Origin of the sequence: Acinetobacter sp. GG2 (genome assembly GCF_000292385.1) — a bacterium.
Classification (GTDB): Bacteria; Pseudomonadota; Gammaproteobacteria; order Pseudomonadales; family Moraxellaceae; genus Acinetobacter; species Acinetobacter seifertii.
This window is the reverse complement of record NZ_ALOW01000033.1, coordinates 1-168,611: the sequence shown is the minus strand read 5'-3', so window position 1 is coordinate 168,611 and position 168,611 is coordinate 1. Positions and strand designations below refer to the sequence as shown.

Genomic DNA, 168,611 nt, shown 5'->3' with positions numbered 1-168,611 from the left:
TGGCGTCCCTACGGGGATTCGAACCCCGGTTACCGCCGTGAAAGGGCGATGTCCTAGGCCTCTAGACGATAGGGACTTGATGAGGCAAACACAAAGGATCTTGGTGGAGCCAAGCGGGATCGAACCGCTGACCTCTACAATGCCATTGTAGCGCTCTACCAACTGAGCTATGGCCCCAGTTTGTGTGAGCGCAATATTAGGGTGAATGCGCTCACACGTCAACAAAAAAATGAATTAAGCTTCGCTAGTTGCTTCATTTTTCGGCAATTTTAAGCTTTCATTGAGTTTTTCCCAGATTTTTACTTCTTTTTTGCTCGGTGCACCCACAATTTCTAATGCATGTCTTAAACGAGCAAAGGTTAAATCAGGACCAATCGTAACCATTGATTGCATCACTGGTGTTGAACTGGTTGAACCGGCAATTGCAATAAAGAACGCTGGCATAAAGTCACGTAATTTAATGCCCATCTGATTTGCCAAGTCCATTAAGGTTTGGCTAACCGTGTCATTATTCCAAGTAAATTGACCTTCAAGACGCCAAATTGCAAATTGTAAGCTTTGACGAACTTGTTCTTGAGTCAATTTTTTACTTTCAAACATTTCGGCTGTAATTTGTGGCATATGGTTAAAGTAAAAACCAGCCCAATTCACAGCTTCAGAAAGTAAATTAATACGTGGTTGAATAGCCGCAGCAATGTCTTCTAAAGTGCTGCGATCACTTTTCCAAGTAAGTAATCGGTCTAATAATTGGCCTGGTGTTAAGCCTTTAATCCATTGACCATTTAACCAATTGAGTTTTTCAACATCGAAAATTGGGCCACCTAAAGATACACGTTGAATATCAAAGTGATCCATCATGTCTTGCAGGGTGAATACTTCACGCTCATCTGGCATTGACCAGCCCATACGGCCTAAATAGTTGAGTAAGGCTTCTGGTAGAACACCGATATCGCGGTAGTAATTAATTGATGTTGGGTTTTTACGTTTAGATAACTTCGATTTATCTGGGTTGCGTAATAATGGCATGTGGCAAAGTGTTGGCATTTCCCAGCCAAAGTATTGGTAAAGCAACTGATGCTTTGGTGCAGATGGAAGCCATTCTTCACCACGTAATACATGAGTGATTTCCATTAAATGGTCATCAACTACATTGGCTAAATGGTAAGTTGGCAAACCATCTGTTTTAAGAAGAACTTGCATGTCGACTTGTGCCCAAGGAATTTCTACTTCCCCACGCAATAAGTCATTAAATTTACATACACCTTCTTCTGGCACTTTCATACGAATGACATGAGGTTCACCTGCTTCAAGGCGGCGAGTAACTTCTTCTTGAGAAAGCTTTAAACCACGACCATCATATTTTGGTGTTTCACCACGAGCTTGTTGCTCGGCACGCATTTGATCTAGTTCTTCGGCTGTCGCGAAACAGTAAAAAGCATGACCTTTTTCAACAAGTTCTAACGCGTATTGCTTATAAATTCCCATGCGCTCTGATTGGCGATAAGGTGCGTGAGAGCCGCCTACATCTGGACCTTCAGACCAGTTTAAACCTAACCAGCGTAATGAATCTAAAATCATTTTTTCAGATTCTGGCGTAGAGCGAAGCTGGTCTGTATCTTCAATTCTTAAAATAAATTCCCCACCGTGTTGTTTTGCAAAACACATATTAAATAAAGCAATGTAGGCAGTACCAACATGTGGGAAACCAGTAGGAGAAGGTGCAATACGAGTACGAACTTTCATAGATTATGGGTCAAAATAAAAATTGAAACTATTATAACGAAAAAGCCCAGTATTCTGACGTTTTTATTTAACGACAGACTGGGCTTAATTTGAAACGATGAGGGGCCGTTTCAAATATTAAGAGGTATGCGGCTGGAAGATTGCCTGAACAAAACGTGAAAAACGTTCATGCTGTGCAGCAAGAAAATTTTGAGTAGGTGTTACACGAATAGTGTTAAGTACTTTTAGCTCATCATCTGTAGATGGTAAGGCTATGGTATTACGTTTTTGTTGGTCTAACGCTTTTTCAATAAGCGAAGACTGACGGTCAGAAACGCTTTTGCTCGGTGTATCTTTGAGTGCTGCGGCAGTAGATAATTGCGATGCAAAACTGAGCACCAAACCCAAACTCAAAGCTTTTCCATAATTAATTTTCATTTTTGCTCATCCCCTCAGTATGTACATTTCGTCTATTTTTTGAGTTTAACCAAATGTAAATTACGGTAACGCTACGATTCAAACATAAATTTTAATAAAAAAGTAGAACTATGTCACACTTTTTACAAAAAATACCTTTATTTCACCTTGGTATCTTTCAAATGTAGCCTATCTGTATCCATTACGTCTCATTATTTAACAAATTAATGTGTAGATAAAGTGAAGACTATAAATAAACTATAAGAATAATTACAAAACTTTTCGAAATTATGAATAAAAAGTAATCGTTGATTATATCTTTTAAAGTAATTAGCAAACCTTAAAATATTATAAGTGTTTGATTGAAAAATAGAAAAATAAAAATAATATTAGGGTTTAAAATAAATTGGATTTTTTAATAAATGAAAAAAATAGCAATAATTGCAGTTGCAACATATATGGGGTTGGCAGTAACTGCGGTGCAGGCTGCGACTACATTTTTAAATGTTTCTTATGATCCAACCCGCGAATTTTATCAAGAATATAATCAGGCATTCGGAAAATTTTGGAAACAACGTACTGGTCAGGATGTCGATTTTAAACAATCCCATGGTGGTTCAGGAAAACAGGCTCGAGCCGTAGCAACTGGTCTTCAGGCTGACGTGGTGACTTTGGCTTTAGCAAACGATATTGATGAAATTGTTAAAGCAGGATATATCCAGCCAAACTGGCAAAAAGAATTTCCTAATAACTCGGCACCATATACATCTACAGTCGTGTTTTTGGTTAGAAAAGGTAATCCAAAAAATATTCGTGACTGGAATGATTTAACTAAGCCGGGTGTTGAAATTATTACGCCTAATCCGAAAACAGGCGGGGCACCGCGCTGGATTTATCTTTCTGCATGGGGATATGCTTTAAAACAGCCAGGTGGAAATGATGCAAAAGCAAAAGAGCTGGTTAAAAAACTTTATCACAATGTCAAAGTGCTAGATTCTGGGGCACGTGGTTCGCTTACTACATTTGCTGAGCGCGGAATTGGAGACGTTCTACTTTCTTGGGAGAATGAAGCATTATTGGCAACTAAAGGCCTTGATAAAGATAAATATGAAATTGTTTACCCATCCATTTCAATTTTGGCAGAGCCATCTGTTGCGATTGTAGATAAAACAGTCGATAAGGATGGTAACCGTACTTTAGCCAAAGGGTATCTCAACTTCTTATATTCACCTTTAGGGCAAGAGTTGGCCGCTAAACATTATTTCCGTCCACGTAATCCTCAGGTCGCTGCTAAATATGCAGCACAATTTCCAAAAATTAAATTATTTACAATTAATGATGTTTTTGGTGGATGGGCAAAAGCTCAGCAAACTCATTTTGCCAATGGAGCCATCTTTGATCAGATTTATGATGGTAAACAGTAAATAAAATATGTGCAGTTCTCTAGTTTAAAAATTACTTAAACTTTTAATATTGAAGCAAGTGAACCTGAAAAGGTGAGCTTGCTTTTTTATTTTGCTTAAAAAATGCAAAGAAAACGGTTTTCTCTATGAAAAATTAATATTTTCCTACAAAAAGCCGTTTGGTGTTCATCATAAACAAGGTGATAATGTGCAGTTACATTTTTACGCTATGATTTAACTCCTATGTCGCATATTTCTGTCTTACTTTTTGAGACCGTTGAAAGCTTATTGGCAGATCGCACAACTGGGGTGTATATCGATGCAACCTTTGGACGAGGCGGGCATACGCGCTTGTTATTGTCTAAACTCGATGAAAATGCCCGAGTATATGCTTTTGATAAAGACCCTCAAGCTTTGGAAGTTGCAGCTGCCTTGGCACAAGAAGACCCAAGATTTACCATTATTCATGCAAGTTTTGCTGATATAAAAGAAAAAATGCAGGAAATTGGGGTGCAAAGCGTTGATGGGATTATGGCTGACCTAGGTGTGTCTTCTCCTCAATTAGACCAAGCAGAACGTGGTTTTAGTTTCATGCAAGACGGCCCTTTAGACATGCGCATGGATAATTCTAAAGGCTTGACGGCTGCTGAATGGTTACTTGAAATTGAAGAAGAACAATTGGCTAATATCATTTATCAATACGGTGAAGAACGATATAGTCGACGTATTGCGAAAGCAATTAAACAAGCCGGAAAATTAGATACTACGGCGCAATTGGCTGAACTTGTAAAAACAGCTCATCCAAAATGGGAAAAGCATAAGCATCCAGCTACGCGTACTTTTCAGGCAATCCGTATTGCTATTAACAAAGAACTGGATGATATTGAAGTGTTTTTGCCGCAAGCTGTAGACTTGCTTAAACCAAAAGGACGTTTGTCGGTGATCAGCTTCCATTCGCTTGAAGACCGCTTGATCAAACAGTTTATTCAAAAAGAATCAACTTTGGCCGAGGATTCTGGTTGGGGTATGCCAGAGCAGCAGGTTGATACAAGAAGATTAAAGAAAATTTCGCGGGTTCGTGCGAGTGAACAAGAAGTAAAAGCGAACCCACGTTCACGTAGTGCATGGCTTCGGGTTGCTGAACGCTTGGAACAAAAAGGCGAGTAATGAAAAGCAGTGATGAAATCGAAACCACAGGAAAAAAAGTGGTCAAAAAATTCGTAGTGTATGCAGTCATGGTGGCAGTGGTTTTTATCAGTGCCATGATGGTGGTATTACAGGTGTTTGAGTATCGTCATGATTATAGAGAGCTAAGCTCTTATATGCGTGAACGTGACGATCTCAATGCTGAGTGGGGACGTTTATTGATTGAGCAGCAAACGTTTGGTGCTACTGCTCAAATTGGTACACGCGCTGTCACACAATTACGAATGTTTTCGCCACCTGCTGCAGAAACGGTGGTAATTTCTTTACCGATGACTCCAGAGCACAATAAGTAAGGCCTTGCTGTATGGTAGATAAGCGAACAAAGCAAACACGAAAAAAACAGCAGTCTATTTCGGAAAAACCAAGTCTTGCCTTTGATATGTGGCGGTTTTATCTGCTCTGGGCAGTGGTACTACTGTGTTTTGTGGTATTAATTGCGCGTGCATTTTATGTTCAAATCATTAATAAGGACTTTTTACAAAATAAGGCCAATGCCAATATTTTGCGTACTGAACGTATAGAGGCTATGCGTGGTGTGATTAGCGATCGCCACGGTGTGCCTTTAGCGATTAGTAGTCCAATCATGAAAATTGTGATGGACCCGCGTGATTATTTTGAAACCAAACATTTATACGATCAAATTACGGCTGAATTAAAACAAGATCCAAAAAATCGTAAATTAAAACGCCAGTTACCTGATAAAAATTTAAACCTAGATGAGCTTGCTGATGTAGTTGGTGTTGATCGTGCTGATCTTAAGAAGCAGATGAATGCGCGTCCGCGTTCTCGCTATCTAGTTTTGAAAAAAGAAGTTCCACCGCAACAAGCTGACCTTATTATGAAAGGCAACTTCCAAGGGGTCTATGCGGAGAAAACTTACAAACGCTATTATCCGCAACCACAGCCTAACGCCCAAATTATTGGCTTGACCAATAGTGATGGAAAAGGTGTTGAGGGTTTGGAAATGCAGTTGAATAAACAGCTTTCTGGCGTCGATGGCGAACAAAAAATTATTCGTGATAAGCGCGGTAATCGCTTAAAAGTTTCTGAAGTAATCCGTGAGGGCGAGCCGGGTGAGAACATCACTTTAAGTATCGACTCTCGCTTACAGTATATTATGTATCGTGAATTGACGGCCGCAGGCGTTGCGAATAATGCACGTTCAGCAACGGCTATTGCGGTTGATGTTAAAACTGGTGAGATTTTAGCAATGACCAGTTGGCCATCTTACAACCCAAATGATAAGAATGGCTTATCTAATAAAGATGCTATGCGTAACCGTGGTGCGATCGATATGTTCGAGCCGGGTTCAACCATGAAACCATTCACGATTTCATCTGCTTTGGAAACTGGGCAATATACGCCGAATACCATTGTAAATACCTCACCCGGCTCAATGCGTCTGGGTTGGCATACGATTCGTGATACCCATAACTACGGGGCTTTGACTGTAACTGGTGTCATTATTAAGTCATCAAACGTAGGTTCTGCAAAAATTGCATTATCACTTCCGAAAGAGACATTGCCGACCTTCTTTAAGCGTGTTGGATTTGGTAAGCGTTCTGCAGTGAAGTTCCCGGGTGAAAGTGCTGGTTTAGTACTTCCTGTAAGTAAATTAAACTCTTCTCAAATTGGTACCATGGCTTATGGTTATGGTCTAAACGCAACTATTCTTCAGTTGGCACAAGGCTATGCGATGCTTGCAAATCATGGCGTCGAAATGCCATTAAGTTTGCATAAATTGGATCAGGCACCTAAAGGTGAGCAGGTTTTAAATCCTAAAATTGCTGATCAAGTCTTGTTAATGCTTGAGCAAGTGACTATGCCGGGTGGTACGGCGACACAGGCCAATATCCCGGGGTATAGAGTAGGCGGTAAAACAGGTACCGCTCATAAATTACGTGCGGATGGTAAAGGTTACTCAAATAGTGAATATCGTGCTTTATTTGCTGGCGTTGCACCAATCAGTGATCCGCGTCTAGCTGTTATTGTGGTTGTGGAGAATCCACAAGGTCGTTATTACGGTGGTTTGGTTGCTGCCCCAGTTTTTGCTCGTATTATGCAAGAGTCGCTACGTTTAATGAACGTACCGCTTGATAAGCCACTTAATACTCCACAGAATCCTACTCGCAGGTAAGCTATGACTGTTTCTTTTCAAGAAATTAATCCAATCGAGATTGATGCACAATGGCCTCACCAGCCATTTCATGGCTTTGGTTTAGATAGTCGTAAAATCGAAACAGGCCAAATTTTTATTGCTTTGACCAGTTATAGCCAACCTGAAAAAACACGTACATTTGCTGAAGCAGCTTTAGCAAATGGGGCACTTGCTGTCATTAGTGAAACCGAATTAGGTGTTGCAAATGAGTGGGTATGCCCTGATGTGCGCCAGCGTATGGGTGAGTGGCAAAAACGTTATTTACAACAGACTGATACAGTTAAACCATTAAGGATTATTGCTGTAACAGGGACAAATGGTAAAACGACTATTTCTCGCTTAATTGCTGAGTTAATTAGTTCACAACAGCAGCGCTGTGCAGTGATGGGGACGACTGGTAATGGTATTTTACCGGACTTGACACCTTCTACGCATACCACTCTTGATGCTCTACAATTACAAAATGAATTACATGCTTATGCTAAGCAGGGTGCAACTTTTGCTTCATTAGAAGCGAGTTCGCATGGTCTTGAGCAGGGGCGACTAAATGGCTGTGAGATTGAAATTGCTGTTTATAGTAACTTAAGTCGTGACCATCTTGATTATCATGGCACTTTAGAAGCTTATGCAGAAGCAAAGGCTCGTTTGTTCCAATTTAATTCATTAAAAATTGCTGTTATTAATTTAGATGATGCACATGCAGATGTAATGATTAAGTCTGCTCAGAATAATCCAGCGCAACCTAAAATTTTGACTTATTCATTAACTCAAAATACAGCCGATTATTACATTACCGATTTAAGCTATAGCTTGACTGGTGCAACCTTTAATCTGGTATGTCAGCAAGGTTCATTTACGGTAGAAAGTCCGCTATTAGGCCATTTTAATGTTGAAAATTTGATTGCCGCGCTCATAGCTGCTGAGCAAGCTGGTTTCGATTTACAAGCATTAGTTAATTTTGTTCCTAAACTAGTTGGTGCCCCAGGCCGAATGCAAGTCATTCGTGATGATGAGCGATTGTTTGTAGTCGATTATGCACATACACCAGATGCATTAATTCAAGTGCTTAAGACCTTAAAGCGACATGTCTCTAATGAGCTTTGGGCGGTATTTGGATGTGGTGGAGACCGTGACCGTGGTAAGCGTCCACTCATGACTCAAGCCGCTTTAGATGGTGCAAATCCGGTTATTTTGACTTCAGATAACCCAAGAACAGAAGACCCTGAACAGATTTTTACTGACATGAAGCAAGGAATCGATTTTTCAGGGCACCGTATGCATGAAATTCATGACCGCCGTGAAGCAATTAAATTTGTTGCAGAACAAGCTCAAGCTGGTGACATTGTAGTGATTGCCGGTAAAGGTCATGAAAATTATCAAGAAATTAATGGTGTGCGTCACTGGTTTGATGATGTGGTTGAAGTGCGTTCTGCGATTGATGCACAACATCATACGGTAGATGCTGCTTACCCTGCACAATAGGAACAATTATGCATACTTCAACCACCAGTACCGTGCCTTTGGAACCGTGGACAGCTCAACAATTACAACAGGCAACACAGGGTTACTGGCATAAAGACCAGATCCCTCAAACTGAAATTAAACGTATTTTGACTGACTCGCGTCATGCAGAAAGTGGGGACGCCTTTTTAGCACTAAAAGGTGAACGTTTCGATGCACATGATTTTGTTGCACAAGTTGCAGCAAAGGGTTGTCAAATTGCGATTGTTGAACGTCCATTAGATGTTGATATTGCTCAGCTTGTGGTTGCTGATACTCGTTTAGCTTTGGGGCAACTTGGTGGTTATCGCCGTCAACAAAATGCTCAATTGAAAGTGATTGCTTTAACGGGAAGTAGTGGCAAAACTACCACGAAAGAAATGCTAGGAAGCATACTGTCACGTTTAGCACCTACACTCATTACGCGAGGCAACTTAAATAATGACCTTGGCGTGCCGATGATGCTGCTTGAGCTTCGCAAGGAACATCAATACGCGGTGATGGAACTTGGTGCAAATCATCAAGGTGAAATTGATTACACATCAAAACTCGTTCAGCCACACGTCGCGGGCATTTTAAATATTGGAACTGCTCATTTAGGTGAGTTCGGTGGACGTGATGGCATTTGCCGTGCTAAATCGGAAATTTATCGTCATATTTTGCCTCAGGGCGTTGCTATTGCTCCGCAACAAGACGATTTCACTGCCGAGATTCGTGAAGCAGCCAAAGATCATCAAATTTCTAGCTTTGGTATAGGTGGTGATGTATTTGCTACAGAAGTTGAGCTGCTACCACAGTCTGCCAATTTTCAGCTACATACGCCTCAAGGTTCTAGCCTTGTACGATTGCCATTTGCTGGCGAGCATAATGTACAAAATGCAACGGCAGCCGTAGCGTTTGCTTTAGCATTAGGTATTAGCCTAGAAGATATTGTAAAAGGTTTAGAGCAAGCGCAAGGTGCGAAAGGTCGTTTGAACTTTATTCAAAAAGCGCCTTACTTATTTATTGATGATACTTATAACGCCAATCCAACCTCTATGCGTGCTGCGGCACAAGTATTACTTCAGCAAAATGGCATTAAAGTCATGGTGATGGGTGATATTGGAGAGCTTGGCGATAGTAGTTGGCAAGAGCATCACGACTTAGGTCGAGATCTTGCAGAACTTCCTTTAGACCATATTGTTGCAGTTGGGCACTTTGCCTCGGCAGCTCTTGAAGGTGCAGGCCTTCATTCTAATAAATTGAAAGCATTTCAGACTCAAGCTGAGGCGCTTCCATTTTTAATCAATCTAATCCAAACACATCAACCCCAGTCCATGAGTTTCCTGTTTAAAGGTTCTCGCTTTACTCATATGGAAACGTTGATGGCTGATTTGATGGAGAAACTTTAAATGCTGTTATGGTTGTTTGAACAACTTGCGGGCTATCACAGTTCGTTTCAAGTCGTTCGTTATTTAACATTACGTTCTTTACTCAGTGTATTAACGTCACTGACCATTGGTTTGGTTCTCGGACCGATCATGATTCGTAAATTACAAGCGTTAAAATACGGTCAGGCAGTAAGTTCGTTTGCTCCTGAAAATCATGCAAAAAAAATGGGTACACCAACGATGGGGGGGATTCTAATCCTGCTTTCAATTGGTATTAGTACTCTATTGTGGGCTGATTTATCTAATCCGTATGTTTGGATTGTGCTTGGTGTGATGGTTGTGTTTGGTGCGGTTGGCTGGGCAGATGACTGGATTAAAATCCGCTACAAAGACAATGCTGGCTTACCTGCTCGTAAGAAATTCTTCTGGACTTCTATTGCGTCACTCGGTGCTGGTATTGCGTTATATTTAATTGCAACTGAACAATCTAATGCAGAACATACAGCAAATATGTTGGATTTATTGATTCCTTTCTTTAAGAATCTTTCTATTCCACTTTCTATCGTTCCTTTAGGTTTGGCATTTATTGTATTCACCTATTTAGTCATTAATGGTGCGTCTAATGCGGTTAACTTAACTGATGGTTTGGATGGTTTGGCCATTATGCCAGTGGTTATGGTTGCTTCAGGTTTAGGTGTATTCGCTTACTTATCTGGTGACATCCGTTTTGCTAATTATTTGCATATTCCATATGTGAAATATACTTCAGAGCTGGTTGTAATCTGTTCTGCCATGATTGGTGCAGGCTTGGCGTTTCTTTGGTATAACGCACACCCAGCGCAAGTCTTTATGGGTGATGTGGGTGCTTTAGCTCTAGGTGCAATGCTTGGAACAATTGCTGTGATGGTGCGCCAAGAAATCGTATTTGCGATTATGGGCGGTGTTTTTGTGATGGAAGCTGTTTCGGTATTCCTGCAAATTGGGTCGCTACGGATGCGGAATAAGCGTGTCTTCTTGATGGCACCTTTACATCATCACTATGAAAAACAAGGCTGGAAAGAGACTCAAGTAGTTATTCGGTTCTGGATTATTACGATTATACTAGTCGTATTAGGCTTAATGACCTTAAAATTGCGCTAGAAATTATTTTGGTGTCAATATAAAGCCAGTTTCTACTGGCTTTTTTTATTGGAGAGGTAAATGACAAAGGTTGTTGGGCTAGACCAATTATCTGTAATTAACCAAAAAGTGGTTAGTGATGGGGAAGTATTACCTCAAGTTGTACTTAAAGATGGTAGTAAAGTACAAACTGGAACAGTAGCGACGATGTTGCATAATATTGATTTGTATAATGCAGGGCAGCGAGGCCAAATTGAAGAGGAATTAAAAATTGCGATTCCGACTTTAAGTAAAATTGGTTTATTTGATTTGTTTGATGTAGATGAATGGATTTCTGGAACAAATGCAGGCCGCACATTTGTTGGACTGCATGCAAAGGCTTATTTACACCAAAAAGAACAAGAGAATAATTAAAAGTGACTATGCGAAATTTAATGTGTCCTGTGTGTCGTCAAAGACTAGAGCTGGTAAATAAAACTTGGCGATGTGATCAGGGTCATAGCTATGACATTGCAAAACAAGGTTATGTAAACTTACATGTTGTCCAACATAAGCACAGTAAAAATCCAGGAGATACTCCAGAGTCTGTAAATGCGCGCCGTGCCTTTTTACAAGGTGGCTATTATCAACCTTTACAGCAAGCTGTAGTTGCTTTGCTAAAGCAGTTTAAAGCTAAATCAGTACTCGATATTGGTTGTGGTGAGGGTTATTACACAAGTGCAATGCAAGATGCTGTTGAGCAGTGTGTAGGTGTAGATATTGCGAAAAATGCTGTACAACGCGCAGCAAAATTAAATCACAACGTGACTTGGGTTGTTGGTACTGGAGCGACTTTACCGGTAATCGATCGAAGTATGGATGTGTGTACCAGCCTTTTTAGTCCAATTCCACAAGCAGAAATTTTACGTGTGCTAAAAGATGATGGATATTTAATTGTTGTCACACCTGCAACTGAACATTTATATGCGATGCGTGAGGCAATGTTTGAGCAGGTCAATCCGCACACACCGCAAAAGTTTGTTGAACAACTGCAAGATTTATTTGAGTTGAAAGAACAGCAAGTTATAGATGCTCCTTTATTACTTGACCAACAAGCTTTAAAGAATCTGATTGCTATGACTCCATATGCATATAAGGCTTCTCCAGGGCGTCGAATGCAGTTAGAGCAGCAGTCTCAATTAGAGGTAACGGCATCTTTTCAAATCTATCTTTTTCAAAAGCGTAATAAAAAAGCCATCTAACGATGGCTTTTTTATTTTTACTCAATTTGGTTAATCAAGTTTTCTAATTCATCTTTGTCACGCTTCGGTGCTGCTCCTTGTGCGGGCTTCATTGCTGGAGGCGCTGTTTTAGATGGAATTACAATTTCTTCGCCTGGTAAGTCATCGAAGTCATTGGTAGTGTTTTTAGGCTGTGGCGGTGCAGGACGATAAAGTGGTCGAGCCAATGGTGGCGCTGCGCGATATGTTTTCTTATCGCCAACTTCACTTGCGACATCTTGTTTTTCACGAGAAATAGGTGCTTGAGCATCTTTCTCTAAGCGAACCCAAGACGCTGGAGTACCTTTAAGCGATTGATCCATAAAGTTAATCCAGATTGGTAATGCGGCAATACCACCATACTCGCGACGACCAAGTGTCGTTGGTTGGTCGAAACCAACCCAAGTAATAGCGACTAATTTGCCATTAAAACCTGCAAACCATGCATCTTTTGCATCGTTTGTTGTACCTGTTTTTCCACCCAAGTCACTACGGCCAATTTTAAGTGCAGCACGACCAGTACCATGCTCAATTACATCACGTAAGATATTCGCCATATCATAAGCAGAGCTTGATTTTAAAATACGCTGAGCTTGTCGATATTGACTGTTATTTTTATCTGTCTGTTTAAGATTAAGCTGTTTAGCTGCTTTTTCTTTCTGCTCCAACTCTTTATTGGTCACTTCAACAACTTGATCATCAGGTGTGGTTGCTTGAGCATCATCTGTTGTTTCAGGGGCATTAATACATGGAATACATGCATATTCTGGTTTAGCTTCGTAAATAACTTTACCGTATGCATCTTCAATACGTTGAATAAAATGTGGTTGAACACGGTAACCACCATTTGCAAAGGTTGCATAACCCGTTGCCATTTGAATTGGTAATACTTGAGGTGTACCTAAGGCAATAGTGTAGTTACGTGGAATTTGATCTTCTTGTAAACCAAAATCCATGAATAATTGGCGAGTACGTTCAATCCCTACAGTCTGCAAAAGTCTTACAGATACAGTATTACGAGATAAATACAAAGCACGTCGTAATGGGATCATGCCTAGGTAACGGCCATCAGAGTTCTTTGGTGTCCACTTGCCAATGGTAATCGGACTATCGTTGACCATGGTGTAAGGTGTCATACCGCGCTCTAGTGCCAAAGCATAAAGAAATGGTTTGATGGTAGAACCTGGTTGACGCCAACCTTGCAAAGCACGGTTAAATTTTGATTGATAAAAATTATAGCCACCAACAATCGCTTCAATTGAGCCATCATTTGGATTAATTGCAATAAGCTGGCCTTGAACTTTTGGTACTTGAACTAGCGACCATGCAGTTTTAGCTTCATTTGGACGTAAGCGAATAATATCTTTCACTTTAACAATTTGAGATGCACGTGAAGGTGCTCCACCTACGCTGTTTGCATTGCGATAGGGGCGGGCCCATGACATACCAGACCATTGCACAGTGACGGTTGAACCATCTTGCATTAAAGCATCAAAAGAGTTGCTATTTACTTTAGTCACTTCTGCGGGGTAGGTGTTAGCATAAGCTCTAAATTGGCTTAATGGTTTATCATGTGCTTCTGCGCCACGCCAACCATGACGTCTGTCATAAGCCTCAAGACCATCTTGTACAGATTTCTCTGCAATAGCCTGACGTTGGGCATTAATGGTCGTATAAACCTTATAACCTGAGTCAATGGCTTGTTCACCAAAATGTTTTACAAGCTCTGAGCGAACCATTTCACCAGCATATGGATGAATATTATTTAAGTCGCGGTTGGGCATATTCAAATTAATAGGCTCAGCCACAGCTTTTTGATATTCCGCTTGAGAAATATAACCGAGTTGTAACATGCGGCCTAAAATCAAGTTGCGGCGTTCAAGTGCACGCTCAGGATTAACAACAGGGTTATATTTGGATGGCGCTTTTGGTAAACCTGCAATCATTGCCATTTGAGCAATGCTAAGTTCATTAATGCTTTTGTTATAGTAAATTTTGGCTGCTGCTGCGATACCGTACGCATTTTTCCCCAAGAAAATCTTATTTACATAAAGACTTAAGATGTCTTCTTTAGATAAGTTTTGCTCAATTTTTCGAGCCAAAAAGATTTCTGTTAGTTTACGTTTTAACGTTCTCTCGGGACTTAAATAATAGTTTTTTGCGACCTGCATTGTGATAGTCGAACCACCCGTTTGCACATCGGAACCAGTCACACTCTCGCTTAAAGCACGACCTAAACCTTTAAAGCTAATACCGCTATGCTCAAAGAAAGATGAGTCTTCTGCAGCTAAAAATGCATGAATAAAAGCAGGAGGAATTTGTTTGTATTCAACCGGTATCGAAAGTTTACCACCATACTCAGCAATAAGTTGATTATCGGCTGTATAGACTTGTAATGGTTTTAGAAGTGGTGCTTTCTTTAATGAACTCATTTCCGGGAGGGTTGGGGCAATATAGAGATACATGCCATAAAATCCCATCGGAAGTGAGACTAAGATAATAATAATGATCAAAAAAATTGGACGCACGAAGCCCAAACTGGATAGCTTTTTCATGATAAGTAAGCTTTAATAAGATCGAATACAAACTAATTGTGGTCAGTATAGCCTTTAGACATGCGGATTGTTAGATGAGATATTGTATCCGTGTAAAAATAAAGACCGAGATTGTTGGTTTGTAATTTTTTTTGGGGATAAAAAAATAATAGGACAATAGTGTGCTCAGGTTATATCGTAAACCTAATAAGGGGTTAATGGGCGTCGATATTAGTTCGACTTCTGTTAAGTTGTTAGAGCTCTCTGTCAAGAACGGTAAATATTGGGTTGAAAGCTACGCTTTGATGCCTTTACCTGAAAACAGTGTAGTTGAAAAAAATATCTTAAATCCAGAAGCAGTAGCGGAAGCATTGGAAAGGGCGATTAACTTAGCAAATCCCCAAACTAAAAATGCTGCAATTGCTGTTCCTACATCGACGGTTATTCATAAAACTATCGAGATGGATGCGGATATGAGCGATGATGAACGTGAAGTTCAGATTCGTGTAGATGCGGAGCAGTATATACCGTTCCCTTTGGATGAGGTGAGCCTAGATTTTGAGGTTCTACCTGACCGTCTCGCGAATTCAAATCGTGTAAATGTACTCTTAGTCGCAACAAGAACGGAAAACGTAGAAACGCGCGTTGAGGTTCTTGAGTTGGCAGATTTAAATCCTAAATTGGCTGATGTTGAAAGTTATGCTGTTGAGCGCGCATTTAGTGTGTTTGCTGATAGCTTACCTATGGGTGCAAATACGATAGGGGTTTTAGATATTGGTCATACCATGACAACCTTGTCTGTCATGCAAAACGGCAAAATTATTTATACCCGTGAGCAAGTTTTTGGTGGAAAACAACTTACGCTTGAAATTCAAAGTCGTTATGGTTTGTCTTTAGACGAAGCAAGTCGAGCGAAAAAAGATCGCTCTTTACCAGATGACTATGAAATTGAAGTATTAGATCCGTTTCTAGATGCCGTAGTTCAGCAGGCAGCCCGCTCTTTACAGTTTTTCTTTTCTTCATCTCAGTTTAACGAAATAGACCATATTCTGCTTGCAGGCGGAAATGCGAATATTCCAGGTCTTGCCAAGCTTTTGCAGCAAAAATTAGGTTACCGTGTCACTATTGCCAATCCATTTTTACAGATGGGTTTTTCTCCTCAAGTCGACGTTCAAAAAATTGAAAATGATGCCTCATCTTTAATGGTGGCGTGTGGCTTGGCTTTAAGGAGTTTTGATTAATGGCAACAATTAATTTACTACCTTGGCGTGAAGAGCTGAGGGAGCAACGAAAAAAACAATTTATAACGTTATGCTTTGGGGTGGTTGTGTTAGGAATTACAACCGTATTTGGGGGGTGGTTCTATTTTGATCATAAATTAGATGATCAAGAACAAGCAAATCAACTTATTACAAGTACTAACCAAAACCTTGATCAGCAATTAAAAGCATTAAATGGTTTACAAGAACAACGTGATGCCATTATTGAGCGCATGAAATTGATTCAAGATTTACAGAGTCAGCGTCCAGTCGTGGTAAGACTGGTTGATGAGTTAGTCAGAGTCACGCCGCCTGCAATGTATTTAACGAAATTTAGCAGAACTGGGGATAAATTTACGATTGAAGGTAAAGCTGAAAGTCCAAATACGGTAGCTGAACTACTGCGTAATCTTGAAGCATCTCCTTGGTATCGAAATGCTTTTATGAACTCTTTCTTGGCTACTGAAGATAAAAAAGATAAGGCAGCAAGTTCTCTTCTTCCTAGGGTAGAAGATCATTACGGTAGTTTTGTTGTGACTGTCGATTTAGGGGAAATGGGCGTGACCACAGCTGATAATAATGCTGATAAACCAGCCGTAGCTAAAGATACGGGGGCAGCCAAATGAGTCAAGATGAACTTCACGAGTTATCATTAGAGCAATCGGCTTCAAAGAAAAAGAAATTTAATCTCGATAAATTCCTTCAACAATTTAATACGCTGGATATGAACAACTACGGTAGTTGGCCAATATCTGTAAAAATTACTTGTTGGATTTTTATTTTCTTTGCTGTATTAGCTTTGGGTTATTTTGTTGCTATTCAGCCAAAGCTACACGCAATTGATAATGCTCAAGCTCAGGAAAGTAACTTGTTAAACGAATTTCGAGAAAAAGATTCGAAATTACGTAACTTGCGGCAGTATCAAGTCCAACTTCAAGAGATGCAAGCAAATTTTAATCAGCAATTAGAGCAGTTGCCTAAAGAAACAGAGATTCCTAGTTTGGTTGAGGATATTAACTTAACTGGTGTGAACTCAGGATTGAAATTTAAAAATATTCGCTTGGAAAATGAAGTCAAACAGGAAGTCTTTATTGAACAACCGATTGCGATAGAAGCCACAGGTGATTATCACGCCTTTGGAGCTTTTGTGAGTAGTATTGCTGCGTTGCCGCGTATCGTAACCATGCATGACTTTACTGTTGATGTATCTCCAACTAAAGACAGCAAGTCTGATATTCCTGCATTGAATTATTCTATTAAAGCGAAAACCTATCGCTATGTAGAAGCAACAGATACAGCGGAGCAATCGACCCAAGCTCCAACACCACCTGCTTCAACTAGCACTACTGCTCAGCCGAAATAGGAGAGTTATGATGAAAATTAAGCAAATTACTCTTTATGCTTTGGCTTGTGCTGCTCTTGTAGGATGTGATTCAAGAATTGATGCAGTCAATCAGCAAATGGCAAATATCCGTAATCAACCGCCGCTAGCTATCGAACCAGCACCTATTTTTACTCCTGTACCACAATTTAATTATGCTGCTCATCAATTAAAAAGTCCATTTATGCCAAGCTCACTGGCTGCTGAACTCAAAATTATGGCTGGAAAACGTGTTTATCCAAATTTCTCACGTACGCCACAGCCATTAGAAAGTTATGCACTTGAAGCTTTAAGTATGAAAGGAAGCATGCGCAATAGCCGTGGTCAAATATTAGCTCTCATCCAGACGCCAGATCATCAAGTTGAACGGGTACAAGTGGGCAATTATATGGGCATGAATCAGGGCCGTATTACCCAGATTAGCCCGACTCAGATTGATTTGGTCGAGATTGTGCCAGATGGTCGAGAAGGCTATGTTGAAAGACCGAGAACATTGGTCTTGATTGGGCCTGCACCCTAATATTTAGGGAATAACAACGAAAAAGTATTTTTAAAGATTATTTATTGGGGATGGTCAGACAATGAATCAGGTATTCCGTCAGTTTTCTATGGGGGCTGTAGCGATTGCAATTATGCAGGCTGCATCTGCACAGGTCAGCATGACCAATATTGTACCAACGCAAATTGCAGGTCAGGGTACAGAAATTAGAGTCATGTTTAATGGTTTGCCTCCACAGCCACAAGCTTACCAACTTGAAAATCCTTCGCGTTTGATACTAGATTTTGATAAGGCGCAACAAAGTTTAAAGCAGTCTAAAATTGCTGTTGCAACGAATGAAGCAAGTTCCGTTGATGTGACTTCAGATGATGTGCGTTCACGCTTAACCGTAAATCTAAAAGATGCTGGTGCTTTTACAACGCGCGTGGAAGGCAATACTTTCATTCTAAAAATTAATTCAGCTCAAACAACGAATAAGCCGATACCAGCAGCTACCGCACAACCACAAGGTGTTTCAAATATTGGCTTTCAGCGTGGTAGTCAGGGAGAAGGTTTAGTTGTTGTCGATCTTTTGGGAAGTAATACACCTGTAGATGTTCAACAACAAGGCAGTAAGGTTGTTATAAGAACATTAGGTACAAAGATTCCGACACATTTAGCACGTCGTTTAAATGTAAATGATTTTGCAACACCCGTATCAAGTATCGATGCTTATAATGAAAAAGGTGCTGGTGTAATCACGATTCAGTCATCTGGTAGCTATGAATATATGGCGTATCAGGCTGAAAATAAGCTCACTATTAGTTTGAAGCGTCCACAAGATAAAAGTACATCAGCTTCGTATAAAGCACCAAGTTATTCTGGTAATAAGCTTTCGTTAGATTTCCAAGATATTGAAGTACGACGTGTTCTACAGTTGTTGGCTGATTTTACAGGTATCAATATGGTAGCTGCTGATAGTGTGCAAGGTAATATCACGCTACGCTTGAAAGATGTACCTTGGGATCAAGCACTTGATATTATTTTAAAGACGAAAAATCTTGATAAACGACGTAACGGGAATGTGATTTGGATTGCTCCTGTTACTGAATTAATTAAAGCAGAAGATGATGAGGCAAAAGCCTTAGCTCAAACGATTAAGTTAGCGCCAATCCAAACAGATTATATTCGTTTGAGTTATGCGAAAGCGACTGATGTGCTTAAGTTGATTGAAGATACTCGTGATGGTAAAGGTGCAGTTGCAAATCGTACCGCAAACTCTGATTCTCTTGCGTTGGAGAGCTTATTAAGTTCACGTGGTAGTGCTGTTGCTGATAGTCGAACTAATACTTTGATTGTAAATGATACAGCACAAAATATTGATAAAGTTCGTAAAATGATTGAACTACTTGATGTTCAAGTTAAGCAGGTGATGGTTGAAGCACGTATTGTTAGAGCTTCTACGTCATTTACTAAGGAACTCGGGGTGAAGTGGGGTATTCTTTCGCAAGGTATTACTAATAATAAAAACTTATTGGTTGGTGGTAGTGAAACAACCTTGTGGAATTTGCGTGAGCCTAAAAAAGATGAGACTACGGGAGGCTATAAATATACTATTGAGCGCCCTGATAACTTAAACGTTGACTTGGGAGTTTCTAATCCAGCGGGAAGTATTGCCTTTGGTCTCATCAGTATGTCTGACTTCATGTTGGATCTTGAGTTATCTGCTTTACAAGCTGATGGCTATGGTGAAGTGATTTCAACACCTAAAGTGATGACTGCTGATAAACAAACTGCGAAAGTTGCAACAGGCCAACAAGTTCCTTATTTAATGACGACCACTTCTGGTGCTGGTTCTACAGCGACAACATCATTTAAAGATGCTCTTTTAAGTCTTGATGTTACACCTAGCATTACGCCTGACGGTAAAATTCAAATGAAATTAGATATTTCTAAGGATTCTGTAGCGGGTGAAGCGCCAAATGGTGAGTTAATTCTGAATAAGAATAATATTAATACCAATGTGCTGGTTGATAACGGAGAAACCGTCATTTTAGGTGGTGTATTCGAGCAAACAACGACAAATACCCAAACTAAAGTTCCATTCTTTGGGGATATTCCTTTAGTTGGGCGTTTATTTAGAAAAGATGTAAAGTCTGATGATAAACAAGAGTTACTGATTTTTGTAACACCACGAATTGTTAATGACACTTTGGCCAGAAATCATTAATATATTTTTCAATGAAAGCAATTGAAATAGGTGGCGCCTTGCCAAGCAAAGCGTTTGAAACCCTACCAAATATTTATTTGGTAGGGCCCATGGGGGCAGGAAAAACAACCGTTGGACGTCATTTAGCAGAACTATTAGGGCGTGAATTTTTAGATAGTGATCATGAAATTGAGCGCAAGACAGGGGCAACTATTCCTTGGATTTTTGAAAAAGAGGGGGAGGTTGGGTTCCGAACTCGTGAAACTGTGGTTTTAAATGAGCTGACCTTACGTAAAGCGTTGGTGTTGGCAACAGGTGGTGGAGCAATTACCCAAGCGCCTAACCGAGAATTTTTAAAGCAACGCGGAATAGTTATTTATCTCTATACACCTGTCGAATTACAATTACAAAGAACCTACCGCGACAAAAACAGACCATTATTACAAGTTGAAAATCCTGAACAGAAATTGCGAGACCTATTAAAGATCAGGGATCCTTTGTATCGTGAAGTTGCGCATTATACGATTGAAACGAATCAAGGCGCTGCACGTGATCTCGCACAAAAGATTTTGCAACTTATTCTATCGAACAAGCTAAAATAGACAAACTGACTAGTGGTTTTATAAATTCATGCAAACATTACATGTTGAATTAGGCGAACGCCGTTATCCTATTTTTATTGGTAGTCAACTTGACCCGAAACAATTACTAGAGCCTTATATTCATGGTCAACAGGTCATGATAGTCAGTAATGTGACGGTTGCGCCTTTATATTTAAGCCACTATCAGGAAGCTTTAAAAAGTTTAGGTAAAACAGTTGCGACTTGTATTTTGCCTGATGGTGAAAAATACAAAGATATTCAGCATCTAAATTTAATTTTTGATGCATTACTTGAAGCTGGTTTTAACCGTGATTGTACCGTTTTAGCTTTGGGTGGTGGCGTGATTGGTGATATGGCTGGTTTTGCATCTGCTTGTTTCCAGCGTGGCGTTTACTTTGTTCAGGTTCCTACCACATTACTTTCACAAGTAGATTCAAGTGTTGGTGGAAAAACAGGAATCAATCATCCGCTTGGTAAAAATATGTTAGGTGCTTTTCAACAGCCGCAAGTTGTTCTGGCTGATATGGCACAACTCAATACATTGCCAGAACGTGAACTTTCAGCAGGTTTAGCTGAAGTGATTAAATATGCTCTTTTAGGTGATGTCGATTTCTTGGTATGGCTTGAAGAAAATATGGATGGGCTTGTTGCGAGAGATGCTAATTTACTTGCAGAAGCTGTCTATCGTTCATGTGCTCACAAAGCGCGTATCGTTGCCAATGATGAAAAAGAACAAGGTGAACGTGCTTTACTTAATTTAGGCCACACTTTCGGTCATGCGATTGAGTCATATCTTGGTTATGGTACTTGGTTACACGGTGAAGCTGTTGCAACCGGTATGGTTATGGCAGCAGATCTATCTCAGCGTTTGGGCTGGATCTCAAATGAAGATGTAGAACGTACAAAAAAAATCATTCAACGTGCGAATTTGCCGATATCATGTCCACAAATTCCATTGGATGATTTCCTTGGATACATGGCGCATGACAAAAAAGTTCTCAATGGGCAATTACGTTTGGTGTTATTAAAACAACTTGGACAAGCTGTCATTACTAAAGACTTTGATGTCGAATTAATGAAGCAATCTATTTTTGCAAATCAACACGGATAATAGATAAGGTAAAGCATGACTGTATCACGTACATTTTGGCAGAATGTTCAACAATATATCTGGTTGGTTGGTGGTATTGCCTGCTTGTTGCTGGCCTTTATTTTTTGGGTAATTACCGATAGTAAGAAGTTGGTTGAAGTTGAAAAGTCAGCTGATTCTGATGCGCCTGTTCAAATTCAACCAGAGAAAGTTGCTACGACACCTAACTTGGGTGCTTTAGCTGATGAAGTTCGTCCACTTGATCTAACAACTCGTACAGTTGCATCTGGTGAGCATGAACCAGAGTTTCGTGGTACGAAATTTATTAACGAAAATAAAAAACAATGGACGCTTGAGATATTTAGAGCATCTGATGAAGACATCATTAAAAACTTTTTAAAAAATCGTAGTGATCGTAATAAATTTATTTATTTTCGCTTAAGTGGTGAACAGCAAGCGGAGCAGTATGTTTTGGTTTATGGAACCTTTAAACGCTCAGACGATGCAATTCAGCAGTTAACACAGATTAACCTACAATTGCCTGAGTCTATTAAGCCTCAGCCACAACAGTTCTCAAGTTATGCTCCTTTGGTCAATGATTTGGGTGCAGATGAGATAAAAGGTGGAAATAATCAGCTTTATGAGGTTCGTTTGCGTCCAGCCGCTCTACCTACAATTGATGAATCATTATTGATGGCTGGATCAACTAATGCCGCAGTCAATGTTCAGCCGAAAGCTCCTGCGACCAATTCAGCTACTAAAACCACTATTGTTCGCCGTGATGCTCAAGGAAATGTAGTGGATGTACAACAATCGAATTCAAATATTGATCAACCGAATAAGCCAGCTCAAACACGTTCAAATGATATTCAATAAAAAATGCCTCAAATAAGGGCAGCGAAAGGAGATAATTTGCTCAATAATATGCACAATATTAGTGCAAAATAAAATCTAATAATATTTTTTGACCATATCTGGTGCATATTTAGTCATTTTTTGGTGTGATAACGCGAATAAAATAGATATATTTATATTGAATATAAGTACTTAGATTAATTTTTATTATATGGCACACTTTTTGCTTTATTGTTGTGCTTATTAATGTGCTGCAAACTATTTTAGCCCTCTAAGAAGTGAATTCTATGCAGAGTCGTGGGGTCGAACTGCTTTAAAAGAGTGCGAAATAAGTCAAAACATTTTTCTAGCAAAAACCAGTGTACGTAAAAATGGAACAGCGTATATTGGCTTATCAGCCCAAAATTTTTTATTTGCGAAACATTGAGCTAACTATCATCGGTAGGCACTATCGCAAAAAGAAGTTGTTTGTTTGACGCTCGAAAGAGCCTTATTGAAAGAAGGGTACGCTATGCACATGCCATCGCCTAATACTGTAGCTCCCGCTCAAGGTTTATATCAGCCTGATGAGTTTAAGGATAACTGTGGTTTTGGACTGATTGCCCATATGAAGGGTGAATCAAGTCATCATCTAGTAGAAACCGCGATTCACAGTTTAAGTTGCATGACGCACCGTGGTGGTATTGCCGCAGATGGCAAGACGGGAGATGGTTGCGGCTTATTATTGGCGATGCCAAAGCAATTTTTCCGTGATGAAGCAAAAAAACTAAGTGATATTACACTCAGTGAAATTTTTGCTGTGGGTACGGTATTTTTAAATATTGATCCAGCATTAGCACAGCACTCTAAAAATATTTTAACGAAAGAAATCGAGTCAGAAGGTTTACGTGTACTTGCTTGGCGTATCGTTCCTACAAACAACGATGCATTAGGTGAAATTGCGCTTCAATCTTTACCAGCTTTTGAACAAGTCATTGTGAACTGTCCAATGGGTGTAACTGAGGTTGAATTTAACCGTAAGTTATTCTTGGCGCGTCGCCGTGCGGAACAACAACTCCAAAAAGATCCGCTATTTTATGTGACTACACTTTGTTCAACAGTCATTAGCTATAAAGGCTTGATGATGCCTGCGGCAATTGCTGAGTTCTATACAGACTTAGCAGATGAGCGCTTAAAATCGCATATTGTGGTATTCCACCAACGTTTCTCTACAAATACATTACCGCGTTGGCCTTTGGCTCAGCCATTCCGTTACCTTGCGCATAATGGTGAAATCAACACTATTACAGCAAACCGTAACTGGGCATTGGCACGTACGCCTAAATTTGAAAACCCATTATTACCAGGTCTTACTGAGCTTAATCCGATTGTAAACCGCACAGGTTCAGATTCTTCAAGCCTAGATAACATGCTTGAGATCTTGGTGGGTGGCGGTATGGATTTATTCCGTGCATTACGTATGCTCGTTCCACCAGCTTGGCAAAACGTTGAAACTTTAGATGCAGACTTACGTGCATTCTATGAGTTCAACTCTAAGCATATGGAAGCTTGGGATGGTCCTGCCGGTCTTGTTATTCAAGATGGTCGTCATGCGATTTGTATGCTTGATCGTAATGGTTTACGTCCTGCACGTTGGGTAATTACCAAAAATGATTACATCACTTTAGCATCTGAAATTGGTGTTTGGGGCTATGAACCTGAAGATGTAGTTTCTAAAGGCCGTGTAGGCCCGGGTCAAATTTTGGTAGTTGATACCCTAACAGGTAAAGTACTCGATACTAAAGATGTGAGTACACATTTGAAAAACATGCGTCCGTACCGCGAATGGCTACGTGATCATGCAATTCGTTTAAAAGCAGACCCAGAACTTGAAGAACAACTTGTTGATAAAGGTTTAACTGGTGAGGCATTAAAAGTAGCTCAAAAAATGTTTATGGTGACATTTGAAGAGCGCGACCAGTTACTACGCCCAATCGCTGAAAGTGGACAGGAAGCAGTAGGCTCTATGGGTGATGATACACCTATGGCTGTATTGTCTCGTCAAGTACGCCACGTGACAGATTATTTCCGTCAACAGTTTGCACAGGTAACAAACCCACCAATTGACCCGCTACGTGAGTCAATTGTAATGTCGTTAGAGACCTGTTTAGGTCGTGAACAGAATGTATTTGAGCAAGGCCCTGAGCATGCTGATCGTATCATCATCTCTAGTCCAGTATTGTCAAATTCAAAAATGCAGCAAATCCGTAGCATTGAGCGTCCGGGTTATGAAGCAGTTGATATCAACTTAAACTATGCTGAAGAAGAAGGTTTGCAAGCTGCGATTACACGTATCTGTGAAGAAGCGGCGCAAGCAGTTCGTGATGGCAAAACTTTAATTGTCTTAACAGATAAAAATATCAGCCAAGGTTTATTACCAGCAAACGCAGCACTTGCAACAGGTGCGGTACATCATTACCTCATCAAAACTGGTCTGCGCACTGATGCAAACATCATGGTTGAAACTGGTTTTGCACGTGATCCGCATCAATTTGCAGTATTACTTGGTTTTGGTGCAACCGCTGTATATCCATATCTTGCGTACGACGTGATCAATGATTTGATTGCTAAAGGTGAGCTTTTAGGTGACCCAATCCATGCGCAAGCAAACTTCCGTAAAGGTATTGAGAAAGGCTTATTAAAAGTTCTTTCAAAAATGGGTATCTCTACTGTTGCTTCTTATCGTGGTGGTCAGCTCTTTGAAGCAGTAGGTTTATCATCTGAAGTGGTAGATCAGTGTTTCTTAGGTGTTCCAAGTCGTATTCAAGGTGCAACATTTGCTGACCTCGAAAAAGACCAGAAAAAATTAGCAGCGACAGCTTGGTCAAGCCGTAAACCAATTGATCAGGGTGGTTTGCTTAAATTCGTATTTGATAAAGAGTATCACGCGTTTAACCCGGATGTGATTAACTCATTACACAAAGCGGTTCGCTCAGGTAAATACGAACACTTTAAAGAATATGCTGAGCTGGTGAATAACCGTCCAGTAGCGACTATTCGTGACTTATTTAAGTTAAAAACAACGAACCCGATTCCAGTTGAGCAAGTTGAATCAGTTGAAGAGATCTTGCCTCGTTTTGACTCTGCAGGGATGTCTTTAGGTGCTCTTTCCCCAGAAGCGCATGAAGCGATTGCAATTGCGATGAACACGATTGGTGGTCGTTCAAACTCTGGTGAGGGTGGTGAGGATCCAGTTCGCTACGGCACAATTCGTAACTCGAAAATCAAACAGATCGCATCTGGTCGTTTTGGTGTAACGCCTGCATATCTAACTTCTGCTGAAGTATTGCAAATTAAAGTTGCTCAAGGTGCAAAACCAGGTGAAGGCGGTCAGTTACCGGGCGGTAAAGTAAATGGTTTGATTGCACGTTTACGTTACTCAGTGCCGGGGGTAACACTGATTTCACCTCCACCACACCATGATATTTACTCAATTGAAGATTTGTCTCAGTTAATTTTTGACTTGAAACAAGTTAACCCTCAAGCAATGGTTTCAGTAAAACTGGTATCTGAGCCGGGTGTAGGAACAATTGCAGCTGGTGTTGCGAAGGCATATGCAGACTTCATTACCATTTCTGGTTATGACGGTGGTACTGCTGCATCTCCACTTTCATCTATTCACCATGCGGGTTCTCCATGGGAGTTGGGTTTAAGTGAGGCGCATCAAGCTCTTCGTGTAAATGACTTACGTGGCAAAGTACGTGTACAAACTGATGGTGGCTTAAAAACTGGTCTTGATGTGATCAAGGCAGCAATTTTAGGTGCTGAGAGCTTTGGTTTCGGTTCAACACCAATGATTGCACTAGGTTGTAAATATCTACGTATTTGCCACCTAAACAACTGTGCGACTGGTGTTGCGACTCAACAAGATCATTTACGTCAAGAGCACTATATTGGCGAGCCAGAAATGCTCATCAATTTCTTCCACTTCATTGCGGAAGAAACTCGTGAATGGTTGGCAGCATTAGGTGTGTCTTCATTAAAAGACTTAATTGGTCGTGTGGACTTGCTTGAAGTATTACCGGGTGAAACTGAAAAACATGCGCATCTTGATTTAAGTGCACTGTTAACTTCACATCCTTCTGCTGAAGGTAAAGCACAGTACTGTGAAGTACAAGGTAATGCACCATTCGATAAAGGTGTATTGGCTGAGAAAATGGTTGCAGAAATGCTTCCTGCAATTGAGTCGAGTGCAGGTGGTCAGTTCAATTTTAATGTTGTGAACTGTGACCGTTCAATCGGTGCTCGTGTATCGGGAGAAATTGCTCGTCGCTACGGCAACTTGGGTATGGAAGCACATCCAGTTGTAATGAACTTAACTGGTACAGCTGGTCAGTCACTTGGTGTATGGAACGCTGGTGGTTTACACATCCGTCTTGAGGGTGATGCAAACGACTATGTAGGTAAAGGTATGGCGGGTGGTCGTATTTCGATTTTCCCACCACAAGGTTCACCTTTCCAAACACAAAACACAGCAATTATTGGTAATACCTGTTTGTATGGTGCAACTGGTGGTAAGCTTTTTGCAGCAGGTACAGCGGGTGAGCGTTTTGCGGTTCGTAACTCTGGCGCATTTGCTGTAATCGAAGGTGCGGGTGATCACTGCTGTGAATATATGACAGGTGGTGTTGTGACTGTACTTGGTAAAGTAGGTCATAACTTCGGTGCGGGCATGACTGGTGGTTTTGCTTATGTACTTGACCTTGATAATGACTTCGTAGATTACTACAACCATGAGTTGATTGATTTAAATCGTATTTCAACAGAATCTATGGAAGATCATAAAGAGTTCTTGTTGCGTATTATCGATGAGCACATCAAAGAAACAGGTAGTGCTTGGGCTTATAAAATCCGCAATGAGTTCGATTTCTACAGCCGTAAATTCTGGCTTGTGAAACCAAAAGCTGCTAATTTGCAAACGCTTTTGAAAACAACACAAGCTGACCCACAATAATTCCACGACTGCAAAGACATAGGCAGGTGCGGGCAACAGTGAAATCCGCGCCTACCCACGGAGAGAGACATGGCAGAACGCCTAAATAATGACTTTCAATTTCTGGATGTACCACGCCAAGATCCAGAGAAAAAAGATATTACTGTCCGCAAAGCAGAATTTGTGGAAATTTATAAACCTTTTACTTCGGAAACAGTCACTAATCAGACTCACCGTTGTTTAGGTTGTGGTAATCCTTATTGCGAATGGAAATGTCCAGTACATAACTACATTCCAAACTGGCTAAAACTCATCGCTGAAGGTCAAATTTTCCAAGCTGCTGAGCTTTGCCACCAAACAAATACCTTACCAGAGGTATGTGGTCGTGTCTGTCCACAAGACCGTTTGTGTGAAGGTGCTTGTACTTTAAATGATGGTTTTGGTGCAGTAACCATTGGTAATGCTGAAAAATACATCAATGACACAGCTTTTGCTTTGGGCTGGCGCCCAGACATGTCACATGTGAAATGGACAGGTAAAAAAGTTGCAATTATTGGTGCAGGCCCAGCAGGTCTAGGCTGCGCAGATATTTTAGCTCGTGGTGGTGTTAAGCCAGTTGTATTTGATAAACGTCCTGAAATTGGTGGCTTACTGACATTTGGTATTCCAGAGTTCAAAATGGAAAAAGATGTCATGAAACGCCGCCGTGAAATTTTCACAGGTATGGGCATTGAATTCCGTTTAAATACTGAAATTGGTAAAGATGTCACTATTGATGAATTACTTGCAGAATATGATGCAGTATTCATGGGTATGGGAACTTATACCTACATGAAGGGGGGCTTCCCTGGGGAAGACCTTGATGGGGTTTATGACGCGCTTGATTTCTTAATCTCGAATGTAAATCGCTGCCAAGGTTGGGAAAAAGATCCAAGTGAATACATTAGCTTAGACGGTAAAAAAGTTATTGTTCTAGGTGGTGGTGATACCGCTATGGACTGTAACCGTACTTCATTGCGTCAAGGTGCTCACGATGTAACTTGTGCATACCGCCGTGATGAAAGCAACATGCCGGGTTCTGCACGTGAAGTGAAAAATGCCTACGAAGAGGGGGTAAAATTCCTATTCAATCGTCAACCGATCGAGATTGTTGGTGAAAATGGCAAAGTAACAGGCGTAAAAGTAGTAACTACGCAAATGGGTGAACCTGATAGTCGTGGCCGCCGTAGCCCTGAACCAATTCCGGGTTCTGAAGAAGTTTTACCAGCCGATGCAGTTTTACTAGCGTTTGGTTTCCGTCCAAGCCCAGCAGACTGGTTTGGTAATGTGAATATCAATCTTGATGGTTCAGGTCGTGTTGTTGCAGCTGAAAAGCAAGAATTCAAATTCCAGACATCAAACCCGAAAATCTTTGCTGGTGGTGATATGGTACGTGGCTCAGACCTAGTCGTAACTGCGATTTGGGAAGGCCGTCAAGCCGCTGAAGGTATTTTAGATTACCTTGGCGTTTAATAAATTAATTTGTTAAATCACTCAAAAAAGTCTACTTCAAGTAGGCTTTTTTTATTGTCTACCATTAGTCAGTTTGACGTTTTTGGCAAATACAATAAGCTTTTTTGCCCTTTTTAGTGCTTAAATCCCAAGACATACTCGAAGCTTCCTTCTTCAATACAGTAGGTGTTGAGTATGAACATCGCAGATATGACGTCAGAAAAATCATATTTAAATCGTCGAAAAGCGTTGGGTATTACAGTACGTCGCCTTGAGTTTAATCCTCAAGCAATCAAGCGCTATTATTTTGCGAACTCGCCTTTAATGTCTCATTTTTTAACTGCACTCTCTTCAACATTTCCAGTAGGAGAGCAGTTTTTTGTAAATAGTGTGCGTAATGTGCGCGACAAAGTTTCAGACCCTCAACTACAGGCACAAATTGCAGCTTTTATTGGGCAAGAAGCGATGCACTCGAAAGCGCATGGTGAATTTAATGAGGCTTGGCGCCGTGAAGACTATAATTTGGACCGTTTTCAAGCGTGGCTAAATGAACGTGATAAATATTTAAGAACAATTCCACCTAAGCTACAGCTGGCACTGACATGTGCATTTGAGCATTTTACGGCTTTGCTTGGTGGATATATTTTACAGCATCCCGAACTACTAAAAACTTTAGATCAAGATGCTCTAAAGCTTTGGGTTTGGCATGCTATTGAGGAAATTGAACATCGTTCAGTTGCATTTGATGTCTATCAACATGTCTATGGTGATGACCGTATTCGTCGATTATTAATGCGCAGTGTCACTACAGGATTTGCAAGTCTCGCTTTCTATGGGACAACTCGTTTATTTTGGCAAGATAAATGGAAAAGCTTGCCTAAAATAGGTGGAAATATTTTTGGCGTATATTTGCTTGTTAAAATGCTTATACAACTTACTCCTGAATATTTTGCTTATTACAAAAAGGACTTTCATCCGAGTCAAACAGATTATGGACATATGGTCGATTACTGGAAAAGCTATTTGGCTGGTGAATATCAAATGACAAGTTTCCAAGAAGAAACAATGCAACGACCAAGCTAAAATAAAAACCGGATTTAAAGATCCGGTTTTTTAAATTTATAAAATAAAAGCAACACAATAATGCCAAATTCATCATACAATCGAGACAAGAGGTTAAAAATATAAAGAAAAACTTGAGGATGAAGTGACGATGAAAACGTTTAAACAACTGGTAATCGCGACAACACTTGCAAGCACCTTACTATTTTCCGGCTGTGGCTATAATACTTTACAGGTCAAAGATGAGGCTGTAACAGCGGCGTGGTCTGAAGTACAAAACCAATATCAACGTCGATCAGATTTGGTACCAAACCTTGTAAATGTGGTTAAAGGCTATGCTAAACATGAAGAGCAAGTATTAACAGAAGTCACTCAAGCACGTGCAAATGTTGCAGGTTTGAAAGTTGATAAAGAAGTATTAGAAGACCCAGCATTACTGGAAAAATATCAACAAGCACAAAGCCAGTTAACAGGTGCACTATCTCGACTTATTGCTGTTTCAGAAAATTACCCAGATTTAAAAGCCAACACTCAATTCCAAGAATTACAGGTTCAGCTTGAGGGTACAGAAAACCGAATTGCTGTGGCACGTAATCGTTATATTACAACTGTTCAGGACTATAACTCTTATGTCCGTCAGTTCCCACAAGCTGTAACAGCAAAAGTGATTGGTATGCATCCGAAAGCTAATTTCTCTGCGGAAGCATCGGCTCAACAGGCTCCAAAAGTTTCTTTTGATTAATTCAAATTAGGAATGAGCCGCATGAGAAATACGATATTGCTTCAGTCTAAGCAAATTAAGGTATTCGTTATTACCTTAATTGTGCTTTGCTGCAGTGTTCTGTTTCAGAGTGCGGCTTGGAGTGAGAATAATATTGCCACTGCTACAGATGAAACTGACACGGTGGTGGCAGGTAAAATTATTCAACAGCAGCAAGCTCAAGCATCGAAGCCTAAAGTAAATGAGCAGGCTGCTTCAAGTGCCGCGCCTCAAGCTCAGGTTGCAAATGACATGGCTGATGGTGAATCAATTCGTGGTTTACCTACATTAAATCAGCCTGTTATTGATCAAGCCAATATTTTAAGTGAAGCTGAAAAGCAGCAACTTAACCAGAAAATTTTAAATTTATACCAACAAGGTAAGGCACAAATAGGTATCGTGATTGTACCCACTACTGGCCAAGAAGATATTTTTGATTATGCTTTACGTGTGGGTGAAAAATGGCAACTTGGTTCGAGTAAACGTGATAATGGTTTGCTTATCGCAGTTGCAATTAATGATCATAGAATACAAATTCTAACTGGATATGGTTTGGAAGGCGTATTACCAGATATCGTTGCAAGCCGAATTATTCGAAATCAAATTACACCTTACTTTAAACAAGCCCAATATGCACAAGGCTTAAATGCTGGTGTCGATGAAATTACAAGAATTTTAAATCTAGATCCGGAAGTTGCTCAGCAAGCTGCCCAAGATTTAAAAGAGCGCCAACATCAGGCTGCCCAAGAACAACAAGCCAAACAAACAACGCTGACGATGGCATTGTTTATTCTTATTGCCGGAATTGTAGGCTCGTTTATTGTTGGACGACCTCTTAGTGCTTCTACAGCAGGTGTTGCTGCCGCGGTAGCAGGCTTTGTAAACGGTGCTGGTGTGGTTACTAGTTTGCTACTTGGATTCGGTATCTTCTTTTTACTCATTACCTCAATTGCCCAACTTATTTTACAGGCTATTTTAAGTGGTTCTGGTGGTGGTGGACGCGGAGGCGGCTTCGGTGGTGGAGGCGGCGGTTATGGCGGCGGCGGAGGTCGTTTTGGTGGTGGAGGTGCTTCAGGGTCATGGTAACAACATCAGAAACAACACAAATTATTACTCAACCAAAAATTGAGGAATATGTAGAGCCAAGCTTAAAACGTTGGTTTAAGCATCTTTGCTATTTTCCTGCTAGTAGCCGCTATTTTAGTAAAACGGATAAACAAGTTATTGCTGAAGCTGTTCAACAAGCTGAACTTGGTCATGTTGGTGAAATACAGGTCGTTATAGAAGGGCATATTCCTTGTTCACAAGCGTATAGACAAAATACGCGCTTAAGGGCACAACAACTATTTGCAGAACTTGGGGTTTGGGATACTGAGCTTAATAGCGGTGTGCTGCTCTATTTAAATTTATGTGAGCGCACTGTGGAAATTATATTTGATCGTGGTATTAGAAGTGCGACGACTGAGCAGATATGGCAACAGATTTGCGAGTCTATTGTGCAGCAGCTTAAACAAAAACAGTATCTACAAGCTGTAGTGATAGGGGTTCAGCAAATTGGTGATGTGTTGTTACGCTTTTACGATGAGAATATGCCAGATCAAAATAATGAATTAAGCAATGCACCGATTATTATTAATTAGATTATCTACCTAAAAAATCAGCTTTTTTAAAAATTATTCCAAATATGGCGGCTGACAAAAATTGTCATCTATTTATCTGCTTTTAAAGAGATTTTTGTCACATTAAAGAGTAAAAAAAAGAAATAGGATGTGAAGTAATTTTTATTAGTGATTCAATCCTAATAAAATTATGGTGACAATTTTTGTCAATTATTTGCCTAATATACCCTGGGGTTTAATTGTTATAAATTATAACTTATTGTTTTTAAATTAAAATAAAAGTTGGCATAGTTGCTGCAATATATTCTATAGCTCAAAAAGCTTATATAAAAACATACATACAATCTTTGGGGAAAAGGCTATGAATGCACAAAAAGGTTTTACATTAATTGAACTCATGATCGTGGTTGCGATTATTGGTATTTTGGCAGCGATCGCGATTCCTGCTTATCAAGATTACACAGTTCGCTCACAAGTAACTGAAGGTTTAAATATGGCTGGTGGTGTTAAAACAGCTGTAAATGATTATTATACAGATGTAGGTCAATGGCCTTCAGATATCAAATCTGCAGTATGTGGTAAAAACTCAGCGGCAGCTACCGACACTTGCGCAGGTGGTACTAACACTGATTATAAAGGTAATTATGTATCACAAATTGATGTGACTAAAGGGGGGGGCGTTAATATTACTTACGGTAATAAAGCAAATGCTGATGCATTAAATACAAAAATTTTAACTCTTATGCCAGGTACTGATAAAGCTAAGAACGTTACATGGGTTTGTGGTAATGCTGCAACACCTACTGGCGTGGATATGGCTGGAGCGGCTAATGCTACAACCATTGATGCTAAATACCTTCCTGGTTCTTGTAAAAACTAATTAATTTTTTAAAGTAAAAAGCTGGATTTATTCCAGCTTTTTATTTGGATTACATATGAGTAAACGTATTAAGTTTTTTATAGTACATATAACTTTTTCACTTATAGTCATTAGTTTATTGCTTTGTTGTATTTTTCTTATGTGGTATCCCACTCCTTTGAGTAAAGCGACAGGACTAGAACACATATTATTTTTACTAATTTTAGTTGATGTTATTGTTGGGCCTCTTTTAGGATTGTTGATATATAAAGAAGGTAAAAAAACTCTAAAGTTTGATTTGGCTATTATTTGTATTTTACAAATTAGTGCGTTTCTTTTTGGCTGTTATCATGTGTTTAAGGGCAGACCTGTATGGATAGTATACAGTGTCGATCAATTTGAATTAATACGTGACAATGAAGTGGTTTCTAAATCATATCAACCTTCATTTTTAGGCCCAAAATTTGTTGGTATTCAATACTCTCAAGATCCTCATTTAAAGCAAAAAGAAATGTTTCAAGAATTATTCAGTGGAATAGCTTTAGCACAAGATCCAAAAAACTATAAAGAATTGAGCCAAATAAAATCACAACTTTTGCAACACTTACAAAATCTAGAAAGTCTTAAAGAATATAACTCTAAACAGCAAGTAGAAAATATTTTAAAAAAATATCCAGAAGCTAATGCATGGGTTCCTTTAAAAGCAAATGCTGTAGATATGGTTGTTTTAATGGATAAAAACTCAGCTCAAGTCGTTAAAATTGTAGACTTGCGACCATGGAAATAAGTTAGGAAATCTTGTGAGAAGATACATACAGAACCTAATTCTTCTCACTTTCTTCCATGTATAATTCATCTCAAGTTTTTGGCCTCTAATCTGTCTTTATGCAACTATTCTTTCTATTCCTCGCAGCAATTCTGTTGGGTTTTGCGTGGCTATCGCCATTTCACTATAACCCTTGGGTGATGTTTTCTAGTGAGATAAGTACTTTTGCAGCAGGTTTAAGTGTCTTAGCTGCGCTTTTTCACCAGAATATTAAAATCCCGCGTGCACAATTATTGTTGTTACCATTTATTTTAATTCCAGTGGTGCAGTGGGCTTCAGGATTAGTTTTTGATTTTAGTACAGCTTTGTTAAGTTCACTTTACCTGCTGGGCTTCGGATTTACAGTTGTGGCGGGTTATAACCTGTCACTAGAGCCCCACCAAAGAGATGAAATTTTTACAGGTTTTAGTTTACTTACTGTTATTGTTTCAGTTGCAACGAGCGTTATTGCAATTTGTCAGTGGTTAAACATTGATAGACATTTTGTTCATATGCTGCATTTGGTTGGTAATAGACCTTATGGTAACTTTGGCCAACCCAATAATATGGCAACCTTTCTCATTATGGGATTATTAGGGTGCTTATATTTATATGAAAAGAATAAGGCTTCAGTTTGGTTGCTCTTTCCATCAGCGCTAACTATTTTATTTGCAGTTGTTCTAAGTCAATCGCGAACCTCTTGGATTGTTTTGCCGTTTTTACTTATCTATTGGGCTGTTAAGCAATTTAACAAACCTAAGCGGTTTGGATTATTTCAAGGTCTACTTTGGTGTGCTGGCTTTTTCTTAATGGCTAGTTTGGTTTTACCGTTTATCACAAGTTTAATTGAAACGTGGTCACATACAGATATAACTCAGGCGAGTAGCTTGGCTGAACGGGCAAGTTCTGGTTACTTACGCTTTAATATCTGGACCCAAATGTTACTCGCTGTACAGCAACATCCGTGGCTGGGATATGGCTGGAATCAAACTAGTGTTGCTCAAATATCCGCTTATGCTCTTTTCCCAACGACAGAGTGGACGACCAGCGCTCATAATGTGCTGCTTGATCTTATTATTTGGAATGGTATTCCAATTGCTACAGTGATGATTGTTTATTTTGTTTGCTGGTTGTTTTGGCTAAATCAGCAAGCGAAAGAAACGATCTCAATTATTGCAATAATGATGGTCTGTACAGTCCTTATTCATGCCATGTTAGAATTTCCGCAGCGTTATGCTTATTTCTTGCTGACATGTGGCTTTTTATTGGGGCTAATCCAAGCCCAGTCTCCGATATTGAAAGGCGTTGTACTAAGTAAGCAGCTTCTGCGTTTAATATGGGGTATAAGCTTGGTACTTATAATTGTAATTTGGCGTGATTACCACGTATATGTCATGAATAGTAATTTACTATTTAAAAATAAGCAGCCAAATGCTGAGTTTATGGGAAGCGATCGAATTTTTGTTTTAACTCAATTTGAGCAGCGTTTAAAGTGGATTGCACTTAATCCTCATGTAACTTTATCTGAAGTAGAATTAACTCAGTGGGGAGGTTTTGTGAAGAATAAACCAACCCCATATAATTTGCGTAAATATGCTCAATTACTTGCTTACAATGGAAAAGTAGATCAAGCTGAGAAACAAATATTTATTTTGCAGCACCTTTATGGACAGCAAATAACACTGCCGCAATTATTAAAAGATAAATAAAAAAAATCCCCTTGCACTACAAGGGGATTTTTTTTGGCAAATTACATTTGGCTCTGAATATAATTTTCGATACCAACGCTACCGATAAGGTCAATTTGAGTGTCTAACCAATCCCAATATTCTTCTTCTTTTTCTAGAATTTCTTGTACTAAATCACGCGTTACATAATCTTGTTCTGTTTCAGCTAAAGCGACTGCTTTTTGAATAGCTTCAATGTTTTCATTCACTTTGCGAATATCACATTGCAGAACTTCTTCTGTATGTTGACCAATATATAATTTACCTAGATGTTGAAGATTTGGAAGGCCTTCTAAAAATAAGATACGCTCAATAATTTTGTCAGCATGCTTCATTTGACGAATTGATTCTTTATATTCAGCAGAACCGAGTTGTTCAATCCCCCAGTCATTGAACATGCGAGAGTGTAAAAAGTATTGGTTAATTGCAGTTAAATGATGATACAGCACTTGGTTAAGCTGATTAATCACATCACGATTGCCTTTCATTGTAGCTACTCCAAAACAATTTCTGCCTTAATCCAATTAAGGCAATCTATGAATTCATTTTAGTGAACAATCATGGATATGGCGAGTAATTTATAGAACAGCAAATGAAAATCGCAATCAAAAACAACACAATATTGGTAAAGGTGAATTTACTTCCAAAAAAAACCGCTTGAATGGGGAACAATAAACGTTCCGCAAAAAGCGGTGGAGGAGTCAATAATTTACTGTTAAATACTAATTTTTATTATGCAGCTACCGAAATGCGTGCAGCAATTTCTGCTAATTCATCACTAATAATAGCACGTGCTTCTGGTGCACAGCGTCCGCAGCAAGTACCAAGGTCAAGCAAATCGCGAACTTCACGATAGCTTTCAGCGCCATTTTCAATAGCGTCTTTAATATCTTGATCTGTAATGCCACGACACAAGCAAACGTACATGGGAGTGATCCCCAAATATAAATGCGATAATTGATATTATTGATAATTATTATCGTTTGTCAATGAAATTCATTTAAAATCTCATTTATCTTTATTGGGATTTTGGATAAAAAAATACCACCTAAGCGGAAATCTGAGAGTTGTCCAGATTTTTAAGCACGGTGGTATTTACGTTTTTCGCTAAATATTTAAGAATTAAATTTTTATCTTATTGATTAATAATAACAATGCCGTCCATTTCAACTAATGCACCTTTAGGTAAACTTGCTACCCCAAGTGCAGCGCGAGCTGGGTATGGCTGAGCAAAATATTCACCCATGATTTGGTTTACAAGTTGGAAGTTAGATAAATCAGTGAGAAAAATATTGAGCTTTGCAATATCTGCAAGTGAGCCACCTGCGGCTTCACAAACTGCTTTTAGGTTATCAAATACACGGCGGATTTGAGCTTCAATACCGTCGACGAGTTCCATACTGTATGGGTCTAAACCAATTTGCCCTGATAGATATAATGTATTACCCACTAAAATGGCTTGAGAATATGTGCCGATAGCAGCAGGGGCATTTTCAGTATGAATGACTTGACGGGACATTTGGTTCTCCTTGATTAAATCTTTTTCCATCATAATCGATGATACGTTTTGACAAAAGTATCATCGATTTAATTAATTAAGTGATTTTGGAAAGTTAGATTTTAGTAAAGCAGAACAAATTTTAGCTTACTTTGGAAATTTCCGCCTGTGGAGCTGGGGCATCTAAGCGTTCAATACGTGGGAATCCGTAGTGCATGCGTAAATCACGAATAACCTTTGCAATATGCTTACGATTGTTCACCACAATATTGAAGAAAGTTCGTTGCTCGTTGGAATGTACCATTTCTACCCCTGCATTATTTTTACGGCATTGATAGATAAGGTCTGATACCTGTTCATCATTCATAGCCATATAAATCGCAAGGTAGGCAGTAAAGCGTACATCATCTACATCATCTGCTTTCCATTGAAGCGGCATGATATTTTCTGGATGCAAATGCTGTTCATGCAGTAAATTATGACAACGAATACGATGCACAATTAATCCACGGCGTGTTAAGTGACCTTGAATGAGATCGCCCAAAACTGGATTGCAGCAGTGAGCATATTTAACATCGATGCCTTCAGTACCCTGAATTAATCGGTCTGAATTTTCTACTTGTGGATGTTTGTCATTTGCAAACAAATGATTGGCAACGAGTTGAGGAAGTAAGTCTCCAACTGCGATTTGCTCAAATAATGCATCTTTATTATCAATATGACGCCATTGTAAAAGATCTAGCCAATCTGCTTCTGAAAGATCATTGATTGAACGGTTAAAGAGTTTTAATGCTCGTGAAAGTGCCTGTGCACCCACTAAACGTTGTTCTTCAATATCTTGATCTTTGAGTACATGTTGTAACGCACGGCGGGCTTTTTGAGTATTAATGAAGCTTAACCAGTCCGGATTTGGAGTTGCTAAAACATCAGTAATGATTTCAATCACCTGTCCACTGACTAGGGGAGTTGAAAGTGGTTTAATTTCGCCGTCAACTTTCGCGCCTACTGCATGGTTACCCAAGAAAAGGCTTGCTGAATAAGCAAAGTCAACTACTGTTGCACCTTGTGGTAATTCGTGTAGTTGGCCGTGTGGGGTGTAAACCCAAATTTTTTCTTGATGTAAGTAATCTAATAAATCATTAAAAGTTGTTTTAGCACATTCACCATCAATGAGTGTATTTAAGTTCTGCATTGATGCCTGAATGGCAGACCGGCAAGTTTGTGGAGCATTTTCACCGAGTACTACACCGAAACGTGCGGCTTTACGCATGAGTTCGGTTTGAATGGTGAGTGATAGTGTGGTTTTTTCGCCTTTAAGCTTGATCAATAAAGATTGATTGCCACCAGGTAATGGGCGTCGAATATGGTCTTGGTATTCGATAACTTGAAAATTTTCTTTTAATGCTGCAAATAAACGGTCACAGTCGGCAACTGACTGTAAAACAATTTCAAAGGCATGACTATGGGTAAGCTCTTGTAAATCCATCTCGCTTTTGACGAAATGGCGTAATAGTTCAATATTATTATTTTTCTTTTTAATACGGCCTTGAATATGGTAGTTGTGCAGAAGCTCTGCTAGATTTTGTTCCCAAATGCTTTGGTATTTACATCGTTCGGGTTTGGTTTGGAGTAATGCATTCTGGACGTTATCAAACATATCTAAATCAAGATTTTGATAACATAAATTTTCAAGATTATCAGCCATTTCATTCATGCCGACTAATCTTGCCATAGGTACAAAAATATCAAAAGTTTCTTGCGCGATACGAGCACGTTTATCGGGACGCAAAGCACCTAAGGTTGTCATATTATGATAGCGATCGGCTAGTTTAATAATAATGACGCGTGGATCTTGTAGTGTTGCTTGTAGAATTTTTCTGAAAGACGCAGCTTTGTTGTATTCTTTATCACTTGATTGGCTTAGCTTGGTCACGCCATCAACTAGCTCTGCAACAGTTTGGCCAAATCGCTCAGTAATATCTTCTTTAGAATATTGAGTATCTTCAATGACATCATGTAAAAGGGCTGCCATTAAAGTTTCAGCGTCCAATCGCATGTTAGCTAAAATACAGCTAACAGCAATGGGATGTAAAATATAGGGTTCACCACTTTTACGTGTAATACCAGTGTGTGCCAGATCTCCAAAATCACAGGCAGCAAGCACTTTCTCGACTTCACTTACGGATAAGTAAGGTTCGATAATTAATTTGAGCTGTTGCTTGGCTTGGCTGACCTCTTCGCCTGGCATAGACCACCCTTTTTCTGTTGCTTAAAAAACTAAATCTATCTACTTCTTAATGAAAAGCATATTGCGGAACTTGTCAATTTTTTCGGTTGAAAAAGTGTATTTTTTTTTCAATGAAAATAATTGTTTTTGCCAATATGTTTTAAATATGAAGAAGCCAAATAAAAAACCATCGCAAAGAAACGATGGTTTTTTATAGAAACAGGAGTAATTAGAAAGAAAAACCTTCTAAATTCAAGCTGTTTGTAGAAAGGGCAAGATCAAGACTCGAAGTTTGATAATCTTGCTCACGTTGTTTAAGAATTTCTTTCGTTACGTGACCTACAGCGATTTCACGTAAAGCAACAACTGTCGGTTTGTCGTTATCCCATTCTACAGTTGGCTCCATGCCTTGACGTGCCAATTGACGAGCACGTTTACTTGCAACGAGCACAAGCTCAAAACGGTTGTCTACATGATCTAAACAATCTTCAACGGTGACGCGTGCCATAAAAGTTCTCGTTTTGGAATGGTAAATTTGAACAGACTAAATAGTATAAAAGGCTTTCGTTCTAGACTCAAGTTATTCCTGTTTTGGTTGAGGAGTAATCAAGTCTTGGATTAATGCTTGGTGTCTTTTTGCTTGCTGAGATAGCACCAAACGGTTCGCTGTAATCACAGCTTCAAGCTCATGTAAGGCTTTATTAAAATCATCATTGATAATGATGTAGTCAAAGTTCGTATAATGCTGCATATCTTCAACAGCACAGCTTAAACGATGTTCGATCACTTCAACAGAATCTGTACCGCGATTAGATAAACGCTGACGTAAGTCAAATTGAGTAGGCGGTAAAATAAAGATTTGTTTAGATTCAGGAAACAGCTTACGTACTTGCTCTGCACCTTGCCAATCAATTTCAAGCAAGACATCATGTCCTTGAGTTAACTGTTGTTTTACGGTTGCTTGTGAAGTGCCATAGTAGTTACCAAATACTTCAGCGTATTCAATAAATCCATCTTGGTTAACTTGGTCTAAAAAGTCATCTTTTGTTGTGAAGTGATAGTGAACACCATCTAATTCACCTGGTCGTTGACCTCGGGTAGTATGCGAAACTGAAACATGTAAATTGCTTACACGGTCAAGTAGGGCTTTCACCAAAGATGTTTTGCCCGTTCCTGATGCAGCAGAAACGACAAACAATAGACCCGACATGATATTTTTCCTGATATGATAAAATATCTTCGCTATTGTAGTGTACCGTGCGTTTAAACTGAATAGTTTTAACTGCAAATATTTAAGGGAAGTTCCCCTGTTTTATTAATTTTGAGGCTGTTATGGAAATTGTGTTAGCTAATCCGCGTGGTTTTTGTGCCGGTGTTGATCGAGCCATAGCAATCGTCAATCGGGCTTTGGAATGTTTTAATCCTCCTATTTATGTACGTCATGAAGTTGTACACAATAAATTTGTGGTAGATGACTTGCGTCAGAGAGGGGCGGTTTTCGTTGATGAGCTGGACCAAGTGCCAGATGACTCAATTGTAATTTTCAGTGCACACGGTGTTTCAAAAGCAGTCCAACAAGAAGCAGAGCGTCGAGGTTTAAAAGTATTTGATGCAACTTGTCCTTTAGTTACTAAAGTGCATATTGAGGTAACCAAATATGCTCGTGAAGGAACGGAAGCAATTTTAATTGGTCATGAAGGGCACCCGGAAGTTGAAGGTACGATGGGGCAATATGATAAATTAAAAGGTGGGGATATTTATCTGGTAGAAGATGAGGCTGATGTAGAAGCCTTACAGGTAAGACATCCAAACAAACTTGCATTTGTTACGCAAACGACTTTATCTATTGATGATACAGCGAAAGTGATTGATGCATTGCGTGCGAAATTCCCAAATATTCAGGGACCACGCAAAGATGATATTTGTTATGCAACTCAAAACAGACAAGATGCGGTACGTGACTTAGCTGAAAAATGCGATGTCGTATTGGTAGTTGGCTCACCTAATTCATCAAATTCGAACCGTTTACGTGAGCTTGCTGAACGTATGGGGAAAGCTGCCTATCTTGTAGATAACGCCGATCAGCTTGAACAATCATGGTTCAATGAAACTTGTAAAATTGGTGTAACAGCTGGTGCCTCAGCGCCAGAAATTTTAATTAAGCAAGTCATTCAACGTTTACAAGACTGGGGGGCTCAGGCACCTAAAGAGTTAGAAGGACGTGAAGAAAATATTACTTTTAGTCTTCCTAAAGAATTACGCATTCATGTCACACAAGCCTAAAGTGTGACTTATTTAACATACTGATTTTAAAAAGTTAAACAGATAATTGTGATGTGACAGTTATCTGTTTTTTTATACCCTTTATCTGGTTTGTATTCGTTTTGTAAAACTAAAACGTAAAATTTATATAGAAATAAAAAATTTTAAGTTTATTTGGGGTTATGGGGATGAGGGGAATTATTCCGCAAGAAGGGTTCACCTTAATTGAGCTCATAGTGACAATTGTGGTTATGGCAATTATTGCTGTGATGGCTGAACCAATGTTTGGGGATATGTTGAATAATCAAAATTTGAATAGAAGTTCAGAAGATCTAGTTTCAAGTATAAATCAGGCACGTATGAAAGCTATAGTCGAGCGTAGACAAGTAAAAGTGCAATTAAATTCTACGTATGTTGCAGATAGTGACAATCAAATTAATTGGGTACCAAGCGGAAAAGCTCAATTAAAAACAGGGTCTAATACTTCTATAGTATTTTTAATGTCCGGTTTGGTAAAAGATGCAACCGGAGATACAACTTTTGAAATTTGTAATACGGCATCTGGTAATAAATCAAAAATTATTAATATTTCAAGAATGGGATCAATTCAGTCAATCACAATGGGGACATGTTCATGAAGAGCCTTGGACACCAGCGTGGAATGGGGATGATTGAAATTCTAGTTGCTTTGCTGATTTTGGCAATTGGTATTTTAGGATTTATTGCTCTGCAGTATAGAGCGTTAGAAGCAAGTGCAGAAAGTACATCGCGAGTACAAGCAATTACATTGGCGCGCGATCTTGCCGAGCGCATGAGAGTTAATCGTAATTCTTTAACAGTATATAACCAGCAACTTCAAGATGCCAGTAAACAAACAGACTACGCTAAAAATTGCTTTCAAAACAATTGTACTGATACAGAGCTAGCTGATTTTGATGTTGCTCAGGTTATAAAAAGTGCATCTTCTTTTGGTATGACTATGAATATGATTGCCTGTCCCAAAACTAACAATCGTCAATGTATTTATATTGCCTGGGGAGATACTAGTGCAACGAATGGCACTAGTGTAGGAGATTGTACTCAAGATACTTCATATAACAATAATTCAACGTGTGTGATTATGGAGGCCTATTAAAATGAAAAAAAATCAGGGTTTTACATTAATCGAACTCATACTTTCGTTAGCTTTAGGTCTCATAATTACAGCGGCTGCAATATTATTGTTTTTGACTAGTCAAAAAAGTTTATCAATGCAGATAGGTGTTTCCGATGTACAGGATAATGCTAATTTTGGGCTTAACTATTTAACCCAAGATATTCGCCTTGCGAATTTAAATAATCCTAAAGCAGTTATTAATGATCAAACCGCGTACGGCGGTATTGTCTTAACTTCTTCAGTTAATTCAGCTAAAGACGCTGCTAATGAGCCTCTTAGTAATCTTTATAAAACCATTGTTGGTGTAACAGCCGGTACTAATTTACTTTCGCGTAGTCAAGGCGATAGTGTTAGTACTGGTAATACTTGGACTGGAGCATCAAACGTCCAAAGTAATGGAAGTGATATAGCCAGTGATCAACTCGTTATTCAATATGTACCGCAATATACAATTGATACAAAAGGTACAGCAACTCAAGCTGACGATGAATATATAGGTGGTACAGATTGCGAAGGAAACAATTTGAATTTTCCTCTTGCAAGTGGACGCCAAGTTATAGTTGAACGATATTTTCTACGTAAAGATGCTAATAACACTACTGATGAACCCAATCAACCCTTAGCACTAGCTTGTGATGCCGGTTATTACCCATTAACGGGTAATCCAACTGCTATCACGCGTTATGGGGATGCGGGTGAAATTATAATGAAACGCGTAGATTATTTCCGAGTTTTACTGAATGTTCAGGGGAGTTCAGGGCGACGTTATATTTCAATACATGATTATTTGAGTTTAACAGCTCCTCGTCCACGTATTGTTTCGGTACAAATTGGATTATTAACTCGTTCATTGCAACCAGTCGGTGCAGAAGTAGCAATTAAAGATGATCAACAATTTTCAGTATTGGATCAAACGATTACAGTTAAAAAGCCTACAAATTCTACAAAAAAATATGTGCGGCAAGTGATATCACAAACCATCGCTTTACGTAATGTAATCGGGGAGCGTGGTGAATGAAACTGAAGCAGAGTGGTTCAGCGTTAATTGTTGTACTCATTTTTTTAGTCGTAATTATGGTTATTGGTACAATAGCAATTCGTAAAGGCTTAATTAATCTAAATATAGCAACAAATAGTCAAGTTCAACAATTGATATTACAAAATTCGGATGCTTCTTTTTTTCAGATAGAGAATCCAACTAATCTAATTCAAAGCTTAAGTGCGACAGGTTTATTTGGTTATATCAGCAATGCAAATGACAAAAATAAAGAATTGGTCTTTTGTTATCGCGGAGATCAAAGCGACTTTTTTAATATTGGTCGTGCAAGTTTAATGCAATGGGTGGATGGAAATAGTGCACCTACTAATAATGCTTTAGGTACAGATGGTTATTGTGATGCAGTTGATACAACCAATAACTGGTTTACCAGTGGTCGTAAGGCAGTCATGACTCAGGTTGCAGTCAAATTCTCCACTGTGGGGGAAGATGACCCTTTTTATGCTCGAACTCGTGGCCTTGATGAAAAAGAAGGGCAAGTCCAAGAGGCGAAACGAGTCAAAGTATTTGCTGTGTCATTGATGCCAGGTTTAAGTAGCGTTAATCGTGCTGATATTAACAAGTGTCTACAACAACACATGAGTGAAGTGACACTCCCAGATGGAACGGCAGCACCAGATGTTACTAATAAATCCGACTTAGACAATCCTTTAAAGTCAGTGGCAGAGTGCTTAACCAGCTTAAATGTCCCATTCACTACGAACGTCACTGAATACACTATTGCACAAGATTTTAACTAATTGGGGAAAATAATAATGGATAAGAAAGACTTAAAGTTTTCATATCATCCAAAACTTCTAACAAGTGCAGTAGCCGCTTTATGTACTGGGTTAGTAGCGAGCAGTGTAAGTCAGGCCAGTGATATTAAAATTTATCAGGCAGCTACAGCTGGCAATATAACCCTGACACTTATGATTGATACATCGGGGAGTATGACTGACTTAAATAGTTATGATGGTACAAATTATACTCGTTTACAACGAGTTCAAAGTGCTATGGTGGATTTATTGCAAGGAAGCAGTACGGTTACTAAATTATCAGATGATAAGGTGATCGGTCTATCTAGTTTTTATGATAGCTCAGCTGGTTATATTATTTTACCAGCTCAAGCTTTAAAGACACCGAATGTTGTTTATAAGGGTATTTCATATGCTACTCAACGTGACGCTTTATTAAAGGCTATAGCAGATTTTAAAGGGACTGGTAGTACGCCTACAGCTAATGCTTATGCTGAAGTTGCTGCTTACATGATGGGAAGAACAACCGGAACGGTTAAATGGTATGGTTGTGGTAGTAGCGGTTCTACCAACCAATATGATTGTCAATCTCTTTTAACAGCAATACCTAATATATCTAACTATTCTACTTCCTCGTCTAATGGGACAGTTTATTATTATGTGCAAACAGGAAGTGGTCGTTCTAAAGTAACAACTTATTATTATAAATCTGTTAGTTCAACTGGTAGTGGTTTTTCTTATTCATCAGATAATACTAAAATTACTGACAAAACTTTATATGAGATGCCTGGGCCTATTAGAGCACAGGTAGATAATACTGGTACCAACACCAATAAATCTTGTAGTGCGCAAGGTATCTATATGTTGACAGATGGTGAGCCTAATGGTTCTAGTGTGACAACTGCCAAACAATTAATGCAAACAGCTTTGACTAGTGGTTATAGTAGTACTTTAACTTGTTCAGGCAAATTATTTAATGCTACGAATGCTAGTTATTCATCACAGAGTGCTTGGGAATGTATTAGTGATTTTTCACAGCTACTATTAAATAACACTACCGCAGGAAGTGTTTCAAGTACGCCAATGAATCCACTTGGATTAAAGATTAGAACTGCTGTAGTGGGTTTTGGTAATGATTATAATAATATGACTTCATATGATGGAACAGATCTTTCTGTAGAAGCTAATCGCTTATTAAACTTAAATAAGATGCTTTTTGGCACTAATACAGCGAATTACAAAACTAGAATAAGTGATATTACACCTGCTTTATTCAATAGTGATGTTAAGAAAGCTGCTGCGTGGGGAATTTATGGACAGGGAGGATGGTACTCTGGTTCTAGCTCGCAAGACGTCGTTAATAGTGTAAATAATTTTATTAAAATCCTATCTAGTGATATTCCTGCAGTAACAACGGGTTCACCTACAATTCCTAAAGATAGTTTGAATCCGGCAGTATTGCAAAAAGAAGCATATTTTCCTCAATTTCAGCCTACACCAGATAAGAAATTTCAACTTTGGGCAGGTAACCTGAAAAAGTATAATGTTATCAATGGTGTGTTAAAAGATAGAGATGGAACCAATATCATTGAAAGCACAGGTACTGTTAAAGCTAATTATGATCTTTGGTCAGAGGCGATCACAAGTACTAATATTGATGCTGATGATAGTACAATTGGGAGTAAAAAATTTGCCTTAAAAGGCGGAGCTTGGTCAAAGCTCTTATTAAAAATGAATAGTGATAATTCAGATTCGCAACGTAAATTAGTAACTAATCGAGTTTATAACGGTTCAACAAAGACATTTGATAATAGTAGTGGTGATTTAAAGAGAATCTCCCTAGCTAGTTTACTAGCTGGAGATTATAAAACTGATAGTTATAGAGGCTATTTAATGGCACTGTTGGGCTATCCAGTTACTAAAATAGATGCTGAAACCCCCGCTAATATTACACAGACTTCGTTAAATGCAATGACCACAGAACTTCGCCAGATTGGTGCGGTGATGCATTCTTCACCATTACTACTTACGAATAGCGGTAAAATTACTTATCTTAACGGTAAAATTGATACTACTGATAGAGATGACTATGTGCTTTTTGGGACAACACAAGGTTTATTACATGTTGTAAAAGCTGGAAAAAATGATACAGACAGTGAAGGTGGAAAGGAGGTCTTTACCTTTGTACCAAATGAAATGGTTGAAAATCAGCCTGCTGCATTTCTAAAAAATGATGTTACAGATGGTGGGATCGACAGCCTTTACTATGGTATTGATGCACCGTGGACTAGTTATACTGAATATGTATTAGATAGTAATCGAGCAGGATTAACTGTAGGAGCAGGTTACCAGTCTGAGACAGGTAAACAGATGGTTTATGGCGGTTTGCGTATGGGGGGGCGTAGTTATTATGCACTCAATTTGCAAGATATGAGTAATCCAAAACTAATGTTTCAGATTTCTCCTAAAGATCAGAAAGTTTATTCTAATGGCACAACTACTAGCTATCCAGAATTACAATATATGGGAGGGAGTTGGTCAAAACCTGCTATTGCATGGGTGAACTGGAAAGAAAAGAATAGTCAAGGAACATTCCAAACGAAACGGAAGCGTGTAATGTTCGTGGGTGGTGGTTATGATGATGGTTATGAAAGTGAGACATATAACCCTACTATTAGCAAAGGCGCAGGCGTATATATGTTTGATGCGGATAATGGCAAATTATTATGGTGGGCAAGTGCCAATACTAATAGTGTAACTGCATCATCAGGCGTGGAAAAAACTTATTCTTCTAACTTGCAATATAGTGTTGTAAGTGAAATTCGAACAGAAGACAGAAATGGTGATGGTTTAGTAGATCATCTTTATTTTGGTGATTTAGGTGGTCAATTATTTCGTATTGATTTGGATAATGCTGCTGCAACAAATTCAAGCTTTGCCAAGCCGCCAAAATTATTATTAAATTTACATAATGGTGCGACTGGTCCTCGTTTTTATGAAATGCCAGCTTTTTCCATTTATGATTATAATGGCGTAACATTTGCTGTTATCTCAATTGGTAGTGGAGATCGTAGCACTCCTTTGGCATCTAAAACCTCAGGCAATTATGATGCTGTATACAATATCTATGATCGGGATGTAGCAGCGAGAAATTTATATCAATCAAATTATGCCTATCAAGATTCAACTGTAATTAGTACTAGTCAGCTTGGTGAAATTACTAATAATAATTGGAATACATATGATGCAGGCGCAATAGCTTTACTTTCTTCTAAACGTGGATGGTTCTATCGTTATAGCGGTAGCCAAACAAAAGTATTTTTTACACCAATTGCTCTAAATCATCGATTATTTGTTTCAACGTTTGATGGAAGTAAAGATGGTTTATCTGGAGATTGTGGAGCAGGAGTAAAAGGAGAAAGCTTTTTAAGTCAGTTTTGTATGCCTTTTGGACAATGCAGTAAATCGACCCTAGCAGCTAATAATGATAGTGTTCAGTGTGCACCTGGTACTGATTGTTCACAGGGTGCAGGTATTCAAGATACTACTGTTGTAGATGATGGCGGCGATGGTGGCAGCGGTGGTGGTGGCAGCGGCGGTGGCGGCGGTAATGGAAGTACTAATAATAAGAACTATTGTGTAAATATGGGTAATCGTGGTGTTACCACTATTGGCGGTATTATTGCCTCGAATAGTAGTAAGATGTGTTTAATACCACAGCGTTGGTATGCCCGTTAGAAAGGAATAAGTGATGAAACGTAATTTCACGTATTCTTTAGGCTTTACTCTTATTGAGCTAATGATTGTAGTTGTGATTGTTGCTATTTTTGCCGCAGTTGCAATACCTTCATACCAAGCCTATGTTCTACGAGCCGATGCTTCACGTGCGCAGCAGCAAATGCAACAAATAGCAGTACAACTTGCTCGTCAAAAATCTAGAAATTTTAATTACATAGGTTTTTCTACAGGGGCTACAGCCCCAGTAACTTTGCCTGTTGGAGCAACCGGTAGTGCTATTAAATACCGAATAACTGTACGAGATGGTGACGATACAACGAAAACCTTAACAGATCCTACAGCTTTAGGGCAAAACTGGGTTATCAGAGCAGAGGCTTCCGATCCTAATAATTTTACTTATTTGTTTACTAGTAACGGATTACGTTGTAAGAATAAAGCAACTAGCAATGTTACTTATATAACTTGTGGCACTGGGGCTGAGCTGTGGTAAATAAAATAAAAGGCTTTACCTTAATGGAGCTAATGATTGTTGTAGCGATTATTGCGATTATAGTGGCGATAGCTTATCCCTCTTATCAAGAATATAGTCGCCGTACTAAGCGTGTGGATATGCAAACTACGCTGCAGCAACTTTCCATGCAGATCCAGCGTTATAAAGTAGCTAATTTAAGAGTTAGTGGAGCAACCGCTTCAGACTTGGGTGTCGGATCATCTTATCCTCTCCAAGGCACAGCGCTTTATACAGTCAATTTGACTCCAGTGACAGCTGGAGCTTTAAATGCGGAAACATGGGTACTGACTGCGACGCCGATTGCAAATACTCCACAGTCTGGAGATGGGCATATTGTTTTAAATAATCGGGGTGAGCGTTGCTGGACAAAGGGAACTGATATTAACAGTGGTACGGCTTGCGTTCCTTCTGCAACATCGAATTGGGATGGCAAATAAATTTAAATTCAAAACTGCGGATAACTCAAAATTTAATCTTTCTTTCAGGGCGAAAATCACGTAGAATGTCGCCCTCTATGAAAGGGGTTTGAAGTGTTGCCGATGGTCGGCGCAGGGATAATCCGTAAGAATTATAAGGCTTTTATCATGGTTGTTATTCGTTTAGCACGTGGCGGCGCAAAAAAACGTCCATTCTATCAAATCGTTGTGACTGATAGCCGCAATGCACGTGATGGTCGTTTCATCGAGCGTATCGGTTTCTTTAACCCGACTGCACAAGGTCAAGCAGAAAAACTTCGTTTAGATGCAGACCGTTTTGCTCACTGGGTTTCTCAAGGTGCTCAACCTTCAGAACGTGTTGCTTCTTTAGCTGCTCAAGCTAAAAAAGCTACTGCATAATTATTGTAGTAGGTAGCCCATGACACCAACACAGAATGTTCCCGAAGATCGTATTCAGATTGGACAGTTACGTTCAGCTTATGGATTGAATGGGTGGCTCTGGGTGTATTCCAATACAGAACCTATGAGCAACATGTTTGACTACCTGCCTTGGTACATTGAGACCAAGGCCGGTTGGCAAACAATAGATGTAAAACGTTGGAAACCACATGGCAAAGGCCTAGTAGTTGCTTTGAAAGGTGTGAGTGATCGCACAGGAGCAGAAAACTTGGTTGGCGCTAATATCTGGATTGCTAAGTCTCAACTGCCAAAAGCAGATGTAGATGAGTATTACTGGTCAGATTTAAAAGGCTTAACAGTGTTAGGGCTTGATGATGAAGAACAGGAAGTTAACTTAGGGCAAATTCATGAGTTATTTGAAACTGGAGCTAATGATGTGATGGTTGTACGCGCTACACCAGACAGCATTGATTCAGAAGAACGCATGATTCCTTGGCATAAAGATGTGGTGCAACGCGTTGATCTTGAAGCTGGTCGCATTTACGTCAATTGGGGCGTAGATTATTAATCCTTCTTTAAGGATTAACGCAGTAGGAAAATAGAGGAGTCTGCGGTGTTTTTTGCAGTCATTACGCTTTTTCCTGAAATGTTTGAAGCGATTACAGCGTACGGGATTAGCGGACGCGCAGCAAAGCGTGACATTGTACAAGTAGCTTGTATTAATCCACGTGATTTTGCTGAAGGGAGTTACCGAAGAGTGGATGAACGTCCATTTGGTGGTGGTCCCGGTATGGTGATGATGGCTGAGCCTTTAGCAAAAGCAATTAACCATGCCAAACAACTTGCTTCGCAAGCAGGGTGTGTTCATGTACCTGTGGTGTATATGTCTCCACAAGGCAAAACTTTAAATGAACAGGCAGTACAGAAGTTTGTTGATTATGACGGCTTGATTGTATTGTGTGGACGTTATGAAGGTGTCGATGAGCGTTTGATCCAGCATTATGTTGATCAGGAATGGTCAATTGGAGATTATGTTTTATCTGGCGGTGAACTACCTGCTATGGTGTTGCTTGATAGTATTATTCGCCGTTTGCCGAATGTAATGTCAGATGAGCAATCAGCGATACAGGATTCTTTTGTAGATGGTCTTTTAGATTGTCCTCAATACACTAAGCCAGACCATTTTGAAGGTTTGGATGTTCCTGAAATTTTAAAGTCAGGGCACCATGCTAATATTGAAAAATGGCGATTTTTGCAGCGATATCAACGAACTCTAGAACGCCGACCAGAGTTGGCTGAAAAAGTTGAGTTGACTAAGCAACAAAAAAAATGGCTAAAAGATATAAAAGAGAATGGTGGTAATTTTTAATTGCTGTTCTCAGGAACGAAAGTTCTAAAACAGGACGAGAAGCATTGCTTCGAGTTAAAGCATAAGTCTATTTCATGAATAGTTTTATGTATATTTAAAGGCTCTTTATAGACATATTGTCGTAAAGGGAAAGATAAACGGGTTGATATGCGCTTTAGCCTCTATCCCCAGCGGAATCTCAGACCTCTTCTGACTCCGCACATATTGGAGATTCCCACAATGAGTGGTAAACATCCTTTAGTTCAAGCTGTTGAAAATGCACAGTTAAAATCTGATATCCCTGCTTTTGCACCAGGTGACACTGTTATTGTCCAAGTAAAAGTAAAAGAGGGTGATCGTGAACGTCTTCAAGCATTTGAAGGTGTTGTAATCGCTAAGAAAAACCGTGGTTTGAACTCTGCGTTCACAGTACGTAAAATTTCTAGCGGTGTTGGTGTTGAGCGTGTATTCCAAACTCACTCACCAGTTGTTGCTAAAATCGAAGTGAAACGTCGTGGTGACGTTCGTCGTGCTAAACTTTACTACCTCCGTGACTTGTCTGGTAAAGCTGCACGTATTCGTGAAAAATTACCAGCTCGTAAAGCGTAAGCTTATACCGAGTAAAAAAATGCGCCCAGAGGCGCATTTTTTTTGTTTAAAAATTATAGTCCTTGTAGTTTTAAACGGTTGGCATGTTGACGGTAAACCGAGACAGGATCGGCCGCAAAAATAGAGCGTATACCAAGCACTTGGTTTACTTCATCTAAATGGTTCCAGTTGTAGTCATCACGAATAGTTTTACCAAATTTGGCACTACATCTAGAAACTAAACCGTCATTATCTCCTAATGGATCGACAACTAAACTGCTACCAGTTAATGCAATATCAAAAGGGTCTAATGGATTGGTCAGCGCTTTATTACCTGAGAACGAATACATATAAATACCTTTCTCTTGATAAGCACCCTCGCCGCAAGAAGTTGTAGGCATACCCATAGGGAATTGAGCATTAAACTGTGAAGAACCTTGAGTAGATAAGCTGTGAGCACCTGCTAAAGAGTCATGCGGATAACTTGTTGGATCGAGACCCTCTGCCCAAGTAATTGCTGCTGAAAACCAATTTACTAGTGTTGCCAGTTTTGACAGAGGAGTACCCTCAACGTTCAATATGACATCTGCCATTGGAGATCCTTTGTTAGGTGCTCCAATCGTCGTAAGTGAGGCAACTTTTTCTGGCATGATGCCAGCGACATAGCGAATTGTTGGTCCCCCATGACTATGTCCAATCAAGTTGACTTTGGGTTTTCCGGTAATGGCAATAATTTCTTCTACTTGTTGGGCAAGTTGTTCTCCGCGAACTTCGGTTGAGTTAAACGGTGAAACCCTTGTTGCCCATACATTTCCTCCATTACGAGCAAGGTCAGGAAGAATCTGATACCAATAGTCCAGGCCAAGTGTATCTGTCCCAACTCTGCTAAAACCAGCCATACCATGGTTAAAAACCAATGGATATTTAGTTTGGGCATAATTTGAGTAGACAAATGAGCCTTTTACTTGCTCTGCATTTGTAGCATGGGTTGCTGAAACACTCAGTCCTGAGAGTATTGCTGCACAGAAAAATATTAAGTTCCTTTTCATTTTTTACTCACTATTTTTATTTTGTATGAGCAGCAGCTTTATTTTTGCTGCTGGATTAAGATTTGGCTAACTTTGGAATAGAAAAGCCTAGTAGCTAAATGGTAATTCACCTCCTTTGTCATGGACTTTTTCAAAAGTTTGAAGACGAAGTTGTTCCTGTGATGAGCTAAATTGTTGTTGGCGTAGTTGTTGAATCGCTTGATTTTTTGCGCTATCACTCATACTACTATTCAGCACTTCATCACGTTGATTTAGGTAGCCTGTAACTCGCTGTTGCCAAGCATTACGCTGTGTATCTAAAGTTTCTAATCTTTGTGTTGCCTCGGCTCCAACAAGTGCTGTACGCATTTGTCGCAGTTCCTCTGCTGAGCCATTACGGGCTTTAATTTGTTTGGTCAGCGTATGTAAATCATCAAGTTTTGATAGCTCTTGCAGGTTTTGTTGCCAATCTACTGGTAGTTGTTCAAATTGTTCTTTGAGCTTTTGAGCCTTTTCAATTTCACTTAAAGATGAGTCTTCCAGAATTTTCATACGATCTAATGTGTAGTTCTGATAAACGTCTTCTGTTGAAAATAGGCCTTCAATTTCGGACGCTGAAAAGAAGCGCTTTCTGATATCTTGAATTGAATTAAAAATTTTTTGAAAATAACTTTGATCTTGTTGTCTAGATTGAGGTGTTTGAATGTGTGCAAGTTCTTCACGATATTTTAAATAACGATTCCATAAATCAATGATTTGTGAGCGAGCTGGTTCTAAATACTGATCTTGTATAAATTTCTCAAAATGAGTTTTAACTTGTTGTAAATTTCCTTCGCCATACTGCGTAATAAAATATTCAAAGCAGTCGCGTGTCTGACTATTCACAACTAAATGTTGGTTGCTATCAACTTTTAGCTGGCAATTCACTTGGGTATCTTGCTGACTTTTGCTTGAATAAATATTTTGATTTAATGATGAATTTAAAGTGGTTTGAGAAGTGGCTGCTAAGCTTTTTGCCTCCTCTTGATTACGCTGAGGTGAGGCGCTTTTTGAGTCTGGACTCAGCCAATATACACATGCAATGAGGCTCAAAATAAAAAATCCAAGCACACACCACAATATCTTTTTCTGCATCCTTTGCATAAAGATATCTTCCTTAAGTTTTAATTTGTTGTTTTTTTACTCGATTAATAATGTGCCATAAAATAAGTGAAAACGCACCTAAATATTCTGAAAATATCTTGCCGAATTTGCTAACATGTCGGCACTTTTCTCTAGCTTTGTGTCCCAGTAAAAATGACGACAAAAAATCAAAAAATTTCTCGTCGCCATATCAGTGGTGTATTTCTTTTAAACAAACCATTAGGCCTAAGTTCAAACGCCGCTTTGCAAAAAGTACGTTGGTTATACCGTGCCCAAAAAGCAGGGCATACTGGTGCGTTAGATCCATTAGCAACAGGTTTACTTCCCGTTTGTTTAGGGGAGGCAACTAAATTTTCACATTATTTACTGGATTCTACAAAGCGATACCAAACCACTGTTCGTTTGGGGCAAACCACAACAACTAGTGATGTAGAGGGCGATATTTTACAAGAGCGTCCAGTTCCTGTTCTTACAGAAGAGCTTATTGAGCAAACTCTAGAAAAATTTAGAGGCGATATTCAACAAGTTCCTCCAATGTATTCTGCCTTGAAAAAAGAAGGTAGACCTTTATATGAACTTGCGCGAAAAGGTATTGAGATTGAACGTGAAGCACGTCCAGTCACGATTTATGCGCTAGAGTTAGTCGAGTTTACCGAAAATAGTATCACTCTGGATGTAACCTGTTCTAAAGGTACATACATCCGTGTACTCGGTGAGGATATTGGTGAAGCACTTGGCTGTGGCGGGCATTTAACAATGCTGAATCGGACTCAAACAGGACATTTTGAGTTGATCCCAAGTTATACCATTGAATATTTGGAAAGCTTAAGCGAAGAGCAAAGAGAAGAATTGTTATTACCAGTTTATGCACCAGTTGACCATTTCTTGAAAATTCAAGTTCCTGAGGGACGTGAAAAATATTTTTGCAACGGTTTAGAAAGCAATATTGATCATTCTGCGGAAGCAGAAGTTTTGATTTTTTCGGGTGAGCGCTGTTTAGGGTTAGCCGAAATTACTGATAAAAAGCGGTTGGTACCTAAGCGTATCTTAAATTTGTAGTAGATGTAGAGTATAAAGCATGGGCATGGAATGGGATGTTATCCTTAGTTTGATCTTTTTTGCGTTTACTGCGGGAGCGATTGATGCTGCTGTGGGTGGCGGCGGACTCATCCAGATTCCCGGTATTATGAGTACTTTCCCGACCATGCAGACTGCAACGGTGATTGGTACTAATAAAGTTTCATCGATTTTTGGTACTGCATCGGCGGCTTATACATTTGCAAAACGAGTGAAACTGCAATGGAAGCTTCTTGCCGTGATTGCTGTTTGTGCTCTCATTAGCTCATTTGCTGGAGCAGCCTGTTTATCACTTATTCCCCAATCGGTTTTACGTCCATTTGTATTTGTAATGCTGATCGTAATTGCGATTTATACTTTACTTAAAAAGAACTTTGGACAAGTTCATACCGAGCAGAAAGTTACTACGAAAATGCTTGTTCTAGCGGGTATTGGTAGTTTGGCAATCGGTTTTTATGACGGTATTTTTGGACCAGGTACCGGTAGTTTCTTTATCTTTTTCTTTATCCGTTTTTTACAAGTCGATTTTTTGCATGCCTCGGCATTGTCGAAAATTGGTAATTTTATGACCAATCTTGCAGCGTTGAGTTTTTTTATTCCTACGGGTCACGCTATTTTGCATATTGGTTTAATGATGGCGGCAGCCAACGTATTAGGTTCTATTGTTGGAGTGCGGACTGCACTCAAATACGGTAGCGGTTTTGTGCGTATTATCTTTTTAGTTTTGGTCAGTATCTTAATTTGCCGTTTGGGTTATCAGATGTTTGTGACTGGCTAAAATAGTATGAAAAGTATGAACTGATTTTAAAACAGCAGTTCATACTTTTATGTATCATTTGAAATTAGAAATATAAAAATCATTACAGAAATTTACTAGAAAGAAAACTGTGTAAAAAATAGTCTCATTTTAAGCTACGGAAACCATATAAATTTCAACGTATGATAAGCATTGAAATAAAAAAGATTTTTTAGCTAAAAATGAGGAAGAGAATGAATATTTTCGAAGCATTAAGAGAAAGCCATGAAAATCAACGCAACCTTTCTGAAAAATTAGTCCAAACACATGGTTTAACCGAAGAACGAAAAGAATTATTTGATGCATTAAAAAATGAACTTTATGCCCATTCGGTTGCCGAAGACCGTTACTTATATATTCCTTTAATGTTTGATGATGTCGGTTTAGATATTACCCGACATGCTTTATCTGAACATCATGAAATGGATGAGTTGGTTGAGCAACTTGAAAAAACCGATATGAGTAGTCCTAGCTGGTTGGCAACTGCGAAACAGTTGAGTGAAAAAGTTCATCATCATTTAAAAGAAGAAGAACATAAATTTTTTCAGCAAGCTGGAAAAATTCTTAAAGATAGTGAAAAAGAAAAACTTGGTAATCAATATTTAAAGGAATATAAGAAGTATAAAAAACAGTAGTAGGATTATATCTATGATGCTGTTTTAGTACTTCTTAGAGTAACCCCAATTGAAGCGAGCATTACGCAAGCTAAAGCCACCCATTGCAGCATACTGATTTCTTCATGAAGTAATAAGAAGCCCGTTAATGCTGCTAATGCGGGTGCCAAACTTGTTAGGGTACCGTAAGTTAATTTATTAAGTTGTTTGAGAGCCATTAAGTCGAGTGCATATGGAATAGCAGTCGCTAAAACCGCAATAAGTAAGGCTTTTCCCCAGTACTGTGTTTCAAGTAATGCTGGGCCATTATACCAAACACCAATTGGTAATAAGGCGAGCGCAGATATCGCGATCGCAATTGTTAAGGCATGCATTCCTATATTTTGGGTCACGGCCTTTTGACCAAAATAAATATAGAAGGCCCAACATAGACCTGCACCCAGTGCACAAGCAGCACCTACATAGGAAAAATGATGCTGTGTTGAGTCTTGCCATGGCACCATGAGCGCAATGCCTAACATAGCAAATGCTACCCAAATGTAGTCACTCTTTCGCTTAATCGAAAGTAGAGCAAGACCTAATGGTCCAATAAATTCTAAGCCTACCGCGATCCCCTGAGGTAGTTTTCCTAAAGAAGTATAAAATAAAATATTCATTAGCCCTAAAGATGCGCAATACATTAATAAATCACGCCATTTTAAATAGGGTAAACGAGACCAGATTTTCCACGAACGGAACATGATTGCAACAATAATAGTCGCAAAACTTAATCTTAAAATAGTAACCGTCAGAGGATCTAAAGCTGCAATAAGTTGCTTGGCAAATGAAGCGCTGATTTGATATGAAACCATCGACAAAATCATATATAGCACAGCAATAAATGGAAGATTTTGCATGGAAATACCTTAGTGCTTCATTTGATATTTAAAATTAATAGCGGCCAATTATAGCCAACATTGCATTTTAGCTGGCAGTTCTTAACCAACTAAACTGCGATTTTTTCGCGTTCCTGACGGGCTTTTTGGGTGGTTATGGTGCAGCCGACAGAAGCGATAATAATGGTTGCGAGAGCTAGCCATTGATTCCATAACAAATACTCACCTAAGAAGATGAAACCAGACAATGCTGCGACTGCGGGTTCTAAGCTCATCAGTGTTCCGAAACTTAAGGGTGTCAAATTGCGTAATGCAAGCATTTCTAAGGAAAAGGGAAGTGCACTGGCTAAGATTGCTAAGCCAATAAAATAAAATAGATAAGGCAGTTCTATCACTTGACCAATCGAGCTTGAAAAAAAGGTAATGGGTAATAAGATGCATGCACCCACAGACATTCCTAAACACACAGTATGATTACCTGAAATACCAGAAGGTTTTTGTCCTGCAATAATATAGAGTGCCCAACAAGCACCTGCACTCATTGCAAACAAAACCCCAATCCAGTCTAGACCATGTGCTTGGTTAAAAGGGAATAATAAAATGAGGCCAACAATCGCAAAACTTACCCAAACAAAATCGTATTTTTGTCGTGCATGATATAAAGCCACGCTTAATGGGCCAATAAATTCAAAAGCAACCGCAATACCAATTGGTAGTCGTTCAATAGACAGATAAAAAAGTGCATTCATACCAGCAAGGGCACAGCCATAGCTTAAAATTGCTTTCCATCGAACCTGACTAAAATTAATTCGCCAGATCTTAAAAATGAAAGCCAGAATACATGCTCCAATACATAATCGCATTGCAGAAACAGTAAGCACGGGAAAGTTTTGAAATAGGACTTTAGCCAAGGATGCGCTACTTTGAACGCTTAACATGGCAAGAATAAGAAAGCCCAAAGCGTGTAGCTGAGTTTTCTGGCTTGAAATTGACATTTTATTATTAAATCGATTGGTATACTTTTCACATGATAATGTAAATACCCATAAAAAAGCCACAGACATTGCTGTGGCTTTTGCATTTACAGTTCGTATTAGAACAATACGCGCACGCGGATTGTACCTTCAACTTCATGCAACATATCTAAAGCTTCGTGAGAAGCAGAAGCGTCAACATCCATAACAAGGTAACCGATGTCACCTTTAGTCATAAGTGATTGACCAGAAATGTTGATGCCTTGTTCAGCAAACAAGTTGTTGATTTTAGACAATACACCCGGTACGTTTTTGTGGATGTGTAGTAAACGGTGTTGACCAGCAGTTAATGGTAACGCGATTTCTGGGAAGTTTACTGCAGAAAGTGTCATACCTTTATCAGAGTAAGCAACAAATTTCTCAGCAACTTCTAAACCGATGTTTGCTTGCGCTTCCATCGTTGAACCACCAACGTGAGGCGTTAAAATCACGTTGTCTAAGCCGCGAAGTGGAGATTGGAATTCTTCACCATTTGCTTTTGGTTCTTTAGGGAACACGTCAACTGCTGCACCAGCAATATGGCCAGATTTGATCGCATCCGCTAAATCTTCAATGACTACACATGTACCACGTGCAGCATTTAAGAAGATCGCGCCTTCTTTCATTTTCGCAAATTGTTCTTTAGTGAAGAAGTTACGTGTAGACGGAACATCTGGTACATGCAGCGTTACAACGTCAGCAGTTGCTAAAAGCTCATCTAAAGAACCAACTTGGCGAGCATTACCCATTGGTAACTTAGTGACTGCATCATAATAAATCACATGCATACCCATGCTTTCAGCAAGAACTGAAAGTTGAGAACCAATGGAACCGTAACCCACAATACCTAAAGTTTTGCCACGAGTTTCAAAAGAACCAACAGCAGACTTGTCCCAACCACCACGATGACAAGCCGCCGATTTTTCAGGAACACGGCGAAGAAGAAGAATTGTTTCAGCAAGTACAAGCTCTGCAACCGAACGCGTATTTGAATACGGTGCGTTGAATACAGGAATACCACGTGCCATTGCTGCTTTAAGATCAACTTGGTTTGTTCCGATACAGAAACAACCTACTGCGATCAATTTATTTGCAGCTTCAAAAACTTCTTCAGTCAATTGGGTACGCGAACGAATACCAATAAAGTGAGCATCTTTAATTGCTTCTTTAAGCGCTTCGCCTTCAAGAGCAGTTTTACGATAGTCAATATTGGTGTAACCCGCAGCGTTTAAAGTGTCGACTGCGTTTTGGTGAACGCCTTCTAACAAAAGGAAACGGATTTTATCTTTAGGTAGTGAAAGATGTTGGCTCATTACGGCTCCGCTACAAAGGCCAAATTTGGTGGCGGTATAATAACATACTGGGCAGCGCTATAGATATTTCGTTTATACCATTGCCTTATGGCAATTTTATCTATGTCTAATCACTTCCGTTTATGGCTTGTCGAACATTTTAAAATATGCTTGGAATATTATTTAAAGTTGTTTTTCTCTAAAAGCTTTATAAAAAAGCATTTATTCGCGTTAAACATGTTTTGTAGTGACAGTATCTCTATTCTGAACTTTATCGCTTGTGTGGTTACATGTAGAATATAGGAGTTCCTTGAACATTATGGCTTTGCTCAGGTAAGAACCCTGAAAATATGAAGTCATAGTCCCACCATAGTTTACTTCTTGCTAGGTCTGCAAACGATGAATGCTCCAGTCGCTTTAACACCTGAGTTACTTACCCAATTAACAGCAATCGTCGGTGAAAACCGTATTAAAACTGATGCTGATAGTCTCGAAAACTGGGGTAAAGATCATACCAAGCATTTTAATCCGAACCCATCGGTCATCGTTTTCCCATCGACCACTGAACAAGTTCAAGCTGTTGTGAAGCTTGCGAACCAGTTTAATGTTGCGATTACACCATCTGGCGGTCGTACTGGTCTCTCTGCCGGTGCAGTAGCAACCAATGGTGAAATTGTCATTAGCATGGACAAAATGAACCAGATTCTTGAATTCTTCCCAGCAGATCGTATGGTTCGAGTGCAAGCTGGTGTTGTGACTGAACAATTGCAAAACTATGCAGAAGAACAAGGCATGTATTACCCAGTGGACTTTGCATCAGCAGGTTCTAGCCAGATTGGCGGTAATATTGGTACTAACGCTGGTGGTATTAAAGTCATTAAATACGGCATGACACGTAACTGGGTACTTGGTTTAACGGTAGTTACGGGTAAAGGCGATATTTTACGTTTAAACAAAGGCATGGTTAAAAATGCCACTGGTTATGCATTACAGCATTTGTTTATTGGTGGTGAAGGTACTTTAGGTTTAGTGACCGAAGCAGAAATTAAACTTGAGCGTCAACCACAAAACTTACAAGTTTTAGTGTTAGGTGTTCCTGATTTTGATGCAGTAATGCCTGTATTACATGCGTTCCAAAAAGATATCGACTTAACTGCATTTGAGTTCTTTGGTGAGCTTGCAATGCAAAAAGTTTTAGACCACGGACATGTACAACGTCCATTTGAAACTCAATGTCCGTTCTATGTATTGCTTGAGTTTGAAGCACCATATGAGCCGATTCTTGATAAAGCAATGGAAATTTTTGAGCATTGTATGGAACAGGGTTGGGTGCTTGATGGCGTAATGAGCCAGAGCCTTGACCAAGTAGAAAGCTTATGGCGTTTACGTGAAGATATTTCTGAATCAATCGCGCCGTTTATTCCATACAAAAATGATATTTCAGTATTAATTACTCATGTACCTGCATTTATTCGTGAGATTGATGCAATTGTTCAAGAAAACTATCCTGATTTTGAAATTTGCTGGTTCGGTCATATCGGTGATGGTAATTTGCACTTAAATATTTTAAAACCTGAAAATTTAACCAAAGATGAGTTCTTTGCAAAATGTCAGGTTGTGAATAAATACGTGTTTGATACCGTTAAAAAATATGAAGGTTCAATTTCTGCTGAGCATGGCGTAGGTATGACGAAAAAGCCATATTTGGAATATTCACGTTCACCTGAAGAAATTGAATATATGAAGGCATTGAAAAAAGTATTTGACCCGAATGGTCTGATGAACCCAGGTAAATTATTTGATCTGTAAAAAAGTAGGTATTCTTAGAACTACATAGTTTCTACAGAGTAACCGACAAAGCCATAGCATCATAAAGCTATGGCTTTTGTTTTTGGTGATAAGAATGCAACGTTTATTTTTAATTTCAGCACTTTGTGTTGGACTTTTCACTGGGTGTGCGACGACCAGTAAGTTGATTCCTTTTGTGGGTTCGGAAACTCCGATGCAACAAGTACTTAAAGCCCAACCTGAGATTGTAAAAGAGCATAACAATACCTCAGTTCAGCAAGTATTTAACCGAGTAGAGTCTCCAACAGTTTCCCGTATTATCGTTATACAAACTGGTTTAATGGATGATTCTGTTTCAGCAATTCGAACAGAATATTCATTTAAATTGGTCGATGAAAAGTGGCAATTGCAAAATAAGCAAACAAGCTACCAATGTGCGCGAGGGAAGGGTTCTAAAGGTTTCCAAACCCAACTTTGTTCTTAAAGATAAAAAAGACGATAAATATATCGTCTTTTTTTATGGGTTAAATTATACGCCGCTTTCTAAAATTCTAATTTTGACATCAACGACATCATCTTTAACGGCTGCATGATGCGCTTGCATATGAGGTGTAGCTAAATGAGCTTCAAGATGAGCCACACTTTCCCATTTTTCTAGCATGACAATCGTGTCAGGCTCTTGAGTCTGGAAACTTGCATTTGATTTGTGATCAATTAAAGGTTCATAACCATGGCAACCATCTTCTGCTAAAACAGTTGGAATGATTTTTTGAAAAGCATCCAATACGTTTTGGCGATGCTGTCCACCTGATTGAGTACGAATTTCCGCAATAATGGTAAGCATGGTTTTCTCCTGATTAAGCTGCTGCAAATACAGTGTTTAAGTGTGCTTTATATTCTTCAACATAACGATCAACTTCAGGCATTTTAATTACGTCGTTTACAATGAAAGTTGGAAGCGTGCTCATACCTAAAAATTGATTGGCTTTATGAAATGGTAAATAAACACCATCTACGCCCACACCGTGGAAGAACTGATCAGCATCTTCAAATGCTTCCATAGGTGCATTCCAAGTGAGTGATAGCATATATTTCTTGTCATGAATTAAGCCACCTGAACCATATTTTTTTGAAGCATCAGAGCGGCTACGACCGTCATTTGCATATAGTGAGCCGTGACCTGTCGTAAATACATCATCAATATATTTTTTTACCGTCCACGGTGCACCCATCCACCAGCCTGGCATCTGGTAAATCACGACATCTGCCCATAAGAATTTTTCTACTTCGGCTTCTGCATTGTAGTCGCTATCTGTACGGGTCACTTGAACATCATGGCCTAGTTCAGTGAGATGGTCAGTTGCCAATGCCGTGAGAGTGTCATTTAATTCACCATTTGAATGGGCAAATTGTTTGGCGCCATTAATCACTAAAATATTGCTCATGAGAGTTACTCTAATTAAATTCCTAAATTGATGCATACTTTAGTGAACTTACTCTTAGAGAAAAATGCAGTAATCGGAAAAAGATTATTGATTAAAAATCATGAATTATGCACTAAACAATTATTAAATTTTTCACTCTAAACATAAACACTTTACAAAGTTGAATGGAAAAATTTGTTTATAGCCTTTAGCATCAACGTGAAGTTGTGGTGGAGTTGAGTATGAAAAAAATTGGTTTACTCATGGTGTGTAATTTGTTGATTCTGAGCGCATGTACACCGAATACAAACCCGCCTACACCCCAAGCCAATAGTCCGATACAAGCAGTTTTGATTGATCAACCAAACCTTTTAAATAATGCGAGTAATTTAAGTATTTCACAACAAATGAATGCTTTGGATGATGCTTCTAATGCACAAGTAACTATTTTACAAACTGTGCCTAGTGAAGATGCTATATCAAAAACACGTACCGAATATTTATTAAAACGTGATCAGACCATTTGGAAAATCGTAAATAAAAAACAAAGTTATCAATGTAAAAAAGGGCAGGAGACAACAGACTTCCAAGTCAATCCTTGTCCTTAAAGTAGAATTTCTATCAGGTATGTGGATAACTTTAAGGTTATTCACAATATAAAAATGAGTTGATGCTAAGCAAAATATAGAATTTTAAATGGATGAAACTGTCCGATTGCTGATCAATATAAAAAGTGATATTGTGTCATCCGGAAATTAAGCCAAATGGTAAAAATTACCGAATCTCACGTCATACATTTTTCTTGTCTTAGACACCTTGTGAATACGGTGTTTCACATTCTAAACATGCACTCTCACGGCATATAAAAACTTAATTAAAGATTGACTGACCATACTGTCATCGTGATGACTACATTATTTATTTCAATATGTAGTTGCTGAGACATTTTGGCCGCTATTTTGAAGTGTACAACTCATGAATAATATTCAAACGACAGCGTTGAACCGTACAACGTTGATGTTTCCTTTAGCTTTAGTGCTATTTGAATTTGCGGTTTATATTGGTAATGACCTGATTCAGCCAGCCATGTTGGCAATTACTGAAGATTTTGGTGTGAGTGCAACTTGGGCACCATCTTCAATGTCATTTTATTTATTAGGTGGTGCATCTGTTGCATGGTTACTTGGGCCTTTATCAGATCGATTAGGTCGTAAGAAAGTTCTTTTGGCCGGTGTTTTATTTTTTGCCTTGTGCTGTTTTTTAATTTTATTAACAAGACAAATTGAACACTTTCTGACATTACGTTTTTTACAAGGTATTGGTCTAAGTGTAATTTCAGCAGTGGGCTATGCAGCGATTCAAGAAAATTTTGCCGAGCGTGATGCTATTAAAGTCATGGCGCTTATGGCAAATATCTCATTGCTTGCACCCTTGCTCGGACCTGTACTTGGCGCATTTTTAATTGATTATGTGTCTTGGCACTGGGGCTTTGTGGCAATTGCTTTACTTGCACTGCTAAGTTGGTTTGGCTTAAAGAAACAAATGCCTAGTCAGAAGGTTAGTGTAACTAAACAACCTTTTAGCTATCTTTTTGATGACTTTAAAAAAGTGTTTAGCAATCGGCAATTCCTTGGTTTAACACTCGCGCTACCGCTTGTAGGTATGCCGCTTATGCTTTGGATTGCATTATCACCAATTATTTTGGTTGATGAACTAAAGCTAACCAGTGTGCAATATGGATTAGCTCAATTTCCAGTATTTTTAGGCTTAATTGTTGGTAACATCGTTTTAATTAAAATTATTGACCGTTTGGCTTTAGGTAAAACAGTCCTAATTGGTTTACCGATTATGCTCACTGGGACACTCATTTTAATATTAGGCGTTGTCTGGCAAAACTATTTAATTCCTTGTTTGCTTACGGGTATGACACTCATTTGCTTTGGTGAAGGAATTAGCTTTTCAGTGTTGTACCGTTTTGCACTGATGTCATCTGAAGTATCAAAAGGAACTGTGGCTGCCGCTGTTTCAATGCTATTGATGACGAGCTTTTTTGCAATGATTGAGTTGGTGCGTTATCTCTATACTCAATTTCATTTATGGGCTTTTGTCTTATCTGCTTTTGCGTTTATTGCGCTGTGGTTTATTCAGCCACGTTTAGCTTTAAAACGGGAAATGCAGGAAAGAGTTGCCCAAGACTTACATTAAAAAAATACCGGAATATATATTCCGGTATTTTTTTATTTTACTTAATCTCTTGTTCTAAAAGTTTGCCTTTAAGGGTTAATAATTCAGGCAAGGTTTCTAATAGTAAACTCATTTGTTTTAAAACAAGAGTGTAGCTTTCTGAAAAGTGTTCATGCGTTGTTAGACTTTGTATTTGCTTCAAAGTTTGCTCAAGAAAATTAAAATCAACAGAAGCTTGTTCAAATAAACTTTGGTTAAGGATTTGCTGACAATCCAGTAAGAGCTGTAATACCTGTTGATCCTCAATTTTTTGTCTTTGACTGCCCAAGGCTGCGACATAACTCAACTGGCTGTGGCTATAAACTAGATAACGAAAGGCGTAATGAATCAGTTCTGGTTTGGGATTGGGCTCAACACTTAAGCTCGAAATCATATTCGATAGCTCAATTTGTGCATTATGCGCAGCACGGCGAATTCTGCGATATTCAATGTCCTGATTTTTACCATGCTGGTATTGCTCAACAATTACATTGAAATAATCCAGTGTGGCTTGGCTACTTTTTTTAATATTGTTTGGAATATTACGGAAGTTCCAGTCTGGCCATATAAAGTTAACAGCAAGCCATGCAATAAAGCAGCCTAATAATGTGTCGATTAGACGAGGTAAAATAATACTGAAACCTGCGCCTTTTAAGTTGAAAATGAGCAATACCATTAAGGTTGCCATCAGTGTTGCCAAGGCGTATTTCTTCTGGCGTAAGTAGAAAAAGCTAACTCCACAAATAATGGTAAGAATGAGCTGACCTTCAATACTTGGAACAAAATACAAAATGGGGATACCCAATAAAACGCCAAGTAAGGTTCCAATTGTTCTGAGTTTTAAACGGCTTTTCGTTGCAAAGTAAGTAATTTGGCAAACAAATAAACTGGTGAGCAAAATCCAATAACCGTGCTGGGCGAAAGGTAGCAGTGAAATGCCGTAACCTGCTGCAAACACAACGGCAATTCGTATTGCATGTCTAAACAGAGCCGATTGTGGAGTCAGTTGCTGGCGAATTTTTAAAACAAGGTCAGAAAAATCTTGAATATCGTCATCAAGTAAATTGAGATGATCTTGCTTGTTTTGACTGAGCGTCTCATTAAACGGCTGAGCATATTGAAGTTGTTCAAACTGTTCATGCATGCCTTTTAAATTATTAAAAATCAGCTTTAAGTTTTTAACTTCAAAATTTTGTGGATGCTGTTGTATCCAGTCTTTTAAAGAACCTTCCAAATGATTTAAAACAATTTGTCCTTCTTGAGAAGACTGATATTGCTGATTATGCAAAATACACTTCGCTAAATCATGGCAAGCTTGAGCTTGTAAACGGAGATTTTTCTGAAAACGGAAAATGAGATCACTACGGCTAAAATTTTGTTGAATATGTTCATAGTGTAGATAGTTAGAGGTGGCCTGCTCATGTATATCGCGAGCAAAAAAGTACAGGTTTAACCAGTAAATACTTTTATTACTCACTCGGGATGCTTTAAGACGAGTAAGCAGGGAACTACGTATTTGATTAAGACTTTGTGCAACTTGTGTATTTTGTAGCGATAATTCAAATAAAAGCTGTTCAACATTTTCTTTATTGTCGGGATCAAACAAGCGTGCTTTAGCTTGAAGTAAGGCCGATATTTCTTCAAAAATTTGCGAAAGCTTATCTTGTAAAGGAAGTGTTGGTTTTAAAAGAAAAAATAAAATAGAAGTTAGACCATACCACAGTGCGCCATAGACAAAATAAGTAGGCTGTTGGTACCAGTGAGCATATTCTCCTAAACCAAACATGCTGTAAATCGAGAGTAAAATCGTACCAAAAGAAATGGTGGCGTAACGCTGGCCTAAGGCTCCCAATAAAATGAAACCAGCACTTGAAATTGAAAGATATAAAATAAATAAAAGTTTATAAGGTGCTAAAAAACCAAGAATAGTGCTGACAGTAAAAAAGAGTATGCAAACATAGAGCAGATTACGTAAACGGAGACTTAAGCGATCGTCAAAATCGGTAAGTGCAGCGGCAATCGCACCTAAGGTTACAGGAACGATGAGCTCGTTATGGCCCAACCACAGTAAACCTAAAGTTGTGCCTGTAAGTACAATTAAAATTTGCAGACAGTAAATTAAAATTGAATTCGCTTTAAAACGATTAAATATTTGAGTCAAATAATTCACGGTTTTTTTCTAAATGATAGGGGGCGTGACTAGGGATATTTAAATTTTTTATTACTTGAAAAATATTATGCGCTTTATCTAAAAAAGTCAGTTAATTTTTTAAGATTTTATAATAATTAAGTGAACTAAACTGCTTAATAAAATAGCAAAATTGTGGATATCTTTTTAGATACCCACAATATGAAAATAATAAGTTATTGGATTACGCCACAGGCAATTCGTGCTCCGCCACCACCTAAAGGTAGAGGAGAATCTGAATAGTTATCTCCGCCAGCATGGATCATGATGGCGCGACCTTGAATGTCAGCAAGTTTTAAACGTGGTGCAATAACAGCGGTGGTAGCTACACCATTATTATCAACAACCAATGCTGGTAAGTCGCCCAAGTGTCCTGTAGTTGGCGTACCATGATGTGGCGCTTGATTAGGGTTATAGTGGCTACCCGCAGCTAAAGCGGCACCTGGTTTTCCATCTTTAACAGCAGGGTCGCACGATGCATTTTCATGAATATGGAAACCGCGAGTACCGCTTGGTAAATCTGCTAAAGCAGGGGTAATAATCAGGCCTTTATCACTGTCTTGAAAGCTAATTGTCCCGATTTTTTTACCAATCCCATTGGCTGTTACTTCATTCACATCGACTACTTTTTTGGTGTGCATTGTGGTTAATGCATGCGTCGTATCTGAAACAGTTTTGCTGACCGTGCTACAACCGACTGTTAATAAGGCTGTCAGTGCACATACTGCACTCATTTTATTTAATAATGGCATTATTGGATGTCCTTATAGATATAAAGCTGATTTTTTTATTCAAGCAAAGGCTCGTTAAGCCTACAAGTTAATTTAAATAGTCACTTTGTATCCTGAAACATTTTTAAATCATTGGCTTAATTTTGAGATGGTGGTAAATCATCATCCGAATCATAAATCATAGTGGTTTTTGGCATGGGTTCAGGATCAATGGTTTCATGGAGCCATTCGCGCCAAATCGCTAATAGAACGGCTAAAATAACTGGCCCAATAAATAAACCAACTAAACCAAAACTCGCAATACCACCTAATACACCAAACATAATGAGTAAAAACGGAATTTGGGTTGCACCAGAGATCACAAGAGGGCGAATCACATTATCCGAACTACTTACAATAAGAACACCCCATAAAACCACGCCAATGGCTTCCATAGTTTGCCCTTGAGAGAACAACCATAGACCAACGCCTAAATAGGAAATAGGAGTGCCAAAAGGAATGAGTGCTAATAAGAATGTTGCAATCGTGAGTACCATTGGATTTGGTACACCCGCTACGAAATAACTTAATCCAGCAAGTACAGCTTGAGCAATCGCAGTTAAACCCACACCGTAGACAACAGCACGAGTTGTTTCTGAAATTGTATCTAGATAATGATGAATACGTGGACCGATCACCATTTCTAAGGCTTTACTTACTTGAGTTAAAATGGTGTGACCATCACGATAAAAGAAGAAAAGCGTTAAAATTGCGAAACCAAGTTTGACGATATTTTTACTAATTTCATTGAGTAATACGCGACCATAACTTAAATGGCTTTGAACCCAAGCTGCAATACTTTGAATTGTACTATTGGGGTCGGTATTTATGTCGTTTAGTGTTCGGCTTATTTCTTTACCGACAAAAGGTAAGTTTTTAATGAAGTCAGGTACGTTTAAATGGCCCGAAAAAACTTGGCGTTGCAAGTCGAAATATAGATTGCGGCCTTCGTGCTGCAAAATAAAAATAGCGCATGTGAGTGGAACGCCCACAATTAAAATGACTAAGCTAATCATCAATGAGGCATTCAAATTATGACGGTTTTCACCAAAAAAACGCTGGATTCTTAAATAAATAGGCCAAGTCATGTAGGCAATAATCGCAGCCCAAACTACAGGTACAATAAAGTACTTCAGGATGTTAAATCCTAAAAACATCAGGATAAAAAACAACCCAAACAATAAAACGCGCTGTAAAGTAGGAGCGTATTGATGCACGAACAAAAATTCTCTAATTTTTTAAATAGGATGAGGCCATATTAACTGAAAAATGACCTGAGGCAAATTTTAGGCAGAAATGCTAATGTACACATTTCTGCTCAACAAAAATAAAAAGTTATTTTTAGAACCACTCAGATTTATCTTCAATCAGTTTATTTAAAAGTGGCTGCCATTGAGTTTGAATAGCAATAAAGTTTTTTTGTGGTTTATCAAACACACTCAAACCTTGCATTGCTAGACTGCCATAAGCACTACGCTCTGCAATCCACGCAATCGGTTCATGTTCGATTTTTTCAAAAAATTGCTGAATATCTTTTGAACTGGCGCTGTTCGGTTTAACTCGATTTGCAAGCAGTAAGATTTGTACCTTACCTTTGCGAATACGTTTAATGTCTTGCAAATGCTTGAGAAAACGACGTGTACTATCGATATCAAAAAACGAAGGCTGAAGTGGTGTAATAATGGCATGAGCTTCGCTAACCAATTGTTCAGCGTGATCGCCTGAAAGAGCGCCTGGTGCATCAATAATTAAATAATCTAAATTTTTAGGCGCGTCGCCAATCGATTTTTCATGACGCCAATCTAGGCTTTGAATCGCAGCTACATTTTCTGGACGTTGCTTCAACCATTGTAAAGAAGATTTTTGGTTATCAGAATCTGCTAACGCTACTTTATATCCTTTTTGTGCCAAAGCTGTTGCCAACGTAATGGCTGTCATGGTTTTTCCGCATCCGCCCTTTTGATTTGCAATAAGTATCGTTTTCATAAATCCAATTATTTTCAGCAGCACATGTGTTTATGTTTTATACCTTAGCATCTTTTTATGCGAAGTAGATGACCACCTTTGACAAAAGTTTAAGCTACTCTGTAATTTTAGATATGATTGCTCATCTATCGCGATGATATGTATTTGTTAAGGAAAATTTATGTCCGTATGGCTAGCCATGCTTATAGGTGCTGGTATTGGTATTATTATTACTACACTCATTTTATCAAATACCCGTAATGGTCGAATTAAGGCCGAATACGAGCAATATATTGCAGAGTTAGAGCTTGAGCATCAACAGGCATTAGCACAAGCACAAAAGAGAAGTGTAAATACAAGTCGCGCCGTATTAAAAGGTAAAATGGCAGAACAATTCGCGCCGATTTTACCTGAGTTTCAATACTTACCAAGTGATGCCAAGTTCTTGGGTGATCCAGTTGATTACGTTATTTTTGATGGCTATACCGATTTTAGAGATGGGGACGGGACTGCCGAGGATATCCAGATTATTTTACTTGATATAAAAAGTGGGGGAGCGCGTTTAACCAAAGGGCAGCAGGCAATTGCTCAAGCAATAAAAGAAGGAAAGGTTCGTTTTGAAACGTTACGAATTGATTTTGAAGATTAACAACCTATTTAATTAGGCACAAAAATAGACGAAATTGATCTGCATTGTTACTAAATTCCGATATTTTTTTCATCGCTTAGCGCTACCATAAATTAGAGATCTACTGCATTTGATCTAGCAATATTTGAGGTATAAAGCGATGAAAAAACAACATGTAATGATAGGCTTATTGGCCTCTTTATGTATTAGCTCAGCTTTTGCTTCGACGGCCTCTACTTCTGGGGAATACAATATTGCAAATGGTCTGTTACCGATTGAAAAAGATCAGTCAATTTCTGTGTTACAACCATTTCAAGGCAATTTTAGAATTTTAGGTTCAAAAATTTATAAAAATGATGAACAAGCTAAGTTTTCACCGATTGATTATGCGGTAAGTTGGGGACTGTTTGCTCAACCAGATATTGCTCGTACTATTTCAGTTAAACAGTATGACCGCTATTTGAACTGGAAAATGAGTAAGCTTCCTGTACCTGCTGAGCAAGCCATGCAAATGGTGTCTAATATGCACATCATTCCTGCAAGCCCTGAGATTGCTCAACAAATTAAACAAGTTAAACGCGGTGACTTGGTATACCTCAAAGGTGAGTTGGTTGAAATTAAAGACAAAAATTTAGTTTGGCGATCATCTTTAACCTCAACTGATACAGGTGATGGTGCGTGTGAGTTATTCCGTGTTCAAGCAATTCACTGGGTTGAAAAACAAAATATATAAATTAAAAAGCCTTCTTAATCAGAAGGCTTTTTATTGCACGCTATAAAATTAATGCTGCTGCGAAGCTTTCCAGTATTTCAACTGGTTCTGTGCTTGTAAGTAGTCAGCCAGTTGATTGACCTGTTCATCTTTATTGGCTTGTTTATCATTTATATGTTTTTCTTGGTTTTCCCAATATTGATAAAGCAAGCCTTGAATATAACGACCTTGTTCAGTTTTTAAGTCGAGGTCTTTTAACATAGTCAATGCTGAACGAACATTATCAAGTGTACGTTTCTGTTCAAACTCTGTGGTAAGTGTACCTGCTGCATGCATTTTTTCTAGCTCAGTTTCCATTTCATCGCTCATTTCAGTAAAGCGACGGTCATAGTCCTCTAATAATGCAATGTCATGCGCATCGTCAGCAGTGGCCGCGAATTTTTTAACAGGTCTTTCATTGAGCTTTTCCATCACCTGATCGGTAGATGAATTTGTCTGATGTTGTTCGGTCTTTGCTGGCTCATCTGCTTTTTTACAAGCAGTCAATAATAGGCTAGAGCTGAGCAAAGACATTAAGATGATATGAGGCGTTTTTTTAAACATAGCTTTCAACCGAACCTATTCTCTATGATTTGACGACGTACTTTTCTGAAAGTGATATGCATATGTGACATATGGAAAATCAATCTGATCTTGTGGGCCTAGCCCTGTAAAATCATAAACAATTTTCTCAAACTGAGCTTTGAGCTGTAATTGATCTTTTTCGGTCATTGCTGCAATAAAACTTGTAGAGAGTAATCTTTTACTCACGACTTGTTCGACAGTACCATGCTGTGATTGCGAAAAAGTTTCTAAGCTATCAAGAGTAAATAAATTTTGATTTTCAAAAACATTTTTCCAGTTTTCACTATGGTAACGCGGTGTATCACCTTCAAGGGGTAGCAAAAAATCTGCTAAGGCTTTTACCCAGTTCGTACGTTCATCACGCTGGTTCCACACGAGTCCCAAATGTCCTTGCGGTTTTAATATTCGATGGATTTCAGTCAGTGTTTCCATGTTGTCAAACCAATGGAAAGATTGAGCGCAAATGACCGCATCAATTTGTTGATCATCTAGCGGAATAGCGTGGCTAAACGCTTGTAAAGTTTTAATATCAGTATAGGCTTGCTGAAGCTGTTGTAACATCTCGCCAATTGGCTCTACTGCAAGAATATTGGCATGGGTTTGTTTTAAGTAGGGTAAGAATTTGCCAGTACCTGAGCCAAGATCAATAACAGTAGAGTTTTCATGTATTTGGAGGCGTTCTTGCAGCCAACTGACTATTTCTGCTGGATAATTCGGTCTAACTTGCTGATAAAGCTCCGCAGCGGAACTGAAGCCTTTTTGAGCGGCAGGATGTAAGGATTGTGTCATATTTTGCGCTTTTTAATCTGACTGGCATCTATAAAATAAGATACTCCGCAATCATAAATTGGCAAAACACCTATTTTGTTTCATTTTTGACGATGTATGTGGGAGTAAATTTTCTTTCGGTGTGAGCATGGATAAGCAAATTATTTTTGAAGACGAACACATTAGAGCCATTTTTTTACAAGGCGATTCTAATACATTAGTTCTCTCTTTTGGCGATTTGATTACCCGAGCGAGTGGCTTATCTATCAATGCTGAAAAGTCTCTAATAAAGTACCAATACAATGTTATTGGGATTATGCCAAAACAAAAATCCTGGTTCCCAAAAGCCAGTATGGTTGAAATGGCCAAAGCCATTTTGCCTATTATTCAGCGTTTTAAAAATATTGTAGGTTATGGCGGCTCAATGGGCGGCTATGCAGCAATCAAATATTCGAATCTTTTAAATATGAATCGAATCGTTGCATTTGTACCTCAATATTCAATTGACCCTGAACAAGTTGAAGACCGACGCTACGCTGAATTCTTTGATGCTGTCGCAAATAAAGACATGCAAATTCAGCAGCAAGATATAGATGTAAGTCGTGAATATATTATTGTTTATGACCCTTATTTTGCCGTCGATCGTGAACATTACTTAAAAATAAAAGAAATATTGCCAAGTTTACATACGGTTCATTTGCCTTTTACGGGACATGAAGCTTTATCTGTATTGGCGAGTTCAAGTCTTTTACATGATTTTATTGAACATGAATTTGATGAAACATATTTCTATCAACACGTTCGTAAAATTAAAAAACAAAGTAAATTCTATTACCGTAATGTACTTGCCAATGTGCTGACTTATCATGACAGTATGTTATTGAAAATCTTACGTCAAAATGATTTTCAATTAGATGAGCGTTATTTAGATAACCCGCTCAAGCAAGCCATTACGCGTAGTCTTGTAAAAACAAAGCAGGCGACTGAACAAGACTTCCAAAAACTTGGAATTAAAATTCAGTACAGCCAGCAAGTTGTAAGCTCTAACAAAGGCTTGCAGACTCACTCTGGTACAGTCTTAGTATTCAATTTAATTAATCTAAAGCTTGAAAGCTATGCTGTAGATGTGTTGCTCGCAAATACATCGTATCTGATTCCGATTGTGGCAGAGCAGACCAGAGTTGCACACATTGAATTAAATAATGAAATTTATTTGTTAGGTATGAATGACCGAAAAATTATTAAATTATTTAAACAAGGTGATGCATTAAGCTCGGATATGAGTCCATTTGTCATTAAACAATATTCTGATTTTTTTGCATTGAGCTATAAGCAATTCAATTTAGATTGTGATGAACAAGGCGTTTGTGACTACATTGAAGGTTCAGTTCAACCATCGCAACAATTTGTACTGACCCGTTTTTAATTTAATTTACTGATTAAATAAAGCCCAAATCATCAAATTTGGGCTTTATTTTTTGCTCAAAAAATATTTTTTTATTAATTTATTTGTATGTAAAATTAAAAATCATTATTTAAATAAATAGTGAGACTAATTTTTAAATAAAGATAGAACTAAAAATAGTCATGATAAATTAAGTGAAAAATTATTATATTTAAAAATTAATGGTTTTTGTTAGCACATAAATTAAATAAATAGTATAGGGTTAATTAAAATACAATCTTTGCTTGGATATTTGTCAATATATTGTTTTTTATATCTATTTTGTTTTCAATGATAATGGTTGCTTAAAATAGCTTCACTATTCAAAGATAATTGCATATTTATTTTTTTCTCCTAAAATGATTTTTTACTAAATTGTCGTTACAGTTTTTTATATGCAATCATTAAATTATCGGAATAATGATGCATCGCAACATGGAAGTTCTGCACCTTTGAAACGAGCAATGAGTACTCGGCATTTGGTGATGATCTCCCTTGGCGGTGCCATAGGTACAGGTCTTTTTTTAGGGTCTGGCGACGTAATTGCTCAAGCAGGCCCAATTGGTGCAATTATCTCTTATTTCTTGGGCGGTTTGATTGCCTACACTGTTATGCTCTGTCTTGGTGAGCTAGCAGTTCATGTGCCTGAGTCAGGTTCTTTTGGTGAATATGCACGGCGTTATATTGGCCCGGGCACAGGTTATATGATTACCTGGTTATATTGGTTGACTTGGACTGCCACTTTAGGAACTGAATTTACTGCCGCAGCTTTACTGGTTAAGGAATGGTTTCCTACCACTTCTGTTTGGGCATGGACTTTGTTTTTTGGTGGACTCGTCTTTTTCCTTAATATTAGTTCAACGCGTTTATTTGCTGAATCTGAGTTTTGGCTTGCTCTTATTAAGGTTATAACAATTATTGTTTTTATTACTTTGGGATTGCTCGCGATTTTTGGTTTTATTCCTTATCACGGGCATGAAACAGCGCCATTGTTTAGTAATTTGACTGCTCAAGGTTGGTTTCCGCACGGGTTATTTCCAATTTTTACAACCATGCTCATAGTAAATTTTGCTTTCTCTGGAACTGAGCTTATTGGTGTGGCTGCGGGTGAAGCAGAGGATCCAGCGAAGACTGTTCCTAAAGCAATTAATGCAGCAATTTGGCGCTTACTTATATTTTTTGTAGGGACAATTGTTGTTATTTGCTCTTTGCTTCCATTTCATCTTGCAGGTCTTAATGCAAATGATGTGAGCAGTAGTCCATTTGTGACGGTATTTAACTATATTGGTATTCCGTATGCAGAAGACATTATTCGTTTTGTCATTATTACGGCTCTACTTTCAGCTGCTAACTCTGGTTTGTTTGCTGCGTCGCGGATGATGTGGTCGCTTTCGGCAAAAAATCAATTACCTAAAATTTTCGCTAAACTTACACCATCTGGAACACCTATTGTTGCCATTATTGTGACCATGTTTGGTGCTATTCCCGGGTTACTTTCAGAACAGTTTGCGCCAGAAACAATTTTCAAAAATTTACTAGGTGTTGCTGCTTTTACAATGGTGGTGGTGTGGATCGCAATTTGCGTTTCACAATTTAACTTCCGTAGACAATGGTATAAAGCCGGCAAAACAGCAAAAGATTTACGTTTCGCTGCGCCACTTTTTCCGCTTACTCCAATTGTAGGTGGTCTATTTTGTATTGTTACCTGTGTGAGTATGGTATTTGATCCATCAATGCAAGCTGGTTTCGTTTGTTGTTTAATTTTTATCGTCTTATGCTATCTCAGTTATTTTATCTTTTATCGTAAGAAAGAGATTGCTCAGAACTAAGCTTGGTTAAGTTGAAAAAGGTCCCTCAAGGGACCTTTTTTATGTCTAAAAATTGAGCTTGGTTCTGATGTTTTATATATTTTTTTTAAAAATGTTTTTTTTATTTTAATAAAAAAATCAAATAATGATTCATAAATTAACCATTTGTCGGAATGTTATTAATAGCTAATTATTATAAGTTTTTAAATAAGTATATGTTTAACATGGTTATTTAATATCGAAGAAAATTTTATATTTCATTTTTTGTTTTAAATTAAATCAAACTAAAAAAATATTATGAAATTTTCTGCAAGTTTTGAGTGTTTTTTGAAATTTTTTGTTAATTAAGTTGTTGTTATTAAATGGTAATTTTTTGATCATTTTTAATTTTAATATTTTTTTAATTTCCATAAAATAAAATGATCATGGTTAAAGGTGTTTTTTAGATTGGTTACTTTTTTATTATAAAAAAGATGAGAAATTGATTATTTTTTCTCTGCTTGTTTATTTTAAAATGTTCTAAATTACCTTGCTCTGTGCTATATTTACTTAAAGATTTTATGTCTATATGAAAGCATCAATTATCTGCTTGAGTACCGATATAAAGCTTGCAGTATTAATGAACAATTTTTATTTAAAAAGACTAATGGAGGGATCTATCGATTAGTCAAAAATAATTTTATGGACTTATGGTTTTTCGGTTTATGAACCCGAGTTCTTTTTAACTCCCAAACGGTTGTATCACCTCTTTTGTACTTATTTCCAATCGGCTTGTTTGAGTTGGTTGCGGTGGACTTTTGCTTTTATAAAGACGTTTTTATAAACAGCAGATGAGGCAAAAGAAAGATTGTAAAAGATATCGATATATAAAAGTAAATCGTACTTTTGATATCACAAGATGGAATTTAAAGGGTCTAAAGCTTTAAAAGGGCTGAAGATTTTATAAATAAATCAAAACATTGTTATTGCAAGGTTTTGGTTGCTGAATAATAAAGACTGCGGATTTATCACATCTGAGTCTGTATAGGTAGATAGGAAAAAAGATGTCAGATCTTTCATACGTAAACGAACATAGCGATGCATGGCAAACTTACTTGGCACAAATTGACCGTGTTGCTCCGTACTTAGACCACTTAGCTGAGTTTATCGATACATTAAAACGTCCAAAGCGTGCGCTTATTGTTGACGTGCCAATCGTAATGGATGACGGTTCTATTCAGCACTTTGAAGGCTACCGTGTACAACACAACTTGTCTCGTGGTCCTGGTAAAGGTGGTGTACGTTACCATCCAAACGTTGATTTAAATGAAGTGATGGCGTTATCTGCATGGATGACAATTAAAACTGCTGTTTTGAACTTGCCATTTGGCGGTGCAAAAGGTGGTATCCGTGTTGACCCACGTAAACTTTCAAATCGCGAATTAGAACGTTTAACTCGCCGTTATACGACTGAAATCGGTCACATTATCGGGCCTCAAAAAGATATCCCAGCTCCAGACGTTGGTACAAATGCCAATATCATGGGTTGGATGATGGATACTTACTCTACAAGCCAAGGTTATACAGTAACTGGTGTTGTAACTGGTAAGCCAGTTCACTTAGGTGGTTCTTTGGGTCGTGTTAAAGCGACTGGTCGCGGTGTATTCGTTACAGGCCGCGAAGTAGCTGCAAAAATCAATTTACCAATTGAAGGCGCGAAAATCGCTGTTCAAGGTTTTGGTAACGTAGGTAGTGAAGCTGCTTTCTTGTTTGTTGAATCAAAAGCAAAAATCACTCACGTTCAAGATCACACTGGCACAATTTTCAATGCTGACGGTATTGATCTTGTTGCATTACGTGAACACGTAAATGCAAACCAAGGTGGTATTGGTGGTTTCGCTGGCGCGCAAGCAATTGCTGATGAAGATTTCTGGACTGCAGATGTAGACATTATTATTCCTGCTGCGTTAGAAGGTCAAATCACAGTTGAACGTGCTGAAAAACTTAAAGCTAAGTTGATTTTAGAAGGTGCGAACGGCCCGACTTATCCTAAAGCTGAAGATGTTTTAGTTGAGCGTGGCATTGTTGTGGTTCCTGACGTGGTATGTAACGCCGGCGGTGTAACTGTAAGTTACTTCGAATGGGTTCAAGACATGGCGAGCTACTTCTGGACTGAAGAAGAAATCAACGAGCGTTTAGACAAGTTGATGGTTCAAGCTATGCATGACGTTTGGAATACAGCAAACAGCAATGCTTGTACTTTACGTACAGCAGCTTACATCTTGGCATGTGAGCGTATCTTAAAAGCTCGTAAAGAACGCGGTATTTTCCCAGGCTAATCTGAGGAAATTACCTTTTAGAAAAAGTGGGCTGAGTAAATATAAAGGATGTTATAGAGTTATTTTCTCAGTCCCTTTTTCTAAATAAATTAAATAAAAGACAGTAAGACAGATTAAATAAATTAAATAGATACTGAGGTAAGCATGGAACAGCCAATTTCTGTAACTCGAAGCAACTTTAATGACTGGATGGTTCCAGTTTTTGCACCGGCAAATTTCATTCCGGTACGTGGTGAAGGTTCACGTATTTGGGATCAAGAAAATAAAGAATATATCGATTTTGCAGGCGGGATTGCAGTAAACGCATTAGGTCATGCGCATCCAGTGGCAGTAAATGCTTTAACAGAACAAGCAACAAAACTTTGGCATGTCGGCAATGGTTATACCAATGAACCAGTTCTACGCCTTGCTAAACAACTCACCGAAAATACATTTGCAGACAAAGTATTCTTCTGTAACTCAGGTGCAGAAGCGAATGAAGCAGCTTTAAAGCTTGCTCGTAAAGTTGGACTCGACAGCGGTGTGGCAGGTAAAAGCGGCATCGTGGCATTTAATAATGCGTTCCACGGTCGTACTTTATTTACCGTTTCAGCAGGTGGTCAGCCAAAATATTCACAAGACTTTGCACCACTTCCAAATGGTATCAACCATGTTGCCTTTAATGATTTAGAAGCTGCAAAAGCAGCCATTAACGAACAAACATGTGCTGTGATTGTTGAACCGATCCAAGGCGAAGGCGGCGTTATTCCTGCTGACATCGAATTTTTAAAAGGTTTGCGCGCGCTGTGTGATGAGTTTGGTGCCTTACTTATTTTTGATGAAGTACAAACCGGTGTAGGCCGTACAGGTTCACTTTATGCTTACATGAACTCAGGTGTTACTCCGGATATTCTTACCACTGCGAAAGCATTAGGCGGTGGTTTCCCAGTGGGTGCAATGTTAACGATTGATAAATTTGCTCCGCATTTTTCAGTGGGTACACATGGTACAACTTATGGTGGTAACCCGTTAGCAAGTGCTGTTGCTGGCGCAGTATTTGAGTTTATTAATACGCCAGAAGTGCTTGAAGGTGTAAGACACCGTCATCAATATTTCCTTGATGCATTAAATACTTTAAATGCTGAATATCAAGTTTTTGATGAAATTCGTGGTCAAGGATTATTGATTGGTTGCGTATTAACAGCTGAATATGCTGGTAAAGCAAAAGACATTACGACTTGGGCAGGCGAAGAAGGATTACTTGCTTTAATTGCTGGACCAAACGTGGTTCGTTTTACTCCATCTCTCATTATTCCTGAACAAGATATTGATGAAGGGATTGCTCGTTTAAAAAGAGCTTTGGCAAAGTTGGCTAAATAAAAAAAAGGAAAGCTAGCCATGATGATTGTCCGTCATGCCGAGTTTCGAGACCTTGAAGATATTTATAAATTAGCAGGTAAGTCAGGTGTTGGCCTGACTTCCTTGCCACAAAATATGGATACGCTTTCGGCTCGAATTTCACGTACTCGCAATACTTTAAATGGTAATGTCCATAAGAGCGAACAAGGTTATTTGTTTGTTCTTGAAGATACAGAAGCTCAACGTGTTATTGGGGTAAGTGCAATTGAGGTTGCTGTAGGTTTAATTGAGCCTTGGTACAACTTTCACGTGGGTACTCAAGTTCACGCTTCAAAAGCATTAAATGTCTACAAATCATTACCGACATTATTTTTAAGTAATGACAGAACGGGAAGCAGTGAGCTCTGTACATTATTTTTAGATCCAGAACGTCGTGAGAATCAAAACGGTAAATTTTTATCAAAAATCCGTTTTATGTTTATTGCTGCTTTTAAGCAATATTTCGAGAAAAAACTCATTGCTGAAATGCGTGGTTTCTCTGATGAAAATGGATGTTCGCCTTTCTGGGATGCGATTGGACACCATTTTTTCAATATGGATTTCTCCACAGCAGATTATTTAAGTGGAATTGGTCAAAAAGTTTTTATTGCGGAACTTATGCCACGTTTTCCAGTTTATGTAGACCTCTTGCCAAAAGACGCGCAAGAAGTAATTGGAAAAATGCATCCACATACTCTGCCTGCTTATCATGTGCTTGAGTCTGAAGGTTTACGTTATCAAGGATATGTCGATATTTTTGATGCAGGCCCAACGATTGAAGCCAATATTGATGAGTTGCGCGCAGTAAAAGAAAGTCAATTTTTAACTGTCAAAATTACAAATGACGCAACAGTAGGTAAAACACAATACCTTGTTGCCAATGATGATTATCACGACTATCGAGCCATGTTAATGAAGCTTGATCTCGTAGATAGCACTCTAAATTTAACCCATGAACAAGCTGAGAAACTCGGTGTACAAGAAGGCCACGCTGTTCGTGTGTTATCACTAAATCCTATGGAAGTATCCTGATGTCAAACTCTTTATTTATAAACGGTGTCTGGTTACAAGGCAGCGGTACAACATTTGTAAAAACAAATCCGGTTGATAACCAAACTGTATGGTCAGGTGGTGAAGCTACGGCTAGTGATGTTGAGAAAGCTTGCCAAGCTGCACGTACAGCATTTCCTGCATGGGCACGTTTACCTCTTGCTGAGCGCGTTGCGATTGTAGAAAAGTTTGCAAAGCTGCTTGAAGAAAATAAAAAACATTTAGCAGAAGTCATTAGCCAAGAAACTAGCAAACCTTTTTGGGAAACCTTAACTGAAGTTCAATCTATGATTGGCAAAGTTGCGATTTCGATTCGTGCTTATCACCAGCGTACTGGCGAAAGCTCAACTGAAATGGCAGATGGTGTGGCATCTTTACGTCACCGTCCACATGGTGTACTTGCAGTTTTTGGTCCATATAACTTCCCGGGCCATTTACCAAACGGACATATTGTTCCTGCATTACTTGCGGGCAACACAGTTGTATTTAAACCAAGTGAATTAACACCTTGGACTGCTGAAGAAACTGTAAAACTTTGGCAACAAGCAGGTTTGCCAAATGGTGTAATGAACTTAGTTCAAGGTGGCCGTACTACTGGCGAAGCTCTGGCTGCTTCACATGAAATTGATGGTCTATTGTTTACCGGAAGTGCAAACACTGGTTATCACTTGCATAAGCAAATGGCAGGTGCGCCTGAGAAAATTCTTGCACTTGAAATGGGTGGCAATAATGCATTGATTATCGATGAAATTGTTGATGTCGATGCTGTGGTTAATCTGGCTATTCAATCTGTATTTGTTTCGGCTGGTCAGCGTTGTACATGTGCGCGCCGCATCTTGGTAAAAAATGGTACAGATGGTGATGCATTTATTCAACGTTTCGTTGAAGTTGCTAAGAACTTGAAAGTGGGTCGCTGGAACGATGAACAACAGCCATTTATGGGTGGTGTAATTTCATCAGTTGCTGCAACAAACATGATGAATGCTCAGCAAAAGTTACTTGAGCTTGGTGCCAAAAGCTTATTGCCAATGACGCGTCCTCAAGAAGACAGTTCGCTACTGACTCCGGGCATTGTTGATGTAACAGGTGTGGCGGGTATTCCAGATGAAGAATATTTTGGCCCGCTTACGACCATCCAACGTTATGACAGCTTTGATGAAGCATTGAAAATTGCTAATGCAACACGTTTCGGCTTGTCAGTTGGTTTGGTTTCTCCAAAACGTGAACTGTTTGATGACTTACTCATTGAAGCACGTGCCGGTATTGTGAACTGGAATAAGCCATTAACAGGTGCTTCAAGTGCCGCACCATTTGGTGGTGTTGGAGCTTCAGGCAACCACCGTGCAAGTGCATTTTATGCTGCTGACTACTGCGCTTGGCCAATGGCTTCACTTGAAAGTGAAAGCTTAAGTTTGCCAGAAAAATTATCTCCAGGGATTGTGTTGCCTTAAACACTAGGGAAAGAAAAAATGAAAGGATATGAAGTAAATTTCGATGGTTTAGTGGGACCAACACATCACTATGCGGGTTTGTCTTTTGGTAATGAAGCATCAACCAAAAACCGCAATAATACCTCGAACCCAAAATTAGCGGCGAAACAAGGCTTATTAAAAATGAAAGCCTTGGCTGATATGGGAATGAAACAAGGTGTACTTGCTCCGCATGAACGTCCACATGTTCCAATGTTACGCCGTTTAGGTTTTACAGGAGATGACATTAGTGTTGTTGCTCAAGCAATGCGTCATTCACCTGAACTGTTATCATCTTTAAGCTCAGCTTCTCCAATGTGGACTGCAAATGCTGCGACAGTTTCACCTTCTGCTGATAGCCAAGATGAGCGCGTGCATTTTACTGCGGCTAACCTGAACAATAAATTTCACCGTTCAATTGAAGCTGAAACTACAAGCCAAGTTTTACAAGCCATCTTTAAAAATGAGCGTCACTTTGTACACCATGAAGCTTTACCACAAGTGGCTTTGTTCGGTGATGAAGGGGCAGCAAATCACAATCGTTTAGGTGGTGATTATGCTAAGCGCGGTATTCAGGTGTTTGTTTATGGTCAACAACATTTAAATAATGGCTTACCGGGACCAAAGCGTTATCCAGCACGTCAGACGCGCGAGGCAAGTGAAGCTATTGCACGTTTGCATCGTTTAGATGATGCACACACTGTTTTTGTTCAGCAAAATCCGGATGTAATTGATCAGGGTGTTTTCCATAACGATGTGATCGCGGTAAGTAACCAACAGGTTTTATTCCACCATCAACATGCCTTTTTAAATCAAGATCAAGCTTTTGCTGAAATTCGTCAAAAAATGGCAAGCATTGGTGAAGACTTTATTTCGATTGAAGTGCCTGAAAACCGCGTTACTGTAGACGATGCTGTTGCTACTTATTTGTTTAATAGCCAGATTTTGACTCGTCCAGATGGCGGTATGACGATTGTTGTGCCAGAAGAATCTCGTCAAAATGCAGCAGTGTGGGGCTATTTAAATGACATGATTCAAATGGGCACACCAATTGATGCGATTCAGGTATATGACTTACGTGAAAGTATGCGTAATGGTGGTGGACCAGCATGTTTGCGTTTACGTGTGGCTTTGAACGAAACTGAATTAAATGCTGTAAATCCAAAAGTATTAATGAATGATCAATTGTTTGGAACGCTCAATCAATGGGTCGATAAACATTATCGTGATCGTTTAGCGCAAGAAGATTTAGCAGATCCGCACCTACTTATGGAAAGCCGTATGGCACTTGATGAACTCACCAAAATTTTAGGTTTGGGTTCGGTTTATCCTTTCCAAAAATAATGAGGAGGTGACATGCAAGATTTTCTAGCATTAACCTTACAGGGTGAGCAGCCTACAACTCGCGAAGGAAAGCAAGAAAACTTTTCTTGGTGTTGGCTAGGTGAAGGACTTCTTGAATGTACGCCACATGCACAGTACGACAAAGCTGTCGTACTGTCAGCTGGGGTACATGGTAATGAAACAGCACCAATTGAGTTGTTGTCTCAACTTTGCACCGATTTATTTGCAGGGCGTTTAAACCTTGCTGTGAGGTTGCTGCTTGTATTGGGTAATCCGTATGCAATGCGCCAAGGCAAGCGCTATGTATATGATGATGTAAATCGAATGTTTTGTGGTGGGTATAAAACTCTACCTGTAACAGAAGAGTCTAAGCGAGCTGAGGTTTTAGAGCAGGCAGTTGCTACTTTTTTTAAAGAAAGTGCGAGTAATGCTAAGCGCTATCACTATGATTTGCACACCGCAATTCGCGCTTCTTTGTTAGCCACTTTTGCTTTATTGCCTTATCAAACGCATGACTATGATGCTGATTTGACAGCGAGTCTTGAAGCTGCCGATTTAGATGCTCTGGTTTATCATCGTGCTGCGGGTAAAACATTTACACATTTTACCAGTGATAGCTTTAAAGCTGCGAGCGCAACCTTAGAGTTAGGTAAAGCCTTGCCATTTGGACAAAATGACTTAAGTCAGTTTGCTGCAATTGATGAAGTCATTCGTCATGTGGTTTCTGAACAAGTTTTACCGACGCGACATAAATCGAAAATTCGAGTGTTTCAGGTGTCTGATTCTTTAATTAAAAAAGATGAAGATTTTCAAATGAACTTATCGGCTGAGGCTCCAAACTTTTCGACATTTACGAAAGGTGAAATCATTACCATGCAACCTTCTGGGAATTATGTGGTTGAGCAAGATCAAGTTTGGATTTTATTTCCAAACCCAAATGTGAAAATTGGTTTGCGCGCTGGTTTGGTTTTAACTGAAACTCTTTAAATGACCAATTTAAAGTAAATAAAAAAGGGCAATTGATTGCCCTTTTTTATTGCTAGCTTTAATTAGTTAGTACCGAAAAGACCTTTCATGAAAGATTTCTTTTCAGTTTTTTGGGTAGAGCCTTGAGCACCTGCATTTAAGTTTGCATTTGCACTAACTCCAACTGGGGCAACATTAACACCAACATTTACACCTGTTTGAGCATTAATCGCGTGCGCTGATTGAGCTGCATTTAATTTTGCTTGAGCATCAGCTTTGGTGTCAGCCACTAATTCTTTTTGCTCAGCTTGATTTTGAGCTACGCGAGCTTTAACTGCATCTACACGTGCTTGAGCATTGGCTTGTTTTTCAGCAGTAAACTCTTTTTGTTCAGCTTCATGTGCTGCTACTTTAGTTTTTACCGTATTTAAATGTGCTTTTGTATCAGCTTTCGCTTCAACGGCTAGATTTTTAGTACCGTTTGCAGCTTTAGTCGCTACATTTTTAGTACCTGTAGCAGCTTCCGTAGCAAAGTGTTTTGTACCATTTGCAGCTTTAGAAGAAAGTTCAGTCACTTTTCCAGTTGTTTTTTTAGTTGCTTTAACTGTAGTGTCAGCAGCAACATGACCAGCATGTTTTGCTGTGCTACCTACAGTGTGTGCAGTACTTTTGACTGTGTTGGCTACGCCACTAACAAGACCACCCGGTTGTACATTTACTTGAGCAGAAGCATCTGCATTAACGCCCGCACTTTGTGCAAAAATAGAAGCAGAAGCAAGAACACTTGCAGTCACGATAGCTGTTTTCATCATTTTCATTGCGATATCCTTCAAAGAATATACCCTTTTAGTGAGGTATTTCATAAACGCAATCGCATCATAGTCAAACCTTGCTTTGCTTAGGAATAGACTTCATCAAAACCTTACAACAGTATTACAGTCACTAAACACATGAGGGAGAAATTGTGGAGAAAAGAAAATATTAATAATAAAGTGAAATAGATATCGATATTTGACTGTTTAAAAAGCTAATAAAAAATAACTTCTCTCATTTTTTAGAAATACAAATATTTAAACTTATTCAACACGACCATTTTTTATATCTATAAAGAAGATTTTCTTTTCTTTTTTTAATCGAGATAACGGCATAGTTATTGCTTATTATGAGAATAAAGTGCTTTTTGGCACTTTTTTGAACCCAATTCTGCCAGAAATATAAATGCACAGGGCAGAACAGTATTTTTGTTTATTCGGGAAAAAGAATTTTAGTGTTCCTCGGGCTTACATGTTTTATGAAATGAAATTTCACATGACATATATCCAAAGAAATAGCGCTTTATTTCGAATAATCAAAAATAAATAGAGATGTCTATAAACAAAAAAACAGAGATCTTAAATGATGAAAATTATTGCTTCCCTTGTCGTATTACTCGGCTTAGTCGCCGTTGTTCTCTATTTTAAGCCATCAAGCGGTGCATCAGATGTGATGAATTCTACTTTGCACAAGTCGAATTCATCGCAATCAGACACTTCATCTTTACATTCCCAACTTAAGGAGCCTGCTCAACCTAAAAATGTATCTTTAAATTCTACTCAACCTAAACCAGTATCCGCAGATACTGTTCCTTTATATGACACAAAAAGTGATCTTTCTATTCAACCGATTGATCCAGAAAAAGATCCTGCTAATGAAATTAAAACACTTTAAATAATCTAGTTTTCTTTATCCAAGAAATACTAGACGTTCAAATGTTCTTTACCAAAGAACTACGGAGAAAAATAATGCAAAGTAAAACGTTATTACTATTAGGTCTATCTACAATATTAAGTACAACAGCTTTCGCTCTTCCTTTGGATTCTAAGGGAGCCAAACAACAGCTAAATCAGGCAGCAAAACAAAAAGTGTTTCAGGGTAAAATCGATTTAGATGCCTTGGTCACCAATGAGTCTAATGACCTTATTGTTGAATATAATATTCCTACGGAAAGCGTGGCTACAGGTTTGGAACGGCGAAGTTATATTGCTTCAAATAAAAAGAACTTACAGTCAAGGTTTAATCGTGGTGTAGGGGTGCAAGTACTTCGGGACTACAATAATTTGCCCTTAGCTTTTTATCGAGTTAGTAATAGAGAGGCATTAGTTGATTTACTAAATGACCCAAACGTTAAGGCTGTATATCCAAACAGAATTAATCGGGCCACTACGATGGAAAGTCTACCTTTAATTAATCAGCCTCAAGCTAATACCAAAGGCTTTAATGGTACTGGCTCTAGTGTGGCTGTATTGGATACTGGGGTAAATTATTTACATTCGGATTTTGGGTGTACGGCAGTTAATTCACCTTCAAGTACATGTCGTGTCGTTTATTCATTTGATAGCGCCCCAGATGATGGTGCACTTGATGATGATGGCCATGGGAGTAATGTCTCAGCGATTGTGTCTAAAGTAGCGAGTAAAACAAAAATTATAGGAATAGACGTTTTCCGAAAAGTTCGCGTGAATGGTCAATTGTTAAGCTCAGCCTATGATAGCGATATCATTGCAGGCATTAACTGGGCAGTAAATAATGCTAAAACCTACAATATTAAAGCGATCAATTTAAGCCTTGGTGTACCTGACGTTAAATACACATCTCAATGTAGTAATAGTAGTTATGCAACAGCATTTGCAAATGCGCGAGCTGCTGGCGTGGTCCCTGTGGTGGCATCTGGTAACGATGCGTTCCCTGATGGAATTTCGTCACCTGCTTGTGTTGCTGGAGCGGTAAGAGTTGGCGCAGTATATGATAGTAATATTGGTGGTGTATCGTGGGGTAAACCTGTGAAATGTACTGACTCAACTACAGCAGCAGACAAAGTAGCATGTTTTAGTAACGGCGGTAGTCTTGTGACTTTACTAGCTCCAGGGGCAATGATTACAGCAGGTGGCTACACTATGGGCGGTACTTCCCAAGCTACACCACATGTTGCTGGCGCAATTGCACTATTAAGAGCAAATAGCGTGACACCAACTGAAACTATCGATCAGACGATTAATCGTTTAAGAACTACGGGTAAACCTATTACTGACCCAAGAACAGGTTTGGTTTTCCCTCGTATTGATTTACTGGCTGCAACCAATGGTTTAACCATTAATTAAATAGCATATTTATAATTTTTTATTAGATCCAAGAAATTTGAATGGCTATGGCCCGTTGCAGAAAACTGCCTCTGCAACGGGTTTTTTATGGAAAATCTTTAATCACATTTTGCTAAATTGGCTTTACTAAAATTGCTTTGGAGCTTTTTAAAATTATTTTGAATTGCTGGATCTTGAATATTAAAAGTGGTCGAGCTTTTTGTTGTCGAGTTGGTGGCTTGACTTAGTATGCCAGATGAGTCGGGATATTGTTCGGTAAATGATTGAGCTGAAATCAGGCCTTTATTATTAAAAATCCAGTGCTCAGTGACTTGGCCTCCACCTAAGTAACCCGTAAATTCGATCATGCAGGCCTGCTTATCATGTTTAATGAGCTTGGCTACATTACCTGTGGTGGTTGGATAAGCTTCAATATTGGTGTCTTGTTCTAAAACCTTTGATTGAGAATAAGAAGAAACAGATTTAGTAGTTGCACATGCAGATAGTGCGATACAGCATAGTGTTGAAAAGAGAAGTTTTTGACTATTCATAAGGCAGATTCCTAGCTCTTTGTAATGGGTAGTATTTCTTTTTAAACGTATACATTTCTATGAGCGCGAAGTAATCGCGCTTCTCAAACCTAATTTTAATTAGTCGTCGTACTAGATTTACTTAACTCACCTTGTTCGATCGGAATGTTTTCACCATTTCGGCTACTGGTTATATTTTGTTTAGCTTGTTCTATTTTCTCTTCAGTATATGCTTTTGCAGTATCTACTTTTTGCTGGGCAACTTCTGATTTTTCAGCTGTAAATTCTTTAGTGCTTTGCCATTTTTCACTAATTTTATTTGACGTATTTTCAGAAGCACCTTGAATAGAGTTCCCTAGGTTTTGTATGCCTTTTCCTGTTTTATATAACAACACACGACCTAAACTTGGATTATCACCATAAGGTTGAGCTTTTGACGTTGTCTCATTTGTAGGTTGAGGTTGTGTTGTTTCAGCAAAAAGCGTCGATGAAGCCAATATAGAGCTTGCAATACATAAAACTTTTAAGGTTTTCATTTGGTTCAAACTCCCCAATGACTGTCAAAATATCAAGTGCTGATCTTACTGTTAAAAATAAACCTTGTGCAGCAATGAGATAAAACCCATACGATTTGATTACGATAAATCATCATTTCAAATATACTTAAATAGCTTATCTAAATTCCTAGAATGATCTGGAGCTTCAGGTGATACAAAATATAGAATTAAAATGGTTATATGATCTGATCATTCTAGAAAAATACCGAAGTTTTACAATAGCTTCTGATATTAGAAATATTTCACAGTCTTCTCTAAGCCGCCGTATTCAGGCCCTAGAAAGTAGTTTGGGATTCGAGGTTTTTGACCGAGAAACTTCGCCATTACAGCTCACAGAAAAGGGTAAGCTTTTTGTTCTACACGCCAGAAATTTGCTAGATGATTTTGAGTTCAATATAGATCGAATTAAAGGTGACAATCATGTTAGAAGTAAAGTCACTATTGCATCTGCGCATTCTTTGGCAGGTTATATTTTTCCTAAAATTTTAGGAAATTTAAAAAACTACCAAGAAAAGATTTTTCATGTTGAAGCCATTAACGTAAATGAAACCGTAGATTCTCTTAAAAATGGACAATGTGACTTTATCGCATCTTTTTATGATGATGATCTTATGAATCCACAGTTCTTGTGCCATAAACTATTTTCAGCAAAGCTTTATTTAGTCACTGCGCCTAATCATTTAGGTCGTCCCAAATATTCACTCGAAGATGCTTCAGTTCCGCTCATGAATTACACCGACGATAGTTACATGGGTAAAAAAGTAAATAAGTTTCTACAAGAGCATCATTCAGATAAATTTGAGACAAACTTTGTGTCTTCAATGAGTTTATTACTTAAAGACATGATCAAAGGTGGGTATGGAGTCGGGTGGTTACCCGATTACAGTATTCAAGATGAGCTTGAAAAAAAACAACTTTTGATTGTGCCTTTGAAAGATTCAGTCTTATCTGTAGATATTTACTTATATCGTAGTAGTGCGAGGCTCAATACAGCTTCTGAAAGTTTATGGAACTTTATGAAGGCAATTGATTGGACAATTGCCTAAACCGTTTTATGCATAAGTTGCATTATCTTTCATTTAGCTATGCAACTTTTGCTATGGGGGAGTTTTGATACCATGCAATCGCATTCTTAATGAGTACGTCGGTTGTGTCGATGAATAGTTCAGGATAAGCCTCAATACTTTCTTCTAAAATGAGAGGTATTTCTGTACAAGCCAACAGGAATTTTATATTTCTCTTTTTAGTGTAAAAATTAATAACTTCCTTCATCATTTCTCTAGCTTGTTGAATATTTCCTGCTTTGTATTGGTAAATACTTTGCATTACTTTATTTTGCATTTCGGCAGAAGGAGTAGAGAAACCAATACTATTTTCAATAAACTGGCTTTGATAAAGCTCGGTGTTTATTGTGGCAGATGTAGCAAGAATACACACCTCATCAATTTGACTATCTTGAATAAAATGAACCGCAGACTCAATGATACTGATCATTTTAGTTTGGGTGCGCTTTTTTAGTTGGTTAAACCAGAAATGAGCAGTATTACAAGGAATAATGATACAACCGACTTGTGCTGCTTCTAAGATTTTAAGATATTCAGCCATTTTCTCGAGTGGTTTATCATCATGATTTATAATGGATTGAGTTCTGTCGGGAATATCTGGGATAGAAACTGTAACGACAGGAATATGTTCTTGATCACAATGTGCTGGTGTATTTTTAATAATTTTATTCATAGCATCAATCGTAGCTTGTGGTCCCATGCCACCTAAAATTCCAATTGCTTTATTCATGTTGAGCGACTCAAAAAATTCTATAGGTTTAGAATGAGCGTATTTTTATTAGGATCATTGCAAAAAGCGGATGGCTTATGCAGATTTTATTTCTAAATCAAAAATTAATTTAATTTAAAGTATTTGTTTTATAATTATAAAATTTAAATTTCTAAAATTTAGTTATGCTTTTTATGCATGACGATTTTATATAAAGCATAGATTTCTGCATGGATAGTTTGTTTTAAGCAAAAATCTAAACGATAAATTCAGACTTAATTAAGTCTAAAAACATATCTCTGGCTTTATGGTTGCTCACATTTTTGTGCCAGAAAAACTGGTTTTGCATAAAGGCAAGATGTTCAAATTTATAGCCTCGAATATTGGTTAAATTTTTATATTGCTCAAAAAGACTCTTCGGTACTAAAGACACACCAGAGCCTGCACTCACGCAACCAATAATCGTGGCATAACTGGTAATGCTTGTAATTGGAAGCGAAATATTTTTAAGCTTAAGCCATTCTTCAAGAGCAGCTCGGTAAGGGCAGCCTTCCGTCCACATAAAAATTTCCTTACCAATCAAATCTTCTTGGCAGTGGATTTCACCGAAAGATTCTGGGGCAATTAAAATAATTTCTTCTTGATAAATACCGAGCTTATTTAACATTGGAAATTCAATATTGCCAGCGACAATTGCACCATCGAGTTTATGCTGAGAAATATCAACTAATAGCTGTTTCCATGTGCCCGTAATAATTTGAATGGAAACCTCTGGGTAGCGTTGGTGATATTTCGCAAGTAAGCTAGGCAGACGAGTTGTGGCAGACGATTCAATCGCTCCAATTTTGAGTGGGCCAGAAGGCGGTGCATCTGGGTGAATACTACGTTTTGCCTCATCACATAGCGCTAAAATTTTATGGCAATAATTAAGAAAGATTTCACCAGAAGGAGTGAGGTTTAAACTTTTTCCTTCCCGATAAAATAGCGGTGCACCTAGTTCTTCTTCGAGTTGTTTAATGCGCGTTGTGATATTGGAGGGTACACAATGTAGTTGCATTGATGCCTTTGCCATTGTTCCGCATTCAACCACGGTTTGAAACATTTTTAACTGAGTAATATCCATGTTTTATCATTCACTTTTAATGAATATATGACTCAATATAAGTTAATTTTATTCAACTATCCATGCGCATATGATGAAAGCATTCCATTTCACTAGTGCAGATTTAACATGGCAATTTCTCTTGCTGCCGAAACTCAGCCTCCCGTATTTAAGCTCTATTTATGTATTGCCGTGACCGTCTTTTGTTGGGGTTATTCACCTATTGGTGTGCATATTGCCTTGCACTCATATACACCGCAGCATATTGCCTTGCTTCGTTTTTTGATTGCATCGGTTTTCTTACTTTTATTGATTATGAAAAAAGGCATTCAGCCTTTAAAGTGGAAAGATGTTCCTGCACTTGGGGTGTTAGGATTTTTCTCTGTAACGTTGCATCATTTGCTTATAAATACAGGGCAGCAATATGTGACTGCGGTTGCATCTAGTATTTTGAGCCAATCCATTCCACTATTCACTTTTATTATTTCAGCTTTGCTTTTTAAAGAAAAAATCAGTTTTAAACAGTGGTTGTGTATTTTGCTGGGACTTTGCGGCGCCGTGTTGGTGGTTAGTGGAGATCATGGTTTTGGTGTGCCGAGCCCTTATAGTTTGTTGATTGTTTTAGCTGCAATTGCATGGGGGCTGTACTTTAATTTATATAAGAAATTTGCTTTAAACTATGATGCCTTGAGCTTGATGTGCTACATCATCTGGTTCGGGACCATTCCTTTACTATTTTATAGCGCTCATTTACCTAGTGAAATTTCACATGCTACGTGGCAAGCAAATATGTCGGTTGTCTTATTGGGTATTTTCCCAAGTGCGATGGCTTATGTACTTTGGGGATATGTACTTAAAAATATGCCGTTAACGATTGCATCGAATTTTTTGTATTGTTCCCCGATTGTCGCGATGAGTTTGGCCATTGTTTTCTTAAATGAAAAACCATCAATGATGGTGCTGCTAGGTGGAGTAATTATTGTGGGGAGTTTGGTGTGGATGAATTGGGGGAATAGGCGTACTATCGAATAAGCATATGTAATGCGCTACTTGCTTTAAGAGAATGAGATGATTGTTGTTACCTTGACCTATAAAAAACCATTGACCGAAGTTGATGCTGTGCTCAAAGAGCATATTGCGTTTTTAGATCATTACTATGAGCAAAAGAAGTTTTTAGCATCGGGGCGCCGGGAAAATAGAGTAGGTGGGGTAATTTTAGTTCTAAGCCCTTCGATTCAAGAAGCTGAAGAAATCATGAAAAATGATCCGTTTTATATTTATGATGTGGCTGATTATGATTTTATGTGGTTTGAGCCATCGAAAAGTTTAGAAGAAATTAAAGAGTTGGTTTGAAAACATTAGAGAACTACTTAAGCTTAAGTAGTTCTCTATTCTATTTAATATTAATTAGTAATTTTTATTATTGTTCAACGATATAAATACTATTTTCGAATACATCGCCTTTGCTTGTTTTAACTACGCCAACACATAAATTATCGGGAGTTTGAATAAAAGAAACTAAGGATGTATCTGCATTAGTTTTACAGCTCTTTTGCTTGTTCTCATCAAATGCTTTTAAATTTAATTGATGTTGTAAATCTAAAGTGAATACTTGGCTAAGAGCGTTAAATGCTTGATCTGCTTTTTTCATAAATAATAAATTATTATTAGCTTCCCATTCAGATAAAGAAATACGATCCTTACTTACATAGTGATATAAGCGTTTTGTATCTGCATTATTGTCGGCTGCATTTTTAAATTGGGTCTTTAAACCAAAATTTACTTTTACAATTGGCTTTTCACGGAAAGAAAGACGTGAATAAGGCACAATCTTAACTTCAGATGCCTGATTTAAATTGAGTAATTTGATTGTTGGATCAGCTTTATTTTGCGCGAAAGAATCGTTAATTTTTTGATGTATTAGCTGGTCAAATTTAATAGGTTGATTGAGAGAGCTTTTTTCAATGGCTGAACTATTTGCATTTTTATCAATTGCCATTGCGACTCCTACTCCGATAAGACCAAACATTCCAGAAACTGGGCTGGCTGAAGCATTACTAGAGTCGCCAACTAATATTTGGCTGTCTTTTACAAAGTAATCACCTGCACCTGATTCAGTCATTGAAGATAATTGTTCTGAAGAAACAGAAAGAGAGGTTTGTTTACCTGTAGCGGGATATTGAATCGATTTAGTCGTTGCACATCCAGTAAATAGTAATGTTGATATGAGTAATAAGTTTAAGTTTTTCATTGCAATCATTCTTTATTAAGTTAGGTAATTATTTGTTAAAGCTGGCTGAATTATGGATTAACTGAAATAAAAGTAAATAATTGTTATTTATTGAGTGTTCGCAAATTAATCAATTTATTATTTTGAATAAAATTAGAAGGTAAAACTATTAAAAAAACCATGCTTCCGGTTTAGTTCGGAAACATGGTTTTAAATAAAGCTTAATTATACAAAAATTAATTATACAAAAATTAATTTCTATATAATCTTAACCCTGCAACACACTCACATCAGCTACAGCAGTAAACAAGTTACGTAACTGAGCCAATAAACGTAAACGGTTTGCTTTCAGGTCAGCATCATCTGCCATAACCATTACACCATCAAAGAATGCATCAATCGGCGCGCGAAGTGCTGCAAGCTTAGAAAGAGCAGCAGTGTAGTCTTTTGCTGCAAGTAATGGTTCAACCACAGGAGTCACTGCTTGAAGCTCAGCAAATAATGCTTTTTCAGCGTCTTCAACTAAGTTTGCTTCAATGACAGAACCTTCTGGTGTCGCTTCTTTTGCAAGAATATTAGCAACACGTTTGTTTGCAGCAGCGAGTGCCGCAGCTTCAGGTAATGTGCGGAAGTGGTTAACTGCATTTACGCGCTTGTCAAAATCAAGTGGAGACTTCGGTGCAAGTGCTTGAACTGCTTGAAGTACGTCAACGGCAACGCCTTGGTCTTCGTACTTAGCACGGTAACGACCTTCCAAGAACGCAACAGCATCAGCGAGAGTCTTGTCATGGTCTTTAACGATATCGCCATAACCTTGAAGCGCAAGATTTACTAACTCTTCAATTGTTACATCTAATTCATTTTCAATGATTAAACGTAAAATACCAATTGCTGAACGACGAAGTGCAAACGGGTCTTTAGAACCTGTAGGCGCTTGTCCAATACCGAAAATACCAACCAGCGTATCTAAACGGTCAGCAAGAGCAATCGTTGTACCTGTTTTAGTGTTAGGTAAAACATCACCCGCAAATTTTGGTAAATATTGCTCACCTAAAGCTTCTGAAACTTCAGTATTTTCGCCTTCAATACGTGCGTAGTAAGTACCCGCAATACCTTGAAGTTCTGGGAACTCACCTACAAGCTCAGAGGTTAAGTCGCATTTAGCAAGTAATGCAGCTTTTTCAGCATCGGCTGTGTTTGCACCAGTGATTGAAGATAATGCAACAGCAAGTTTTGCAATACGTGTTGATTTGTCCCAAAGCGTACCAAGCTGAGCTTGGAATACCATGTTTGCTAATTTTTCTTTACGAGATGCAAGCGGTTGCTTTTGATCTTGTAAGAAGAAGAACTCAGCATCAGACAAACGAGGACGAACAACTTTCTCGTTACCTTCAATAATTTGAGTCGGATCTTTAGACTCAATATTTGAAACAGTAATAAAGTAAGGCTGTAATTTACCTTCCGCATTGATCAAACAGAAATACTTCTGGTTGTCTTGCATTGTCGTAATAAGAGCTTCTTGAGGAACAGCCAAGTAGCGTTCTTCAAAAGTTGCACGTAAAGCCACAGGCCATTCAACGAGGCTTGTTACTTCGTCAAGTAAATCAGCTGGAACAATCGCAGTTGCGTTCACTTCATCAGCTAACTTTTTCACTTGTTCTTGAATGGTTGCTTGACGTTTTTCAAAGTTCGCAACGACGTAAGCTTTTTCTAAAGCAGCTAAATAGTCATTTGCATGCGCTAAAGTCACAGCTTCAGGTGCATGGAAACGGTGACCATAAGTCACATTACCAGCTTTATGATCTTGAATAGTCGCGTCAACAATTTGGTCGTCTTTGAGTAAAAGAACCCATTTAACTGGACGTACAAACTCGGTACGGCTTGCAGCAGAACGCATACGCTTAGCAATTGGTAAATTGTCTAATGCAGTTTGTAAAATCTGTGGAAGTAAAGCGTCAAGGCTTTGACCTTTCACATCTTTTAAATAGCAAACTTTTTCAACTTTACCAGCTTGGAAAGTAGAAAGCTGATCAACTGTAATACCTTGACCACGCATAAAGCCTTCGAGCGCTTTAGTTGGTTTGCCTTCTGCATCATAAGCTGCTTGAACAGCAGGGCCATCAAAACGCTTTTGTGTATCAGCTTGAGCAGCATCGATATCTACAATTTTAAGTGCTAAACGACGTGGAGCTGCATAAGCTTCAATTGATGCGAAGTTTAAACCTGCATCTTTTAAGCCTTTTTCTGTTTCAGCTTTTAGGGCATCACGTAATGTTTTTAAGCTTTTTGGTGGAAGTTCTTCACAGCCAAGTTCGAATAAAACAGTATGTTTGCTCATTAGTTTTTCTCCGCCTTTGCTGCTTCACTTTCAGCTTGTGCTTTTAGCTGTGCCAATACTTCATCACGTAAGTGTGGTTCTGCCATTGGGAAGCCAAGCTCTGCACGTGCTTGTACATAACTTTGTGCAATAGCACGCGCTAAAGTACGTACACGTAAAATGTAACGTTGACGCTCAGTCACAGAAATTGCGCCACGTGCATCAAGCAAGTTAAAGGTATGAGACGCTTTAACCACTTGCTCATAAGCAGGAAGAGAAAGTTTTGCTTCTATTAGACGATTTGCTTCTGATTCATAAAAATCAAACAGTTCAAATAGTTTTTCAACTGGAGCGTATTCAAAGTTATAAGTGGATTGCTCAACTTCATTTTGATGGAAGACGTCACCGTAAGTCACAGTACCAAATTGGCCTTTAGTCCAAACAAGGTCATAAACCGAGTCAACACCTTGAAGGTACATTGCAAGACGTTCTAAACCGTAAGTGATTTCACCTGTTACTGGGTAACATTCAACACCACCCACTTGTTGGAAGTAAGTGAACTGAGTCACTTCCATACCGTTAAGCCAAACTTCCCAACCTAAGCCCCAAGCACCAAGAGTTGGAGATTCCCAGTTGTCTTCTACGAAGCGGATGTCGTGAGTAAGCGTATCAATTCCGATTGCTTTTAAAGAATCGAGATAAAGCTGTTGGATGTTGTCTGGGTTTGGCTTAAGTACCACTTGGAACTGGTAGTAGTGTTGCAAACGGTTCGGGTTTTCACCATAGCGGCCATCTTTTGGACGACGTGAAGGTTGCACGTATGCCGCGTTCCAAGTCTCAGGCCCTAAAGCACGTAAGAATGTTGCGGTGTGGAATGTTCCAGCGCCCATTTCCATGTCGTAAGGTTGTAATACGACGCAGCCTTGTTCGGCCCAGTAGTTTTGTAGGGCAAGAATTAAACCCTGAAATGTATCAATATGCGAGATGGCGCGACTCATGTAGCATCCACGAATTTATGAGAAAAATTGCCCCTAAGTATAAGGATTTTGTAGGGGAGTGGCAAAGGCTAGTTTGGGAATTTCAGATTTGATTGTTTAGCTGCTTTTTTATAGTTCTGAGTAGTAAAAACCAATATGTAATAGCGAAAATCACAGAAAAATAACTGAAGAAAACGATCATTTCTATTGGGGCGAATTCTAAACACATTAAACTAAGGATTAACGTCGTAAGTATGAGTGCACTAGCAATAATTGAGAAAAAATTTATGAAATTATATTTTTGCAAGAAGAGTTGAAATAGATAAGCAGGTATAAAAGCAAATATGTAATAAGTCATTGCAACCGCAAAGAGTAATAGTGGAAAAATCGCTGTAGTTTTTAGAATTTCTAAAGTGAACCCTTCATTTAGCATCATGGTGAAGATCCATAAAAGCCAGGCAGGTATAAATAAGTAGAGTGGGACTTTTAAAAGGCTATTTAAAATTTGGTCTTGATTGGGATCTAAATTTTGAATGAAAATTTTAGAATCATTAAAGATAGCTTTTTTCATATAAATCAATATGAGTTTAATTCTTATAACTATGTATAGTATGAATAAAAAGTTAATGTATTGGGAAATGAGATCATATCAAAATCTTTAACTAACATAGCCCAGCTTATAAGAGCTCCATATTCAAAAAGCAGAGCATTCATTCAATATTTATGTTCTGCTCTTTGGTCTTGTTATCTTTATAGTTATACCAAGCCAATAATGCCCAGAAATTAAAAGCTGTAATTAGTGTAGAGATTCCAATCCAACTAAAAATAAGCTCGGAAAAGAAGGTCTTAAAAGATAGGTTAACAAGCGTATTAAAGATGAGGAGTATACCTAGTGCTGTTAAAGATATTGTTATGAAATTTAGAAGTTTGAATTTATTTAGTAATATAGAAGTTGCTATAAGGAATGGTAAAAAGAACAGATATATAATGAATAAATAAGTAAGCATACAATTCGTTGAAGTCAAAATAATGAGCACTGGTATAGGAGCGAACAATAGACTCTTTATTATGTCTAAATGCCGATAGGCAACCGTTAAAGAATTTTTGTTATATTGAAGCATATTAAAAATTATAGAATCGAGAATAAATTATGCTGAAATTTTGCTGCAAACTTATTGTTTTATCCAGCCTTTTCTGTAGTCCGTGGCTTTACGCACAAACCGAAACTGATGAGCAAGATGAATACAATCAATGTGTAGACCAGACTATTAAAGAAATGAAGCTTGAAAGTATTAATAATATGGTCGTGTATAGTTGTTCTGATAAAGCTAAAAAGACTTATGAGGAAAAAATTGTTGCTCTCATTGATCAAATTCGTGCACAAAGCGAAGAATACAAACAGCCAGAACGTTACCAAGATATTTTAAAATCTCAGCGACTTTGGAAAGCCTATGTAGATCAGGAATGTAATAATGCAGGTTCATACATAGGCTCACCGATGTATTCGTATTGCCCAATGCAAGAGTATGAAAAGCGTGTAAAGCAGCTTGAAGAATACGTTAATTAAGCTAGTTCATTTTAAACGTCATCTCATGACGCTGACCGTACTTCACTAGATTAAATTTAAGAATGCGACATGATATTTTTTAGACGATGCCACAAATGAGTCGTTTGATATGTCTGATCGCATTCGGGAAAAACTACAGATTCTTGCTGATGCTGCTAAATATGATGTGTCTTGTTCATCAAGTGGCAGTGACCGTAAAAACAAAGATAAAGGTCTAGGGGATGCCAGCCATTCGGGTATTTGCCATAGCTATACTGAAGATGGCCGCTGTGTATCTCTCTTAAAAATTCTATTTAGCAATGTGTGTATTTTTGACTGCGCCTACTGTGTTTCACGCCGTTCTAATGATGTCCAACGTGCAGCATTTACAGTGCAAGAGGTTGTAGACTTAACTATTAATTTTTACCGCCGTAATTATATTGAAGGCTTATTTTTAAGCTCAGGCATTTTTAAATCGGCGGATCATACGATGGAGCGTATGCTTCAAGTCGTGAAAAAGTTGCGTCTTGAAGAAAACTTTAATGGCTATATTCATCTAAAAACCATTCCAGGTGCATCGCCTGAACTGATCCATGAAGCAGGTTTATATGCGGATCGTATGAGTATTAATTTAGAGATGCCGACCGAAATTGGACTAAAAACTTTTGCGCCAGAAAAATCACATCAGGAAGTGCAAAAAGATTTAGGATTAGTGCGTGATAGGCTGATTCAGCTTAAAGATGAACGTCAAATCATTAAGCATGTACCAAAATATGTACCAGCAGGGCAGACCACTCAAATGGTAGTGGGAGCACATCAAGAGTCGGACCAAGATGTCTTGTTTATGGCAGACAAGCACTATAAAGAATTTAAACTCAAACGCGTCTATTTTTCGGGTTATATCCCAATTAATACCGAAAATAACTACTTGCCAGCAGTGGGTTCTGCACCGCCGTTGCTTCGTGAAAACCGACTCTATCAAAGCGATTGGTTGATGCGTTTTTACGGTTTTGAAGTCAATGAAATCGTTAATGAAAAACATCCAAATTTAGATTTGGATGTAGACCCGAAATTAAGCTGGGCTTTAAGGCATCCTGAACAGTTTCCAATAGATTTAAACCGTGCAGATTATCAAATGATTTTGCGTGTACCGGGCATTGGGGTGAAATCGGCCAAGAAAATTGTGCAGGCTCGCCGTTTTGGAAAAATCCATATCGATTTACTTAAAAAACTAGGTGTGGCCTACCAGCGTGCAAAATTCTTTATTCGCTGTGAAGACAGTCCAAAATTCCAAAAGGAATTATCTTCTGGCTATATTCGACAGCAGATTTTAACGCAGGGATCTTCGAAATATGTGCAGCAACTCTCGCCACAATTAAGCCTTGGGTTTTAGGCCATGTTTAATGAGGAAGTTGCTTACTATTTTGATGGTTCAATGGTTGGGCTGCTAAGCTGTGTTTTTCGTGCATTTCAATTTAAAGAATTACAGGTCAAACTCTGTCTGAATGATGCAGCTCAGCATGGCTTATTTACCGATAAAATTGAGGTTGCAAATAACGAGCAACATGCCGAACGTGTGTGGTCTGCGTTACAAAAAAAGCTTTTATCTTCTTCGTTAAAACAATTTTATTTTGCTTATCTATCTGAATCTTTAGATGCCTATCAGCATTTATTTAATTACTGTATTTATGTGTTTAGTAGTCATTCATCTGTAGAAAAAGATTATTCGCACCCAAGTGTTCTAGCAATTGCACAGTGGACGAAAAAAGTCGGGCGAGAAAAGCATAGAATGGAGGCTTTTATTCGGTTTAAGAAAACTAAAGATGAGCTTTTTTTAAGTTTAGTACGTCCTGATTTTAATGTGTTACCGCTTATTCAGCCACATTTTAAACGGCGTTATCAAGATCAGCGTTGGCTCATTTATGACGAGCAACGTAAGTTTGGTATTTATTATGATTTAAGTGAAATACATGAAGTTTCACTCGAAGCCTCTGAGGTTGACCGTAATTTAAAAAATGGCATGAGTCAAAGCTTTCAACTTGAGCTGGATGAACAAGAAGTTTTGTATGATCAACTTTGGAAAGATTATTTTAACAGCGTAAATATTACAGAACGCCAGAATATAAAACTTCATGTGCAGTATTTGCCAAAACGTTACTGGCGCTACTTAAATGAAAAGTTGATGGAATATTAAAGTTTTAAAATAGTAAGAATAACTTCAACAAATTCTCTGAACATTAAAAGATATAATTTAAATGCATTTTATATGGCTTTGGGCGTATACTTTTGCCCGTTATAAATAACGGCATATCCCCAAAGGTGTACTGTGAGTGTTATACAGCGAGAATGGTTACAGATTTTAAAACCAAATTTTAAGGTTTTACCTCTTAAAGAGCGGTTGCTTTGCGGTATTGGAGCGTTGTGTGGTTTAGCAATTTCTTCTTTAATTAGCTGGTATGTTCTGGGTGGAATTAATGCTTGGTACATCGCGCCTATGGGTGCCTCATCTGTTCTTTTATTTGCAGTTTCAACCAGTCCATTGGCTCAACCTTGGAATGTGATTGTTGGCAATACTTTAGCTGGCATTATTGGCGTTGCTTGTGCACAGTGGATTCCTGATTTAACTACGGCTTTTAGTGTGGCTGTCGGGCTTGCCATCTTTTTAATGATGACTACCGACTCGTTACACCCACCAAGTGGAGCAGTTGCAATTACGGCTGTACTGGGTGGTGCAGCCATCCATAAATTAGGCTTTTATTTTATTTTTTATCCAGTTTTACTCAACTCGTTACTGCTACTTGGGTTTGCTGTTTTCTTTAATCGATTGATTGGGCGACATTATCCTGTTACCGCACATTTAAATGAGCGAAGTAAGGATCCAACGCCCACTCAGAAAGTATCGATTCAGCCAAAAGATATTGAGTATGCATTAGGGCATCACACTGAACTATTAGATATAAGCCAGTACGACTTAGAAAAAATCATTTTAGAAGCTCAAGAACATGCCAATGAACGCATGGTGAACCAATATATCTGTCAGGATATTATGAGTCATGATGTGATTAAGTTGCATGAAGACGACGATATTCACCAAGCACTCGATAAGTTTAAACAACAGAATCTTATGAGTTTACCTGTGGTCAATGCAGACAACCATTTGGTCGGAACTTTAGCGCTCTATGAAGTCGTCGAGTGGTTTAAAGGCGCAGCCGATCCAAGAAACTCTTGGCAGCATTATGTAAAGCAGATCATGAGTCGTCGAGTGGTTACTGTACTACCAACCCAACCTATTCAAGATTTAGTGCCATACTTTGTTGAAAAGTCTTTTAACTACATTCCTGTTGTTGAAAATCGTAAGCTTATAGGAATGATTAGCCGTGCAGATATGATTGCTGCATTACAGCAACAGTTAAATCGGAAGCTATAATTTTAGAATAAAAAAAGCTACGGTTGATTAGGGGATGCAACCGTAGCGACCAAAATAAACTAAGTTATTTAATGTACTTGTTCTTCTCGTACAGTACGAACAGGCTGTTGATAACCATGGACTTGTTCAGGCTGTCTTTTAGGAATGACTAACCATAAAACGAGATAAACTAAAATCCCTGGGAAAGCCGCACTCATTACCGAAACCAATACGAAAATAATGCGTAATAAATTTGCGTTCCAACCAAAACGTTCAGCAATACCGCCCATTACACCGGCGATCATGCTTTGTCGGTTCGAGCGATATAAACCAGAATTGGCCATCTAATTCTCCTCAAATACATAAACTACAAGGAATCATTTATTCACTTGTTTAATAAAGATATGGAGATCGAATTACCAAGTTAAAGTCTTAATAAAACTAAAAATGGTTAAAATATGTAAACGATTTAAGGGAATGAAAGAAACATCAACTAAAATGCACTTTTTCAGGGCTAAATCTTATTTATATAGGTAAATAGTTCTTGGATTAAAGATAAACTTGTAACATTGCTGTCGTATTTAAATGATGTATATATCTTTGAAGCAGTCTGGTTTTGTAATAAAGCATTTAGGTTTAATGATTATCCTAGGCATAGGGTTAACTGCCTGCGATATAAACCATGCGGAATCGAAAGATCATTCCAGCGTATCCACGACAGCTTCAAAGCATGAAAATGACGCTATAAAAAATAATTCGGCAGTAACAACTTTAGATGCTGCGGCTGGTCGGACTTTTCTACCAAATAATTCACAAGGCCACTTACAGAAATTGTCAGCCTCATCATTACAGTATGTTGGACGTTATCATACTCGCATATCTTGTACAGATGCTTTTGCTGATTGTGAGAACGGAGAAGCCGAATATATTTTAAATTTACTAGCCGATGGTTCTGCCTACTGGAATGTAATTCATTACGGACGTATAGGTACTAAAGATGGTGCTAAAAGTGCGGTTGTAAATCAATTGTGTCCTAACTTAACGTGGAAAGTAGATAATGTAGAACGTAATTTAATTATTCATTGCCCAGCATCAGATGTGAATTTCTACTTTAATATTGATTCAGAACGAATTTTATCGGTAAATTTAGAAAAACTCTTTTATAGTGATTATGGTAAAAATCGTGAGTTTCTAGAGCAAAATTATTTTGTTCCTACAAAAGCTTATATCCTTAAAAAAGAATAAAGTTAATTTTAATATAATAAAAAAGAGCGCAATATAAATTGCGCTCTTTTAATTTTAGTATTTACAAATCATTAGTAGTCGAAGCTAAAGTGTTCAACTGGTAATGAAGTAAGTGTGCGAGATGTAGTTACCATCGATTCTGCATGACCTTGTGCACGTGGCAATAAACGGTCGAAGTAGAAATCAGCAACTTTAATTTTTGCTTTATAGAACTCAGGGGTTTCTTGACCGTTGCCAGCTTCTAATTTTTCAGAAGCAATCACAGCTTGTTGAGCCCAGAAGTAAGCCATCATGACATAGCCTGAGAACATTAAGAAATCTACAGAAGCAGAAGACACGATGTCGCGGTCTTTACGAGCAGCAAGCATGATACGAACTGTTAAAGTGTTCCACTGTGCACAAAGCTTAGTTAAGTCCCAAGCAAAACGACGTAAGTATTTATTACGTGCGTGAGCAGCACAGAATTTTAAGATTTCAGCAGTGTATTCACGTACTACTTTGCCTTTTGAACTTAACAACACTTTACGACCAATTAAGTCGAGTGCTTGAACACCAGTTGTTCCTTCGTATAGGGTCGCAATACGTGCATCACGTGCGATTTGCTCCATACCCCATTCTTTAATATAACCATGACCACCGTAAACTTGCATACCGTGGTTGGCTGCTTCTAAACCAAGTTCAGTTAAGAAACCTTTTAAGATCGGTGTATAGAAACCCAGTTTGTCATCGTAGTCTTCAAAAGCAGCTTGATCACCACGTGTTAACGCATCTGTCATTTTGTCAGCAATTTGCGCAGCATAGTAAATCATTGCACGACCGCCTTCAGCGATCGCTTTTTGAGTTAAAAGCATACGGCGTACGTCTGCGTGGTGAATGATTGCATCAGCAACTTTATCTGGATCTTTCTTACCAGAAAGCGCACGCATAGACATACGGTCTTTAGCATATGGAAGAGCACCTTGGAAAGATAACTCAGCATGTGCAATACCTTGAACTGCAGTACCGATACGTGCTGTGTTCATGAAGGTAAACATTGCATGTAAACCTTTGTTTACTTCACCAATTAAATAGCCTGTTGCATTATCAAAGTTGAGTACAGCAGTTGCAGACGCACGAATACCCATTTTGTGTTCGATTGAACCACAAGTTACGGTATTGCGTTCACCCACACCGCCATCTGCTGTAGGCATGAATTTAGGTACGATAAACAAAGAAATACCACGTGTACCAGCTGGTGCATCTGGAAGGCGAGCAAGTACGATGTGAATAATGTTTTCAGTTAAATCGTGTTCACCCGCAGAAATAAAGATTTTTGTACCCGTGAGTTTGTAAGTACCATCTGCTTGAGGTTCAGCTTTAGTTTTTACTTGGCCTAAGTCTGTACCACATTGAGGTTCGGTTAAGCACATTGTGCCGCTCCATGTACCTTCAACAAGTTTAGGCATATATGTTTGTTTTTGCTCATCTGTACCGAATTGCAAAATCGTGTTCATACAACCTGAGCTTAATCCTGGATACATGGTAAATGACCAGTTTGCAGTACCCATCATCTCTGATTTAATCAGGTTTAGAGACATTGGTAGGCCTTGGCCACCAAATTCTTCAGGGTAAGAAAGCCCTTGCCAGCCACCCATTACGAACTGGTCATAAGCTTCTTTAAAACCTTTTGGCGTTTTTACTTCGCCGTTGTCAAAATGGCAACCTTCTTCATCACCAGATTGGTTAAGTGGTGACAGTACGTTTTCACAATAATCTGCCGCACCTTCAAGAATCATATCTACAGTATCTGGATCTGCACTTTCACCATTTGATAAAGTTTTATAGTGAGCAGGATAATCTAGTACTTCATTCATTAAGAAGCGGATATCGTGTAGGGGAGCTTTATATGCTGGCATGGCTTTAATCCTAATTTTGAATCATTGTGGGATTATCTCAATCGATGATTTGATTATTCACTCGCATGATAAAAATACAATGTTAATCACACCCGAAAAGAATGTCAGAAAAGCGAATTTTGTCGAAAATAAATACACCGTAAATTATATTTTCTGATAAAGTCAGGTCTTATACTTTTATGTGAAAAAACAACTAATTTTTTATTTTTAGCAAGTTTTGCTGAAAAGATAAAGCGATAAGGTTTTAAAAAAGGTTATGCATTTAAAATATCTCAGTTTATGTTTATTTAGTTTGGGCTTGACGGCGTGTGCGCAACACAGTGTGCGTCCGCAATTGGCATCTGCGAATTTAGAGCAAAAAGCTATTCAAAGCGTTAACGCGATGTATGAATATCCAAGTTATGATTATCGTGGAAACTTTAAAATTACGGTTGATCCATCACAAATAAAGCAAAATTCAAAAGCTGAAAATACACCTAAGCTTGATGCTGAATTACAAAAGAAAGTCGATCAGTACCTACGTGAGCAAAAGGTTGGCTTAAGTAAAGCACAGAAACAAACCCTCTATGCGGCTATTGCAAATGAACAAGGTGATTTGGGACTGACCTCATCAGCACGTTCTGACAAAGTAAACGCCGTATTAATTAATTTATTAAATGATCTTCAATTTAGCTATGACGGCTCAATTCATTATCGTCAAAAAATGGGTTCATTTAACCTAACTGCCAGATATGAAAAGCCAACCCTATTGGTTCAGGCAAAATTGCCAATGGTGCTTGATTTAGAAAATTATAAGTTTTATGTAAATTACTTTGGTTTAATGCCGTATTTAGTCAATAAAGAAAATCAAAACAATTTAACTTACATTGATTTTTCAAAATATAAAGACTTCTTTAAAAATGTCGATATGAAGAAGTTTATTGAATATCTTAAAGCTTCTAGTGCAGTGTCATATCGTTTGGCTGACCCGCAAAACTTACAACGTGTATCTCTGACAGATACTGATCGTAAGGCAGGGGCTGTTGATAAAATTCGTTTGAAAACTACGATTGAAGAGTTGCTTTTAGAAGTTGAGCTGTATGGTCAGGTCAATGATAAATACCTTCAAAAAAGTGTTTTAGGCTTCGATAATGAAAAGATGGCAGAAAAGGTAGCAACTGAGCTTGCTGCTTCTGAAGCAAAAAAAGGAGCAACTAATAAGGAAGAACAAAAAGTTTCTTCCGATGATGCTGCTGCTGTAAGTCAGGAACTATATAGTTTAATCAACGCACATTTTGATGGTGCTCTTTCATCAGATGATGAAGGTGAAGATAATTTAAATGCGGCGGCGCAAGCTCCTGAAGCTGCAGATGCATCGGCTTCTGAAGACGAAGATGCCAGTGAAGAAGCTGCCACAGATGGTGTACAAGATGCACAAGCTGAAGAGGTTGTAACTCTCACTGAAGATCAATGTATTGAATTAAAAACACTGAAGAAACCTGTTGCTTTAGGTGATATTAATTATTGCCAAGTTTATGGCATTGATGTGCTAGACCAGAGCGCTGCAAGTGCTGAAAAAGTTCAAACTAAGTCTCGCCGAGACGCTTTAAAACAAACGTTTGAAGCTTATAACCAAAACCAGTTTATCAATGATGAAGCATTCAAAGCTTTATGGTTAAAACATAAAGCCGAGATTGAGCAAGCTTTACCGAAGCAAAGAAATCCAATCACGATTGATGTGGCTTTAGATGACAAAGGCCGTGCGGTAAACATGGCTTATGATGTTGCTTATACGCCAGTCGAGTTTAAACATAGCTTCAATATTAAAGCTGATATGCAAATTTTGAACTATGGTAAAGCGACCTCAATTGATCAACAGCAGCTTAAACAAGCCAAATCTGTAGCTGAAGCAAGTAAAGGTTCTATGCTAGAAAACTTTATTAAAGGCTTTGGTGACAAACTCGGTCAAGGTGATGTGTTAGAGCATCCTGTGGGCACGCATAGTGACGTACAAGATCTAGACGCAAATCTGGCTGTACTTGCAGATAAAACCTATGACGCAACGCATGCCTATGACAAAACTTATAAAGCAGTATTTATTGCCAAATTGACTGCTGAAAAACCGTCATATATTAAGTATTACTCTGTTCAACAGTTACAAGAAATTGCTGAGGTTTATGCTTACTGGTTCTCGGAAGAAGATATCTATAATCCTCAAGGAAAAGCCTTAGAACGCATTACAGCTTTACAGAAAAAGCATCATCTTGAGCAAGATGAGCAGTTTGACCATGAGTTAGGTCGTGCTGTAGATCATATTGTAATAGAGACCATGCAAGGTAAAGCAGGGCGTGAAGCTTGGCAGAACCTACAGAAGCAATATAAGCAACCAGCCCAACTTTTCTCAAAACAGTATCAGTTAGAGTTTGAAAAACAAAACGGTGTTTCTGCTGAAGAAAAACATTTGTTATCAGAAACAGCTGATATTTTAGGGAACGTTTATGTGGCAGCTCGTAAACAACAGCTTACGGAAAAAACAATTCAGAAGTTAAAACCTGAACATAATGAATTTATTGATTATGAAATTTTCCGAGATGTTTATAAGCAAATGGTCGCTGTTAAAAAATAGTAAATGAGATAAAAAAAGAACCTACTTTAAGTAGGTTCTTTTTTTGTTTATAAGAAATCTTTTAAGTCTGGTTTTACACCATTCCAGATATAAAAAGCTTCAATCGCTTGGCCTACTAACATGCCAAAACCTTCTGCATAAGGCACATTACGTTGTTTAGCTTGATCTAGGAAACTAGATGGCTTGCCATAAGCCATCTCATAAGCATGTTTGAATTGTAATTTTTCAGGTAACTGTAAAGCATCGCCTGAAAGGCTTGCAGAAGTCGCATTAACTACAATATCAAAATTCCCCTCTAAGTCATTTAGGGAAATTGCTTGTAGTTGAGCTTGTGGAACTGCTGTTTTTAAGTCATCTACGAGTTGCTCTGCACGAGCCAGAGTTCGATTTGCAATCACAATCTTTTTAGCGCCAGCTTGTACAAGCGGATAAATAACACCACGAGTTGCACCACCAGCCCCTAAAATTAAAATAGTTGTATTCTCAAGATTCCACTCTAATGCTTGAATTGCGGCAACTAAGCCTTGACCGTCAGTATTGTCACCATGCAATTTGCCATTTTCCATCCATAACGTATTTACAGCTTTAGCAATTTGGGCGCGCTTGGTTAACACATCACATAAAGCAAAAGCTTGCTCTTTAAACGGAACGGTAACGTTCATACCACTTCCGCCTTCTGCAAAGAAACTGCGCATGCTCGATTCAAAACCGTCGAGAGGGGCAAGACGTTTTTGATAGTTTAGATCAACCCCTGTTTTTTCAGCGAAAGCATGATGCAATTCAGGAGAGCGTGATTGTTCGATCGGGTTGCCAATTACTGCAAACTGTTTGGTCATTCTTGTATCCAAAATTTTAAAATGGCATAAAGCAGATAAAGCCTATACTGAATATTCAGTAGGCCTCACTATAAGTCAAATTGACACAAGAAAAAATATTAGGAGGGTTTCAGAAAAGTTGAAAAATAAAAAAGGAGATTCTTTAGGGTGGAAGCCAAAGAATCCCCAAAACAAAAAAATTAAGCGACTTTTTCTTTTAGACCTAACCAATCACGCGGTTTTAAATAGTAGTCAGTTAAACGTTTCTCTGGTGAGTCTTCATCCCACTCAGGACGATATGACCATGCAGCTAAGTTAGGCAAGCTCACTAAAATAGACTCAATACGGCCACCTGTTTGTAATCCAAACAACGTACCACGGTCATACACTAGGTTATATTCAACATATCTGCCGCGGCGATAAAGCTGGAACTCTCGTTGAGCTTCGGTATAAGGTTGTTCACGATGTTTTTCGAAAATTGGCAAAATGGCATTTAAATAACCGTTGCCTACAGCTTGAATATATTTAAAGCAAGTTTCGAAATCCCAGCAATTTAAGTCATCAAAAAATAAACCACCGACACCGCGCTGTTCGTCGCGATGCTTTAAATAAAAGTAGTCATCACACCATTGCTTGTGTTCGTTGTAAACATTGTCGCCAAAAGGTTTACATAGGTCATAAGCAGCTTGATGCCAATTTAAAACATCTTGGTCATCTGGATAAAATGGCGTTAAGTCAAAACCACCACCAAACCACCAAATTGGATCTTGTCCTTCACGTTCTGCAACGAATAAACGGACATTTGCGTGAGAGGTTGGAATATTTGGGTTTTTAGGATGAATAACTAAAGAAACACCGAGTGCTTGAGCTTTAGCACCTGCAATTTGAGGGTGACGTTCTGTTGCAGAAGCAGGAAGTTTGCTAATGTTGATGTGAGAAAACATCACACCTCCTTTTTCGATCACTGTACCATTTTGCAGCACACGTGAACGACCGCCGCCGCCTTCTGGGCGTTCCCAATCATCAATAATAAATTCTGCCGTACCACCGCCAGCTTTTTCTTGTTGTTCTAAACCAGCGCAAATACGGGCTTGTAAATCGAGGAGAAATTCGCGGACACGTTGAATATCTGTTGAAGTCGGATGTTGCATAATGACCCTCAAAGATGATTGATATAAATTAAATACATCAAAACATAAAACCATAAAAAAAGTAAGGGATTTTTTCTAAATCTTGAAAAAATCCCTTAAACATTGTTTTTAAACTTTACACCTTTATCAAAAATCATCTTTTTGATAAAGGTGATCCATTCTTTCACGTTTGGTTTTTAAATATTGTTCATTAAAAGGATTACGACCTACGGTTAAAGGTACGCGGTCTACAACGTTAATACCTTGATCTTTGAGTGCCTGAATTTTCAAAGGATTATTGGTAATTAACTTCACTTCTTTTACTTTTAAGTGGTCGAGCATAATGCTACACATATCGTAACGACGTGCATCAGCAGGTAAATTCAATAGTAAATTGGCATCTACCGTATCGTGTCCCTGATCTTGTAGGGCATAAGCACGAATTTTATTGGTTAAACCAATTCCACGACCTTCTTGGCGTAAATATAAAATTACGCCTTGTCCTGCTTCATTGATGAGTTTTTGAGTCGCTTGTAATTGTGGGCCACAATCACATTTCAATGACGCAAAAGCATCACCTGTTAAACATTCAGAATGTACACGGACTAAAACAGGGCCTGTTGGCGGATTTTCTAACCCTTTAGAAAGTGCCACATGTTCTTCACCTGTTGCTGGATCTTGAAACACAGAAATATTGAATTCACCAAAAGCGGTCGGGAGTTTTGATGTTGCAATGAACTCTATAGGCACAGATTAACTCATCTTTTAACCGAAAACGGTTTAAAGTATAGCGTAATGCTGGGAGATTGGTCGAATTGTCATAATCATTTTGCACACTAAGGTTTTCTTTTTTGTATAAAGAAGACGATAATAGTTGATAAATAGTCAGATTATTCAGGATAATCTGCCAACCATACCCATAATGTATGAGAGACTGCTTTGCATGATCTCGTTCGCAAATGTGGCTGATTGAAGGTGACTTCATTCGATTGTATGATCGACCCATTTTGACCCAGCTTAGGATTTGCCAGGCTTATAAAGGCTTTGCCACATATGTTGTATACCGAAATTCCAACTCAACGCCCTGTTACGCCATTGTTAGATGCAATTGATCATCCTCAACAATTACGTCAGCTCGAGCATAGCCAACTGGTTCAAGTGGCTGATGAGTTGCGTCAATATATTTTATATGCAGCAGGCCAGAGTGGTGGCCATTTCGGTGCTAACCTCGGCGTGGTTGAGCTGACGGTTGCGCTGCATTATTGCTTTAATACACCAAATGACCGTTTAGTTTGGGATGTGGGACATCAAGCATACCCACATAAAATCCTGACTGGACGTCGTGAACAAATTACCACTATCCGTTCAAAAAATGGTTTAGCAGCTTTCCCTGCCAGAGAAGAATCAGTTTTTGATACTTTCGGTGTGGGGCACTCATCAACAGCTATTTCTGCTGGCTTGGGCATGTCACTTGCACGTCGCTATCAAAATGACCCATGTGATGTGGTGTGTATTGTGGGTGATGGGGCTATGACTGCTGGCATGGCTTTTGAAGCAATGAACGACGCTGTTGCACATGATGCTGACTTGATTGTTGTACTCAATGACAATGACATGTCAATTTCTTGCAGTACGGGTGGCTTCGCTAAGCATTTAGCTGCAATTTGGGAAAAGGGTCATTTAGTTAATGTAGATGAACATGGTGAGGCTTACATTCAGCCACACCCAAAATGGACTTATAACTCTCGCTTACACCAATCAGCAACCGATGCAGCAGATAATTTATTTAAAGCAATTGGTTTTGATTATTTTGGTCCATTTGATGGGCATGATGTTACTCAATTAGCTCAAGTTTTTAACGCGCTCAAAAAACGTAAAGGACCGCGTTTAGTACACGTTTATACCAAGAAAGGAAAAGGATTTGCTCCTGCTGAAGCAGACCCGATCACTTACCATGCGATTGGTAAAATAAATGCCACTTCAGGTGGCAAAACTCCACCAAAGTATTCCGATGTATTTGGTGAGTGGTTGTGTGATGAAGCTGCTCAAGATGAACGTTTGCTTGCGATCACACCTGCGATGTGTGAAGGCTCAGGCATGGTTAAATTTGCCAAGCAATTTCCACAGCGTTTCTTTGATGTCGCCATTGCAGAGCAGCATGCTGTAACACTTGCGGCTGGTATGGCTTGCGAAGGGCTCAAACCTGTTGTTGCAATTTATTCAACATTTTTGCAACGCGGCTACGATCAGCTTATTCATGATGTTGCTTTACAAAACCTTGATGTAACTTTCGGAATCGACCGTGCAGGTTTGGTGGGTGAAGACGGGCCAACTCATGCTGGTGCTTATGACTATGCTTATATGCGTACTGTCCCGAATATGGTGATCATGGCGCCAAAAGACGAAAATGAATGTCGTCAAATGCTCCATACTGCTTATGTCTACAATGGCCCAGCCGCAGTACGTTATCCACGTGGTGCTGGTGTTGGTGTTGAAATTCAAAAAGAAATGACAATTCTTGAATTAGGTAAAGCTGAAATCGTTGCAGAAATTAATGCAAACAATGATGAGCAAATTACAATTCTAGCGTTTGGTAGCCGTGTGATGGTTGCTATAGAAGCTGGTGAGCAACTTGCACAAAAACATGATGTCGGTGTGCGTGTGGTAAACATGCGCTTTGTAAAACCGCTTGATGAACAAATCATTCGAGACTTGGCTGAGCATACTCATTTATTCGTAACAGTTGAAGAACATGCGATTATGGGTGGTGCAGGCAGTGCAGTGAATGAGTTTATGGCACAAGAACAAATTGTTAAACCTATCATTAACTTAGGTTTGCCAGACTCTTTCTTGCATCAGGCTTCACATAATCAAATGCTGCAAGATTGTGGTCTAGATACGAAAGGTATTTTGAACTCAATTGAGAGAGCTTGGCTTAAGCAAAATCAGGTCGTTTAAGCCTTTCACAAAAAATTTGAAACATTTTTTCCCATAAAGCGCATTCATTTGCTAAAATGTATGCGCTTTTATGCATTATTCTTTGTCAAAATCTTCAAATTTGTATTGTAGTGGGTGTTCAATGGAACCTATGGTGGTTATGGCTGCGCGTGCGGCTCAAACAGTTGGTCAAGAGCTTTTAAAAGCGCATCAAAATCGTCATAAACTCGATTTGCAAGTTGAAGAGAAAGGCATTGATGGCCCGGTAACACGTGTAGATCGTTATTTGGAACAATTAACGATTGATACATTACGTAAAAGTTATAAAAACCATAGCTTCTTAGGTGAAGAGTTTGGTATGCAAGAAGGCAAAGGCCACGATGCAGACTGGTGCTGGGTCATTGACCCGCTTGATGGAACGCAAAACTTTATTAATGGTTTCCCTCATTTCTGTATTTCTATTGCAGTTCAACATAAAGGCGTTACTCAGCACGGCGTAATTTATGACCCAGTGCGTGACGAATTGTTCTCTGCAAGTCGCGGTCGCGGTGCGGTTATGAACCAACGCCGTATTCGTGTAAATGTAAAAGATAGCTTAGAAAATACATTCTTGGCAGTAGGTCATCCTTACCGCGCTAAACGTGCTGGTGAGATCGTATCTTATGCAGAACAACATTTCGCATCATTATTAGCAGTGACTCAAGCGGGTGCTCAAATCCGTCGTGGTGGTTCAGCTGCTCTAGACTTGGCTTATGTTGCTGCTGGTCGTTTCGATGGTTTCTTTGAACTTGGTTTAAAACCATGGGACATCGCTGCTGGTGAGCTTATTATTAAAGAAGCGGGCGGTGTAGTTGTTGATGCTCGTGGTGGCAATGATTCACTTGAAAATGGTCAAGTGATCGCATGTTCACTTAAAATGTTAAAGCCATTAATGCAAACCGTTGTTCCTGCTTGGGACAAAGCTGCAAAATAATTTAGAAATAGTTTCTCTGTTAAGACCCTCTTTTTATAGAGGGTTTTAACTTTTTAATGATCGGTAAAATACAAATAATAATAGAAATAACGAGAAAGTTGATTAAAACACATGACTTTTAAATTCTTTCTGCTATAATCCGCCCACGCACTTAAATTTCCGTTCATTACCTGAACATTCTGTTCTATTCATTGTAAGCGCACGCTGTCCATAGAGAGGACCATTTCTTGCGCCCCGATCGCTCAGCGATTCTTCAGGTTCGGCCGTAATCAAGCGTGCGTTTAATCCACATCGTCGTTACTCGGATTGCCGCTGAATAATAAGGTTCAGCTAATTTTGCTTTGCCGCTTTGTGCCGATGTCTATTTTGTACTTATTAAAAATGGAGCACCCATTAGGGTGAAACTCTCTATGAGCAAAACTTTTGCCGAATTTTCTTTGCATGAAACCTTACAACAAGCGCTTGAAGGTTTAGGTTTTACTACCCCGACTCCTGTGCAAGAACAATCTATTCCTGCAGCTTTAGAAGGTAAAGACCTTTTAGTTTCTAGCCAGACTGGTTCTGGTAAAACTGCAGCTTTCTTATTGCCGACATTAAATAACTTGGCTGGTCAAGAAACTTTCGTTCCGTTCAAAGAACGCATGAAAGCAGTAACTCAACCAAATATTTTGGTTATTTCTCCTACTCGTGAATTAGCACAACAAGTAAGCCAAGATGCAATTGCATTTGTACGTCACATGAAAGGTGTTCGTATTGCTGCAATTATGGGTGGTATGCCATTTGCTAAACAAATTCAACAGTTAAAAGGCGCGCAAGTTGTTGTTGCAACACCGGGTCGTTTACTTGACTTGGTAAACCGTCGTCAAATTAAATTAGACCAAGTAGATGCTTTAATTGTTGATGAAGCGGACCGTATGCTTGACCTAGGCTTCTCTGAAGACTTAGAAGCAATTAGCGAATTAGCGGCTAACCGTAAACAAACATTAATGTTCTCTGCAACATTTGCTGATCGTATTATTCGTCTTGCAGCATGCATGATGAAAGATCCAATGCGTATCGCAATTGAAACTGGTCATTCAACCAATACAGATATTACGCAAACATTGCATTGGACTGATGGCTTTGAGCACAAGAAAAAATTACTTACTCATTGGTTAAGTGATGAAAACTTAGATCAAGCTGTGGTTTTTGCAAGCACTCAAGAAGACACTGATATGTTGGCTGAAGAACTTGCAGAAGCAGGTCATTCAGTTGTTGCACTTCACGGTGCGATGCCACAAACAGTTCGTAACCGTCGTTTACGTAGTATCCGTGAAGGTCGTGCGAAGATCTTAGTTGCAACTGACGTTGCTGCTCGTGGTCTTGACGTACCGACTATTTCTCACGTAATTAACTTTGGTCTTCCGATGAAGCACGAAGACTACGTACACCGTATTGGTCGTACAGGTCGTGCTGGTCGTACAGGTCAAGCGATTACTTTAGCGACTTATCGTGAACGCGGTAAGATTCGTGCACTTGAAGAATATTTAGAAGCTCGTTTAAGCGTTTCTGAAATTGAAGGCTTAGAGCCATCTCCACCTCCTGCTCGTTCAGGTCGTGATGGTGGTGGTCGTGGTCGTGGCGGCAACGGTGGTGGCCGTGATGGTCGTCGTGGTGGCGGTTTTGGCGGTGGTCGTCGTTTCGAAGGCGAAAGCAACTTCAAACGTCGTGAAGGTGGTCGTGATGACCGTCCACGTCGTAGCTTTGATGACAAGCCACGTGGTGATCGTCCATTTGGTGGTGAAGATCGTCCGCGTCGTGAGTTCAATTCAGATCGTCCACGCCGTGAAGGTGGTTTTGAAGACCGTCCACGTCGCGAGTTCAATTCTGATCGCCCACGTCGTGAAGGTGTTTTCAATGATAAACCGCGTTTTGACTCGAATGATGATAACCGTGGTAACCGTGTAGACTATAAACCACGTCGTGAAAGCGGTTTTGGTGATCGTCCAAAACGTAGCTTCGGTGGTGAAGATCGTCCACGTCGTAGTTTTGATGACAAGCCACGTGGTGAGCGTCCGTCATTTGGTGGCGAAGATCGTCCACGTCGTGAGTTCAACTCAGATCGTCCACGTCGCGAAGGTGGTTTTAATGATAAGCCACGTCGTAGCTTTGATGACAAACCTCGTGGTGAACGTCCATCGTTTGGTGGTGAAGATCGTCCAAAACGTAGCTTCGGTGGCGAAGATCGTCCACGTCGTAGTTTTGATGACAAACCACGTCGTAAATTCGACCGTTAATCTTTAAAAAGATTTAAAAAAAGGCCAGTTAACAAACTGGCCTTTTTTATTTGTCAGTTTTGCTATAAAATAATAAATTGTGAAGCAGTTCAAATTTAATTGTAATAATGCGTAAAAGTAATCGAAAAATGGCATCTTTGACATGGTTGAGTAAATTATTACTTCAACATGGTTTGCCATATCTTTTTATTGTACTCGCTTTGTGCAATGGGATTTACTTTGCCTATGCTTTGTTAACAGGCCATTTTGTAGATCAGTTCCAAGTGCTCAATCAGTAAATTCCCTTCAAAAACTAACCTATATTTATACGTTTAGTTGTCTTTGCTTTTGTCAAAATTACAACAAGATTCCCAAAATTCAGTGTTATAGTATGCGGGCATAAAAGTGCAGGAATGATTGCCATTATGAATAATAAAACTCCTCTCTCGACTCAGTCACTCATTGAAGTGAAAAATTTGAGTTTTAATCGAGGGGAACGCGTCATTTATGACAATATTAGTTTAAATATACGTCGCGGTCAGATTACGGCCATTATGGGACCATCTGGTACAGGTAAAACGACTTTATTGCGTTTGATTGGTGGACAACTTGTTCCTGATCAGGGTGAAGTTTTGCTTGATGGTAAAGATATTGCTCAAATGTCGCGTCAGGAATTGTTCGCCGCTCGTGCGCGTATGGGAATGCTCTTCCAAAGTGGCGCTTTATTTACCGATATGTCGGTTTATGAAAATGTCGCTTTTCCAATCCGTGCACATACCAAGCTTTCTGAAAATTTGATTGCTGAACTGGTTGCTTTAAAGCTTGAGTCTGTTGGCCTGCGAGGAACAGAACAGCTTATGCCTACAGAGTTATCAGGTGGTATGAATCGACGAGTTGCTTTGGCTCGTGCAATCGCGCTTGATCCAGATTTAATTATGTATGACGAACCATTTGCTGGGCAAGACCCCATTGTAAAAGGTGTTTTAACTCGTCTTATTCGTTCGTTGCGTGAAGCTTTGGATTTAACCACCATTATTGTTTCGCATGATGTTTCCGAAACCTTATCTATTGCCGATTACATTTATGTTGTAGCGGAAGGAAAGATTCAAGGGGAAGGAACACCGGAAGAATTGCAAAAATATGCTTCTCCTTTTGTAAAACAGTTCTTAACCGGTTCGGCAGAAGGTCCGGTTGAGTACCAGTTTAGCCACCAAGCTTATTTAGATAACGAGGTTCGTCCATGAATACGATTGCCTGGTTAGGTAGACTCGTTATTGAGCGGATTCGAGGGATTGGTGTTGCGGCACTGATGCTCTTACAGATTATTTTTTCATTACCTTCATCTGGTGGTTTTGGGCGTTTCGTCTATCAAATGCATCGTGTAGGGGTAATGTCTTTACTTATTATTACGGTATCAGGTTTATTTATTGGTCTGGTACTCGGACTGCAAGGCTACTCAATATTGGTCAATGTGGGTAGTGAATCAATGCTAGGCACTATGGTGTCTTTAACCTTGCTGCGTGAGCTTGCACCAGTTGTTGCTGCTTTACTCTTCGCTGGGCGCGCAGGTTCTGCATTAACTGCTGAAATTGGTTCAATGAAACAAAGTGAGCAGCTTGCCAGTATGGAAATGATTGGTGTTGATCCTTTAAAGCAAATCGTATCACCACGTCTTTGGGCTGGCATAGTCAGTTTGCCAATGTTAACTGTTATCTTTGCCGCGATTGGTATTGTTGGCGGCAAAATGGTTGGCGTTGATTTTCTTGGCGTTGATGAAGGCTCCTTCTGGAGTGGTATGCAAAATAATGTTCAATTTGGCCATGATGTTGTAAATGGCATCATTAAGAGCATTGTATTTGCTTTACTTTGTACATGGATTGCAGTTTTCCAAGGGTATGCGTGTGATCCAACACCTGAAGGCATTGCGACAGCGATGACCCGTACGGTTGTATATTCTTCATTATGTGTTTTAGGTTTTGATTTCGTGTTGACTGCGGTCATGTTCGGAGGGATTTAATGAAATCACGTACTAGTGAGCTGGCCGTAGGTATTTTTGTCATTATCTTCGGTATTGCTTTGTTTTTTTTAGCGATGAAAGTAAGTGGTTTAGTTGGTACAAACTTGAGCGATGGCTACACGATGAAAGCTCAGTTTGACAACGTTAACGGACTTAAGCCTCGTGCTAAAGTAACGATGAGCGGTGTAACAATTGGTCGTGTTGATTCAATTACACTTGATCCGGTTACACGTTTAGCTACTGTGACTTTTGACCTTGATGGAAAACTGACAAGTTTTAATGCTCAGCAGTTAAAAGAAGTTCAAAAAAATGCTTTAGACGAATTGCGTTATAGTTCTGATTATACGCAAGCGACGCCAGCGCAACAAAAAACAATGGAACAGCAACTGATCAGTAACATGTCATCCATCACCAGTATTGATGAAGATGCTTATATAATGGTTGCAACCAATGGTTTGTTGGGTGAGAAATATTTAAAAATCGTACCAGGTGGTGGTCTTAACTACCTTAAACGTGGTGATACGATTTCTAACACCCAAGGAACGATGGATTTAGAAGATTTAATTAGTAAATTTATTACTGGTGGTGGCGCAGGTAAAGTTGCCGCTGGTTCATCATCCTCAGCAGAAGAAAAAGCTCCTGCAAGTACTGACAGCAGCGCACAGCCGTCATTTGTTGAGTAAGAGATTATTTGAAGGAGTGGTTCCAGGTGAATAAGTTGTTTAAACAAACCCTGACAGCAAGTATTTTGTCTACTATGATTGCTGGTACAGCTTTTGCTGCACCTTCAGAAGCACCACCTGATTTTATTAAGCGTGTTGCTGATGGTTTGATTGCTCGTTTAAAAACAGATCATGCCAAGTTGCAAAACAACCCTGCTTTAGTTAAAACAATCATACGTCAGAACTTAGATCCGTATGTTGATTCACAATCGTTCACACGTATTGTGATGGGTACTTATGCGACTAATCAGTATAGTACAGCTGCACAACGTGCTCAGTTTGAAACAAACTTCCGTAATACTTTAATTGAGAATTACGGTAGTGCATTTGCTAAGTATACAAACCAAACTTACACCATGCGTCCTTATAAAGAGACAGCAGGCAAAAGCCCTGTTGTGACTTTAGACTTTAACCATAATGGCGACAAAATTCCTGTGTCGTTCCAGTTGGCTGACAAAGGTTCGCAGTGGAAAATCCGTAACATCAATGTTTCTGGTATTGATTTAGGATTACAGTTCCGCAACCAGTTTGCTGCAACTGTGAAACGTAATGGTGGCGATTTAAATAAAGCAATTGCTACGTTCAAACCTGATGCAGATGCTGCTGTTAATCAGAACAAACAAAAATAAGTGGGTGAAGAGTGGTTCAGTATCTTAACCAAGAGTTAGTTGTTTCAGGTAAAATCGATTTTGAAAATGCTGAACAACAATACCAAGCTGGATTGGCAATTATTAAAAAGCAGACAAGCTTTCCTCTAATTGTTGATTTAAAACAGCTTGAGCATGGTAATACGTTGGCATTGGCGGTGTTAGTCCAATGGCTACGTCAGACTCCGCAGAAGGCTGGCTTACATTTTAAAAATGTTCCAGAGAAGATGCTGAAAATCATTCAAGCTTGCCATTTGCAAGAAGACCTACATTTGGTCTAGTCATGCAAAAATAAAAAAAGCACCTAAATTTAGGTGCTTTTTTTATAAAAATTAATAGGGGGAAGTGCAGGCTTTAAATCCATTTCTTCCAGCGGAAGTAAATGATAGGGCCAATAAAAAAGCCGACAATAATTAATAGCACTGCGATAAAACTACTTTTACCATGAGCAAAAGGCAATACTTCAGTGTTCATACCATAGATACTCGCGATCAGCATTGGTGGCGCTAACATACTTGGTAAAATCGAGAATCGACGAATCGTATCGTTCTGCTCAGTGTTAATAAACCCAGACGTTGTATCAAGCAAGAATCGTACTTTTTGGAATAAGAACGCATCATGTTCTACAAGCGAGCGGACATCTTCACTGAGCTCTCGAATATCAGCATCGTAGATGTGACTGCCTAAAGCACGTGGACGAGATAAAAATGTTAAGACACGTCGTAAATCAATTAAACAAAGTTGTGCTTTTCCAAGCATGTCTTCTTGTTGCGCCAAGCGGGTAATCATGTCATCAAGGTCTAAAATTTTCTCACGTTGATGGTTGTTAAGAACCTCAGTGGAGTATTTTTCTAGATCCTTGTGGATATCTTCTAAGATATCCGCAAGCTCATCTAGCTTTGCTTCAAGCAGACCTAATAAAATCCAAGTTGGATCTTTATAATCCATTTCATAGTCGTTACGGCGAGCTCGGGCACGAAATGCACGAAACGCAACGAGCTTTTCACCGCGTAACGTAAATAAGCGATCTTTGTGTAAAATGAATGCTACGGTTTGTACCATGGCAAGCATATGTGATGACTCTTCAGCATCCCCATCGACCTGATAATTTTTATTTTTCGTTAAAAAATAGGTGCTGATATGCAAAATACCGTCATCATCGCGGTAGAATCGAGCAGAAGAAGAAATGTCTTCTAGGGACTTTAGTGTAGGTAAGTTCTGATCGTAGGCATCTAAGACCCATTGTTGTTCTTCTTGAGAGGGTGCAATTAGATCAAGCCATACTAATTCGGGATGTAGATCAAATCCACCGTTGATGGTGGCATCTTCCAGACTTCCGCGTTCTGTGGCATAAAAGGCTTCAAGCATGTGTCTTTTTTCCTCACGCAGTCTGATGGAAATTGATGGGTGTATTTTAGACAAGGATTTGCCGAAAAACACTTGCCAATACACTATTTTGCAAAAAAAAACTCTGTCGATAGTCTAGTTTGTCAGCATGACAGTTCAATAAAACGGTTTTTATACTATGAATTCAATTTGCATTTTCTGTGGTTCATCTTTAGGTTCAGACCCAATCTTTCAACAAATTGCTCAATTAACCGGTCAAACTATTGCCAAGCAAGGTAAAACTCTCGTTTATGGCGGTGGTCGTTCAGGTTTAATGGGCGTTGTCGCTGATAGTGCTTTGCAAGCCGGTGGGCAGGTCATTGGCGTCATTCCTCGTGCTTTAGTCGATCGCGAGTTAGCTCATCCCGGACTGACAAAGTTATATGTCGTCGAGAATATGCATGAGCGTAAGACCAAAATGGCAGATCTGTCGGACGGTTTTATTGCGTTACCAGGTGGGGCAGGTACATTGGAAGAAATCTTTGAACAATGGACATGGGCACAATTAGGTATTCATCAAAAGCCGTGTGCTTTTCTAAATGTAGCGGGCTTTTATGAAGATTTGCTTAAAATGGTTCAAGGAACTGTAGATAAAGGTTTTAGTCAGGCACGGTTCGCTGATAAATTGATCGCTTCGGATAAAATTGAGGATATTCTTCAACAATTTGAACAATATCAACCACCAGCTCCAAAATGGGCTAATGCAGATGTTCAACCATAAACGAGGTTAAATCGGTGAAAATAATTACGGTCGCCGCTGCGGTGATCTTAAATGAGCACAATGAATTATTACTGGTTAGAAAGCGTGATACACAAGCTTTTATGCAAGTAGGCGGTAAGCTGGAGCCGAATGAGGCTCCAGAAACAGCCATACAACGTGAAATCTTGGAAGAAGTTGGCAGCCCGTGTGTAATACAACAGTTTATAGGGCGTTTTGAGACAGCAGCTGCTAATGAGCCAGATCATACGCTGATTAGCCATTTATATTTGGTTCGATTAAAACAGTCTCCACAAATTGCAGCCGAAATTGCTGAAATGAAGTGGATAAAATTTAATGATTCCGAAACCAAACTTGCGCCATTAACCAAAGAAATAGTAATTCCATGGTGTGAGCAAAACTTATCTGCAATTTAATAATTTTAATATGATGTAGATGAGGCAGCAGCTAGGCAGCTTGCATAAATAGATGTGCACCCTAGCTGTTTTAGCACCAGACTTAAAGCGGAAATTGAACTTCCTGTTGTGATCACATCATCAATAATCAGCACACGACGGTAGCGCCGTTTTTCTTGAGTTATCGGAACAAATTGCTGTTCAATATTTTCAAATCTTTCGAGTCGAGATAATCCTTTTTGTGAACGCTCATTGAGGCGTTGGACAGGCTGCCAAACGGGTATTTTTAATTGTTTACTTAGAAGCTTGGCAAGTAATAATGATTGATTAAAACCCCGCTCCGTTAAACGCTCTTTAGAAATAGGCATGGGTACTATGGCCTGTACCTTAGGAAATTTTATTTGCTGTAAAATTTCAGCAAGTAAGGTTTGGTAATGTAATTTTTGTTCATATTTAAACTGCTGAATTATGCGGTTAATTGGATAGGCATAATGACAGGCCACAAGAACAGATAGATCATTACGCTGAACTGTCTGCTTAAGCCATGGTAGTTGTTCCCAACATTCTTTACAAAGAGAGTGCTTACCCCGCGTTCCTATTTCACATAACAGGCAAGGGGACAATAACTGAAAAAGATATTGAGGATTGAACAACTTAAACATAAGCGTATCGGGGTGCTTCAGGTAGCCAGCGTTTCAAGAGGGCATCAGCTTGTTGTGGATAGTCTTTTAGAACCTGTTGTGCAACATAATGCGCTTGACTCAGTAAATGGTCATCTCGTTCTAATCGCGCGACTCTAAAGCCCATATCACCTGTTTGTTTTGTTCCTAATAGTTCACCAGGACCTCTCAGCTCAAGGTCTTTTTCTGCAATCACAAAGCCGTCGTTACTTTCTCTTAAAATCGAAAGTCTTTCTTGCCCATTTTGTGAAAGTGGTGGTTTATAAAGAAGAACACAAAAACTAGCCTTTGCACCTCGTCCTACACGGCCACGTAATTGGTGTAGTTGTGAAAGGCCTAAACGCTCAGCATTTTCAATAACCATAATTGAAGCATTTGGTACATCGACCCCAACCTCAATGACAGTTGTGGCAATCAAGAGTTGTAGTTCGTTATTTTTAAATGCTTGCATGACAGATTGCTTTTCATCAGCTTTCATTTTGCCATGAACCAAACCGATATTAAGTTCAGGAAAGCGCTCTTTCATTTCTTGATAGGTAGCTTCCGCGGCTTGAGCATCTAAAGTTTCGGACTGTTCAACCAGAGTACATACCCAGTAGGCTTGTTTACCTTCTCGGCAGTTTGTAGCAATTCGATTTAGCACTTCTTCACGACGATCTAGCGGAATAGTCACTGTTTGAATTGGTGTACGACCTGGTGGTAATTCATCAATAATTGAGGTGTCTAAATCGCCATAAGCGCTCATCGCTAATGTTCTAGGAATTGGCGTTGCAGTCATGACCAATTGATGTGGAGTTAGTTGTTCAGCGCCTTTATTACGTAAGGCTAACCGTTGATCTACCCCAAAGCGATGTTGCTCATCAATAATAACAAGACCTAACTTTGCAAACCCAACATTATCTTGAAATAAGGCATGAGTACCTACAATCAGTTCGGCATGACCTTCTTTAATTTGTTGTTCAGCTTGTGCTCGCGCTTTACCTTTTTGTTTGCCAGATAACCAAGCGACCGTAATGCCCAAGGGTTCAAACCAACGTTTAAAATTTAAATAATGCTGCTCTGCCAAAATTTCGGTAGGTGCCATTAATGCAACTTGCCAATCGGCCTCTAATGCATGGCATGCTGCAACTGCCGCAACTAGAGTTTTCCCTGCACCTACGTCACCTTGTACTAAACGTAGCATAGGCTGGTGTTGTTTTAAGTCGCTTAAAATTTCTTTGGATACACGCTTTTGTGCATTGGTCATTTGAAAAGGTAAGGCTTCTAACAGTTTTTTTGCCAGTACCTTACTACTTGGGAAAGCGGGCGAGGCAATTTGACGGATATAAGCCCGTCGTGTGAGAAGGCTAATTTGGTGTGCGACCAGTTCTTCAAAAATAAGACGCTGCTGTGCAGGGTGAGATCCTTCGGCCAATTGGAGCATATTGGCATCGACAGGTGGCTCATGAATGTAATGTAAAGCTTCTTTGAGCGCGTATCCATTTGTATATTGTTTAGGAAACAGCTCAGGTAGAGCATCACTATGATGCTTCAACGCCTGTTTAACATATTCGCGTAATTTAGGTTGTGTTAATCCATCAGTGCTCGGGTAAATTGCTGTAAGCTGCGTTTTTGGCAGTGGTGTATGTTCATTAATGAGCTGAATTTCTGGATGATAAAGCTCAAGTCCTCGTGCACCTACGCGAACTTCACCAAAAATACGTAAACGGTTACCAGGTTTTATTTTATCAGTTAAGTTTTTATAAATATGATAAAAACGTAAAGTCACCTTACCAAATTCATCTTGTATTAATGCAGCCATAGATTTACGTTTACCTGGAGGGAAATCAACAGATTTGACTTCACCCTCGAGTAAATAACTACGACCAACCACCAACTGATTCATAGGAATAATGGTACTGCGATCTTCATAATCACGGGGCAGATGAAACAGTAAATCATCTGTGGTAAAAATATTTAGTTTTTCGAGTAGGGCTGCTGAAGCCGATCCAACGCCTTGTAACTGATGGACTGAAGTCATGTCCCCTCAACGAGTTCTCTATGCATATATTATTTATCGGTTATGGTAAAACATCTCAGCGTGTTGCTAAACAACTATTTGAGACAGGACATCAAATTACCACAATTAGCCGTAGTGAAAAAACAGATCCTTACGGGACACACCTCATACAGGATATTTTTACGCTCGATTTAAGTGAAATTGCGCCTGTAGATGTAGTTTATATTTTGCTTTCTCCAGACGATAGTACAGTTCAAGGTTATCATCATACTTACGTGGATAGTATTGAGCCTATTCGACAGGCTTTAAAATCACATCCAGTCAAAAGATTAATTGTGGTGTCATCTACGCGGGTATATGGTGAAAATTCTGGTGAAACGATTGATGATGATAGTCAGATTCACCCGAATGATGCTCAAGGCCATATTCTTCATAATATGGAATTGCTATGGCAGAAATACTTTCCAGCTCAATGTGTGATTGTACGTCCCACAGGAATTTATGGTGCCTCGGTTGATCGATTAAAACGGATGGCTGAAAACACACAAACCTATCCAAATATTCACTATAGTAATCGTATTCATATTGATGACTTGGCAAGATTTTTAGCATTTTTAGCCGATTATGAAAAACCGCATAAGAGTTATCTTGTTGCCAATAATGCCCCTGTACCGTTACATGAAGTCATCCTTTGGTTTCAGAGCCAGTTAGACTTACCGCTACTTACCTTAGATTCAGCTCATGTTTCAGGTAAAAAAATATATGCGAAACACTTATTTGAAACAGGTTTTCAGCTTGAACACCCAATTTGCTTTAATGACTATTTATTATGTTTAAATGCTCATGGTACAAATCAAAATTTAGACTAAACTTTAAATAACAATAGAAATACCTGAAGAGGCAAATAAATTGCCGATAAAGATAAAAATGTTGAAAGTGAAGAAATTTTGTTTAGCACTTATTTTGAGTGCAACGTCTGTTGCGAGTTGGGCAGAGGATCAGTTGTGGTGTACATATGATCCTATGGGCACCCAAGGGGATATAACGCGTCGTTTAAATGACATCCGATTATATGCTCAGCAATATAATGTCAAATTCAAAGTTGTCAGCTATCAAAAAGAGCAGCAAGCCATTCAAGCTTTTGACGATGGTAAATGTTCAGGTTTAGCAGCTAGTAACTTTAATACGTATCAATACAATCATTTTATGGGAAGTAGCTCTGGGATTGGCCTTATACCTAATAACAGGACTGCCCGAAATTTATTGCAGCTTTTAAATCACCCGACAATTGAGAAAAAACTCATTAATCAAGACTATGAAGTAGTTGGTATGATTCCCGTAGGAACTGCCTATATGGTCATGAAAAACAAAAAAATATCGAAAGTGGCACAGCTTAGAGGTCAACGAGTCGGTGTATTAGCCAATAATCCGCCACAGCAGGCGTTGGTGAGAAGTGTAGGTGCTCAGCCAGTCTATGTTGATTTATCCAATGCGATCACTCAGTTCCAGCAAAACAAAATCGATATTATGCCTGCACCGATTTATGGGCTTTTACCATATAACTTACAGAAAGATTTTGGGCCAGACACTCAGGTGATTAACTTTCCATTGGCTTATTTTGGGGTAAATCTAATTATTAAGCCTAAATCGTATCCTGCCAATTTTGGCCGAAAAATTCGTTCTTGGTTTGTGCAAAATAGCCAATTATTAACGAATCGAGCGATACAGTGGGAAAACCATTTACCTGCCTATTATTGGGTAGATGTTTCTTTTTACGAAAAGCAGAGCTACGACATTATGGTAGCCAAAATACGCAATCAATATGTGCGTTCTGGATATTACGATGCTTACTTTGTTGAATTAATGAAGCGCTTACGCTGTATTGATGATCCACGTTACTTCGAGTGTTCAATGCCTCGATAAAATAAAAGGCAACTTAAGTTGCCTTTTATTTTGAGTCAAACTTTAAGATTTTTTACGTTTTAAACGACGTTTCGCTTGTTGAGAGGCCATTGCTTCAAGTGCTTCTTTTAGTTCTTCATCAGTAAAGGTCGTGATGTGCTGCAACATCTGCAATGTTACTTCATCAAGTACTAACTGTGCGCCTGCTGCCATTTGACGGAAATTATCGTCAAACTCAATCTGGCCTTGATCATTAGTACGGATGTAATTTTGCTGAGTTAAAACTTTAATAAAGCTTTGGAACAATGCTTTGTCAAAGAACTCTGGAGAATTAAACTCGTAAAGAACAGACAAGCGTTGTCCTAACAAATGACTTAACTCTTCAACTTGTTTTGCTGAAATATTGCCTGAACCACGCTGAGTAATTAAAGCTAAAGTCATGTAATAGCGTTCTAGACTTTGCTTAACAGGTGTTGCCAATACAACAAGTTGATTGTGCTCTTCAGTGTTTGGTGCAGAGCTAATCAAGTTACCTTCTTCATCTTGATGAATAAGGTTTGATTGAACCAATGCATCTGCATATTGTTCAATCTGTTCTTTAAGCTCACTGCTTTGCCACTTAAGGAATAGTTCAGCTTTTAAGAATGGATAAAGGGTATAGATGACATTACTTAAATCAGCACGACTGATTTTACCGTTATGCTCAACAAGCGATGCAACCAATGAAGGTAAAACGAAAGCATGCAAAATGTTATTACGGAAGTATGTAAGCAGAACTGCTTGGTTATCTTCAATCGCAATAATATCGCCCAGTGCATGCTGTACACGCTTAATTAATTTTAGCTTTAAGCCGTAAGCAATAATTTCCTTGCCAGATAGTGGTGTTACTTCTGTACGCTGATCGTATGGGAAATTCGATGCTAAATTGCGGTAAGCTTCAAGCTGCTTAATACAGATTTCTTCATCAAGAGTATGCTTTGGAGTAGCAAGCAAAATAATTGAGAGTAAAGAAACCGGGTTAATGACTACCGCACGGTTAATATTTTCTAAAATTGCATGTGCAGAGCTATTTACAGCATCTGAAACGGCTTGAGGAATTGGGTCATCGTTTTTCTCGATATAGACATTTTCTGCATTATGCTGTTTAAGCAAATCATCAAGAAAAACGGGTTCACCAAAGTTAACGTGTACCTTACCGAAAATGCGTTCAATTTTTCGTAATGTTTTAACAATACCAAAAATAGATTCAGCTTCTTTTGGCTTACCTTGCATTTCGCCAACGTAAGTCGAACCTTCCATCAAGCGTTCATAACCAATATAAGTTGGTACAAATACAATTGGCTTTGTACGGCCACGTAAATGACTATGAACCGTCATGGCAAGCATACCGGTTTTCGGTGGTAATAAACGACCTGTACGCGAACGACCACCCTCAATAAAGTATTCAAGTGGCGTATTACGAGAAAGAATGCTGTATAAATATTCTTTAAATACAGTTGTATAAAGACCATTGCCACGGAAAGAGCGGCGAATAAAGAAAGCACCACCACCACGTAAAAGCTGACCCACGAAAGGCAAGTTCAGGTTATCACCAGCAGCAATATACGGAACCATTAGGCCTCGTCTATAAATCACATAAGACAATAATAGGTAGTCAATATGGCTGCGATGACACGGTGTATAAACAATTTCGTAATCTTTCGCGAGTTCACGAACCGTACTAAAGTTGTGAACCTCTACGCCGTCATAAAGCTGAGTCCATAGGCGTGTTAATGCTAAATCTGCAAAGCGGACTGCTGAGTGTGAATAGTCAGATACGATTTCATTGACATAACCAATCGCACGACGTTCTGCTTCAAGCATGCTAATTTTGCCGCGAATACTCTCACGTCGAATAGCCTCTTGCACGTCACGAGACTTTACAACTGACTGCATGACATTACGGCGATCTGATAAGTCAGGGCCTAAAACCACTTCACGTTGACGGTCAAGGTAGTCATTTAAAGTGCTAACAATATAAGTCGCTGGTGAAAGATTTGGATAATGTTGTTGAGCATATTCAACAAGATCACGTAAAGACTGCGGTTCATGGAACTCCAAATAAGATTGGCGACCATGTAAACCGATATTTACAAGCTGCTTAACTGTACTTGGTGTTGCCCATGTATCTGAGAACAAGAGCTTGAACCAAGAATCTTCTTTATCTGGCGAACGGCCCCATAAAACGGTTACTGGAACCAGTTCTATGTCGAGCTCAGGGTTTGCCTGTAAAACTTCAATCAGTTTAATTAAGCGCGGTGGAAAAGCATGAGGTGGGGGATTTAATAGGTTATTTTCATCATTATGCTGTAAAAATAAAACTGATGCTTTTTCCTGATGAGAACCGATCACTAACGGATCTAATGCTGGCTTTAAATTTAAACGGCGAGTTTCCCCATCTACCACCAAAGCATTGCTGCGAGAATGGTTTTGTAAGACATAGCACACCACTTTTTGGCGCTCAGTCTTTGCTTCAGTTTCTGTTGTTTCTGATACTGGTTCAGTAGGAACTTCCCCAAGAACATGTGGTGTTACCACGAGGTCAAGTAGCTTACTCGAAAGCCGACGATACATTTGACCAAACCCACTCTTGGACATAAGAACTCCTACTTCTTAAAGACAAATCCCGGCACCAAATGCAGAGGGTAATTATTTTGAGGCATTTATTAAAAAAAACAATATGCTACTTTCTTATAAATTATAATGCTTTTGGCATTTTTTATCGTTAAAAATCGTATTTTTAGCTGTTTTAAGGGCAATGTTCGTCAGAAGTTGACTGATTGTTCCATGTACAAATAGTTTTTTATGGCACAATAGATTCTACAGATCTGTCCTTTAATACCAATTTTGCCTGCAATATGAAGGTATCTCTCATGAATGCGTTAACCCAAGAACTGGTTGAGCTGCTCACTTTAGAAAAGCTTGAAGAAAATATTTACCGTGGAATTAGCCGTAATTTGGTCGGTAAACGTGTTTTTGGAGGTCAGGTTTTAGGTCAGGCTTTACGTGCTGCCTCTTATACAACCGACCGTCCTGCGCATTCTATGCATGCTTACTTTTTATATGGTGGCGACATTAATGCTCCAATCATCTATGAAGTAGATCGTTTGCGTGATGGGAAAAGCTTTGTTAGCCGTCAAGTTCGGGCAATCCAGCATGGTCGAGTTATTTTCTCGGCAATGGTGTCTTTCGCGAACCCTGAAGAAGGCTTGAACTACCAACATTCAGAACCAGAATACCCAGCTCCTGAGACGTTAAAGTCAGAAAGTGAACTGAAAGAAGGTATTCTTAATTTTGTTCCAGAGAATGTCCGTGCAAGTTTCATGCGTGAGCGTCATGTTGAAATTCGTCCGATTGATCCAGTCAATCCATTTCAGCCTCAGCCAGAAGCACCGTTTAATGCGCACTATATTCGTACTCATGACCGTATTCCAAAACAGCTAGATGACATTGCTTTACATCAAGCAATTGTGGCGTTCTATTCAGATTTTACTTTAATGACTACGGCTTTAAGACCACATGGTTTAAGCTATATTTCTCCAAGTTTGCAGTGTGCCAGTATTGATCATGCCATTTATTTCCATCGCCCACTTCGTGCTGATGAATGGATGCTTTATGACATGGAAGCCACAGTGAGCGCAGCTTCTCGCGGTTTAAACTTTGGCCGTATGTGGCAAAATGGACAGCTCGTTTGTAGTACGGTGCAAGAGGGTTTGATCCGTTTGCGGGAAATTGAAACTCAATAATTAATAATGAGCCATCTAAAAAGATGGCTTTTTTATTTTTAATTCAAAGCATGTGACAAAAAATTGCTCGAATGAAAATCAAGCTCATGTCATATTTGCAAAAGTATTGCCTACTGAAAAAAATAATGTTGATATGAACTTAAATACACAAATTCTGATTGCCGCGATTTTAGGTTTAGCCTTTGGCTTCCTACTCACCATGTATCCTGATACTGCTTTTGTAAAGCATAGTTTATATGGCTTGGGTATATTGAGTAGTGTTTTTATTGGGCTACTCAAAATGTTGTTAGTGCCATTAATTTTTAGCTCGATTGTAGTTGGAGTTTCAAATTTACAGGCAGGCGGGCAGCTAGGTCCAGTTTGGAAAATCACTTTTTTATGTTTTATCACCACCACCACATTGGCTTTAATTTTGGGTATTGGCTGTGCTCATTTATTTGAGGTGGGCCGAGGCGTGGATATTTCAATTTTTCAGGCATCAATGCAAAGCTATCAAGCACCAGATAGTTTAAACCCAGCAACTTTCTTTACTAACTTTATTCAAAATACTTTAATTAATCCCTTTAAAGCATTTAGCGACGGCAATGTTTTAGCTGTTGTGGTATTTGCACTATTTGTCGGTTTTGCACTGGTTCAAGGTGGTGAGCGCTTTAAGAGTATTCGTTTATTGAGTCATCAGTTTTTTGAAATGATGATGATGCTGGTTGGATGGGTCATGAAACTGGCACCATTAGGAATTTTTGCATTACTTGCTAAATTAATGGCGACAGAAGATATTTCAGTATTAAGTCGCTTGGCAGAGTTTGCTGTTGTGGTAACTGGAACCACTATTTTTCATGGTGCTGTTGTTTTGCCATTACTGCTTTGGATTGTTGGTCGTATGAGCCCTTGGACTTTTTTCAAAGGTACACGTACAGCCTTAATTACTGCATTTGCAACAAGTTCTAGTTCGGCAACGATGCCACTGAGTATGAAATGTACGCAGGAAAATTTAGGTGTTCGTCCTCAAACAGCAGGCTTTGTTATTCCACTAGGTTCGCAGCTTAACATGGATGGTACAGCTTTATATGAAGCTGCCGCTGCGCTCTTTGTTGCAAATTTAGTTGGACTAGACTTAAACCTAACCCAGCAAATTGTTGTGTGTTTAACTGCGATGATTGCATCACTTGGAGCACCAGGGATTCCGAGTGCAGGTATGGTCACCATGATTATGGTATTGCAGTCTGTGGGTCTACCAGCTGAAGCAATTGCTATTTTACTTCCAATCGACCGGTTGCTCGATACAGTAAGAACGGTGGTAAATGTACAGGGCGATATGATGATTAGTGTGGTTGTAGATCGATATACCAAAGAGAAAGATATCAGTATCTGATCACTCAATAAAAAAGCAGGATTTATATCCTGCTTTTTTATTTTTAAGCGGCTTGTAGCTCGGCTCTTTTTGCCGCTGGAGATTGAGATAAATAACTTACCGCATCTTCAGTGCTACCTTCTTTAACTGGATCATACCAAGGCATGAGGTAATCAATTTGCTGAGCAATAAGCCAAAATGGATTTGGTAATACCTGATTATCCTTACGGCTAATTTTATACCACTCTACAGCAACCCAAACTGGAAAAAGTTTAGATTTGGCTGCATCGGCAAAGCGAGGATCTTGTTTCATGATATGTGCTGCGCCATCTACCCACAATCCCAGTACAAGGGTAATAACTGCAATGCTTAAGTAGTAACGTGGAATATATCCGCCACCAAGATGACGATATAAATCAAAGGCTACGGTGCGATGTTCAATTTCTTCAGAACCATGCCATTTAACCAGATCGACCATTTCTGGATCTGCGCCTAATTCTTCCCAACGTTTATTGTAAAGCGCATATTTACCGAGTACACAGGTCATATGCTCAACAGTTACAATAACACCTAAACGGAATAAATCCCATTGCTCTTGTAAGAATTGAGGCACTTCTTTGTCAAAAGGTTTATCTGCCAAAGCGGTGGTAAATAGATAATTCATAATGTCCAGATTTCTCTGGATATCAATATTACGTGCACTTAAATATTCTTTATTGGCAGAAGAGTGTGCATTTGCATGCATAGCCTCTTGGCGAATAAATGCTTGAACGTCCTGTTTAAGTTTTTCATCGGTAATGCGAGGTAAAACTTTGTTATATAAACGGCAGAACCAGAACTCTCCAGCAGGCAAGATATTATTAATTTCATTAATAAAGTAACTTGCAAACGGTTGGTTTGGAATCCAGTCTACAGGTGTGTCTTTCCAATCAAATTTCACCTTGCGTGGAAGAATTTTATAATCAATAGAAGAACCTAAAGCCTTATTCTTCAAAAAAGATAGCAATTTCATCATTTAGTCCTGATTTTTAACTCGATGAAGTTATAACGAGTATAAAAAAAGCCCCTGCATTTGTGTTTAGCAATAGGGGCCATTTGAATATAAATTTGATAAAGAAATTGTATCTGTTATGACGATTTACTCTTCAGCATCCTCATCGCTTGCTTCAGGAATCGCATCAACGTCAAATTCTGGCTCTTGATCAAGCGTAAAATGTAAGCGTCCAGCCATTACACTGGCGAGTTCTTCTAAGCCTAGTTTGTTCAATGAAGAGAAAAGCTGAATCGAGAAATCAAGCTTCATTTTTTTCAGTTGTTGTTTAACTTCAAGCAAGACTTTGTTTGCTGGGCCACGATTAAGTTTGTCTGCTTTAGTTAAAAGAATATGTACAAATAGATGGCGTGAATAAGCCCACTCTAACATCATCATGTCAAAGTGCTGTAAAGGGTGGCGAATATCCATAAGTAAAACTAATCCTTGTAAGCTTTTACGATGGATTAGATAGTTCTCTAATTCTTTTTGCCATACACGTTTCATGTCCTCTGGTACGGCAGCATAACCATAACCAGGAAGGTCAACTAGGCGTTGATCAGGATTACCTAGGCTGAAGAAGTTAATCATCTGAGTGCGGCCTGGTTTTTTTGAGGCACGTGCGAGTTGTTTTTTGTTGGTTAAGGCATTAATAGCACTAGACTTACCAGCATTTGAGCGTCCTGCAAAAGCAATCTCGTAGCCACTATCTTCAACACAAAGTGCCAATTTAGGTGCACTCATTAAAAACTCAGCTTGGCGTAACCAGTTCAGGGATTGTACGGCATATTCCGTGATCGCTGGATCTGGTTTCTTTTCATAACTGATCTTTTGTTTGGGTGCGAGTCTGGCTTTGGTGTCTTTCGATTTTTCACTACGACGCATAAAAAATAACTTTTTAAATGAGAGGGCTCGCGCCTAGTATAAAGGAGCTTGGTTATTCTTGCTAATTTTCAGTAAGCTTGCTTGTAAAGATAAATAGAATTACGAAGTTTAGATTTGCAAAAAGTCTATAGGAGAGGTATTTGAAGCAGATCTCGGCTGTTGTAAGACTTCTCCAAGCGTGTATTGGTCTAAGCTTTGATAAAAACTTTCTAAAGCCTGATCGAGAATTCCTTTTAAGCCACAATGAGAGCGCAAAACACATGGTGGTGTATTGCATTCAACGATTTGGTTATCACCTTGTAATATACGAACAATTGCACCCAAATTTGAGTTTAGTGCATTAGGATTTAAGCGAATTCCTCCACCTTTGCCGCGAATGGTAATAATCCATTCTTGCTTGCCCATGAAATGAACAACTTTAACCAGATGGTTTTGCGAAACATGCAAATCTTTCGCGATTTCTGCAATCGTATACGGTGCATCACTTGGGCGAGCGACGTACATTAATATTCGTAAAGCATAATCGGTAAATTTATTAAGTTGCATGATCACCAAAAACTAAAGGTTGACGGACGATCATCTTAGCCTGAAAGTCTAAAGAAGAAAACTTTCAGGCTGACGCTTTTTATATTAGAGCGTTAAAGGAGCTGAAACTTGTACTTGATCACCAACTCTATAGTGCTCAAGTAAAATATTAGCAACGGAAAATTCCGTATGATTTTCTTCTGGCTGCACCTCAAAGTGGTACGCATTATTTTCCTGAGCTTCTGTAAATTTAAATGCTTTAGGTTGCTCAAGTTGTTGCTCAGGAACTTGTACTTTTACAGAAATAAAAGCATTAGCTGGGCTAGTCAGTACATCTTCATGATCAGTCGCTTTTAACGTAAAGCGCTTGCCAGACTCAAGGGGGTCAATTTGTGTAATTTCAAATGAACGCCAGCCAGCCCATCCACCTTTTAAGCTTTCAAGCTGTTCATATTTTTGTTTTTCAACGGCAATTAAAATATCTGCCAACTGTAAATAAGCTTGTTTCCACGCTTCAATCAGTTCTGACTCAAATGGAACATTTAAAACTTCACTAATTGAATGAAGTAAGTTGTCTCCAACAATTGCATATTGATCTGGTTGAATATCTAAACTTACGTGCTTAGTGGTAATACGCTCAACTGCTTTGGCAAGCACTGTAGGATTTTCAATATTTTCAGCATATGCGAGTACTGCTGCTGCAAGGGCGCGGGGTTGGCGTAAGCTTGTCTGGTCATCTAGGTTAAAAACATTTTTTAATTCAGGACTGTTATTCAACATCCGCTTATAAAAGTATGTAGTCAGTGTAACGCCGTGTTCACGCAATACAGGTACAGTAGATTTTACGAGTTCAATTTGTTGTGGAGTCATGGCTAGACCTTAATTATCTGGCTTTATAAGATGTATTTAAAATACATCTTATGAAAATTAATCGCAATAGTTTTCTTAATAAAACCATAAAAAATTAAGGGATATAAAATCCCTTAAAAAAAGTGCTGATTTAAATGGTCTATTTCCCAAATAATGAGCCAAGTAATCCGCGTACCAATTTCTGTCCTGTACTGCCGCCTAAAGTGCGTGCAGCGCTTTTTGCAAAAGTTCCCACTATATCTTGAGTTAGTTTTGCTCGTTCTTTTGCAGCACGTTCTTCTTCCTTTTGCTGTTCTCGTGCTAAACGTTCTTGTTCCTTGGCTTGTTGCTTCGCTAAAGCTTCTTGCTCTTTGGCAAGCTCAGCATCCTGTTTTTGCTGCTCACGTTCAGCAACTTTATTTTGGAGCATTTCATAAGCGCTCTCACGGTCTACAACTTGTTCATAGACACCAGCAATAATACTTTGGGAAATTAGGGTTTTTCGTTCTTCAGGTGTAATGGGTGTAAAAGAGGAGTAGGGAGGCATCACCCAGCCACGCTCTACAATTTGTGGAGTACCTTGTTCATCTAGGCAACTAATGAGGGCTTCACCTACGGCTAGCTGTGTAATCGCTTCATCCACTTTGAAATTAGGATTAGCACGAAACGTATCTGCAGCAGTTTTTACTGCCTTTTGATCTTTCGGAGTAAATGCGCGTAGAGCATGTTGTACGCGGTTACCAAGCTGACCCAAAACACTTTCTGGTAAATCAAGTGGATTTTGAGTAATAAAATAAATACCGACACCTTTAGAGCGAATTAAACGTACAACTTGTTCAATTTTCTGTTGTAAAGCTTGACTGGCATTATCAAATAATAAGTGAGCTTCATCGAAGAAAAACACGAGTTTTGGTTTATCCATATCGCCAACTTCTGGAAGCTGTTCAAATAATTCGGAAAGCATCCATAATAAAAAAGTAGCGTATAGCTTGGGTGTATTCATTAGCTTGTCAGCAGCAAGAATATTGATATAGCCGCGGTCATTAGCATCGGTTTGTATAAAGTCCAGAATATTTAAAGCTGGCTCTCCAAAGAACTGATCCCCACCTTGGTCGGCAAGAGCGAGTAAATTGCGCTGAATTGCTCCTAAACTGGCTGGAGATAAGTTGCCGTACTCAGCTTTAAATTCCGCTGCATGTTCACTCACAAAAGTGATCATGGCTTTTAGGTCTTTAAAGTCGACTAACAGTAATCCTTGATCATCTGCAATTCGGAAAACAGCAGATAGAACACCTTCTTGAGTGTCATTTAGATTGAGTATACGTGCTAATAAAATTGGCCCAATTTCAGAAATAGTGGTTCGAATAGGATGGCCTTGTTGCCCAAATAAATCCCAAAAAATAACGGGATTGGCAGCAAAAGGAACACTATCAATTTGTAGAAGCTTTAAGCGTTCATTAAATTTATCTGAAGCCTCTCCAGCTTTTGCTAGGCTAGAAACATCACCTTTTGCGTCGGCAAGAAAGACGGGAACACCGATTCTAGAAAAACTTTCTGCAAGAACCTTTAGAGTGACTGTTTTACCTGTACCCGTAGCACCTGCAATTAAACCATGCCGGTTAGCAAATTGAGAAAGCAAAACAATTTCTTTAGAGGTGTCATTAATATTTTTAGCAATAACAATCGGTGTACCCATATATTTTTATCCTTCGGTGTGAGTCACTGTTGATCTTGTCGTTTTACAAATATTTCAGCGCATTTTCGATATCTTGAATTAAATCTTGCGGATCTTCCAGACCTATACACAAACGAACCAATAAACCTTGTTGTAAATGTGTATTTTCAAGTTTTCGCATCATTTTTAGATCATAAAGCATGACAAGACTAACTGGACCACCCCAACTAAAACCAAGTTTAAATAGCTTAAGAGCATCGCAAAAGCGACGTATAGCTGAAATATCATAATCAGGTTTAAATATGACACTGACTAATCCTGCACTCTTACCTGTAGTGCAAATCTCTTGCCAATATTGATGACCTGGGGAAGCTTTATCACTTGGATGTAGAACTTGTGCAAATTGAGGCTGTTGCTTTAACCATTCCAATAAAGTTTTCGCGTTATTTGATTGCTGTTCATATCGTAGTGACATGTGTGCGAGGCTACGCTGAACTTGCGCTGCATCATCTCCTGAAATAGCAATACCTAGAGTGGCATGTGTACGGAACAGGCGGTGATATAGTTTTTCATCGCGAGTTACAATGCTACCCATCAATATATCGCCACCACCACTTGGATATTTGGTAAGTGCATGAACGGTTAAATCTACCGACAAGTGCTCATCAGAGAAATCAAAAGCATTAAAGGCAAGCCCAGCCCCCCAAGTGTTATCTAAAGCTGTTAAAACACCTTGAGCTTTTGCCTTTTTTACTAACTCTTTAAGATTTGGAAACTCCATAGTGACAGAGCCCGCGGCCTCTAGCCATAAAAGCTTGGTTTGTTTAGTAGGTTGAAAAGTTGAAACATCAATTGAATTATAAACTTTAACCCTGATGCCATATTGTGCTTTTAAATAGTTTAAATGCTCTAGGTTTGGACCATATATATTGTCTGGTACCCAAACTTCATCACCTGTTCCTAAAAAAGCAGAGTTAACTATATTTATTGCAGATAAACCACTTGGTGCAAGTAAGCCATACAAACCACCCTCTATTTGCGCAATATTGTCGGCTAAAGTGAATGTGGTAGGTGTGCCATGTGTCCCATAGCTATAATCATAAGGGTCAGTCCAATGGCGATCAAAAAGGTGCGCAGTTGATTTAAAAATAATAGTTGATGCACGAAATAAGGGAGGTTGCACGGTCTCGATAAACTGAGGTGCTTTTCGTGGTGCATGAATGAGTTGGGTTTGAAAATTGTTATGCTTTTTCATAGGGCGCTTTACTTTAAATAATAAGATTAGATTAAGAGAAAACTTATTTATTCGCTAGATTTTTGATTATTTCTAAGATGTTTCGTTACTGCTGTAACATTCACAAAAAACTTGGCTTTATTTTTGCAAAGATCTAACCAACATTCTAACAACAATAGGTTTAAGCGCATGAAGTCGCATTTACGTGTTCACTATTTTCAACATATTGCTGGTGAAGGTTTTGGAAGTTGCTACTCATTTTTAAAAGCTCATCATGCAACTATTAGCTCTACTGAGTTTTTTGCACTTCCAGTTGACCGTTCTCTTGAAATAGAAGCTTTACCACGAATTGAAGAAGTTGATTTGTTATTGGTTATGGGTGGAACCATGAGTGTTAATGACGAAGCAAATTACCCATGGCTGAAAATAGAGAAAAGATGGCTACGTCGATATTTGGCGGCAGGTAAGCCAGCTATAGGTCTTTGCTTGGGAGGCCAACTGATCGCAAATGCATTGGGTGCAGCGGTTAGCCGTAACCGTTATCAAGAACTTGGGTGGTCGACAGTGCAAAGAGTTGCAAACTTACCTCAGGAAAGCTTTCCTTTGCCTGAAGAAATTAATGTGATGCAGTGGCATAGCGAAACATTTGAAATACCTAAAGGTGCTATACGTTTGGCTGAGAGCAATGCTTGTCGTAATCAAATGTATCAGATTGGAAAGAATGTACTAGGCTTTCAGTTTCATCCAGAGATGACCCCAGCAGCCCTAAAACTTCTTTTGGAAAATGAGGAAGAACTTTCAATTTTTAGTGGGGAATATGTGCAATCTACACGTGAGCTTGAATATTCAGAGGCAAAAAAATTTGAACAGGGTAATCAGCTTTTAAATAAAGCGATTGAATTTGTAATAAATACCTAAAATGACTAGCTAAAACAGGATTTGAGCAAAAAATAGAAAAAGAGAATTGCATAAGACTTAAACAATCGTTATAATGAGCGACCCTCAATGAGAGGGCATTTACTGCGAAGAAAGTAGTAAATGTGCATTACAGTCGTGGCATCGATCATGACCTTAGTGATTATCACTGCCTTTGACACTTACCAATGGGTGAGATGCGTCAAAGGTGATTCTTTATATATTTGGCTTGGAGTTTACTGGTATGTCTAACCAGAGAATTCGTATCCGTCTTAAGTCTTTTGATCATCGTCTGATTGATCAATCTGCTCAAGAGATCGTAGAAACCGCTAAGCGTACTGGCGCACAAGTGTGTGGTCCAATTCCGATGCCTACTCGCATCGAACGCTTCAACGTTCTTACTTCACCGCACGTTAACAAAGATGCGCGTGACCAGTACGAAATCCGCACCTACAAACGTTTGATCGACATCGTTCAACCTACAGATAAAACTGTTGATGCATTGATGAAATTAGATCTTGCAGCTGGTGTTGATGTTCAGATCGCTTTGGGTTAAGGCTTTCGGTTAATTAACGATTAGTTAATTAGGCCGCTTTTTTAGAGGTTTATGCACATGGCTATTGGTTTAGTCGGTCGCAAATGTGGTATGACTCGCATCTTTACAGATGCTGGTGTTTCTGTACCTGTTACAGTCATCGAAGTCGATCCAAACCGCATTACGCAAATCAAAACACTTGAAACTGATGGTTATCAAGCTGTTCAAGTAACTACTGGTGAACGTCGCGAATCTCGCGTAACTAACGCTCAGAAAGGTCACTTCGCGAAAGCTGGTGTTGCTGCTGGTCGTTTAGTTAAAGAGTTCCGTGTTACTGAAGCTGAGCTTGAAGGTCGTGAAGTTGGTGGTACTATCGGCGTTGATTTGTTCACAGTTGGTCAAGTTGTTGACGTAACTGGTCAATCAAAAGGTAAAGGTTTCCAAGGTGGTGTTAAACGTTGGAACTTCCGTACCCAAGACGCTACTCACGGTAACTCAGTTTCTCACCGTGTATTAGGTTCTACAGGTCAAAACCAAACTCCTGGACGCGTGTTCAAAGGCAAAAAAATGGCTGGTCACTTAGGTGACGAACGCGTAACAGTACAAGGTCTTGAAATCGTATCTATTGACGCTGAACGTTCTGTTTTAGTTGTTAAAGGTGCAATTCCTGGTGCAACTGGCGGCGACGTAATTGTACGTCCTACCATCAAGGCCTGAGGGGAAATACCGTGAATTTGAAAACTGTTTCCGGCTCTGCTGTTGAATTGTCTGAAGTTGCTTTCGGACGTGAATTTAACGAAGCTCTTGTACACCAAGTTGTTACTGCTTACTTAGCAGGTGGTCGTCAAGGTACTCGTGCTCAAAAATCGCGTGCAGACGTTTCTGGCGGTGGTAAAAAGCCATTCCGTCAAAAAGGTACTGGTCGTGCTCGTGCGGGTTCTATTCGTAGCCCTATCTGGGTTGGTGGTGGTAAAACTTTTGCTGCTCGTCCACAAGATTGGTCTCAAAAAGTAAACCGTAAGATGTACCGCGGTGCAATGCAATGTATCTTAGCTGAACTTGTTCGCCAAGATCGTCTTGTATTAGTTGAAGAGTTTGCTGTTGCTGCTCCAAAAACTAAAGAATTGCTTGCAAAGCTTAACGACTTAAATGCTGCTCGTGCATTAATCGTTACTGACGCTGTAGATGAGAACTTATATCTTGCAGCACGCAACCTTCCGCATGTAGATGTGGTAGATGCAACTGCAATCGATCCTGTAAGCTTGATCGCGTTTGATAAAGTTGTGATGTCTGTAGCTGCTGCTAAGAAAATTGAGGTAGAACTCGGATGAACAACGAACGTATCTATCAAGTCCTTAAAGGACCAGTCTTCTCAGAAAAGGCACAAGTTTTAGGTGATACTGTTGGCGTTCAAGTATTTAAAGTAGACATCAATGCTACTAAACTTGAAGTTAAAAAAGCAGTTGAAAAACTTTTTGGTGTAGAAGTTGTTAAAGTTAACACTACTATTACTAAAGGTAAAACTAAGCGCTTTGGTAAAACATTAGGACGTCGTTCTGATGTTAAAAAAGCATACGTCACCCTGAAAGCCGGCCAAGATGTTGAAATGGCTGACTTGGGCGATACCGCTGAAAGCGCAGCGGAATAAGGACGAAAATTATGCCGATTCAAAAATGTAAGCCAACGTCTCCAGGACGTCGCTTTGTAGAGAAAGTGGTTCATGACCACCTTCACAAAGGCGCTCCTTACGCACCGTTGGTTGAAGCTAAAAAACGTACTGGTGGTCGTAATAACAACGGTCACATTACTACTCGTCACGTTGGTGGTGGTCATAAACAACACTATCGTATCGTTGACTTTAAGCGTAACAAAGACGGCATTCCAGCTGTTGTAGAGCGCATTGAATACGATCCAAACCGTACAGCACATATTGCTTTGTTGAAATATGCTGATGGTGAGCGTCGTTATATCATTGCTCCTAAAGGTTTACGTGCTGGCGATAAAGTACAATCTGGTAACGATGCTCCAATTCGTCCAGGTAACTGCTTGCCACTTCGTAACATGCCGATCGGTTCTACGCTTCATAACATCGAACTTAAAATTGGTAAGGGTGCGCAATTAGCGCGTTCTGCTGGTGCTTCTGTTCAGTTGTTGGGTCGTGATGGTTCTTACGCAATTGTTCGCCTTCGTTCAGGTGAAATGCGTAAAATTCATGTTGAATGCCGCGCTGTAATTGGTGAAGTTTCTAACCAAGAAAACAACCTTCGTTCATTGGGTAAAGCTGGTGCTTCACGCTGGCGTGGTGTTCGTCCTACCGTACGTGGTATGGCGATGAACCCAGTTGATCACCCGCACGGTGGTGGTGAAGGGCGTAACAAAGGTATTCAACCTGTAAGCCCATGGGGTCAAAAAGCTAAAGGGTACAAGACACGTACCAATAAGCGTACGACTAAGATGATTATTCGCGACCGTCGCGTCAAGTAAAGGAATCTGACTAATGCCTCGTTCTCTGAAAAAAGGCCCATTCGTCGATGCGCACTTGTTCGCTAAGGTTGAAGCGGCTGTTGCTAGTAACTCTCGCAAGCCGATTAAAACTTGGTCTCGTCGTTCGATGATCCTTCCAGATTTTGTTGGTTTAACAATCTCTGTTCATAATGGTCGTAATCACGTTCCAGTAATTGTTACTGAGCATATGGTTGGTCATAAACTCGGTGAATTCGCGCCAACTCGTACCTATCGTGGTCACGGTGTTGACAAGAAATCTAAACGTTAATAGGTGTCATGATGGAAGTAACTGCTAAATTACGCGGTGCCGCTATCTCGGCACAAAAGGCACGTTTGGTTGCAGATCTTATTCGCGGCAAATCTGTTGCGCATGCTTTAAACATCTTAAACTTCAGCAATAAAAAAGCTGCTGTTTTAGTGAAAAAAGCATTGGAATCTGCGATTGCAAACGCTGAACACAATAACAGTTTAGATGTTGACGATCTTAAAGTTTCTACGATTTACGTTGATGAAGGCATGAGCCTTAAACGTATTATGCCACGTGCTAAAGGCCGTGCAGATCGTATTACTAAGCGTACTTGTCACATCACCGTTAAGGTAGGGGTTTGATATGGGTCAGAAGGTTCATCCAATCGGTATCCGCCTAGGTGTTGTGAAACGTCATAACGCTAACTGGTATGCGAATCCGAAACAATACGCTGAATACTTGCTTAAAGATCTTCAAGTTCGTGAGTTTTTAACTAAAAAACTTAAGAATGCGATGGTAAGCAATATTCTTATCGAACGTCCATCAGGCGCTGCTAAAGTAACTATTAGCACAGCTCGTCCTGGTATCGTAATCGGTAAAAAAGGCGAAGATATTGAGAAATTACAGCGCGAACTTACCAGCATTATGGGTGTTCCAGCGCAAGTAAGTATCAACGAAATTGATCGCCCAGACTTAGATGCGCGTTTAGTTGCTGAAGCAATTGCTTCTCAATTAGAAAAGCGTGTTATGTTCCGTCGTGCTATGAAGCGTGCGGTTCAAAACACTATGCGTGCTGGTGCTAAAGGTATCAAAGTTGAAGTGTCTGGCCGTTTAGGTGGTGCAGAGATTGCTCGTACAGAATGGTATCGTGAAGGTCGTGTACCTTTGCATACATTACGTGCAGACATTGACTATGCAACTATGCGTGCAGAAACAACTTACGGTACGATTGGTGTTAAAGTTTGGATTTTCCGTGGCGAGATCTTAGGTGGCATGAAACAAGTCATGAACCCTGCTCCTGCTGAAGATCGTCCAGCTAAACGTGGTCGTGGTCGTGGTGAAGGTCAAGAGCGTCGTGGTCGTCGCGGTGACCGTGCTGCTGACAAGGGAGAATAATCCATGTTGCAACCTAAACGTACCAAATTCCGTAAAGTGCACAAAGGCCGTAACACTGGTCTAGCGCATCGTGGTAGTACAGTATCATTTGGTTCGATTGCAATTAAAGCAACTGAACGTGGTCGTATGACTGCGCGTCAGATTGAAGCTGCACGTCGTACTATTAGCCGCCGTATTAAGCGTGGTGGTAAAATCTTTATTCGCGTATTCCCGGATAAACCAATTACTCAAAAGCCTCTTGAAGTGCGTATGGGTAAAGGTAAGGGTAGCGTGGAATACTGGGTTTGCCAGATCCAACCAGGTAAGATCCTGTACGAAATTGAAGGTGTGAACGAAGAATTAGCGCGTGAAGCATTTGCTTTAGCTGCTGCTAAGCTTCCGTTTAAAACCACTATCGTGACTCGGACGGTAATGTAATGAAAACTAAAGATCTACGTGAAAAATCGGTAGAAGAGTTGAAAGCTTTGCTTGATGAGCAACAGCTTAACCAATTCCGTCTTCGTATGGCGAAAGCAACTGGTCAGTTGGGTAAATCGCACGAAGTGCAAATTGCTCGTAAGACAATTGCTCGTATTAAGACACTCCTTACCGAAAAACAGGGGAACGGACAATGAGTGAAAAAACAGTCCGCACGTTAACCGGCAAAGTCGTAAGTGACAAAATGGATAAATCTATTGTTGTTCTTATTGAACGCCGCGTTCAACACCCGTTGTATGGCAAGTCAATTCGCCGTTCAACTAAGTTACACGCTCATGATGAGAACAACGTTGCTAAAATTGGCGATGTTGTAACCATTAAAGAAAGCCGCCCAATTTCTAAAACTAAAGCTTGGACTTTAGTGGAAGTAGTTGAAGCAGCTGCTGAGTAATTCGACGTTCTTGTTGCATCATCGGTCAATTTCGAGTACTCTTTGAGCCTTTCGAAATTGTGACCGGTGATGCTCGGTTTTGGAGTAGGGCAATGATTCAAACCGAAACTATGCTCGACGTAGCAGACAACAGTGGTGCTCGCCGCGTACAATGTATTAAAGTACTTGGTGGTTCACATCGTCGTTATGCTTCTGTTGGCGACATTATTAAAGTTACTGTAAAAGAAGCAATCCCACGCGCACGTGTTAAAAAAGGTGACGTGATGAATGCGGTTGTAGTTCGTACTAAATTCGGCATTCGTCGTCCAGATGGTTCTGTGATCCGTTTTGATGATAATGCTGCAGTTATCTTGAACAACAACAAAGCTCCGATTGCTACTCGTATCTTCGGACCAGTGACTCGTGAACTTCGTACTGAACAGTTCATGAAAATCATTTCATTGGCTCCTGAAGTTCTATAAGAGGCAATCATGGCTAAGATTAAAAAAGGCGATCAAGTTATCGTGATCGCAGGTAAAGAAAAAGGCAAACAGGGTACTGTATTGTCTGTTTCTGAAGACCGCGTTAAGGTTGAAGGCCTTAACTTAGTGAAGAAGCATCAAAAGCCGAATCGTGTAACTGGCGCTGAAGGCGGTGTAGTTACTCAAGAAGCTTCGCTTCATATTTCAAACGTGGCAATTTTAAATGCTACAACCCAGAAGGCTGACCGTGTTGGTTACCAAGTGATTGATGGCGTGAAAACTCGCGTTTATAAATCAAATGGTGAATCAGTGGCGGTAGCGAAGTAATAGGTTGAAAAGGCAATGGCCAGACTTAAAGCACGTTACAATGATGAACTTAAAGCAAAGTTAAAAGAAGAACTTAGCATTAAGAACGTGATGGAAATTCCACGCATCACAAAAATTACCCTAAACATGGGTGTAGGCGCAGCTGCAACTGATAAGAAATTATTGGATGGCGCTGTAGTCGACATGCAATTAATTGCTGGTCAAAAACCAGTAATTACACTTGCTCGTAAATCTATCGCAGGTTTCAAAATCCGTGATGGTTGGCCGATTGGTTGTAAAGTTACTTTACGTGGCGACCAAATGTACGAATTCTTGGACCGTTTGATCTCTATCGCAATCCCTCGTATCCGTGACTTCCGTGGTTTCTCTGCGAAATCATTTGATGGTCGTGGTAACTACTCAATGGGTTTGAAAGAGCAAATCGTTTTCCCTGAAATCGATTTCGATAAGATTGATCGTATTCGTGGTATGGATATTACCATTACTACGACTGCTCGCACCGATGACGAAGGCCGTGCGCTTATGCGTGCATTCGGCTTCCCGTTCAAATAAGAGGTCGATATGGCTAAGAAAGGTATGATTAATCGCGAATTGAAACGCGAAAAAACTGTTGCTAAATACGCTGCAAAACGTGCTGAATTAAAAGCTACGATTGCAAACGTAAATGCTAGCGACGAAGAGCGTTTCGAAGCGATGTTAAAGTTACAAGCATTGCCGCGTAATGCATCTCCGGTACGTCTTCGTAACCGTTGTGGTTTAACTGGTCGTCCTCATGGTTACTTCCGTAAGTTCGGTTTAAGCCGTAACAAACTACGTGACACAGTAATGCAAGGTGATGTACCAGGCGTTGTTAAGGCAAGCTGGTAAGGAGCGACTAAATGAGTATGCAAGATACCGTTGCCGACATGCTAACACGTGTTCGTAACGCACAAATGGCTAAGAAACAAACTGTTTCTATGCCTTCTTCTAAGTTGAAAGTTGCTATTGCAAACGTACTTCAACAAGAAGGTTATATTTCAAATGTAGAAGTTGCTCAAGAAGAGACAAAATCTACTTTGACTATTACTTTAAAATATTTCGAAGGCAAACCAGTTATCGAAATGGTTAAGCGCGTAAGCCGTCCAGGTCTTCGCCAATACCGTGGTAAAGATAAACTTCCAAGCGTTAAGCAAGGTTTAGGTATTGCAATTGTTTCTACAAGCAAAGGCATCATGACTGATCGCGCTGCACGTGCTGCGGGCGTTGGTGGTGAAGTTATTGCTTTTGTTTCTTAATAGGTGATTCCTCATGTCTCGTGTGGCTAAAGCCCCAGTAACTGTACCTAATGGTGTAGCAGTTACTCAGAACGGCCGGCAGGTCGAAGTGAAAGGCACTAAAGGTACATTGTCTTTCAACCTGCATGCGCTGGTCGAGCTAAAACAGGAAGAAGGTAAACTTCAACTTGCTCCAGTTAAAGAATCGAAAGATGCTTGGATGCAAGCTGGTACTGCTCGCGCTGTATTGAACAACCTTGTAAAAGGTGTTAGCGAAGGCTTCGAACGTAAGTTGCAGCTAGTTGGTGTTGGTTATAAAGCTGCGGTTAAAGGTACTGTTGTAAACCTTAACCTTGGTTACTCACACCCAATTGACTACGCTTTACCAGAAGGTGTAACAGCGGAAACTCCAACTGCTACTGAAATCATTTTGAAATCAGCAAACAAGCAGTTGTTAGGTCAAGTAGCGGCAGAAATCCGTGCATACCGTGCTCCTGAACCATATAAAGGTAAAGGTGTTCGTTATTCGGATGAAGTCATTCTTCGTAAAGAAGCTAAGAAGAAATAAGGCGCGAGGTTCTTATGAACGAAAAGAAACAATCCCGTTTGCGTCGTGCGAAAAGCACACGCTTGCACATTCGTGCATTGGGTGCGACTCGTTTGTGTGTAAACCGCACTCCGCGTCACATCTATGCTCAAGTTATTTCAGCAGATGGTGGCAAAGTTTTAGCGCAAGCTTCAACTTTGGATGCATCTTTACGTAGCGGTACTACAGGTAATGTAGATGCAGCTACTAAAGTAGGTGCTTTAATCGCAGAACGTGCGAAAGCAGCTGGTGTAACTAAAGTTGCATTTGACCGTTCTGGTTTTAAATATCATGGTCGTATCAAAGCCTTGGCTGATGCTGCTCGTGAAAACGGCTTGGAGTTCTAATCATGGCTAAAGTTGAACAAAACGAAGGTCTTGTTGAAAAGCTGGTTGCCGTTGATCGTGTAGCCAAAGTTGTTAAGGGCGGTCGTATCTTCTCTTTCACAGCATTAACAGTTGTGGGTGATGGTAATGGTCGTGTTGGTTTTGGTCGTGGTAAAGCACGTGAAGTTCCAGCTGCTATTTCTAAAGCACTTGAAGCTGCTCGTCGCAACATGATCACTGTAGACCTTGCTGGTACTACTTTACAACACCCTGTGAATGCTCGTCATGGTGCAAGCCGTGTATACATGCAACCTGCTTCAGAAGGTACTGGCGTAATCGCTGGTGGCGCAATGCGTGCCGTTCTTGAAGCTGCAGGTGTACATAACGTACTTGCTAAATGTTATGGTTCTACTAATGCTGCTAACGTAGTAAACGCAACTTTTAAAGGTTTGCGTGATATGACTTCTCCTGAGAAAGTCGCTGCGAAACGTGGTAAATCAGTAGAAGAAATTCAAGGGTAATCAATCATGAAAACGATTAAAGTTACCCAGACTAAATCTTCTTCACATCGCTTGAAAAATCACAAGCTTTGCTTACAAGGTTTAGGTCTGCGTCGTATTGGTCATACTGTAGAAGTGCAAGATACGCCTTCTAACCGTGGTATGATCAACAAAGTCTACTATATGGTTAGTGTAGAGGAATAAGCCATGACTCTGCGTTTAAATGAGCTTGCACCTGCAGAAGGTGCAAAACGTGAACACCGTCGTTTAGGCCGTGGTATCGGTTCTGGCGTTGGTAAGACTGGTGGCCGTGGTGTCAAAGGTCAAAAATCACGTAAAAGTGGTGGCGTTCGTCCAGGTTTCGAAGGCGGTCAAACAGCGATTTATCGTCGTTTACCTAAATTCGGTTTCACTAGCCAAATCGCTTTAAAAACTGCTGAAGTACGTTTGTCTGAGTTAACTAAAGTGGAAGGCGACATTGTTAGCCTTGAAACTTTAAAAGCTGCGAATGTTGTTCGTCGCGATCAAATTCGTGCTCGTATCGTGCTTTCTGGTGAAATCACTCGTGCATTCACTGTTCAAGGTGTTGCATTGACTAAAGGCGCTAAAGCTGCAATTGAAGCAGCTGGCGGTAAAGTCGAGGAGTAATCTCGAGTGTCTATGTCTCCTAGTTCTTCAGGTCATGTCAACATGATGAAAGGTCAGCCATTTCATGTGAAATACCGTGAAATTATTCGCCGGATGAGTTTTCTAATCGGTGCATTGCTGGTCTTTCGACTAGGAGCGCATATTCCAGTACCAGGCATTAATAATGCTGCGTTAGAAAATTTATTTCATGCAAACCAAGGAACTATTCTTGGGCTATTCAATATGTTTTCTGGCGGTGCTTTAGAGCGAATGTCTATTCTTGCTTTAGGGATCATGCCTTATATTTCTGCATCAATTATTGTGCAGTTAATGTCAACAGTGATTCCTTCTCTTGAAGCCTTGAAAAAGGAAGGGGAGCAAGGTAAGCGTAAAATTAATCAATATACGCGTCAGGGTACATTATTACTTGCAGTGGTTCAGGCAGTAGGTATGTGTGCAGGCTTAATTGGTCAGGGTATTACTCTGTCTACGGGTCTTGCATTTTATATTCCTGCTGTTACGTCACTTATCGCTGGAACTATGTTCTTAATGTGGTTAGGTGAACAAATCACTGAAAGAGGTATCGGTAATGGTATCTCAATGATTATTTTTGCAGGTATTGTTGCTGGTTTGCCTAAATTAATTATGCAATCAGTGTCATCTGTAGATAATGGTCAAACAAGTTTGATTGGTCTTGTCATCTTTGGTCTTTTGTCTCTTGGTGTATTGGCTGCGATTGTGTTTATTGAAAAAGCACAGCGTCGTATTCCAGTAAACTATGCGCAAAAGCAACAAGGTCGTCGTATATTTACAGCTCAGCAAACACATCTACCATTAAAAATTAATATGGCTGGTGTGATTCCTGCGATTTTTGCAAGCTCTTTATTGTTGTTCCCAGCTAGTTTGGGTCAATGGGTAGGTAGTGCAGATCCGAATGCTGGTTTAATTAAGCGTAGCTTACAAGATTTAGCTCTGGTATTGTCGCCTGGACAGCCTTTGTATTTGGTGCTCTTTGGTGCGTTAATTATCTTTTTCTGTTACTTTTATACGGCTTTAGTATTTAGCCCTAAGGAAGTATCAGAAAATCTAAAACGCAGCGGAGCTTATGTGCCTGGTATTCGCCCAGGTGAGCAAACTGCTCGTTACTTAGATCATATTCTTAATCGTTTGACGTTTATTGGTGCGATTTATATTACAGTCATTTGTTTGATGCCAATGATTTTACAGAGTTCTTTTGGTATTCCATTCTATTTGGGTGGTACCTCATTACTTATCGTAGTCGTTGTTGTTATGGACTTTATGGCTCAGCTACAAGCGCATTTAACTTCTCATCAATATGACAATCAAACATTAATGAGAAAAACGACTGCTCATCCTAAGGGATAAGCGCACTTAGAGGTTTCATCATGAAAGTACAAGCTTCTGTAAAGAAAATTTGTGGTAGCTGTAAAGTTATCCGTCGTAATGGGGTTATTCGCGTGATTTGTAGCGCAGAACCTCGTCATAAGCAGCGTCAAGGTTAATCTAATCAAGACCTGTTGATTTCAGTAGGCGAATTGGGTTAATATCCGCCCCTCAAGATTTTTGTGGGGCGGTTGATTATCTCTACTGCCTTTTTGGAGAAAAGTGAATGGCTCGTATTGCCGGTGTAAACATTCCGGATAACAAGCATGCTGTTATCTCCCTCACTTATATCTTTGGTATCGGTCGCCATACTGCTAAGAATATCTTAGCTACAGTTGGCATCACTGAAACTACTAAGATTCGTGAGTTGGACGATGCACAGCTTGATGCGATTCGTGCAGAAGTTGCTAAGGTTCCTACCGAAGGTGACTTACGTCGCGAAATTTCCATGAACATTAAACGTTTAATGGATTTAGGTTGCTATCGTGGCCTTCGTCATCGTCGCAGCTTGCCTGTCCGTGGTCAACGCACCAAAACTAACGCACGTACCCGTAAAGGTCCGCGCAAACCGATTAAAAAGTAAGATTTCTGGAAGCTAAAAGATGGCTAAAGATACTCGCACACGCAAGAAGGTCACTCGTACCGTCTCTGAAGGTGTTGCACACATTCACGCGTCTTTTAATAACACCATTGTTACGATTACCGATCGTCAAGGTAATGCATTGGCTTGGGCTACCTCAGGTGGACAAGGCTTCCGTGGTTCACGTAAATCAACTCCGTTTGCTGCTCAGGTAGCTGCTGAAGTTGCTGGTAAAGCAGCTTTAGATTACGGTTTGAAAAACCTAGACGTCCTTGTAAAAGGTCCTGGTCCAGGTCGTGAGTCTGCGGTTCGTGCATTAGGCGCAGTGGGTTATAAGATTAACAGCATTACCGATGTGACTCCAATTCCTCACAACGGTTGCCGTCCACCTAAAAAACGTCGCGTGTAAGGAGAAACATTCATGGCTCGTTATATTGGTCCAAAATGCAAACTCTCTCGCCGCGAAGGGACAGACCTGCAACTTAAATCTGGCGTTAAACCATTTGACGTCAAAACTAAAAAAGCTAACAAAGCACCTGGTCAACATGGTCAGGCTCGCGGTGGTAAGCAATCTGAGTATTCACTACAATTACGTGAAAAACAAAAAGTCCGTCGTATTTACGGTGTGTTAGAGCGTCAATTTAGTAACTACTATAAAGAAGCAGCTCGTGTTAAAGGCGCAACTGGTGAGAACTTGTTGAAATTGCTTGAAAGCCGTCTTGATAACGTTGTTTATCGCATGGGTTTTGGTTCTACACGTGCAGAAGCTCGTCAGTTAGTAAGTCACCGCAGCATTACTTTGAATGGTCGTCGTGTAAACATCGCGTCTATTCAAGTTAAAGCGGGTGATGTAATTGCGGTTCACGAAGGTGCTAAACAACAATTGCGTATTAAAAACGCGATTGAATTAGCTGCTCAACGTGGTATTCCAGCTTGGATTGATGTTGATCATTCTAAACTTGAAGGTACGTTTAAAGCTGCACCAGATCGTTCTGATTTACCTGCTGAAATCAACGAAAGCTTGATTGTAGAATTGTATTCTAAATAATCCTTGAGGTAGCAATAATGACGCGTACTGCAAACGAGTTTCTCACTCCGCAAGCGATCAAGGTCGAAGCGGTAAGCGGGACCTCGGCAAAAGTGATTCTAGAACCTTTAGAGCGTGGTTTTGGCCACACTCTAGGTAATGCTTTACGTCGCATTCTATTGTCTTCTTTACCTGGCGCTGCTGTGGTTGAAGTAGAGATAGAAGGTGTCGAGCACGAGTACAGTACTTTAGAAGGCTTGCAGCAGGACATCGTCGAGCTCTTGCTGAACCTAAAAGGATTGTCTATTAAGCTGTTCGATCAAAATGAAGCTTATTTAACATTAGAGAAACAAGGTCCTGGCGATATTACTGCTGCTGACCTTCGTTTACCTCATAATGTTGAAGTGGTTAACCCAGATCATTTAATTGGTACTTTGAGTGCTTCAGGTTCATTAAAAATGCGCTTGAAAGTTTCTCAAGGTCGTGGTTATGAAACATCTGATTCTCGTTTCCCAGAAGGTGAAACACGTCCAGTAGGTCGTTTGCAATTAGATGCTTCTTATAGTCCGATTAAACGTGTTTCTTACACCGTTGAAAATGCGCGTGTTGAACAACGTACCGATTTAGATAAACTGGTAATCGACCTTGAAACAAATGGAACGGTTGATCCGGAAGAAGCAATCCGCAAAGCGGCAACAATCTTGCAACAACAAATTGCAATTTTTGTTGATCTTCAGAAAGATCAAACTCCAGTTGCTCAAGAACCTCGTGAAGAAGTTGACCCAATCTTGCTTCGCCCAGTAGATGATCTAGAGCTTACTGTTCGTTCTGCTAACTGTTTGAAAGCAGAAAATATTTACTACATTGGTGATCTCGTTCAACGTACTGAAGTTGAGTTATTAAAAACTCCTAACCTTGGTAAAAAATCGTTAACAGAGATCAAAGATGTTTTGGCATCGAAAGGCTTACAACTCGGTATGCGTCTTGAAAACTGGCCACCAGCTAGTCTTCGTATGGACGACCGTTTTGCCTATCGTAGCCGTTAATTAAGTAGGACTATCACCATGCGTCATCGTAATAGTGGTGTGAAATTAGGCCGTACAAGCAGCCATCGTAAAGCGATGTTCCAAAACTTGGCTAATTCTTTATTTGAACACGAGTTGATCAAAACAACTGTTCCTAAAGCTAAAGAATTACGTCGTGTTGCTGAGCCTTTAATCACTCTAGCAAAAAACGATACTGTAGCAAATCGTCGTTTAGCATTTGCTCGTACTCGTAATGCTGCAACTGTAGGTAAATTATTTACCGTACTCGGCCCTCGTTACAAAGAACGTAACGGCGGTTATCTACGTGTTCTTAAAGCGGGCTTCCGTGCTGGTGATGCAGCACCGATGGCTTACGTTGAGCTTGTAGATCGTGAAGTGAATACTTCAGCTGAATAATTGATATTATTCGAAAAAGGCCGGCTTTATGCCGGTCTTTTTTATTTTCTAAAAGCTATAAAAATAAAAAATTGTCCCCAAGTGACATAAAAAAACGGATAAATGGTCAAACTTGACATTGTGTATTGTCAAAATTGTGCTTTAATAAAGTCATATTCTCAACAATGGGTATAAAAATAAAATGGAAAAGCAAGTTGATATTCTAATCATTGGTGCCGGCATTTCAGGAATCGGAGTTGCTGCCCATCTATCTAAAAACTCTCCGCAACGCCAATTCGAAATTTTAGAGCGTCGTGAATCTTTTGGGGGCACTTGGGATCTTTTCCGTTATCCTGGTATTCGTTCAGATTCAGATATGTCTACATTTGGTTTTAACTTTAAACCATGGTGTAAAGCAAATGTACTGGCTGATGGTGCTTCAATTAAAGGTTATTTAGGTGAAGTAATTGATGAGTTCAAATTAAAAGAAAAGATTCACTTTGGTCATCGTGTGCTTTCTGCAAATTATGATTCTACTTCAAAGAAATGGCATGTTGTTGTCGAGGATAACAATAAAAAGCAGCAGACTTGGGTAGCTAATTTTGTTGTAGGCTGTACTGGTTATTATAATTATGACCAAGGTTATGCTCCGACTTTCCCTAATCAAGATGCTTTTAAAGGTCAACTCATTCATCCGCAGCATTGGCCTGAAAACTTAGACTATACAGGTAAAAAAGTAGTAATTATTGGTAGTGGTGCTACAGCAATTACTCTAGTTCCTGCAATGTCGAAAGGTGGGGCAGGTCACGTGACAATGTTACAGCGTTCACCAACTTATATTGCAACAGTTCCTTCTATTGACTTCATTTATGAAAAAACTCGTAGATTTATGTCTGAAGAAACAGCTTATAAATTTACGCGTGCACGTAATATTGGTATGCAGCGCGCAATTTATGCGTTGTCACAAAAGCATCCTAAAACAGTTCGTCGTTTACTCTTAAAAGCAATTGAAATGCAGCTTAAGGGTAAAGTGGATATGAAACATTTTACGCCTTCTTATAATCCTTGGGATCAGCGTCTTTGTGTAGTCCCTGATGGTGATCTATTTAAGATTCTTCGTGAAGGTAAGGCAAGTGTTGAAACTGATCAGATCGAGAAATTTACAGAGACGGGTATTCAATTAAAGTCAGGCAAACACCTTGATGCCGACATCATAGTGTCTGCAACTGGTTTACAAGTCCAAATTATGGGTGGTGTTCAAGCTAAAGTTGATGGTAAGCCAATCAACTCCTCAGAACATATGCTTTACAATGGTATTATGCTAAGTGATATTCCAAATATGGCCATGATTATTGGCTATGTGAATGCATCTTGGACATTAAAAGTTGATATTGCAGCTGATTATATTTCCCGTCTATTAAACTATATGGACAAGAATAACTATGATGAGGTTATTCCAGCGGGTAATAAAAATGAAATGGAAGAAGATACAGTAATGGGTAAATTGTCTTCTGGTTATATTAGTCGTGCAGCTCATGAGCTTCCAAAACAAGGTAAGCATGCTCCATGGCAAGTAACCAATAATTATCTTGAAGATCGAAAGTCATTACAAAATGCTAAATTTGATGATGGTATTCTTCATTTTCACAAACATTCAGATGTAAATACACGTAAGCCAAAGCTAGTGTCTTAAGATTTGAAATAAAAAGGAGGCAAATAGCCTCCTTTTTTATGCATGGTATTAAAGTGTTCTAGAGATTAATTCTTTCATAATTTCGTTTGTACCTGCATAAATGCGGTTTGCTCGGTGGTCAATATAAGCACGAGCAATTGGGTATTCCAGCATGTAACCATAACCACCATGTAATTGAAGGCATTCATCGACTATTTTCGAGAACATATCTGAAATTTTATATTTAGCAGCTGCGGCAGCTTCAACACTCAACTTTTCTTCAAGTTGTAATTCCATACAACGATCTAAATAGGTACGGCAGAAATCAATTTCAGTACGTAGTTCTGCGAGTTTGAAACGTGTATTTTGGAAAGCACTAATTGGCTTGCCAAATGCTTTACGATCTTTTGTATATTGAACAGTATGTGCAAACGCTGCTTCTGCACCAGCTTGGCAGATAATTGCAACCAACATACGCTCCCAGGCTAATTCTTTCATGAGCATAATAAAGCCCATGCCTTCCATGCCTAAAAGATTTTCTTTAGGGACACGAACGTTATCAAAGAAGAGTTCACATGTATCTTGACCTTTCATGCCAATTTTGTTGAGTGGTTTACCTTTAGTAAAACCAGCACGGTCAGCTTCAACAATAATAAGTGATAAATTGGCAGAGCCTTTATCACTGTTGCCTGTTTTACAGACCACGATGGCCATATCACACAAGTAGCCATTGGTAATAAATATTTTTGAACCATTAATCACATATTCATCGCCATCAAGAACGGCTGTTGTTCGAACAGCTTGTAAATCTGAGCCTGTTCCTGGTTCTGTCATGGCAATTGCGGTCACTGTTTCACCAGTTGCCATTTTCGGAAGCCATTTTTGCTTTTGTTCTTCGTTTCCAAAGTTATTGATATAGTTGGCGACAATATCGGAATGTAATGAGAAACCTGTACTTGAGTCCATTGCGTATGCTTGTTCTTCGATAAGAATCATACTGTATAGGCGATCCACACCTGAGCCACCGTATTGTTCTGGCATGGTGGTGCACAGTAAACCTAATGCACCAGCTTTATTCCAAAGATCTCGGTCCACATGTTGTTGTTTTTCATATTTTTCAGTATTTGGTACAACTTCCTTCTCATAGAATTTACGTACCGTTTCACGAAAAGCTTCATGTTCTTCGTTAAATAGATGGCGAGGTAACATATTTGGAATGGGTCGAATAGCACCAGATTGCATTGTATTTCTTCCTTGGTTTGGGCTTGATGTTATGAGTCTAAACATAAGGCAAGCTCATTAGGTCTAACAATGTGATGAATGCTCATTTATAGCTATGAAGTGATAAGTTTGGTCAATTTGAGATTTTTAGCGAACTTTCTTATGTGATCAGGTAAACTAGGCGCACTATCAACGCAGATGGGGAAATAAATGTCTGAAGAAATGACCTTGGAAGAACGTAAAGTAGTTTATCGCGCACGCCGCGGTTTGAAGGAAATTGATGTCTATTTTGACCCGTATGTGAAAAATTATTATTTAAAGGCAGATCCAGCAGAAAAAGCATTGTTTGCTGAATTAGTAGAGCAGGAAGATCCTGATTTACTTGACTGGTTTATGGAAGTATCTGAACCGCCGCGTACAGAATTACGTGATTTTATTCATAAATTAAAGCATTATGTTCATGGCTGATTAGTTTTGATCAACCAATTGAATTTTAAACTGAAATATAGCCGTTTTTCGATTATATTTCAGTTTTTTATTGGCCTATGTTTAGCAGCTCTGTTTTATCAGCTGATACCAATACTCTGGTGGTTAGTTACGGTCTGTTTATTATTTATAAGTTTTATTTTCTTTTTAAAGCGACCACAGCTCGTTCAAATTGCTTATTTAGATCAGAAATTATGGTCACTTAGCTTTCATTCAGAACAAACCATTTCTCGTGTAGAAATTTTAAAAATAATTGATTCTCAGATTTTCATAGTGGTCTATTTTAAGGGTGATAAAACATTAACTTCTGTTATTTGGTTTGATCAAATGTCCTTATCTCAATGGAAACAGCTTAAGACTTTAGAAAAATTCTATTAATTGTTAGACAATTCTACATTTGTATATTTATTTAAAAATATTAAAAATCAATTAATTAAGATTTATTTCTATTTAGAAAATATAAATTGTCTAGTTAAAATACAGAAAAAATAGCAAGAAAGCTAATTGTCCGACAATTTCTCAATATGGTTATTATTCTATCGGTTAAAGTACAAACACCAACGTAAAGTGTGTCGGAGGTCTCAAATGGAGATGCCAACATGGTCGTTCTTGGTCATTGCCATCATTCTGGCAGTGGTGATAGGAAGAGCAGGAACTTTACTCAGGGAACATCTTAATAAAGCTAATCTTAGCAAAGTTAAGAGACAGAGGATGCAAAGGTCGTCGGTCAGTCAATAGTTTAATTGATTAATCGATTCATTTCATCAAGTGTCCGGTTTTTACTGGGTGCGAATGTAGTAAGGAGGTCTCTCATGGAGATTTCAATGTGGATGTTTCTGTTAATTGCAGTTGTTATGGCTGTAGTAGTAGGAAGAGCAGGAACTTTACTCAAGGATTATATAGAACAACAATAATATAAGCCGTTAAAAGCTTATCCCAGTTAATAAGTAGCATGTGCTGAACCGTCGCAATGCTACTTTTTTTTGCCTAAAATTTTTGTTTCCCTGAAAAACTGTCAATTTTATCTCCTGTGAAGTGTGTCAAAGTATAAGCGCTACAATTAGAGTAATTACTCTTTTATTCAAGATATGCATCTGCTAATGTACATCTGAAAAGGAAAAAACAAATTACATCGAGGACAGGAAGATGTCTAAAGTCCAAAAAATAAGCCAAGGTTTGGCGATGAGTTTTCTTGCAGCTTCAGTTTTATCAGGTTGTTCATACGTCGTGAAAAGCGGAGCAAATGTTGCTTTAGGTTTTACGGAAAAGCACGTTGTTCCACCTATTTTGGCAATGCAAGATGCTGAAATGGTTTGTAATACTGGTAGTGCCTTAACTCCTGCAATCATGTCGACTAAAGGGATGGGTGCAGATCCTACTCGTGTTGCTGTCTTAATGTATGCTGCTTCAGGTGTATGTGCGGAAAACCAAGCATTAGAACAGGAGTTACGTTATTTGCGCGCTTCAAAAGCAGGACAAGTAACAGAAGCTCAAGATGCACGTATTGCGCAGAAGCGTTGGGCTGCAATTGCTGCAGAGCGGCAATATACGGGCTATAAATTATTCGCTGATCGTTGGGAATCTAAATATAAGTACCATTTAGGTGACTCTTGTCCAACTATGCGTAGTGACACCGATCAGACTGTATATCTACTTGGAATGATCAGTGGTCTTCAAGCAGTAACAAATGACATTAACTCAGGTGGTTCTGTCAATGTTCCGAAAGATATTGCTGCTATCGTAGAGCGTGGCATGGTTTGTCTTGATAACCAAAAGTTTTGGGGAGCACCAAATGCAACACGTGCGGTGATCTGGACTTTATTACCAGGAGCTAATGAAGGTAAGCCAGACCCGTATGAGACTTTAAAACAGTCAGTGCAAATTGGTGAACAAAAAGGTGTTCGTTTGTCTCACGCACTCTATGCTGTAGCTGCACAAGCAAGTGGTGACGATGCCAAAATCCGTGATGCATTAAAAACTTATGCAGCATCTCAAGCAGATGATAAACCAGTTAATCCGAACTTTAAGTTAATCGATAGTATGGCTGGTTTAATTGTTCGTGGTATTTCTGACCGCTATTGGACTGAGCATACAGGCGTTCGTACAGGTGACGGCGGTATGTCTCATTTCTGGGATGAGAAAAACGAGGGTTCAGCAGAACTGGATGAGTTATTTGACGGTGGGGCTGCATCAGAAGTTCCAGCAGACTCAGCAACTGCACCTGCACAATAAAAAGATCTGAAGAAACTAACTCCTTGCGTTGCTACTTATTTTTCGTATTAATCGTAAGGAGTCTAGTTTTAAAAGGAGTGTGCTATGAAGGATCATGTGCTCAATAAAAAAGTGCTTTTGGTCGCAGGGTGCATTTCTGTTTCTGCATGTCTACAAGTATTTCCAGATTATTTTATTTATTGGCGTGAAAGCTTACTTGGTGAGTTTTGGCGTTTGTGGACAGCGCATTGGGTACATGTGGGGTGGATTCACTTCCTTTTAAATATGATGGCATTTGCGTGTTTGCCCTTCATATTTCCACATACCAAAGTGTGGCACATCTTAATTCTTCTTTTTCTTCTACCACCATTTATTAGCTTGGTGTTCTATTTTTATTTGCCTTATATCGATGCATATGCAGGTCTATCTGGAGTACTTCACGGGATGTATACAGCCGTTGCTCTAGTTTATTTGCAATATCGCAAAGAACGGAATTTTGCATTGTTAGTTTTAGGGCTAATTATTGCCAAACTGGTTTGGGAAAACACCTTTGGACAAACGGGCACTGCACAACTGATTGGTAGTCCTGTTTTAACCGAAGCTCATTTGTATGGTGCGATAGGCGGTGCAATCTTTGGGGGATGCTATTGGCTTATACAGAGATTCAAGTAGGAAGATTGACAATACAAACTGTTAAAAAAGAGATTTTAGTCATTCTTTATTCATAAAGTTTGATGCAAATTTGATCGTTGAATAAAGGGATTGGTAGAAAGGGGATGGACGATACCCCTGACCAAGGAAATTGCATGACTCAGAGCCTTTGTTATGAGGGATTTGAGAGAACAAAATTGGAATATTTATGCAAGAATATCAAGAAAAAAGATCTGGATTAGGTCTGCTGGGTTATATATGGAACGAATGGATCTCAACATTCGTAATCCTCATTTTGCTATTAATGACGCTGATAATTGGTACCGGGGAAATGATCCACGGGCAATTATTACGTATCGGGGAGCGCCTTTATGGTGACCCTGCGATAGGCATGCAATATTCATTTTTGCGTGCTGAACCTGAAAAGCCATCTTGTGATCGAAATCCAAATATTGATGCTCAAGTAAAAGAGCAAATGAAAGCGAATGCATCTGATGATTTCGCAAGCTTCTTTGGTGCTGCCTCAGAAAGTGATGTCCGTGCATCCTTACAAGCCGCACAGCAGCAATGTGAAGATAAATATAAGGCCTACGATAAAACTATTAAATATATTGAGGCAAATCCGGGAGTACGTACATATCGTACGATTGAAACGGGTTTCTTCGGTATATTTAAATTTGGTACAGAGAACCGTGCCATTTTACTGGTCTTTATGGTTTTAATTTCTGCAATTACTGCATCATTGAAATATCACCATATTGGCTTGCGTAATCCAGCAACAAAAATTGATTACAAAGTTTATTCTCTCTTTATGTTGCTTGGTAATGCACTACTAAGTTTTTCTGTGATTAGCCAGTATCGTTCTGTCATTAATTCTGGGGTAACACCTACTTATGAAACAGTAACGATTTACTGGATATGGATGATTCTGTTTGTTGTTCTGAGCTTAATTAGTCTGTATCAATTATTTGTTTCACCTCCACCAAAACGTGAAGGCGGTAACATAGGCTTAGCCTTACTCTCTGTGCCTTTATATGCTTATATGGCACTAATTACAGGTATTGTCTTCACATTCTTTATGGACTATCCAATGGGGCAAGGGATTTACCTTGGTTTGTTGGTTGAGTTCTCAGGTATTTTCTTAAATCTTGCCTTATTTATTTGGGCAGGTATGTTGCTTACACAAACACGTGTTATGGACTTGTTCTTAAATGTACTTCGTCCATGGAACTTAGCGCCAGAAACCTTAACTTGGTTAATTCTGATTGCTGCTGCTGTACCAACAGCTTATACAGGTGCATCAGGGATTTTCGTTATTGCGGCCGGTGCGATTATTTATAAGGAAGTTTGGAATGCAGGTGCTCGCCGTCAGTATGCACTTGCTGTATCTGCAATGTCAGGTTCATTAGGTGTTGTGGTACGTCCATGTCTATTGGTCGTTTTAATTGCCATGCTAGACAGTCGCCATGTTACATCTGATGAATTATTTGGACATGGTATTTACGTATTCTGGTTAACTGCATTTATTTTCTTAGGTGTATCTCTTTTCTTGGCAGAAGAAAAGTTCCGTGTGAACTCACCGAAAGTAGCACTTCCAGGCATGGCACGAGCTTTCGTACCCGTTATTCCATACATCTTAATTACAGTAGTTGTTCTTGCATTTTATAAATATGCATTAGATACCGGAATGAACGAATTTACTGCACCAGTAATTCTGCCACTCGTACTGATTGCGATGATCTTGTACGATAAATTGGTGATGCCTAAAGAGACACCAGCTTTAAATATTCATGAAGCAATTGTTCGTGAACATGAGAAAAAATCTCCGTTCTTACAATCACACGATCCGCATAGTTCGCAGTTCCGTCTTGGTTTTGGTGGTGCATTGCGTTTTGCGACATCAGAAACCGTTGGGCATATCGGTGCCTTAATTATTTTGATGGCATTGTCTGCAAGTGTAGGTGGTTTAATTGAGCGCTCTGAAGTGGTTGAGTTATTACCAACTCATTTAGGTAGTATCTATATATCACTGGCATGTATTGCATTGTTACTTGCTATTATCGGTATGTGTACAGATCCATTTGGTGCTGTAATTTTAGTAGCAGCAACGATTGCTCCTGTAGCTTACGAAAATGGTATTCATCCAATTCACTTCTGGATGATTGTATTGGTTGCATTCGAATTTGGTTATGTAACACCACCAGTTGCCTTAAACCATCTATTAACACGGTTATCCGTTGGAGATGATGAGGTCAATGCTGCGGATGTGGAAGCAAAAGAGAAATACACAAGTTTCTATTACCGATATGAGCGCTGGTTATTACCAATTATTGTCTTGTTCTCATCGTTGGTATTGGTAACTTATGCTCCATTAGTACTGAAACTTTTTGGTTGGTACAAATAGTTTTAAATGTATAAACCTACTAAAAACACTCTCTTTAAGGGAGTGTTTTTTTATGGTGAGTTTTTAAATAAGCCAGTTTCTAATTAATAAAAAAAGCTAGTTCAAGGTGAACTAGCTTTTTTACGTTATCTTTAGATTTAGGCAAAAGCTATTGTTGTTTAACCTGAGCTTCGAGCAGCTTTACTTGCTCTTCTTTTAGCTTAATAAGTTGATCTGCATCAGCATGTTGAGCTTTTAAAGTCGCTTCCTGATCTTGTAGTTGATGGTTAATATCATTGAGCTTAGAAACTTCTTCTTTTGCTAAAGATTCTTGAGCTGGAACAGGCTGTTTGAGCACATCTTCATTCACAAGCTGCTGAGAGCTAGCAGTTTGTATTTGAGCGACAGGCTCAGAACTTGCTGAGGGTGCTGTAGGTTTTTCAGGAGCAGGTGTCGATACAGGATGAGGATCGACCATCGGTGCTGGCGATTCAGTTTTTTTAAAAAACCATTGTGCTGCGAAAAAAAGCACTGCCAGAATGCTTAAGCCCCCAATTAAAATCCACAAGAGTTTTGAGTTTTGTTTTCTTTGTAGTGGCATCTTTAAGACCTTTAGTCAGAACGACGAGGCTTGAACTGTATTACTCCAACTTCATCAGGTATAGCCGGTGTTTCCGGTTCATCAACATGAGTCGGACGATTTTCGCTATAACCGCATTCGATACATTCAATCCATTCGTCTTCAACGGTGGTTAGCATGACAATCCGATCTATGGCTTCACATTTTGGACATTTAGCCCCAGCAATGAAACGTTTTTTCATCTTTATCACCCTAACCACACGATCAATTTAGGCCCATAGTTTAAGCGGTTTTGTTGTCGTTCGTCCAACCTTGATGACGTAACAATGCATCAATTTTGGGTTCACGACCACGGAAATTGACAAATGCTTCAAGAGCAGTATCTTTCCCACCTACAGCTAAAATTGCTTGACGGAATTCTTTACCTGTTTGAGTGTTGAAAATACCTTCATGTTCAAAGCGGTCAAATGCATCACTTGCTAAAACTTCTGCCCACTTGTAAGAGTAGTAACCCGCCGCATATCCGCCTGCAAAAATATGGCTAAAGCTATGTTGGAAACGGTTGTAATCAACAGTTGGTACTACTGAATATTGTTGGCGTATATCATTTAATGTCTCTTGGATTTGCTCGCTATTCAACGCAGGAGTCTTTGTGTGAATAGTTAAGTCAAACAGTGCAAATTCAAGTTGACGTAAAGTTTGCATACCAGATTGGAAGAAACGCGCATTTAATAAAGCATCAAGTAATTCCTGAGGTAAGGTCTGTTTACTCTCAATGTGCTCACTTAAAACATCAAGACTTTCTTTATCCCATGACCAGAATTCCATAAACTGACTTGGTAACTCGACTGCATCCCAAGCGACGCCGTGAGTACCTGCAACCGAGATATTATCTACTTCAGTTAGCATATGGTGTAAACCATGTCCAAATTCGTGGAACAAAGTGATAACTTCATCGTGAGTCAGTAAGGCTGGCTGATTACCTACAGGTGGAGTGAAATTACACACCATATAGCAAATTGGTTTTTGTAAACCATGAACAGTTTGCATACGTGAGCGGAAGCCGCTCATCCATGCACCGCCGCGTTTACCGGTACGTGCATATAAATCAAAGAAGAACCCGCCAACCACTTGGCCTTGGTCCTCTAACTCAAAATAACGAGCATCTGGATGCCAAACAGGAGCTTCACGTTCAACGATATTAATGCCGTATAAGCGCTGCACAATATGGAATAAACCCTGAATGACTTTCGGAGCAGGGAAGTAAGGCTTTAATGCTTCTTGAGACAAATTGAACTGTTGCTGTTTGAGTTTTTCAGAATAGTAGGTCGTATCCCAAGGTTTGAGCTCGTCAATTCCATCTTGTTTGGCAATTGCTTGTAGCTCAGCAACTTCTTGAAGAGCAGGTGTACGTGCATGCTCAGCTAAGTCCGCTAAAAAGTCGTGAACTGTTTTGACATCAGGTGCCATTTTGCTAGCAAGAGAATATTCAGCGTAGTTATTGAAACCAAGTAGTTTTGCCATTTCTTGGCGGAGGCTCAAGATTTCTTCCATAATTTTGCTGTTATCAAATTCAGTTTGTTCAGACTGATCTGATGCACGAGTGACATAAGCTTTATATAGTTCTTCACGTAATGCGCGATCATCTGCATAGGTCATGACCGCAAAATAAGCTGGAAAATCTAAAGTCGCTACTGCTTGGTCAAGCTCGCGCTGTTTGCCGTACTGCTTTAATAATTCAATATTACTTTCTGGAAGACCTTTTAACTGATCTTCTGTAAGTGGTTTAAAGTAGGCCTGTGTCGCATCAAGTACGTGGTTGGAGAAGTCAGAAGAAAGCTGCGAAAGACGTGCAGAAATTTCTGCATAGCGTTTTTTCTTTTCACCTTCTAGAGCAACGCCAGAAAGCTTGAAATCACGTAGTGCGAGGCGGATGGCACTTTGTTGCGCAGTGCTAAGTGTTGTATAGCTCTGACCATCATGAATATGTTGGTAAGTCTGATATAGCGCCGTATGTTGACCTAGTTGAGTGTAATATTCACTTAAAGCGGGTAAGAGTGACTGATAGACTTCTCTGGTTTCTGCATTACTCATCACTGCATTTAAATGCGATAAAACACCCCATGATTCACTGAGATTATTTTCAAGGGTATCAATTTGTTCAAGTACAGCAAGTTGCTGGTCTGTGTCAGAAGGTGCAGCTGTAAGTGTGTTTAAGAACTCTTGTCCTGCTTGAATCGCTTGTTGAATATCTTGTTTTAAATTATCTAATGTAATTTGGTCAAAGCGGGGAGTAGGTAGAGTCGCTTGCTGTAAAGTCATTGCTAATAGCCACATTATTTTTTAAACATAGTATTAGATGTAGGTATTGTTAGGCAGGAAATCAAGCTTAAATTGAAAATAAACGTTCTAAAAATATTAAGCCCCCATGTTTGGGAGCTTAATAACAAAGAATAAAAACATTTATGAATTAGTCAGCCTTAGACTTGGCATTCGACTTTTTCTTTTTTGGTTTCGCTTTTTTCTTTACTTTTTCTGGCTTAGCCTCTGCTTTAGTAGCGGTTTTTTTACCAGACTTTTTAGTATATGAACTTGGTTTACCTTTTTCCTTCTTTTTACGGACAGGTTTTTCACCATCATTTGAAGTGGTAGGTGGTTTACCAAAAACCTCTTCAGTTGCTTGGGTTGATGTTCTGGTTGTACGTGGGGCACGACTGCGAACTACTCGTCCAGCATGGGTGACTTGCTGAATAAGTTGAAAATCGATCTTACGTTCTTCTAGATTTACACCAGCAACCTGAATCTTAACTTCATCACCTAAACCAAAGACCTGACCACGATTTTGTCCAATAAGGTTTTGACTCGCTTGATCATAAATAAAGAAGTCATCGCCAAGCTGGCTAATATGAATCATGCCATCGACATATAAGTCTTTAAGAGTAATGAATAGACCAAATTCAGTGACAGCACTCACAATACCAATGAACTCATCACCTAAGTGCTGTTGCATATAGTGACACTTTAACCAAGTCGTTACACTACGAGATGCTTCATCAGCACGACGCTCGGTTTGAGAGAAATGTTCACCAGCATCATCTAAAGCTGCACCAGAGAGTGGAGACGGCTTTTGTTTTAAATGAGCTTTAATTGCGCGATGTAACAATAAGTCTGGATAGCGACGAATTGGGGAGGTGAAATGCGTATAAGCTTCATAAGCTAAACCATAGTGACCGGCATTTTTTGCACCATAGTAAGCTTGCATCATTGAGCGTAATAACACTGCATGAATGCTTGGCGCATCAATGCGGTCTTTAGTTGCCTCAATAACTTTTTGATAATCTGCTTGAGTTGGTTGGTCAGGGAACGGTAAGCCAAGAAGTTTTACAAAGTCTTTTACTTTCTGAATACGTGAGAACTCAGGCGCTTCGTGTACGCGATATAACATTGGAACATCATGTTCTAATGCATATTCAGCCGCAGCCACGTTAGCAAGCAACATGCATTCTTCAATAAGTTTGTGTGCTTCATTACGTGTGCGAGGCAAAATTTCTTTAATTCCACCTAGCTCATCAAAAGTCATATACGTTTCAATGGTTTCAAATTCCATTGCATGACGATCAGCACGTAAATTTTTCAAAATCTGATAAAGCTGGAAAAGCGTATTGAGCGATTTGTGAATATCACGATCTTTTGGAATTGCGTCGGTTGCGCCGTCAAAGTATTGCGCTACCTGCGTGTAGGTCAAACGAGCTTTTGAATGCATGACCGATGGATAAAACTCATAACCCGTTACACGACCAGTACGGGAGAGTTTCAGGTCACAAACCATACATAAGCGATCTACATGCGGGTTAAGTGAACATAATCCGTTTGATAATGCTTCTGGTAGCATTGGTAATACAAAATGAGGGAAGTAAACCGAAGTACCACGTTTTTCCGCTTCCTCATTAAGAGCTGAATCTAAGCGCACATAATGGCTCACATCGGCAATTGCAACTACAACGCGATAACCCCCACCTGGACGTTTTTCTGCATACACGGCATCATCGAAATCTCGTGCGTCTTCACCATCGATTGTGACAAGCGCTAAATCTCTTAAATCAACTCGACCTTCACGGTCTTGTGCAGAAGGTTCTTTAAAACTTTCAGCTTCTTTTATAACTTCATCTGGAAATTCGTAAGGTAAGCCAAACTCAAGAATGGTCTGCGGGATAATAATTTCGGTATCCGCTTTATCTGCCATAGATTGAATAATATGCGCTGTTGCAAACTCTTCACGGGTTGGGTAGGTATCTATAGCAATACGAAGCATGTCGCCAACATTTGCGTTGGCATGTGCAACTAATTCTTTTTCTAATGGAATCGGTTGGTGCTGATTTGGATTATTAGGTTGAATAAAGTATTCACCGTCGTGTATAGACAATTTACCAATTAACTGTTTTACACGGTGCTGTAGAACCTCGGTAATGAAACCCCACGGTTTACCTTTACGATCTACTGATGTCTGTCGAACTCGAACCCGATCACCATTAAAGACTAAGCGTAATTCACGTTCAGGAAGTAAAAGGTCATTTTGCCCGTCAATATGAGCGGTACCTAAACCTTTACTATTAATATAGACAGTCGCTTCATAAGTGGGTTGGTCTGCCACCAACTGAAACTTAAACCCGTCTTTCATGATTTGACCATCACGAACCATTGCACTTAAGCGATGACTAAGAGCTTCGATACTTTTCTGGTCTTGAATATGAAAGTGGTCAACAAGTTCTGCATGGGATTGTGGTGTCTGCAATTGCTCCAATGTATCTAAAATAAGAGTACGGCTTGGAATCGGATTGTCATAACGTTCAGCTTCAGCTTTCGCTTCGGGGTCAGCCCAGTTTTTTGTCATGTCTTTTGGTTTCACGCTTGGCAGATAAGTTTAGCATAAGTCATGCAGACCCGAACTGCACGTTTAGGTTTGCAATAATGTGTATGCACTACTGTATTTTAATGAAGAAATAATATCTATCTTAACAAGCGTTTGATCGAAAAAGATGAAAATAATAAGGAAATTGCTTAAAAAATAATTCATTGAACTAAAAAACAAGAAAATTTCACTATGATGACTTGAACAATAGGGTTTTAGTTTGTATTATGGCGGCTCGTTCCGGTGAGGTGGATGAGTGGCTGAAATCACTTCCCTGCTAAGGAAGCATACCTATTACTGGTATCGAGGGTTCGAATCCCTCTCTCACCGCCATTTACTTAATGCGCTCATAGCTCAGCTGGATAGAGCACTTGGCTACGAACTAAGGGGTCGGGAGTTCGAATCTCTCTGAGCGCACCAAGTAAAATAGAACGAATCGCTGAAAGGCATACAAGTTACGCGCTCATAGCTCAGCTGGATAGAGCACTTGGCTACGAACTAAGGGGTCGGGAGTTCGAATCTCTCTGAGCGCACCAACTTGAAGAATTAACCGCTTTTATAGCGGTTTTTTTGTGTCTGCTATTTAGTAATTTTTAAAAATTTAAATTTATAACTTTTTAATTATATTAGAGATAATCATAAATGAATCTGGCTTTATTTGATTTTGACGGCACGATAACCCATAACGATACTTTTAGTTTGTTCCTTAAATTTTCTTTGAGCAGGAAAACTCAAATACTTGGTGGTATTCGACTTGCACCTTATATTGCGGGCTATAAGTTTGGCTGGGTAACGGATAGAACTATACGGACCAAGCTCTGTCAGGTGGGATATGTTGGTTATAATGCCGATTCTCTGAAACATATAGGACAAGAGTTTGCTAATAAAGTAATTCCTACCTGTATTCGTGAAAATGCACTAGAACGTATTCTCTGGCATAAACAGCAAGGGGATCAGGTTGTTGTTGTATCTGCTTCGTTAGGGGTTTATTTAGAAAGTTGGTGTCAGTCATTAAACTTAGATGTTATTTGTAATCAACTTGAGATACATAATGGTGTCTTGACTGGTCATTTTATTAATGGTGATTGTGGTTATTTAGAAAAAGTAAATAGAATAAAAAATAAATATGATTTAACCAAATATTCTACTATTTATGCTTATGGTGATACTCCTAATGATTATCCGATGTTAGGGTTAGCGCATAAGAAATATTATAAATGGCAGGAAATGCATTAATATTAATTAATCTTTAAAAATATATACAAAAATAAAGCCACTATAAATAGTGGCTTTATTTAATTTTATTAAAGAGTGTGTGAAGAGCTATCTAAGAAATTATCAGTAAGTAATGATTGAGGAACTAAAGTATGAACCGTATTTGTTACGCTTGATACTGTAGAAGTTACTCCTCCTAAGTTACCTGTTAATCCACCTAATAGCCCAGAAATCACATCTGAGCTACCTGTGCCAGTTACACCACCAGTTAAGCTACCTACGATATCTGTTACGATGCCAATAGGATTGCTGCCAGCTGTACCGCCAGTTACGCCACCAATGATATCGGTAACTGTACCAAGTGCATTGCCACCAGTTAAACCACCAAGAAGATCAGTAACTACACCGAGTGGGTTATCGCCACCAACACCACCAGTTACGCCGCCAATAGCGCCAGTCGCACCAACAAGAATGTCAGTTAAAATACCAGTCGCAGTTGTACCATTTGTAATGAGTGTGTTGACAATACCAGTTGCATGATCAGTTGCACCTTGGATATTACCGCCCACTAAATCAGATACAACCTCAAGCGCACCATTCACTGTATCGTGAGACGTTTCAAAAGTTAAAGTGCCAAGATGAGCAATATCGGTAACAGGATGTTCCGTTTGAGGGAGTACGCCAACTACAGTGTCAGCAACAGTATTAATTGCTGTATTAATAATACCAGTTTTTAAAGTTTCCACGCCCTGAAGAACATCGATACCACTTTGGACCACATCAATTACTGGAGATATAGGAGATGTGCCGTCACCAATAATACCGCCAGTTACACCGCCAAGAATGTCAGTAACAGT

General features: G+C 39.2%; 165 protein-coding genes, 5 tRNA genes and 5 pseudogenes. 120 read left to right on the top strand and 55 right to left on the bottom strand.

All coding sequences use genetic code 11. The features are described from left to right. The 4 genes from B554_RS0109650 to B554_RS0109635 form a co-directional block, all read right to left on the bottom strand. Nucleotides 1-76 (bottom strand) — tRNA-Glu (locus B554_RS0109650). Between the two features lie 25 nt (nucleotides 77-101). Further along, nucleotides 102-177, bottom strand: a tRNA-Ala gene (locus B554_RS0109645). A gap of 57 nt (nucleotides 178-234) precedes the next feature. Next, nucleotides 235-1,743, bottom strand: coding sequence for a glutamate--tRNA ligase (gene gltX / locus B554_RS0109640; RefSeq protein ID WP_019457885.1), 1,509 nt, complete (start codon nucleotides 1,741-1,743; stop codon nucleotides 235-237). Nucleotides 1,744-1,860: 117 nt separating this feature from the next. Next, nucleotides 1,861-2,160, bottom strand: a complete 300-nt coding sequence (locus B554_RS0109635) for a hypothetical protein (protein WP_004705163.1) — start codon at nucleotides 2,158-2,160, stop codon at nucleotides 1,861-1,863. A gap of 401 nt (nucleotides 2,161-2,561) precedes the next feature. Here B554_RS0109635 and B554_RS0109630 point away from each other — a divergent pair, with 401 nt between their 5' ends. From B554_RS0109630 to B554_RS0109590, 9 genes are all read left to right on the top strand, one after another. Next, nucleotides 2,562-3,563 carry a sulfate ABC transporter substrate-binding protein gene (locus B554_RS0109630; protein WP_019457884.1) on the top strand — a complete coding sequence of 334 codons (1,002 nt, stop codon included), beginning with the start codon at nucleotides 2,562-2,564 and terminating at the stop codon, nucleotides 3,561-3,563. Nucleotides 3,564-3,785: 222 nt separating this feature from the next. Further along, entirely contained in the window at nucleotides 3,786-4,709 is a 924-nt protein-coding gene (gene rsmH / locus B554_RS0109625; protein WP_019457883.1) for a 16S rRNA (cytosine(1402)-N(4))-methyltransferase RsmH, read from the top strand. Next, entirely contained in the window at nucleotides 4,709-5,041 is a 333-nt protein-coding gene (locus tag B554_RS0109620) for a cell division protein FtsL (RefSeq protein WP_004705170.1), read from the top strand. Before rsmH ends, B554_RS0109620 begins: the two co-directional genes overlap by 1 nt. A gap of 11 nt (nucleotides 5,042-5,052) precedes the next feature. Then, complete coding sequence (gene ftsI / locus B554_RS0109615; protein WP_019457882.1) at nucleotides 5,053-6,885, top strand: penicillin-binding protein PBP3; 1,833 nt, start codon at nucleotides 5,053-5,055, stop codon at nucleotides 6,883-6,885. 3 nt (nucleotides 6,886-6,888) lie between these two features. Next, complete coding sequence (locus tag B554_RS0109610; RefSeq protein ID WP_019457881.1) at nucleotides 6,889-8,388, top strand: UDP-N-acetylmuramoyl-L-alanyl-D-glutamate--2,6-diaminopimelate ligase; 1,500 nt, start codon at nucleotides 6,889-6,891, stop codon at nucleotides 8,386-8,388. A gap of 8 nt (nucleotides 8,389-8,396) precedes the next feature. After that, a complete protein-coding gene (locus B554_RS0109605) occupies nucleotides 8,397-9,797 on the top strand; it encodes a UDP-N-acetylmuramoyl-tripeptide--D-alanyl-D-alanine ligase (RefSeq protein WP_019457880.1) in 1,401 nt (466 codons plus the stop codon). Next, nucleotides 9,798-10,916 (top strand): phospho-N-acetylmuramoyl-pentapeptide-transferase, encoded by a 1,119-nt coding sequence (gene mraY, locus B554_RS0109600; protein ID WP_004705178.1) that lies wholly within the window; start codon nucleotides 9,798-9,800, stop codon nucleotides 10,914-10,916. A 60-nt stretch (nucleotides 10,917-10,976) separates the two neighbouring features. Then, complete coding sequence (locus B554_RS0109595) at nucleotides 10,977-11,309, top strand: hypothetical protein (RefSeq protein ID WP_019457879.1); 333 nt, start codon at nucleotides 10,977-10,979, stop codon at nucleotides 11,307-11,309. 8 nt (nucleotides 11,310-11,317) lie between these two features. Further along, on the top strand, nucleotides 11,318-12,136 hold the full coding sequence (locus tag B554_RS0109590) for a putative RNA methyltransferase (protein WP_081400342.1): 819 nt from the start codon (nucleotides 11,318-11,320) through the stop codon (nucleotides 12,134-12,136). 17 nt (nucleotides 12,137-12,153) lie between these two features. Here the strand turns inward: B554_RS0109590 and ponA are convergent, their stop codons facing one another. After that, the gene (gene ponA, locus B554_RS0109585) at nucleotides 12,154-14,709 is read right to left on the bottom strand and encodes a penicillin-binding protein PBP1a (protein ID WP_019457877.1); all 2,556 of its coding nucleotides are present in this window, start codon (nucleotides 14,707-14,709) and stop codon (nucleotides 12,154-12,156) included. A 161-nt stretch (nucleotides 14,710-14,870) separates the two neighbouring features. Here ponA and B554_RS0109580 point away from each other — a divergent pair, with 161 nt between their 5' ends. The 17 genes and pseudogenes from B554_RS0109580 to B554_RS0109500 all read left to right on the top strand — a co-directional run bounded on the left by B554_RS0109580 (nucleotide 14,871) and on the right by B554_RS0109500 (nucleotide 35,839). Beyond that, nucleotides 14,871-15,929 (top strand): pilus assembly protein PilM, encoded by a 1,059-nt coding sequence (locus tag B554_RS0109580; protein ID WP_004705187.1) that lies wholly within the window; start codon nucleotides 14,871-14,873, stop codon nucleotides 15,927-15,929. Continuing rightward, nucleotides 15,929-16,573 (top strand): PilN domain-containing protein, encoded by a 645-nt coding sequence (locus B554_RS0109575; RefSeq protein ID WP_019457875.1) that lies wholly within the window; start codon nucleotides 15,929-15,931, stop codon nucleotides 16,571-16,573. Before B554_RS0109580 ends, B554_RS0109575 begins: the two co-directional genes overlap by 1 nt. Beyond that, nucleotides 16,570-17,310: a type 4a pilus biogenesis protein PilO gene (locus tag B554_RS0109570; protein ID WP_019457874.1), complete on the top strand. Its 741-nt coding sequence runs from the start codon at nucleotides 16,570-16,572 to the stop codon at nucleotides 17,308-17,310. The genes B554_RS0109575 and B554_RS0109570 overlap by 4 nt, the downstream gene beginning before the upstream one ends. Before the next feature lie 10 nt (nucleotides 17,311-17,320). Beyond that, nucleotides 17,321-17,848, top strand: a complete 528-nt coding sequence (locus B554_RS0109565) for a pilus assembly protein PilP (protein ID WP_019457873.1) — start codon at nucleotides 17,321-17,323, stop codon at nucleotides 17,846-17,848. A 61-nt stretch (nucleotides 17,849-17,909) separates the two neighbouring features. Then, nucleotides 17,910-20,036: a type IV pilus secretin PilQ family protein gene (gene pilQ / locus B554_RS0109560; protein ID WP_019457872.1), complete on the top strand. Its 2,127-nt coding sequence runs from the start codon at nucleotides 17,910-17,912 to the stop codon at nucleotides 20,034-20,036. A gap of 11 nt (nucleotides 20,037-20,047) precedes the next feature. After that, the gene (gene aroK, locus B554_RS0109555) at nucleotides 20,048-20,617 is read left to right on the top strand and encodes a shikimate kinase AroK (RefSeq protein WP_004705195.1); all 570 of its coding nucleotides are present in this window, start codon (nucleotides 20,048-20,050) and stop codon (nucleotides 20,615-20,617) included. A 28-nt stretch (nucleotides 20,618-20,645) separates the two neighbouring features. Continuing rightward, the gene (aroB, locus tag B554_RS0109550; RefSeq protein WP_019457871.1) at nucleotides 20,646-21,728 is read left to right on the top strand and encodes a 3-dehydroquinate synthase; all 1,083 of its coding nucleotides are present in this window, start codon (nucleotides 20,646-20,648) and stop codon (nucleotides 21,726-21,728) included. A 15-nt stretch (nucleotides 21,729-21,743) separates the two neighbouring features. Further along, a pseudogene (locus tag B554_RS0109545) lies at nucleotides 21,744-22,618 on the top strand (hypothetical protein). Between the two features lie 461 nt (nucleotides 22,619-23,079). Then, complete coding sequence (gltB, locus tag B554_RS0109540) at nucleotides 23,080-27,555, top strand: glutamate synthase large subunit (protein ID WP_171057786.1); 4,476 nt, start codon at nucleotides 23,080-23,082, stop codon at nucleotides 27,553-27,555. A gap of 69 nt (nucleotides 27,556-27,624) precedes the next feature. Then, nucleotides 27,625-29,046 carry an FAD-dependent oxidoreductase gene (locus tag B554_RS0109535; RefSeq protein ID WP_019457868.1) on the top strand — a complete coding sequence of 474 codons (1,422 nt, stop codon included), beginning with the start codon at nucleotides 27,625-27,627 and terminating at the stop codon, nucleotides 29,044-29,046. 174 nt (nucleotides 29,047-29,220) lie between these two features. After that, entirely contained in the window at nucleotides 29,221-30,108 is an 888-nt protein-coding gene (locus B554_RS0109530; protein WP_019457867.1) for a metal-dependent hydrolase, read from the top strand. A 130-nt stretch (nucleotides 30,109-30,238) separates the two neighbouring features. After that, a complete protein-coding gene (locus B554_RS0109525; RefSeq protein WP_002051712.1) occupies nucleotides 30,239-30,829 on the top strand; it encodes a LemA family protein in 591 nt (196 codons plus the stop codon). A 21-nt stretch (nucleotides 30,830-30,850) separates the two neighbouring features. Then, nucleotides 30,851-31,933, top strand: a complete 1,083-nt coding sequence (locus B554_RS0109520) for a TPM domain-containing protein (protein ID WP_019457866.1) — start codon at nucleotides 30,851-30,853, stop codon at nucleotides 31,931-31,933. Beyond that, a complete protein-coding gene (locus tag B554_RS0109515; RefSeq protein ID WP_019457865.1) occupies nucleotides 31,927-32,487 on the top strand; it encodes a TPM domain-containing protein in 561 nt (186 codons plus the stop codon). The genes B554_RS0109520 and B554_RS0109515 overlap by 7 nt, the downstream gene beginning before the upstream one ends. A gap of 340 nt (nucleotides 32,488-32,827) precedes the next feature. Continuing rightward, nucleotides 32,828-33,346 (top strand): pilin, encoded by a 519-nt coding sequence (locus tag B554_RS0109510; RefSeq protein ID WP_019457864.1) that lies wholly within the window; start codon nucleotides 32,828-32,830, stop codon nucleotides 33,344-33,346. A 55-nt stretch (nucleotides 33,347-33,401) separates the two neighbouring features. Beyond that, nucleotides 33,402-34,112 carry a TfpX/TfpZ family type IV pilin accessory protein gene (gene tfpZ, locus B554_RS0109505; protein WP_025465174.1) on the top strand — a complete coding sequence of 237 codons (711 nt, stop codon included), beginning with the start codon at nucleotides 33,402-33,404 and terminating at the stop codon, nucleotides 34,110-34,112. Nucleotides 34,113-34,210: 98 nt separating this feature from the next. Continuing rightward, on the top strand, nucleotides 34,211-35,839 hold the full coding sequence (locus B554_RS0109500) for a PglL family O-oligosaccharyltransferase (RefSeq protein WP_019457862.1): 1,629 nt from the start codon (nucleotides 34,211-34,213) through the stop codon (nucleotides 35,837-35,839). A gap of 41 nt (nucleotides 35,840-35,880) precedes the next feature. Here B554_RS0109500 and bfr read toward each other — a convergent pair whose 3' ends face one another. The 7 genes and pseudogenes from bfr to gmk all read right to left on the bottom strand — a co-directional run bounded on the left by bfr (nucleotide 35,881) and on the right by gmk (nucleotide 40,792). Beyond that, nucleotides 35,881-36,345: a heteropolymeric bacterioferritin subunit Bfr gene (bfr, locus tag B554_RS0109495; protein WP_019457861.1), complete on the bottom strand. Its 465-nt coding sequence runs from the start codon at nucleotides 36,343-36,345 to the stop codon at nucleotides 35,881-35,883. 244 nt (nucleotides 36,346-36,589) lie between these two features. Continuing rightward, nucleotides 36,590-36,784, bottom strand: coding sequence for a bacterioferritin-associated ferredoxin (locus B554_RS0109490; RefSeq protein WP_019457860.1), 195 nt, complete (start codon nucleotides 36,782-36,784; stop codon nucleotides 36,590-36,592). Between the two features lie 208 nt (nucleotides 36,785-36,992). Next, the gene (locus B554_RS0109485; protein ID WP_002051728.1) at nucleotides 36,993-37,376 is read right to left on the bottom strand and encodes a RidA family protein; all 384 of its coding nucleotides are present in this window, start codon (nucleotides 37,374-37,376) and stop codon (nucleotides 36,993-36,995) included. Between the two features lie 121 nt (nucleotides 37,377-37,497). Further along, entirely contained in the window at nucleotides 37,498-39,603 is a 2,106-nt protein-coding gene (locus tag B554_RS0109480; RefSeq protein WP_019457859.1) for a RelA/SpoT family protein, read from the bottom strand. 39 nt (nucleotides 39,604-39,642) lie between these two features. Continuing rightward, a pseudogene (locus tag B554_RS18900) lies at nucleotides 39,643-39,773 on the bottom strand (hypothetical protein). A gap of 38 nt (nucleotides 39,774-39,811) precedes the next feature. Next, nucleotides 39,812-40,090, bottom strand: coding sequence for a DNA-directed RNA polymerase subunit omega (gene rpoZ, locus B554_RS0109475; RefSeq protein ID WP_000135049.1), 279 nt, complete (start codon nucleotides 40,088-40,090; stop codon nucleotides 39,812-39,814). Nucleotides 40,091-40,162: 72 nt separating this feature from the next. Further along, nucleotides 40,163-40,792: a guanylate kinase gene (gene gmk, locus B554_RS0109470; protein ID WP_019457858.1), complete on the bottom strand. Its 630-nt coding sequence runs from the start codon at nucleotides 40,790-40,792 to the stop codon at nucleotides 40,163-40,165. 122 nt (nucleotides 40,793-40,914) lie between these two features. On the opposite strand from gmk, the gene ispH reads away from it, so the two are divergent. Beyond that, entirely contained in the window at nucleotides 40,915-41,865 is a 951-nt protein-coding gene (gene ispH / locus B554_RS0109465) for a 4-hydroxy-3-methylbut-2-enyl diphosphate reductase (RefSeq protein WP_004705229.1), read from the top strand. A 12-nt stretch (nucleotides 41,866-41,877) separates the two neighbouring features. On the opposite strand, the pseudogene B554_RS18895 reads toward ispH, so the two are convergent. Further along, nucleotides 41,878-42,124 (bottom strand): annotated as a pseudogene (locus B554_RS18895) (hypothetical protein); the annotation flags it as partial. Between B554_RS18895 and B554_RS0109460 the strand changes: the two are divergent. From B554_RS0109460 to rplS, 11 genes are all read left to right on the top strand, one after another. Then, nucleotides 42,033-42,482, top strand: coding sequence for a GspH/FimT family pseudopilin (locus B554_RS0109460; RefSeq protein ID WP_019457857.1), 450 nt, complete (start codon nucleotides 42,033-42,035; stop codon nucleotides 42,480-42,482). The pseudogene B554_RS18895 and the gene B554_RS0109460 sit on opposite strands and share 92 nt — an antisense overlap. Beyond that, on the top strand, nucleotides 42,479-42,979 hold the full coding sequence (pilV, locus tag B554_RS0109455) for a type IV pilus modification protein PilV (protein WP_019457856.1): 501 nt from the start codon (nucleotides 42,479-42,481) through the stop codon (nucleotides 42,977-42,979). Before B554_RS0109460 ends, pilV begins: the two co-directional genes overlap by 4 nt. Before the next feature lies 1 nt (nucleotide 42,980). Next, complete coding sequence (locus B554_RS0109450) at nucleotides 42,981-44,018, top strand: PilW family protein (RefSeq protein WP_019457855.1); 1,038 nt, start codon at nucleotides 42,981-42,983, stop codon at nucleotides 44,016-44,018. Then, nucleotides 44,015-44,797: a pilus assembly PilX N-terminal domain-containing protein gene (locus B554_RS0109445; protein WP_019457854.1), complete on the top strand. Its 783-nt coding sequence runs from the start codon at nucleotides 44,015-44,017 to the stop codon at nucleotides 44,795-44,797. The genes B554_RS0109450 and B554_RS0109445 overlap by 4 nt, the downstream gene beginning before the upstream one ends. A gap of 15 nt (nucleotides 44,798-44,812) precedes the next feature. Then, nucleotides 44,813-48,532 carry a PilC/PilY family type IV pilus protein gene (locus tag B554_RS0109440; RefSeq protein WP_019457853.1) on the top strand — a complete coding sequence of 1,240 codons (3,720 nt, stop codon included), beginning with the start codon at nucleotides 44,813-44,815 and terminating at the stop codon, nucleotides 48,530-48,532. 13 nt (nucleotides 48,533-48,545) lie between these two features. Next, nucleotides 48,546-49,022 (top strand): type IV pilin protein, encoded by a 477-nt coding sequence (locus B554_RS0109435; protein ID WP_019457852.1) that lies wholly within the window; start codon nucleotides 48,546-48,548, stop codon nucleotides 49,020-49,022. Next, nucleotides 49,016-49,480, top strand: coding sequence for a type IV pilin protein (locus B554_RS0109430; protein ID WP_019457851.1), 465 nt, complete (start codon nucleotides 49,016-49,018; stop codon nucleotides 49,478-49,480). The genes B554_RS0109435 and B554_RS0109430 overlap by 7 nt, the downstream gene beginning before the upstream one ends. 147 nt (nucleotides 49,481-49,627) lie before the next feature. Next, nucleotides 49,628-49,879, top strand: a complete 252-nt coding sequence (rpsP, locus tag B554_RS0109425) for a 30S ribosomal protein S16 (protein ID WP_000260334.1) — start codon at nucleotides 49,628-49,630, stop codon at nucleotides 49,877-49,879. 19 nt (nucleotides 49,880-49,898) lie between these two features. Then, a complete protein-coding gene (rimM, locus tag B554_RS0109420) occupies nucleotides 49,899-50,447 on the top strand; it encodes a ribosome maturation factor RimM (RefSeq protein WP_004705239.1) in 549 nt (182 codons plus the stop codon). A 45-nt stretch (nucleotides 50,448-50,492) separates the two neighbouring features. Beyond that, nucleotides 50,493-51,248, top strand: coding sequence for a tRNA (guanosine(37)-N1)-methyltransferase TrmD (gene trmD / locus B554_RS0109415; protein ID WP_019457850.1), 756 nt, complete (start codon nucleotides 50,493-50,495; stop codon nucleotides 51,246-51,248). Between the two features lie 219 nt (nucleotides 51,249-51,467). After that, the gene (rplS, locus tag B554_RS0109410) at nucleotides 51,468-51,836 is read left to right on the top strand and encodes a 50S ribosomal protein L19 (protein ID WP_002116654.1); all 369 of its coding nucleotides are present in this window, start codon (nucleotides 51,468-51,470) and stop codon (nucleotides 51,834-51,836) included. Nucleotides 51,837-51,889: 53 nt separating this feature from the next. On the opposite strand, the gene B554_RS0109405 is transcribed toward rplS, so the two are convergent. Then, a complete protein-coding gene (locus tag B554_RS0109405) occupies nucleotides 51,890-52,831 on the bottom strand; it encodes a lipase family alpha/beta hydrolase (RefSeq protein ID WP_081400347.1) in 942 nt (313 codons plus the stop codon). 120 nt (nucleotides 52,832-52,951) lie between these two features. After that, nucleotides 52,952-53,986, bottom strand: a complete 1,035-nt coding sequence (locus tag B554_RS0109400; RefSeq protein ID WP_019457848.1) for a lipase secretion chaperone — start codon at nucleotides 53,984-53,986, stop codon at nucleotides 52,952-52,954. Nucleotides 53,987-54,139: 153 nt separating this feature from the next. On the opposite strand from B554_RS0109400, the gene truB reads away from it, so the two are divergent. The 3 genes from truB (at nucleotide 54,140) to B554_RS0109385 (ending at nucleotide 56,494) form a co-directional block, all read left to right on the top strand. Then, entirely contained in the window at nucleotides 54,140-55,045 is a 906-nt protein-coding gene (truB, locus tag B554_RS0109395) for a tRNA pseudouridine(55) synthase TruB (RefSeq protein WP_019457847.1), read from the top strand. A 19-nt stretch (nucleotides 55,046-55,064) separates the two neighbouring features. Beyond that, nucleotides 55,065-55,841, top strand: coding sequence for a sulfite exporter TauE/SafE family protein (locus B554_RS0109390; RefSeq protein WP_019457846.1), 777 nt, complete (start codon nucleotides 55,065-55,067; stop codon nucleotides 55,839-55,841). Nucleotides 55,842-56,053: 212 nt separating this feature from the next. Next, nucleotides 56,054-56,494, top strand: coding sequence for a hemerythrin domain-containing protein (locus B554_RS0109385; RefSeq protein WP_004705252.1), 441 nt, complete (start codon nucleotides 56,054-56,056; stop codon nucleotides 56,492-56,494). Between the two features lie 11 nt (nucleotides 56,495-56,505). Here B554_RS0109385 and B554_RS0109380 read toward each other — a convergent pair whose 3' ends face one another. The 3 genes from B554_RS0109380 to serA all read right to left on the bottom strand — a co-directional run bounded on the left by B554_RS0109380 (nucleotide 56,506) and on the right by serA (nucleotide 59,674). After that, a complete protein-coding gene (locus B554_RS0109380; protein ID WP_019457845.1) occupies nucleotides 56,506-57,369 on the bottom strand; it encodes an EamA family transporter in 864 nt (287 codons plus the stop codon). 89 nt (nucleotides 57,370-57,458) lie between these two features. Next, the gene (locus B554_RS0109375; protein WP_025465172.1) at nucleotides 57,459-58,343 is read right to left on the bottom strand and encodes an EamA family transporter; all 885 of its coding nucleotides are present in this window, start codon (nucleotides 58,341-58,343) and stop codon (nucleotides 57,459-57,461) included. 98 nt (nucleotides 58,344-58,441) lie between these two features. Beyond that, nucleotides 58,442-59,674: a phosphoglycerate dehydrogenase gene (gene serA, locus B554_RS0109370; RefSeq protein ID WP_004705258.1), complete on the bottom strand. Its 1,233-nt coding sequence runs from the start codon at nucleotides 59,672-59,674 to the stop codon at nucleotides 58,442-58,444. Between the two features lie 378 nt (nucleotides 59,675-60,052). Between serA and B554_RS0109365 the strand changes: the two genes are divergently transcribed. Both B554_RS0109365 and B554_RS0109360 read left to right on the top strand, forming a co-directional pair. Further along, nucleotides 60,053-61,462 (top strand): FAD-binding oxidoreductase, encoded by a 1,410-nt coding sequence (locus tag B554_RS0109365; protein WP_019457843.1) that lies wholly within the window; start codon nucleotides 60,053-60,055, stop codon nucleotides 61,460-61,462. A gap of 94 nt (nucleotides 61,463-61,556) precedes the next feature. Further along, nucleotides 61,557-61,925 (top strand): hypothetical protein, encoded by a 369-nt coding sequence (locus B554_RS0109360; protein WP_019457842.1) that lies wholly within the window; start codon nucleotides 61,557-61,559, stop codon nucleotides 61,923-61,925. A gap of 45 nt (nucleotides 61,926-61,970) precedes the next feature. Here the strand turns inward: B554_RS0109360 and B554_RS0109355 are convergent, their stop codons facing one another. Together B554_RS0109355 and B554_RS0109350 are read right to left on the bottom strand one after the other, a co-directional pair. Further along, the gene (locus B554_RS0109355) at nucleotides 61,971-62,285 is read right to left on the bottom strand and encodes a putative quinol monooxygenase (RefSeq protein ID WP_019457841.1); all 315 of its coding nucleotides are present in this window, start codon (nucleotides 62,283-62,285) and stop codon (nucleotides 61,971-61,973) included. Between the two features lie 13 nt (nucleotides 62,286-62,298). After that, a complete protein-coding gene (locus B554_RS0109350) occupies nucleotides 62,299-62,886 on the bottom strand; it encodes an NAD(P)H-dependent oxidoreductase (protein ID WP_019457840.1) in 588 nt (195 codons plus the stop codon). 221 nt (nucleotides 62,887-63,107) lie between these two features. On the opposite strand from B554_RS0109350, the gene B554_RS0109345 reads away from it, so the two are divergent. Further along, the gene (locus B554_RS0109345) at nucleotides 63,108-63,473 is read left to right on the top strand and encodes a hypothetical protein (protein WP_019457839.1); all 366 of its coding nucleotides are present in this window, start codon (nucleotides 63,108-63,110) and stop codon (nucleotides 63,471-63,473) included. 367 nt (nucleotides 63,474-63,840) lie between these two features. After that, on the top strand, nucleotides 63,841-65,070 hold the full coding sequence (locus B554_RS0109340) for an MFS transporter (RefSeq protein WP_019457838.1): 1,230 nt from the start codon (nucleotides 63,841-63,843) through the stop codon (nucleotides 65,068-65,070). 37 nt (nucleotides 65,071-65,107) lie between these two features. Here B554_RS0109340 and yccS read toward each other — a convergent pair whose 3' ends face one another. The 4 genes from yccS to B554_RS0109320 all read right to left on the bottom strand — a co-directional run bounded on the left by yccS (nucleotide 65,108) and on the right by B554_RS0109320 (nucleotide 70,032). After that, nucleotides 65,108-67,258, bottom strand: coding sequence for a YccS family putative transporter (yccS, locus tag B554_RS0109335; protein ID WP_019457837.1), 2,151 nt, complete (start codon nucleotides 67,256-67,258; stop codon nucleotides 65,108-65,110). 194 nt (nucleotides 67,259-67,452) lie between these two features. After that, nucleotides 67,453-68,028, bottom strand: coding sequence for a superoxide dismutase family protein (gene sodC, locus B554_RS0109330; RefSeq protein WP_004705268.1), 576 nt, complete (start codon nucleotides 68,026-68,028; stop codon nucleotides 67,453-67,455). 116 nt (nucleotides 68,029-68,144) lie between these two features. Next, nucleotides 68,145-69,263, bottom strand: coding sequence for an AI-2E family transporter (locus B554_RS0109325; RefSeq protein ID WP_019457836.1), 1,119 nt, complete (start codon nucleotides 69,261-69,263; stop codon nucleotides 68,145-68,147). 124 nt (nucleotides 69,264-69,387) lie between these two features. After that, entirely contained in the window at nucleotides 69,388-70,032 is a 645-nt protein-coding gene (locus B554_RS0109320; protein ID WP_019457835.1) for a ParA family protein, read from the bottom strand. 160 nt (nucleotides 70,033-70,192) lie between these two features. Between B554_RS0109320 and B554_RS0109315 the strand changes: the two genes are divergently transcribed. Next, the gene (locus B554_RS0109315) at nucleotides 70,193-70,660 is read left to right on the top strand and encodes a Holliday junction resolvase-like protein (RefSeq protein ID WP_002048811.1); all 468 of its coding nucleotides are present in this window, start codon (nucleotides 70,193-70,195) and stop codon (nucleotides 70,658-70,660) included. 139 nt (nucleotides 70,661-70,799) lie between these two features. Then, nucleotides 70,800-71,372 (top strand): hypothetical protein, encoded by a 573-nt coding sequence (locus B554_RS0109310; protein ID WP_019457834.1) that lies wholly within the window; start codon nucleotides 70,800-70,802, stop codon nucleotides 71,370-71,372. A gap of 48 nt (nucleotides 71,373-71,420) precedes the next feature. On the opposite strand, the gene B554_RS0109305 is transcribed toward B554_RS0109310, so the two are convergent. Further along, a complete protein-coding gene (locus B554_RS0109305) occupies nucleotides 71,421-71,954 on the bottom strand; it encodes a hypothetical protein (RefSeq protein WP_004705274.1) in 534 nt (177 codons plus the stop codon). 15 nt (nucleotides 71,955-71,969) lie between these two features. Then, nucleotides 71,970-72,764: a class I SAM-dependent methyltransferase gene (locus tag B554_RS0109300; RefSeq protein ID WP_019457833.1), complete on the bottom strand. Its 795-nt coding sequence runs from the start codon at nucleotides 72,762-72,764 to the stop codon at nucleotides 71,970-71,972. 127 nt (nucleotides 72,765-72,891) lie between these two features. On the opposite strand from B554_RS0109300, the gene B554_RS0109295 reads away from it, so the two are divergent. The 8 genes from B554_RS0109295 to astE all read left to right on the top strand — a co-directional run bounded on the left by B554_RS0109295 (nucleotide 72,892) and on the right by astE (nucleotide 84,540). Continuing rightward, nucleotides 72,892-74,169 carry a hypothetical protein gene (locus tag B554_RS0109295; RefSeq protein ID WP_019457832.1) on the top strand — a complete coding sequence of 426 codons (1,278 nt, stop codon included), beginning with the start codon at nucleotides 72,892-72,894 and terminating at the stop codon, nucleotides 74,167-74,169. A 413-nt stretch (nucleotides 74,170-74,582) separates the two neighbouring features. Then, nucleotides 74,583-76,016: an amino acid permease gene (locus B554_RS0109290; protein WP_019457831.1), complete on the top strand. Its 1,434-nt coding sequence runs from the start codon at nucleotides 74,583-74,585 to the stop codon at nucleotides 76,014-76,016. A 1,022-nt stretch (nucleotides 76,017-77,038) separates the two neighbouring features. Next, the gene (locus B554_RS0109285) at nucleotides 77,039-78,313 is read left to right on the top strand and encodes a Glu/Leu/Phe/Val family dehydrogenase (RefSeq protein WP_004705282.1); all 1,275 of its coding nucleotides are present in this window, start codon (nucleotides 77,039-77,041) and stop codon (nucleotides 78,311-78,313) included. Between the two features lie 144 nt (nucleotides 78,314-78,457). After that, a complete protein-coding gene (locus B554_RS0109280) occupies nucleotides 78,458-79,672 on the top strand; it encodes an aspartate aminotransferase family protein (RefSeq protein WP_019457830.1) in 1,215 nt (404 codons plus the stop codon). Between the two features lie 18 nt (nucleotides 79,673-79,690). Then, the gene (gene astA / locus B554_RS0109275) at nucleotides 79,691-80,722 is read left to right on the top strand and encodes an arginine N-succinyltransferase (RefSeq protein WP_019457829.1); all 1,032 of its coding nucleotides are present in this window, start codon (nucleotides 79,691-79,693) and stop codon (nucleotides 80,720-80,722) included. Then, nucleotides 80,722-82,191 carry a succinylglutamate-semialdehyde dehydrogenase gene (gene astD, locus B554_RS0109270; RefSeq protein ID WP_019457828.1) on the top strand — a complete coding sequence of 490 codons (1,470 nt, stop codon included), beginning with the start codon at nucleotides 80,722-80,724 and terminating at the stop codon, nucleotides 82,189-82,191. Before astA ends, astD begins: the two co-directional genes overlap by 1 nt. Nucleotides 82,192-82,209: 18 nt before the next feature. Beyond that, nucleotides 82,210-83,553, top strand: a complete 1,344-nt coding sequence (astB, locus tag B554_RS0109265) for an N-succinylarginine dihydrolase (RefSeq protein ID WP_019457827.1) — start codon at nucleotides 82,210-82,212, stop codon at nucleotides 83,551-83,553. Nucleotides 83,554-83,565: 12 nt separating this feature from the next. Further along, nucleotides 83,566-84,540: a succinylglutamate desuccinylase gene (astE, locus tag B554_RS0109260; RefSeq protein ID WP_019457826.1), complete on the top strand. Its 975-nt coding sequence runs from the start codon at nucleotides 83,566-83,568 to the stop codon at nucleotides 84,538-84,540. Between the two features lie 62 nt (nucleotides 84,541-84,602). On the opposite strand, the gene B554_RS0109255 is transcribed toward astE, so the two are convergent. Further along, nucleotides 84,603-85,337, bottom strand: coding sequence for a hypothetical protein (locus tag B554_RS0109255; protein WP_019457825.1), 735 nt, complete (start codon nucleotides 85,335-85,337; stop codon nucleotides 84,603-84,605). A 580-nt stretch (nucleotides 85,338-85,917) separates the two neighbouring features. On the opposite strand from B554_RS0109255, the gene B554_RS0109250 reads away from it, so the two are divergent. Together B554_RS0109250 and B554_RS0109245 are read left to right on the top strand one after the other, a co-directional pair. Continuing rightward, a complete protein-coding gene (locus B554_RS0109250; protein WP_081400346.1) occupies nucleotides 85,918-86,226 on the top strand; it encodes a hypothetical protein in 309 nt (102 codons plus the stop codon). Nucleotides 86,227-86,300: 74 nt separating this feature from the next. Then, nucleotides 86,301-87,656 carry a S8 family peptidase gene (locus tag B554_RS0109245; RefSeq protein ID WP_019457823.1) on the top strand — a complete coding sequence of 452 codons (1,356 nt, stop codon included), beginning with the start codon at nucleotides 86,301-86,303 and terminating at the stop codon, nucleotides 87,654-87,656. A 98-nt stretch (nucleotides 87,657-87,754) separates the two neighbouring features. Here the strand turns inward: B554_RS0109245 and B554_RS0109240 are convergent, their stop codons facing one another. Continuing rightward, the gene (locus B554_RS0109240) at nucleotides 87,755-88,186 is read right to left on the bottom strand and encodes a hypothetical protein (RefSeq protein ID WP_019457822.1); all 432 of its coding nucleotides are present in this window, start codon (nucleotides 88,184-88,186) and stop codon (nucleotides 87,755-87,757) included. A gap of 95 nt (nucleotides 88,187-88,281) precedes the next feature. Further along, the gene (locus B554_RS0109235) at nucleotides 88,282-88,701 is read right to left on the bottom strand and encodes a hypothetical protein (protein WP_004705301.1); all 420 of its coding nucleotides are present in this window, start codon (nucleotides 88,699-88,701) and stop codon (nucleotides 88,282-88,284) included. Between the two features lie 170 nt (nucleotides 88,702-88,871). Between B554_RS0109235 and B554_RS0109230 the strand changes: the two genes are divergently transcribed. Further along, nucleotides 88,872-89,768, top strand: coding sequence for a LysR substrate-binding domain-containing protein (locus B554_RS0109230; RefSeq protein WP_019457821.1), 897 nt, complete (start codon nucleotides 88,872-88,874; stop codon nucleotides 89,766-89,768). Nucleotides 89,769-89,805: 37 nt separating this feature from the next. Here the strand turns inward: B554_RS0109230 and B554_RS0109225 are convergent, their stop codons facing one another. Together B554_RS0109225 and B554_RS0109220 are read right to left on the bottom strand one after the other, a co-directional pair. Next, a complete protein-coding gene (locus B554_RS0109225) occupies nucleotides 89,806-90,516 on the bottom strand; it encodes an aspartate/glutamate racemase family protein (RefSeq protein ID WP_019457820.1) in 711 nt (236 codons plus the stop codon). 235 nt (nucleotides 90,517-90,751) lie between these two features. After that, nucleotides 90,752-91,618, bottom strand: coding sequence for a LysR family transcriptional regulator (locus B554_RS0109220; protein ID WP_019457819.1), 867 nt, complete (start codon nucleotides 91,616-91,618; stop codon nucleotides 90,752-90,754). 108 nt (nucleotides 91,619-91,726) lie between these two features. Here B554_RS0109220 and B554_RS0109215 point away from each other — a divergent pair, with 108 nt between their 5' ends. Further along, entirely contained in the window at nucleotides 91,727-92,629 is a 903-nt protein-coding gene (locus tag B554_RS0109215) for a DMT family transporter (protein WP_019457818.1), read from the top strand. Between the two features lie 36 nt (nucleotides 92,630-92,665). Beyond that, the gene (locus tag B554_RS0109210; RefSeq protein ID WP_019457817.1) at nucleotides 92,666-92,950 is read left to right on the top strand and encodes a YciI family protein; all 285 of its coding nucleotides are present in this window, start codon (nucleotides 92,666-92,668) and stop codon (nucleotides 92,948-92,950) included. A 67-nt stretch (nucleotides 92,951-93,017) separates the two neighbouring features. On the opposite strand, the gene B554_RS0109205 is transcribed toward B554_RS0109210, so the two are convergent. The 3 genes from B554_RS0109205 to glyQ form a co-directional block, all read right to left on the bottom strand. Next, complete coding sequence (locus tag B554_RS0109205) at nucleotides 93,018-93,848, bottom strand: hypothetical protein (protein ID WP_019457816.1); 831 nt, start codon at nucleotides 93,846-93,848, stop codon at nucleotides 93,018-93,020. A 247-nt stretch (nucleotides 93,849-94,095) separates the two neighbouring features. Next, complete coding sequence (glyS, locus tag B554_RS0109200; RefSeq protein ID WP_019457815.1) at nucleotides 94,096-96,165, bottom strand: glycine--tRNA ligase subunit beta; 2,070 nt, start codon at nucleotides 96,163-96,165, stop codon at nucleotides 94,096-94,098. After that, nucleotides 96,165-97,142 (bottom strand): glycine--tRNA ligase subunit alpha, encoded by a 978-nt coding sequence (gene glyQ, locus B554_RS0109195; RefSeq protein WP_002044989.1) that lies wholly within the window; start codon nucleotides 97,140-97,142, stop codon nucleotides 96,165-96,167. Before glyQ ends, glyS begins: the two co-directional genes overlap by 1 nt. A 1,129-nt stretch (nucleotides 97,143-98,271) precedes the next feature. Here glyQ and B554_RS0109180 point away from each other — a divergent pair. From B554_RS0109180 to B554_RS0109165, 4 genes are all read left to right on the top strand, one after another. Then, nucleotides 98,272-98,688 carry a lysozyme inhibitor LprI family protein gene (locus B554_RS0109180; protein WP_019457812.1) on the top strand — a complete coding sequence of 139 codons (417 nt, stop codon included), beginning with the start codon at nucleotides 98,272-98,274 and terminating at the stop codon, nucleotides 98,686-98,688. A 109-nt stretch (nucleotides 98,689-98,797) separates the two neighbouring features. Next, nucleotides 98,798-100,060: a putative DNA modification/repair radical SAM protein gene (locus B554_RS0109175; RefSeq protein WP_019457811.1), complete on the top strand. Its 1,263-nt coding sequence runs from the start codon at nucleotides 98,798-98,800 to the stop codon at nucleotides 100,058-100,060. 3 nt (nucleotides 100,061-100,063) lie between these two features. Then, on the top strand, nucleotides 100,064-100,861 hold the full coding sequence (locus B554_RS0109170; RefSeq protein ID WP_019457810.1) for a TIGR03915 family putative DNA repair protein: 798 nt from the start codon (nucleotides 100,064-100,066) through the stop codon (nucleotides 100,859-100,861). Nucleotides 100,862-100,993: 132 nt separating this feature from the next. Beyond that, nucleotides 100,994-102,094, top strand: a complete 1,101-nt coding sequence (locus B554_RS0109165; protein WP_019457809.1) for an HPP family protein — start codon at nucleotides 100,994-100,996, stop codon at nucleotides 102,092-102,094. 68 nt (nucleotides 102,095-102,162) lie between these two features. Here the strand turns inward: B554_RS0109165 and B554_RS0109160 are convergent, their stop codons facing one another. Then, nucleotides 102,163-102,417: a PspC domain-containing protein gene (locus B554_RS0109160; protein WP_019457808.1), complete on the bottom strand. Its 255-nt coding sequence runs from the start codon at nucleotides 102,415-102,417 to the stop codon at nucleotides 102,163-102,165. A 241-nt stretch (nucleotides 102,418-102,658) separates the two neighbouring features. Between B554_RS0109160 and B554_RS0109155 the strand changes: the two genes are divergently transcribed. Continuing rightward, nucleotides 102,659-103,318 (top strand): hypothetical protein, encoded by a 660-nt coding sequence (locus B554_RS0109155; protein WP_029767739.1) that lies wholly within the window; start codon nucleotides 102,659-102,661, stop codon nucleotides 103,316-103,318. Nucleotides 103,319-103,389: 71 nt separating this feature from the next. On the opposite strand, the gene B554_RS0109150 is transcribed toward B554_RS0109155, so the two are convergent. Beyond that, nucleotides 103,390-105,213 carry an acyl-CoA dehydrogenase C-terminal domain-containing protein gene (locus B554_RS0109150; RefSeq protein WP_004705328.1) on the bottom strand — a complete coding sequence of 608 codons (1,824 nt, stop codon included), beginning with the start codon at nucleotides 105,211-105,213 and terminating at the stop codon, nucleotides 103,390-103,392. A gap of 256 nt (nucleotides 105,214-105,469) precedes the next feature. Between B554_RS0109150 and B554_RS0109145 the strand changes: the two genes are divergently transcribed. Continuing rightward, nucleotides 105,470-107,818, top strand: a complete 2,349-nt coding sequence (locus tag B554_RS0109145) for a hypothetical protein (protein ID WP_019457805.1) — start codon at nucleotides 105,470-105,472, stop codon at nucleotides 107,816-107,818. Between the two features lie 47 nt (nucleotides 107,819-107,865). Here the strand turns inward: B554_RS0109145 and aroE are convergent, their stop codons facing one another. From aroE to ribA, 3 genes are all read right to left on the bottom strand, one after another. Beyond that, on the bottom strand, nucleotides 107,866-108,654 hold the full coding sequence (gene aroE / locus B554_RS0109140; RefSeq protein WP_019457804.1) for a shikimate dehydrogenase: 789 nt from the start codon (nucleotides 108,652-108,654) through the stop codon (nucleotides 107,866-107,868). Between the two features lie 179 nt (nucleotides 108,655-108,833). Next, entirely contained in the window at nucleotides 108,834-109,784 is a 951-nt protein-coding gene (gene hemF, locus B554_RS0109135; RefSeq protein WP_019457803.1) for an oxygen-dependent coproporphyrinogen oxidase, read from the bottom strand. A 126-nt stretch (nucleotides 109,785-109,910) separates the two neighbouring features. Then, the gene (gene ribA / locus B554_RS0109130; protein WP_001121170.1) at nucleotides 109,911-110,513 is read right to left on the bottom strand and encodes a GTP cyclohydrolase II; all 603 of its coding nucleotides are present in this window, start codon (nucleotides 110,511-110,513) and stop codon (nucleotides 109,911-109,913) included. Nucleotides 110,514-110,816: 303 nt separating this feature from the next. Between ribA and dxs the strand changes: the two genes are divergently transcribed. The 9 genes from dxs (at nucleotide 110,817) to B554_RS0109085 (ending at nucleotide 119,595) form a co-directional block, all read left to right on the top strand. Next, nucleotides 110,817-112,721, top strand: coding sequence for a 1-deoxy-D-xylulose-5-phosphate synthase (dxs, locus tag B554_RS0109125; RefSeq protein ID WP_019457802.1), 1,905 nt, complete (start codon nucleotides 110,817-110,819; stop codon nucleotides 112,719-112,721). 121 nt (nucleotides 112,722-112,842) lie between these two features. After that, nucleotides 112,843-113,673, top strand: coding sequence for an inositol monophosphatase family protein (locus B554_RS0109120; protein WP_019457801.1), 831 nt, complete (start codon nucleotides 112,843-112,845; stop codon nucleotides 113,671-113,673). A gap of 410 nt (nucleotides 113,674-114,083) precedes the next feature. After that, nucleotides 114,084-115,949, top strand: a complete 1,866-nt coding sequence (locus B554_RS0109115; RefSeq protein WP_019457800.1) for a DEAD/DEAH box helicase — start codon at nucleotides 114,084-114,086, stop codon at nucleotides 115,947-115,949. Nucleotides 115,950-116,077: 128 nt separating this feature from the next. Beyond that, nucleotides 116,078-116,227 carry a hypothetical protein gene (locus B554_RS18965; protein ID WP_171057785.1) on the top strand — a complete coding sequence of 50 codons (150 nt, stop codon included), beginning with the start codon at nucleotides 116,078-116,080 and terminating at the stop codon, nucleotides 116,225-116,227. 126 nt (nucleotides 116,228-116,353) lie between these two features. After that, nucleotides 116,354-117,172 (top strand): ABC transporter ATP-binding protein, encoded by an 819-nt coding sequence (locus B554_RS0109105; protein ID WP_004705339.1) that lies wholly within the window; start codon nucleotides 116,354-116,356, stop codon nucleotides 117,170-117,172. Continuing rightward, complete coding sequence (gene mlaE / locus B554_RS0109100) at nucleotides 117,169-117,945, top strand: lipid asymmetry maintenance ABC transporter permease subunit MlaE (RefSeq protein WP_004705340.1); 777 nt, start codon at nucleotides 117,169-117,171, stop codon at nucleotides 117,943-117,945. Before B554_RS0109105 ends, mlaE begins: the two co-directional genes overlap by 4 nt. Beyond that, the gene (locus B554_RS0109095) at nucleotides 117,945-118,628 is read left to right on the top strand and encodes an outer membrane lipid asymmetry maintenance protein MlaD (protein ID WP_019457797.1); all 684 of its coding nucleotides are present in this window, start codon (nucleotides 117,945-117,947) and stop codon (nucleotides 118,626-118,628) included. Before mlaE ends, B554_RS0109095 begins: the two co-directional genes overlap by 1 nt. Nucleotides 118,629-118,654: 26 nt before the next feature. After that, nucleotides 118,655-119,296 (top strand): phospholipid-binding protein MlaC, encoded by a 642-nt coding sequence (locus tag B554_RS0109090; RefSeq protein WP_019457796.1) that lies wholly within the window; start codon nucleotides 118,655-118,657, stop codon nucleotides 119,294-119,296. A gap of 11 nt (nucleotides 119,297-119,307) precedes the next feature. Next, on the top strand, nucleotides 119,308-119,595 hold the full coding sequence (locus tag B554_RS0109085; RefSeq protein WP_019457795.1) for a lipid asymmetry maintenance protein MlaB: 288 nt from the start codon (nucleotides 119,308-119,310) through the stop codon (nucleotides 119,593-119,595). 73 nt (nucleotides 119,596-119,668) lie between these two features. On the opposite strand, the gene B554_RS0109080 is transcribed toward B554_RS0109085, so the two are convergent. Next, nucleotides 119,669-120,682, bottom strand: a complete 1,014-nt coding sequence (locus tag B554_RS0109080; RefSeq protein ID WP_004705344.1) for a magnesium and cobalt transport protein CorA — start codon at nucleotides 120,680-120,682, stop codon at nucleotides 119,669-119,671. 157 nt (nucleotides 120,683-120,839) lie between these two features. Here B554_RS0109080 and B554_RS0109075 point away from each other — a divergent pair, with 157 nt between their 5' ends. Both B554_RS0109075 and B554_RS0109070 read left to right on the top strand, forming a co-directional pair. Then, the gene (locus tag B554_RS0109075; RefSeq protein WP_004705346.1) at nucleotides 120,840-121,421 is read left to right on the top strand and encodes a TIGR00730 family Rossman fold protein; all 582 of its coding nucleotides are present in this window, start codon (nucleotides 120,840-120,842) and stop codon (nucleotides 121,419-121,421) included. 14 nt (nucleotides 121,422-121,435) lie between these two features. Next, nucleotides 121,436-121,834, top strand: a complete 399-nt coding sequence (locus B554_RS0109070) for an NUDIX hydrolase (protein ID WP_019457794.1) — start codon at nucleotides 121,436-121,438, stop codon at nucleotides 121,832-121,834. A 5-nt stretch (nucleotides 121,835-121,839) separates the two neighbouring features. Here the strand turns inward: B554_RS0109070 and B554_RS0109065 are convergent, their stop codons facing one another. Then, entirely contained in the window at nucleotides 121,840-122,475 is a 636-nt protein-coding gene (locus tag B554_RS0109065) for a ComF family protein (RefSeq protein ID WP_019457793.1), read from the bottom strand. Then, nucleotides 122,468-124,513: an ATP-dependent DNA helicase RecG gene (recG, locus tag B554_RS0109060; RefSeq protein ID WP_019457792.1), complete on the bottom strand. Its 2,046-nt coding sequence runs from the start codon at nucleotides 124,511-124,513 to the stop codon at nucleotides 122,468-122,470. The genes B554_RS0109065 and recG overlap by 8 nt, the downstream gene beginning before the upstream one ends. A gap of 20 nt (nucleotides 124,514-124,533) precedes the next feature. Here recG and B554_RS0109055 point away from each other — a divergent pair, with 20 nt between their 5' ends. Next, nucleotides 124,534-125,361, top strand: coding sequence for an NAD-dependent epimerase/dehydratase family protein (locus tag B554_RS0109055; protein ID WP_019457791.1), 828 nt, complete (start codon nucleotides 124,534-124,536; stop codon nucleotides 125,359-125,361). 67 nt (nucleotides 125,362-125,428) lie between these two features. Then, entirely contained in the window at nucleotides 125,429-126,415 is a 987-nt protein-coding gene (locus B554_RS0109050; RefSeq protein ID WP_025465167.1) for a putative solute-binding protein, read from the top strand. 42 nt (nucleotides 126,416-126,457) lie between these two features. Here B554_RS0109050 and plsB read toward each other — a convergent pair whose 3' ends face one another. Further along, nucleotides 126,458-129,031, bottom strand: coding sequence for a glycerol-3-phosphate 1-O-acyltransferase PlsB (gene plsB, locus B554_RS0109045; protein WP_004705358.1), 2,574 nt, complete (start codon nucleotides 129,029-129,031; stop codon nucleotides 126,458-126,460). 275 nt (nucleotides 129,032-129,306) lie between these two features. Here plsB and B554_RS0109040 point away from each other — a divergent pair, with 275 nt between their 5' ends. Both B554_RS0109040 and B554_RS0109035 read left to right on the top strand, forming a co-directional pair. Further along, nucleotides 129,307-130,179 carry an acyl-CoA thioesterase gene (locus B554_RS0109040; RefSeq protein ID WP_004705360.1) on the top strand — a complete coding sequence of 291 codons (873 nt, stop codon included), beginning with the start codon at nucleotides 129,307-129,309 and terminating at the stop codon, nucleotides 130,177-130,179. 106 nt (nucleotides 130,180-130,285) lie between these two features. Next, complete coding sequence (locus B554_RS0109035; protein ID WP_031944580.1) at nucleotides 130,286-131,551, top strand: dicarboxylate/amino acid:cation symporter; 1,266 nt, start codon at nucleotides 130,286-130,288, stop codon at nucleotides 131,549-131,551. A gap of 43 nt (nucleotides 131,552-131,594) precedes the next feature. On the opposite strand, the gene B554_RS0109030 is transcribed toward B554_RS0109035, so the two are convergent. The 6 genes from B554_RS0109030 to B554_RS0109005 all read right to left on the bottom strand — a co-directional run bounded on the left by B554_RS0109030 (nucleotide 131,595) and on the right by B554_RS0109005 (nucleotide 137,749). Beyond that, entirely contained in the window at nucleotides 131,595-132,545 is a 951-nt protein-coding gene (locus tag B554_RS0109030) for a metal-dependent hydrolase (RefSeq protein ID WP_081400341.1), read from the bottom strand. A gap of 123 nt (nucleotides 132,546-132,668) precedes the next feature. After that, complete coding sequence (gene yihA, locus B554_RS0109025; protein ID WP_019457788.1) at nucleotides 132,669-133,445, bottom strand: ribosome biogenesis GTP-binding protein YihA/YsxC; 777 nt, start codon at nucleotides 133,443-133,445, stop codon at nucleotides 132,669-132,671. Nucleotides 133,446-133,553: 108 nt separating this feature from the next. Next, nucleotides 133,554-133,991: an RrF2 family transcriptional regulator gene (locus B554_RS0109020; protein ID WP_019457787.1), complete on the bottom strand. Its 438-nt coding sequence runs from the start codon at nucleotides 133,989-133,991 to the stop codon at nucleotides 133,554-133,556. Nucleotides 133,992-134,075: 84 nt separating this feature from the next. Continuing rightward, entirely contained in the window at nucleotides 134,076-134,840 is a 765-nt protein-coding gene (locus tag B554_RS0109015; RefSeq protein ID WP_019457786.1) for a globin domain-containing protein, read from the bottom strand. A 139-nt stretch (nucleotides 134,841-134,979) separates the two neighbouring features. Continuing rightward, entirely contained in the window at nucleotides 134,980-136,515 is a 1,536-nt protein-coding gene (locus B554_RS0109010; protein WP_019457785.1) for a helicase HerA-like domain-containing protein, read from the bottom strand. 43 nt (nucleotides 136,516-136,558) lie between these two features. Further along, nucleotides 136,559-137,749, bottom strand: a complete 1,191-nt coding sequence (locus B554_RS0109005) for a PLP-dependent transferase (RefSeq protein ID WP_019457784.1) — start codon at nucleotides 137,747-137,749, stop codon at nucleotides 136,559-136,561. Nucleotides 137,750-137,917: 168 nt separating this feature from the next. Here B554_RS0109005 and B554_RS0109000 point away from each other — a divergent pair, with 168 nt between their 5' ends. From B554_RS0109000 to B554_RS0108855, 30 genes and pseudogenes are all read left to right on the top strand, one after another. Further along, nucleotides 137,918-138,646 carry a type 1 glutamine amidotransferase gene (locus B554_RS0109000; RefSeq protein ID WP_019457783.1) on the top strand — a complete coding sequence of 243 codons (729 nt, stop codon included), beginning with the start codon at nucleotides 137,918-137,920 and terminating at the stop codon, nucleotides 138,644-138,646. 241 nt (nucleotides 138,647-138,887) lie between these two features. Further along, nucleotides 138,888-139,199, top strand: a complete 312-nt coding sequence (rpsJ, locus tag B554_RS0108995; protein WP_000070912.1) for a 30S ribosomal protein S10 — start codon at nucleotides 138,888-138,890, stop codon at nucleotides 139,197-139,199. Between the two features lie 57 nt (nucleotides 139,200-139,256). Further along, the gene (rplC, locus tag B554_RS0108990) at nucleotides 139,257-139,895 is read left to right on the top strand and encodes a 50S ribosomal protein L3 (RefSeq protein ID WP_002117051.1); all 639 of its coding nucleotides are present in this window, start codon (nucleotides 139,257-139,259) and stop codon (nucleotides 139,893-139,895) included. A gap of 11 nt (nucleotides 139,896-139,906) precedes the next feature. After that, the gene (rplD, locus tag B554_RS0108985) at nucleotides 139,907-140,509 is read left to right on the top strand and encodes a 50S ribosomal protein L4 (protein WP_002049755.1); all 603 of its coding nucleotides are present in this window, start codon (nucleotides 139,907-139,909) and stop codon (nucleotides 140,507-140,509) included. Continuing rightward, nucleotides 140,506-140,826, top strand: coding sequence for a 50S ribosomal protein L23 (gene rplW / locus B554_RS0108980; protein WP_003653662.1), 321 nt, complete (start codon nucleotides 140,506-140,508; stop codon nucleotides 140,824-140,826). Before rplD ends, rplW begins: the two co-directional genes overlap by 4 nt. Before the next feature lie 11 nt (nucleotides 140,827-140,837). Then, entirely contained in the window at nucleotides 140,838-141,662 is an 825-nt protein-coding gene (rplB, locus tag B554_RS0108975) for a 50S ribosomal protein L2 (protein ID WP_004705377.1), read from the top strand. 13 nt (nucleotides 141,663-141,675) lie between these two features. Next, on the top strand, nucleotides 141,676-141,951 hold the full coding sequence (gene rpsS / locus B554_RS0108970; RefSeq protein WP_001138119.1) for a 30S ribosomal protein S19: 276 nt from the start codon (nucleotides 141,676-141,678) through the stop codon (nucleotides 141,949-141,951). An 11-nt stretch (nucleotides 141,952-141,962) separates the two neighbouring features. Then, entirely contained in the window at nucleotides 141,963-142,292 is a 330-nt protein-coding gene (gene rplV, locus B554_RS0108965; RefSeq protein ID WP_001982638.1) for a 50S ribosomal protein L22, read from the top strand. A 1-nt stretch (nucleotide 142,293) separates the two neighbouring features. Continuing rightward, nucleotides 142,294-143,110 (top strand): annotated as a pseudogene (gene rpsC, locus B554_RS0108960) (30S ribosomal protein S3). Continuing rightward, the gene (gene rplP / locus B554_RS0108955; protein WP_002049688.1) at nucleotides 143,050-143,463 is read left to right on the top strand and encodes a 50S ribosomal protein L16; all 414 of its coding nucleotides are present in this window, start codon (nucleotides 143,050-143,052) and stop codon (nucleotides 143,461-143,463) included. Before rpsC ends, rplP begins: the two are co-directional and overlap by 61 nt. Further along, entirely contained in the window at nucleotides 143,463-143,660 is a 198-nt protein-coding gene (gene rpmC, locus B554_RS0108950; protein ID WP_000849927.1) for a 50S ribosomal protein L29, read from the top strand. Before rplP ends, rpmC begins: the two co-directional genes overlap by 1 nt. Next, on the top strand, nucleotides 143,657-143,914 hold the full coding sequence (rpsQ, locus tag B554_RS0108945) for a 30S ribosomal protein S17 (RefSeq protein ID WP_001291845.1): 258 nt from the start codon (nucleotides 143,657-143,659) through the stop codon (nucleotides 143,912-143,914). The genes rpmC and rpsQ overlap by 4 nt, the downstream gene beginning before the upstream one ends. A 92-nt stretch (nucleotides 143,915-144,006) precedes the next feature. Further along, a complete protein-coding gene (gene rplN / locus B554_RS0108940; protein WP_001982634.1) occupies nucleotides 144,007-144,375 on the top strand; it encodes a 50S ribosomal protein L14 in 369 nt (122 codons plus the stop codon). Between the two features lie 9 nt (nucleotides 144,376-144,384). After that, nucleotides 144,385-144,702, top strand: a complete 318-nt coding sequence (rplX, locus tag B554_RS0108935; protein ID WP_002049703.1) for a 50S ribosomal protein L24 — start codon at nucleotides 144,385-144,387, stop codon at nucleotides 144,700-144,702. 15 nt (nucleotides 144,703-144,717) lie between these two features. Then, complete coding sequence (rplE, locus tag B554_RS0108930) at nucleotides 144,718-145,254, top strand: 50S ribosomal protein L5 (protein ID WP_004705381.1); 537 nt, start codon at nucleotides 144,718-144,720, stop codon at nucleotides 145,252-145,254. A 9-nt stretch (nucleotides 145,255-145,263) separates the two neighbouring features. Further along, a complete protein-coding gene (gene rpsN, locus B554_RS0108925) occupies nucleotides 145,264-145,569 on the top strand; it encodes a 30S ribosomal protein S14 (protein WP_001074624.1) in 306 nt (101 codons plus the stop codon). Nucleotides 145,570-145,580: 11 nt separating this feature from the next. After that, on the top strand, nucleotides 145,581-145,976 hold the full coding sequence (rpsH, locus tag B554_RS0108920; protein ID WP_002049732.1) for a 30S ribosomal protein S8: 396 nt from the start codon (nucleotides 145,581-145,583) through the stop codon (nucleotides 145,974-145,976). A 13-nt stretch (nucleotides 145,977-145,989) separates the two neighbouring features. Beyond that, the gene (gene rplF / locus B554_RS0108915; protein ID WP_004705382.1) at nucleotides 145,990-146,523 is read left to right on the top strand and encodes a 50S ribosomal protein L6; all 534 of its coding nucleotides are present in this window, start codon (nucleotides 145,990-145,992) and stop codon (nucleotides 146,521-146,523) included. A 14-nt stretch (nucleotides 146,524-146,537) separates the two neighbouring features. Beyond that, nucleotides 146,538-146,888 (top strand): 50S ribosomal protein L18, encoded by a 351-nt coding sequence (gene rplR, locus B554_RS0108910; protein WP_002049741.1) that lies wholly within the window; start codon nucleotides 146,538-146,540, stop codon nucleotides 146,886-146,888. A gap of 2 nt (nucleotides 146,889-146,890) precedes the next feature. After that, entirely contained in the window at nucleotides 146,891-147,388 is a 498-nt protein-coding gene (gene rpsE, locus B554_RS0108905) for a 30S ribosomal protein S5 (RefSeq protein WP_001141025.1), read from the top strand. A 6-nt stretch (nucleotides 147,389-147,394) separates the two neighbouring features. After that, nucleotides 147,395-147,571, top strand: a complete 177-nt coding sequence (gene rpmD, locus B554_RS0108900) for a 50S ribosomal protein L30 (protein WP_000849088.1) — start codon at nucleotides 147,395-147,397, stop codon at nucleotides 147,569-147,571. Between the two features lie 3 nt (nucleotides 147,572-147,574). Next, complete coding sequence (gene rplO / locus B554_RS0108895) at nucleotides 147,575-148,015, top strand: 50S ribosomal protein L15 (RefSeq protein WP_002049750.1); 441 nt, start codon at nucleotides 147,575-147,577, stop codon at nucleotides 148,013-148,015. A 45-nt stretch (nucleotides 148,016-148,060) separates the two neighbouring features. Next, the gene (gene secY, locus B554_RS0108890) at nucleotides 148,061-149,380 is read left to right on the top strand and encodes a preprotein translocase subunit SecY (protein ID WP_170318186.1); all 1,320 of its coding nucleotides are present in this window, start codon (nucleotides 148,061-148,063) and stop codon (nucleotides 149,378-149,380) included. Between the two features lie 20 nt (nucleotides 149,381-149,400). Next, nucleotides 149,401-149,517, top strand: coding sequence for a 50S ribosomal protein L36 (gene rpmJ, locus B554_RS0108885; RefSeq protein WP_000867907.1), 117 nt, complete (start codon nucleotides 149,401-149,403; stop codon nucleotides 149,515-149,517). Nucleotides 149,518-149,624: 107 nt separating this feature from the next. Then, a complete protein-coding gene (rpsM, locus tag B554_RS0108880) occupies nucleotides 149,625-149,981 on the top strand; it encodes a 30S ribosomal protein S13 (protein WP_000090816.1) in 357 nt (118 codons plus the stop codon). Between the two features lie 19 nt (nucleotides 149,982-150,000). Further along, nucleotides 150,001-150,387, top strand: a complete 387-nt coding sequence (gene rpsK, locus B554_RS0108875; RefSeq protein ID WP_001040166.1) for a 30S ribosomal protein S11 — start codon at nucleotides 150,001-150,003, stop codon at nucleotides 150,385-150,387. A 12-nt stretch (nucleotides 150,388-150,399) separates the two neighbouring features. Further along, entirely contained in the window at nucleotides 150,400-151,026 is a 627-nt protein-coding gene (gene rpsD / locus B554_RS0108870; protein ID WP_002049716.1) for a 30S ribosomal protein S4, read from the top strand. A gap of 17 nt (nucleotides 151,027-151,043) precedes the next feature. Then, the gene (locus B554_RS0108865; protein ID WP_004705386.1) at nucleotides 151,044-152,051 is read left to right on the top strand and encodes a DNA-directed RNA polymerase subunit alpha; all 1,008 of its coding nucleotides are present in this window, start codon (nucleotides 151,044-151,046) and stop codon (nucleotides 152,049-152,051) included. Between the two features lie 18 nt (nucleotides 152,052-152,069). Further along, on the top strand, nucleotides 152,070-152,447 hold the full coding sequence (rplQ, locus tag B554_RS0108860) for a 50S ribosomal protein L17 (protein WP_002049717.1): 378 nt from the start codon (nucleotides 152,070-152,072) through the stop codon (nucleotides 152,445-152,447). Nucleotides 152,448-152,628: 181 nt separating this feature from the next. Continuing rightward, entirely contained in the window at nucleotides 152,629-154,119 is a 1,491-nt protein-coding gene (locus B554_RS0108855; RefSeq protein WP_019457782.1) for a flavin-containing monooxygenase, read from the top strand. A 48-nt stretch (nucleotides 154,120-154,167) separates the two neighbouring features. Here B554_RS0108855 and B554_RS0108850 read toward each other — a convergent pair whose 3' ends face one another. Next, nucleotides 154,168-155,340 (bottom strand): acyl-CoA dehydrogenase family protein, encoded by a 1,173-nt coding sequence (locus B554_RS0108850; protein WP_019457781.1) that lies wholly within the window; start codon nucleotides 155,338-155,340, stop codon nucleotides 154,168-154,170. Between the two features lie 189 nt (nucleotides 155,341-155,529). Here B554_RS0108850 and B554_RS0108845 point away from each other — a divergent pair, with 189 nt between their 5' ends. From B554_RS0108845 to B554_RS0108815, 5 genes are all read left to right on the top strand, one after another. Further along, complete coding sequence (locus B554_RS0108845) at nucleotides 155,530-155,787, top strand: succinate dehydrogenase assembly factor 2 (RefSeq protein WP_002049719.1); 258 nt, start codon at nucleotides 155,530-155,532, stop codon at nucleotides 155,785-155,787. A gap of 6 nt (nucleotides 155,788-155,793) precedes the next feature. Further along, nucleotides 155,794-156,183, top strand: a complete 390-nt coding sequence (locus tag B554_RS0108840) for a hypothetical protein (RefSeq protein WP_019457780.1) — start codon at nucleotides 155,794-155,796, stop codon at nucleotides 156,181-156,183. Nucleotides 156,184-156,951: 768 nt separating this feature from the next. Continuing rightward, nucleotides 156,952-158,037, top strand: coding sequence for a hypothetical protein (locus B554_RS0108825; protein ID WP_019457778.1), 1,086 nt, complete (start codon nucleotides 156,952-156,954; stop codon nucleotides 158,035-158,037). Between the two features lie 84 nt (nucleotides 158,038-158,121). Continuing rightward, a complete protein-coding gene (gene rrtA, locus B554_RS0108820; protein WP_019457777.1) occupies nucleotides 158,122-158,688 on the top strand; it encodes a rhombosortase in 567 nt (188 codons plus the stop codon). 187 nt (nucleotides 158,689-158,875) lie between these two features. After that, entirely contained in the window at nucleotides 158,876-161,071 is a 2,196-nt protein-coding gene (locus B554_RS0108815) for a TRAP transporter large permease subunit (protein ID WP_019457776.1), read from the top strand. 148 nt (nucleotides 161,072-161,219) lie between these two features. Here the strand turns inward: B554_RS0108815 and B554_RS0108810 are convergent, their stop codons facing one another. From B554_RS0108810 to rnr, 4 genes are all read right to left on the bottom strand, one after another. Next, complete coding sequence (locus B554_RS0108810) at nucleotides 161,220-161,651, bottom strand: hypothetical protein (protein ID WP_019457775.1); 432 nt, start codon at nucleotides 161,649-161,651, stop codon at nucleotides 161,220-161,222. Between the two features lie 11 nt (nucleotides 161,652-161,662). Then, on the bottom strand, nucleotides 161,663-161,872 hold the full coding sequence (locus B554_RS0108805; RefSeq protein ID WP_004711830.1) for a YheV family putative zinc ribbon protein: 210 nt from the start codon (nucleotides 161,870-161,872) through the stop codon (nucleotides 161,663-161,665). 40 nt (nucleotides 161,873-161,912) lie between these two features. Next, nucleotides 161,913-163,967, bottom strand: a complete 2,055-nt coding sequence (locus B554_RS0108800) for a M3 family metallopeptidase (RefSeq protein WP_019457774.1) — start codon at nucleotides 163,965-163,967, stop codon at nucleotides 161,913-161,915. A gap of 133 nt (nucleotides 163,968-164,100) precedes the next feature. Next, the gene (gene rnr / locus B554_RS0108795) at nucleotides 164,101-166,521 is read right to left on the bottom strand and encodes a ribonuclease R (RefSeq protein ID WP_019457773.1); all 2,421 of its coding nucleotides are present in this window, start codon (nucleotides 166,519-166,521) and stop codon (nucleotides 164,101-164,103) included. 260 nt (nucleotides 166,522-166,781) lie between these two features. Between rnr and B554_RS0108790 the strand changes: the two genes are divergently transcribed. From B554_RS0108790 to B554_RS0108775, 4 genes are all read left to right on the top strand, one after another. Further along, nucleotides 166,782-166,872, top strand: a tRNA-Ser gene (locus tag B554_RS0108790). A gap of 10 nt (nucleotides 166,873-166,882) precedes the next feature. Further along, nucleotides 166,883-166,959, top strand: a tRNA-Arg gene (locus B554_RS0108785). A gap of 39 nt (nucleotides 166,960-166,998) precedes the next feature. After that, a tRNA-Arg gene (locus tag B554_RS0108780) sits at nucleotides 166,999-167,075 on the top strand. A gap of 106 nt (nucleotides 167,076-167,181) precedes the next feature. Continuing rightward, a complete protein-coding gene (locus tag B554_RS0108775; RefSeq protein WP_019457772.1) occupies nucleotides 167,182-167,775 on the top strand; it encodes an HAD-IB family hydrolase in 594 nt (197 codons plus the stop codon). Between the two features lie 68 nt (nucleotides 167,776-167,843). On the opposite strand, the pseudogene B554_RS18960 reads toward B554_RS0108775, so the two are convergent. Next, nucleotides 167,844-168,611 (bottom strand): annotated as a pseudogene (locus B554_RS18960) (hypothetical protein); the annotation flags it as partial.

Bases quoted from the DNA above. Each gene is read 5' to 3' on its own strand.
- B554_RS0108850 (WP_019457781.1), bottom strand. From the start codon at position 155,340: ATGCAATCTGGTGCTATTCGACCCATTCCAAATATGTTACCTCGCCAT.
- rpsM (WP_000090816.1), top strand. From the start codon at position 149,625: ATGGCTCGTATTGCCGGTGTAAACATTCCGGATAACAAGCATGCTGTT.
- B554_RS0109340 (WP_019457838.1), top strand. From the start codon at position 63,841: ATGAATAATATTCAAACGACAGCGTTGAACCGTACAACGTTGATGTTT.
- B554_RS0108775 (WP_019457772.1), top strand. From the start codon at position 167,182: ATGAATCTGGCTTTATTTGATTTTGACGGCACGATAACCCATAACGAT.
- B554_RS0109355 (WP_019457841.1), bottom strand. From the start codon at position 62,285: ATGCTTACCATTATTGCGGAAATTCGTACTCAATCAGGTGGACAGCAT.
- plsB (WP_004705358.1), bottom strand. From the start codon at position 129,031: ATGTCCAAGAGTGGGTTTGGTCAAATGTATCGTCGGCTTTCGAGTAAG.
- astE (WP_019457826.1), top strand. From the start codon at position 83,566: ATGCAAGATTTTCTAGCATTAACCTTACAGGGTGAGCAGCCTACAACT.
- B554_RS0109020 (WP_019457787.1), bottom strand. From the start codon at position 133,991: ATGCAACTTAATAAATTTACCGATTATGCTTTACGAATATTAATGTAC.
- B554_RS0109435 (WP_019457852.1), top strand. From the start codon at position 48,546: ATGAAACGTAATTTCACGTATTCTTTAGGCTTTACTCTTATTGAGCTA.
- B554_RS0109295 (WP_019457832.1), top strand. From the start codon at position 72,892: ATGGATAAGCAAATTATTTTTGAAGACGAACACATTAGAGCCATTTTT.
- rpmJ (WP_000867907.1), top strand. From the start codon at position 149,401: ATGAAAGTACAAGCTTCTGTAAAGAAAATTTGTGGTAGCTGTAAAGTT.
- astA (WP_019457829.1), top strand. From the start codon at position 79,691: ATGATGATTGTCCGTCATGCCGAGTTTCGAGACCTTGAAGATATTTAT.
- aroK (WP_004705195.1), top strand. From the start codon at position 20,048: ATGAAAGCAATTGAAATAGGTGGCGCCTTGCCAAGCAAAGCGTTTGAA.
- B554_RS0109215 (WP_019457818.1), top strand. From the start codon at position 91,727: ATGGCAATTTCTCTTGCTGCCGAAACTCAGCCTCCCGTATTTAAGCTC.
- B554_RS0109105 (WP_004705339.1), top strand. From the start codon at position 116,354: ATGAATAATAAAACTCCTCTCTCGACTCAGTCACTCATTGAAGTGAAA.
- rplF (WP_004705382.1), top strand. From the start codon at position 145,990: ATGTCTCGTGTGGCTAAAGCCCCAGTAACTGTACCTAATGGTGTAGCA.
- B554_RS0109525 (WP_002051712.1), top strand. From the start codon at position 30,239: ATGAAAACGTTTAAACAACTGGTAATCGCGACAACACTTGCAAGCACC.
- rplO (WP_002049750.1), top strand. From the start codon at position 147,575: ATGACTCTGCGTTTAAATGAGCTTGCACCTGCAGAAGGTGCAAAACGT.
- B554_RS0109300 (WP_019457833.1), bottom strand. From the start codon at position 72,764: ATGACACAATCCTTACATCCTGCCGCTCAAAAAGGCTTCAGTTCCGCT.
- B554_RS0109440 (WP_019457853.1), top strand. From the start codon at position 44,813: ATGGATAAGAAAGACTTAAAGTTTTCATATCATCCAAAACTTCTAACA.
- secY (WP_170318186.1), top strand. From the start codon at position 148,061: ATGAAAGGTCAGCCATTTCATGTGAAATACCGTGAAATTATTCGCCGG.
- B554_RS0109450 (WP_019457855.1), top strand. From the start codon at position 42,981: ATGAAAAAAAATCAGGGTTTTACATTAATCGAACTCATACTTTCGTTA.
- rplC (WP_002117051.1), top strand. From the start codon at position 139,257: ATGGCTATTGGTTTAGTCGGTCGCAAATGTGGTATGACTCGCATCTTT.
- B554_RS0109210 (WP_019457817.1), top strand. From the start codon at position 92,666: ATGATTGTTGTTACCTTGACCTATAAAAAACCATTGACCGAAGTTGAT.
- B554_RS0109385 (WP_004705252.1), top strand. From the start codon at position 56,054: ATGAATATTTTCGAAGCATTAAGAGAAAGCCATGAAAATCAACGCAAC.
- B554_RS0109515 (WP_019457865.1), top strand. From the start codon at position 31,927: ATGGTAACAACATCAGAAACAACACAAATTATTACTCAACCAAAAATT.
- B554_RS0109490 (WP_019457860.1), bottom strand. From the start codon at position 36,784: ATGTACGTTTGCTTGTGTCGTGGCATTACAGATCAAGATATTAAAGAC.
- rplQ (WP_002049717.1), top strand. From the start codon at position 152,070: ATGCGTCATCGTAATAGTGGTGTGAAATTAGGCCGTACAAGCAGCCAT.
- B554_RS0109005 (WP_019457784.1), bottom strand. From the start codon at position 137,749: ATGAAAAAGCATAACAATTTTCAAACCCAACTCATTCATGCACCACGA.
- B554_RS0108855 (WP_019457782.1), top strand. From the start codon at position 152,629: ATGGAAAAGCAAGTTGATATTCTAATCATTGGTGCCGGCATTTCAGGA.
- rpsH (WP_002049732.1), top strand. From the start codon at position 145,581: ATGAGTATGCAAGATACCGTTGCCGACATGCTAACACGTGTTCGTAAC.
- rpsQ (WP_001291845.1), top strand. From the start codon at position 143,657: ATGAGTGAAAAAACAGTCCGCACGTTAACCGGCAAAGTCGTAAGTGAC.
- B554_RS0109350 (WP_019457840.1), bottom strand. From the start codon at position 62,886: ATGAGCAATATTTTAGTGATTAATGGCGCCAAACAATTTGCCCATTCA.
- B554_RS0109255 (WP_019457825.1), bottom strand. From the start codon at position 85,337: ATGAAAATGATGAAAACAGCTATCGTGACTGCAAGTGTTCTTGCTTCT.
- tfpZ (WP_025465174.1), top strand. From the start codon at position 33,402: ATGAGTAAACGTATTAAGTTTTTTATAGTACATATAACTTTTTCACTT.
- B554_RS0109250 (WP_081400346.1), top strand. From the start codon at position 85,918: ATGAAAATTATTGCTTCCCTTGTCGTATTACTCGGCTTAGTCGCCGTT.
- B554_RS0109115 (WP_019457800.1), top strand. From the start codon at position 114,084: ATGAGCAAAACTTTTGCCGAATTTTCTTTGCATGAAACCTTACAACAA.
- B554_RS0109285 (WP_004705282.1), top strand. From the start codon at position 77,039: ATGTCAGATCTTTCATACGTAAACGAACATAGCGATGCATGGCAAACT.
- B554_RS0109170 (WP_019457810.1), top strand. From the start codon at position 100,064: ATGTTTAATGAGGAAGTTGCTTACTATTTTGATGGTTCAATGGTTGGG.
- B554_RS0109595 (WP_019457879.1), top strand. From the start codon at position 10,977: ATGACAAAGGTTGTTGGGCTAGACCAATTATCTGTAATTAACCAAAAA.
- mlaE (WP_004705340.1), top strand. From the start codon at position 117,169: ATGAATACGATTGCCTGGTTAGGTAGACTCGTTATTGAGCGGATTCGA.
- B554_RS0109080 (WP_004705344.1), bottom strand. From the start codon at position 120,682: ATGCTTGAAGCCTTTTATGCCACAGAACGCGGAAGTCTGGAAGATGCC.
- B554_RS0109065 (WP_019457793.1), bottom strand. From the start codon at position 122,475: ATGTTTAAGTTGTTCAATCCTCAATATCTTTTTCAGTTATTGTCCCCT.
- B554_RS0109500 (WP_019457862.1), top strand. From the start codon at position 34,211: ATGCAACTATTCTTTCTATTCCTCGCAGCAATTCTGTTGGGTTTTGCG.
- ponA (WP_019457877.1), bottom strand. From the start codon at position 14,709: ATGAAAAAGCTATCCAGTTTGGGCTTCGTGCGTCCAATTTTTTTGATC.
- B554_RS0108845 (WP_002049719.1), top strand. From the start codon at position 155,530: ATGTCTGAAGAAATGACCTTGGAAGAACGTAAAGTAGTTTATCGCGCA.
- yihA (WP_019457788.1), bottom strand. From the start codon at position 133,445: ATGCGTCGTAGTGAAAAATCGAAAGACACCAAAGCCAGACTCGCACCC.
- B554_RS0109095 (WP_019457797.1), top strand. From the start codon at position 117,945: ATGAAATCACGTACTAGTGAGCTGGCCGTAGGTATTTTTGTCATTATC.
- B554_RS0109220 (WP_019457819.1), bottom strand. From the start codon at position 91,618: ATGGATATTACTCAGTTAAAAATGTTTCAAACCGTGGTTGAATGCGGA.
- B554_RS0109390 (WP_019457846.1), top strand. From the start codon at position 55,065: ATGGGCATGGAATGGGATGTTATCCTTAGTTTGATCTTTTTTGCGTTT.
- B554_RS0109520 (WP_019457866.1), top strand. From the start codon at position 30,851: ATGAGAAATACGATATTGCTTCAGTCTAAGCAAATTAAGGTATTCGTT.
- rnr (WP_019457773.1), bottom strand. From the start codon at position 166,521: ATGACAAAAAACTGGGCTGACCCCGAAGCGAAAGCTGAAGCTGAACGT.
- astB (WP_019457827.1), top strand. From the start codon at position 82,210: ATGAAAGGATATGAAGTAAATTTCGATGGTTTAGTGGGACCAACACAT.
- B554_RS0109175 (WP_019457811.1), top strand. From the start codon at position 98,798: ATGTCTGATCGCATTCGGGAAAAACTACAGATTCTTGCTGATGCTGCT.
- recG (WP_019457792.1), bottom strand. From the start codon at position 124,513: ATGACTTCAGTCCATCAGTTACAAGGCGTTGGATCGGCTTCAGCAGCC.
- truB (WP_019457847.1), top strand. From the start codon at position 54,140: ATGACGACAAAAAATCAAAAAATTTCTCGTCGCCATATCAGTGGTGTA.
- B554_RS0109620 (WP_004705170.1), top strand. From the start codon at position 4,709: ATGAAAAGCAGTGATGAAATCGAAACCACAGGAAAAAAAGTGGTCAAA.
- B554_RS0109605 (WP_019457880.1), top strand. From the start codon at position 8,397: ATGCATACTTCAACCACCAGTACCGTGCCTTTGGAACCGTGGACAGCT.
- B554_RS0109400 (WP_019457848.1), bottom strand. From the start codon at position 53,986: ATGCAAAGGATGCAGAAAAAGATATTGTGGTGTGTGCTTGGATTTTTT.
- B554_RS0109225 (WP_019457820.1), bottom strand. From the start codon at position 90,516: ATGAATAAAGCAATTGGAATTTTAGGTGGCATGGGACCACAAGCTACG.
- B554_RS0109030 (WP_081400341.1), bottom strand. From the start codon at position 132,545: ATGATGAAATTGCTATCTTTTTTGAAGAATAAGGCTTTAGGTTCTTCT.
- B554_RS0109485 (WP_002051728.1), bottom strand. From the start codon at position 37,376: ATGTCCCGTCAAGTCATTCATACTGAAAATGCCCCTGCTGCTATCGGC.
- B554_RS0108865 (WP_004705386.1), top strand. From the start codon at position 151,044: ATGACGCGTACTGCAAACGAGTTTCTCACTCCGCAAGCGATCAAGGTC.
- glyQ (WP_002044989.1), bottom strand. From the start codon at position 97,142: ATGAGTCGCGCCATCTCGCATATTGATACATTTCAGGGTTTAATTCTT.
- aroE (WP_019457804.1), bottom strand. From the start codon at position 108,654: ATGACCAAACAGTTTGCAGTAATTGGCAACCCGATCGAACAATCACGC.
- rpmC (WP_000849927.1), top strand. From the start codon at position 143,463: ATGAAAACTAAAGATCTACGTGAAAAATCGGTAGAAGAGTTGAAAGCT.
- pilV (WP_019457856.1), top strand. From the start codon at position 42,479: ATGAAGAGCCTTGGACACCAGCGTGGAATGGGGATGATTGAAATTCTA.
- B554_RS0109235 (WP_004705301.1), bottom strand. From the start codon at position 88,701: ATGAAAACCTTAAAAGTTTTATGTATTGCAAGCTCTATATTGGCTTCA.
- dxs (WP_019457802.1), top strand. From the start codon at position 110,817: ATGTTGTATACCGAAATTCCAACTCAACGCCCTGTTACGCCATTGTTA.
- pilQ (WP_019457872.1), top strand. From the start codon at position 17,910: ATGAATCAGGTATTCCGTCAGTTTTCTATGGGGGCTGTAGCGATTGCA.
- B554_RS0109315 (WP_002048811.1), top strand. From the start codon at position 70,193: ATGTCCGTATGGCTAGCCATGCTTATAGGTGCTGGTATTGGTATTATT.
- rplV (WP_001982638.1), top strand. From the start codon at position 141,963: ATGGAAGTAACTGCTAAATTACGCGGTGCCGCTATCTCGGCACAAAAG.
- B554_RS0109320 (WP_019457835.1), bottom strand. From the start codon at position 70,032: ATGAAAACGATACTTATTGCAAATCAAAAGGGCGGATGCGGAAAAACC.
- rpsS (WP_001138119.1), top strand. From the start codon at position 141,676: ATGCCTCGTTCTCTGAAAAAAGGCCCATTCGTCGATGCGCACTTGTTC.
- rpsJ (WP_000070912.1), top strand. From the start codon at position 138,888: ATGTCTAACCAGAGAATTCGTATCCGTCTTAAGTCTTTTGATCATCGT.
- B554_RS0109160 (WP_019457808.1), bottom strand. From the start codon at position 102,417: ATGGCCAATTCTGGTTTATATCGCTCGAACCGACAAAGCATGATCGCC.
- B554_RS0109590 (WP_081400342.1), top strand. From the start codon at position 11,318: ATGCGAAATTTAATGTGTCCTGTGTGTCGTCAAAGACTAGAGCTGGTA.
- rplR (WP_002049741.1), top strand. From the start codon at position 146,538: ATGAACGAAAAGAAACAATCCCGTTTGCGTCGTGCGAAAAGCACACGC.
- rpmD (WP_000849088.1), top strand. From the start codon at position 147,395: ATGAAAACGATTAAAGTTACCCAGACTAAATCTTCTTCACATCGCTTG.
- sodC (WP_004705268.1), bottom strand. From the start codon at position 68,028: ATGCCATTATTAAATAAAATGAGTGCAGTATGTGCACTGACAGCCTTA.
- serA (WP_004705258.1), bottom strand. From the start codon at position 59,674: ATGAGCCAACATCTTTCACTACCTAAAGATAAAATCCGTTTCCTTTTG.
- gltX (WP_019457885.1), bottom strand. From the start codon at position 1,743: ATGAAAGTTCGTACTCGTATTGCACCTTCTCCTACTGGTTTCCCACAT.
- B554_RS0109310 (WP_019457834.1), top strand. From the start codon at position 70,800: ATGAAAAAACAACATGTAATGATAGGCTTATTGGCCTCTTTATGTATT.
- rplE (WP_004705381.1), top strand. From the start codon at position 144,718: ATGGCCAGACTTAAAGCACGTTACAATGATGAACTTAAAGCAAAGTTA.
- rplB (WP_004705377.1), top strand. From the start codon at position 140,838: ATGCCGATTCAAAAATGTAAGCCAACGTCTCCAGGACGTCGCTTTGTA.
- rplW (WP_003653662.1), top strand. From the start codon at position 140,506: ATGAACAACGAACGTATCTATCAAGTCCTTAAAGGACCAGTCTTCTCA.
- rplN (WP_001982634.1), top strand. From the start codon at position 144,007: ATGATTCAAACCGAAACTATGCTCGACGTAGCAGACAACAGTGGTGCT.
- B554_RS0109460 (WP_019457857.1), top strand. From the start codon at position 42,033: ATGAGGGGAATTATTCCGCAAGAAGGGTTCACCTTAATTGAGCTCATA.
- rimM (WP_004705239.1), top strand. From the start codon at position 49,899: ATGACACCAACACAGAATGTTCCCGAAGATCGTATTCAGATTGGACAG.
- B554_RS0109000 (WP_019457783.1), top strand. From the start codon at position 137,918: ATGAAGTCGCATTTACGTGTTCACTATTTTCAACATATTGCTGGTGAA.
- B554_RS0109610 (WP_019457881.1), top strand. From the start codon at position 6,889: ATGACTGTTTCTTTTCAAGAAATTAATCCAATCGAGATTGATGCACAA.
- B554_RS0109380 (WP_019457845.1), bottom strand. From the start codon at position 57,369: ATGCAAAATCTTCCATTTATTGCTGTGCTATATATGATTTTGTCGATG.
- B554_RS0109010 (WP_019457785.1), bottom strand. From the start codon at position 136,515: ATGGGTACACCGATTGTTATTGCTAAAAATATTAATGACACCTCTAAA.
- B554_RS0109630 (WP_019457884.1), top strand. From the start codon at position 2,562: ATGAAAAAAATAGCAATAATTGCAGTTGCAACATATATGGGGTTGGCA.
- B554_RS0109305 (WP_004705274.1), bottom strand. From the start codon at position 71,954: ATGTTTAAAAAAACGCCTCATATCATCTTAATGTCTTTGCTCAGCTCT.
- B554_RS0109535 (WP_019457868.1), top strand. From the start codon at position 27,625: ATGGCAGAACGCCTAAATAATGACTTTCAATTTCTGGATGTACCACGC.
- rplX (WP_002049703.1), top strand. From the start codon at position 144,385: ATGGCTAAGATTAAAAAAGGCGATCAAGTTATCGTGATCGCAGGTAAA.
- B554_RS0109530 (WP_019457867.1), top strand. From the start codon at position 29,221: ATGAACATCGCAGATATGACGTCAGAAAAATCATATTTAAATCGTCGA.
- rpoZ (WP_000135049.1), bottom strand. From the start codon at position 40,090: ATGGCACGCGTCACCGTTGAAGATTGTTTAGATCATGTAGACAACCGT.
- B554_RS0109375 (WP_025465172.1), bottom strand. From the start codon at position 58,343: ATGTCAATTTCAAGCCAGAAAACTCAGCTACACGCTTTGGGCTTTCTT.
- B554_RS0109075 (WP_004705346.1), top strand. From the start codon at position 120,840: ATGAATTCAATTTGCATTTTCTGTGGTTCATCTTTAGGTTCAGACCCA.
- rpsD (WP_002049716.1), top strand. From the start codon at position 150,400: ATGGCTCGTTATATTGGTCCAAAATGCAAACTCTCTCGCCGCGAAGGG.
- B554_RS0109445 (WP_019457854.1), top strand. From the start codon at position 44,015: ATGAAACTGAAGCAGAGTGGTTCAGCGTTAATTGTTGTACTCATTTTT.
- rplP (WP_002049688.1), top strand. From the start codon at position 143,050: ATGTTGCAACCTAAACGTACCAAATTCCGTAAAGTGCACAAAGGCCGT.
- ftsI (WP_019457882.1), top strand. From the start codon at position 5,053: ATGGTAGATAAGCGAACAAAGCAAACACGAAAAAAACAGCAGTCTATT.
- mraY (WP_004705178.1), top strand. From the start codon at position 9,798: ATGCTGTTATGGTTGTTTGAACAACTTGCGGGCTATCACAGTTCGTTT.
- B554_RS0108805 (WP_004711830.1), bottom strand. From the start codon at position 161,872: ATGAAAAAACGTTTCATTGCTGGGGCTAAATGTCCAAAATGTGAAGCC.
- B554_RS0109205 (WP_019457816.1), bottom strand. From the start codon at position 93,848: ATGAAAAACTTAAACTTATTACTCATATCAACATTACTATTTACTGGA.
- ispH (WP_004705229.1), top strand. From the start codon at position 40,915: ATGGAAATTGTGTTAGCTAATCCGCGTGGTTTTTGTGCCGGTGTTGAT.
- bfr (WP_019457861.1), bottom strand. From the start codon at position 36,345: ATGAAAGGCAATCGTGATGTGATTAATCAGCTTAACCAAGTGCTGTAT.
- B554_RS0109015 (WP_019457786.1), bottom strand. From the start codon at position 134,840: ATGACTCCACAACAAATTGAACTCGTAAAATCTACTGTACCTGTATTG.
- B554_RS0109365 (WP_019457843.1), top strand. From the start codon at position 60,053: ATGAATGCTCCAGTCGCTTTAACACCTGAGTTACTTACCCAATTAACA.
- B554_RS0108825 (WP_019457778.1), top strand. From the start codon at position 156,952: ATGTCTAAAGTCCAAAAAATAAGCCAAGGTTTGGCGATGAGTTTTCTT.
- B554_RS0109635 (WP_004705163.1), bottom strand. From the start codon at position 2,160: ATGAAAATTAATTATGGAAAAGCTTTGAGTTTGGGTTTGGTGCTCAGT.
- glyS (WP_019457815.1), bottom strand. From the start codon at position 96,165: ATGAGCAAACATACTGTTTTATTCGAACTTGGCTGTGAAGAACTTCCA.
- B554_RS0109570 (WP_019457874.1), top strand. From the start codon at position 16,570: ATGAGTCAAGATGAACTTCACGAGTTATCATTAGAGCAATCGGCTTCA.
- rplS (WP_002116654.1), top strand. From the start codon at position 51,468: ATGAGTGGTAAACATCCTTTAGTTCAAGCTGTTGAAAATGCACAGTTA.
- B554_RS0109575 (WP_019457875.1), top strand. From the start codon at position 15,929: ATGGCAACAATTAATTTACTACCTTGGCGTGAAGAGCTGAGGGAGCAA.
- B554_RS0108800 (WP_019457774.1), bottom strand. From the start codon at position 163,967: ATGTGGCTATTAGCAATGACTTTACAGCAAGCGACTCTACCTACTCCC.
- rpsN (WP_001074624.1), top strand. From the start codon at position 145,264: ATGGCTAAGAAAGGTATGATTAATCGCGAATTGAAACGCGAAAAAACT.
- B554_RS0109240 (WP_019457822.1), bottom strand. From the start codon at position 88,186: ATGAATAGTCAAAAACTTCTCTTTTCAACACTATGCTGTATCGCACTA.
- B554_RS18965 (WP_171057785.1), top strand. From the start codon at position 116,078: ATGGCATCTTTGACATGGTTGAGTAAATTATTACTTCAACATGGTTTG.
- B554_RS0109040 (WP_004705360.1), top strand. From the start codon at position 129,307: ATGAATGCGTTAACCCAAGAACTGGTTGAGCTGCTCACTTTAGAAAAG.
- B554_RS0108815 (WP_019457776.1), top strand. From the start codon at position 158,876: ATGCAAGAATATCAAGAAAAAAGATCTGGATTAGGTCTGCTGGGTTAT.
- rpsE (WP_001141025.1), top strand. From the start codon at position 146,891: ATGGCTAAAGTTGAACAAAACGAAGGTCTTGTTGAAAAGCTGGTTGCC.
- B554_RS0108810 (WP_019457775.1), bottom strand. From the start codon at position 161,651: ATGCCACTACAAAGAAAACAAAACTCAAAACTCTTGTGGATTTTAATT.
- B554_RS0109055 (WP_019457791.1), top strand. From the start codon at position 124,534: ATGCATATATTATTTATCGGTTATGGTAAAACATCTCAGCGTGTTGCT.
- B554_RS0109145 (WP_019457805.1), top strand. From the start codon at position 105,470: ATGCATTTAAAATATCTCAGTTTATGTTTATTTAGTTTGGGCTTGACG.
- aroB (WP_019457871.1), top strand. From the start codon at position 20,646: ATGCAAACATTACATGTTGAATTAGGCGAACGCCGTTATCCTATTTTT.
- B554_RS0109290 (WP_019457831.1), top strand. From the start codon at position 74,583: ATGCAATCATTAAATTATCGGAATAATGATGCATCGCAACATGGAAGT.
- B554_RS0109345 (WP_019457839.1), top strand. From the start codon at position 63,108: ATGAAAAAAATTGGTTTACTCATGGTGTGTAATTTGTTGATTCTGAGC.
- B554_RS0109245 (WP_019457823.1), top strand. From the start codon at position 86,301: ATGCAAAGTAAAACGTTATTACTATTAGGTCTATCTACAATATTAAGT.
- rsmH (WP_019457883.1), top strand. From the start codon at position 3,786: ATGTCGCATATTTCTGTCTTACTTTTTGAGACCGTTGAAAGCTTATTG.
- B554_RS0109510 (WP_019457864.1), top strand. From the start codon at position 32,828: ATGAATGCACAAAAAGGTTTTACATTAATTGAACTCATGATCGTGGTT.
- gltB (WP_171057786.1), top strand. From the start codon at position 23,080: ATGCCATCGCCTAATACTGTAGCTCCCGCTCAAGGTTTATATCAGCCT.
- B554_RS0109150 (WP_004705328.1), bottom strand. From the start codon at position 105,213: ATGCCAGCATATAAAGCTCCCCTACACGATATCCGCTTCTTAATGAAT.
- astD (WP_019457828.1), top strand. From the start codon at position 80,722: ATGTCAAACTCTTTATTTATAAACGGTGTCTGGTTACAAGGCAGCGGT.
- B554_RS0109565 (WP_019457873.1), top strand. From the start codon at position 17,321: ATGAAAATTAAGCAAATTACTCTTTATGCTTTGGCTTGTGCTGCTCTT.
- rpsK (WP_001040166.1), top strand. From the start codon at position 150,001: ATGGCTAAAGATACTCGCACACGCAAGAAGGTCACTCGTACCGTCTCT.
- hemF (WP_019457803.1), bottom strand. From the start codon at position 109,784: ATGCAACATCCGACTTCAACAGATATTCAACGTGTCCGCGAATTTCTC.
- gmk (WP_019457858.1), bottom strand. From the start codon at position 40,792: ATGTCGGGTCTATTGTTTGTCGTTTCTGCTGCATCAGGAACGGGCAAA.
- B554_RS0109360 (WP_019457842.1), top strand. From the start codon at position 61,557: ATGCAACGTTTATTTTTAATTTCAGCACTTTGTGTTGGACTTTTCACT.
- B554_RS0109280 (WP_019457830.1), top strand. From the start codon at position 78,458: ATGGAACAGCCAATTTCTGTAACTCGAAGCAACTTTAATGACTGGATG.
- rrtA (WP_019457777.1), top strand. From the start codon at position 158,122: ATGAAGGATCATGTGCTCAATAAAAAAGTGCTTTTGGTCGCAGGGTGC.
- B554_RS0109155 (WP_029767739.1), top strand. From the start codon at position 102,659: ATGATGTATATATCTTTGAAGCAGTCTGGTTTTGTAATAAAGCATTTA.
- rpsP (WP_000260334.1), top strand. From the start codon at position 49,628: ATGGTTGTTATTCGTTTAGCACGTGGCGGCGCAAAAAAACGTCCATTC.
- B554_RS0109180 (WP_019457812.1), top strand. From the start codon at position 98,272: ATGCTGAAATTTTGCTGCAAACTTATTGTTTTATCCAGCCTTTTCTGT.
- B554_RS0109480 (WP_019457859.1), bottom strand. From the start codon at position 39,603: ATGCCAGGCGAAGAGGTCAGCCAAGCCAAGCAACAGCTCAAATTAATT.
- B554_RS0109120 (WP_019457801.1), top strand. From the start codon at position 112,843: ATGGAACCTATGGTGGTTATGGCTGCGCGTGCGGCTCAAACAGTTGGT.